We start from the raw sequence: 220633 nt of genomic DNA on the forward strand, positions 1-220633 counted from the left end.
GTACTGCTTCATGGTGCATGGCCTTCGTCAGGCCCATGACGCCGTGAAACGTCAGGAAGCTTCACCGTCCTGAGCCATGGCTGAATACCGCATTCACTGCCGGCATTGCGGCTTTGAGGGGCGCGACAATTCCCGTTGGATTCCCTTCGCCCAGGTTCAAGCCAGGGGCAGGGATTGCCCGAGTTGTGGCCAGCCAACGGAGCTTGAAGCATGGTGCATGCTCCGTGCGGAAGCATCGATCCCGGATCGCTAAAAAGTTCCGGTCTTGTTTCAGGCCCAGTGATGGAGGTCCGCCATCCAGATCTGGGGTGTTCCGTCACCCCAGACCTGTTGATTGCCTCGCCTGCTTCACTTTTGTTGTTGAACCACCACGAATTGACGGGGCGATCGTTTCAACCAAGACGTCGTCTCTTTTGAGTTAGATCGGGTGTCCTGTTGTTGGGCCTCAATCCGACCTAGAAAGTCTGCCAGGTGCTTGTGAGCCACTGTGGCGCCAGACTCCACCAGATCGCTGTTGCCACAAGGATTGCAGCGAGGCCGATCAGGCTGGTGATCAGCTCCTCCTGCCGGCCTGCGGAGTTGATCTTTTTCTCCCGTGCCATTGCAAATCTCTACCAGTGTTTTCGTCATAGACCACGACAGGTTGGGTGTCGATCAGTGGAAACACCTGCCTGATGTTGGAGCCGTTCGTTTCCGTTGGCGTCGTGATCGCCGTTGTTGGTGATCAGTCTTGGGATCGGTTCCTTTCGATGTTGTTCATTCGATGGTGTTCAGATGTGGTTTCACCATCAACGCCTCTCCTTCAATGCCTGTCTCCGCTGATGATGCAGACACCATCGGAGGCCGATGAAAACAACAAGTTTTGCTGGCTTCGCTGAGCAGGCCGACTACTCATTGCTTGGGACCCTGCGTGCTGATCCGCAGTCCAGCGCTGACGGCAACGACCACCGCCCTCGTCAGGTGTATTCAGGGCATTACGTGCCGGTGACGCCTACGCCGATCCCCGAGCCGGAGTACGTCGCCCACAGCAGCCGCTTCTTCGAGGAGCTTGGTTTAAGCGATGAGCTCGTGGAGGACGAGCGCTTCCGGCGCATGTTTTCTGGTGATCTGGATGTGGCGACCGGGCCGATGCGGCCGTGGGGCTGGGCCACCGGCTACGCGCTTTCGATCTACGGCACTGAATACATCCAGCAGTGCCCGTTCGGCACTGGGAACGGTTACGGCGATGGCCGTGCGATGTCGGTTTTTGAAGGGGTGTTCAACGGTCGCCGCTGGGAGATGCAGCTGAAGGGGGGTGGACCGACGCCCTATTGCCGCGGTGCTGATGGCCGGGCTGTGCTGCGTTCCAGCGTGCGTGAGTTTCTGGCCCAGGAGTTCATGCATGCCCTGGGTGTTCCCACCTCACGCTCGCTGACGCTTTATATGTCGCGGGCTGAGACCGTGCGTCGCCCCTGGTATTCACCGAATTCCAGGAGCTTCGAACCGGATCTGATGGTGGACAATCCGGCGGCGATCACCACGCGGGTGGCACCGTCCTTTCTGCGCGTTGGCCAGATCGAGTTGTTCGCCCGAAGGGTGCGCAGTGATTCCCATCCGGAGGCCCTTCAGGAACTGGAACAGATCGTGCGGCATCTGATCGAACGCAACTATCGGGAGGAGATCGATCCGGAGCTGCCCTTCGCTGATCAGGTGGTGGAGCTGGCGCGTCTGTTTCGGGGTCGGCTGACGGCTCTGGTCGCCAACTGGATGCGTGTGGGGTATTGCCAGGGCAACTTCAACAGCGACAACTGTGCAGCTGGAGGGTTCACCCTTGATTACGGGCCATTCGGTTTCTGTGAACTGTTTGATCCCCGTTTCCAGCCTTGGACCGGTGGTGGCGAGCACTTCTGCTTCTTCAATCAGCCCCAGGCGGCAGAGGCCAATTACCGAATGTTCTGGTCGGCGTTGCGTGAATTGCTCACCGGCAACAGCCCGGCTCTGGCTCAGCTGGATCAACTCCAGGAGAGTTTTGCCGACGCGATGCAGCAGCAGCTCGAGCGGATGTGGGCCAGCAAGATTGGCCTGAGAAGCGATCAGCAGGGACTGGTGCGGGAACTGCTGCAGCTGATGGCGATGTCCCGGGTGGATTTCACCAAGCTGTTTCGCCAGCTTTCCGCCGTGCCAGACCACGTCAGTGCCCTCAAGAGCAGTTTTTATCTGCCGAGTTCAGACGACCTCGATGGGCAGTGGGCCAGCTGGTTGCAGCGCTGGAGAGACACCCTCACCAGCTCTGGCGGACTGCGTGAGGCCGCTTCTGCAATGCAGCGCTTGAACCCCGCCATCACCTGGCGGGAATGGTTGGTCGCCCCTGCCTATGAGCAGGCGGCGTTGGGGGACAGCGGTCTGATCGATGAATTGCAGACCGTGTTCAGCGCTCCCTACGTCACCCCCTCTGAGCAGCTGGCCGGCAAGTACGACCAGCTCAAGCCACGGGATTGGTTCAATGCTGGCGGCGTGTCGCACTACAGCTGTTCATCGTGACCAGGTGCAGCGTCCAGGGTCGTGATGGTCCGGCGAGCCTGTTGTTTTTGCAACGGTGCTGCAATGCGGAGGGCACTGCATTGTGGTGACGCACCACCCAATGGGTGGGCTTGCGCGATCATCAGATCCTTGCTCTGCATGGCATGGCGACTTTCGACCACAGCACTCCGTTCATGCTCCTGGCCCGCATCCATGTGAAGCCGGATTGTGTGGAGGCGTATCTGGAACTGGCACGGGCAACCGATGCGGCTGTTCAGGCCAGTGAGCCCGGAATGCTTCATCACACCTTCGATCAGGACCCGGAGGATCCCCAGGCGTTTGTCTGGTCTGAGCTTTATGCGAACGATCAGGCATTTGCCGCCCACGTCTCCAATCCACCGGTGCAGGACTACCTGCAGAAACATGCTGCGTTGGGGGATGGCTTCAGTGTGGAGGTGTATGGAACCGTCGGCTCCGAATGCCGCGAACTAATGGAGTCCTTCGGTTTGCCGTTGAAGATCTACGAGAGCAAACTGGGCTACAGCCGGATGTGACTCTGGGGGTTCATCTCCCCGGGAGATTGTTGAGCAAAAGCGATGAGCTCGTGCTTACTTGTCCCGAGGGGATCACCCAGTCCTGACATCCCATTCCGTTCAGTCATTGAAGGCAACCAACGACAGCCCGATTCATGGCGCCTGGAAATTGTTGACCTACGTGGTTGAGGTCCAGGCAACGGCCGAATCCTTTGCGCCTATGGGTAACAACCCGAGCGGCTATGTTATCTTCACTCCTGAGGGTCGGTTGTCGTTCACCCTGTCTGCGGCAGGGCGTCGATCACCACGCTCCGTTGACGACAGTGCCGCGCTGCTCAGCAGCATGATTGCCTACACCGGGAGCTATCGCCTTGAGGGGGATCGCTGGATCACCCAGGTGGATGTTGCCTGGAATCCGGCGTGGGTTGGTACGGAACAGACCCGTTTCTTCGTGATCGAGGGAGACCAGCTTTTGGTTCGGACCCCCTGGCGAGTGATGCCCAACTGGCCGGAGAAGGGCCTCACGCGCAGCATCGTGACGTTCCAGCGCTGCACGTGATCAGAACTGCACGTGATCAAGGATGGATGCCAGGCAGCGCGCACTGCTGGACCAGCACACCCAGACTGCGCTTCCATTCCCGTGGGAAGCCCGCTTGTGATGACGGAGCCGCTGTTGCTGATTCATCCAGTGGGCGTTGGTTTGTCGTCGAGGTTTTGGGAGCGCTTCCGCCGGAGCTGGCAGGGCCGAGACGAATCCCGGCCGCTGCTGGCCCCCGACCTGCTCGGTTGTGGCGAGGCACCGATGCAGAAACGGGCGCTTACCGCGGAGGACTGGGCTGCTCCGCTGGAGCAGCAGCTGCGGGCGCGGGACGACGGTCCGGTGGTGCTGGTGAGCCAGGGCGCCTCACTGCCGATCGCCCTGGCGCTGATCGAGCGGGCGCCCGATCTTGTGAGCCGCTTGGTGGCGATCAGTCCCCCCGGCTGGAGGGTGCTCAGCGAGCCGTTTCCTCTGCAGCGGGCCCGGCAGTTCTGGGGTTTGCTGTTCAGCGGGCCGATCGGTGGCCTCTTCTATCGCTACGCCAGGCGACGTGCGTTCCTGCGTTCCTTCTCCGAGAAGAATCTGTTCGCTGTACCTGATTCCGTCGACGAGGAATGGCTGTCCACCCTTGAGCAGGGATCGGCACCCATGGCCAGCCGCTGGGCAGTGTTCTCCTTCCTGGCGGGGTTCTGGCGACGCAACTGGGAGCCCCAGCTGTGCAGCCTCTCGATTCCTGTGCTGGTGGTGTTCGGGCGAGATGCCACCGGCATCGGACGTTCCAGGCGCTGGGATGACGCGGATGAGCGGATCGCCACGTTCAAAAGCAAACTGCCCCGGGCTGAGATCCGAACAATCTCCGGCCGCAATGTGCTCCCGTTCGAATCCGCTGAAGCCTGCGTGGAGGCTGTGCAGAGCTGGCTTTGTTAAGGATCCAGTGCGAACCGTTGTCGAGGCCGCTGTTTCTTTGACAGTTTGAGGCCATGAAACACCGCTCTCTGCTGCAGCGCTTCGGTGCCTACCTGTTCGGTCTGGTGGATACCTACTGGGCCATGCGCAGACCGTGGCAGTACGGCATCAAGCAGCCCCAGTGCGGTCTGCGCTGTGATGGCGACCACTGCGAGCCGGTCGACTGACCCGATCAGCTCACCTGCACGCCCTTACCGCGGTAGAAGGCGAAACGTTCGCGGATTGATTCGGCCTTGGGTTGCGGGGTGTCGTAGGCCCACACGGCATTGGCGATCACCTGATCGCCTACCACCACGTCCCAGTAACGGGCGGTTCCTTTCCATCCGCAAACAGTGCTGTGGGTTGATTCCAGGAAGAATTCGATCCGCATCGCCTCGCGGGGGAAGTAGGGATTGCCATCCACCATCACGATGTCGTCGCTTTCTGCGAGCACCGTGCCGTCGAAAATCGCCTGCATGGTTGGTGGTTCGAAGCTCAGAACGCTGACGCTACGCATATTCGTTCTCAGCGGAAAACCACCTCAGCAGAAAACCACCTCAGCAGAAAACCATGGTGGCTGATGCATCGATGCAAGAGTTTTTTAATCAGTAGCCCTCAATCAGTTGACCTCCATGAGTGGCTTTTCATCCATGGCCTGAATCATGCTCCGCATTCCAGCTGTGATCCTGAAATAAAGGCCGTCCTGGAAACATTGATGGATTGAGTCTGCCGAATAGATACAAGCCAGAGGGGGGAATCGCTGGGACCTGGCTCGGCATTGTCTTCACTTCGTCAACACAGTTGTGGGCATGCCTTTCGCGCCGGCATAGACAACGAGAACATCCACATCGTCTGAACCGATCGCTTGTCCTGCGTGTACGGTCCCAACCACTTCAATCAGGGCTTCGCCAGGACCATAGGTTTTCGTTGTTCCGTTTTTGAGATAAAGCTTCAGGCTCCCTTCCAGAACAACCGCTGCATTGATCACGGGGTGGTAATGCCAAGGAAGCGTTACACCGGCTGGAATTTTAATTCGGAGCACTTTGATCTCGGGTTGCCCTTCTGGATAGTTCGGCAACAGATTGCCGTCCCATTCTTTCGATGAATTGGCGAGCTCCTTGACTTTCACCCCCAGTTTTGCAGCCCCATGGCCATCGTGCGAGTAAGCCTGTTCTGCTGAGAATTGAACAGTGAAAAGAAGCAGAAGGGCGAGGCTGAGACGCTTCATGAAATATAAATTTGTTGTAGAAAGTATGAATCATTTTTTTGAGTTTGCACACGTTCCAGATGTTGGGTAAATATTTCCGATTGGATGCAGTTCGATGAGCGCAGTTTTGATCATAAAGTTGTAGAAGGTGGATGAATAATATTAGGGAAAAATTATTTTTAAAGAGATTATTTATCTGTCGTGGAGATTGATTTTTCTTTTCAAGATCATTCTCCGCTTGTCGCAATGGGATTAATGCTTCCTTCCAGGAGCCCCCGGTATGAATTCCTATTGGATTCCCATCATCGGAGCCAACCACTCTGCATGAATTGCGGCCAGGATCTTCATATCGAATGCATGGACAGAGGGGTTGTTTTTGTCCGCCACCCAAAGAAGGCCAAAGGGAACATTCATGGCGAGCTGTAGCCTCCAGCGCCAGGTGATCAGTTTCCAGGCTTTCTGAACAATCGGCTTGTTCAGAATTGTGAGGTCTCCTGACGGTGTGGTGTTTTTCAGCATTGGCAGCTTCAGATTCGCGACAATATGACAAAAATCCGCGTTGTTCCGTGAGCTGCGACGCTCCAAGCTTCCTTTTGATACTGCCTCTCCGCACGATGGTGCGGATCAATGGCATGGGTAGGGACGCTTCGAAGCGTGTGTTTGCGGCGTTCAGTTTGTGTGGCCTCAGTGATGACGGAACAAAGCAGGCACTGTTTTGCCGCGCATTTCGTGGTGCTGGACGATCTGCGTTGCTCTGTTCTGTTGATTGACGGCCTGATGAAGGATCGGAATGGCCTCTTGCAGAGGTTGGACAATGAGGTTGGATGGCTTTTAGCTTGTCTGTTTTTAAAGCTGATGATTAATTCTCTCTGAAGCGGATAGTCCAAGCTGACAGGAAAGCTTTGGTATTTACTCTGTTGTAACTACTGTTGGTGTTTCTGGTTACAGCCCTCAGGCCAGCCACTGATCGGCATCCATGATTTTTTTGATCAACAGGCCCAAGCGCTTGAACTCGCTGAAGTTCACCTCCTTCACTGCTTGATCAAGGCCGCAGTTGACCCATTCACCGTCGCGCTTTTCGTAGATGGTGAAATCTTCTTTGAGGGTTTTGCGGCGGATGCAGTAGGTGATGCCGTCCTCATGGAGGAACTCAGCGGATTGCAGCTGCAGACCCATCGATGCACCCTGATCACTCCAGCAATGCTGGCGCATGGGCGATGATCTCCATCCACCACGAGCTGAGCGACCTGTGGCCCTCGATCAACTGAAAGCTTTTTTGGTGGAGATGCAGAAGGATGAGGGCCTAAAGCAGCGAGTGCTGGCGGCATCAACGGCAGATGATGTGGCCCGGATTGCCTTCGCGCTTGGTTTCGAATTTTCCGGTGATGAGCTGCTGCGCTTCTCAGGAAAAAAGGTGGGCCGGGTGACAGTGTCGAAGCAGGAGCACCCCGGCGAATACCACTGAGATTCTACGCATTTGACTTCGGTAAATAACAATGAAAATTGCTGCGATTCAAGGTCTGTTGACCCTTAAAAAGCTGCAGATGTAATTGATTGGATGCTTTTGGAGGGCCTCGAAACAGAGATTATCAATGGCAGATATGCTTTCCTTTTGTGGACGAATTATTAGGGAACATCAGCAGGCGGCTGCACAACGACACTGATGAGACTTTTGCAGGTTTGCAACGATGCCCCTGAGCTGCTTGTGGCGCTCGCTAAGCAGCAACTGTTGTTGTATCGGAGTACTGCCTTGGCGGAGATGATATGAACCTATCTCGCTCGGATGAGGGAGCCGTTGGATGATCGCTATCCCTCGGCTGAGGGATGTGGATTTGATTGGCTTCGATGAAGATTGATTTGTAAGCAAGGGAAGTGATGACTACTACAGAGCTAACGAAATTTGAAATCACGATTGAACGCGATGGAAAATTAATCCGGCTGGTATGGGATGAACATATGCAGGTGTGGGCACCATGCATATGCAAGGAAAATGACTGACATCATGGAGGCTTGGTGAAAATCATTTGGATTCATGGTTTATAAGGTGATTTGTCTTCTATGTAATTGTGCGGCGGTATTGGATTCGAGGATTTAAGGATGCTTATTTGCCTGGGTGTGGATTGAAAGCTGGCTGAATAATATTTTTTGACACGAAAATTCTTCGCAAAAGAAGTTGCTTGGGCGATAAAACAATTGAGCAACCTTCATGATTAAATCGCTCCCGCTTCAACGCGTGAACCTCAGGCAAACTGAGCCCAAGACCGAGGCTTGAAGCTCAAACCGAAAGGTGAAAGAGAATGCGCTGGACGGAGCAGCGGCGGTGGCTGTGCTGTTGAACCCTCATGAACCAGGTGCTCTCCCATCACCATTAACGTTCCTTCCTCGGCTGAATGCCCGTTCGAGGATGAAATCGGTCAATCATCAGGTGGGAACATCAGTGCCGAACACCAGAACGGGGGCCATCAAGGGATCGAGCCGTTCTTCTGAGATTTCGCCGATGGGTTGGATTGCACTTGGCATGCTTCAGCTTTGGAACGAGCAAGTGCGAATCTCCGATAACAAACAACAGGCCAGCGGCATCTCACTGGTGTTTGGGAAGGCGAGGGATGACCAACACCACACCTCAGTGTGAGCGCGATCAAAGGAGCAACCCGACAAAAAAGCGATCGTGAAATCACGGTGAAGGACAACCAAAAAAACGGCATCACTGCCCCTGCAGCGACCGCTATATCTCCGAAAGCCCCGCCCCTGTGGTGGGGCTTTCTCATGCAGATCTCTAGCGTTATCAGTCAGTGCTGCACTGATGCTGCGATGGACCACCCATATCCACTCGAAGCAAGAAGAGGTGAGCAGGATCCTCGGTCAGCTGGTTGGCGTCGACAATTTTTCGGCAGATGCCTAAGGGCTGGGCTCGCGCATTCACCACCATGTCTCGCGCCTGGGTGGCCTCGAGTCAAAGCTCCCATCACGGAGCGACACCCCGTCAGCTCCGCTGCTTGAGCCGTGAACGTTCTCGACACCAATGTGCTCTCGCACCTGATGAAGCTGCAGCCGGCGGACCCCGTTCTGGTTTGGGCCTTAGCCAGCAATTCATGAAACGCCGATGAACGCTTTGTCGGTGGCTGAGCCGCCTTCTCCAACCAAGGGCTCATGCGTCCTCGGCATCGATGCGGCCTGGACGGTGCACCACCCCAGCGGTATCGCTCTGCTGCAGCAAACAGAGGTTGGCTGGCACTGCCTTGCACTAGCCCCCAGTTACGACGCCTTCATCGGCTTGGCTCAAAATCAGCACTGGGATCCAAAGGCCAAAGCCAGCGGCAGCAGGCCCGACCCCGCTGCCCTGCTTCAGGCCTCACAGCAACTCGCCGGTGCAGCCGTCAGCTGCGTAGCAGTCGACATGCCCCTGGCTACGACTCCGATCACCGGCCGACGGGCAGCCGACACCGCCATCTCAAGCCGCTTCGGGACCCGGGGCTGCGCCGTGCACAGCCCCTCCGCTGAACGGCCGGGGGCGATCGCCGATCAGCTGCGAGGCGACGTTGCCGCTCTTGGCTACCGGCTGCACACCACCACCACGGCCAGGGCCTTCCCCGCCCTGATCGAGGTCTATCCCCATGTCGTCCTGTTAGCGCTGCTGGAGCGCAACTACCGCGTTCCCTACAAAGTGAGTCGTTCGCTCCAGTACTGGAAAACTGAGTCGCTCCCACCCGCCGAACGCATCGAGCGGCTGCTGATCGAATTCCGGGCGATCAAAGCCGGCCTTGGGGCTCTCATTAGCGGCATCCCGGAGCTCATCCCAGAGCCATCTGACGTGAAAACCCTGGCCTCACTCAAACCGGTGGAAGACATGCTCGACGCACTGATCTGCGCCTGGATGGGGATCGAACACCGCGAAGGCCGCACCGTTGGTCTGGGGGATGAGAGCGCCGCGATCTGGATTCCAGCGAGCCTGGTTGCGGATAACGCTTTGGATCGTCGGTGGTCAACGCAATGCTGATTAAGGGAACGCTGATCAACCCTCTTGTCTGGTCACGGCACCAGAGCCAACTCGTAAGCGTTGCCCTGACGGTTTGACGGCTACCAATGGAGCGAGACGTCTGACCCCTGAGGACCAATGATCACGTCCTGGTCGCTCGCCATGTTGTTCCTCAGCCCTGCAACGGTTGTCGCTGGCAGCCAGGACGGGCAGGCGATCCATCGCAATGTTGATGGCTCTCAGTTGCGCATCAGCCAACACCCCTGTGATGCGGCTGGCCATCGAATCATTCGCGTTGAACTGCGCTCCATCCCATCGTCTGCTTTTAAAACGGTGTTGCAGCGCAGCCAATCGTGTTCCGCGTACCCCAGGGGATCAGGACACCTGCAAGACGTCGATGCCGATGGCTTGATGGAGTACGTCGAGCTGGCTTATTGCGGTGCCGGACCCAACTGCTGGCGCCAGATTTTCAAGATCGATTCTCAGCAGGGCAGGGCTGATCTGTTCTTCGAGGGTGGATTCTCTAGGTTCCGAACGATTGCAGGGTTCTACGTCAGTAGTGGACGCGCCAGTTGCTGTTCCTGGGAGCATGCGATTTACAGGCTTCCGCTGAGGTCTCGCACGATCACCGCTCAGGATCTTGCCTACAGGATCTCAGTCGAGGCTCCCGCCATGGAAGGAGAGGCGGCGACGTGTCTGATAACGAGGCCCGAAGGCGAGGCATGGGTGCCGATCGATCTGAACATCGAGCCCCTGCGCAAGCTTTGTCACCACTACGGGGAGAAGGTTGTTACAAACCCTGCGAACCACTGACGCGTTCTGAAGTTCACTGCGCTGCCGCCAACCGTCACAACGGCCACAGGCCCGTTGCTCTCGTTAACATTTCGTAAATGTTGTTGATCCCTTGGAACGAAGTCCTCTAATTGCTTTCGCCGGTGGCACGGTTGTCATCGCAGTGATGGTTCTCGCCGCTTTCGCCAACCTGGCTAACGCCGCTGAACAACCCTGCCAGCGCAGCAAAACAACAGCAACTGAGCAGGTGGTTCCTTCAGCCAACGAGTCCAAGAACAGCGAGGACGTTTGATGAACTCTGAAGCAACCGTTCGCTGGCCGGTTTTTCTCCCTCTTGTTCTATCTTTCGGGGGGGTTGGTGCAACCGCCGCCATGACACAACTCCTCGCTGCCTTTTAATTAAAAAGTTTGGAATGAGCACTTCTCGATGAGAGATCTACATGGCATTCATGCCATGTAGATCTGTGTAATTTTTGTTGGATGATGGAGTTCAACAATCAGGGGCTCACTCTTATCAAAAAAATTGAATCACTGCTGTTCGGTCCTCTGGCGGTTTTCAGACTCACACCACCGCTCAAGATTTCCGAGATTAGTCAAGACTTTTAACCACCCTTTGAAGACCACTGAAATCCGTAACTGGGCTGTTGTTGCTGCAGCACTGGAGGCTAAAGGAGCTACCAACAGCCAGATGTATCGTCGCGCCAAAGCCCTTGCCGACGGCCTCTCCGATCCAATGCCCACCAGTTTTCCTGCAGCACCATTCAGTATCTCGGCGGCCTGACAAAGCTCCTTAAATGTTTCTCTCCGCCCCGCCTGCGGGGATTAGTGTATTAACACCATGACCAACCATCACCTGTCGGTGGAGCAGAAATTCCACCTCGAAGCAGCCTTCCGAGAAATCGATGCCTGCCAGGACATCGAAATGTTGCGCCAGCTCACCAAACAAATCATCACTGCCCAGGAGAACGAAAAAGCCTTTGCTCGCGAGGCGCTTGTTCAGGTGCGCAGGGAAATGGAAGCTGCCGCTGCGAAGCGATTCGGTTTTGACTGGGGAACCAAGTAGCTCATTTGGCCTTCCATTGAAATGGAGGGCTAATGGTCATTCCATTGAAAACTCACTTCTCAATGCTCTTGCATCCTGAATCCTCTGGGATCCGGCAAGCTGCCTCAATCGCGTATTCAGCCACGCTCTTATCCGTGTTGACGACACAGATTTCTTCAGCAGTGCATCAGAGGGTTCAGACTCACCGAATGGAATCGTCATCGTGGCGAATCGGTATTTGATGTTAGTCAGTTTTTGTGGCTTTCCACCGCAGCCGACTACCTGAACGTGTCCCCCTCCTTCGTCAGGTCTTTGCCCTTCAACAGAAGTTGATCGGGCCATCAAGCATCGCCAATTGTCAATGACTGGTTTGGGAAGAAATTAGCGGTCAGTTAAAGCTGCTTGATCCGATCCGATCCGATCCGATCCGATCCGATCCGTTCTAATTCGATCGATGCGTTGGAAGCTAGACCTGGATGCAGAAATGATTGCTGATCGAGATGTTTACGGCGGCAGGTCGACCCTTGTAAGTAATCATCAGCTTGATTCAACGGCCATTGCAACGCCGGTGATTACGCCCATTCAAGACGTCACGGATCAAACGTCTTGGTTTCACAGAAACAAGCAGGCCCTGTTCAGGGACCAGCTTGTTTCTGTGAAAATCTGGAATCAGAGATCAGCCAGTTTCTTCCATTGTGATGGAAGCACTTTTGCAACAAGCGCGAATTTTCCTTCTCCCATCGGTTTAATCACATAAGCAACTCCCATCGGAGCCGGGTAGATGCCGTTGGGAGGCTCAACTGTCATGGTCACGCCCTGGAAGGGATCGTCGTGGCCGACAAGAAATGTGTTGCTGCCTTCTTTTGGCGTTGCAGAGAGTAGTGGTGAAACCCTTGCCGCATATGTCTTGTAATCCTCAGCGGTGCATTCAACGCAAGGGAGGAAGTTCAGATCTGAATTCTTGGTGTGTTTGCCGAATGCCAGCTCTGCTGTATTGAATGCGCGACAGTTCGCTTGAAATAACATCACCAACCTGGATTCCTGCGGTTTTGATTCCCTCTCCGATCAGTTTGGCGTCCGCCTTTCCATCATCACTCAATTGGCGCTGGGTGCTGCAGTCCGCAAGATTCAGATCCGGGCTGACTTGATCACCCCAGTCCTTGTCAGTCTTGGCATGCCGTACGTAAATCACATACCCGCCATCCCGCAGGTTGCCGGCGAGTTCCGCGTCTTCGATTTTGTTGACGAAATCAGCATTGCGTTGTTCGCCGGAGATGGTGGTCTCGTTGATCTCGTAGTCTTCAACGCCTGTTGATTGCGCTATGGGCTGTTCCTGCGTTGCTGGTTCAGTGGTTTCACTCTTGTTCGATTCATCTTTCACCGATTCAGAAGAACATGCTGCCATCAACAGGAGCGCAGCAACACACGCAGCCTTCTTCAACATTGATTCACAAATTGGAATGCAATTTATTAAAGACATGTTCATGAATTAACGGCATTCAGCTGGACACTCAAAACAGTTGTTCTTGATACAAAGATGCCGTTGATGCGTGCTTCTGTGCTGTTCAGGCCCAGCGCTCATGGCTCTCCAGGTCTTTGGCCACCTGCTCCCTCAGCAGGTGCAGCAGATGGATGGCTTCCGGTCAGCTGTTTCGTTTCGCTGCGAAGCCCTGGGGTGGGCTGGCATCGATCGGTTTGCCGAGCGGCTGCCCTTTGTTGCCAATGACCGCCCTACCCGTAAGAGCCTTACAGCGGCTGTCCTGATTGAATGCGAAACAATCTATTTTTGTACGGTTCAGTTATGGCTGTGAAGGGCAAATCGTCGTTTCTTGTCTCTGATTTCTCAGCCCCTTGCTTCTAACTTCGGCCGCTCGAATCGCTCAATATTGGTTCTTGTGATCATTTCCCATTGTTCCCTCGTGTTGATGTCAATTGCGTTCACCGCTGCAGGCATCAACGCTTTGCTGAACCGGGCTATGGATTCATTCCTGATTCATGCCCAACCGAGGCGTGCAACTCAAGGTTCAGTCCAGCGATGCTGAACGGGCTTAGACGCATGTTCAGGACACAAGATCGCCTCCACATTCCTGTGCGCCATCGTTCGAATGCCCGATTGCACAGGTTGGATGTTGGGCTTTGGGGTGATTGGTGTAACCGAGCGCGACGAGTTGCAGTTCTGTGCCTCTGCGTTGCTAACCATGCAGAAACACAAGCGGGGAGCGCCAGTGGCCGGATCTGGAACGGTGGGAGACGCGGCCTTCTGGTCGTTTGTGGCCATGGTCCCCGTGCTCGTGTCCGCCTGGGTTGGCATGAAGTTCACCCCCAGCCGCCGGGTCAGCGCGTTTTTCCTGGCTCTCAGCGCCGGGATGCTGATCGCTCTTCTCTCCTACGACCTGGTGGCGGAGTCATTCCGCATCGCCGGTATCTGGCCCACGATGGTTGGCTTCGTCAGCGGTTTGCTGGCCTACATTGGTGCCAACCATCTGGTGGCACAGGGCGGCGGGATCAAGCGACGCCACAACGCCAACTGCGGGGGGATCGGCGATCTCACTCCTGAGCAGCAGCAGGAGCGCAACACTGCGATGGCCCTGGTGATCGGTGCCGCTCTCGATGGCATTCCTGAGTCGATGAGCATCGGCATCTCCTTCCTTGAGAATCCTCTGGTCAGCGCCTCGGTGATCCTGGCCGTGGCGGTCGCCAATATTCCGGAAGGATTGGCCAGTGGTGCCGGACTCAAGCGCAGTGGGGTCACGGGGCAACGCATCCTGGTCGTCTGGGCAAGTGTCGTGATCGTCTGCGTTCTGTCGTCAGTACTGGCATACAGCGCCATGGCTGAAGCTCCAGCTGCGGTCAAGGGTCTGGTCACTGCTTTTGCCGGTGGCGGTGTGATGGCCATGACGTTTCAAGCGGTGATCCCTGAGGCCTATGAAGAAGTGAAGGATTGGATCAGCATCCTGGGTGGCAGCGGCTTCGCTGTGGCTTTTCTCGTTTCCCACATCGTCCATCACTGAGCTCCCTGAAAGAATCTGATCAATATCCAGAGCTGTGCTTTTGAACTGATCGAGTACTGGACTTCGCCAGTCTTTGCAGGGCGGCTTCGGCCATGGCCAGCTGCATTAGTCGTTGATCCGCACTCATTTGGCGACATAAGCAGGACTGTTGCATGGAGCGCCAGCACGCTGATTGGATGCTTCCCTGCGCACAAGAGAGACAAGTCCAGTTTGTTGAATCACTGAAATAGCTGCAGCACTGAGATGTAAATCGATGAGCAGAGCCGTGCTGTCCATTTAGCGCAGTGATTCTCTGTTCGAGTCAACTGCTCATGTGGATCTGTGTCTCGACCCATCGCGATCTCAATTCATGGGATCAAACATAAAATGAAGTCTGGCTATGAGTCTGTTTTGCTGCCCACAGTTCTGATGATAAATGCATCATTTTTAAGCATGAATTTAATGGGTTTAGATTGCCGCCAGTGTTAGTTCAAGCGTTGACTATTGGTTAAGACTGTTTCCGCAATTTGATTTGGGCATGGATTGTCTGATGGTCAGATCGCGAGGATGGGTGGGGATTTCTATCAGAGATCGAACAGGATTCATCGTCAGTGCTGGCGTCAACGCAGGGTGGTTTGAAGCATCGCGTAGCCTGGTTTGGGAATGCGTGCCATGGCGGGTCTTCCACTGAAAGCCATTGCTGGACTTTTATCAGATATGAAAGAATTTTAAAATCTAAGCGATTGCTTGTGTTTTGTGAATCTTAAAAATATCATCGATAAACTTTTTACTTTTGGGCTTATTTCTTTTGTTTTGCTTGTCGTCATCCAGGCTGTATTGATGCAGAACAGGCGATCTTTGTTTAAGTGTGATTACAGCCCGGTGCAGTCTGACGGCGCTTCTGATCAGGAGACGATCTCTGATTATTTTCTGGTGGACCTGAATGCCCAGGAGGTTCAGATTTTTGATCTAAGCAAGGGGTCTGGAGTGAAAATCGATTACACTCAGTTTTATAACGACAACATGGCTCAATGGTCTATCTATGATGACCCTAAAAAAAGTCGAGATGAAATAAAATTCATGCTCAATCATGGGTCCGGTAAATTCAAAACATCTAAATCCGTAACCCAGCAAAATGCCAAGCAAATTGAGATGGAAACCATTGTTCAATGTGAGAAGGTCGCTCTTGACTCTTGAAGGCTTCCCCTAAAACGCACGAGCCATAACAACGATCCCTGAAAAGCCCCTGTCGAAACAGAGGCCAAGGTCAAGAGAGCGGGAGCCCACCCCCACTCATTTGATTGATTTGCATGCAACTGAAGTCTTCCACCTCTTCAGTTGCAGCTCCTCTCAGCAGCCCGTCCCCGAGTGCTTTGCGAATTGTAACGCCTTTGGCCTGTGGTCGTGGACAAACGACGGTCAGTGCGGTAAGCGGCGTGGTACGTCTCGACCATGCAGTGGCTTCGATGGCTCCAGCCTCTTTCGTCGGCGCACCAGTCACTGCTGCAAGAGTTGTTAGAAATATCGTTGCCTCAAGCTTTTTCCTACAGAAAAAAAGACAACCGTTCAATCGGTCCTTCGTAAGAGTTGTCGTCCCGCGCTTGGGCTGATTCCTTCTCCTCATGCAATCCAATAGCAAGCGATTGCATCTTTTATTCCTGGGCTTCGAAGCCTTTTTGCATGGAGATCCTGTCCTCAAGCAGATCGTCACAGATGCTGGGCTCTGTTTCGCTTCAGCGTCTTGGCTTTGGGGCAACGGTTGAGACATTAATCAAGGCCACTCCTGAATCACAACAAGAGATCGAGGGCCTGGCTGAAGGTTTTGGCGAGAACGATCCCTCCGCAGAAGAGATAAGCGAGCAGGAAGCAAAGTTGGAATTGTTTGTTGAGCAACATGGCTCACCTCACACCCAGGCTTTCGCCCAGTCCGGCAAGGCATTGCGATAAAGGCTTGCGATGCTGAGGCTGCCAGAGCCGGTCACTGCCAGCACCACGAAGATCGCCAAATACAAGGCAGATGTCTCGTACTGGTAGTTGTGAGCCTCCACAACGGCAAACGGTGCTCCTTCCAGGCCGCTATCCAGTCCGTGAAACACCATCGCAAACACCATCGTGGAGGCCAGGCCAATCAATGCAGGCCGAGACGCCACCCCAAGCAGCAATGCGATTGAACCGATCACCTGGGTGTAGCCGGCGAGATAGGTCCAGAGGATGTGATCAAAAGGTAGGAACGAAAAATATTGATCAACGATGAACTGTGTGAAGCCACTGGGGTCGGCCAGCTTCTCAAGGCCGTGATGAATCATTAATACGCTGGCGACACATCGGAGCCCAAGCAAACAGGAATCGAGGATCAGTTGATTGCCCATTCTCTTGCCAATCTCTGAGGTGTTGCTCGTCCATGCTCTCAGTGCTGGCATCGATTTGTTTTGGTTTTGAACCATGCGACCGCCAAGCCCGTGCCTTGATTTCACCTGAATCGATACATCGATTCGTATCAAAAAGATTTGATCGAATCGCTCTTGCGGTGATCGATTGCCAAGCATTCCTGCAGCGCTCTGAAGCACTGATCCCAGGCTGTGGCCACACTTCAGGTCAGCGCTGATTCCTGCCGATGCGACCTTCTGCCTGGCTCAGCGTTCTACTGGCCATGTCAGCATCGGTGGTGGCGTCAGCGGTGTTCGCGCAGGCGAATCGCTCCAATCCGCTGATCGGCATGGTTCTGGTGCGCGGCGCGTGTGGACCTGAGTTGATGAGGTACGGCCAAGCCATTGCTGACCCAAGCTGCAAAGCGCTGATCAACACCGTCTACAGGAACGGTCGAACCGGTTTTTACTTCACAGCCGAAGGAAGCATGCTCACCTTCAGTGGTATCGAACCGCAGATCAATCAGGGTACGGACGACATCCTTCAACCGGTTGACCTCATTCTGGTCACCCAGATGACGGCCGATGAGCCAGGCCAGCCGGAGCTGTTGCCGGCATCGGGCCGTTGTTCTTTTTCCAATCCCTTTCGAGGCATCCCCACCAGCGTTCAGTGTGAAGCTGAGACCGCCAGAGGCCGCTTCGCGGCGACCTTCCATCACGACGGTTCCGAGCCATCGTTGCTTCTGGAGGATGGCTCGGAGAGCACTCCCTCTCCGGATTCAGCTGATCCTTAGCCCGCAAGCCCCTCTCTCACCAGGGCAGGACCTCACCATTGGCATGCCAGAAGGTGCCGCTGTTGACAGGGCTCAAAGCATCAATGCGGGCCAGCAGACCACGCACCGACTGTTCCGGGCTGATCCCGCTGGGATTGAACTGAATCATCCGTGTTCTTACCAGACCTGGATGCAGGATCGCCACGGCAATGCCTCGCGGAGCCAGGTCGATCGCCAACGATTTCCCCGCGATGTTCAGGGCCACCTTCGACATCCGGTAGCCGTAGGAGCCGCCGGAGCTGTTGTCTTCGATGGATCCCATGCGGCTCGTCATCAGGGCCAGCTTCGATCCGGGCGGCATTAACGGCACCAGTGATCTGGCGAGCAGCAGCGGTGCCAGGGCATTCACCTCGAACTGGCGTCGGATTCCCTCCGGGTCGAGGTCAACCAAACCCATCGATTGCAGAATGCCAGCGTTCAGGATCACCCCGTTCAACTGCTCCCCGTCCAGTCGCTTGGTCAGCTCGGCGGTCGATGCCGCATCGCTCAGTTCAATCCCCGCTTCCCGCTGCACGTCCAGGGCGTCCAGTTCCGGACTGGTCTGCCGGCACACTGCAATCACCCGTTCACCACGCTGCCTGAGCTGTCGGCAGTACTCAAGACCGATGCCTCGGTTCGCGCCGGTGACCAGGTAGTTGGCCATTGGACTTGGGGTCGGGTCGTGCTAATTCATCCTGAGCCCTCACGCGCTTGATCACCTCCCCCAGTGCGTGAGCATGGAACGGTTGTCATCGAGAGTGGTGATCGAGAATCAGTGGCACCATCAGATCTCCCATACAGGCTTCTCAATGATCTGAACCTTTTTGCTGTTCCGCGTCATGCGCACTGGGATCCGCTGGGACTCATGGCCGTGCGCCGCGCGCTCCAGGACGCCCTTTCGCTGTACGGCGATCTGGAGGAGCAGCGCTTCGGCGCCGGCAGCACTGAAGGAGTGAATTTCATCCTGAAGCTTGCGGGACGCGATCCTTCCCTGAAGCCACTGCTGATTGGCGCCCACTACGACGGACCGCCGCAATCGATCGGGGCGGATGACAATGCCAGTGGCATCGTCGCGTTGCTGGAGCTCACCCGCCGTTGGTCGGTGTGTCCGCCTCGCCGTTCCGTCTGGATCGTCGCCTTTGACCAGGAGGAATGGGGCCTGCTCGGCAGCACCGCCCTAGCGCGTCAGCTGCAGCGGGATCAGCAACCGCTTCACCTGATGGTGAGTCTTGAGATGCTCGCCTACACCAGCGCCACACAGGCCTACCCCCACCCAGCCATGGCAAGGCTCTATGGCGATCGCGGTGATTTCATCGCCCTGGTCGGCAACCTCACTGCCATCTTCAAGTTCGCTCCCCTGGCCCATGCCATGGGACGACTGGTCAAAACCAAACTGCTGCCTGTGCCCAGCGCTGGAAGGTCGCTGCCCGATGTTCGTCGGAGCGATCACAGCCCGTTCTGGGATCAGGGCTTTGATGCCTTGATGGTGACGGACACCTCCTTCCTGCGCAATCCGAATTACCACACCATGCAGGACACGGTCAGCAGCCTGGATCTCAGCTTTCTCTCCTCAGTGATTGAGGCCCTGTTCAGTGGTCTGAGCGCGCTGTGAGCGCAAGGACGACCTGGTGATCAGCGTGCTTCCGCCTGCACAAGGAGCCCTCCCTTCGGGGTGGGACTGGGAATCACCTGCAGCGTCAGGTCCTGGTCCGGCATCAGCCGCAGTTTCAGACGTCGCTGCAGACCGGCCGCCATCAGTCGGATCTCCAGCTCTGCCAGTGCTTTGCCGAGGCAGACCCGTTCGCCCCCGCCGAAAGGGAACAGGGTCTGATCGAAGGATCCGTCCAGGTGTCGCTGCGGACGGAAAGTCGCGTGATCCGCCCCCTTTTCGCTTGCCGTGCTGGTGAGGGCCACCTGGATCACTCGATCTGCTGGAACGCTCACCCCTGCGAGTTCAACGTCTCTCTTGCAGCGACGGAAGAATCCTCCAACCGGTGGGTTCAGACGCATCACCTCACGGACCACCGCGTTGAGCCGAGGTAGCTCAACGCTTGGCTCCATCGGCCAGGGCTGCTGCTCCAGTTCCTCCTGGAGCCAGCCCTCCACCTCTGGTTCGAGCAGCAAGGCGCGGAACAGGCAGCTGAGGGATGAGGCTGTGGTCTCATACCCGGCGAAGAGGAGCAACAGCAGCTGTTCCACAAGATCGTCGTCGTCAAGCGGCAGTCCGGCTTCATCAAGGCAACCGCTCAGCAAGTCGAGGCCGCCCTGGTCAGCACTGCTGTTGTGAAGAACAGCCTGCAAACGCGTCAGCAGCCTGGTTCTCGCCTGGATGGCTCGGGCGAACGGGCTGCCCGGCAGTGCCACAGGGATCGAAAACAGGGCCCGCGTCCAGATTTCGAAATCGCTGAACAGGGCATCACGGTCGTTCGAATCCAGTCCGAGCACTGGACCGGCGATCACCGCGAAAGCGAAGCGCCGCATGCGATCAGCCAGAGCCACAGGCGTCTCTGCTGCCAGAAGTTCCTCGCTTAGTTGATCCACCATCGATGTGATCTGCGGGGAGTAGCGGCGCAGGGCAGCAGCGGAGAACAACTGCCCCACGGCACGGCGGCGAGCTTTGTGGGCCACACCGTTGCGGTTGGCCAAGGAGCGCTGACCCAGCAGCTTGCGCACACTCACCGGCCACCAGCCTTCGAGGGCACTGGGTTGGTCCAGCAGATCGCGGATCGCCTGCTCGCCACGGATGAACACGATGCGCTGGCCCAGCAATGAGGTCTCGAAGACATCCCCGTAAAGCCCGAAGCGACGGCTGGCGAAGGCTGGATCGCTGAAGAAGTCAAGGGTCTCCCTCAGACCCGTCACCGCACCGGTGCTCGGAAGGGGAGAAGCAGTCATCAGCGGATGGATCAGGGGGGTGTGCCGCGACTGGGGTGACCGCTGGCCGAGCAACGCTAATGAGCCTCAGGCCAGAGGGCGTCCTTTCCAGGTCCAACCTCGGCCGGTGGTCGTACGCCACACCGAAATCGGCCCGATCGCTCCCACCAAAAGCCCGCCGGCCCCCATCAGCCACCAGTACTGCAGCGGCACGCCGAAGCGATCCCTGCTCCAGAGGCGCAGTCCGAACTGCTGGGCGAGCGCAATCAGGTTGATCGCCAACAGCAGCAGCCACCAGGGGGCCATGCCCGGCAGAACCTTGAGCAGCACCACCGCTGAGGGCACCAGCAACCAGGGAAAGCTGAACATCAGCACTACAGCGCCGGCCGCGCCGAGCGCTCTCGCCACATCCCGCTCCAGGCCGAGAAACCAGTTCTTGGTCCAGCCCTCCCAGAGTGAGGGTAAATCTGCGTACATGCGCAGATCCACTGCATCGAGGGCCAGGAGATAGCGGAGCCGGAATCCAGCGGCCTTGATCAGACGCGCCAGGGCGAGGTCCTCCACCACATCTGCGGCAAGCCCGCGATGGCCACCCACCGCCTCATAGGCACTCCGCCGGAACAACATGAACGGCCCGGCCGCAAAGGCCACAGGTGAGTTCGGGTCGTTGGCCTCCACGATCGGGAACCCCAGCCCGAGCAGATTGGCCATGATCGGCTGCACCATCCATTCCGCCAGGCAGCCGCACACCAGCCGCGGTGCGAGACTGAACAGATCGGCCCCCTCTCTGTTGGCCTGATCGAGGGCACGGCTCAGGGCATTCGGCTTGAGGCGCACATCGGCGTCAATGAACAGAACCCAGGTGCTGTCGATCTGCTCCATGGCACGGGCGCAGGCCCAGTTTTTGCCCACCCAGCGTTCCCCCGCAGGACGGGGACCGGCCTGCAGCAATCTGAACGTTGCTTCTGAGTTCGCGCGAGCGGCGGCGGCGAGGGCGCGTTCGCTGGTGGCATCCTGCGAATCGTCATCCACCACGAGCACGTGCCAGGTGTCGCATGGGCGCTCGCTGGCCAGAATGCTGTCGAGACAGGGCCCGATGTTTGCTGCCTCGTTGTAAGCCGGAATCACCACGGTCAGAGACGTCGTCGTGATGGGGTTCACCGCTGTCGTCTCAAGCTGGGGGGCAACAGCGAAGGTGCGCCGCAGGCCGAGCTGCAGGATCAACAGTCCGCCGCTGGCTGCAATGCCTGCGCAGAGAAGCAGCAAAGGGGGGAGAAGCGGCACATCAGCGAAGAGCGGCTCAACAGCCAATAGCGGCTCAACAGCCAAGAGAGGCACAACAGCCAATGGCTCACCAGGGTGAATCACGTCTGCCCATCTTCAACGCAGCAGCGAACGGTGTGTTGCTGGTGTGGCGTGCATGAAGGGGCTTGCAGGAGGTCAGTCCGGAAGCCCACAATCAAGTCGTTCGACACTCCTCCTTGATCGGCGACAGCCCATGCCCGGTGTGATCACAGGACTGACGGCCCTTGTGCTGCATTGCTGGTGGAACGTGCGCACCACGAATTCCCCGGCCTTGAAGCGCAGTTGGCCCTACCCCCGCAGTTTCAAGGTGAATGCTGATCTGTACAAGCGTTCCCGCAGGTCTGCCGGTCGGTGTCACGCGCGGCGAAAGGCACAAAATCACACGCGCCAATGGGTCGCACAATCTGCACGACCATCTTGTTGAGCTGAGCCTGGTTCAGTTCAGTTCAGTTCAGTTAGTAGGTCAGACGAATTCGTTGACTCGGCGTAAGAGATCCCTGGTGGAGTTGCCGCAAAACCTTCACTCTTCACGATCTGGATGCCTTCGGAGACCCTTTAAGGCCAACACCACGGTTGGTTTCATCGTTGATCAAGTTGCTCTGCAGAGACCGAGCACTGGACTGCACATCCACCAACTCAGCAGCACGCCCAATGACATCACAGCTGCAATCACGGTTAAACGCAGTGACAGCAGGTTCATGCTCCAGGAGGCCTTTCCTCCACATTGCTTGAAGTTTTCACCCTCTTCCACCCTGAATCCTGCGATGGTACGGATGTCTTTGTTTGATCCCTCTTTAAGCGGAACGGAAGCATCTGGCTTCCGTCATGCAGAGACGCTTTGATTCCGCGTACAACAACTCAGTGCATAACGGTTCAGAGCCAGCCAGCGTGGAGGAAGCAACAGGAACGACGATGCCCACACGTCGATTCACCATGGAGCAGAACCATCAGCTGCGTCGGGCGGCAAGGTGCATGCTGAGCCGATCACTGCCGGATCCGCCGACGGTCGTTGCTATCGACCGTCTTACCGAGACGATCGTTCAGGCGGATGACGAAACACTCGAGATGTTTCTGGCAACCGATTGATCCGGTTTCGTGCTTCCTGCCTCAGCCCCGACCCCGACAGTGCGAGAACAGGAATGAACCGCATCCAATTTGCGTCTAGGTAATATTTCCTACAACATTCTGTTTCTTCCTCCGGAACAATAAGTCAACCCTCGATAGAGGGCGATTGCGTCGAGCATGAGGAGGGCCGGGAACCCTCCTTTTTTATGTCTGCTCATCATCGGTTTTGTTGCAAATCTGCGTTGTGGTTCGGTTGGAAATAGGGGCCTTGCTGGTCTTCAGCCGAATGTTGATCCGTTCCACCCCCAGTGGCTGGCACTCACATCGTCAAAAGCCACATAAATTCTGTTGATCGGAATTCCTGTTTTGGTATTTACCAAAGAGCAAAAGGCAGAGGTCATCGCCGGAGGCTTCAGGGCTCCAATCGATCGAATCTCGATGAATGCGCAAGGGTCACTACGTCCGGCAAATGTCATCGGTACATCCGATTCCAGCAATGTCATCACATACGCCTCCGGCTTTCCCGTCTGATTGGCGAGGGTTGCAGACAACTCCTGAAGTAAGCCGTCGGCATCGTCTGGTTTTGGGATCGACATCCGAACGTTGATCAAAGGCATGCGTGTGGATCATCCGCTTCGGAAATGCTGCCACGCATTCCTTCTGGACGAACCATGGCGCGATATCAAGCGTTCTGGTGGATGGCTGGTCTCCACCTGGGAGATTGTTGTTTGGCTCTGAAATCGTGAGAAATCATGTGAATCATTCGTTGCTTTCCCTTCCGGGTCACGATGATCTGAGCGGTTCAGCCTGCCGATGATCGTCTTTCAGCTTGGAACGACTGTTTCAGGGCAGACGACCAAGGCAGGTCTGTTTCGATGACGTTTCTTCGGATCAAGGAGCTCGAACCCCAGCAGATCCCCCTGATCACCCAGTGGGCCCGCGATGAAGGGTTCGCACCCGGTGTTGGTGACGTGGAGATTTACCGCCACACCGATCGTCAGGGGGTGTGGATCGGCTGGCTCGGATCCGAGCCTGTTGGTTGCATCGCGGGTGTGAAATACAACCTTGATTACGGTTTTGTAGGTCTCTACATCGTGATTCCTGCGCATCGCGGCCATGGTCATGGCCAGGCTCTTTGGAAGCATGCCCTCAACCATCTTTCCGATGTCAGTTGTGTTGGCCTGGAGGCCATTGACACGCGCATTGAGGATTACAGCGCCTGGGGCTTCGAGGCATCAACACCCACGACGCGCTGGCAGTCCATCAACCCACAACCCTGCGAACAGGATGCGATCAGCCTTCCCGAAGGTATGAGCATTCAATCGGGGGAGCACATGGCCTCCACTGCCGTACAGATCTATGACGCGCAGAGGGAGTTGTCTCCAAGGCCACACTTTCTCGCCGATTGGTTGTCCCACCCAGCTGGTGAGGTGCTCACCCTGCGTGATCAGTCAGGTGGATGCCACGGGTTTGCGCGTATTCGGCCCTGTTTTCTTCGTGCGGGGCAGGGTTGGCGGATCGGCCCTCTTCTGGCGGATACGGCAGACCTTGCAGGTGCTCTGCTGCAAAGCTTCATCCAGCATTACAGCGGTGTGATCCTGATCGATACGCCAGGCCTCAATCCACGCGCAGCTGATCTAATGACAAAACTGGGATTTGAACGTCAGGCACAGACCATGCGGATGTATCGGGGCGTCCTACCTACAGTGGCGATGGATGAGGTTTTCGCCTTGGCATGTCTCGAACTGGGCTGAGATGCATCAATCAGAACCCATACCACGGCTGTCGGGCCGAGAAGACGAACTGTCCAAATTGATGCAGGCAAATCGATGCATCGAACCAAAGGATTCTGATTTTGATTTGAACCATGTGCGGTCCTGTTTTGCCTGTGCCTTGCATATGCATCAGCCCACGATTCCCGCTGGTCGAGAGGGCGATCTGATCTCTCATCTTCAGTACATGTTTGAGCATTCAGGTGAAGGTGACAATCACAATGCTGAACCATTTGCTCAATGTTATCGGCGTTTTGCTGATCTTTTGCCAGATTTGATTGGTTCTGGTTGTAATCCAAGAATCATGTTGGATTACTCGGGGAATCTCCTCTGGGGTGTGCATCAAATGGGGCGTGATGACATCATCGAGGCTCTGCGCTATTTGGCTTGTGACCCGGGGATGCAAGGTCATGTTGAGTGGCTGGGAACGTTTTGGAGTCATGCCGTTGCACCATCGACGCCAATACCTGACCTGAAGTTGCAGATCACAGCTTGGCAGCATCAGTTTGCTGATTATTTTGGAGTTTCAGCTTTGCAGCGTGTCAAAGGTTTTTCCTTGCCTGAGATGCATCTGCCAAACCACCCTGAGACACTTTATGCATTGATCAAGGCACTCAAGGAGTGTGGTTATCAATGGATCATGGTGCAGGAGGATAGTGTTGAGAGGATGGATGGCTCCGCTTTAAGCCACGATCAAAAATATGTTCCGAATCGATTGATTGCGCGAAATTCCGATGGTGAATCAGTAAGTCTTGTGGCCTTAATCAAGACCCAGGGTTCAGACACAAAACTTGTAGGTCAAATGCAGCCTTGTTATGAAGCGATGTCGATGGACCGGCTGGATGTTATGAAAAAGACTATTCCCTCCATCGTGACTCAGATTGCTGATGGTGAGAATGGTGGTGTGATGATGAATGAGTTTCCTTCTGCTTATCTGCAGGCGAACCACAAGTTGAAAGATGAATCAGATAAGGTTCGTGCTGTGAATGGAAGCGAGTATCTCGAAAAACTTCTACAAGCCGGATTCAGTGAGTTGGATTACCCACCAATTCAAGCGATTGGTCAACATCGAATTTGGCAGGCTTTAGAACATGCAGATTCTGCGAATTTTGTGCTTACAGATGTGATCGGTCGTTTGAAGGAAGATGATCCAAATTTTACGATGCAAGGTGCTTCCTGGACCAATAACCTCAGCTGGGTTGAAGGGTATGAGAATGTTCTAGAGCCCATGGGTGAATTAAGCGCTCGTTTTCATGCTGTATATGACCCCAAGGTCAAGGCTGATCCGATGGTCACACAAAGTTCTGCCTATCAGGATGCTTTGCTTTATGTTCTCCTGTCGCAAACAAGTTGTTTTCGCTATTGGGGGCATGGAGTGTGGACAGATTATGCAAAAGAAATTTATCGACGTGGGATGGAATCACTGTCCTGATTGATATGGCTTGAAATGGAATCAGAAAGAGATGAGGAAGGTGAACAAATACTTTTTCTAATTTATTAAAATGGAAACTGCTGTTTTCGATTGGTAGCAATTCTAGTGTTGATATTGACTGATTAGAGTTTTATGTCTTTGTTTGTTGCCATAATTTTTCGAGCTGGGCTCTTTGTTGATCAGCAGAACTGCGACCATCAAGAGGTTTTTTTTGTCGGAAAGACGCGGTCATGCTCCAGAATTTGAGGATGGCCGCAAGAGCAACCACAATCCAAGCCAGAAGAAACCAAGTTGCATCCACCATTCCACCCCGAGTGATCAACCGCACGGTAAAGCACACTTCATGACGATGCGAAAAAGTGTTCAAGACCTATTTCCAGGCTTGGTTTCAAAGGCGGTTGTCGATTCGATGGTCGACCGGGCACTCGGATGGCAGCTTCGTTTTCGCAAGCCACAAGCCTTTTCTGTGTTCTATCGATTGAAACAAAACCTTTCTCCCTTAACCTTGGATGGCCTCCATCTGAGCCGTCCACCAGACTAGAAGAAGAGCATTAGATCATTGTGCAGGTATGAGGCCATCAACGATCTGGAATGTGGGGGTTATCCTTATCGTGACTGTTGGATTGGTGAAATATGTTCTTCAACGCTGACCAGCATGGATCCTGATGTGCGAGTTTTTGTGGTCAGCCAGCTGCTGGTGATCATCGTGCCCGTTGGATTGCTGTTCTGGCTCTGGCTTTCGATGTTGAGTTGGGGAAAATCTGACTAGCGACGACCATCAACCTCTGCTACCACATGATTCCAGGTGGGGTTCACGATTCGGTATTTGCTCAAGGTTGCCATTGATTTTGTGCGGGCATTGACAAAGGCCTTGAATTCGGTTTTGAAACAGATTTCTTGGGTCCATTGCCCATCGGCATCCAAACGTTCAATGCAATACATAATCGGGTGATCTTCTCTATTGATTTAAAGGCCAACAGCCGATATGTGCTTTTAAATGAAAGTCTATCTTTGGGATCATCCCCTTTTCAGGTGGCTGATCGACCGAATTCGATGGGATATCTTCAAGCTCTGACACCTTGCCCTCTGTGATCGCTTCGTTTCTCGTCCCCTTGTTCTTGCTCTTTCATGTTGTGGGTCCCGCTCCAGCTGATCTGGGAAATCATGAGGGCCAGCTCAGTCCTTGCCCAGGTACGGCCCATTGTGCTCAAATGCAGTTCATTAGTTCAGACCCAACATCCACCTTTCAGGCACTGGCGGATCTCATCACCCAGGATCGATCCGCCAGTGTGGTGGAGCAGACAGCTGACTATCTTCACGCAGAGGTAAGCAGTGCTTTTTTTGGGTTTGTTGACGACCTTGAATTGTTGTTGGACCCTACGGGAGTTCAGTCTCGTTCGATTTCAAGGCTGGGAGAGTCTGATCTTGGAGTGAATGCCCGCCGTCTTGATGATCTTGCGGAGCATTTGAAGTCCTGATGTGTGCTGGTTTCAGATCTTTGCCTTTTTAAAGTTTCTCAGATCTGTCACCAGGTCTTTTATTCCTGTAATGAAGCCCACCATGGCAAGGCCGATGATTCCTACGATGATGATGCTTTCCAGGAGTGCATGGGGATTGGTTGAGAGCGGTTGCAGCGTGGTTGTTAGGAAAGACATGAGATATGGGTGAAGTGTCCCTGTGCTAGCAACAGCTCGATAATGTGCCTTTACACGTCGACATCAAGCCAAACCATTACTCATGCCTGAGATCATCTGTCCGCATTGCAGAACAGCATTCACGATCGATGAAGCCGGTTATGCGGATATTCTCAAACAGGTTCGTGATCAGGAATTTGATGATCAGTTGCAACAACATTTGCAACTGGCTCAAAAAGACAAGCAAAATGCAATTGAACTTGTTAGCCAGAAGATAAAGAATGAAATGAGTGTAATGTCGGCCTCTAAGGATGCAGAAATTCGTGATCTTGAGGCGTCACTTAATGCACGAGATGTTGCTCAGCAACTCGCCATTGCAGAGGCTGTCAGCACATCGGAAAAACAGCGCGATCTATTGGCAAATGAATTGCAACAGGTGCGCGACAATAATGCAACGGCAGCACGTTTGGCTGAAACCAAGTATGCTAAGGATATTCAGTCGGTCACACTTCAGAAAGAAGCCGAATTGCGTGATTTGAAAGCAAGATTAGATGCTGTTGATATCAAACAGAAACTTGCCATCAGCGAGGCATTGAGTGTGGTTGAGAAAGATCGCGATCAACTGCGAAACAGTCTTGGCCAAACTGAACTCAAGCATCAATTGGCTGAACAATCATTGAAGGAGCGTTATGAAATTCAGATCAAAGACAGAGATTTGGCGATCGAACGTCTTCGCGATATGAAGGCACGTTTGTCTACCAAAATGGTGGGGGAAACTCTCGAACAGCATTGTGAAATTGAATTCAACCGTATACGAGCTGCCGCATTCCCCCGTGCTTATTTTGAGAAGGATAATGACGCTAGAACGGGAAGCAAGGGAGACTATATTTTTCGTGATCAGGATGATCAGATGAATGAAATCGTCTCAATCATGTTTGAGATGAAAAATGAGTCTGATTTGACATCAACAAAAAAGAAGAATGAAGACTTTTTGAAGGAACTGGATAAGGATCGTCGCCAAAAGGATTGCGAATACGCAGTTCTTGTTTCGTTGCTTGAGCCCGAGAGTGAACTTTACAATTCTGGAATTGTTGATGTTTCACATCGTTATCAAAAAACATATGTAATTCGCCCTCAGTTCTTTATCCCATTCATTACACTGCTCAGAAATGCAGCTTTAAAGTCTTTGGAGTATAAAGCAGAGCTGGCATTGGTGAAATCACAGAATATTGATGTTACATCATTTGAAAATGATTTGGAGACATTCAAAAATGCTTTTTCCAGAAACTACGACCTTGCCTCAAGACGATTCCAAACCGCAATCGATGAAATTGATAAGTCAATTGATCATCTGCAGAAAACAAAAGATGCTTTGTTGGGGGCTGACCGTAACCTTCGATTGGCCAACAACAAAGCTCAGGATGTCACGGTGAAAAAACTAACACGACAAAATCCGACGATGGCTGCAAAGTTTGCTGAGTTACGCGATCAAGGCCGTTTGCTTGATGATCAGGAAAATTGACGGGGGTATGGTGTGCCACCAGCCAGTTCAAGATTGATTTCACGGCAGATATTCAACATGGCCCCAAGTCCGAAGTCGGGTCCGTTAGGACCATCGATGAAATCCTGAAATTGTTCTGCGGTGATACCTTCCTTCACTTCCCAGATGCAAAATGCTGGTCCTTCCAGGCCGATCGGGTTGAAGGAATGGTTGTAAAAACCTGCCTCAAGGTTCATTTTGACCGCATCATCCCAGCCGCCACCTGGTGCAAGAGCTTTTTGGGCAGTTTCCCACCATTGCTGTGCTTTTCCAGCACGGAATTCGTGCTGGACGTGATAGAAAGTGGAAGCCATAAGCAGATGAAGTCTGATGTTGTTTACATCAGACTTTGATGGAACAAGGCTCAGGTCAGCCAATGACAACATAAGGCTGTCTGGCACGCTGAATTGACTGTGTATTTTGCTTCAACATTGTCAACTCTGCGCACCAGATTAGATCGAAGATGCCGCGTTTATGCAGCAATTTTGACACCTTCTTGGCTGACAATCTCCACCACTTTTGCCATATCACCAAGATCATCCTGATGCGCCTTTAGGGATTTGAACACTGCTTCGACTCCTCCAGGCTCTCCCACCATCACATAGCGACAGAAGTCGCCCTTCGGTGTGGGGGCATGCACGGTCCCCGCTTTCACTTGGTAGGAATCCCCAGTTCCAATCACGGTGCTTTGTCCGTCAATCTGCAGTTCCAACTCCCCCTCAAGAACAAGGTAGGTTTCATTCCAGTCATGGGTATGGGGGGGTTGGCCAACACCTCCAGGCGTTGCAAATTCGACCACGCTGTACGTGCCGTTGGTTTGCTCCGCGGTCAGCTGCAGTGTGATGTTGTCGCCAAGAACGTTACAGGTCTCGGGTGTGTGATTCGTCATGAGGGGTGGTGTCAGCCTGGTAAGACAAGACACTATCAACACGAATTGACCGTTCAGGCGGTGTTCATTCCAACCATGCCTTCAAAACCTAGGAATCGAATCGGCGAAACCTATGGACAGCTCACTGTTGTTCGTTCTTCTGAGCGACGTACGAAAGGTGGCAATGCCTTCTGGTGGTGCCGATGCAGTTGTGGCCGCGAGCGAGAAGTCCCTGGCGACAAACTTTCTCACAATCTAAACAGGCGTAAAGCCGTCGTTACCGCCTGCGAACTCTGTGCACGTGAGTTGCAGATTGAAGGGGTTTGTTCAAAAAATGACCGTGAAGAAGCCCAAAGACGGCGGGATGCTGAACAGCGTCGCAAATTGCTTGAAGGCCATGTGCCTGCCAGATGGTTAATCCTTCCTTTAACGGATGCCCATGCACGGGAACAGAATAGAAAAATATATTTTCAGGGGAAAAAATGCAAATATGGCCATGTGGCTCCGTACAGAATCAACGGGGGATGTTTGGCTTGCTCAGGACAGACCCCGTCAGCGGATATTTCTCAAATTCCCAACATTTAACCCTGGCGGTTGTTGAAATTCGCAAGCATCCAAGCCCAAAGGGTACTTATTGCAGCACCGAAAGCGAGAATGGCTAAAAGTTTGGTTTCCATTCAAAGGAAGTCGAAATCGTCGTCAGAATCTCCAGCAAAAGCATTCATAATCAAAGCTGAAAAAGGTACAAAGATCGCTGCAATCACCAGAATTTCCATCCACCCCAGAAAACTACAAGAACAGTAGTTTACATGAATTTACAAAAAGTTGCGTCTGCTACACCTGGTTTTGGTTGAGTACAAATACTTTGTTGCTTCGCCGTTGCTCGTCCTCGTCGACGACCTTGTTGCTGACGACCATTGGCGCCTGCAGGCAGGCGGAGATACCGGCTTCCCGTGGGTCTCGCCCAGGGCGAGCGGATGAATTTCGGCTCGATACCACGGTTGCGGTCGATACTGCGTATGTTTGATTCACATCTTAAAAAGTTGTAGCTTCTTCGATCCTATGCAGTCTCCTGAATATGCCGCTCAGATGGATCTCGACCTCAACGCCCTAAGGGTGCTCTATCGGGTCGTGGAGGATGCTCATCAAAACTGGCAAGGTGGAGATCCCGGGGAGCAGAACCTGTTGGCGTCGATGAAGCAACAGCTTTACGCGGCCTTAATGGATCATCTTTTTCGAAGTGGCAAGATTTGATTCATTGTTAACTTCTTTCTGAAGTGATCTAAACGTTTTTGGTTGTACGAGAGGTTTGGTCGTTGACTTGAGCATTAACGCTAGTTGTCATTTCTTATGGACAATTCAGACTTTGTCTATACGTCTGGTATGTAGATGCTTCAGAACCAATCGCTTTTTCAATCACTGTTGACGGGTTCGCCCTCGATGCAAAAGTGTTTACCTGCTTCTCAGGCGGGAAGGAGCGTTGAAGAATGCAGGCTTCGCAATGACCGTGAAAGCTATTTCGCACTTGTGATGCAACTGGCTCACGCGCAGTTCACCCTCGCTGATCCGTTGTTGGCTTCACGTCTGTGGGATGAGATCGATCAACGCGGAATGGATTTGGGTCGAATCATTCACCTCCTTTACGGCTGCAGTGTCCATGACGATGTTGAACTGCTTCGTCGAGCTGATGAGTCATATCTCCGACTGGTGGAGCCGGATGACAACAGCGGTTGCCATTGATAGGCCATGACGAGGTGGGCCATGAACCGAACGGCTGAGAGAGCAGCCAGTCCGATGCAGATCGGGCAGTGAGTCAGTCCCATGCAAGGAGCTTCTTCGTTCACACAGGTCAATGTTGGAGAACGATTGAATTCTTGACAAACTCCTGTTGATTCAAGCTGCAACCTTCAGGCTTCAACCCTATTACGGCCACCGGAGCGGAGTGTGGTGAGCCAACTGCTAAGCTGTTTTTTTGCTGTGCTACAGAAAGCGGATGAGTCAGGTCACGGTCGGCGAAAACGAGGGAATTGAGTCAGCTCTTCGTCGCTTTAAGCGTTCAGTTGCCAAAGCTGGAATTTTTTCCGATCTGCGTCGGATCCGTCATCATGAAACCCCTGTTGAAAAGTACAAGCGCAAGCTCAAGCAACGTTCAAGAAATCGTCGTCGCTGATCTTTAGGGCGATCAATATCAGAGCAAACAAGATAAACCGCATTTTCTGCTTGCATATCAATATCAACCGCGAGAGAAAAATTTCTCGAATTAAAGATATGTCTTGTAAGCGGTGAGCTTTGTGATTGTTTTTTAAATAGCTTCTTTTGCTTTTTTGCTGCAAATCCACGATTCTCCGTTTCATTCGCCAAAATAGCCCAAAATTTTGACTGCATATGTTGCTCCCAAATCCCCTTTGCGTGATCAGCGCTGCAAAAATTGCGAGTCTTAAGACGACTATTTTTCTGCTTTTGATCCTTCTGCTGAAATCAAAGCTTCTTCGGATCAAAATGTCTTTCATCGGCAGCTTGCTTGGTCTTGCAATGTTGACTGGTTTTTTGATGACTACTGGGTTCCTTACACTCATCGCTGGTGGATCAGTTGTTTATGCCGCTACACGTAAAAATTCAGTCGCTTCATGACTGTGGGGTCTTATAAAATTTTTATAAATGTCTGCTTATTGTTTTTTTATACGCGTTTATGGTAAGTCATTCAAATTTCCTGCATTTTGTTGATGCAATTGCGTCAGCAGCAAGTAATGCTTCATTGATTTTTTCAGGCCGATAGGTTTTGTAGGTGATGCGAGAACTATTTGCATTAATGTTGGTAGTCAATCAGCCAAATAATTGTTTTTGATTTAGGCTTCCAGGGTTGGGGCGATGTTTAATAAAAAATGAGAATTCCCTGGTTTAGGAAAGTCTATGTGTTGAAAATTGAGTCCAATTATCGACGTTGCGAAGAACGCTTGCTTAGTGTGCCAAACCACGTATTCAGCAATCGCCTGTGCCAGGGTGTGATGTCTACAGCTTGTCTCTGCTGAGATTGCCAGGTATCCTCTTTTTGAATCTGGCGATGCAAACTATAAATAATTGGAACAGTCGCAACCAAAAGGATGATGGCAACCAGCGCAAAAATGGGTATCAGCGCAATGATCAAAATCGCTGCAACAATACCTGCCGCAAACGTCGTTAAAGATTTCAGCCAGGTTGATTGGCTTTTCCCAGGCAGTTGCTTCATGCGTTGACTGACCGAATCATTCCTGTCATCCAATCTGAGAGGAGATTGACCACCATCGTGCATCAGCTATATCGAGCTGTTTTTCAAAAGCGGGAGTGCATATGAGCAGCTTCTGAACGATGCATCTGTTTGGTCCTCATCAGGACTGAGATGCTTTGAGCGCCTGAAGCCCCAACATCAGATGGGTCCTGAAACTACCGAGCGCCATGACCTGTTGCTTCGATCGATTCAAGCCAAAGCTTTCGGGGTTGGACGCCATGTTGTCCAGTAGTTTCATGGTGTCCCTGCTCCAATTACGGAGCTTTTGGTTTGTGGATTCATCAAGATCATGATCTGGGGAGTCAGTCATCTGCTCCTTTTCCGCTGATTGAAGAAGCGCGATCAAAGTTCGATGACTCATTGCATCAGGAATCGTTCGATCGTTTTCAGGTTGCATGGAGTCGTCAAGATTTGATCTGACCCTATGGCTGCTCCCATGGTTTGATCCAGTTCGGTTGACGTGAGGATGACCGCCCTCCCGCTTTCTGGAGTTTGGATGGCCGTCAATAGGACGATTGCGGGAGTGTGAAACCAGATTGCATGTGGCCGATGTCCAGCATCACGTACGTCAGCCAGAGCAGCAGGGCAGCCACGCCCGCCCCAGCAGCCACTTTGGCGGCAGAACGGCCAATCAGTTCCAGCAGGCTGACTTCTTTCATGTTGTTGGTCATGAACCGCTGCTTGATTCTGACGTCTAACCGCTTTCGTGCGAGCCTTCTTGCACCGAATGGTTATCCATGCCGCTGATTCCCCGTTGGCGTTACATGACACCGCAAGCCAAATCCAAAGTGCAACGGATCGCAGCCTCAGCTGTCGTCCTGCTGCTGGGTTTTCTGTTGATTCGTTCCCTGCTACCTGTTTTGGTGGTTGGATTGGTGGTCTGGTGGATTTGGAGCGCCACCCAGAAGGCCTGAAATTGACCATAAAAAAACCCCGCCGAAGGCAGGATTTTTTTTCCAATCTGTGACCTTGTTTCCAGGCTGGAGAATCTCCTCACACTTCCAACATGCCAACGGTGAAGCATGAGTGGAACGCCGTTCGTACAGCCTGGTTAAGTGGCACATCTTCGAAGAGTTGTCTCAGATTTTCGATTGGCACCATGACAAACCACGGTTTTGCCCCTGAGGGCAGGCTCCATCGTTCAGAGGAGTGAGTTTAGAAAGGAATTCACCGCATCTGTCGCTACCGAAAGATTGTCCGCTTCTGTCAGGCCTGATGATTTTCGTGGTTTAAAACTGCGGTCGCAGTCCTTGATCCAAGTGAGCTGAATCGCCTCAAACAGCGGATAATGCTGAACTTCGTTGAGTTGCCCATTGGATCCCTATCCCCTTGAACAATTAGATTCGGGGTCAGGAGAGATTGCAGATGCTCGATGCGTCGTTTGAGTGGAAGACGATGGGGTGTAAGGGATAGCTCAAGCAGATGAGACAGCAAAAGTCAGAATCTTTTGATATTTATTCAATCAGCGAAATTGCGATATGGCCACCTATCGCTCTCCCTCCGATGACGATGGATTTTGATCAGTCAAGCTCTAGAAATTTCAGTTTTGAAGAGTTCTTGATTTGAGGAGATCAAGTGATGGTTTGAAAACTGTAAGACACCTTTTAGATATGTAAGGAGAATCGAAGTGTACGATTGACTAATCCAGGTTGACAAGATTTTTGGTCAAGAAAACTATAAATTGAATAAGATATTTGCTCCTGCACCATGGGAGAGAAGAAGAAGCGTTTTGAACGCTCCTTCGGGGTAATGGACCAAACGAAGCGGAGCTGGTGACAAATGAGTCAACTCCTATGGGTTGAATTCAGCGCGAGGCCGGTGCTTCTTGTAGTGACGCAATCGACGTTGCGTCAAGAAGCTGTTCCAGTTTGCCGGAGGACGATTGAAGATCGGGCTCAAAACGGCGTGCAATCAGCTCGTCGATGGAAAAGAGGCCTGGTCCGCAACTCAGCACGGCGATGGCAGCACCGAGGTAAAGGCCTAGAAGTTCAAGAAGATAAATGTTGAAACCGGCTGTGAGAACGGCGTGATAGATCGCCACACTGATCGTTCCAGCGACGGCAGCGGCGCCGATCCGAGTCAGAAGACCTGTAATCAGGAGCCAGCTGCCGATGATTTCCGAAAAAGCAGCGATGTAGGAGAGAGTGATGGGGAAGGGGAGATGGAGCGGTCTGACGAACGCATCAGCGAAATTTTCAATGCCAGCGAGTTTTTCGTAACCGTGGTGAATCAGAAGCGTGCCGGTGATCACTCGCAGGGCCAACATGCCGAAGTTCCCTAGAAACGGCTTCGTTGCGATGGCGCGGATCATGTCAGCGGATTCATTTACGTAAATTTAAGAAGTTTTGTTATGCAATGGTCGCCTTGCGACCGGTTTTTGGGTGAGTATTTGTACTTAGATTTTTGAAGCAGGTGGCTTCTTGTGGCCTGCTCGGTGTCTTTCCAGCGGTTTCGATGTTCAAAATTCAATCGCGCTGAGTGGGCGTGCAGGTTCTTCCCTGCTGCTTGTCACCTCCAGGATTCGGCCGATCGAGCTTGGTGTGTTCAGGGCTTCGATGCAACACCGTGCCACCAGTCGCCTAGGGATTGAATTGCTTGTCTGGAGGTCAGGGCCTGTCCACACAATGCCCTCCTTCTCCAGATCATCCTCCCGTTCTGACAGTCCACCGGGGCGAATCACCGTCCAGTCGAGGCCACTGTTCTTCAGTGCAGTTTCACCGATGCGTTTCCAGACAAGAATCAGCCCAAACAGATTGAGAGGGTGATTCCATCGTCCTGCGCAAAGCGAGCTCACCAGAACGATCCGCCGAACTCCAACCCTGATGCAGCTCTCCACTTGGCGCTGGACCCCAAAGGCGTCGATACGCATGGGTGCGGAAAGGTCAATGGAGGGCCGTGCACCTGTGGCGATGACCAGGGCATCGACACCTTCAAGGGCCCTGTCGAGTGCATCTCGTTGAAACAAGCTGAGCCGATAACGGGTGCACTCGCTGAGTTGTTCTGGAAGTTGTGATTCGGGCCGAATCAGCAAACGGGGTTTGAGATCCTGTTTGATCAGTTCTTCAGCCACGCGATAACCGGTTTTTCCGGAGGCTCCGCTGACAGCAACCTCACGAAGCATGGGAACAGGTCGTATTCGATTGACGACGCTAACGGCGACGAGACCCTGGGATTGGCTTTCTGATGAGAAATCAACAGCTCAGCTTGGAATTATTTGAACAGCCGGCTCGCATCCAAAATCTGTTCTGTTCGGTAATAAGGCCCCCGCTAGCTGGGAGCCATTGGTCAGAATCAATTTTGTTGGATCCAGGAAGTGAGATTGTTTCCGCTCAGCTGAAAACCCGCCTGGGATCAGTCGTCGTAGACAAGGCACTCCGGCTCATAGGGATTCTGCTCGCAGAACAGCTCGAGAGGTGAAGGATCCCTGGTGTCGTTAGGGAACTGTTTCTTGTGATCCAGGAGCCACTGCAATTCTTCAGTGAGGTGGCGAACCTTTCCGTCATTGTGGTCGGCTAGGGCCTTGAGGAATTCCTCCTGATCTTTTTTGATGTGCTCATCGATGCTGTTCATGTCGCAAATCACGTGCTGTTCTCATTTAAGTCGTAGCGAGATTTTTCATGTCCGATCAGAGAGTATTTCTACCTTTATGACTGAAAGCACACAAGTCGAGAAAAACCTGCACAGTAAGGACTGATCACACCATGAATGAGGTGACTGCACATGGAGCCTGATCAAGGTCTGTTGTCTGGAACGATCCTGCTTGTCGTCGGATTGGTGATCGGAATTGGGATTGGATCGAGCATGACAATTTCGGCCCTAACCCAGGGGGCTCCTGACGTTTTGCAATCCTGGTCCGGCGTGGTTGCCCTCCCGTAAGCACACACAAAGGTTGACGACCTGTTGTGAAGGGACTATCAGTCAGCCAAGATCTGATTTCGTCATGGCCGATAGCGCATCACGCACGATCTTCAGGCAGCAAAAAAGACGAATTCCCACTTTTTTCAAAGCACTCAGACAATTCATCTTTGGTTAAGCATCCGCTGGATGGATGCTGGGCGTTGTTGATTGGAGTTACAGCTGAGCAGCTTTGGAGAACATCACCCCATGTTGATTTGTGATCGACAAGTGTGGCACTTGATACGTCACTTGCTTTGAAATCTCCTCGGAATCTGCTCCAAGTTGCTCTTGGATTCCTTGCTTTGAATTGAATGATCGCGCTCAAGTCAGGAATCAATGAAATCTCTTGCAAAGAGGTCACCGTGATGAGCCATGGTGGAGATGCCAATTGCGGCAGGTTCATGACCATGCGCAGGCCATACACAGTTCGCTACAGAACTCCGGACAACACCACCCTTGAAGATTGCATCTACGCCTCAGATGCTTTTCAGGCCAGGTTGCTTGCGATCGAGTTCAACAAGTACATCAAAGAGCATCCGAATCGGATCGACAGCATTCTCAGCGCGATCCAACACTGATGTTGCCTGAACTGATCAGTCGCTCCAGGCGAGCCGACAACTTTCGCTCAGTGCGATCGAAGCTGTCCTGGTGCCCGGCGACATAGGCCAACTCTTCATTGGTGATCACCTGATGGGTGACGGCATCGAGGTAGATCTGCACCAAAGACATCCCGGCGTCAACGAACCTCCATCAATTTTGGCAATCTTGATGGAGATTCGTTGATTGGTTTCTTTCGTGTTTGTCGAATCTCTTTGACCCATGGATCAGCAGGACATCCAGACGCTGATCCGTCAGTGCGCCATGGGCCTTTTTGACCTTGCCTGCGCTGTTAGTGGGCATCCCAACTGGGATCTCAGCCTTCCCGTCGGAGTGATCGATGCTCGACGCTCCCATCCCCGACTGATGGTGACCGCAGTAGGAACGATCAACTCCATGGTGAGGGCCTCGTCCACGATCGGTCATCCCCTGATGCAGCGTCTGTTTCATCGCTTTGACCAGGTGGGCCTTGAGCAGGCCCTGCAGGAGGCCAGGGCCGGTACGGATGCAGATGCTTTTGCGGACATTTGGCAGGCCTATCGCGACGAACGACGTCAGGGCGATCAGGCGATGTGGAGCATTGAAGACGCCACCGCCTTTGTGCTCAAGTCCCGGGACGCCCACTCGGACCGTGAGGTGTCCTGTGTTGCCATTCTTCCTGGTGATCCGCATCGAATTTTGACCTTCTCCGTCCCCATCGCCTTCCTGACCAGGCCAGATGATTGAGGCAAGCGAATTGCTGGGATGCATCCGATTGATCTGGTCCTGCAACTTGGCCTTGCAGGGATTTCGCTGATCGCGAACACCCTGTCCGCTTTCGCAGGGGGTGGCGCTGGTCTGGTACAGCTCCCCGCGTTGATTCTGCTTGGACTGCCGTTTGCAATGGCACTGGCCACCCACAAGCTCGCCAGTGTTGCGCTCGGTTTAGGAGCTGCCGGACGTCATTGGAGAGAAGGCAACTTCGATATCCGCCTCTCGGGGCTGATGCTTGCAGCTGGTCTTCCAGGCGTCTGGCTTGGATCAAGCCTTGTGCTCCAAATCCCTGATCGTCTGGCAACGACTGCCCTGGGCCTGTTGACCATCGGTCTTGGCGTGTATTCAGCTCGCCGATCGGGACTGGGGCGACTCGATGCTGAGTCACAGATCAGCTGGGAGCGGTGTCGGTTTGGTGGGCTTGTGCTGTTTGCAATCGGTGTTCTCAACGGGTCATTGACCTCCGGCACAGGGCTCTTCGTCACACTGTGGCTCGTGCATTGGTTTGGCTTGAGTTACACCCGTGCCGTCGCGCACACCCTGATCTTGGTGGGACTTTTCTGGAATGGCACCGGTGCGCTTGTGCTGGGATTTAGCGGCGAAATCCGCTGGGCTTGGCTTCCGATGCTTCTTGTTGGATCTCTGCTCGGAGGATATCTGGGGGCACATCTTTCGATCTCCCAGGGGAATCAACGGGTCAAGCGCGCTTTTGAGGTGCTTGCACTGGTGATGGGAGCCTCACTCCTCATCCGCAGCATCGGCACCAGCTGACTGCAGAAAACGGGGTGCAAAGCGTGTTGCGAGAACAGCGGTGGCTGCTCCATAGGCCACGAATGTGACCACCTGACCTGAAGAACCGCTCGTATACACCTCACCGGTGAGAAGCATCCAATCCATCAAGGACGACACCGTTCCCCAGATCACGACCCAGACCGAGACGTAGGTGACACCACGAAGCGTTGGATTCACTCAGCTGCCCTCAATCCCAATAGGCTAGAGGTGAAAGGCTGCCGACCCACCTGTCTGTTCGGTGACCACTTGCAGCAAGTGAAGGGTTCAGCGCCGAAGCTCCCGTAATCTCAGCCCCTGTTGGTGGAGGGTTGATGCCGAGGAAGAGGCGCAAGCTCAGCAAGGAGATGGAAGCAGACATGGCTGCCGCAAAGCGCAAGGTGGAATTGATCACGGCGCTGATCAACGACATTCGCGATGAAGACATCCAGGGGGAGTACCTGGAGGCCTTCGCGCAGGTCAGGGCTGCAGTGATCCATCTCACTGCCACCTACATCACTGATGGATTCTGTGAGGAGACAGAGGCCACGCTGGAGTTGTACCGATCACTCATTGAACAATTCGAAGAGGAATACGAACTTTGAACCGTTCAACGTGTGAGGGCAGAAGCGGTCAGTGGCTGTAAGCCACACCGCGATAGCAGAATCTGATGTTTGAGGTCATTGCGGCTTGGCGTCCTTCGGTTGAGTAGCTGCAACCGCGGTAGGTGAACAGTTGAGCGTTCCGCAAGTCGGTTTGATTCGATTTGAAATGGCTTCGGTCATAACGAAGCTGCGTCATTCCAGGCTCAACCCGTGAGCGTTGCTCGTAGGCATGGCCTCTGTAGAGGAGTTTGGTCATGGTTCAAGTCCGAGAAAGATCGACGTCCCCGTTCCATGGCGTCGATCAAACTGCGCTCCGTTAGTAACGGAGTGAACGTTTTGTAGCTGTTGCTACAAACCTTTTATAGGGCACCCGCCCTCATTTGTCTGTTCAGTAAGTCACACCGCAAGAGCGCTGCCGAATCCTGATCAGCTGACAGACCGATAGCTCTTGTCGCATCAGAGACGACCAGCGGTGGACCTGTCCGCCATAACGAGCCCACTTCCTTGAGGTCTTCGATGTCGGATGGCATTCAGCTGACAACGTCCCAGGAATTTGAACAGGAGCGACTCAGCAGGGCGATTGAGGCGACTTTGGACGCCGACGAGCTTCGTTTCATGGCGAAGCAACTTCTTCAGGCCTGGCAAAGCCAGAGAGCCGCGACGGCCTGGGCGATACGCCAGCAGACAAAAGGGTTTTAATCTCAAGCGCTAATTCAGCAATGCATGGCTCTCAAACAGACCGAACGGCAGGTGTCCCCCTTGCGGTTGAAAGTCACCTTGCTTGTCGCAGGCTTGGGCCCGTTGTTGGCCATTGGGCTCTGGCTGCAATCCAAGGGATTTTTTAATTAACGATCATGTCCAAATTTTTGATTTCCACGATTGTTGCTCTAGGGATCTTCGCTCCTTTCCCGGTTCTTGCTGAACAAGTCACCTACAAGCTGGTAAATGGAGACACGATTACAGGTGAACTTGTGCCAGAGGAGAGCTCTGATGACATTCGCGTTCTGATCCACCCTTTCCTTGGACGTCTTGAAATTGATGTAGCAACAATCAAGCCAGATCCAGTTCCACCACTCTGGAAAACATCCATCTCAGCTGGATTAAATGGAAACAACAGCGATGGGGATTCAAACTTTACTGGTTCATTGAGTGCCTCAAGTCTTTATAAAGATCAGGCTCAATCCCTCGCTCTTGCCGGCAGTTTTAATTACAATCGTGTAAATAAAGTTGATTCAGATCCTGAAATTAAAACCAAAAATGGTGCTGTTTCCGTTAATTATACCCGCGCTTTGAGCTCTAATTTTGATCTCTATGCGGGTACAAATTATAATTACGATTATCTGAAAACTAGTGGTGTAGACAATGTTCTTGTTTCAGTGGGGGCAGGTTTCCCTATTCTTGAATCTGATCAAACAACTTTGAAACTTTCTGTTGGTCCTTCCTTGCTATGGCTTGGAGGGGGTAAGGACTGTTCGACTAACGAATATTGCGGAAACACTTATGGAGGCGGGACTTTTACGGTCGATTTTGCATGGAAGCCTAGTAAAATGTTTGTCTTTGGCGCCCAGAATAAATTATCTGCAGCATTTGCCTCTGAAGTGAAGCCAAGTAATACTTTTACGGCATCACTAAAGTTTTTCCCATCTGAGAATAGTGGTCTTTTTACATCTCTTAAGTATCAATCGATTTATCAAAGCATGGCGACTCCTGCAATCAACAACACTATTACTGGTCAGGTTGGAGTTGAATTTTAGTTCTATACAACTTCAGTCTTTGACTCGTCACTGCTTGCGATATTGTTAAGTTAATTCTTTATTGTGAGCCTGAAATTCTGATCTTATATAATTTGTAATTTCTTCTGTTGGGATAAAATTCGCCTTAAGCCGACACCACAGCCTGATTGTTTCGGATGGGTAATTGTCAGTGATGGCTCCGATGCCGTATTCAGATCATGGCAACAACTGCTTCAAGCGACTGTGGTCGCCAAACTCTGTGTATGCGGCTTTCTTCACAGGATTCTGAGCGGCACCCATCGAGTCCGGATGCTGAAGGTTGGTTGCTCAATAGGGGCCATAGGCCTGGCTGTTCGATTTCGCTCTGCTCCTGCTTCAGCCCATGGGCAGTGGGTTTTCCTGGAGACAGCATCGATTAGCGAGGCTCGCCGTCGTCCTGTCGTACTGCAGCATCGAAGACGAATGCTCAGACACAACGCACTCGACGCCTGGACCACGATGCTGAACATGGGATGGGTACATTGTGGCCCTCAATGGTGAGTACTTGTAATCAACCGACAAGGCCTTTTAAATGTGATTTTTTTGAGGAGTCATTGTCAATGTAGTTTGTGAGTGTTTATCATTTCGAATCAACTAAGATGGGTTCTAATTCTGTTTGTTTCTGCGGCTATTGTCTTGGATTTATTCGCCATTAATTTATTTGGTACAGATTCGTTTGACATGGATTGTTTAGAGGATTCATTCTTCTTCCAAGACTTTACCTGAGCAACCATTTTGTTGTAACAAATTCAAAAAGGTTTCCAGAGGAGTTTATTTTTGCGAAAAAGATGATCCATACCAGGATATTCAACAGAATGGCTAACACTGCTGCAGTTATGTTGACTGACCGGCGTAAGGATTTCAGAGCCATCAGCCCCCCGCTGCTGCTGAGCCAAGTCCCTCGCGCCCAGCACGGGAGGTACACCATGACCCTGAGAAGCAGTGGTTGCAATGCTGTTTTCTCTGGATGAAGAGGAAGTGCCATCTCCATAATCAACCATGGGTACAAAAACCAAACGCCGGAGTTGAGTAGCTGCATCAGAGCAATGCAGCCAGGATGCTGTCGCTGGGAGTTGGAAAGAACCATCGCTTCCATCCCAGCCACAGTTTGGACCAGTGGACTGAATGGTCACTGAGGACATGGTGAGTGTTCGGTCAAGAATGGCGGCATGATCGCTCCACATTTCAACACCCGTGCAAGAGATCTGATGCCATTGGATTGAGAGTTTGTTGGACACCCTGGCTATCGGTTTGATGTAGCGAAGAACGCGTTGTTGATTTATCGGTTGTCGATTGGAGGAGCAATGCAAACGTGTTTCAAATGATGCTGTAGAGGATTGACGCCTTCGCTACTAATCCTGATTAAAAGCTGGTGGTAAAGAAACATGTGCATGTACTGCATGTATTTGGTGGGCTGGGCAATGTGAACTTAATTATTTAATCTCCCTCATGACTCTTGGTGAAGTGTTTCTTGAAGCCATTGCCACAGGTGTGATTACAAATGGTGAAATGGAATGGGTGACATCCCAACAGGCAGATTTTGATCGCACTGAGGAAGCTGTTGCTTTACGTCTGGGTCGTTTAATTGATGAAGGTACGATTCAATTGGGTTGCCGTTTGCGTTCAGCCTGAAACCTCCGGTTCGCATCTGTAACGATACCTAATAGTCCTTTTCTCTACCTAATTAATGGTTTGGGTGAGCCTGATTCTCTTCAAGCTTTGAATCCTTTCAGGACAATCTCTGGATCAGGCACGATGGGAGCGGTGTCTGCGACCACGTCCGCGACGTAGGGATTTAATCATTCTCCCTTTGTTCAGTTGGTGTGTTCTGTAATCCAGTTCGACTAGACGCCAACCAAGAATAGATAGCGCAATGGCGATTAGGAGCGGAATAACTGGCCACGGCATTGATTTTGGATCAGAAATTCCCGAAACGTTTTATGGGCAAACGCTGCTCGTCCACAGCTCCTCTTTGTGGCCAAGGTGCATGTTGATGCAGCGATCAACGCAATCTTCAGATGTCCCATCGATAGGACATCGTGTAACGCAGTCGAACCAAGCGTCGACGGCATCCCACGTTTTTGACTGTTCCTGGGTTGATCGTTTGTCTTCTTGGGGCTGCATGCACCAACCTCACTCCCTGATTCAGTTGTACGGCGCTGCAGCTCCCTTGTCTGCATTTCGATGAAAAGTGATGTGATTGTCCTCTGCAGCCACGATCAACGTTCTACGTCCTGATCAAAGGAGCATTCGAGCAAGGCTGCGTAAAGCAGGGTCTGCAAGCGATGGAGATCCTCCTGTTCGCGTGGATCAGGACCCCCTGGCCACTTGTCCAGGTGAAACCGTACAGATCGGTAGAGCAGGCGGATGGCATCGGCATCCAGTTCGAACTGAAGCGTTTGGCGGGGTTCAGTCATCCGACTCCCGTCCCCCATGCATCGGTTGACAATCAGCCTAGCCCGAGCTAGTACGCATGTACTATTTCATCGGACAAATGAAGCTTTCAGGGTCTGCCCGGCCATGGCCTCCTATACAAATCGGCTGTTTGCGGCGCAGTCGTTCAGCAATGGTCTGCATGACTTGCCAGTGTTTTCGCCATCAGGCCCAGCCTGATGGTGTCACCAGTCCGGCCTGTGATCTGCACGAAGCCTGTCTTCCTCAGGGGCATCATCTCGATCATCGCTGTCCTCAATGGTTGCCCCGCCTGGAGTTGAAAATTGGATGGTGTCCTGAGCTGAGCTGATTTGAGTGGTCATGCTCCGAAAGCAAAAGTGCAGGCAGCATGAATTTCATCCGCCATCACGGTGCTTCGTCCTCGCCGGCTATCGATCATTCCAAGTTTGTAACCGGCCTCGTGCTTGGATTGATTCAGCCTAAGGATTGTTTGAGAGCCTTGGGCTTGAATCGAGGCAAGGTAAAGCTTATGCGTGGTTAAGGGAACAAGCATGAATGGTGTTTCAGTGTTTGCGGCTTTATTAAACAACCGGGCCAGAGTTGTTCGTGGCGTTAGCTCCCAGATCTTGGAGGCGGTCGAAGGGCAAATTTTTTGATGGTATACATCCGTGTACCAGTAGTTGTAATCCCGCTGCTGACTGAATTCTTTATCCCGTTACGACCAATCTTGGACCGATGAAGATCTGATTTCACGACTTTAATACTAGGTAATGACTTCAGGGCTGTTGTGTTTTCCTTGATTCATTTGTTTTGTACACCCTGATTGGTCACGAGGCTGTCGATTATTGGTCGCGAGGTTGCTCTCCATTGGTTGGTTTCGGGGATGTTTAAATTTTGGATAGTCATTGGATCCAGGATCTGTTGTCCGAATCGCCGAATTCTGCATTTCAGGCGTGTCTATTTCGCTTGAATCGATGGGCTCTTCGTTGAAATTTGGCTGATGCACGCGGAGGCGATATGGGGGGCATGTGGCGTTGCTTTGAGGCGGTTTTGCATGGATTTTAGTTGTGGGAATATTGATCACTAGCTGCCAGACAGTAGAGCAGGATTCTGGTTGAAAGTGATGTATTGAAAAGCATTTGAATGAATTGAGTGCGTTTATAGAATTGCAATCTGGAAAGGTATTTTTTAGAGTTTTTCTGGTTAATTTCTGGTTAGTATGGATCAATTCACTTGAGCGGTTCCTCCCCGTTCAGGGGCATTCCTGTCGCTGGCAGAGTTTTCTCAGTCTCGATTGATCAGAACCTGCAATGCTTCTCGGTCTAGCATCATGAAGCGGTTGTAAAGGTCATCAATGTCGGCTTGCGATGGCTTTTTTCTACCCGTGCTCTCCAGAAAATCAAGTGCAATCTGATGCAGTTTCTTCTGCTCTCTTTCAGACAAATCATCTTGCATTGAAACCCACAGACCCACGCCGTCAGCATCGCCAGCGAAGTTTGGAAAAAGCCTCGTGGTTCTGGTGAATTTCTGGTGAAGCCCACTCAATACTCTGGTGAGTCCTGAACCGCCTTGTTCCTTTGAGCTGTTTCAGTGCGGCTCAGCCGTCTGCTGAATTCGTTGTCAAGACGGTCATGATCACGAAAAAGCCCCCACCTTTCGGTGAGGGCTTTCCGATTCAGTTGATCTGAATCGTTGTTCTATTCCAGAAGGAACAGAGTTGATTCCAGATCAACCGATGGCAGGAGCTTGGAGAGCCACAGGAGTGGACTCAGCAGCAGCCAGGTCGAGGGGGAAGTTGTGAGCGTTGCGCTCGTGCATCACTTCCATGCCGAGGTTGGCGCGGTTCAGCACATCAGCCCAGGTGTTCAGGACGCGGCCCTGACCATCAAGGATGGACTGGTTGAAGTTGAAACCGTTGAGGTTGAAGGCCATGGTGCTGATGCCCATGGACGTGAACCAGATGCCGACAACGGGCCATGCACCCAGGAAGAAGTGCAGGCTGCGGCTGTTGTTGAAGGATGCGTATTGGAAGATCAGGCGACCGAAGTAACCGTGGGCAGCCACGATGTTGTAGGTCTCTTCCTCTTGGCCGAACTTGTAGCCGTAGTTCTGGGACTCGCTCTCGGTGGTTTCACGCACCAGGGAGGAGGTCACCAGGGAGCCGTGCATGGCGGAGAACAGTGATCCACCGAAGACACCTGCGACACCCAGCATGTGGAAGGGGTGCATCAGGATGTTGTGTTCGGCCTGGAACACCAACATGAAGTTGAAGGTGCCAGAGATGCCCAGGGGCATGCCGTCAGAGAAGGAACCCTGACCGAAGGGGTAGACCAGGAACACGGCGAAAGCCGCAGACAGCGGTGCGCTGTAAGCAACGCAGATCCAGGGGCGCATGCCGAGGCGGTAGGAGAGTTCCCACTGACGCCCCATATAGGCAGAGATGCCGATCAGGAAGTGGAAGACAACCAGCTGGTAAGGACCGCCGTTGTACAGCCACTCATCGAGAGAGGCAGCTTCCCAGATGGGATAGAAGTGCAGGCCGATGGCGTTTGAGGAAGGAACAACAGCACCGGAGATGATGTTGTTTCCGTAGATGAAGGAGCCTGCAACAGGCTCACGGATGCCATCGATATCGACCGGAGGTGCGGCGATAAAGGCAATGATGAAACAGATGGTGGCTGCCAGCAGGCAGGGAATCATCAGCACACCGAACCAACCGACATAAATGCGGTTGTCGGTGCTGGTTACCCAGTTGCAGAAGGATTCCCAGTTGCTCTGGCGTCCGCTGCGAATCGCGGTGGACATAGAGAGGAAAGAAGACAGGAAAATTCCTCCCCATCAATGGGAAGGATGGTGTCAGCTTATGGAGTGAATTTTGTCTGGCTTCTTGTTTCAATATTCCGATGCACCTCTAAATATTTATTAATGAAGCGCTTCATGAAGTCTTCATGAATTTCTGTAACGCTGAATTGCCTTGAAGACGTCCGGTTTTGCAGCGCTTGACTTGTTTCGATCCAGGTTCTCAAATTGCGCTTCGGATCAGCCACTGACGCGATTGGTCGAGAAAGCCGTTCCAGTTCAGCCGTTCCTCCTCTGCAGCGCGTGCGACGAGGACAGGCGCCTCGCGTTTAAGAACAGCCAGGTCGGGTGCGTCGACTCCCGCATGCAAAGCCAGCCAGTCCGCCATCGAGCGGCCCACGACACGAGTCAGGTAGGCAGCACTCAAGGCCTGCAGGGCTCCTGCGGCCAACCAGCTGCCACCATCCAGTTTTGCCAGACCCAGCAGAACCTGTGAGCTCCACTCCACCACACCCTGGGCCAGTGCTGTTCGTGCCAGTTGGGCAGCAGCCTCACGCAGCAGATCAAGTTTGACCTCACATCCCCAAATCTCCCCCATTTCTTTGATCATCAGCCCGTTGGCCACAGCCAGAGCCAGCAGGTCGATGCTGGGCACTGGTGAGGCAAGGACGGAGGACGCAACGATCCACTGGGTGCGCTGTTGAAGCGCCCTGAATTTTTCCCGGCGCAGGCGTTCCAGATCAGCCTGCCAGCCGCGGTGAAGGTCAGAAAGAAGCCGCCTTCTGGTCTGGTTCTGAGTACGAGCGACGGATGTCAGGGACTGTCGCAGCGGATGAAGCGTGGTGCGCAGGCTGGTGTTGTCACGGCTGATCAACAGGTGACCCTTCCACCGTTCGGGGAGTTGCGCGAGGAGTCCGTCTCGCGCGTCATCGCAATTGGTCAGCCCCCTCACCAGCAGCCAAGCCGGTTGGTCGTCCGGCAGTTGCTGAAGCCAGAGGAGGTCTTCCGCCATCAACGGAGTATGCAACCCATAAAGGATCACGTCTTCCTTCTGCAACCCTTCGGGCCAGCGCCGGATGCCTTGTTGGGGCATCAGAGGTCGGGCCATCGACAGCGTGAGGATTCCGGTTCCGGTCAATGCTGTTTTTAGCTCGGACACCTCAGGAATGCCGTTGGCCTCGCTGAAGGCCACGGCAAGGCGTTGAGGACCTGATCGATTCACCACCTCCGCCAGGGCCTCGCGCCGTTGCTCTGCAGCTGAGGAGGCATCTCCTTCGAAGGTCTCGAACTGATCCAGGACCTGATGGCATCGTTCAATCCAGGCGTCCAGCGACTCCGGAGCCTGAAAGGACGGTGACGCTGATCCCCGGCTGATCCAGAGGACCCCTGCTCCCGCAGCCAGGATCCCAACCCCTCCCCCCGGGATATGCATCACATCGCTAAGCACCCATTGACCGATCAGAAGGGTCCCTCCGGCCAGCACGAGCCTTCCGACAGGGAGCGTTTTGGCTGAAACGATCTGATCGAGTGACTGCGGAAGCTTCAAAACGCCGTTGTCAGCCTTGCAGAGGTCGTCCTAGCTCAATGTTGCGAGTCACACCAGAGGTAGGGGGCATACCCACCCTCATCGATGCCGTCCATCGGGACCGATTGATGGCCCCCTGCTGTGTCGCTGGCGACCGAAGTGCGTACCGCATCGGTTGAAGCGATGACCGGTGCCGTTAACAAGCAATGGCAGGGGGGGAACCTGCGGCTCCGACGGATGGATGGTGATGATCAATCAACAGCGGATTGAATGCTGGCGCATGTTTCGCTGTGATAAGGAGCCTGCGAAGCCCTCTGCGACGCCCTCGACAGCGGCATCACTTACAACTGTTAAATGAGCGACGGTTTCTCCGGGCTTGACCCCCTCAACGTTCTGACATCGCGTCAGCGATCCGGCATCGGTCCGATCCTCGACGAGGTGCGACTGGCCCAGGGATGGACATGGCAGCTGCCCGTTCTTCTCCATGAGAGCAGCTGGTTGAGGTTGATGCGGGTCAGCCTGAGTCAGTTGTGTCGCCATGTGCCCCCTGACGGTCGGGAGGATGCCCCTGAGCTTGTGTATTTCCGCAGCCTGATCGCTGAAGGCATGGACGCGCTCGACGCAGAGCAGGTCTGCTGGGCGGAGTTCGGAATGGAGGATTGTCAGCGCGCCTTGCGGCGGTTCTGGGAGGGAGAGAACCAGATCGCCTACGGGTGGACGATGCGTCGTTATCTGGGCTTGGTCTCCCGTTATCGACAGTGCGTGGAGTCCGGTGTGCCGACGCTGCCGATGCTTGTGTTGGCGCAACAGGGCAGCAGGGAGCACCATCAATTGTTTTGGGTCACGGACAGCACACCGACGATGCGGCACACTTGCGCCTGATTCCAGGCCGCAGGCCATGAGTGATTCCTACAACGATCCCCAACAGCAAGGGGCTCAGGCTGAGGGTGGCCGGGATGGCTACCGCGGAGAAGGTGGTGGCCGTGGCGGAAACCGTGGCGGGCGCTCATCCGGTGGTCGTGAGGCAGGTGGTTTCCGCATCCGCCTGAGCGACAACGAGATGCGTTCTGCCAGGGCGCTTCAAGAGGCCTTCAACCTCCGTTCAACCGTGGCGGTTCTCGGCTTTGCCGTGCGGACCCTCGGCCAAATGCTCGAGGACGGTCAACTGGATGAACTGGTTGCTCAGCATCGCTCCCAGGCCCCCCGGGGAGGCGGTCGACGAGGCGAGGGCGGTCGCGGTCGCCGCGGCGATGATGATCGCCAGGGCGGCGGCGGCAGGGGTTCGAGGCCCGATCCCTTCGCGCGGCCGGCCAAACCACAACCACAGGAAACGGAAGCTGCTGCGGAGGCTGTGCCGGTCGCCGATGACCCTCAGCCGGAATCAGCAGAAGTCGAATCAGCAGACGTCATCGACGCTCCGTCAGCGGACGAGGCCAGCTCCGAGGATGCCAAGCCGACCGAGGCCTGATTCATGCCACGCCCCCGGGTTCTTTCCGGCGTTCAGCCGACCGGTGCTCTCCATCTGGGTAACTGGCTGGGGGCGATCCGCAACTGGGTTGATCTTCAGGACAGTCACGACACGTTTGTCTGTGTCGTTGATCTTCATGCGATCACGGTCCCCCATGACCCCAGCAGCCTTGCGGATGACACCCGCACCACCGCAGCCAGCTATCTGGCCTGTGGGATGGATCCAAACCGTTGTTCGGTGTTCATACAAAGTCAGATCGCTGCGCACAGCGAACTCTGCTGGCTTCTGAACTGCGTCACGCCTCTCAATTGGCTCGAGAGGATGATTCAGTTCAAGGAAAAGTCGGTCAAGCAGGGCGACAACGTGTCCGTTGGATTGCTGGACTACCCGGTCTTGATGGCGGCCGACATTCTTCTGTACGACGCCGACCTCGTTCCCGTCGGTGAAGACCAGAAGCAACACCTCGAACTCGCCCGGGACATTGCTCAACAACGGATCAATGCTCGCTTCGGTACGGAGGACAACCCTGTTCTCAAAGTTCCAGAGCCTTTGATTTTGAAGGAAGGGGCTCGCGTGATGAGCCTCACCGATGGGCGCAGCAAGATGAGCAAGAGCGATCCAAATGAAGGGAGCAGGATCACACTGCTCGATCCTCCGGAGCTCATCACCAAAAAAATCAAGCGCGCGAAGACGGATCCATTGATGGGTTTGGAATTCGGGAATCCGGAACGTCCTGAAACAGACAATCTGTTGGGCTTGTACGCCATTCTCAGCGGCAAGGGGAGAACTGCTGTGGCCCAGGAGTGTGCAGAGATGGGGTGGGGTCGTTTCAAGCCCCTGCTTGCTGAGGCGGCCGTTGCTGCCCTCGAGCCGATTCAGGCCCGTCACCGTGAGCTCATGGCCGATCCGGCTGAGTTAGACAACGTTTTGGCGGTCGGCCGAGATCGCGCAGAAGCGGTTGCGGTCAGCACGCTGGATCGGGTGCGTTCCGCGATGGGATTTCCCCTCAGCCGCTGAACTGATCATCATGTCGCCCAATGATCAGCTGAACTGATCATTGGGGGTCTGATTTGTGTCAGTCAAGGATGCCCTCCTTGGTCTGGCCCAATGCACTGCAGTCAGCGCGTCTCGCGAGTCTCGACCCGTGAGTTCTTTTGCCTACACATCTTTCTTAGGCCGTCAACCCTGGATGGGCCGATCTCGCGTCCGTCAAGTGCTGTCCATCATTTTGGCCATCCCTTCCCCGATGACTGCGTGTTTTCGTTCGGAATTCGATCTGGGTTGTCTCTGTCGCTCAAGTCGGTCCTTCCGATTGGAATTGGTCTGGGCCTGATGTCAGCTCTGGCAGGGCCGCTTGCGGAGGCAACAGCAGAGAACGATCGCCCCATCGTTCGCGACGTGGTCAGCCGGGCCATGCTTTCCAACGTCATCGAAAGCGGTCCCTACCACCTCACTCCAGAGCGCCGAGCTCTCCTCAATACCATCCGCTATGCCGAGGGCACCTGGAAGGATGGGGAGGACATGGGATATCAAGTCCTTTACGGCGGAGGCCTATTTGAAGATCTGTCCAGCCACCCTGAAGAGGTCATTGTGAAGCGTTACGCGAGCGCAGCGGCAGGGGCCTATCAGTTTCTTCCCGCTACCTGGAACAGCGTCGCCAAAGAGCTGGAGCTGGAGAGTTTCGAGCCCCCCCATCAGGATCAGGCTGCACTTCATCTGGTGAAGCGACGGGGAGCGCTTCAGGAGGTCGACCGCAACGGACTGACGAAAGCCGCGATGGATCGACTGGCTCCAGAGTGGGCCTCGTTCCCCACCAAAGCTGGACGCAGTGTCTACGGCCAACCGGTCAAGACCCATTCTGAGCTGGCCGAGTTCTACAGCGAGAATCTTGAACAACTTCGAATGAATCCGGACGCCTGAGATCTAAGGCGTCTCTTTTCGAAGCAGTGCTGACAACTGCCAAACCTCGGTGACGAGAAGATGCCAGGGACGCATCGCTTCCATCGAAACCGCGATGGGTTGGCTTGATGCATCCACCAGCGCTCTTGTGGCTGCAACAGCCCGTTTGCCTTCCCTGAGCCGTTGGGCCAGCTGCCCACGTTCCTGTTTTGAAAGCACCTTGTCAGGACAGGTGCTCAGCAGCTCCTCTCCGCGCCTGAACCCTCTGTCGAAGTCATCCAAAAGGGACCAGAGCAAAGTGGACATCAGCGCTCCGGCGTCGGCATCTGAGTTGGGACTGGAGCCGAGTTGGGTTTGGTCCATCGCCAGAACGTGCCACCCATAGGATGGCGCGTTCCCGATGCCATCGTCGGGCCCACCCGCTCAAATCCCAGAGGTTGTCAGATTCATGCCCGCCGTCACTCTTCCCAACGGAACGATCAAGAGTTTTGACGGCCCAATAACCATTGCGGATGTTGCAGCTTCGATTGGCCCCGGGCTTGCCAAAGCGGCTGTGGCAGGGGTCGTGAACGGTGAGTTTCTTGATCTGGCCATGCCGATCGAAGCGGATTCCGACGTGCGCCTACTCACCGGCAAAGATGCGGAAGGTGTCGACATCATCCGCCATTCCTTCGCCCATCTCGTGGGTCACGCTGTGAAACAGCTCTACCCCGATGCGCAGATGGCGATCGGGCCTGTGATTAAGAATGGTTTTTATTACGACATCGCTTACGACAAGCCCTTCACACCGGAGGACCTGGACGCGATCGAAAAACGGATGAGAGAACTGATCCAAAAGGACTATGACGTCAATATTGAAGTTGTGAGCCGCGACCAGGCACAGCAGGCATTCGAATCCCGGGAAGAGCCATACAAACTACAGATTATTAAAGAGATACCGGATGGAGAAACAATCAAGCTCTATCACCATGAGGAATACACCGATATGTGTCGTGGCCCTCACGTGCCAAACACACGCCATCTGCGTCACTTCAAGCTGACGAAGGTATCGGGAGCTTATTGGAGAGGAGATTCAAATAATCAGATGCTTCAGCGTATTTATGGGACAGCATGGAGTTCATCCACAGACCTCAAATCTCATCTTAAGCAAATTGAAGAGGCAGAAAAAAGAGATCATCGACGCTTGGGACGACAACTCTCTCTGTTTCATATCCAGGACAATGCTCCAGGAATGGTGTTTTGGCACCCTCAAGGCTGGACTATTTACATGAAACTGCAGCAATATATTCGAGATTGCTTAAACGAATGTGGTTACCAAGAGATACGAACGCCACAGATCGTCGATCGGTCACTATGGGAGCAATCTGGACATTGGGATAAATTTAAAGATGACATGTTTACTACGTCTTCGGAAAACAGGGATTACGCAGTCAAGCCCATGAATTGTCCGTGTCATGTTCAGGTATTCAATCAAGGGCTCAGAAGTTATAGGGACTTGCCAATCAGACTTGCTGAATTTGGTTCCTGCCATCGAAATGAACCTTCGGGAACCTTGCATGGCCTTATGCGTGTCAGGAATTTTGTCCAGGATGATGCTCATATTTTTTGCGCTGAAGAGCAAATACAATCCGAAGTGTCAGACTTTATTGATTTAGTTTTCGATGTATACAAGACTTTTGGGTTCGAAACGATTTTGATTAAGCTGTCAACTCGACCCGAGAAAAGGGTTGGCAGTGATGAAATATGGGACAAATCCGAACAATCCCTCCAGGAGGCTTTGAATGCAAAAAAACTTGATTGGGAACTTCTTCCTGGTGAGGGAGCATTTTATGGTCCCAAAATTGAATTTTCGCTTCAAGATTGTCTCGGCAGAGTTTGGCAATGCGGAACAATTCAAGTCGATTTTTCAATGCCTGATCGACTTGGAGCAAGCTTTATTGGTGAGGATGGCTATCGTCACACACCCGTAATGCTTCACAGAGCAGTTTTAGGAAGCTTTGAGAGATTTATTGGGATTTTGATCGAAAATTACGCTGGTGATTTTCCGTTCTGGTTGGCGCCTGAACAGCTCAGAATTCTTCCTGTCAGTGATGAAGCAAGAACCTTTTCGGACCAGGTTCTTCAGCAATTAAAAAGAGTTGATATCCGTGCGACGGTAGATTCAAGTGGTGAACGACTGGGCAAGTTGATTAGGAATGGTGAAAAAGGCAAGATTCCTGTCCTGGCTGTTATAGGTGTGAAGGAAACACTTAATTCAAGCGTTAGTTTGCGCAGTCGTCGAAGCGGCGATCTGGGGGAGATTCCTCTGGATGAACTGATCCGACTCGCGGTCACGGCTGATCGGCAGCGTTGTGATGACATCAGGCCTTCCGCTGAATGACAACAACTCTCAATCAGCTATCCCGGCTGCGAACCGCTCCTGAGCTCTCAATCGATGAGCGACGAATTATCAGTGAGGAACTTTCAGTTCAGATGCATCTAATGAACTGGTTCACTGTGGGAGTGATGGCAACATCCGCGGACAGGGCTCTGAAAGCGTTGCGATCGCTGGAAGACAGTCTTGGTTGGGAACCCATGGTCGTCGTCGACTCGACGGAGGCAAGCGGTCCTGTTTATCTCAAGGCAAATCAGAAAACCGGTTCGATCCGAATCCGGATTGAGCACGATCTTGGATGCGGCATTCTCATCAGCGGCCACGGGGATGACGCTGGTCAGCAGAGCACCATCTGGGGACCTCTGCCCTTGAATTTTTTCCAGGAACTTTGAGCTGGTTGTTCATCACAGTTGTTGCCACCAACTGCTGAGGAGCGCAGCCTGAGGACAGAAGACCTCACGGGACTGCACATGGATGGCATCACCCTGCTGGCCGGCGACATGGGCGGGACCAAAACACTCCTCGCTCTTTACAGCCTCCGCGAGGGCCAGCTGGAGCTCGTGCATCAGGAACGGTTCAGATCCAGTGAGTGGAGCTCACTCGAGCCGATGCTCCAGAGTTTTTTGAAAAATCGCCCATCCAGCATTTCTTCACCCAGCGACGGCTGCATCGCCGTTGCCGGGCCTGTGCGAGACCGTGCCGCGACGATCACCAATCTGCCCTGGACGATCAGGGAGTCGGATCTGGCCAAGGCCGCTGAGATGCGGCAACTCGAACTGGCGAATGATTTCGGGGTGCTGATTTATGGCCTGCCCCATTTCAGTGGCGAGCAAGAGGTGGTTCTGCAGCGGGGCGTGGCGGATGCAGGTCCCGTCGCCATCCTCGGCGCGGGAACTGGACTTGGGATGGCACGAGGGGTTCGCACCGAGCGTGGCCTGATGGCACTGAGCTGTGAAGGAGGCCACCGAGAATTCGCCGCACGCACTGCTGAAGAGTGGGAGTTGGCCTGCTGGCTCAAGCGGGATCTCGGCCTGGCCAGACTGTCGATCGAGCGGATTGTCAGCGGTACAGGCCTTGGCCATGTGGCCCGCTGGCTTCTTCAAAACCCTGATGCGGAGACGCATCCACTTCAAGCTGTTGCCGAGGCCTGGCGACGGGATTCCTCCAACGATCTCCCTGCCCAGGCGAGCCTTGCTGCCCAGCAGGGAGACCCATTGATGCAACAGGCACGCAGGATTTGGCTTGGTGCCTACGGCGCAGCTGCTGGCGATCTGGCACTCCATGAACTTTGCACGGGTGGTCTCTGGATCGGTGGCGGAACAGCAGCCAAGCAGCTGGATGGCCTCCAATCGGATGTTTTTCTCGATCCCCTGCGCGAGAAGGGGCGTTTCCGAGGATTTGTTGAGGATCTTCCGATCACCGCGGTGATCGATCCCCAAGCCGGTCTCTTCAGTGCCGCTTGCCGCGCCCGCATGCTTGCGGAGTCAGGTGAGACACTGTCCTGAACAGTTGGGCAGGGATGGTGCAGCCCCGTATTGGGCAAAAAGTTGTGGTCGACGTACCGGCGACCACTGCAAACCTTGGCCCCGGCTTCGACTGTCTGGGTGCCGCGGTCGATCTGAACAACCGATTCGCGATGCGGCGCATCGAGGGTGGCGGTGAGCGATTTGAACTGATCATCGAAGGCACAGAGGGAAGTCACCTCAGGGGAGGGCCCGACAACCTCGTCTATCGGGCTGCCCAGCGGGTCTGGAAGGCGGCAGCGCTGGAGCCGATTGCACTGGAAGCGCGCGTGCGTCTTGCCGTTCCACCGGCGCGTGGCCTGGGCAGCAGTGCCACCGCGATCGTGGCGGGTTTGATGGGGGCCAATGCGCTAGTGGGGGAACCCCTCAGCAAGGAGAAGCTGCTCGAGCTCGCCATCGATATAGAGGGCCACCCCGACAATGTGGTTCCTTCCCTGCTCGGCGGGCTTTGCATGACGGCAAAGGCGGCATCCCAGCGCTGGCGGGTCGTGCGCTGCGAATGGGCTCCCGCTGTTAAAGCGGTCGTTGCGATCCCTTCGATCCGTTTGAGCACGAGCGAAGCGCGCCGGGCCATGCCGAAGGGCATTCCGGTCAGCGATGCCGTTGTGAATCTTGGCGCCCTCACCCTCTTGCTGCAGGGATTGCGAACCGGCAACGGGGACCTGATCTCGGATGGGATGCACGATCGTCTTCACGAGCCTTACCGCTGGCGTCTGATCAAAGCGGGAGAACAGGTGAAATCAGCGGCACTGGAGGCAGGCGCCTGGGGCTGCGCGATCAGTGGAGCAGGGCCAAGCATCATTGCCCTCTGTTCCGAAGACAAGGGAACGATGGTCAGTCGAGCGATGGTGCGTACTTGGGAAGCGGCTGGTGTGGCCAGCCGTGCGCCGGTCCTCAATCTCCAGACATCAGGGAGCCACTGGCAACCGGCTGAAGATGGGTAGTTCTACCCAAGCTTGGGATGGAAAGCTGTTAGGTTTGTTCACGATTTAGGTCATGGAATGGACGCAGAGCTGCCGTTGTTCGCCGCGTCTCCACAGTCCCTCCCCTGGCTTTCCTTGATCGTGCTGCTTCCGGCGGCAGGGGCGATGCTGATGCCCCTCCTGCCTGTAACGGACGATGGCCAAAAGGCATCTCAGCTGCCGCGCAATCTGGCGCTGACGGTGCTTCTTGCGGATCTTCTGCTGATGATGGGCGTCTTCGCGACGCAATTTGACCCCGGCCAGGCCGGGCTGCAATTGGTGGAGCGTGTCAGCTGGCTGCCTGTGATCGGCCTGGAATGGTCCCTCGCTGCCGATGGGCTCTCCGCCCCTCTGGTCGTTCTCAGCGGTCTGGTCACTCTGCTTTCCGTGGCGGCCAGCTGGTCGGTGAAAAGTAAATCGAGGCTCTATTTCGCGCTGCTTCTGGTCCAAGCCTCGGCTCAAGGGCTGGTCTTTCTCTCCCAGGACTTCCTTTTGTTCTTCCTGGCATGGGAGCTTGAGCTCGTTCCTGTGTATTTGCTGATCGCGATTTGGGGCGGGCAGAACCGTCAATACGCCGCCACAAAATTCATCCTCTACACCGCGCTCGCTTCGCTTCTCATTCTCATCAGCGGATTGGCACTCGCTCTTTCCACTGATCAGTTCACCCTCAATCTCACCGAGCTGGCTGCCCGATCGCCCGGTGGAACCTTCGGATTGCTGTGTTACCTGGGATTCCTGGTGGGATTCGGCGTCAAATTGCCGATGTTCCCGCTTCATACCTGGCTTCCGGATGCCCACGGTGAAGCCAATGCACCGGTATCGATGCTTCTGGCGGGTGTGCTTCTCAAGATGGGCGGCTACGCGCTGCTTCGCTTCAACGTGCAGATGTTGCCCGAAGCTCACCTTCAGCTGGCACCGGCCCTGGTGATTCTTGGGATTGTCAACATTGTGTACGGAGCGCTCAACGCATTCGCTCAAGACAACGTCAAGCGACGGATCGCCTGTAGTTCCGTCAGTCACATGGGCTTCGTGTTGCTGGGCATTGGTGCGGTCGATGCCCTCGGTGTCAGTGGAGCCATGCTTCAGATGGTGAGTCATGGCCTGATCGCAGCTGCGATGTTTTTCTTCACCGGTGTCTTTTACGAGCGCACCAAAACCCTTTCCATTCCAAACATGGGAGGCGTGGCCAAAGCATTACCGATCACGTTCGCTTTCTTCCTGGCAAGTTCACTAGCGTCTTTGGCCTTGCCAGGGATGAGCGGCTTCATCAGTGAGATCACGGTGTTTCTAGGAATCACCAGCCAGGAAGGGTTCACCTCCCTGTTCCGATCCATCACGGTGCTGCTTGCGGCCATTGGTCTGGTGCTGACCCCCATCTACCTCCTTTCCATGTGTCGAAGGGTCTTTTTCGGTCCAAGGATTCCAGCTCTTGCCGTGATCGACGACATGCGCCCACGGGAACTGGTGATTGGGTTAAGCCTGCTGGTGCCCACCCTGGTGATCGGAATCTGGCCCAGGGTTGCCATGGATCTCTATGAAGCGTCCACGAATGCTCTGGCTGCCCGGCTTGGCGACCAGACCCTGATGGCACTGATTGAACGTTTACCTCTCGGCTGACATGACGACCTGCTCCTCTCCATCACCGCTCCTCAAGTGCAGCGGGTTGCCAGAGTTCCGTGCGATCGATTCAGACCAGGTCCGCGAACACATTCCGATCCTTCTTCAGGACCTCGAGGCCTCCCTGTCAGAGCTGGAAAGCGACCTTGAACAAGCCATGGCGACGGATCAGCCGCTGAGCTGGGATGTCGTTATGCACCCTCTGCAGCGCATCAGCGAGCGGCTTCGCTGGAGTTGGGGTGTGGTGTCTCACCTCAATGGTGTGTGCAATTCAGCGGATCTCCGCGAAGCCCATGCGAGCCAACAACCGGAGGTTGTCCGTTTGGGCAACCGTCTCGGTCAAAGCAGGGTGCTGCATCGTGCTCTCACACGGCTCCAGAGCTGTCCGGCGGAGCCTCTGAACGAGGCGCGCCGACGCATCCTCTCCAGTGAACTTCTCTCGATGAATCAGCGGGGTGTCGGCCTGGAGGGCGAGGAGCAGCTGGCTTTCAATCGCACCAGCGAACGCCTGGCTGAGCTCTCAACCGGTTTCGGCAATCATGTTCTGGATGCCACGCAGGCATGGACCCTGATGTTGACCGACTCTTCTCAGGTTGAGGGACTTCCCCTGAGAGCTCTGGAAGCCCTGGCCGCGGCTGCCCGGGAGGCCGGTGAGATAAGTGCATCAGCGGTGGATGGCCCGTGGCTGCTCGGCCTTGACATGCCTCGTTATCTCCCGTTCCTCACCCATGCTGACAACAGGAACCTCAGGGAAACTGCTTATCGGGCCCATGTCAGTCGTGCCAGCAGTGGCGATCTCGATAACCGCGAACTGATCGAGGAGATCCTCCAGCTACGGCTTGAACAGGCCAGGCGTCTGGGATATGCGCATTGGGCTGATCGCAGCCTTGCCAGCAAGATGGCTCGGGACGTGGACGCCGTTGAAGGGCTTTTGGAGGAGCTGCGCAGTGCGGCCTATCCCGCTGCTGAACGTGAGCTCGCCGACCTGAAGGATTGTGCAAGACGTCATGCTGCACAGGAAGCTGCGGACCTGGCGGCATGGGATATCGCTTATTGGTCAGAGCGTTTACGGAAAGAGCGCTTTGACCTTGATCAGGAAGCGCTGCGCCCTTGGTTCCCACTGCCTCAGGTTCTTGACGGGCTGTTCGGCCTCTGCAGGCGTCTCTTCGATGTTGAGATCCGTGCCGCTGACGGTGAGGCTCCGATCTGGCACGACGATGTTCGTTTCTTTCGGGTTTTTGCCCGTGATCAAACACCGCTGGCGGCGTTCTACCTCGACCCTTTTAGCCGTCCTGCCAGCAAACGCGGAGGCGCATGGATGGATGAATGCCTCGGGCGCAGCACGACGCCTGATGGTCTGCCCGTGTTGCCCGTTGCCTACTTGATCTGCAACCAGACCCCTCCCGTGGATGGCACCCCCAGCCTGATGAGCTTCGACGAGGTGGAAACCCTCTTCCATGAGTTCGGCCATGGACTGCAGCACATGCTCACCACCATCGATGAGCCCGAGGCTGCGGGAATCAACAATGTTGAGTGGGATGCCGTGGAACTCCCCAGCCAATTCATGGAGAATTGGTGCCTTGATCGCCCCACCCTGATGGGGATGGCCCGGCATTGGCAGACTGGCGAACCACTGCCCGAAGAAGAATTCAACAAGTTGCGCCGAAGCCGCACCTTTAATTCAGGCTTCGCCACCCTGCGTCAGGTTCACTTTGCAATCACGGATCTTCGCCTTCACAGCCGCTGGAGCTCCGCCGGAGGGTTGACTCCCGATCAGCTGCGGAGGGAAGTCGCCGCCAATACCACCGTGATTCCACCGATCGAGGACGATCAGTTTCTCTGCGCCTTCGGTCATATCTTCGCTGGCGGCTACTCCGCCGGCTACTACTCCTACAAATGGGCAGAAGTGCTGAGTGCCGATGCATTCGCAGCGTTTGAGGAAGTGGGCCTTGAGGATGAAGATCAGATCCGGGCCACCGGAGCTAGGTTCCGAGACACGGTTCTCAGCCTCGGTGGCAGCCAATCTCCCGAAGAGGTGTTCCAGGCCTTCCGTGGAAGAGAGGCGAGCAGCGATGCCCTGATCCGTCATTCAGGCCTTACGGCAACCGCGGCGTGATCTCGCACCGTCGGCATTCCGTCCCTTGGAATTTCGGAATGGATTGCCGATGCTGAGGGATTCCTTGGGGTGGGCTCGATCTCGGTCGACCTAGTCCCTTGATCACCTCCCGCCAGATGACCGCTCAGCTGTTGTGTGAACTCATCGGCGAAGGGCAGCACTGAGGCGTTCCAGCGATCTGGGATGACCGATCAGCTGCTGATGGGTCCAGACAGGGATTTCCTCCTGGCTGCCGATCGGTAGAACGGCTCTCCAGCCTGGGCAGACCATCACATCCCAGCGGCAGAAGAAGCTTTGGCAATGCACGCCGTCTAGCGCCGAGGGGTCGCTGTTCAGTTCTCGCAACAGCCGGCTGCCAATCTTCATGTCCGCTGCCCCTGCCAGGAGAAATCTCGGGATCGGTTGTGCTGCAAAAGTTCCGCATTGCGGACTGCCAACACTGAAAAAACGGCGCGTCCGACTGGCCCCACCCAGTTCCTGCAACCAGATCCTGCCGATCACTCCACCCATTGAGAAACCGAAAAGATCCACTGGGGTGTTGGAACCGAATTGATCGCGGATCTGACCATCCAGGCGTCTCGCCAGTTCCCGCAGGGGGACCACCCCAAGACCATGGGGCAGGTGGGGAGCGAGCAGAGGTTGTTGCGGCTGATCGAGCGCCTGAATCAGCCGACGAAACAGACGTGGGGTGTCCCACAGACCATGAACGAGGACAAGTGGCGTCATGGGGTTGGCGTCACCCCACCATGGCGTCGCCGTTCCACGGAAACCCGCCCGGTGAATCCCGGTACAGGCGCGGCGCATTTGGTGAGCCGAAGCCAGATCGGCACGGGTCCGTGCAGCGTTTCCAGGCGATTCAACATCTGCTCACTGAAGTGTTCAATCGTTAGGCACCGAATCTCTGCAGCTAGCTGCTGAAGAGCCTTGATCGAGGTGCTGTAGTCGAGGCTGGCGCTGAGGTCATCATCCACAGCCGCTCTGCTCAGATCCAAATTCAGCGTCAGGTCGACCCTGAACCACTGCCCATCGCGACGCTCATGCTCCAGCACGCCCACATGGGCCCAGAGACGTAGATCGCGAACATGGATGGAGTCCAGCTGTTTCACAAAGGAAGATCCACATGGCTGAACTGCCGGATCCCTGAGGCGAAATCCGCGGCTAGATGCCCTTGACCCCGGAGGCGGTAGCGGTAAGTGACCAGCCCTTCAAGGCCGACGGGGCCGCGAGGTGGCAGCGTCTGTGTGCTGATCCCCACCTCCGCGCCCAAGCCATAGCGGAATCCATCTGCGAAACGGGTGGAGCAGTTTTGGTAGACCCCTGCACTGTCCACCGCAGCCAGAAACCGGTCTGCGCTTGCCTGGTCGTTGGTGATGATCGCCTCGGTGTGTCGAGAGCCATAGCGACGGATGTGAGCCATCGCTGCATCCATATCGGGGACGATGCGAATCGCCAAGATCAAATCGAGATATTCGGTTTGCCAGTCGTTGTCATCGGCGGCCTGCTTCACCCCTAGAGCCTGACTAGCTGGATCACCCCGAAGGGTGACCCCAGCGCTTTCGAAGCCAGGAATTGCTTTGCTGAGGAAGGCGGGGGCGATCGAGTCGTGAATCAGCAGTGTTTCGATCGCATTGCATGCCGCCGGGTACTGGGTTTTGCTGTCGATCGCCACCTGTATGGCTTGGTCGAGGTCTGCTGAAGCATCCACGAACAGGTGACAGATGCCATCGGCATGGCCCAGAACCGGAATGCGGGTGTTGTCCTGGATGAACCGAACCAGTTCGTTGCTGCCGCGGGGAATAATCAGATCCACCAGACCATCGAGGCGGAGCAGAGCGAGGCTCTCCTGACGCGTGGTGAGCAAGGCCAAAGCCGACGGTGACACGCCACTGCCCTTCAATCCATCCTGCAGTGCCTTCATCACAGCTTCATTGGTGCAGCGCGCCTCACTGCCTCCCTTGAGGATCGCTCCGTTTCCGGAGCGGATCGCTAAGGCGGAGATCTGAATCAATGCATCGGGACGGGCTTCGAAGATCACCCCCACGACGCCCAGCGGGACCGTCAGACGTTCCAGAACGAGTCCCTCCGCCAGCTCACGATGCAACTGGCGGTTGCCGAGCGGATCGGGCAGCTTCGCCACCTTGCGCAAACCTGCGATGGCAGCTTTGAGCTTGGTGTCATCCAGCTTGAGCCGCGCCATCAATGCAGGTGCCAAACCCTCGGCCGCCGATCGTTCGAGATCTTCTTGGTTGGCAGCAACGATTGAGGCCGCGCTCTCGCTCAAACCATTCGCCATGGCTTCCAGGGCCTGTGCTCGCTCTCCATCTCGCGTTTGTCCGAGCTCAACCGCTGCGAGTCGAACCGCTCCTGCCCTCTGCAGCAACTCCGCTGAAGGCTGTGGAACAGAAGACATGGCAGGCGCTCTTGATCAGTTGTCAGCCATCATCCCGCCCAGCCTCTGCAAGGCGAGTCGGGCCGCTCCAAGCCGGCCTGCCCCGTTGCCGAGGGAACAGGCCTCGATGCGGAGACCTTCCCGCGAGACGGCCTGAACCCGCTGCTGAACCTCCTCTCGAACAGCTGGAAGGAAATGCCGTGAGGCCCCTGCCAGTCCGCCTCCCAGCAGAACGAGTTCGGGGGTCAGGACATAGATGAGCGAACTGATTCCCACGCCGAGGCGCGTTCCGTACTGCGTCCAGATCTCCTGCGCTTTCGGTTCACCGGCATCCGCTGCACTGGCCAGTTCGCGTGGATCGCGTCCATCGCTGAGCCGGAGGAGTGCTGCAATGCTTGCGAACTGTTCAAGGGAGCCCCGATTGCCGCTGTTGCAGGGGGGACCACCCGGTTCGATACCGATCAAGCCGGGTTCTGCTGCTGCACCGTTGTGCCCTGTGAAGAGGGCTCCATTAAGCAGCACTCCTCCCCCAACCCCCGTGCCAAGGGTAAGAAGAACCGCGTTCTGACAGCCAGCCGCCGCACCCATCCAGGCCTCACCCATCACGGCGCAGTTGCCGTCATTGGCCAGAGTCACCTTGCGATTCAGCCGTGGCTCCAACCAGTCCGCCAGTGGAACCTCCAACCAGCCCGGCAGATTGATGCACACGCGAGCCACTCTGGCATCAGCATCCATTGGGCCCGGCAAGCCAATACCCACCAGGGCCGCCTCACGATTTGGGTCGAGCGTCTCGACTGCCTCACACAGTGCCATGGTTACCGCACCAGGCACGGCGGGCTGGGGCGTGGGCCGTTCCAGCTCGGCCAGCATGTCGCCCTGGATTGAGAAGCGAGCCAGCTTGATCGCTGTCCCGCCGAGATCGATGCCGATCACCTGCTGGTCAGTGACCATCGTCAGAACCGGAAAAAAACGCGCAACTGGGTTTGCCAGGTGCCTTCTGTGTCCACCGATCCGGAGATGGTGGTGTTCGGGTTGACCCGGTAGCTCACGCTGGCCTGCGGTGGCACGTCGGAATTGTTCGGAGCAGCTAGGACTGAGAAATCAAAGTTGTCGCTGATGTCGGCGCTGACCTCGCTGACGACGGTAAAGGTGGGAGGCACTCGTCCTGAGGTGCGTTCCTGATTCGATTTCACCGAAGGTGTGACGTACGTGGGGTACAGGGCTACCTGGAGCCGATCACCCATCACGTCGGTCAGCGTTCCCAAAACAGGCGAGAGAAGCGATTGTCCCACGACCGTCGCCAGTGCGGTTCCCGCTCCACCACCAGCCAGTCCCGCCAGCGAGTTGCCCCCGATTAGGGACAGGAGCTGGGACTGCGACATCGGCGGCGAGCTCTGCAGGGAAAGATTTCCAGGCAGCCGATCGGCAGGTCCTGTGGCCTGCACGGTCACCTTGACCAATCGAAGCTGACCACCTCCGACGCCCATAGTGCCGAGGCCATTGGTTTCAAAGACATTGCCGGTGGTGACTCCACCGTTTGAACCCTGGCGCACGGAATCGGACACCTGGGTTTTCATCGCGATGTCGACATAGGGGATCAACCCCAGGGAGGGAGTGAACACCGCCACGTTGGCGGAACGGTGATCCAGCCGGAAGGTGGTGGAGAACAGGGTGATCCGTCCCCGATTCAGTCGGATCAAACCACGGGCCTCGAGGCTCGGATCCAGAGGGCCGTTCAGCAGAAGCTGACCGCCGCCCCTGAAATGGATGATCGGCGGCATGCGAACGGCCAGATCAGGGCCGAGCTTCAGGCGGAAATTGCGGAACTGAAGGGCGGGGATATTGGGGAGAAATGCCTGCGCCGTTGGGGAGGGTTTCGCCGTTCCGCCTGGTCCGAACAGCACCAGTGGTGTCTTGAAATCCCAGTCCTCCTCAATCAGGGAGTCCAGCGTGACCCGTTCCGGTTGTTGAGCTCCTGAAAGCAGGGAACTGCTGCGGATGCCGGGGGAGAGTCCCGGCTCGAAGCTGCCACGCACACGGGACAGCATGCTTTGGCGGGGACGAATCTCACCCTGGTTCAAGGTGAGCTCTCCCTCGAGGATCGGTCTCAGCAGCGAGCCCTGAAGAACGACCTTGCCTTCGGCCATCACATCAACAATCGACTGGCGGATGCGGTTCTTGCTGAGATCGAGCGTGAGTGGTTTGTCTTCGGATCGAGCTTCAAACAAACCGATCGCCCCGATCCCGCGCAACGTGCCGCCCTGGCCCATCTCGGCGGTTAGGGCCTGGACCTCCAGCCGGTTGAAGTCAAACACCATGGCTGCATTGATCCGATGCAGTCGTTGCCCGCTCAGCAGGATGTCGCCATTACGGACTACCAAGAATCCGTTGGCCTGGGGGGCAGAGATACTTCCTCGAAGAATCAGCCGTAGATCAGTCGTGCCCTTTTTGACCTCCACCACGTCCCCGGCAAGCTGACTGAGGAAGTTCAGTGCATCCCCGTGGCTCTCAAGCGTGAGGTTGAGGTCATCTTCCGTCCGATAAGGGATGGTGCCGATCAGACTGATCGGTTCGGCACTGTCGACATTGCGCAAGGCCAGGTCAAGGGTGATGCCCTCCGGCCCCAGCTTCATTTCTTGGCGGTCCAGCACCAAGCTGTCGTCGCCCAGTGCGGCGTTCTCCAGCACTACCTCTGAACTCACGACCGGTCCCTCCCCATCGAAGCGGTAACGACCGATCAATCCGACGGATCCCTTCAGTGCAGGCGGGACATTGGCGAACAGCCCGAAAAGGGAAAACGGCAGATGAAGAATGCTGAATTGCCCCTCTCCACCGAACAGCGATCCGCTGCTCACCACCTGGATCGGCTCCATCTGGAGCATTTGATCCGCATCCTCTCCCTCTAGCCAGAGATGCGCCCTGGCCTGTAGATCGAGATTCAGATCGCTTGGCCGCGGCCCCTTCAAGTTGAGGGCCGCATCGATCCGGCCCTGCAGCTTGGCTGGATCGAACCGGTGGCGCGGGTTGGCCTCCTCATAGACCTCCAAAGCGGTCTGGGATCGGGATAATGCTTCCAGGTGTTCATCAAGGCTTCCACCAAAGGTTTCGATCACGAGGCTGCCGAGATCGTCGGCAGTACCAAGTGTCTGATTGGCATCTGGAGTGCTTGAGCGAAGTTGTCGCGACTGTGCGACCAGCCAGGGAATGCTGATCGCCTCGGCCTTGGCTTCGCTAAGCAGCGGGCCGCCGATCCTTCCTGAGGTTTTGAAGACGACCTTGCCGTCCGGAGGCTTCAGCTGTCCATCCGCCTTGAAGCGACCGTTGCTGATGCGACCCGACAACTCAATCCGGTTCAGATCGACTCCCAGTGCCATGGGTTGATCGATCACCACCTCTCCGCTGAACAGCATCGGGTCGAGAGCGATCTCCCCCTCACCGCTGAGTTGGCCAGAGATGCTTTCGAAGCGTTCCTGATGCGGCAGCGCCATCTGTAGGCCATTCAGACTGAACTGATGGGCCTGCCAGCGATAGCGACGGCTGATTCCAGTCAGGCTGAGAGTCCCCCGCTGACGGGTTAGCTCCACGCGCGACGGCCAGCCCCCCGCTGTGAGATCGGCACGCAGAGACCCTGGGACGTCCAGTTGACTGGTTGATGCCATCTCCAGTGCGGCGGCATCGCCCAGCACACCTCGAAGTCGACCACTCCATTGTTCAGGGATCGCGAGTGGTCCGAACCGTGGTTGATTGAGTTGCACCGAGAGGTCTGCACGCAGGGCCTCGAGGGGGCCAGACAACTTTCCGCTGGTTGAGAGTTTCCCTGCAGTGGGGGTTCCGATCAGGGGGGTGAGACGTTGGAGACTGAAGTTGTGCAGCGCTAGGTCTGCACTCAGGTCACCGATCTGGGTCGCACCCCCTTCCCATTCCACGGGGAGTTGCGCAGATGCTTTGAAGGTCTGGCTCTCGAACCGTTTCAGGTGGGCCATCCCCTGCGGCAGCGACCATTCCGCCAGGAGGTTCCAGCGGTCGAGCAGCGGATTGTGCGACTGATTCAGGCGCAGCTGAAGGGAGGGTTGTTGAACGCTGCCGGTCGCCAGCAGTGATCCCTGAATCGCTGCTTTTTGCCCCAGCGCGGAGTTCAGCGCCGGTACTGCACTCCAGAGCTTGGGAGTGGCGGTCAGTTCCGTACTGCGCAGATTCAGAGCGGGAAAGACATCGCCTTCGAGCCCCAATCGGAATTCTTCCGATTCCAGTCGAGCTGACTTGAGAGCAATACCCCGCTGCTCTGGATCCAGCCACGGTGTGCTCAACCTGGCATCGACCTCGATGGGCCCTGCCATTGAAGTGCCCTCAGGGGGCTCAACCGTGCCGTTCAGATGCCATTGCGGTGCGGCCCATGGGCCATTGGCGCGAATCGTCAGCTTGTCGTTCCGGCTGGAATTGCGCAGTTTGATGGCGAGGTTGAAGGACTTCCCCAGGTGGACGCTTCCGGATGCCTCGGCCAACCAGTCTTCAAGGTTGAAGCTTCCCTTCCGGATGGACAGAGTTGTCCCATCACAAGCAAGCTTGAGCTGCTTGGACCGCAGTGGTGCAACCAGACTGTCGGACTTGACCTCGAGACCCTTGAGGTCAAGGTCGCCTTTGCATCCAAATTGTCCACGTCGCCATTGGAGACGCAGGTCCCCCTTGAGCTGGCCGTCGACTGTTGTTTGGGACGGCAGGGGGGTGAACAGAGCGATCCGTTCCAGCTGAATCTGCTGCAGTTGTGCTCTTAAGGCCAATTCCGGTTGATCCCAGCGCCCTCTGGCTTCCAACCGGACCGATCCACCACGGTCGCGCCAGAGCAGATTGGCCTGGGTGCTGAACCATTGATCGCCCAGCTCCACGGCGCCGCGGCTCTGCAGCTCGAAGGTTTGATCCAGCGGGGCGACACGGATGCGAGCCGGTTGAACCAGCCGATATCGAAGTCCGATATTTGGCAGTGACTGATTGGAATCGGTTGTTCCCGGCACCCAGAAGGTGCCATCGTTACTGCGTCGCAGCAGTACTCTTGTGCCGTGCAGTTGTAGCTGGACGACAGGTCGCCATTGGCGGAGGCTGGCCAGGGGATCAACGCTGACGGTCAGCTTCTCAAGGCTGATTTCCGACCGATCGGCCGCGGCCGGAAGGATTCGTGAAGGACCGATCTGGAATCCCCAGGGTCTTAATCCCTCATAGACCCCGATCCTGACGGGGTGTCCCAGGGGCTTGGAGAGCATGGTTTCCAAGCCCGGTCTGACCTGATCGACGAGATCCGAAGCCGCTTGGTCAGCGAGTTGGAAGCCGATGGCCACGCCCCCGATGAGCAGAACACCTCCCGCTGCGAGGATTGCCGGGAGAGGAAGACGCCGCGTTTCTCCCATTGACCGCGACGGTTTCCTCTGAAGTGCGCGCAATATAAGGAGATCACTCCGTCAGGACCAGCGCCCATGCCCTTCGATCAGTTGCTTCTCGCCACTGTCCCCTGGCTGTTGTGGGCAGGGGTGGGTTTCAGCGTTCTGACCGTTCTCTCCTTCGTTGCCAGCTGGGGCTTTCGCTTCCGATTGGTGGGCGTCAGCAGTTTCACCTTTCTGCTTGCCATCAGTTGCTGGGCGTTTTCAGTGAGCTACAGCCCTCCAGTTGAGGTTGAGGGTGCGGTGAGGGCTCCCATTGTTTTCGACAACGGAGACGATCTGGTGGTGGCTCAGGCCCCTTCGGATCTCGACGCCGCCGCCGTTGGACCGACCCTGTCCCAGTTGTCCGGCAATCTGCGTGGTTCCGGTCGCAGCAGCAGCACCGTCACGCTTCGTCTGAGGGCTGTGCGATCGGATGGGAGTGGAACCAGCACTCCAGTGATTCTTGGTGAAACAGAGCGCAACTTCCTTGATGCTCCGATTCGATGACCAAGGCCAGTGCCCCTCAGGACCATCCGATCCAGACCCTTCCCCAGTCGTTTCGCGATGAATCCATCGCCTTGCGCGAAGCCGGAATCCATTCCTGGGAGACCCTGCGTGATCTGAGTGATCAGGAGCTGAGTCGTCTGGTGCGGCTCGGACGATGCTCCCCCCGCAATCTGCATCGCTTGCGCGGTATGGCCTGCTTGGTGTGTGATCTGGATCTGCCGGCACAGGATGCGGCCTTGCTGATGCATGCCGGCATCGCCACTCGACAAGCGCTGGCGGGATGCACTCCGGAGCGGTTGGTTCGACAAACCGGACGACTCGAGCGCAACCTCGGCACAGGCCGGCAAGCCGTGGTGGATCTCAGGGTGGCGCAGCGTTGGATCCGCCTTGCCAGGCAAACGACGAACTGACCCTTGTCTGTTCCGATCTGTGGGTGGGGCTGTGTATGACGGCTATGTGGTATGTGAAATTTCGATGCGCAACGTGCTCGCGCTGCTGACAATTGGTGTCGTCGCTGCCGTGCCTGTTGCTGCTTCGGAGTCCAATCTCTTGGATGCTGTCAAGCGAAATCCTCAGGAAGCAAAATCCCTCTGCAAAAAATTCCGTAAGCTCAATAAAAAGGGTGGTTCGGCCTACGACTTCAAGACCACACAGCGTTTGGCATCGAGCAAATCCCTATCAATTCCCGATGCCGAGGTCCTCGTGACCTACGTGGTCGGAATGCATTGCCCGAATGTCCGTTGAGCGGAGCGATGCGACGCTCCGTCTGAACGACGGCACCGAACTCCTTTCAGATCTCTGGACACCGGCAGGACAGGGCCCCTGGCCTGCTCTTTTGATGCGCCAGCCCTACGGTCGCCGTATTGCCTCAACGGTCACCCTGGCGCACCCGTCCTGGTGGGCAGAGCAGGGTTACCTGGTTGTGGTCCAAGACGTACGAGGTCAAGGGGATTCCGCAGGCCGCTTCACTGGTTTTGATCAGGAGGCCGTTGACACCGCTGAGACCCACGCCTGGGTGCGGAATCTGCCTCACTGCAATGGTCGTCTGGGCTGTTACGGCTTTTCCTACCAAGGCCTAACCCAACTCGTCGCATCAGACGGTGCAACCCCGCCTGATTGCATGGCACCGGCCATGACAGGTCTGAATGAACGCGACCACTGGAGCTGTGAAGGTGGTGCGCACTGGTGGCATCTGGGACTGGGCTGGGGTTTGCAGCTCGCTGCTCTGAAGGCCAGCCGTGATGGTGATCAAGACGCCTGGCTGGCGATTCGGCAAAGCCTGGAAAGTGGAAGTTATCTGCGCGATGGTCCCTCACTCCTCGCGAGCCATGATCCCGATGGAATGGCTTGGCGGTGGTTACGCCAAGACCCTCAAAAAGAGGCTGTTTGGACCCAACACACCTGTTCAAAGGATTGGTTGCAACGTCCGATGCTCTTGATCGGAGGTTGGTGGGACCCTCACCTCCTCGGAATTCTCGATCTTTGGACGCGAAGTCTGGAGGCGGGTGGAGAGCCTCAGCTCCACATCGGGCCCGCCACCCATTTGCAGTGGTGGAGCCAGGCACAGCATCTACTGCTGGGTTTTTTTGATCAACACCTCAAAGGCGGTTCCACCAAGCCACAGGGCAACGGGATTCGACTTTGGAATCTCACCAGGATGGAGTGGAAAACATCGTCAGTGGACTCGGTGGTGGACTCGGTGCCTCCTCGCACCCCGCGGACCTGGAATCTGATTGCTGACGGTCTCGCCTGTCTGGATCAAGACCATGGGCTGCTGGATCACGCCCGCCCAAGTGAAGGTGTCGTTTGCGTTGTGCATGATCCCTGGCGACCTGTCCCCGCCGTTGGCGGCCATCTCAGCCCCAGTGCCGGGGCGGCTGATCGCAGTGGCATCGACTGCCGCGGCGATGTGGCCTGCTTTACCTCAGATGCGTTGGAAGAATGCCTCACTCTTGAGGGACAGCCGATGCTGATGCTGCAGGCGAGTGCCGATCAGCCCGGATTCGACCTTTGTGTGGCGTTGTCGAGGCTGCCAAGTGACAGCGTCGCTGCGGAACAGCTCAGCACCGGGGTGTTGCGGGTTTGCGGTGAAGCCGCCCGAACCCGCGCTTCCTACAGGATCCGTCTTCAACCTTTGCTGGCCAGCTTGTTTCCGGGAGATCGATTGCGCGTCTCCATCGCAGCTGCCGCTTGGCCAGCGATCGGGATCAATCCCGGTGATCCCCTGATCGCCTGTGGCGCCCCGAGCGCTCAGCATCGGGTTGTCTCCATGACACTGCATCTTGCCGGCTCACAGCTCGGGCTGATCCCTTTCACCTCCGGCAAACTGGACTGCAACTGATTCGATCCGCTGTGAAGCTGTCTGCCGCGCTGCTGGCCTTGTCCCTTGCGGCTCCCGTCAGCCTGGGTGTCCTGCCTGTCACACCAGTGGCTGCGGAAGAGGTGGAAGCCACAAGCCTGACCCTGACCCAGGCCACGGCAGCCTCGGAACTGTTGCTCGAGGCGCTGCAGAGCAAGGACGGAGCCGCCATTCACGGCAAGCTCGCGGAGAGCATCAGGGGTGTGGTGAGCGTTGATGCGGTCCAGAAGCGGCTCGATCAGAACACGGCAATCACCGGGGCCCGCGTCGTCAATGTGGCTCCCGGTTACAGCGACACGACCGTCGACGCTGTGGTCAGCACGGCCAACGGTGAAGAGCCTTTGATCCTGATCCTGGATGAGGAAGGCAAGCTGATGGCTTGGAAATGGGCCGGTCGGGCCATTCCCATCGAAACATCAGCCCTTGAGTTCACGCAGGATCTTGCTGAGGGTCGCTGGGTCAAAGCGAGAAGCCGTCTGCAGATCGATTTTCAGAAAGAACTCGCTCCCGGTGACCTTCAGCGGAAATGGACCAAACTTGCCAAGGTTTCCGGCGGTTTCGTCAAGGTGAAGGATGCCCTGGTCGCCAGCCAGGGAGGGGAACAGCAACTGGTGCTTGTCAGCGTTGAATTTGGCAATGCCACCACCAACCTGTTTGTGATCTTCGATGAGAACGGTTGGATCATCAACGCAGACATCTCAAGAGATTTCGTCTGATCGATCGCCTTTTGGCGTCGAAAATCCGGCCTAAGCTCTCGCCCACTTCACAGGTCTTCAATGGGTGGCGCGGCAGTCCTCGACTGGATGGTTCAGGACGGCGAACGACTAGCTGAATGTCGGCATGATCACCCCTTCGCCGTTCTGGGACCACAGCAACTGGCGTCAGGGTGGCTCATCCGTGTCTGGATGCCAGAGGCGGAATCGGTAACGCTCCTGATTGGTAATAGGGAGGTCGCGATGACCTCTCCCCATCACCCCTGGATTTTCGAAGCCAGCGTGGGTGATGCTCCCGGGAGCAACTATCGCGTCCGCGTTCAGCGCGGAGGCATCACCCACGAACAGCATGACCCGTGGGCCTTCCGCGGTGACTGGATGGGAGAGATGGATCGCCATCTCTTCGCCGAAGGCAACCACCATCACATCTGGCAGCGCATGGGAGCCCATGTCGTTGAGCGTGATGGGGTGGCCGGGGTGATGTTCTGCGTCTGGGCTCCCCATGCCCTGAGCGTTTCAGTCCTTGCTGATCTCAATGCATGGGATGGTCGTCACCATCCCATGCAGCAGCGAACCGGAGGAATCTGGGAACTGTTCATCCCTGGAGTGCAGGAAGGAACCCTCTACAAATACGAAATCCGTTCCCCTGAAGGCCATTGCTATCAGAAAGCCGATCCCTACGGCTTTCAGCATGAGGTTCGGCCGGCCAACAGTTCGGTTGTGTCCCATCTCGATGGGTTCGACTGGTCAGATGCTGAATGGATGCAAAAGCGTGACAGCAGCAATGCGCTTGAGCAGCCCATCTCCGTCTACGAGATGCATCTCGGAAGCTGGATTCATGCAGCCGCCGATGAGCCATGGCTTCAACCCGATGGCACCCCGCGAGCACCCGTACCAGCGGCGGACATGAAACCAGGCGCTCGTCTGCTCACGTATGTCGAGTTGGCCGACCGTCTGATTCCATACGTGAAGGCACGTGGTTTCACCCACATCGAATTGATGCCGATTACGGAGCATCCATTCGATGGATCCTGGGGATACCAGGTGACCGGTTGGTACGCACCGACGAGTCGGTATGGCACGCCAGATGAATTCCGTGCGTTCGTGGATCGGTGCCACAGCGAAGGCATCGGCGTGATCATCGACTGGGTACCGGGTCACTTTCCGAAAGACAGCCACGGACTTGCGTTTTTTGACGGAACCCATCTCTATGAGCATGGGGATCCACGCATTGGTGAACATAAAGAATGGGGCACCTTAATCTTTAATTACAGCCGAAATGAGGTACGCAATTTCCTGGTTGCAAATCTCGTTTTCTGGTTTGAGCAATTCCACATTGATGGCATTCGCGTTGATGCTGTCGCGTCAATGTTGTACCGAGATTATTTGCGTCCCGATGGAGAGTGGCTAACGAACGAGAATGGTGGGAGGGAAAATACGGAGGCTGTTCGTTTTCTCCAGCAGGCCAATCATGTTCTGTTTCAACACTTCCCTGGTGCGTTATCCATAGCAGAGGAGTCGACAACCTGGCCAATGGTGACTCAACCCACAGATATGGGGGGTCTTGGTTTCAATCTGAAGTGGAATATGGGTTGGATGCATGACATGCTTGATTACTTCGAATTAGATCCTTGGTTCCGTCAATTTCATCAAAATAATATTACCTTCTCCATCTGGTATACCTACACCGAAAACTTCATGTTGGCTTTGAGTCACGATGAAGTGGTGCATGGAAAGAGTCACCTTCTCCACAAAATGCCGGGAGATGATTGGCAAAAATATGCCAATACCCGCGCCCTTCTTTCCTATATGTGGACACACCCCGGTAAGAAGACCATCTTTATGGGGATGGAGTTCGGTCAGCGTTCTGAATGGAATGTCTGGGGTGATCTGCAATGGGATCTCCTCAACTATGAACCCCACAAAGGGGTTCAGAGATTGGTTGATGATTTGAACGTTCTGTACAAATCAGAACCTGCCCTATGGCGCGATGACTTCGATCAATTCGGTTTTCAATGGATCGATTGTAATGACAATCGCCACTCGGTCATCAGTTTCATGAGACGGGAGAGTAGCAGTGGTACCTGGTTGATCGTGGTGGCTAATTTCACCCCACAGAGCCATGCTCAATACCGGGTTGGTGTGCCTCTTGCCGGTTTCTACGAAGAGATTTTCAATTCCGATGCATCCCGTTATGGCGGCAGTAATCTCGGAAACATGGGTGGAAAATGTTCTGAGGAATGGAACATCCATGAGTATGAAAATTCCCTGGAACTTTGTCTGCCTCCCCTCAGCTTGATGGTGTTCAAGCATGATCCGAAGCGCAGTTTGCTGGACTCTGCTGACAGCACCAACGATCAACCGGTTGCCGACTGAAAACCATCTACAACGGTGGTGTTGTGAAACGGATCAGTCCAGGGTTAATCGCCTGGACTTATTTCTAATTCGTTGTCGAAATGTCACGTGATTGGAGACCAATCCTCTGGTGCTTAGGGGGTGCTCGGTTAAGTTGCCAAATCGCTTCAGACGCTTCTCCATGACAGAAACTGCCCCTCTGCTGCTCCGTGCCGCGCGTGGGGAATCAGTGGAGAGACCACCCGTCTGGATGATGCGTCAGGCCGGGCGCTACATGAAGGTCTACCGAGATCTCCGTGATCGTCATCCCAGCTTCAGGGAACGGTCGGAGAACCCTGATCTCTCCTACGAGATCTCCATGCAACCTTTTGAAGCCTTTCAGCCCGATGGGGTGATCCTCTTCTCCGACATCCTGACCCCCCTACCCGGAATGGGCATCGACTTCGACATCGTTGAAAGCAAAGGCCCACAGATCAACGATCCGATTCGATCATTGGATCAGGTGAATGCGCTGAGAGCCCTTGATCCAGCCCAATCCATGCCGTTTGTCGGTGAAGTGCTCGGGCGACTGCGCGAGAGCGTCGGCAACAGGGCGGCTGTCCTCGGCTTTGTCGGCGCACCGTGGACCCTCGCCGCCTACGTGGTGGAAGGGAAGAGCAGTAAGAACTACGCCATCATCAAGGCGATGGCGTTCCAGGAACCTGAGCTGCTGCACAAGCTGCTCGACCATTTCGCTGAATCCATTGCGCAATATCTCCGGTATCAGATCGATTCTGGGGCGCAGGTCGTTCAGATGTTTGACTCCTGGGCTGGTCAACTGAGCCCCGCCGATTACGACGCCTTCGCTGCTCCGTACCAGAAGAAAGTGGTGGATCTGGTCAAGCAGACCCATCCCGACATCCCATTCATCCTTTACATCTCCGGCAGTGCCGGTGTGATCGAGCGGATGGCCACCACTGGCGTGGACATCATTTCCTTGGACTGGACTGTTGATATGGGAGAGGCATTGGCGCGACTTCCGGAGCACATCGGTGTGCAAGGCAATGTCGATCCCGGTCTGCTGTTCGGAACACCGGAGGCGATCGAAGCCCGGATCGATGATTGCGTCCGTAAGGCTCGTGGTCGCAAGCACATCCTCAATCTTGGTCATGGCATCCTCCCTGGCACGCCTGAGGAGAACGGCGCAGCCTTCTTCCGGTCAGGCAAAAGCGTGATGGATCGTCTCGGGGCTGTCGCTTGAGTCGGATCCTGGTCACCGGCGCCAGCGGGTGCGTCGGTCAGTACGTCTCCCATTGGCTGCTGGAGAACTCCAATGCGGAGCTTCTCCTCTGGCTGCGGGATCCCTTCAAAATGAAGGCTGTTCCAAGGGATCACCCAAGAGTCCGTCTGCTCATTGGTGACCTGCGCGAGACGGATCGCTTCATGGCAGATCTCGCGACAGTGACGCGTGTGATTCACACGGCCACGGCCTGGGGCGACCCTGAACGAGCTGAACAGGTGAATGTGCTGGCGGTGAAGCGGCTGCTTCAGCTGCTCAATCCCGCCGTGGTTGAGCAGATCATTTATTTCTCAACAGCCAGCATCCTCGATCGCCATCTGAGGCCACTGCCTGAGGCCCTCGCCTATGGAACGGAGTACATCCAAACCAAGGCCAGGTGTCTGCAGGATCTCGAGCAGCATCCTCTCGCTGCCAAGATCATTGCCGTTTTTCCAACTCTGGTTTTCGGTGGTCGGGTCGATGGCACAAGCCCCTTTCCAACCAGCTATCTCACCGAGGGGTTGGCCGAAGCCAGCAACTGGCTTTGGTTGGCTCGCTGGCTTCGCGCCGATGCCAGTTTTCATTTCATTCATGCTGAGGATATTGCGCGCATCTGCGGCCAGTTTGCGGTGCACCCCCATGCCCCAAACACTGAGCCAGGGCAGGGCGCCCTCCGGAGGGTGGTGATGGGTCAGCCGGCGATTTCTGTGGATGATGCCGTGGCGACACTGTGCCGTTGGCGGGGAGTCAGACGCACTCCAGGCGTACCGCTGTGGCCATGGCTGATCGAGACGTTGGTGCGTGTTCTTCCCATCGAGATCAACGCATGGGATCGATTCAGCATCCGCCAGCGTCACTTCATTCATGACCCCGTTAGCAGCCCTGAGCGCTTCGGTGATTCCAGTTACGCGCACGATCTTGAGACAGTTCTTCTCAATTCAGGCCTGCCCAATCGCGGAAAAGTCAGAACGCGGCGTAATGTTGGTCAAAAGATCTGATCCACCATGCGATCCGTGATTCGTCTCTGCGCAGCTGCAGTCTGTGCTCTTGTCTTGCTGATCGGCTGCAATGTCGCTTCAGTTCAGGCTGCCACCGTCGAAGTTAAGCTTGGTGCCGACTCCGGCATGCTCGCCTTCGAACCCTCCACCGTCACCATCAAAGCCGGCGACACCGTCAAGTTTGTGAACAACAAGCTTGCCCCCCACAACGCTGTGTTTGAGGGTCATGAGGAATACAGCCATTCCGAGCTGGCCTTCGCTCCTGGTGAATCCTGGGAAGAAACGTTTGCAACTTCAGGCACTTACGACTACTACTGTGAGCCCCATAGGGGCGCTGGAATGGTTGGCAAAGTGATCGTTGAATGATCGCGCCGTTCTGATCGGCTGAGCAATCTTTCAGTTTTCTTTAAGCGACTCTTGTCCTTCCCTAACAGTGTTGGACAGAGTCGCTTTCGTTTGCCCCCTTCCCTCGATAGCTTAAAAGCGTCGCTGAAGTTCGAATGTCAAGCATCGCCGGTCTGATCGCGTTTCTCTTCGCTTTCAGCCTTCCTTTGGTGAGTGCTTGTCCCGCTTACGCCTTCGATACCGCCTTGGATCGGGGCGAACAGATCTTCTCCACCAACTGCGCAGCCTGCCACATGGGTGGAGGGAACGTTATTCGAGCCAGTCGCAGCCTCAAACTGCGTGATCTCAATGCGCACCTTGAGCAATACCCACAAGATCCTCTTGAGGCCTTAGAGCATCAAATCGAAGATGGAAAGAATGCGATGCCTGCTTACGCAGACCAGTTAAGTGAGGCAGACATCGTTGCTGTCGCCACGTATGTTGAACAACAAGCGGAACTGGGTTGGTAATTGATGAGTCGTGACGCGCTCCGAAATTTTCTGCATGCGATTGAGCATGATCGATCTATACGCGCTACTGCATCTCGCTGTACAACAGATCAAGACTTAATTGATCTTGCCCGACGCAATGGATTTTTCCTTGAACGGAAGGATTTGATCGAGGACCAAGACGCATCACGCATTGGATCGTGGTTTGCATCAAGTCGAATCAATTCACGCCGCCTCTGATGCCTGTTGTCACACTCCTGAGTGATTTTGTTGATGGAAGCAGCTTGGCCCTCAGTGAAGAAACCGAGGCCAGCTGCCTCAACACATATGTGACCACACATGCAGTTCAGCTCTGGGCTGGTGTCAAGCAGCGTCGTCTTTCGCGGGGATTGACTCAGCAGCGACGCGGACCAGGCACCCTTTATTTCGCACCCAATCCCGAAGCCCAAGCGGCTCTCGAATCTTTTCTTCAGTCTGAAACTGGCTCTGAGATTGAACAGCAGCAGTTGATGGCCATGAAACATCTTGGCATTGAAACGGGCCCTCACATCGGAGAGGCCGATGAACGTTCCATCCTGCTCACAGGGAAACAGCGACCGCTGACACTCCAGGCCCGTGCCAAAGGCTTTGGCTGATCAATGTCGTCATCATTTAAATCTCTGCCACTCTCGGAATTATGTGTTTGAGATGGTTCATTAAGCTGGTTCAATCTGTAGATGAATCAACTCAGAAATCAAAAGAGTTGTCAGTATGGATATTGGCTGACAACTCGACGTGTTATTGGCCGCACTGATCTAATACAACGATCTTGATTTTAACTTCAAACCACTCATGCTTACAGAAGTTTTTTCAAAATGTGGCAAGTTTTCCCACGGCATTAATCACATTACTTGCAGCGTCTGCATTGGTTACCCTGGAGTGAGTGAGGATATGTGCTTTCTCAAGCTCAGTCGATCAAAAAATTCGACCTTACTAAGCATAACAATATTGATTTCGTGCTGTTCTGAGATACAGTCCATCACTGTGTGATTCTGAGGCCATTCAATCGTTGTATTTTTGATTTCTATCTTATCGATATTGGTGTGGTTAACATCAGATCTGAATGGTGAAACTTAATCATCTTGGGTTTGACCTCTGGATCTATTTTTAACTGGTTTCGATAAAAGATAGCGTTGGCAACTTACGTGTTTCTAGGCATGCCTATGATTTTCCTAAATGCCCCCGAACGGATGAGTGATGTGACATCGAATAAACTTTTATACAGATATCTGCTCAATATATAGTTATTGGCTAATTCAATGGATCGAATATTGCCTTAAAAAATGTTAACGTATCGATCTTGTTGACAAGCTGAGACAATCTAAGCTTTCAAATGTGTCAGCTCCAGTGATGGAATTCACGCCTGAAGCGCGGGCGCATAATGATTCACGTTGTGGATCATCTATTATGGCACCAGTAAAATCTGCTCCTTCGATTTCTGTCGCCATAAAAAATGATTTGGATAAGACAGCATTTCTAAAATTAGTATTTTTTAAATTGGATTCTTCAAAATGAGTGGCATAAGCAATGCTATCTTCAAGATTAGCGTTTTCCAGATTTGCACGTTTGAGAGTTGAAACGCTGAATAAAACCCCTCGAAGATCGACATCTGATAAATCATAGCCAGACAAGTCATATTTTACGAATTCCGATGTGATTGGCTTTCCATTCTCGTCTCTTTCATAGAAAGGAAATTCTTGCTTGAAGGAGTTGGTGATCTGTTCACTGTCTTTGAGATTCCTCTCAAGACCAGGATCTGGTAAGCCACCTCCGCTTGGGTAAATTGCTAGTGCAGTTGAAGGCAATGCAAAGGTTAGTACACATGCCAGCACAAACTGAATAACCCTGGCTCTTTGTTTGATATGTGTCTTGAACATAAGCCTTTAATTTTTAATAATTATATGTTTGATTCATTTTTTTGGCAGTGACATTTAAATCTTTCTTGGAAGTCTTTTAATCATTTTTCTCTCCACTATTGATCCGCGTAGAAGTGAATATGAATTGCCTGTTGATAGCAAATGATGGTATGGAGCAGTTGGCTTGATGGCATCATTCTTTTAGTTGTTCTAGTCGTTTTGGAAGACCAAACACAAGCTCTTCTTGCTGAACTAATCAGACAGGCTCTCATTAGAATTCACAGCCAAGATTCAGGGGCAGACGTTGCTCTTTACAAAGCTATTCATATGCTTCAAGAGCAAAATATTATTAATCATGTCGCGTCAAGTCTTCAATAAACTTTGATTTCAATATTTGTTTGAAACGATAAAGCTCAATTCTTTTGCGCCTGCTTTAGTTGAAAATCAATAATTTCTCCTCATTTATGCGACGATAGTTATCAGTAAAGATGTCATCACTGCTGATATCCACACAATGGAGCTAAAAAAGCTAATTAAGAACACAGCTTCATCTGTGGTTAAGAATAGATGCTTCATGAATAAAGCTCGGGGCGACGGATGAACTGCATTGCCGCCAAGGCTCCAAGGAAAAATACGGTTGGGATTCCGAGTGCGTTCACCGCAAGTGTTCTGATCGTAATGACTGGATACCCTTTTTCCGGACGTTCATAAGCTGATAGTGGACTGTCAATCCAGTCTTTTCTGTTTTCTAGAATCGGTAAGCCCAAGGGCCCTTTTCCCCAAACAATAATCTTCCATCTGGCCATCCAAAACGTGGTGCTGATGACGGAAAAAGCGATTGGAAGCCCTACCAGGCCCACCTTGTAAATTGTGTTCATGGAAAATCACGATCATGGTTTCAAGTTAATGATTTATTCATGGCACTATGTGATGATTGACGCATAGTGCTTTGCCGCTGGCATCAAAATCATGAAATTATTGTTGCATGTATTGAGTTCATATTTTTCGGTTTGAGGTTTTTAAAACTCTTTTTAATTGCATGCTTCTTTGTTAATCATGTACGGATTGAGCTTTTTCTTAATGTTTGTTTGGATGTCGCCTTTTTGCTTTCATTTTTGACATGTAAATTGCTCTTTGTAGGGGGATGGTGGTATCGGATGGGGTTTATGGATGTTCGAGCATTTGTGCCAATCGTGTTGCCATAGCGTGTTGTCCTGTGGCGACCTGGAAATCACAGGATCGATGCCTTGGTCCTGATGCATTTCCTTTGAGGATTGGAGATTTCCATGATGCTCCTGGTCGTCATCGCTGGTGTCACCCTGTTCAGCAGTGACAAGGATCAGCAGAGCCGCCCGAATCCTGATCTTCTGCCACTGGCAAACAGGTTGACTTCAGAGCGTTTGCAGTTCGTCTCAGTATCTTTTTTGGATCCGAGACGTATCGCTGGAGGCGATGAGCCCCATCCAGACACGTTGGCGCCATCGTGAATGTTCAAATGTCATGTTTTAAATGGCATCTCGTCCACATCAGAAATCGCAACAGTCTCTTGTCGACTGGATCGACAGGGTTGATCCGTTTCATTGCCAACAGCGAGCCCGTCATTCTTATGCCCTGTTCGTCCTTAGCATCCCAGCCACATCAAGGATTGCTAGCTCTTCAGGATTTGGCAAAACAAGCCCATTGACACCGCAGCAGAACCTTGAGTAGAACGCTTGAACTACTCGGCGATAGGATGACGCGTCAAGCGACTTTTCTTGGCTTCAAGCCAGGTGATGTGGTGCTGGTGGAGCCTGGGCAAGGAGATGCCTCTCTGGTCAACAGGCAGGACTGGTGGATGGGACAGATCATCTGGGCGGAGGGAGGTGCCAGAGATCCTCAAAGCCCAACCATGTTTCAAATTGCCAATGTGGACACAGGAGTCGTGGAGTGGATCAACGCTGACGAAGCTACACGCCTTGTATTGAGCAATTACGAGCCAGATGCAACAGATGAATATACTGTCTGTCTTCATGGATATTTAACATCAAGGCATCGATTTCGGAAACGGCTCTGCTCGTGAGCTCGAACACTATGGCTGAGTCAAAATCGGGGCTGGTCATTTTTTAGTTCATGACTACATTGAGTTTGCTTCATGGTACGTCTTTCAATTTACTGGCAAAACGAGGTGCACTGGCTTCGTCGTGTGGTGTTTTTTGATTAGGCTGTTGCTGAGGCTATCCCTTGCGATCAGGAAAAAGTTGCATCCACTTTCTTCGTGGCGATTCCGTGAGGATTGATCTCGTTCAACACCAGCCACCTGTTTGTAAGTAGTCGCTAACGAGAGTGTTGAGAGGAGAGTGATCAAATATTCATTTGTTTGAAGTTAAACAACTTTGCTCCAGTGCGATTCAGGGCAAGGTTTCGAATTAAGCCAGCCATGATCTCTTGCAAAAAATTAGTACTATGTCCTATGAGATGTAAGTTAAATCTAAAATGGCGTTGTCTGGTATGTTCGGATTTATTTGTGCAGCCTCTTCTCTGCTATCGATTTCGGTCTCTGCGTCCTTTGCGGAAACTGGTATAAGGGCTAGCGACTGGAAGAGCGGCACTTTCTAATTTAATGCAACAAAGGCAACCATGGCTTACAGGCTTGTACGTGATTCTGGTTGGTTTAGCGTTTCAACAATTCAACCAATAAACGGTGACTTTCATGGCTTGAAGAAAGGATCAATAATGACTGCGAGTTATAAAATTCTAAACATTGATTATCACATTGATTTTGGAATTTTAGATGGCGATCAAATTGATTGGCCAAAGGTGACTGCGCATGTGGCTCGGCTTGGTGCTGATTTCTGTGGTGCACATAAAATTAAATTTAAGGGTTTAATGTATTGATTTTACCTTAGATCTGTAAACCAGAGCGCTGGCAGAATCCGGGCTTGTTTCTCGCAGAAGCTCACCAATTATGTGCTACAACTGCCAGTATTTATTTGGCTTGTATGAATGGAGCTGCCACGACAATGTGTGGTTGGTTCAACCCCCTCGCAAGGACTGCTTTGCGGCCTCCAGTACGGATAAATAAAGATCTTCATCGATTTCACGGATGTCGTACTCGGAGGGCTTCACACCGTGAATGTGCTCATGTAGAACCATCCAGCAACTTCGTTCCAACTCTCCGCCTGCAGAGGCGGAGAGTGCAAGGCTGCGCTCCTTGAGCTCAGTGACCAGTGTCTGATCAGCCATTACGGAATCAATGGTGGTAGTAACTCTAAAAAGAGAATCCGGTTAGCCGACCTTGGCCGTGGACACCCAACCAACGCTTTCGGTTAGCCGACCTTCTGTCAGTTGAGGCCCCCATACGGTTTAAAGACTTCGATGACACGTTCAGATGCAACCCACGGCGGAACAGTTCACTGAGAAAGCCTGGGCCGCCATCGTCGCTGCCCAGCAACTGGCACAGACCTCACGTCATCAGCAGCTCGAAACAGAGCATCTCCTGCTCACTCTTTTGCAGCAACAGGCTCTGGCAGGCCGCATCCTCAGTAAGGCAGGAATGGACCCGGTGCGTTTTGAAGCCGATGTGGAGACATATCTCAGGCGTCAGCCCACCATGTCTGCATCGCCTCAGTCGGTTTTTCTTGGTCGTTCACTGAATTCAACCTTTGACCGGGCCGAGGAGGAGCGTCTGGATTTTGGCGATAGCTACATCTCGATTGAGCACCTGATGCTTGCCGTGGCCCGTGATGATCGCTGCGGTCGGCAGTTGTTGCGTCAGGCTGGCCTTGATAGCAGCACGTTGAAGGAGGCGATTAAGGCGGTGCGCGGCAGTCAGACGGTGAAGGATCAAAATCCAGAGAGCACCTACGAATCTCTGCAGAAGTACGGCCGGGACCTCACTTCAGCTGCGCGGGAGGGCCAGCTTGATCCCGTGATCGGCCGAGATGATGAGATCCGACGCACGATTCAAATTCTCAGCCGGCGTACCAAAAACAATCCTGTGTTGATTGGTGAGCCCGGTGTTGGGAAAACCGCGATTGTTGAAGGTCTCGCGCAACGCATCGTGAATGGAGATGTGCCATCTGCGTTGCAGAACAGACAACTGATCGCTCTTGATATGGGAGCACTGATTGCTGGCGCTAAATACAGAGGCGAGTTCGAAGAACGCCTCAAAGCAGTGCTGAAGGAGGTGACGGATTCCGAGGGACAGATTGTGTTGTTCATCGACGAGATTCATACCGTTGTTGGTGCTGGAGCAACCGGTGGTGCTATGGATGCCAGCAATCTTCTAAAGCCGATGTTGGCCCGCGGAGAGCTCCGCTGCATCGGTGCGACGACGCTTGATGAGCATCGACAGCACATCGAGAAAGATCCTGCCCTGGAGCGGCGTTTCCAGCAGGTGATGGTGGATCAACCGACGGTGGAGGACACCATTTCGATCCTGCGTGGATTAAAAGAGCGTTATGAAGTTCATCATGGCGTGCGTATTGCCGACAGTGCGCTGGTGGCCGCAGCGGTGCTCAGCAGTCGTTATATCGCCGATCGTTTCTTGCCCGACAAAGCGATTGATCTGGTGGATGAATCAGCCGCTCGTTTGAAAATGGAAATCACATCAAAGCCTGAGGAGATTGATGAGATCGACCGTAAAATTCTCCAACTTGAGATGGAAAAGCTCTCCTTGGCAAGGGAGTCCGACACGGCCAGTCTTGAGCGATTGAAACGGCTTGAGCGTGAATTGGCCGAGTTGGCAGAACAGCAGAGCTCTTTAAATGCCCAATGGCAACAGGAAAAAGGTGCGATTGATGATCTCTCCGCGTTGAAGGAGGAGATTGAACGGGTTCAATTGCAAGTGGAACAGGCCAAACGCAATTACGACCTCAACAAGGCAGCTGAACTTGAGTACGGCACGCTTGCAGAACTTCAGCAGCAGCTTTTGCAGCAGGAGACTTTGCTCGCCACTGAGGATGGATCGGACAAAACACTGTTGAGGGAAGAAGTTAGTGAGGATGACATCGCTGAGGTCATTGCCAAGTGGACCGGCATCCCTGTGGCACGATTGGTTCAGAGCGAGATGGAGAAACTTCTTCATCTCGAAGACGATTTGCATCGGCGTGTCATCGGCCAGGACCAAGCTGTCACTGCTGTTGCAGATGCGATTCAGAGGTCGAGAGCAGGCCTGAGTGATCCAAATCGACCGATCGCCAGTTTTCTATTTCTTGGCCCTACGGGTGTCGGTAAGACTGAACTCTCGAAAGCCTTGGCCCATCAATTATTTGACAGTGATGATGCGATGGTTCGGATCGATATGTCGGAATACATGGAAAAGCACACGGTGAGTCGCCTCATCGGTGCTCCTCCGGGCTACGTGGGTTACGAAGCCGGAGGTCAACTGACCGAGGCAGTACGGCGGCGGCCGTACAGCGTGATCCTTTTCGATGAAGTTGAGAAAGCTCATCCAGATGTATTCAATGTGATGTTGCAAATCCTCGATGATGGGCGGGTGACCGATGGACAAGGCCGCACTGTTGATTTCACTAATACAGTATTAATTTTGACAAGTAATATCGGTAGTCAGTCGATTCTTGAGCTAGCAGCTGATCCTGAACGCCATGAGGAGATGGGGCAACGGGTGAATGAGGCTTTGAGGGCCCATTTTCGACCTGAATTTTTGAACCGACTGGATGATCAAATTATCTTTCGTAGTCTCAGGCGGGAGGAACTTCGTCAGATTGTCAATCTTCAGGTGGATCGATTGCGCCGGAGGCTTATGGACCGCAAGCTTGATCTTCAATTGACTGAACAAGCTGCGGACTGGCTGGCGAATGTTGGGTATGACCCTGTGTATGGTGCACGACCTCTGAAACGGGCGATCCAACGCGAGTTGGAGACTCCAATCGCCAAGACGATTCTTTCCGGTCGCTACAGCGAAGGTCAGGTGATTTCTGTGGATGTTGATGCGGAACGCATAGCGCTGCGTTGATGATGAGGTTTGGAATTTGAATCTCAGTGTGTGTATTTAATGATGTTCAGTAAGCGGACGTGTGTCAGATGTTGGGGATATTTGGTTCAGCCTTGCTCTCCTGGCTTGGTTGCAATTGCATAGGCAATCGTTCAGGTGATGGACGTTGAACCACCCCCAGTAGCAGTAGGGATTGGCCTTGATCGGGGGCCCAGCCGATTCGCTTATGGTCAGAGAGTTCGGGTTCGTGATGATCTTCAACCGATCGGTCACTACAGAACGCCTCAATATGTCAGAGGGAAGACCGGTGTGATTGAACGTGTTGTTCCCTACTTTCTGAATCCCGAGAAGGAAGACTATGGAAAAAATGTAGGGATGACCGAACGGGTTGTGCTGAGTGCGTTGTACTCAGAATGAGCTTTGGAGTGCCTACGCACGTTCGGTGAAGGATGTGCTCGAAATTGAAATCTTTGAATTCTGGTTAATGGAGGCCTGAACCCAATGTCCAGCTCTAATCATCCCCATGATCATAGTGCGATTGAGTCATTTCCTGATCCGTGTGAAACCAATGCGGAATTTTGTGGAAACGTGCCGCATTTCGATCGTTTTCCCGGGATTCCACTGACCAACAACAGCTTCTGCCCCCATCCCGTTTGAGAAGGTGCTCATTGGCCCAGATCCAGATCAGTTCGGATGTGGACTCCATCCCCACATTGTTCATGATCCGAAGGTCGAGGGCTCCCCGTGCATGCAGTTGCTGCCATTCCTCGAGCAGGGGATCATCGGCATTGACCAGAAAGGTGTGGTCAAACTGTTCGCGGAGTTTCTGCTCCAAGGGACGCAGGCTGGAGAAATCCACCACAAAACCGCAGGGGTCAAGCTGATGAGCTGCGAACTCCAGCCGGAAACTTCTGCTGTATCCGTGCACAAAGCGGCAGTGCCCAGGGTGGTTCCACTGGCGATGACAGCAGGGATATCCCTCGAACACTTTGCTGCAGGTGTGGGCGCTGGGCGTTGGGAGCACTTGGCTGGATCGATGATCGGATGAGCGCTGCGGGAGGATCGTTGGGACGACTCAGTGCAGGAGTCCTGATGAACCCTCTCAGTCCCGCATTTATTGATCAACTCCGTTTTAACGAAGCAGGGTTGATTCCAGCTGTCGCCCAGGACTGGTTGGATGGAGCTGTGTTGATGGTGGCCTGGATGAATCGGGAATCGATTCAGCACACTCTGAACAGCGGTGAGGTGCACTACTGGAGCCGTTCAAGGGCCGAGCTTTGGCACAAGGGAGCCACCAGTGGTCACATTCAGAAAGTTCGCGACATCCGCTATGACTGTGATGCTGATGTGTTGCTTCTGAGTATTGAACAGGCTGGTGACGTGGCTTGTCACACCGGTGCCCGCAGCTGTTTCTTTGAAGACCAGGACATTCGCTCAGCTGGTGGAGCGGGAGCACTTCCCCCACCTGCTGATGCCTGCACAGAGCTTTATCGCGTCATTGACGGGCGACGTCTTGCACCGGAACAGGGCAGCTACACCAACAAATTGCTTGAGGGAGGTGACAACCGCATCCTCAAGAAGATCGGGGAGGAGAGTGCTGAATTCGTGATGGCCTGCAAAGACAACATTGCCGAGGAGATTGCTGGTGAGGCTGCGGATCTTGTCTTCCATCTTCAAGTCGCTCTCGCTCACCATGGAGTGAGCTGGAGACAGGTGCAGGAAGTATTGGCGGCACGACGCGGCGCACCCCGGCGGGGCTGATTCAATCCGTTTGGATTGAGCCGAATGTTCCGTTCTGTCGCTGCACCCACTTCAGCGTTTGTCTGTCACGGAGAGTTGGCGTCAGCACTGGCGTTGCCCCTTGATGCACCGCAAGGGCATCAAGGGGGTTGTCACTGTGGCCCCAGAGACCGAAGGCATGGCCGAGTTCGTGCAGGGCCGTGGCCTGCAGCACCTCGGCCCGGAGCTCTGGTGAAACCAACACCTCAATCTGAGGTTCCCGACGACGCACGTTGTTCCGCGTGAGCTCGACCAGTTTGAGGATGCTCCGGCCGTTGCTGGCTCGCCATCCCGTGGGAGTGTGCCGGCGTGGTGGTCTTCTCCGGAAGACGAGAATCTGGGCCTGACGAGGGTCTGGCACCAGGGTGAAGCTGACGTGGGGCCGCCATTGCTCCACTGCAGAATTCACAGCGTTCTGCCACCGCAGGCTCCAACGGTTGGAGGGGGCATCGTCCGGTTCGATCCAGACGCACCAGTGCGCAAGGCTGGGGTAGCCGAAAACCGTTGTGGCCAGTCGGCTGCTGTACCCATCAGGCTGTTCAGCAGGGCTTGGCGCGATGAGAACAGCCTGAAGAGGACGAACCTCCGCTGCAGGAGGGCAGGAATCAATCGTCATCAAGCGGTTGGTAATCCAACACCACGTGCCATCAGTGTGGCCATCAAGGGAATTGATGCGAAACCCACCAATTCGACGTTGATGATCCAGCCCAGGCGGGTTGCCAGAGCTTCACTGACCTGGGGCAGCTCACCTTTACGCAGTGGGATGGCCCAGAGGATGTAGGTGATCGTTGGATAGAGGGAAAGACCACCCACGGAAAGGTAAAGACCGACCTTCCACCAGAACAGTGGGTTCTGGGTGTAGAAGTCGGCTCCCTGCCCGAAATGGATCACTCGGAGGATTCCGCTTAGGAGCAGAGCCAACGCCGCCAACCCGTAAACGATGTCGGTGATCACCATGGCGGTGGCTTCGCCGCGATTTGGGTTGGGTTTGATGAGGCGTCTCTCGAGGACCAGTGCTCCGAAACAGAGCATGAAGCTCAGGTAATGGACGTAGGCAACGCCAGCTGTTTTGGCGATGTCCGGCGTTAATGCAACCGCCAGGGACATGGATGACCTCACAAGGACGCCGGGACCCTAGCGGCAGAAAACCGAGCCTCCTGAAGATTGTCTTCAGGACAAGGAAGAAACTGTTTAATCATGCACTAAAGATGAATACGAAAGAAACCGTTCAATATGCATCAAAAATAAATTCCGCACTCTTTATTACACCAGCCAAATGAAAACACTTTGGTTCTAGGTTCAATTCAGCGAGGTGTTCCTGATGGTGAGTTCCCTGAGTGCATTTCTCGGCGAAATCGGTCGCCACCAATTGCTGACCCCTGAGCAGGAACTCATGATGGGCAGGAAGGTCCAGGCGATGGTTGCAATCACAGAGCGCTGTCATCTGGCTGGGGGAAACGGCCCTGCGTGTGAATACAATGATGAAGAAAAAATAGTGATTCGTCGGGGAGAGAGAGCGAAGAATCAAATGATCACTTCGAACCTCCGACTTGTTGTCAATCTGGCCAAGCGATATCAGGGCAAAGGGTTGGATCTTCTCGATCTGATTCAAGAGGGAACTCTTGGTCTAACCCGGGCTGTTGAGAAATATGATCCGACCCGCGGCCACCGATTTTCCACCTATGCCTATTGGTGGATCCGGCAGGGGCTCAACCGTGCGCTCTCCACTCAGAGCCGCACGATTCGGATTCCAGTCAATGTCAACGAAAAGCTCACCAAGTTGCGGGCGGCGAAAGCACGCCTGATGCAGAGCAATGGCCTCAGTCCGACAACTGAGCAGCTTGCTGAATACATGGAGATTCCGATTGCTGACGTGGAGGACCTGCTCGCCTGTGAATTGCGGAGCGTCACCGTCAGTCTTCAGGGGGTTGTGAAATCGAAGTCGGATCCATCCGAGCTTGTTGATGTGCTGCCCAGTGATGAGCTCCCCCCCATGGAGCGAGCTGAGATCGCTGAACGTTCGGCTTCCGTCTGGACTCTTCTCAACAAGGCCAATCTCACTCCGAAGGAACGCACGGTTGTAACGCTCCGGTTCGGTCTGGATGGAACCCATGAGTGGCGCACGCTCGCTGAAGTGGCTCGACACATGAACTGTTCGCGCGAATATTGCAGGCAGGTGGTGCAACGGGCTCTGCGCAAGCTTCGGAAGACAGGTATTCAGAGTGGGTTGGTTGAAACCACACCCTGACGATTCGGACCTCCTCCTTCACAGACCAACGCTTTCACGCGAAAATTGTGCACTTGGAGCTTGTTTGTGATGTCTGGTCCCTCAAAGACAGCATCAACAGCGGCTGAAGCCACTGTTGATGCAACGATTCTCGACAGTGAAGTGATTGATGAGCATGTCCTTCAGTCACTGCTGAGGAGAGCCGGTCGCACCATTGCAGCGCCGGCCCTCGAAGCACTGGAGCTGATCCTTGATGCCTCAACACCCGCCCCGGTACGGATGACGATGGTGGCGGCTCTCAGTTATCTGCTGATGCCAGCGGATCTGATTCCCGACCTCATTCCCATCGCTGGATTCAGTGATGATCTTGTTGCGCTCACAGCTCTGATCGGGATCTGGAATAACCACATCACACCCGAGATTCGCAGTCGCGCCCGTCGCAGACTCGATCACTGGTTCCCCGTCGGGCCCTAACCCCATGACGACCACCTCCTGGACTCCAGAATTTCAAGAGGATCTGATCCCCCTTTTAAAGGATTGGCTCAAGCAGCAGGGGCGCACTCAGGCCGATTTGCGCCGCAGCCTGAGGGCTGTTTCAACGCGGATGCCCGCCTTGCTGGAGGTGCTCGAGCACGATTACAACCGCAAGGGTTTGCCCGGTTTGGCTTCCCGGCTCTGTCGTGTTGAGGCGGAATGGCAGGGAGCAGGCCCTGCGGATGCTTCGGATAAGACAGAGTCCAGTGATCCCTTCAGTCAACTGGACATGCTTCTGCAGGAAATTCGCGATGACTGCCCCAACTGATGCCGATCAGGGGCAAAGTGGAGACCTCACGCACGCGTCGATGAATTTCGTCAAGCTGCTTCCATCCGTTGGCTTGCTTCTCGGGCTTCCCGTGATCTGCGGCCAGCCCGTTTTCGCTCAGTCAGAGGGTTGGCTTCTCGGGCCTGGCAGTAATTTAAGCAATCAGAGCGACATCGTCCCAACCAACTGCGTCACTGATCTATCAGGGGCCATCACCTGCGATACGAAGGTGGTCAATCCGCCCAGTAACACTCCTGCGCGGCCTTACTACAACCCTTTCAACAACTGATCAGAGGTGAATCGACCCCATTCGTCAGGGATTTCATTTCTTTCAGTAGTGGATGCCGGAGAGCGTGTTGTCGCGCGCATCCTGACGATGATCACCGGCGTTGTGATCGTCGCGGCACTGATCCAGTTGGTGGTGTCCATGGGATTCAACCTTCTTCAGGGATCGAAAGCCACTTGGCTTGGCGATGACCTCATCAAGGTTTTGGGAGATCTGCTCACTGTTCTCATCGCCCTTGAGGTACTCCAGAACATCACGAGTTACCTGCGGCGCCATGTCGTCCAGATCGAACTGGTTCTCGTCACCGCTCTGACAGCAGTGGCCCGCAAGGTGATCGTTCTCCCCAGTGGTGCTGAAGACAAACCTCAGCTGTTAATCGGCCTTGGCATTGCAGCTCTGTCGCTAGCAGCGGCGTACTGGCTGGTTAAATGTTCAACGACGGGTCGACGGGATCTCTCCAGAGCAACGCAACCCACAGGGTTCCTGGATCGGGATCCGTACGCTCAACCCGATGCCGGCAGTGTGCGGGCAGGAAAAGATGATCCCCAGCGCTGAGGTCGACGACCCGATCAGGGTCAGCCAGTTTGAGACGGGCGCTACCCCTCAGCACCATCACCCACTCCTGCTCTGACTGGTCCATCCAGGCATCCTCTGGGCAACGAGCCTGGTTGGAGGCGATCAGAACCAGCCTCCAGTCGCGGCCTTGATGCAGAGTTTGTTCGACCTCCTCACCGGCCGGGGGAATCGCAGCGTTGAGAAGATTGTTGCCGTGGTGTTTGGGCTGTTCCGGCTCGCCCCAGCGTTTGCCAATGTCGTATCCCCAGCGGTGCGCCAGGTTGACCACCTGATTGTGATTGGAACAGGAGGCCAGCTCTTCTCGTCGTTCAGGGTTGATCTCGAGGCTTTGAACCAGTTGCTGCAGCTGCGCAACTTTGTCGAGAAAACGGAGAAGATCCTTTTGCGCCATCAAGACTCCGTTTTTGATACTCCATCAGTGATCCTGACAACAGACGACTGAGGCCTCTTGCATCGAAAGTCAGGACTTCCTAATCGAATCGACCATGCCGACCAAAGCCAAACTGTTGACCATCGGTGATTTGGAAGCGGGCTTTTCCTCGTATTGCGAAGCCCTGCGTCGCCTGGTGACCAGTGGTCGCGACATTGACGCAATCCGTCGCACGCTTTGTTGGGACTACCTGCAACGTCTGCACACTTCATTGCCCCAGAGTTACCGGTCCCCGGAGGATCTGGTCGCTCGTTACAGGCGTGCAACCTCCTGCGCTCGAGCAAACTGAGTGCAGATGACACAGAGCGCGTGATCGCAGTCAATCAACGGGTCTGCAGTGGTCGTGGGCTCGTCAGGCTGTTCGTTCCCATGCTTCTTTCGATCGGTTTGATGGTGCTTTTTTTCGCTCCAGTTGCGGCGATGGCAAATCCATCAGGGTCCAGTCAGGGAGAAGTTCTGTTTTATTTGCACTGCGCCGGTTGTCATCTCAACGGAGGTAATATCATTCGTCGGCGCAAAACGCTCAAACTGGCCGCATTGGAACGGAATGGAATCGTTTCATCTGAGGCGATCGCCCAGATCGCGCGCCAAGGAATCGGCCGGATGAGCGGATACGGGGACGTTCTGGGTCCTGATGGTGATCGCATCGTGGCCGAGTGGATCTGGCAGCAGGCTCAGAAGGCCTGGATCCAGGGATAAACCTCACACTGAGTCCATATTCCTTCTGTCCAGTAAATATCTGCTTCAACCAAACGTCGCACGGTCGAGAGGTCTGCGGCATCGAAGATTCCGAACACATGGGTACTTCCTTCCGTCGGTCCGAGCGTGATTAAGAATCCCTCGTCCTTAAGAGACTGAAGACGGGAGAGATGTTCATCCCTGAAAGGTGTTCGCTTTTCAAGAGCATCACTGCAATACGTTCCCCAGAGAACAAAACGAGCCATCGTTTTATCAGGTTTCGTAGGAATTATCTCTCATCAACGATGGATTGGCATGTTGATCAAACGCTATGTTGAGAATGTTGATTTGTTTTAAACCAATGCTTACTGGGAGCGATCTTCTGGCAAAAGTCAAGGATTTAGGTGATGTCAGCAAATCTGATCTCGTTCGCGCTTGTGGGTATGTCTCCACAAAGAAAGATGGTGGTGAACGCTTGAATTTCACAGCTTTTTACGAAGCACTTCTCGAGGCAAAAGGGGTCAATCTTGGGATTGGTGGTGTTGGTGGGATTGGCAAAGGAGGCCGCAAGTTGAGTTATGTCGCCACGGTGCAGGGCAATGGAAATCTGCTTGTTGGCAAGGCCTACACCGCCATGCTCGAGCTTCAGCCTGGTGATGAATTTGACATCAAGCTTGGAAGCAAACAGATCCGACTTGTCCCTGTAGGTGGTTCGGATGAAGACGAGGAGTGATCGAACGACCCGGATCAATCGACGAAGCGAAGAACGTTGAATGATCCTTCCAACAAAGCCCCAACTTTCTTGGGGCATTGTTACGCCTGAGCTCCAGCGGCCTGCATGGAGATGTTCAGTTAGCTGCCGCGCGGAGTTCCATACAAAACTTGCCGGCCTCAGCTGCGATCTGCCCCGCTTCAGCGGCGGCCATACGTTTGACAAGTGCACTGCCAACGATGGCGCCATCCGCTCCCCAACTACGAACCTGACGAACCTGTTCAGTTCCTGAAATCCCAAAACCAACGGCGACAGGCACCGGAGAACTCTGTTTTAGTTGTTGGACAAGACCTTCGACACGCGTTTCCATTTGTGCCCGCTCACCGGTGACGCCAGTGACGCTCACGAGATAAGTGAAACCACGGCTGCGTGTGGCAATTCGCTCCATCCGATCCTTCGGTGTGGTGGGTGCGACGAGCAAGACCAGATCCATTCCATGCTTCGCAGCTATAGGGGACAAGCGTTCAGCTTCCTCGAGAGGCAGATCAGGTACCACCAAGCCTGCAGCTCCAGCGGAGGCTGCCCGTTCACAGAACGCTTCCATGCCGATATTCAGGAGCGGATTGCTGTAGGTGAACAGAATCACCGGGAGCTTGAAGTCATCTCCAAGGGTTTCCAACATCTCCAACACCTTTCCAGGCGTTGTTCCCGAATCAAGGGCGCGGGATGCAGCAGCCTGGATGACTGGCCCATCCGCAAGGGGATCGCTGTATGGCATACCCAGTTCGACCATGTCTGCACCTGCGGACTGAAGAGCCAAAAGCACATCTCTGGTTGTGTCGAGATCAGGATCTCCAGCCATCAGGAAAGGCATCAGAGCGAGCCTGCCCTCCTCCTTTAGCTGTTGAAATCGCTGGGCAATGGAAGTCACGTCTGGGCCAACGGTGCAACAACCCGTTGAGCCTATGAGTCGACTGGGGTGTCTTCGGGTTGGATTCCGATGCTTCTCAGCAGCTGTTGTTGTTGCTCCTCCGGCATCGCTTCAAAACGGGCCTGGAGATCATCTTTGGCCTGTTCGTCGTACACCTCCCGATAGCGACGCCGCTGCTCCATGAAGGTCATCCGTCCGGTGATCACCCGCGTGGCATAGGACCCAATCCAGATCAGCACGATGAGAACAAGAATGGACTGTGCGGCGATTCCTGCGGAGAAGCCTTCAAACCCCGCTGCTTTGAAGCCCACATATCCAATCCCACCCAGCGCAAGAACGGCCAGGCCGATAAGGAGCACTTTGGCGCGTGTCAATTCAGACGTCTCCCTGGCCGCTTAGACGAAAATTCAGGAATGGTGCGTAGACCACCATGCCCGGGAAAAACAGAAACACCATGCCGTAAACGAGCAGACGCTCCACGTTCCCCATCTGATGCCATCGACGGTTCATCCACAGAAACAGCCCCAGCGGGACCACAAGCAGGTAAACCACGGCGAGGCTGCCGTAAGCAACAAGGACAAGCAGTGTTTCCTGGCTGAGCAGACTCAAGGCAGACTGGAGGTTCACAACCATCCAACGGGTAACCGAAATCTAGGATGGTCTGCGTGGGGGCATGGCGGAATCGGTAGACGCACGCGACTTAAAATCGCTTGGGCTGAAAAGCCTGTGGGGGTTCAAGTCCCCCTGCCCCCATTCCCGATCTGAGGCTTCGTTCAGTTAGCGGTCAGGAGTTCGGAGAGTTTTGTGCGGAATTCGCCCTTCGGCATGCCTCCCTTGAGTTCTCCACGAATGGAGAATTCTCCTTCGGGATCGGTCACAAGTAAGTAGGTGGGCCAACCCATTCCTTCTTTATTGGGGTATTGGGCAAGAAGAATCTTGCGGTACTTCCTGTAGGCCTCCGTGTCTTGCAACATCACAGACACGAAGGTGCAGCCAAGTTCTTCTGCAACCTTGCCGTCGTAGTGACTCATGCGATGGCAAGTGCCGCAATCCTCCGAGCTGAACTTGATCACATGCATTGAGTGCGGCTGATTTCTGCTGTGAAGCTAGCTCCGGTCAGGATGAAGAAATCATTGTCCAGGGCAGGATTTCCCCGGCATGGAACGGCACCAGCCCATCGATTAGTTCTGGAACCAGTTGATCGACTTTTGCCAAACAGACGCGGGTCTGGTTCACCGGAAGTCCATAGAAGGCAGGGCCATGCAGGCTGGCGAAACCCTCGAGGCGATCGATCGCGCCTTCTTGTTCGAATGCCAGGGCATAGCTCTCGAGAGCATGAGGTGCGTTGAAAATGCCGGCGCAACCGCAGGCGGTTTCCTTCGCCTCTCGGCTGTGGGGAGCTGAATCGGTGCCCAGAAAAAAACGACAGTCGCCACTGGTGGCAGCGCGTCGGAGCGCCAATCGATGCTGCTCCCGTTTCGCCACCGGTAGGCAGTAGAAGTCGCTGCGCAGTCCACCGGCGAACATGGCGTTGCGGTTGATGTGCAGATGATGGGGCGTGATCGTTGCCGCCAGATTGCGGTCGGCTGATCCGACGTAATCCACCGCCTGGGAGGTGGTGATGTGTTCCAGAACAATCTTTAGATCGGGATAACGCTCACGCAGTGGAATCAAGTGGCAATCGATGAACGTTGCCTCCCGATCGAAAATATCCACATCGGAGTCGGTGACCTCGCCGTGAATTAGAAGGGGCATTCCGATCCTTTGCATCGCGCTAAGAACGGAATCGATCCGGCTCAGATCCGTAACTCCTGCGGCTGAGTTGGTTGTTGCATTGGCCGGATACAGCTTCGCCGCTGTGAAAACCCCGGTCGTGAATCCCCGTTCAAGCTCGTCAGGATCTGACCCGTCAGTCAGATAGGCGGTCATCAAAGGCGTGAATGACAGCCCAGATGGCACAGCATCGAGGATCCGGTTCCGGTAACCCTCGGCGGCCTTCACCGTGGTGACCGGTGGCCGGAGGTTGGGCATCACAATCGCCCGCTGGAACAGCCTTGCCGTTCGGCCTACAACCCTTGTGAGCATGGCGTTGTCCCTCAGATGGACATGCCAGTCATCTGGTGCGATCAGGTTGAGGCGTTCAGGCATCCGCAGAGGCGGGGGACAGTGATCCGACGGCAAGATTCAGGGCTCTCAACCGATCATCGGTGATGTGGCTGGCGGGTAGCCGATCAAGCAGCTTGAGCCTTTTCAGACGATTCTCCGTGCTTCCGGTAGCACCGACCATGAACACATTGCGGCCGGCTTCGATCGCTTCCTTCACGGCATTCTCGAGAGCGATGGCTGCCGTCACCCCGAGATGGGAGACCTCGGAAAGGTCAAAGACAACGGCCTGACAATTGGCGATCGCGTTGTGTTCGCGTGCGATCGCTTTGGCGACACCAAAGATCATTGGACCGGCAAGTTGGAACAGCAGGACCTTGCCAGCTGTTTGATCCAGCAGAGCTTGTTCTTCCTGGCTGAGTTCCACATCATCATCGGCTGTGCTGATTGTTTTGACCTTCTTGGACTGCAGGGCGCTCATCCGATCAATGGTCAGTACATTTGCCACGAACACGCCGATGCCCACGGCCGTGATCAGATCGACAAGGACGGTTAGGAGAATCACCCCATAGGTGATCACTGCTGCCTTCATCGAGAGGTGGTGAGCCCGTTTGAGAAACTCCCAATCGATGATGTCGATCCCCACTTTTAGGGCGATACCCGCGAGGACGGAAAGAGGAATCTTGGAGGCAAAGGGAGAAGCCAGAAGAACCACCAGCATCAAGATCACAGCTCGAATCACACCGGACAGTGCTGTGCGGCCGCCGGCTTGGATGTTGACCACCGTGCCCATGGTTGCCCCAGCACCAGGCAATGCTCCAAACAGGCCTGAGGCGACATTTGCAAGCCCTTGCCCGATCAGTTCCTTGTTGGAATCGTGTTCGGCTCGGGTCAGGCTGTCGGCAACCACCGAGGTCAGCAGGGCATCAATGCAGCCGAGCATTCCGAGTACGGCTGCATTGACCACCATCATCCGGATCTGGCCACCTGAGAAATCAGGAACACTCAGGGTTGGAAATCCAGCTGAAAATTCGGGAATCGTGCGGAGACCGAGTCCACTGAACACGGTCAGCGAAAGAATGGTTCCTGCGACGAGAGCCAGAAGCTGAGGAGGGCAGACCTTCTTCAGGCCAGAAGGCGTGAACCAGAGAATGATCAGCGTGATCACTGCGAGAAGCAGCTCCATCGGCTGAGTCCCCTGGATTAAAACCTGGAGCTGACTGAGGGTCCCCATCACCCCACCCTTCGGTGGGGCCTGGCCCAGGAAGGGAGCGAGTTGAAGCAGAACCAGAATGATGCCGATGCCGGACATAAAGCCCGAGATCACCGTGTAGGGCATCATCGTGATGTAACGACCAAGCCGAAACAGGCCGAACAGAATCTGGAAGACGCCGGCCAGCACACCAACGGTGAAAGCCATTGCCAGGGCTTGGCCTGGACTGTCTGCTGTGGTGGCGAAGCTGATCACCACGGATGTGAACACCACGGTCATCGGACCGGTGGGTTCGGAAATCAAGGTTGGTGTTCCACCAAACAGTGAAGCCACCAGGCCGATGATCACAGCGCCCCAGAGGCCCGCCGCTGCTCCCGCTTCCGGCACGCCAGATGCATTGCCCACAGCGATCCCGAAGGCGAGCGCCATCGGCAGCGCGATGACTGCTGCCGTCAGGCCTCCGAATGCATCTCCTTTGAGATTGTTGGTGTTGATGCGGTTCAGCAAAGCCGATCTGGACCCGTTCCGAGGGTGAACCTTAGGTCTCGTGAAGCCGGCAGCGCAGAATTGGTTTCAACTCAACTTTCGTTGGTCGGATGCCCGAGGCTCCCCAGATGTTGGTTTACGCCCTGGAGGTAGTCGGTGGAATTCTGTTGCTTTTTCTGGGTGGGGACCTGTTTGTCAAGGGTTCGGTGACCATCGCCACGATCTGCGGCATCCCTCAGTTGGTGATCGGTCTCACCGTCGTTGCCTTTGGCACCAGCGCGCCGGAGCTATTCGTAAGCCTCAGCTCGATCATGCAGAACGCTGACGACTTGGCCGTCAGCAATGTCGTCGGCAGCAACATCTTCAACATCTTGGTTGTGCTGGGCTGCTCTGCCCTGGTGCTGCCCCTTCAGGTCGAGCACCGACTGGTGCGCAGGGATGTTCCTGTGCTGCTGGCGATTTCGTCCGCAGCTTGGGGAATGGCTTCCGCCGGACGCATGACCTGGCAGGCCGGGGTGGCGTTGTTGATCGGCCTGGCGATCAACACCACCTGGGAGGTTCGATCTGCCCGTGAGGACCATCACGCCAACATCGCGCCTGGTGATGGCGAAGTGAGCACCACTCCTTTGATGGGGAGAGCCATGCCCATAGCCGTGGTTCAACTGGTGATTGGCATCACGCTTCTGGTGATTGGCTCAAGGGTTTTGGTGAGTGGTGCCAGCGGGGCCGCTGCGTTTCTGAATGTGCCGCAAGCCGTGATCGGTCTCACGATCGTCGCCACCGGTACCTCAACCCCCGAGTTGATTACATCTGTCGTGGCCACAATGAAAGGACGGACGGATCTCGCCGTTGGCAATGTTGTGGGTAGTTGTCTGCTCAACCTTTTGATGGTGCTTGGTGCCTCAGCAGTGGTGAGTGGTCAGTCTGGGTTGCAGGTAAGTGCTGAATTGATTTCAGAAGATCTTCCTGTGATGATGTTTGCAACATTGGTCTGTTTGCCGATTTTCTGGTCGAGGCGCAGTATTTCCAGGATCGAAGGCGGAATTCTATTAATTGTTTATGTGCTTTATCTGACAGATAATGTTTTGCCTAGAACAGAACTTGCATCCTGGCAGGACGAATTTCGTTTTGGTGCGCTCTGCGTTGTATTGCCAGTGATGTTGACCGTGATTGTCACGCAAGTGCTGATGTACTGGCGAACGCGAACTTCAGATTAAATCAGAAACGCATCAGTTGTAATTCCTCATTGAGGGATGACCGTCTGAGAAACGCTGTTCATCCTTGGGAAGCATGATGCTCGGCTTGCCGATGCTTGAGCTGCTTCCTGCACTCAACGACAAAAACCTCCCCTGGCTCGACGTGATCCATCCGATCGTCGTGCATTTTGTGATCGCCATGGCGCTGATCACTGTTGCCTTCGATCTCATCGGGGTTGTGACCCAAAAGAAGAACCTTTTTGAGGTGAGCTTCTGGAATCTGATCGTTGCCACCGTGGCGATTTTTGTGGCAATCATTTTCGGTCAGGTCGAGGCCGGACTCGCGAATCCCTATGGAGCATCGAGGGACATTCTCAATCTTCACAGCACGATTGGTTGGTCCCTGGCGGGAATCCTGGCCCTGCTCACCGGCTGGCGTTATGTCGCCCGTCAGAAGGATCCAATGGTTTTGCCTTCGGGATTTCTTGCCGTCGACCTTCTCCTAGCAGGACTGGTGGTCGTTCAGGTTTACCTCGGCGACAAGCTTGTTTGGGTCTATGGGCTGCATACGGTCCCCGTGGTCGAGGCGATTCGTGAAGGAGTGCTGTCATGAACGTCTTCACAACGATCGCCTCGCCGATCAATGACATCGCCGATTCCCTTGGCGCCAACGATCTTCCCTACACGATCCCTGTTCACCCGAATCTGGTGCATCTCACGATCGGGTTGTTTGCCATTGCGATCGCTTTTGATTTCGCTGGGGCCTTTTACCCGCTCGAGAAGCGGCTGTTTCGGTTTCTGGCTCTCCCAGTGACCCGTAGTGGGTTTCATGACGTTGGTTGGTACAACCTGGTGGCCTGCAGCGGCATCAGTTTCTTCACCGTCGCAGCAGGGTTCTACGAGATGCTCCTGGCGGTCCCAATCCCAGGTGTGCGCAGCATTCTGGGACAGACCGCCATCGACACCATGCTCTGGCATGCCATCGGTGGTGTGGCCATTCTTCTGGTGATTGTTGCCATGACGGTTTGGCGCGGTTACCAGCGGTTTGTCTGGAGGAAGGATCTTGGCCGTCAGGTGACGTGGCTTTATCTGTTGTGCGGAGCCTCGATGCTGCTCCTGATGGGCTTGCACGGAAGTCTTGGCGCCTGGCTTGCCAGTGATTTCGGGGTGCACATCACCGCAGACCAGCTGCTGACCGCTGGTGCTGATCTCAATGAGGTTTTGCCATGACCACCGCTGCGCCGAAAAAAGGCCCGAACATTGCGGCCATCGTGATCATCGCGGTGGCTGTGGCAATCAATCTTTTGGTAGCGAGGTTGATGGCGAATTGGTCCTACAGCTGGTTCCCTCCCCAGGCCTCCAGTGCTGCGCCTTACGTCGACGATCTCTTTGCTCTCGAGACCGGAATTGGCTCATTTATCTTCTTCGGCTGCACCGGATTCATGGGCTGGGTGTTGCTTTTCAACCGTGCCGGTAAGTACGACGAAAGCGATGGTGCACCGATCGAAGGCAACACCAAGCTCGAGGTCACTTGGACCATCATTCCCTTGGTGACGGTCTTTGTAATCGCCACCTATTCAATGAATGTCAACATGAAGCTTCAGACCCTTGGTCCGAAGCACAAATACGCCATCGGCAGTGATCCGACTGCATTGATGGAAATCGACCCGATCGCTGATGTCGGTCCGATTGACGTCATTGCCCGTCAATGGAGCTGGGAGTTCATCTATCCCGATGGTGTCCGCAGCTCTGAGCTCCACCTGCCTGTGGATCAGCGGGTGAACTTCCGTCTGATGTCCGAAGACGTTCTGCACAGTTTCTACGTCCCAGCCTTTCGACTGAAGCAGGACATCATCCCTGGCAGCATCATCTCCTACAGCCTCACTCCGACGCAGGAAGGCCGGTTCCGGCTGCGGGACGCCATGTTCAGCGGCGCCTATTTCTCGCAAAACCAGACCAACGTCATCGTTGAATCCGAACAGGCTTATGCGGATTGGTTGAAGGCCGCTGCCGGGCAACCACTGCAACCAGGACTCGATCCAGGCCGCGCCCTTTATGACCGCCGCATCGCCCGCGGCGACAAGGGTTGGGCAACCGTCCCGCCGGCCCCAGCCCCGATGGTTAACGACCCAGGAGATCCCTCCATCCCCCACGACGCCTGAGACGTGCCATGACCTCCACCAACTACGACCCCCGCATCCTCAAGGCGCCCCACCCGGTTCCGGGCGCACCCGATAACTGGAAACGCTTTTTCAGCTTCAACACCGATGCCAAGGTGATCGGCATTCAGTACATCGCCACCTCGCTGTTTTTCCTCCTTGTGGGAGGGCTTCTGGCGATGATTGTTCGCGGAGAACTAATCACACCACCGGCCGATTTGGTGGATCCCACCGTCTACAACGGCCTTTACACGATGCATGGAACGGTGATGCTGTTCCTGTTTTTGTTTCCGATCCTGAATGGGTTCAACAATTTGTTGATCCCCACCATGATCGGGGCTCCTGACATGGCGTTTCCGAAGCTCAACGCCGCAGCCTTCTGGCTGGTTCCAGTGTTCGCGCTTGTGCTCATGGGGAGTTTCTTCGCCCCTGGAGGGCCTGCTTCTTCCGGGTGGTGGTCCTACCCACCGATGAGCCTGCAGAACCCACTCGGGAATTTCATCAACGGCCAGTTTCTCTGGATCCTCGCCGTCGCCTTATCGGGGATCTCTTCGATCATGGGCGCCGTCAATTTCGTGACGACGATTATTCGGATGCGTGCCCCAGGCATGGGCTTTTTCAAGATGCCGATCTTTGTTTGGACTGCCTGGGCAGCACAGACCATCCAACTCCTGGGATTGCCTCCGCTCACTGGTGGTGCCGTGATGCTGCTGTTCGATCTCAGCTTCGGCACAAGCTTCTTCCGCCCTGAAGGAGGCGGAGATCCTGTGCTTTTCCAACACTTTTTCTGGTTCTATTCGCATCCAGCGGTTTATGTGTTGGTGCTTCCCGTCTTTGGCATCTTTTCAGAGCTTTTTCCGGTGTATGCCCGTAAGCCTCTGTTCGGCTATCGCTTTGTGGCGATTGCCTCGTTCGGGATCACATTCCTGAGCATGATCGTCTGGGCCCATCACATGTTTTACACGGGTACACCGAATTGGATGCGCCATATTTTCATGTTCACCACCATGCTGATTGCGGTTCCTACGGGGGTGAAGGTGTTTGCCTGGCTGGGAACGCTCTGGAAGGGAAATATCCGATTGAGCACGCCGATGTTGTTCTGTCTTGGTGGCTTATTTAACTTTATTTTTGCTGGCATCACTGGTGTGATGCTTGCGACTGTTCCGATTGATATTCATGTTGGCAATACCGCTTTCGTGGTGGCTCATTTTCACTACGTCATTTTCAATACCATCGGCTTCGGCGTCTTTGCCGGGATTTATCACTGGTTCCCGAAGTTCACCGGTCGCATGTATTACGAGGGCCTAGGCAAGCTGCATTTTGTACTCACCTTTATCGGTGCAACCCTGAACTGGCTGCCTCTGCACTGGGCTGGGCTTCTGGGCATGCCTCGCCGGGTTGCCTCCTACGACCCTGAATTTGCAATTTGGAACGTGCTGGGCAGCATTGGAGCGTTCATGTTGGGCGTTGCCTCTATCCCTTTTATTCTCAACATGGTGAGTTCTTGGGCTCGGGGTCCCAAGGCACCGGCCAATCCATGGCGAGCGATTGGGCTTGAGTGGCTTCTGCCCTCGCCTCCCCCAGCCGAAAACTTTGAAGACGACATTCCAACGGTGATCAGTGAGCCCTATGGCTATGGCCTTGGTCATCCCCTCGTTGAGGACGAGGAGTTTTACATCCGCCGTTCCCAGGAGGCCTGAACCGATGACCAGCGTCCAACCTGAACGTGCGCTAGATCACACTCCTGGACACGTAAAGCATGACGGTCACAACATGACCGGCTTTGTCATTTTTCTCCTTTCAGAAAGTGTGATCTTCCTGGCGTTCTTCGCCGGGTATGCCGTGCTGAAACTCACGACTCCCCAATGGCTGCCGGATGGATTTGAAGGTTTGCAAGTGCGGATGCCGCTGATTAACACCGTTGTGTTGGTGAGTTCCAGTTTTGTTGCCTATTTTGCTGAGCGTTATTTACACAAACGCAATCTCTGGGGATTCCGTGCTGTCTGGCTGCTTACGATGGCAATGGGGGCCTACTTCGTCTACGGGCAAGCACTAGAATGGTCTGAACTTAGCTTCAGTCTGAGTAGCGGTGTATTTGGCGGGATGTTCTATTTGCTAACTGGTTTTCATGGCTTGCATGTGATTACCGGTGTCCTCTTGATGGGTTTAATGTTGGCGCGATCTTTTCGCCCTGGTAATTACGACAAAGGGGAAATGGGTGTTGCGTCAGTGAGTCTTTTTTGGCACTTCGTTGATGTAATTTGGATCCTTCTTTTTGTCTTGATCTATGTTTGGCAATAATCTTTTTGCTTCAATTCTGTGTCCTAAGTCTGCCACAAATAAAACCCTCCTGCGCATTTGTCAGGTCTATGACCATTTTAAACTCTTTTGGCCCTTTTGATGGATTTTTTTGGGGAAGGGGGGAGTAACTTCCTTTTAATAGTCTTTGTTTAGAGCTTTTAACAAGCATATGGCAGCATTGAATTAATCAGTTATAAGATTAAAATACTGCCTATTCGATGGTTCTCAGGCTCTTTTGTGAATTCTTCAATGTCAGAATGTTGACCGTTGAATGCAGGCTGTCTTCATTATCCCTGCATCAGCTGTACTGATGATTAGATAAAACATGGTTGCATTCATTTTCATTGATCAATGCGAAAAAAGACCGATTCCTCAAGCGAAATGATCCAATCAGTCAGTCTATTGAACTTGCATAAAGCCAGGGATTTTTGATCTCATATAAGGTACAAAATATAATCATCTTGGTAAAGATGTTTGTATCCGGCTTGACTCATTATTTCTTGAATTATCGGCGAGGTTGCCAGTCTCAATCTGACCTCTTTGAACGAGATTCGGATCAATATGTTCTCCATTGCTTCCTATAATTTCAAAGTGCAGATGTGGACCAGTGCTTTGTCCAGATGACCCCATAAGGCCAATACGTTGCGCTGTTTCAATGCGTTGATCTTGCTTCACTGCGATTTTACTAAGATGTGCGTAGCGTGCTCTGGATGAGTCTTTATGTTGAATCTCAACATAATATCCAAAACTGTGAGCCCAGCCTGCAAATACAACACGACCCGATCTTGCGGCAATAATTGGAGTTCCTGTTGCATTAGCAATATCAATTCCTCTATGCATTCTCCCCCATCTCATGCCGAAACCGGAAGAATGATGACCTCTGGCTGAAATAACAAACAAGGGACTAATTTTACTGGATTTTGAATTAATTTTTGCACTAAATACTTTTGGCAGTTTGCTTTCAGCTTTGAAATATTTTTCTCCGCATTCAAAAAAATTGTCAGAGGTGAAGCTTGAGAATAACTTTGTAGTGAGAGTGTAAGAGGATGTTGCGTTTGGGGCCAAATAGTCTGATTCTATTGCTGCTGCAATGAATTCATGCTTTGGATTTAATCCGAAAATTTTTTTTTAAAGGTTAGAAATAGAATGTAACTGTTGCTGATTCGTTTTCCGTCCAAGCGAGCGTACTTCGATGAGGATTTTTGAGGTAATTTATCTTTAAAACTCGAATTATTTGCCTCGGTGTTATTAAATTTCTTTGTCGAATTAGAGCCTATGGCAAGTACCGCATCGGCATTCATTGAAAGAGATGCAATTAATGAACCAAATAATTTTGGTTTTATATGACTAGATGTCAAAATTAATAATAACAATTTTATTTCGTCGGACTTTGCAATTATTCATTGATTTTTGTCAAGGCCCTTGCTGATGGCTGGGTTCGTTTCCCCATTCCCTTGTTCTTTTTTTTAACGTAGGCGTCTGAACCCTTCTCCCAGAGGTGAGCGTCACTATCTGCAGACCGATCGATCGACATCTCCAATTCATGGCACCAGTTAGATAAGCTCCTCCTCGTGGCAACGCGTTCAGTGCGCCGTATTTTAATAATTAAGGCGCGACAAGTCATGTAGCCATCAATATAAATCACTAATATGTATATCTACTAACTCAATGTCTCTTGCGAGATGGCTTTGTGTACGAATCATCAGTTCCCTTATATTTTGTCTTGTCTTATGTTGTTTTGTTTTGATCTGAAAGTGACTCTATGTCCGCACTTCTTAAAGGGTACACAACGCTGGGACCTGGATCTTATCGATGCTTCTGCATAAATCTATCGACCCGCGATCATAAGTTGTTGAAAGGTGAGGCTTGCTATTAAATGATTGTTATGCACTATAGAAGAAAGAACAACGAAAGCTTTGCCTCATGTTTATTGTGCATGTCCAGCCTAGGATCTTGTCGCTTTTTATTTTATTAGGTAAATATTTGCCGGCTAGTCTTGCGTCTCAATTTACACAAGGATGGGGATGTCGGAATCTAGCTTAAGTTCTGTTGGCCAATTAATGCGAGTATCTGTTGATATCTAGGGCTTGCTTCTTTCTCTTCGGTCGTTTGATTATGTTGATTTATTTATGCTTTAAACCTTTTGCCTTGCCTAATGTTGTTGCTTGCCATGTTGTTGTTGCGCTGTCATTTAAAGCATGTAAATTATTGATTATCTGGCTTCAGCTTCGCTTCAGTTTTCTTGGTTTTTGGGTTTGTTTAAGTGGCATTGAGCCGCAAAGAGATTATCTTGTGTTGCACGGTTAATCGAAAAGCTTTTGTATATTTCATTCGTATTGAGCTTGCTTGGCAAATTAGGTTTTTAACGAATCTGTTTTCCTGTGGAATCCATTGCCAAGAAGTGGCTTGTTCTAGTCTATTCGCCGTAAGTATTTTTAATTTATTATTGTTAAACATGGCAATTGTGGCTCATGTTTGATCCCGGCTTTTTGTCGTCAAGCAAGATCTCATCGCATGTGAGTGTCTTTGCTATAAGTATTGTCTAGAGTGGGCCTTTGCTCCGGTTATCGCAGGCAATCGGTGGCTGCTGATGATCATGTCGGACGCTGAAACCTTAAATTATTTCATAAGATTTTGCTTGAAGATTGTGTGGTATTCGAGTCTTACGCGTATGCAATTGCATCCTGTGGGGCCTGCTGACCCCCGTCCTAAAGCTTAGATTTGATTTTAAAGGAATAAAATATTTTTGTCATCCACTGCGAGCCTGTGGTGGGCAGCCCTTCTGCGAGAGCTGGTTGAGTCAATCCGCCTTATTGTTGAAAATGATTGATCTAAAATGTTATTTTGTACTGCGAATTGGCCAGTGTTATTGACAATTTTATATGGCTCTGCCAAAACCTCTTCGACTTTCTACACTTCACAAGTGAGTTCACTCTTGCCGTGATTCTTTCTCTTCGCGTGCTTTGGAGTCGTCTCCTCCAGCTAAAGGTCCTTTCATGATCATCGACGACAGTTCTTTTGATGTCATCGTCATTGGTAGTGGCGCTGGTGGTGGCACCCTCGCTGGTGCTTTGAGCAGTAAGGGCAAATCAGTGCTCGTTCTCGAGCGGGGCGGCCCGATGTCCCTTGACGATCAAAACGTCGCTGATGTCGACCTTTTTCGTAAGGATCGATATCACCCGAAGGATGAACGTTGGTTTGGCCCTGATGGTGACCCCTTTGCACCGCAAATCACATACGCGCTCGGGGGGAACACAAAAATCTGGGGTGCCGTTCTTGAGCGGATGCGGGAGCAGGATTTTGAGTCTGTTGATCTTCAGGGAGGTGTCTCACCGGCATGGCCGATTGATTACGCCGAGCTAGCCCCCTTTTACGCGGAAGCTGAGCGTCTTTATCGCGTGCATGGCCGATCGGGAATCGATCCAACAGAACCCTCCCGCACCAGCGACTATGCGAATCCACCCAGAGCAATAGAACCCTTCCTGGAGCCACTTCGTTCCGCCTTGAAACGGCAAGGTTGTCATCCCTATGACATCCCGATCAGCTGGTCGGAGGACGTGGATGATCCCAGTGGAGATTCTCAGTTGTTTGGTTTGGAGGTCGGCGATTCTGAGCGGATCACGATTCGAACCGACGCGAAAGTCTTGCGCTTGCATGTCAGTCCTGGAGGAGAATCTGTCAGAGCTGTCGAAGCGCAGCTAGGGCGCGACGTGTGGCTGTTCAAAAGTGATGTGGTGGTGCTCGCCGCCGGAGCAATCAATACGCCTGCGATCTTGATGCGTTCCGATACGGTCCACCACCCCAAGGGTCTCAGTAACGGTTCGGATCAGGTGGGCCGAAATCTGATGAATCTCCAGTTGACCTCCATCCTTCAACTGGCGACAGAAAGGAACAGTGGACGTTACGGACGTTCTCTCGGCATTAATGACTTCTATTGGGGTGATAAGAACGTCAGCTTTCCCCTTGGCCACATTCAAACCGCTGGTGGTGTGCTTCAGGATGCTTTGTTTGCTGAGTCCCCTCCGGTGCTCTCGTTGGTGACCAAGATGATTCCAGATTTTGGTCTGGAACGGTTGGCTTCGCGATCTGTGGTTTGGTGGGCGATGTCTGAGGTTTTGCCTGATCCTCACAACAAGGTTTGGCTCCTCAATGATCAAATTCGGGTCAACTACATTCACAACAACCGCGAAGCACATGACCGTTTGGTGTATCGCTGGATTGACACACTCAAGGCAGTTGAAGCGGACCCAGTCACCAAAGTGGTGTTGAACGCTCCCACCCATGCCAGAGGTGAAGCTCCACTCAGTGTTGTGGGTTTCGGTTGTGGGACGTGCAGGATGGGTGATGATTCAGCCAGTTCTGTGGTGAATGCCGATGGCCGTTGTCACGAACTTGACAACCTTTACATTGCAGATGCAAGTATTTTTCCAAGTTGCCCAAGTGTTGGTCCTGGTTTGACAATCATCGCTCTTGCTTTAAGGCTTGCGTCCAAACTTGCAGGATGATTGATCTTTTAGATTTTACTCATCCAGTTGTTGAGATGTTGTCTGATCTGATTGTGCAAACGCAAACGCGCTTTTAGGCTTAGTGTTGTACCTATCCACGTACTTTGGCCGGGGCTATTGTCCCTATCTTCGCTGATCGTTGATCCCATTTCACTCGGAATAACGATCTATCAGAATCAGAACGCTTTCGTTGATTGCTTTCTTTGATTCTGTATCGATCTGATCTTGTGAGAATCTCTTTTCCGTTTAGATCAGCAGTAGGTCCGGACCAAGTGTTTGGATCAGTTTCGATAAATCGATCACGGTGCTCAACAGACCAAGCAACGGTCCGAGGACCATTGCTAAATCAAGCGAAGCCTCCCAGAGTGCGAATTGTCGTTCGAGGTGACGGAAGGTTGTCCTTAAAACGATTCGTGTTTCTTCTGGTCTCAGTCCTTCGAGACTGTTCATCAACAACGGATGCGTGACCCTGGCGTCGCGACGCCAGTGAACCCAGTCCATAAGCCGATCGATTTCGATCGCGAAGACACCAATTGACAAAAGCAGGTGCGGTGCCACGAGCACCCCTCCCTGTGTCAATGCTTCAGGCCCGAACACCGCAAATCCTCGGTTGCAGGGAAGTCAATTAAAACGGATTTCTCCACAAGACTCACCAGCTGCATGCCGAACTGGTTTCGGATTCAGCCCATGGTGACGAACTCCTCGGCAATGGATGGATGCAGCGCCATGGTGCGGTCAAAATCAGCTTTTGTGGCTCCCATCCCCAGAGAAATGGCTGCCATCTGAATGATTTCCGAGGCATGGTCGCCCACCATGTGGCACCCCAGCACTCTGTCGGTGGCCTTCTCCACTACCAACTTCAGCAGGCAGCGATGGCCATTGCCAGGCAGCGCTCGATCCATGGAACGAAAACGGGAGTGATGCACCTGGATGCCGGCTCGTCCAAAGCGCTCGACGGCCCTGTCCTCCGATAGCCCGACAGTGGCCAGCTCTGGATCGCTGAACACGGCGGCCGCCACAAGATCGTGATTCACTTGCCGTAGACGATCTCCGAAAACGCTGTCGGCATAGGCCCTGCCTTCATCAATGGCAACCGGAGTGAGATTGACCCGGTCTGTGACATCTCCCACGGCATGGATATGGGGTTGCGATGTGGTCTGGTGGGCGTCGACGGTGATGCGTCCGTTGGAGATCGCAACTCCGGCTTGTTCCAGTCCGAGACCCTCAAGCCATGGTCTGCGGCCTGTGGCCATCAGGACCCCACCACAGGGAATCTGCAGACCGTCCTCAAGCGTGGCGGTGAGCTGGTTCTGATCGCGATGAACTGACTCCAGCGTTGCATTGCAGATCACATGGATCCCGGCCTCTTTCATGCCGTCGAGCACCGCTTCGGCCAGTTCGCTGTCGAATCCCCGCAACAGGCGAGGGCCTCGCACCACCTGAGTGACCGAGACCCCCAGGCCTCGCAGGATGCAAGCGAATTCACAGGCGATGAAACCAGCTCCCACAATCACGACTCGGTCGGGAAATGACTCCAACCGGAACATGTCATCACTGACCCAGGTGTGCTCGATTCCAGGAATGGGGGGTCGGAATGGGCGGCCCCCCACAGCAATCAGAATCCGCTCAGCGGTGATTTCGCGTTCGATGGCCTCTCCTCGTCTGGCTGATAGTCCGATGCTGTTGGATCCCGTGAAGCTCCCCCAACCGGTAATCAGCTCAACATCAGCCTTGTGTAGAAAGCCGATGTGCAGTTTGTTGAGGCGATCCACCTCCGCACGCACACTCTTCAGCAGATCGGCGACATCAAAATCGACGGGCCCAAGCTGGATGCCATAAGACTCCGCGTCTCGCAATTGGTGACGGGCTCGTGCCCCATAAACCAGCAGCTTTTTGGGAACGCATCCGCGGATTACGCAGGTGCCACCGACGCGGTCCCCCTCAATGATTCCCACTCTCGCTCCATGGCGAGCGGCGCGTTTGGCTGCGGCCAACCCTCCAGAGCCGGCACCGAGAACCAGAAGATCGAAGTCCGCGCTCATGGATGCAAGTAAGGTCTCTCCATTGTGTTGACAGCATCTCCTTCCTTGCTGCCTGAGGGCTCAGAAAGACGGTTCGATGATGGGGTCTTTGGACTCAATCTCATCGAAAGGGCCGTTTCAGACCACTTGGCTTTTGAAGTGGGCAGGGGCCAGCCGAAACGTTGGTCGCGGACTCCATCAAAAACTGGGAGACTGGCTCCTCTCAAGCCGTGACCCCATGGCTCTGGTGCTGAATGTTCCCTCCTTCGGATCCCATTGAGCCGCTGAGCTGGCAAGCACTCTCCGCATTGGCCCGTTCCGAGCCCGATCGCGTTAACGGCGACACGAATGCTCAAGCGACCCTGAGACTGTTCGGCAGCGACCGAGAAGCTGTTCGGGTCACGCTTTACCGGGACCATCACGCCTGGTGCCCGTACTGCCAGAAAATTTGGCTGTGGCTTGAGTTCCAGCGAATTCCTTACAGGATTCGCAAGGTGACCATGCGTTGCTACGGACGCAAGGAGCCTTGGTATCTGAGCAAGGTGCCATCAGGGATCCTCCCCGCCCTCGAGCTGGATGGCGATCTGATCACTGAGAGTGATCGGATTCTCCTTGCTCTGGAGGATGCATTCGGCCCGTTTGGCTTGCCGCTTCAATCGTCAGCCGCACTGGAGTTACGACAGCTCGAAAGACTGTTGTTTAGAGCCTGGTGCCTCTGGCTTTGCTCACCGGGCCTCAGTCCGCGCCAGCAGCGCCAGGCCCGTTCGCAGTTTCAGTCCACCGCGAGCCGCTTCGAACGGGCTCTGGATCAACAGGAGGGGCCATGGCTTGATCGAGCTGAGCCCACCGGCGTGGATCTTGTATTCATTCCCTACGTGGAGCGGATGAATGCTTCGCTCGCTTACTACAAGGGCTTTCAGCTTCGCCGCGAGCACCCGGCGATCGATCGTTGGTTGAAAGCTCTCGAGCAGCTCGAGGTGTACCGGGGAACCCAAAGCGACTTCCACACCCATGTCCATGATCTGCCCCCTCAGATGGGTGGATGCTGGTTTGATGACCCGCTCGAGGATGCCGCCCTTTGCCAACGGATTGATCGGGGCGATGGCCTGGGAGACGACGAAGCCTGCTGGCCGTCATCGGCCTGGGCTGGCATGGAGTCCGTAGCTCTGGCGCGGGTTCTGCGTCATCGCGACAAGTTGCTACGCAGCAATCCCCTCGGTGCCACTGCTTTCGATCAACCGTTGCGCTCTGCCTTGACCCGCCTGGTGCACGGCACAAATTGCAGCCCCAATTCCGGCAGTGCTGCAGGTCTGCGCCACCTTCGCGATCGCATCTCCGTTCCCCGGGACATGCCACTTGCTGCAGGCCGGCTCCTGCGACAGGCCCTTGAAGGGACGGCGGCTCTCGATGGCGAGGCGCAACCCGCACCCCTGCCGACTCGGGATCGTTTCGATCAAACCCCCGAGCCATTTCTGACGACACCTTGAAGGGAAAACCTCGGGCATAGTGTCCCGATGAGATGGATGAGGCGTGTCTCTTCAGCTCCCTCCCTACAAGCCGATTCCAGAGCCTGGTCAATCCACGGAGCTTTTTGAGGTTGCGATTGCCAAATTGCACCCCACGCAGTGGTGCATTGGTCTTGCTGAGGTTTGGTCCAGACAGATTGATTTTTCTAGCGAATCGCCGCAGGAACGCCTTGCGTACCTGAAAAGAAAACCTGTTCCCCTCGTGCGCAGTGGATTCGGCGATCTCTGGATGGTTGACCGGCATCATCGTCTGCGCGGTTTGCTCGGTCTCGATCCGCAGGCCAAGGCATGGGGCTACCTCATTGCAGATCTCACCTCATCTGAATCGTCTGAGGTGCTCGCTTTTCTTGAACAGCAAGGCTGGATGTATCTCTATGACGGGCGAGGTCAAGGCCCTCGGTTGGCCATGGATTTGCCGCAATCGTTGATGGATCTCGACGATGATCCCTACCGGAGCCTGGTTTGGAAATTGAAGCAGGAGGGTGCGATCAAACCTCAGCCCCAGATCCCGTATCACGAATTTCGTTGGGGAGCCTGGTTGCGGCGGCGTCCGTTGCCACCGTTCAGCTCACGACGACTTGAGCCGGCGTTGGCGCCAGCCAGGAGATTGGTCTGCTCCCATGCTGCAGCGACCATGCCCGGGTGGCGAGGAGATCGCAAAGCCTGCAAGTAGTCAACGCTGGCTCTCAGCCACGACGGCGTGAATCGATCTGAAGCAGGTCCCGCACTTTCTGAACCTGACCCGCAAGTTGAGGATCACTGGCCAACTTCTTTTCGACCTGTTCGATGGCATACATCACGGTGGTGTGGTCCTTGCCTCCAAAGGCATCACCGATGCGGGGGAGGCTCAGTTCGGTCCCCTGACGCATCAGGTACATTCCCACCTGACGGGCCTGGCTCACGGCTCTTCGTCGGGTGCTGCTGCACATTTCTTCAGCGGTCACGTCGAAGACCTCCGAAACTTTGTCGATCACTTGCTGCGGGGTGACGTTCACCCCCTGCCCGGTTGGATCCAGCATCGGCGCCACGGATTCCACAGTCATCGGAAGACCGGTGATCGAAGCGAAGGCCACCGCCCGTGTTAACGCACCCTCCAATTCACGGATGTTGGACGTGAAACGACCGGCAATGTAATGAATTAAGTCTCTCGGAAGAGACATCCTTTCTTGCTCGGCTTTTTTCTGAAGGATGGCCATTCGTGTTTCCAGGTCCGGTGGCTGAATATCAGCAATCAGTCCCATCTGAAATCTGGAAATCAGCCGCTGTTGCAATCGAGGGATTTGGCTCGGCGGCCGATCACTTGCGATCACAACCTGGCGTCCTGCTTCATGCAGAGCATTGAATGTATGAAAAAACTCTTCCTGGGTGTATTCCTTCCCTTCAATGAATTGAATGTCATCGACAAGGATCAGATCAGCGGCGCGATAGCGGTCGCGGAATGCCTGCATTCCGTCCTTGCGGATCGCTTGGATTAGATCATTCGTGAAGGTTTCCGTAGACACATAGGCCACGCGAGCGTCTGCATCAATCTCGAGGCGGTAATGGCCGATCGCCTGCATGAGATGGGTCTTTCCGAGTCCCACACCACCACAGATGAAGAGTGGGTTGAATTCACGGCCAGGAGCCTCAGCAACTGCCAGGGCGGCCGCATGGGCCATGCGGCTGTTGGGACCCACCACGAAGCGGTTGAACACGTAACGCGGGTTCAGTCCGGGCAGTTGGCGGCGGGTTGTCGGCTTCGCCGTGCCCCTTAGTGCTGAGGCGGATGCTGGGGGAAGACCGGATTCCATCGTCCGACCGGAGTCATGGCTGGGGTCCGAATCGGATGGGGCCGCTGATTCGGCCAAAACCGTCACCTGAACCGGTTGACCACAGAGGCGGCTGGCGAGCTCCTCAATCGTGGGGAGAAGTTGTTCTCTCAGCCTTACTCCAGCAAAAGGATTCGGGGCGAGCAGCTGCAATTCACCGTTTTCGAAGCCACTGCAGCCGGTAGGTCGGATGAAGGTCTCGAACGTGGGTTTGCTGAGCTTGCTCTGGAGTGCCTCCTGCACCTTGTTCCAGAGGTCATCGCCCATCAGCACCACAACAGACAAAACCCTGAGCGCTGAATCTACGCATGCCGGCCTGTTCAGTCCGTCTTTAATGAGCCGGATCGACACCGTGCCGCGATGCTGCGCTTCCTGGGCTGGATGGGGATAGCTCTGATGGGATCAACACTGACCTCTTGCGGTCAGATTCGCAGTCGGCTTGGTCTCGAGCCAGAACCACCACGCACGGCTCCGCCTGTGGTGAGTGATGCGCCTCGCTCTGCCCCGCTTCAACCCGGCGAGAATGTGATCGTCAAAGCCGTGGATCGGGTGGGCCCCGCCGTTGTGCGGATCGATGTCGTCAAGGAGATCAACAATCCCCTCGGCCGCATGTTCGGACTCGGACCGTCGATCCAGCGGCAGCAGGGGCAGGGGTCCGGTTTCATCACCCGGTCCAACGGCTTGATCTTCACCAATGAACACGTCGTTCGCGGTGCGGACAAGGTGGCCGTGACCCTGCCCGATGGCCGCAGTTTCAATGGCAAAGTTCTTGGCGGTGATCCGTTAACCGACGTTGCTGTCGTGAAGGTGGTGGCGGAAAAATTGCCAGTGGCAACCCTCGGAGATTCCAATTCGCTCAGGCCTGGCGAATGGGCGATCGCCATCGGCAATCCCTTTGGCTTGAACAACACAGTGACGGCAGGGATCATCAGCGCTGTGGGGCGGACGAATGCGATCGGTGAGGGTCAGCGGGTGCCTTACATCCAGACCGATGCGGCGGTGAATCCTGGCAACAGCGGCGGTCCATTAATCAATGCCGCTGGTCAGGTGATCGGCATGAACACGGCGATTCGGCAGGCCCCTGGCGCGGGACTGAGCTTTGCGGTTCCGATCAACCTCGCCAAGCGCATCGCCCAACAGATCGTCAGTACCGGGCAGGCGTCCCACCCTTATCTCGGTGTTCAGCTGCGCACCCTCACGCCTCAACTGGCTCGGGAGATCAATGCCACCTCCACGGAGTGCAGCGTTCCAGAGGTGAACGGTGTTCTTGTGGTGGATGTGGTCGCCGACACTCCAGCGGCAGCAGCAGGCATTCGTCAATGCGACTTGATCCGCCAGGTCGACGGCACAACGGTGAAGACTCCCTCGGATGTGCAGATTGCTGTGGATCGAGGTGAGGTTGGCCAGCCGATGGAGTTGTCGCTGGAACGGGACGGCGAGGCGTTGACAGTTGAGGTGACGCCTGAGGAGCTGCCGCGCCGCGGCTGAGATGAGGGGCTTGCCTGTGCTGACCGTGCTTGCCCGCTGGCCTGCACCAGGACGCTGTAAGCGACGCCTGACGAGGGATCTTGCGCAACGTCTGCACCTTCGCCATTCCAGTCGGCGCTCGGCGCGCCTGCAGGGTCGTCTGACGATTCACACCATGTCAGTGGTGCGGGCGCTCGCCGTGGAAGGTTATGCGCAGCCTGTTTTTGCCGTCAGCGGTCTCGCCCACCGCGCGGCACGGCGGTGGGGAGAGGAGCTCGGCGCAGATCGGGTTTGGCTTCAGCGGCCTGGTTCGCTGGGCAGTCGCATGGGTCATCTGTTGCGGAGGATTCGCGCTGACTTTCCCTCCAGCCCAGCGCTGCTGATCGGCACCGATCTGCCTTCGCTCAATCGCCCTGATCTGCTTTCGGCCATTGAACTTCTTCACAACAAGGATCTGATATTGGGACCCTCCTCGGACGGCGGGTATTGGCTTCTCGGTCTGAGCGCAGGCCTGTTGCGTCAGCCCATGCGTTGGCCACTCGGAGGGATTAATTGGGGATCTGATGCCGTGCTGGACCAAACCCTTGCGCAGGCTTGCGCATCCAGCCTCACGATCGGCTTGCTTCCTCAACATCAGGACATTGATCGCTTGTCGGATCTCCAGCCTTGGACGGGATGACCCAACGACCGCCGCTTTCGGTTGTCATTCCCGTGCTGAATGAGGCGTCCAGATTGCCGCTGCTGTTGGCGGATCTTGACCGCTGGCCTGATCCGCTGGAGATCCATGTGATCGATGGGGGCAGCCACGACGCCACGCCGTTCATCGGTGTTTTGGGTGGTGCGATCGTTCGCACCACCAGCTGCCCTGGGCGAGGCCAGCAGCTGCAGCTCGGATGCAGGCTCTCTCAGGGACGTTGGCTGCTTGTGCTGCACGCCGACAGTCGGCTCCCGCCAACCTGGGGGGAGAAGGTGGCTGCCATCATCCATCGCCCGGTTTCAAAGCATCAGGCCTGGTATTTCGATTTCCGGGTGGACCGTCCCGGACCCATGTTGCGGTTCCTGGAGTTCGCCGTTTTCCTCCGCAGTGCCGTGCTGCAACGTCCCTATGGCGATCAGGGCCTTCTGATTCATCGGGAGAGGCTTGCCGAGGTCGGTGGCTACCGCCTGCTGGCGTTGATGGAGGACCTCGACCTGGTTCAGCGCTTGTCCCGGTCGGGTCGGATCAGGAGGATCGGTCAGCCGTTGACCACCAGTGCCCGTCGCTGGCAAAAGCGGGGAGTGCTGAGCAATGCATGGTGCAACCTTCAGCTTCGTCGACGCTGGGCTCGCGGTGACGACACCGCTGAGCTGGCGCGGCACTATGCCGAGCAGGCCGCTAGCTCGAATACCAAAAGCCACAGCGATGTTGCTGCGGTTCAAGCTCCCAGCCTTGACGCTGATAGAAACTCACGACTCCAGGATCAGCAAACAAACTGACGCGCTCTGTCCCCATCTCTCTGAGGGCATCAAGCACATAATCCATCATCTGGCGACCGAGACCACCTCCCTGGTAGATGGGGTGTACTGCCACATCCCACACTGTGGCTTCAAAGACACCATCACCTGTGCAGCGGGCGAACCCGATCAATCGAGGCACCCGTGGGTCGTGTCTCCAAAGCCCAACCTTCAGCAGACTGTTCGTGAGTGCTTTGCGGACCCGCCGAACCGGTCGGCGACTCCAGCCAACGGCTTCAAGAAGCTGCTCAAGTTCCACAAGATCGAAGGCCCGCGTTTGGCTGAATACCAAAGTGAGCTTTTCATTAGCGCACGGACACAGTCTTGCCTCAGGACCATATAGCCCCTGGAGGGACTCGGCGACCATAGGAAGCGGCTGGGTCATCACAGGCGCGCTAGGCCCCTTTCCTGAAGGTCAGCCAGTTGAGCGTAGAGCCCACCGCGGGCCCGAAGCTCCAGATGGGAGCCCTGCTCAATCAACGATCCCTGTCGAAGGACAAGAATTCGATCCGACGCTTCCACCGTGGCAAGGCGGTGGGCGATCACAACAGCTGTACGGCGCTGCAGAAGCCGTTCCAGATCGCTCTGAAGAGTCGCTTCGGTGGCTGGATCCATGAAAGCGGTGGCTTCATCCATCACCAGGACCGTTGGGTTCCGGATGGCAACCCTCGCTACAGCGAGAAGCTGCCGTTCCCCGGAAGACAGGTTTCCTCCCCGTTCGCGCAGTTCGGTTTGCAGGCCTTCTGGCAGACGCTTCAGCAAACCCCTGAGGCCAAGATCCGTGCAGACCTGTTTCAAACGACGATCACTGATCTCAGCATTGAGACGGAGGTTGTCGGCGACATTTCCGCTGAACAGAAAAGTGTCCTGAAGGACAACCCCCAGTTGTTGCCGGAGATCGGAGATCGGAATCGTCCTGATGTCTTGCCCATCGAGGAGAATGCGGCCCCGTTGGGGTTCATAGAGGCGGCAGAGCAGGCGTATCACTGTTGTTTTCCCTGAACCCGTCGGTCCAACCAGGGCAACATGTTCACCGGCCTCAATCTTGAAGGACAGATTGTTCAGGATCGGTTCGTCCTGTCTGTAGCTGAAGCAGACGTTTTCGAAGACCACTTCACCGGCTCCATGACGGGGGATGGGCCGGGCATCGGGAGCTTCGATGATCTCGAGAGGTTGTTCCATCAATTCACCGATTCGTTCGATCGCGGTTAAACCCCCTTGGATCTGGGTGAATCGTTCCGCCAGCTGTCGTAGGGGATCAAACAGTCTCTGGGCGTAGAGGATGAAGGTGGTCAGGATGCCAAGCCCCATGGCTCCCCCTGTCACCATCCAGCCACCGAGCGCCAACACCACCGCCACCGCGCACAGCGCGACCCATTCAAGAAAGGCGGAGATGCTGCTGTCGAAGAAAATGGTGCCGTTGACGGCGTTTCTGTAGGCAGAGCCGGTGCGGGCGAACCGTGCACCATTGACCCGCTCTCGGCGGAACATCTGAACCACCTCCAGCCCCTGAAGGTTTTCCTGGAAGTCGGCATTCAGCTGGGAAAGCTCCTCCCGAACGCAGTAATTAGCCTTTCGATAGCGCCTTTGCAGCCAAAGGACTGCCGTGGTCACAGGGATCTGAGTGAGCAGCAGCAGCAGGCCGAGTCGCCATTCGAATAGCAGCATTGAGGCTGCGATCACAGTCAAGCTGACGAGATCACCGAGCACCCCCACAGCACCACTTCCGAAGACCTCCGCCAGTGCGTCAACGTCACTGGTGAGTCGGGTTAGCAGCTTGCCCACCGGCATCCTGTCGTGAAAACGCAGGGACAATGAGAGGGCGTGTTGAAAAAGATCATCCCGGATACGGGCGGTGAGTCGTTGACCGACGATCTGGATGTTGAAGGTCTGAACGCCCTGGAAACCCAGACGCAGCAGTACGGCCAGAAGCAGAAGCCCCACCAGAACCCTGATGGAGTCCTGCACCGACAGATCCGTCAGCCATGGCAGGCGTGATTCATCCCGGAGAACACTGATCGCCTGGCCCACCAGCAGAGGTTGGATGGCCCCTGCAAGGGCTACCGGCACCAGCAGTCCAAGGGTCAGCAGCAGGCGTCGCCTGTCGTGCACAAGGTATTTCCCCAGCCTTAAAACCCGTTGCCAGTCACTGACCGCTGCCATCAGATTGATGCTCCGATCGGCAGGGATGCAGTGCGCATGGCCTCGATGATCGACCGCAGTTCGCCACCGTCCAGCCTCAGTGCCAGTGGATGCCCCACCAACCGAGCGGTGGACTGGAAGAGGTCTTCAATGGCGAGAAGTCCGTTGTCCCGCAGGGTGCGTCCCGTGGCGACCAGGTCGACAATCGCTTCGGACATGCCTGTGATCGGTCCAAGCTCCACCGACCCGTTGAGGTGAACAAGCTCGACAGGGAGGTCGAGGGCGTCGAAGAATTCCCTGGCGCAGTGGGTGAACTTGCTCGCAACGCGGCAATGGGGAGGCAGATCGGCCGCTCGGGCGTAACCACTGTTCTCTTTGACCGCCACAGCCATCCTGCAGCCGCCGAAACCGAGATCGACGAGTTGGGCCACGGGTAGCTGATGCTCCCGCAGGACGTCATACCCAACCACGCCCAACTGGGCCTGGCCGTAGGCCACATAGGTTGGCACATCTCCATTCCTGACCAGAAGAGCCCGTGCCCGTCCGCAGGGGGTGGGGAGCATCAACTGGCGGTTATCCGGATCGAGGACGGCGGAGAAATCCAGTCCTGCTTTGGCGAAGCGGGCGACGGAACTTTTCAGTAGGGCACCCTTGGCCAGTGCGACGGTGATCATGGGGTCAGCGTCGACCAGAAAACCAGGCAGGACTTTAACGATGCAAACCTCCGTCCACGCATTGCCTGTCCTGCAAGACAACGTTATCTGGGTCTGGGTTTGTAATCAGGAGGCTGTCGTTGTCGATCCGGCCATTGCGCCACCTGTCGAGCGCTGGCTCCAGGATCGGCAGCTCAACTTGATTGCGATCCTCCAGACCCACCACCATGCCGATCACATTGGTGGGACCCCTGATCTGCTCAAGGTCTGGCCAGCGGCGGAGGTCGTTGCAGCCCGTGCCGATCGCACCCGAATCCCCTTCCAGACCATGTCCGTCAAGGACGGAGATCGCTTCGGCTTGTTCGGGAAAACCGTTCAGGTGTTCGATGTGGCGGCGCACACCGCAGCGCACATTGCTTTTTTCATTCCCGAAGCTTCGGCATCACTGTGTCGACCGCTCCTGTTCTGCGGTGACACCCTTTTTTCTGCCGGTTGTGGTCGGCTTTTTGAAGGAACACCGGCTCAGATGCATCGAGCGATGCAGATTTTTAGTTCGCTCCCAGACGAAACACATGTCTTTTGTGCCCATGAGTACACCGAGGGGAACCTGCGCTGGGCGCTGGAGCAGCGACCAACAGATTCAGCCATTGAACAGCGCTATCGCGAGGTTCAATTACGTCGCTCCCAGGGAGAGCTGAGTCTCCCTAGCAGCATTGCTGTGGAGAGGCTCACGAACCTCTTCATGCGGGCGGAATCTGTTGAGGAGCTCGCTGCGCTGCGTCATCACAAGGACCACTGGCGTGCATCTTGATCCCCGAGGGATACAAGATGGCGGTTGAGCCATGACGCAATCGGATCTCGCCGCGGGTTCCCTTTGGATAATCCTCATTCAGGGGGAGGTTGACGCGCAGGATCAGGGAATCGATCTGGATCCGGTACTGCCATCCGTTTCCTGCGAACTCCCGACCCAACACACAGGCCTGACCTTCAGGATTCAGTTGCAGGGTGACCGCGGCCGGGTCGACAAGCAGGCAGCTGTCTGACGTCAATTGCGGTGCAAGAGGAACGTTCGGAGCCTCCAGATCTCCGAGAACACAACGCAGACGTCGATCGTTTCTCGAAAGAATTGGAAGCAGATTTCCCTGCAGAACAAAGCGCCCAACGAAGGGTGTGGCCGGATCACAGACCAAGTCCCGAGGTGAATCACATTGATGCAACGTGCCGTCTTGCATCACGGCAACTCGGTCGCAGATCGCCAGCGCTTCACCAGGGTCGTGGGTCACGATCATGCCGCTGGCGCCGCAAAGCCGAAGCACGGAGGGAAGTTCGCTGCGGAGTTTCAGCCTCACCTCCACATCCAAGTTTGAGAAGGGTTCATCAAGAAGCACCACCTTGGGAGATGGCGCCAGCGCTCTGGCCAGAGCGAGCCGTTGGCGTTGGCCACCGGAAAGTTGATGCGGATACCGCTGATTGAGATGATTGAGCTCCAGCAGCTCCAGCAACCAGTGGGCGCGACTGCGGTCCTCGCCTGGTCGTAGGCCGAAACAGGCGTTCTCCCAGGTCGTGAGGTGGGGGAAGAGGGCGTAATCCTGAAAAACCATGCCAACGCCGCGGCGCTCCGGTGAAACCCAGCGACCATCTCCTGCAACGTGCTGCTGCTGGAGATGCACACTGCCGCGGATCGGACGCTCAAATCCAGCGATCAAACGGAGCAGGGTTGTTTTGCCGCATCCTGAGGGGCCAAGCAGTCCGACCAGTTCTCCCTCCGAGAGTTCCAGATCGATCCCACGCAGGGTCCAGTCCTGCCCGGAATCTGTGAACCGGTGCCACACGTTGCGCAGTTCAACTGGTGGCGACAACGGCAAAAGGCGATGATCTCAGCGCATTCTGCTGCGTGCCATGACTGCCAGAGCGATCACGACTGCATCTGCTCCTTCACCCGTCGGCCCGTACAACCAGGCGGTCTTGGCCGGGGGTTGGCTCTACTGCTCAGGGCAGATCCCGATTGATCCAGAGACCGGAGCGATGGTTGGTGATGGTGATGTGGAGGCTGAAACCCGCCAAGTCCTCAAAAATCTTTCTGCTGTGTTGACTGCCGCGGATGCCGATTCAAGCCAGGTGGTTCGCAGCACGGTGTATTTGGTTGATCTGGCGGATTTTCAGGCTGTGAATGCCATTTATGCGGAGATGTTCGGAGCGGGCATCAGCCCGGCTCGCGCCTGTGTCCAGGTCGCTGCGCTGCCGAAGGGATCGAAGGTTGAGATTGATTGCATCGCCTGGCTTGGTGAAACCTGAGCGGGGCGTGACATCTGTGGCGCGGACAATGGGGATCGCGTCAGCTTGTGCGTCCCCTTGGTGGGCCTGTCTTGAACAAGCATGTGGCAGCGTGGATCCGCGTCCCAGAGCTTGGCGTTCCTTGCGCCGTCCGGCGGTTTCATAGGTTGAGAAGGCAGTAGGAGATGTTCGATGCCCCAGGCGAAGCTCACCATCGGGGAACTGGAAGCGGGTTATCCCCTCTATTGCAAGGCTTTGAGACGACTTCTCCAGCAAGGCAAGTCCGTGCAGGACATCGAACGAACGGTGTGCTGGGGCCATCTGGAAACCCTGAATCGCTGTTTGCCCACCCGCTACAAGTCACCTTCCTATCTACTGGCTTTGATCCGTCGTGATCTCGAGAAAGAAAGTTGAAATTGTTCCTTTCAACTTTTTGAGGAACCCTCTTGCTTCCATACTTCTGCAACTTCAGGAAAATGTTCTTCCATGCAGGAATCGCAGATTCCATGACTGAAGCTCAAAGATGTACGTTGAGAAAGATATTGATCGAGATGCATCCATAAGCCACGATCATCTTTGGCTTTACGACAATAGGAACATGTGGAAATCATTCCATTGCGACTTTCGATTTGACTGACGGAGTCAAGCAATCGAATCGACCGTTTTCTTAATTCCAAGAAGGCCACGGCCTGCCTGGCCAAGGCTTCCATGATTTTGCATTGAGAAGCTGAGAGATCTCTTGGTTCTCGATCAATTACACATAACGTTCCAATGCGGTGATCCTCATGGTTCTGAAGAGGAAACCCAGCGTACAAACGGATTTTTGGATCACCTTTAACCAACGGGTTGTCCCTGAAGCGGTCGTCAGAGAGAGCATCTTGAACAATTAAAGGCTCAGGGCTAAGAATGGCGTGGGCGCAGAATGACCAATCTCTTGGTGTTTCATCTGCTTCCAAGCCGACGCGTGATTTGAACCATTGACGATCGGCATCAACAAGGCTGAGTAAAGCAATCGGCGTATGACATGTTTCTGATGCAATGGTTGTAATATCGTCATACGATTGCTCGGGAGTAGTCCCTAAAATCCGATACTCATGCAGAGCTTTTAGCCGTTCGGATTCGTTGTCAGCTATTGGGGCGGCTTTGATGAAAAGCAAAAGCATCTGATCAAATCTTACTTGAAATTGCGCAGAAATTTGAAAAGTTCAAATTTCATCAAGTAAAGTTTTGGCGTTAAGTTTTATTCTGTTTTGAAGCGAATCTCTATATGTTTGTGTATTTGAAAAGGGATTTTTCAGGCGGGCCAGCATTGTTGGCGCGTTTTGCTCTGTTTGATGACTATTTTTTTTGGTAGGAATGACAAAGGTGAGTTCAAAAGTACATCTTGTGCTTTCGAAAAAACAGTTTGACGTTGTTGTGTTCAAATAATCAAGATAAGTGCTATTAAAGTCTTTTAGGCAATCTGCGTTGGTACTTGCTTCAAAAGTTATAATTTTAACGACTCGCCGCAGATGCTTTATGGGTGTGTTTTCTAGTAAGCGGATTCAAAGAGGATTGCAATCGGCAGGATTTTCTGATGATTTAATCCCAGTTATGACTGCAATCACATTCGCAGAATCTGGAGGGAACCCCCGTGCTCATAACCATAATGTTTCTACTGGAGATAATAGCTATGGGTTATTGCAGATTAATATGATCAATGATATTGGGCGTGAGCGCCGGGAACATTTCTCACTCACTAGTAATCGTGATCTGTTTGATCCGTCTGTAAACTTTAAGGTTGCTAAGCAGATCTATGATCAGCAAGGATTGGATGCTTGGGGATCTTATCGAAACGGGTCCTACAAGCCGTTCTTCGATGAATCAACAACATGTTTGTTGCCTACCAATGAGTCAAGAAACTCGTTGAATAATTCTGAACGTTATAGTTTTGGCGTTCGGGATCTGCTTTTGAAGAAAACCGCTGATCGTAATTTGATATTTAGATTTGATCAGGAAAATGTCTCTTCTATTTTTTTTAATGACGAACATGAGGGTGATCTATTAATCAAACCAATTTCACTGAAAAAATTGTCCAAACAACTTCGACTTGCTTTGACCAACCAGCAGCCAGTCAATGCCTCCATCCAGTTTTGGAAATTAGAATTTAGCATGCACCTTTTTGATGTAGTTGATTTTTCTCGTAGGAAAGGTCGTCTATCACTCCAAGCTGAACTTCTAGATTCAGATCAACTTGATAGCCTTCTTATTTCTCAAGAACTTCATGACATTGGATTTATGATCGATATTGGTTGACGATAATTAAACCATTCTGTTGAAATTTAAATCCTATTTAAATTCTCATCCTACCTCAAAGATTGTTGGCTAGGCGGCATTGAATTGCGCTAAATTTATGAATTAAACTAAGCCAATAAGCACTAAGCTGTGGCTGGATTCAAGCTTTTCTAGTGCATTTAAATGGATTTTTATTGGATTTTCATTGTTTTGGACTGTATCTGGATTAATCATGATCATTGTTTTTGGATCGATTCTTACAGCATCATTCTCCCTTGGATCATGACCATTGCGCCATGGCGTAAAAAGAAGAAAATTTATTAACACCAATCCTGCCGTAACGATAACGGCAACAACCTGCTCGGTGATTTCTATCTTATGCATAGGATTTGATGGATCAAAGCGGTGGATTCACTGCGGAGGTTATTAATGCTTCGATTAAGTAGGATTGGTGAGGTTTTCGACGATAAAATGGAAAACCTATAAGGCAGTATAATGATATTAAAATAAAGTCTAGTCTGGCTCTTAAAATCGATACGCAAATCAAGGTTTGATGCCAAATGACGATGGATAACGTCTTGTTTTTATTTGTTTCATGTCATCATTTCCTGGTGAAACAAACAGACCTATGCATGGTAAGACGGTATGTTGAAGTCAATATTTTTGCCAAGAGTTGAATCATTCAAAAAATATGATGCTTTGCCTCCTTAGATTTTCGAGTTCGACTTCTTTTTCCTGATGACTTTTTTGGGTGTTATTGCCAAATCGCTGGCCTATTATGAATTTCGATGATCTAGAGCTTGTCTGTATTTGTCTTTAAAACCAACAAGCCTCTTGATTCGCTCAGGATCGTAATTGAATCTACCAGTGCATACCTCCAGGATGCACGGAATAGGGTTAAGCTTTTAGTAGAGGCACTTGTTATCTGACGCTCAAATTGTTTTGGAAATCATTAAAATGATAAACTCACTATTGATTGAGGCGCTTTCGTGGATATCCTTTTGTGTATTAGCCAAAAGGTTGGTGACAGACAAACCTGAAGTAGAACATCAAACTACGGCTCCGATGTGTTATTCCATTCTGACCGTAATGCTATTTTTTGTGGCTGTTGTTCTTCTAACTGCGGGACTGTTAGGTCAGCAAAGTTGGGCTGCTGAAAGCAAGTTGACCAAGGAATTTGAGTTGTGCATTGAAACAGCACCCTTTAAAGCGACAAACCGGATTAGCCAAAGTAAGCAACTTAATCCTGATGATCTACAGAAACATTTCGATGAATTTGACCAAATATTCCGAGAAACTGGCCTTCCTCCAATCTGGGATGGTGCAAAACTTGTTCCATGGAGAATTTATCACCAGGAATCAATCATGATCGCCCAAGCCTGTCACGAGAGCTTGGGTATCACACAACCGCAACAGCAACTTCGTGGCACTTACGCGAAACCTGTCTGGGATCCCCGTTCCGAGATCTGGATGGATCGATCAAGGGGACTTAGCACTCCATAAGGTGAAGCTTCCCTGAGTCACTTTCAGGTTAGGTTAGATAAAATTGTAATATGAAGGTATAACCAATCGGAATGGCGCCGATCGAAAAGTTTTGAGCTGCTGCGTCTTACGGCCGGGAGAGAAAGGATGGAGAGTCTTTTCGACACTTGCGCGTGGAGTTTATTCAGGCATTAGTTCGGAAATGTTTGGCATTGGATCAGGTTTGCCGTCAGCAATAGCCCTTGCTCGAAGGTAGAACCAACTCTCTGTGGCGCCAGCTGACTCCATATCAGTGGCAATTTTTGCCCAGTTCTCGATTTCGATGTTGTCCATGGTCCCTCAATGACTATCTAATTGTGCTTCCCGCCTCAATTCATCGTGGGTGCAGGAAGTGGGGATGACCGTCATATCTGCCAGGGCACGATGGATCAGTTACGCACCAGTTGGAGGGTCGTTCCACTATAAATTGGCATTCATCTCCGCAGTGAGATCCCTTCACCGTCTGCCATTCTGTTAAACGTCTTCGCTCCACTGGTTTGAACGTCCTACGGATCTTTGAAGCTTGCAGACATAAAAGAGACCATCTTCTCTATAAAGAAAGGATGACCTCACCGACCAGTTGAACATTCAGTACCCATCACATCTGGGCGCAGGGATGGCGACGTTTAGATCAGATGGTTGAATACTATTCATCCCTCATTGTCTCAACCCCCCGTCAAACCGAGAATTGAGTCTGATCAAATGAATCCTTTTTGAAGCATTCGTCGTTCGCGCATGGGGCCATGGCTCTAGATGTGGGGTGATGGTTTCCTGAGAGCACCTGGGACGGTGCAAATCGCAGTGTCCGATATTCTCATCTTACCGAGAACTTGATTGGACCAACCCACTTTTGGTGGAGACTGTTGGAGCAGGGGCAAGTTTGTCAGTTTGTGTCTCGTTCTTGCTGGGGTGGAGTGTCGGTCGTCATCGATGCCTCCGATTTCTGTAAGAACACTCTTGATGTTTTTGCCTGTAACGGCAATCAGCATTAAGGCTCATGGCCCATAGCGAATGAGAAATCCCAAAGGAATGAGTGCTTGGCTTCATATTGACCTGTACCTCAGGCTTAACCATGGATGCCAGTTCATGACACATCAGCATTGGTTGGCTACGTCGCTATTTGTCATTCAGCCAATAAAATCTTTTGTTTTTTGATTTGCATCTGTATAGTTAATTGACCTTATTTACGGCACACAAAATCACTAAGTAATGATTTTTTGCGCCGCAAATAAGCTTGGAAAAGGAGCAAAGAAATTTTTTTTAATATAAAATATAGTTCTTGTTTTGAAAGAGATCTTTTTATGCTCTGGTTTTTATTCAGTCAATTTGAGTTATCAATTGGATTGGATATGATAGGTAGCTTTTCATTGTGAACAAAATATTTAGTTCCTATTGTTTTCCAGTTGGTGGTTGCGCTCTGTAATCGTCAGCAACTACATCTAAAAGCCCTAATATGTACCTGTCACTGGCTTTAATGTTTCGCTGCAGTTTGGAAATCGATGATCTTATCTCCTCAATTGTTTCGTTGATATCCCCCTCAAGTTGCTCCTGAGTAGGCTTCCACTCTGGATATTGTCGAATTGAATTACTGCTTATCTTGTCAAGATAACCATTTGTATTGTTAAAATCATTTTGTGGTTGCACTGAACGCTTGATTGGCTTCATTTTCTTATTTAAAATAGAATTTTAAATGACATATTTGCCATTGCAGTTTTAAAAAGTATGTTTGATGGTACAAATGATGACAGGCAAATGTTCCTAGGGTTTGGGTTCAAAGCGTGTTGATTTGGTATACAAAGCTGAAAATTGCCATCAGGAATGCTCGCTTTTGTGATGATGCTTCTGTTTGATTGATTAGTCAAAGCACTTTTATGCTCCTAGAATTGTCAAAATAAATACAGATATGTCCTCTTTATTGCTATTTTTCTGATATAGGTCCTTTGTTTATGATCTGGGATATTGCAGAATTAGACCTGAAATTTTAATCGGCATGATGTCTAAGTTAAAGATGTAACTACATCCTAAAGATAAATGATAGCATCTTATGATTTTCTAGTTCCGTAGAGGTTGGCCTTGTAAATCTCAATTTTTTAGTTACCTTATCTAAGGTATCATTATCCATTCTTGAGCAATCTTGCGCGTGTCGTTTTTTGTTTCTCAGATAAAATCAATCTGCATTTTCTTGAGCAACAAAGCATTCTGGGGCTCTTTGCTTCGTAGTTGTCGCCACAAATGACGCATATTTTTATCGTCATGCAATTGATTGCAGAAAGTATAAATATAAAATTTACTATGGTTGACATTTATAGTCAAGTCATTCGTTTATCCATGATCAATGGTGTCAAAATCCTATGAATTGTGTTGTTGCTTGACGATCTAGAATGAAAGGAGATTCCTCACGAACTGCTGATGTTCTTGAGAATTGCATCGTGAATATTGAATTGCTTGTTTTTCTAGTTAATATGATAAGAATTTCGCCAATTGATTTCAATAAATCTGGAATAAATGATGGTTTTACCTTTTCTTTCTTAAGTCAAATCAACTCTTATTTGGTAAATAAGAAGCAATTCCCACATGGGTTGACACAAATTCTTTGCCCCGTAAAGCAAAAACCACCTCCAGAAAGATTTTCGCGATAACCAATTCTAATTCCAATAAATTGTGATATTTGGTTTGGTTGTGCGTAAAGTGTCACTCCCGATTCACGTGCAATAGCTGTTCCTAAATTTCTTCCAGGTTTAAATATAATTGTATAATCTGAGCATCCCCCGCTAACTATTTCTGCATACATTTCACCTGGTATTCCAGCTACAGCTGATTGCCTCATCAGTTCATGCGCTGCAGCACGACTCAAGTGGACGTTCAAAGTAATACCTAAAAAAGTAATTTATCGATATAACGGAGGCATTGCTCTATATTTATCACCCTAAGCTGTAATTAATGTTTTATGAAATAGCATTAAAAGCCCAGCTCTCTTGGTTGATTTAATTTATCTATTTTCTTGCTCTGAAATGTAGGTAACTTTTCTTGTGTTAAGCATGGATGTTGAGTAACAATTCTCATGTGGTTCATCTCATCTCTCCACACCATGCAACCTGCATCGAACCGTGGTGCTGTTTTTGGAAGTGGCTGCACAATGAGGTAGTCCATGACCATGCTTTTTGTGGAGAATGTTTAGCACCATATCTGGCTCTTGGCTGTCAGATATATACAAATGTATGTTTGATTTACCAAAGCATAGAATAGGAAAAAATTGTTTCGATGAAGATTGCAACTGCATTGGCGATTGGAGGCAGCGATTCAAGTGGTGGTGCTGGTATACAAGCGGATTTAAAAGCTTTCAATAATTCAAATGTCAATGGATGTTCGGTGATCACCTGTGCTACTGCTCAAAATACGACGGGTGTTACACATGTTGAGGCGTTAAGTATTTGCTCTATTGAGAGTCAATTAAATGCCATTCTTGATGATATTGAGATTGCATCTTTAAAGACTGGCATGCTTTTTAGCACGGAGATCATAGAGTTAATTTCATTTTATTTGGATCGCGTTAACGTTCCAAAGATTATTGACCCAGTTATGATTTCAAGGGCTGGTTCGCAACTGATTGACAGTAAGGCAGTCGATTCATATAAAAAATTTATACTACCAAAAGCATTTTTACTGACACCGAATATTTATGAAGCGTCTCTATTAAGCGAGATCAATATCACGTCAAAAAAAGATATCGAGCACTCTGCTAGAAAAATTCTGGAATTTGGCATGAATGCCATTGTCGTGAAATGTGGTGCGCTTGAGACTCTCTCAGGACAGGATTATTTTCTTGATAAAAGTGGTGATGAGTTTTGGCTTTCTGGTCAAAGAATTTATACCAAGCATACCCACGGAAGCGGCTGTACTTTTGCGGCTGCTATAACTGCTTGTCTTTCCAAGCAAATCGATCTTCAATGTTCAATCAAATTAGCAAAAGAATATGTTACTGAATGCATTCGACATTCACTCAATATTGGCCAAGGAGCTGGTCCGATCTGTCAATGGAAGGATGTTGTTTGCGATTATAAAATTTGATGGCTTTTTGAACTGTTATTGGATCTCTTGACCTTGAGTTTTTATGAGCTGTCACAAATTTTGCTCACTGGGGCTGACCATTGATTTGATCGATGACATTTATTTTTGCATTGAGTAAGCGACCAACCATCCTTGTTGTTTCTCCTTCGCCAATATTCATTTCGGCAATTTCATCGAACTTTGATTTAAATAGTATTTCAATTTCCTCGCTAAATCCTTTTAGAAATCTGTTGATTTTTTCCTTTTTTTCTGATCCATAAAGCCTGTTCATCGAATTAAATTCTCTGTTTATTGATCAGTTAACTCCACCCCAAGCTCGCGCTTGGTATTCATTGATGATGAGCTTTGTATCTATTGTTTAACTATGGAGCTTCGCATTGTTCATTTGCAACAGCGGTGGCATGTAAAGCCTGATCAAATAATAAAGGCGCTGAAGATCTTTGAATTCTGATGCTCGTAAACTCAGCTTGATTCTTGATTTTCGTATGAACTCCAACACACTGTTGTGACGGTATTTTTTGACTCTTCAAGATTATGGACGCTGTCTCTCGCTAATCCCCAAATGTGTAGCGGCTCACTATTGTATTGTCTTTGATAAAAACAGATCTACTATTCAATAATGTCAAAATTTTTGAATGACTATTGTGAAGTGTTGGTTATTGCATGAATTAATTGATTGATTAGCATTTCTCACAGTCTGTCTTTTCGATGTCGACACAGTGGTGCAAAATCTGCAGCTTTTATCGATTATGTTGCAATATTATGCATTCAAGGCAGTGAAAAGTACATGTTTTTAAATATACTTTTAGATCATTTTGAAATCGATATGGCTCAGAAAAAACCAGTCTTAGATACGTTGCCGGCATTAAAAATATCAGTTGAAAAGTCAATATAATCATCCAACCCTTTTTCCGATTCAGCCCATGAAGCAATCTTTGCCACTGAATCCAACTCTCTATTCAATACATCAAAACGTTTATGATCTCTACGCATTCCCTGGCCAAACGATCCGTCGAGTGCCGCGCTAGTACCCCACTGAAGTTGATTCCATTGACTTGCCGATGATAATAATCCGACGCGATATTGATCCTTTTTTGATGTGGATTGAAGGATAGACAGAGGTAAGTATTGTGGATCCAATCCATTGCTTACCTCATCCTCCCATTCTTGAATTTCCTTGCTTCGTGGTGCACGTCTATACAATTCTGACATTGTTCTAGTAACAATATCGCTGGTAGATAGAGCCTCAAGATCACCGCCATATTGATTGATCACCTGCTCTGAAATCAGTTTGTCAGACAAGAATTCATCCACTAGATCTTTGGGATTGCCACCTTTTCCTAGAATCAAAGCTGAATTCTTTGCTGCATAGGAAGGAGCCATTGTTTCACCCGTATAACTATAATAAGCTAAATTCGTCATATTTAAGCGCTCATGAGATTCCTTTTTTGAATAAGTGGAGTCTAGACTTGTATTAATAATTCCATCAATATCTTTTTCATTAACTTCATTGACTTGAGAGATGTCAATGATGAGCTGCTGGGCCGTGTTATATATTTTATCGCTTGTAGAGCTGTTCCCATTCGCTGAGTTGCCCTGAGCTATTGCAAGATGGTCATCAAGGAGTAACGCCCCATTCGCAAGTGAGCCAGCAATTACGGGACTTGCGACTGAAGTGCCGTTGGAGAGTTTATGTTTTTCAGCAACTGTAAGTGGGAATAACTTTTCATTTAAATTGTGAATGCTTACCCCTTGTTCAGAGGAATTCATGTTTTGGTCCTCTGGGTTAGAAGACGCAATAAAGTGACCCGCCTGAAGCTGTAAAGTATATTGATAATTCTCATCGTCTTTTGATGTTGATAGGACAATATTTTCTAGTGCTGATTGTGCATAGCTACTAAATCCAGAGGAGAGTATGATCTGTTCAGAGTCTTTAAGATTTTCATCCTGGATGATTGCATCAGCAAGAATATTTTCATTGGGTAGGTATCCTCCCTCAACTCTTCCTGTCTGGTGAGTTAGTGCCAGTGCGGCTCCATCAAGAACTACAACACGAACCCCATTGGTAACAACGTAAGAGATGGCTATATCTTGGAAGTTATCAAGATTTACATCGGCTATTGCGACGCTTAACTGTTTGATATCTAGTTGCGAAATAGGCGCAACAGATTTCTTTTCATCTTGACTATCTTGAATATTCACGTTTTCAAATGGCTTGAATTCAAAAGCTTTTATCCATGCGTTACTGTCATTTTCAGAATCCCAGGCCTTAAGCTGTAATTCTTCTAAGTTGATCCCATTTTTTTGATTTTGATTAAATCCTGCTGTCAAAAGATCTCGTAGACCGTCTCCATCAAAATCTTCTAAAAATGCCCATGGGGCATCACTTGATTTGTGCGGCGAGAAGTTTGTTAATTGAGAAGTCCTCCCCTCTCGCAGAGCTGCACCGTCAAGTATTTGAACCGAGCCACTGTCATTATTGGAGGTTGAAGACAGGATAATATCCTGTACGTAATCAGAGGTAACATCGCCCACCTGCGCACGCCTGACGAGTGATGCATCACTATCAAGATTAATCGATAACGGTTTCATTGTTCTTGCCTGATATGCTTGAATATTTCCTTTTTTGATGTTTAAGTTTTCTACGGGAATTAACCAGCTTGAATCAGTATTTTCTACAACAGTGATCACCTGCATCATACCAGCATCTTCATGAGGGATCATGTGACAATGCATCACATATGTCCCCAAATAATCCTGGAAAATCATACGAACTTTCTGATCATTGGCTCCATATGTTACCAATTTATCAAATACATCACTGTTTTCAGAATACGCTTCTTTTATCTTGTGGAGCCTTCCATTTAAAGGTTCATTAGTCACAAGCTCCCACTCATTTGTGTCTGGATTAATTTTTTTGTAATAATAGCCACTCGAATTTAAAGAAGTAACATCTTCTAAATTCCTTTTATTACTTAGTTCTGAGTCACTGTTCTTTACTTGATAATCATTAATATGAATATGAAAAGGGTGTCCCACATATTTGATCGAACCTTCAAGGGTTGAGCTCCAATTTCGCAGCTTCCATTCCTCCATCGTTCCGAGTTGGGCAATGATTAAATTGCCGTTAGGAAAAACATGGTCGTTAATTAAGAAAGGCAGGCCAGGATATGCTCCCAACCAGGCTTCATTGGCTTTAACTGATGGAAGTAATTGATATTTTTGGTAGGGTGAATCTGGATTGGCTGAATCATATTTTGCAATCGCTTCTTGTGTTGCAGCATCTCTTTCATTAACTGGTCCGACCAATGTAGCTATGCTCCAGTCGAATTTACGTTTGCGAAGAGCTTGCCAATCTTTATTAAATAAGTTGACCGATGGTATTTTCTCTAAATCATATTCATCTGCTGTCGTCAATGGAGTGATCTCTTGGACATCAATGAGCTCGTTCGAAACTGCGACGTCTTGATCTAATTTGCTCTCCTTGGGCAATTTCCCAGAACCCTTAACATTAAATACTGCAAGGGGGCCTGGCCCTCCAGCCCCATTCGTTATATCTTGATTTTTAGAAGTGAGGTCAGGGTATTCTCCTACAATATCATAATTTGAAATCTTGTATGATAGTCCATCTTCCTTTGTGAATGAATATACTGATGCTATTTCAGTTTTGCCATGAGGTAAATATGTTAGAAGATCGATTCTTTTTCCAGGTGGTAATGCGACCAAATTTTCAGCTTTGCTATAAGGATTAGCACTATTGTTATCCGCCATACCAAGAGCCCCAACCGCTTTCCGTATTTGAGGATATTGATGTCCGTCTTCTCCATATATATACATTGGTAAGTTCGAAGTCTTACCAGAATCATCGGTATGAATCAGTCTAATATTGTAATAAGCATCATTGTCTTGGTTGCTTAAGCTGACAGCTTGCCAACCTGTGTTGTCTACATCAACATTAGGCTGAAAAGTCCCGTTTACCGTGGGCATTGCTACTGACTGAGTAACAGAGCCTAAAATATCGTAGCCTGTAAGCACTAAATCTCCTGATCTTTCCTCAGGGATTACATTGATTGATTTGATAACAGCTAGGTTTCTTGGAACTTTATTAAAACCAGGTATTTTGCTTAGTGGGTCCCCTATCTGAAGAAATCCAGAGGCACCACCATAAAGTTGCTGATTTACTGCTGGATGGTAATGAGGATGGTACCAATATGAGCCCATCCCGTGATCGCCGGGAATCTTAATCTTGGTTGTCCATTCTTGGCCCGTTGTATATCTAGAAACCACATTGTCTGCGAATCCACCTGGATGTACATGTGCTCCGTGCAGATGGTAATTTGTTGATGTTGCTCCTCCATGGCCAACTCCCCCTGTTAGGCTTGGTAGTGAATTTGTAATCAATGTCGCTTCCTGTGTCTGTTCCTCCGTAAGACCAGGTATTTCAATATTGTTCGAGAATTCAATGGCTAATTCTTCTCCTGGCTCTAGCATCATCACTGGGCCCGGATAACTTGTTCCTTCGCCAGGGATTTTGTACGTGTAGAGAATTGACGGATGCCAATAATCTGCGTTATCTTCGCTTGTCGAATCTGAGCTTGCTGTTAAAGCGTGATTGTGATGTTGATGGGCGGCATCCTCGGAATTTATATTCTCGAGCAACGAGTCTTTATCAAAATTTGATTTTACATTTGTTGTGTTTTCATAATTTTTCCATCGTTTCTCGGGTTGATAATTCTCGGCTTTTTGGATGTCTGAATAGATTTCGTCTTCACTTGTCCCTGGCGCATTCCAAAAGCTGGTATTTGTTGAACTATTTTCATAGCCTGGTCCTATGTATCCTATTTGATTTAATGTATACATGCTTTCATTTCGTGATTTCTTGGTCCAATTCCCCACAGCAGCTTCTTTGATTTGATTGAATAATGATGTATTATTCTCGGTATCTTTTAATTGTGGGATTAACCATTTGTTGAGGAAGAGGTCAGTCCCCGGAATGTTAATAGGTTCTGATGTGATCGACAGCTTGACATTCAAATCATCGGATGTTGTATTCTTGCGGCTTTTAATGATTTTATCCCCATTGTGATCAATTACTTCAAGGCTTTTGGAGAGTACTAGATTTAGGTCGCCATTCTTCTTGCGTGGGAACAATGGACCAACATGGTATTGAGTGGTTGACATTTAATAAATTTATTTTCTAACATTTTAAGTGCCTTGTGAGTTGTGTCCACTCTGTATGAAGGCGCTGACAGATTGTTGAAGTTGTCTTGAGATTTTGCCGTCCCGATTAAGATTTTTATTTTTTTATGAGATTTTTGCTAATTGATTGCTGTCTGCACGGCGTCGTCAATGCTGGTGAAGCGACTTGCATTGGATTTTAATGAGTATAAGACTTTAATTGTTCTTGGCGTGAACCAATGTCCTTGCCTTAATGTTTTTAGTCGTTGCATTCTTGTTTATGCCTTTAGATTTTATTGTAGGTTTTATCTTAGCTCGATTTTTAACGATATTAGTTTATTTATTTAGGTTCTGGGTGAAATTATAGTTATCCTTTTGGCCCAAATTTGTTGGATTTGGCTTGATTGCTATTGGGGATTTAAGTGCTTAATAGCTTGTCAGCTTCCGAATTTGTTGAGGTGCAATTCGAGAGCAATGGCTTTCACCTTAATGTATTTCTTGTAGTACTTCAAGATTGAACATTGTGCGGCTGTAATTGCTTCGTCCGACAGTACGAACGGATGGCCAATTAGTACAGTGTTCTTGATTTGATGAAGGTCTGGTTTTTGCTCAGATGGACCTAGTCCACCGTATGCAGGTGGTTTAGATCTCGATGGAGCCAAGGAGACTCGAACTCCTGACCCCCTGCATGCCATGCAGGTGCTCTACCAGCTGAGCTATGGCCCCAAAAACATCGGTGATGCCCTCAGGCTCGTGCCGCTGTTCGTAGTGGAGTATACACCTTCAGAGCGTCAAACCTGCCGCCACACGGCGACAAGTTGGCCTTGCACCTGCACCTGTTCGCCTGGGATCACTAATGGTTCATAGGCTTCATTCGCTGCGACCAGACGCACCATGGCGCCGTCCCGGAAAAAATGTTTCAAGGTGGTGCCGCTTCCGGCAACCAATGCGCTGACGACTGTTCCTTCCTTCAATCGTGATGGTTCAACAACGGGCTGCATCAGCACGACATCGCCATCGGCAATGTGTGCATCCACCATGGAATCTCCGTTGACGGTCAGCGCGAACAATCCCCGTGTTTCGAGCACTTGGCTTAAGTCAAGCCTTTCCTCGATGTCGCTGTAGGTTTCAACCAAGCCACCTGCTGCCACTGCCCCCAGGACAGGAACCCCTTTGCTGGTTCCCAGCTCACCCAGCAATTGAAGGGTTCTTGCCTGACCTTCCTTCCAGGTGATCCAGCCTTTTTGCTGCAGATGTCGCAGTCTGCTTTGCACGGGCGCTGGAGAACGCAACCCCATCGCTTGCATCATCTGTCGAATGGATGGGCTGTGATGGTGTAGACCGATGTAATCCGCCAGCCAGTCGTACAGCTCTTGCTGTGCAGGTGTTAGTGCACTCGGTTTGTTGCCTGGCATTGAAATCTAAGCCAACAATACATTTGTACCCCTTTATTGGCTTTGTTGCAAGCAATTCGTTGGTCGGTTGGTTCGTCAGGCCTAGACGGTGTCTGTGGTCTTGCCCTTTCCCTCTTCTCTTTTGTATCCCTGTTTGAAATGGGCAGCTGTTTCGGTTGTTGTGTGTGTGTTCTGCTTTGGATGCTGAATGGGCTGGGGATAGGTTGATGCGCTGATGCCAGATCTCTTCCTCCCATTTTCATTGTGGCTGATCAGTTGTAGCGGGTGACTTTGTTTAATGCATGTGGAGTTGGTTCGAGCGCGTCTTTCTTGGTAAGTTTTTTGAACTATTGTGTGTATTTTGATCTTCGTATGTTTCTGTCTTCTTCTTTTTGTGTTTGCAATTTTATCTAGGGTTAATGTTATTCCATAGTTGCTGACGACCTTATTCAGGCAAGAGCTTCACTGCGCTTTGGTCGCTTGAGAACTCCAGTATCTTTCATTCATGGGATTTTTGATCAGCGTCTGTTGATCAAGGCGTAAATTTGCCTCGTGGCTTCAAGTTAAGAATTTAACTGCTTTTTTTGTATTGTTCCTGTCTAGCAAAGAGTATTTTGCTTCGAATTCACTCCTTTAATGCTTTGGCTCAGTTTTTCAAAGTCCTCCCATAACAGCAGCGAGTAAGGCTTGCTGAACGTGCAAACGATTTTCAGCTTGATCAAAAATCCGGCTCTGTGGGCCTTCCATCACTTCTGCGCTGATTTCCTCTCCTCGATGGGCGGGGAGACAATGCAAAACAATTGCATCCGATGCAGCTTGATTGAGCAGTGTCTGATTCACACAGAACTCTGCGAATGCAGCTGCTCGTTGTTGCTGTTCCTCCTCTTGTCCCATGGACGCCCAGACATCGGTGTAAACCGCCTGCGCACCCTTCACTGCTTCAAAGGGATCGTTGGTGACATCAACGCTTGTTCCCTCCGGTGCGATTTTTCTCGCCTGTTCGAGGATTCCATTGAGCGGTTCAAACCCCTGTGGACATGCAATCTTGATGTTCACCCCGAGTAGAGCGCCACACAACATCAATGAATGCGCCACATTGTTTCCGTCCCCGACATACGCCAGGGTATGGCCGCTCAGCTCTCCATGTTCCTCCTTCATGGTCATGAAGTCGGCAAGAGCCTGACAGGGATGTTCGAGGTCTGTTAGAGCATTAATCACGGGCACATCTGACCAGAACGCGTAATCAACAATTTCCTGCTGGGCAAACGTACGAACCGCCAACACATCGCAATATCGACTCAGAACCCTTGCTGTGTCTTCGAGCGGTTCTCCGCGTCCCAGCTGGGTCACGCTTGGATGTAGATCAACCGTTTGTCCCCCCAGGTGAGCCATGGCCACCTGGAAACTGACACGAGTTCTCGTGGATGCCTTACTGAAGATCAGACCCAGGACACGGTTTCCCAGATCAATCCGCCGCTCACCTGATTTGAGTTGCTGAGCCAGCCCGATCAAAGCAGTGGTCTCATCCGTCGAGCAATCAGCGGAAGAGAGATAATCACGTCCTCTCAGCGCGGTGAGAGCTGCAGCTACGCCCAGTGTCATACCTATGTGTCAAAAGGGTCTTGTTATGCAACAAAGGCTGGCATGTCATGCAATCAGCGCAGATGTCCTGGAGATCGCCCTCCGAAGTGGCTGGCTTTCCGAGTGTTGGATTCTGTGTTCGATTCACCCGTGTTGAAGGTTGAGAGCCGCCTTTCGGCGGCTCCAGCCATGTTCAGGCAGCGACTCCTTGGGGAAGCACACTTGCATCGAGCATTTGCTTCAGGTCATCACCCTCAATCACCTCTTTTTCAAGAATTTTCTGAGCAATGGTTTCAAGCAACGCCATGTTCTGCCTCAAAATCGCCAGTGCGTCGTCATGGGCCTTATCGACGAGGCCACGCACCTCATGATCGATGGCCTGGGCCGTTGCATCACTCACCGAACGTCTGGGATTGTTGCCCTGACCCAGAAAGCGATTGCCACCTTGTTTGTCATAGGCCAGTGGTCCCAAGGTGTCGCTCATCCCGTAGGTGCCCACCATCTGTTCCGCCAGATCGGTGGCGCGTTGAAGGTCGTTGGCTGCACCGGTTGTAATTTTCCCGAACACGATTTCTTCGGCTGATCGACCGCCCAGAAGTGTCGCGATCTGTCCCTGTAGCTCTTCCTTCGAATTCAAGAAGCGTTCTTCAGTCGGCAACTGCAGGGTGTAGCCAAGCGCACTCATCCCCCGGGGAACGATCGAGATTTTGGCAACCTTGCTCCCACCTGGCATCAGGTGACCAACGATTGCATGTCCAACCTCGTGATAAGCGACCACCTTCTTTTCATCGTCTTGTAGGACGCGACTCTTCTTCTCAAGCCCCGCAACAACACGCTCGATCGCCTCGCTTAGATCCTGCTGTTCAACTTTGGTCCTTTGGTTCCGTGCCGCCAGCAGTGCCGCTTCGTTCACAAGATTGGCAAGGTCAGCCCCAGCGAATCCGCTGGTGGCCTGAGCCACGCTGTCGAGATCGACGGCCTCGGCAAGTTTGACCTTCTTGGCATAGATCTGAAGGATCGTTTTGCGACCTGAAAGATCAGGACGGTCGACCAGCACCTGACGGTCAAATCGGCCCGGTCTCAGCAGCGCTGCATCGAGAACTTCCGGTTGGTTGGTTGCTGCGAGGACAATGACGGGTTTGTCTTGTGCTGTGAAACCATCCATTTCCGTCAGCAACTGATTCAAGGTTTGCTCCCGTTCATCGTTTCCTCCAACCACCCCCATGGAGCCGGAACGACTTTTTCCAATGGCATCAAGTTCATCGATAAAGATGATGCAAGGTGCTTTCTTTTTCGCTTCCTCGAATAAATCACGCACCCGTGCAGCACCTGCACCGACAAAAAGCTCAACGAACTCAGAGCCGGAGATAATGAAAAATGGAACTTCTGCTTCTCCTGCCACGGCTTTGGACAACAAGGTTTTGCCTGTGCCTGGTGGACCAACCAGCAAGACTCCCTTTGGTATTCGGGCCCCTATCTCTGCATAACGTTCTGGTTTTTTTAGAAAGTCGACGATTTCGGTTAATTCTTGCTTCGCTTCATCCACTCCAGCTACATCAGAGAAGGTGACTCTCGATTCTTCATCTGGAACGTAAACCTTGGCTTTGCTTTTGGTGAAACTGAGAGCTCCTTGAGCTCCACCTCCCATCGATCGGCGAGCAAAAAATTGGAGGACAAGTATAAAGATCAGTGGTGGTACAACCCAGCTGAGAATGGTGGTGAAAATATTGGGTTTCTTCGGGGGAGCAGCTGCGAATTCAACACCCTTGTTCTCCAGACGCTGAGGCAGATCCATGTCAAAGATTGGCGTCGTTGCCAATACAGGTGGTGAGCCCTCTTCCGGTTCAGCCAGTTCGTAGCGAATTTGTTCCTGGGTGATGTAAGCGCGTTTGACGACCCCATCGTTCACCTGGTCGATGAATAGGGAATAGGGAACCCTTGGCACTTGGTTGGCGGGGTTGGGAATGAAACTGCTGACAAGCAACAACACCCCGAAGGCGATCAACACGATGTTGATGATTCCGAATCGTCGATTCGGGCGATTGTCATCCTGTCGGATCGGCATGGATCGGAGCCTGAATCCACTCACGCTACGAGGGATCATCCGGTAGTTGGCTTCACAACAGGTGGGAGAACCGAACGCCCTTATCGTTTGGGGATGTGTGGTCGTTACACGCTCGAGTCCCCCACAGATGTTCTGAGGGAGCGTCTGTCCCCCTGGCTGTCAGATGACGATGAGAGCTGGTTGGCTTTTTACGCACCCCGTTCTCTCGTCTGTCCTTTTGAACCCGTTCTGGTGCTACGGAGGGATCACGGCCGAGATCAATTGGTCCACATGCTGTGGGGATTGCTGCCGAGCTGGGTGAAAGATCCCAGTCGCGGCCCCCGACCGATCAATGCCCGCTCGGAAACTCTCGCTGAGAAACCTAGTTTTCGTGGGCCCTGGCGTCACCACCGCTGCTTGTTGCCCTGTTCTGGCTATCTGGAGAAAAACAACCTGATTCGACGCGAGGATGGCGAACTCTTCTGGCTTGCGGGGCTATGGGATCGATGGATCGGAGCGGACGGCAGTGAAGTTGAGACGTGCTGTGTGATCACCACAGCCGCCAATGCTTTGGTTGCTCCACTTCACGATCGAATGCCAGTCGTGATTCCGCCAGGGCTCGAAGCGGTTTGGTTGGAGCCTGGAGACCATGCTCATCGGCGCAACCTCGAGCCGATGATGGATCCCGGTTCCCCGGCAGGGTGGTCCTGCCTCAGATCTGGAGACCGTCCGATCTCCAAGGGAGGTCAGCAGCTGTCTTTTCTCTGATCGGTTGGCTTGACAGGGCGACTCTCTGGTGGACTCTGGGCTCAGCTGAGTGGCCACGCAACGCTTGCCTCAGATACGACGCCCAATCCTCAAGAGCAGCACCCAGTTGAAATTGCTCCTGGTGCTGACGCTGCTCCTGCTGGCCTGCCTCGCCTTTCCAACCCTGATCCGCGTCAAGTTCTTCCTCTATTCCCTCATCGCACTGCTCTTGACCCAGGTCATGGTCAGGGACAGTGACAATCATGTTTGGTCGAACCGGCTCTACCGCCTGCTTGGAGGTGTTGCGGTCACTGCGATGTGGCTTTGGTTGCTGACTCCATTGGAACTGATTTACAGCGGGGTACCTCTGGCCCTGAGCTGGGGGCTGCTGGTGGCTTGGAGCATCCGGAGACTGATCAGCCGGATCGCCCGGGAGCCCGTGATCAATGAGTCGATGTTGATGGGGGCCATCGCCGGCTATCTCCACCTCGGCTTGACGGCCGGGCTGATCATGGGGGCCATTGAAACCATCCAGCCGGGGAGCTTTGCCCCATTGGATCTGGCAACCGACATGGCCCAATCAGGCACCGTCAATGTGCTGAGCGTTGGTGCGGTGTTTTCCCAGATCACCTATTTCGGTTTCGTTTGCTTAACGACCGTAGGATTCGGTGATATCAGCCCGATGCTGCCGGTCTCCAGGATCGTCAGTGTCTCCACCAGCATCATCGGACCGCTTTACCTGGCGGTCGTTATGGGAATTCTGATCGGTCGTTTCGTCTCCACGATGCAAGCGACTCAACCCTCGAAATGGCTCTGAATCAGAAGGTCCCGATCGAGCCGGGTCATGCGCATGGACGACAGCAATCGGATCTGGTCCATGCTGGAGAACCCGAGCTCTGCCAATGGTGTTTGCGCAGCATTGCCGCCTAGAAGTTTGGGGGCAATCACCGCGGCAATCTCCTGCACACAGCCTTGGCGGATCGCTGCAGTTGAAAGTTCAGGCCCGCATTCCCACAGCACCCGGTTGCATCCCTTCGCAGCCAGGCTTTCCATGAGGTGCTGCGGATCGCAATGGGGTAAGGCCAATCGTTCAGGGCCAACTGGTAGGGATCGGCTTACGCCATCGGGGCCATGGGCCACGAGCGTGGCTGCTGTTGCCGTGTCCCACAGCTGTGCTGAAGAAGGCAGGTCCAGGCTTCTCGACAAAACCACCCGCAACGGCTCCGGTTCCCTTCTCCCACGCGTTGTGAGAAGGGGGTCATCGCTTCGCACCGTCCCTCCTCCCACAATGACGGCATCACACCCGGCCCGTAAGGCATGGACCCAGCGACGGGCTATGGCGCCTGAAATCCACTGGCTCTGACCGTTCGACAGCGCTGTCCTGCCGTCAAGACTCATGGCCCACTTCAACACCCCCCAGGGGCGCCCAGTACGGACCCGATGCAGGAAGGCTCGGTTCTGTTCAGCCGCCTCGGCCCGGAGAACTCCTTGAAGCACCTCCACGCCATGGTCTTTCAAAACAGAGATTCCGTTGCCAGCGACCCGTGGATCCGGATCCTCCAGTGCAATCACAACCCGTTGAATGCCGGCCTTGAGAACGGCCTCTGTGCAGGGGGGAGTTTTGCCGTGGTGGCAGCAGGGCTCGAGGGTCACGATCAGCGTGCCACCGCGAGCGTCTTGTCCGGCCTGAGCGAGAGCTCCCACTTCGGCGTGGGGTCGGCCAGCTTGTGCATGGAATCCCTCCCCGATGAGGGCTCCATTTCGATCGAGAACGACGGCTCCGACAAGTGGATTGGGACTGGTGTGACCATCGGCCAAGGCTGCGAGTTGCAGTGCTCGCCGCATCCATCGCTCCCACATCAGTCCAAGGGCATGGTTTGCAGTGAGCGCCACTCGCCAACCACATAAGGCGGTACGGGAAGCTCGCTGAAAACTCCAGGCAGTTCAAGCCGCAGTGGTCTGTTGTTGCTGAGGTCTTCGAGCAGTGGATCGAGCTCGAATTCGGCGGCTGCCTCCCTGCCATCGTTAACCAGAACCGGGTTCTTGAGGGTGATATCCGCCAATTGCCAGGCGCGCCGACCGGACGCAACGTTCATGTTGGCAGGGTGATCGAGCCTCACCTTTCCTGGATAACCCACGATTCTCAGGACCACTGGTTCTCCAGGAGGTCCTTCGCGGTAAGCCACAGCCTGCCAGCTGTCGTAATCAAGGTCGCGGAGACTCTCAAGGCTGCGGACCATCGCTTTGCCGCTCTCATTTTCGTGTTGATGCACCTGTGCCCAGGCCGAGGTTGGGGTTGAAAGCAGCAGTGCAAAGGCCGTCAGGATGCAACAGATCAGATTTGCCATTGATCTTCCGGTGGCCGAGGAGAACAAGGGTATGCAACAAATCCACTACGCACGGATTAAATCCAAGGGCCAGATGGAGAAGCGTCTTGGGATGTGCCGATTGCCTGGGTGTCTGGATGGCTGCAGGGCCTTGTTGTTAAACAGATTTGTGGGGGTATTTTGACCCTTGATTTGATGATTTGAACAAGGGGTGCGTGGACTTCAGGGCTTCATGTGTGCATCTCGAGAGCATTGAAGTTTAGTGAAAAAATTTTTATGTTTTTCAGCGATTAGGGGGATCTTTTGACCAGATCAAAGGTATCAAATTATTCTTCTATTCGGCATTCGCTTTGCCCTTTAAGCCCGACATTCCAGCGCGTCTTTCATCCCGGAGTGCAGTTGTTCTCCAAAATGTTTTTAGTGTAATCAATGTCAGTGCAACCAATATCAGTGCAATAAGCGGCTGATCGGCAGGCTCTGGTTGCGGAATCCGTTGAGCTGTGATTGGAATTCGCACGGATATGGCAAGGGCATCACAATATGAATGCAAGCCGTTTATTGGTAAAGTCGCCTGATCTTGATATCGCTTTTTCCATCGCATCCCAGGCCGCTGAGTTGATTCGGGGAGCTGGATTGGCGTGGGAAATCGTCCAGTTGACGCCTGGTTTTCTGCAGGGTAGGTTCTCTTTCAAAAAGAGAGAAAGAATTGCGACCATGTCGCTGGAATGTGATCGTTCACTGTTTTTTTGCGGGGAGAGGAATTCAAACTATGTTGGAGTCTGTTTTGACTCTTCAAAGCAGTATGGACAATATATGTGGTGCGAGGACAGCCGGTCGCACCCTTCACGATTTATGGATTCAATGAGAATGTTAAAGATTTTTTTTCTAGGTTAGATGCTGGCGGCAAGATCAATTTTGTTCTATTTGATAAGCCAAGAGTCCTTGCTTTGTCCGCTCTGGAGGGTGGTTGTCACCTCAGTGACGCTCTCAATGCAAGCGATTCCGCCCGGCTTGATCCGGCTTTGTTCAAAACTTTGCAGCACCAGGCCAGTTTTATTGCATCGACTGGTTTGACGCAGTCATCTGATTTCAATTGTGAGTTTCTCGAGGCAGGTTTGCTTGAGTTTTTTGCACCAACGTGTAAGACAAGTCTTAATCCTCTGTCGTCTCATGGTTTCAGAACAGGTTTGATGAATGATTGTATTGGGTGGGGTCTGCAAAATCCACATGATGCCATCACATTGGATCGCCTTTCTTCTCTTCTGTTTGCTTCGCGTACCACGATAAGTCACAGCTGCAGAGAGATTTTTGGACTTGGTCCAATGGCGCTTTTGAAGCAGATTCGTTTACAGCAGGTCCAATGTGCCCTGTCGAATCCTGAACTGCAGGACCGCATTGGTTTGAATAAAGTTCTGGGTATCGCCAGACACTACGGATTTCAAAGTCTCAATCACTTTGCTCGCGATTACAGAACGAGTTTTGGGGAGTCTCCCAGGGAAACAATGGCACGGCTTCATGCCTTGATATTTCCTAATTGTGATCCTTCGTCTGGTTGCTTTGCCGCCATAGACGAATGAATGAGAGGTTCGATGTGATGCTCAATTCTTGGGTTTTCCACGACGTCTGTCGTGCTTTGTCAGACCGAATGATGCGTTTTGATGGGCATCTTGATTTTGCTCTTTAACAGCGATCTCCGGATTGCAGCTCCGGTCTTGATGCGCCAACTGCGTAAGCTCACTGGTTGCACTGCTCATCGCGCACGACCTGGATGGCCCAGCTCTTCTACGATTCAGACGCTGATCTCGGTCTTCTTACTGGAAAGACCGTCGCAATCATCGGCTACGGCTCTCAGGGCCATGCTCATGCCCTGAACCTGAAGGACAGTGGCGTCGATGTGGTCGTCGGGCTGTATGAGGGGAGCCGTTCCGCAGACAAGGCAAAGGCGGACGGCCTTGAGGTGCTCAGTGTCGCTGATGCCTCAGCCAAGGCGGACTGGATCATGGTGTTGCTTCCCGATGAATTTCAGAAAGATGTCTATGCCAAGGAGATCGCTCCACACCTGAGTGCTGGGAAGGTGTTGAGCTTCGCCCACGGATTCAACATTCGCTTTCAGCTCATCAAGCCTCCCGCCGATGTGGATGTCGTGATGATCGCCCCGAAAGGTCCTGGCCACACGGTGCGTTGGGAATACCAGAATGGACAAGGGGTTCCCGCCCTCTTCGCCATTGAACAGGACGCTTCAGGTCGTGCACGCGGCTTGGCGATGGCCTACGCCAAAGGGATCGGGGGGACCCGTGCGGGCATCCTTGAGACCAATTTCAAAGAGGAGACGGAGACAGATTTGTTCGGGGAGCAGGCGGTTCTCTGCGGTGGTTTGTCTGAATTGGTGAAAGCAGGCTTCGAAACCTTGGTCGAAGCTGGATATCAGCCTGAGCTGGCTTACTTCGAGTGCCTCCACGAAGTGAAATTGATCGTGGATCTGATGGTGAAAGGCGGTCTCACGGCCATGCGAGATTCCATTTCAAACACTGCTGAATATGGGGACTACGTCAGTGGTCCACGTTTGATCACGGCCGACACCAAGGCAGAGATGAAGCGTGTCCTTGCTGATATCCAGGATGGAACCTTTGCCAAGAATTTCGTTGCTGAATGCGAAGCCGGTAAGCCTGAAATGAAAAAGATCCGCGATCGCGACGCCGAACATCCGATCGAGAACGTCGGCAAAGGGTTGCGTTCAATGTTCAGTTGGTTGAAGTCCTCCTGAGTTCAACACCGATATGCCGCCCTGGTGGAATCAACGTCGCTGGGGCGGTGCTCAAGCAGGGGCCAGCCTCACGCTGGCCTCCAATTCCAGGCTGCTTAGTGGGATGACGACATCACCACTGATCAACGGCCTGCTTCCGGCAACTACCACGCTTCCAGCCCACCTCCCGCTTCGGCGCCGCTCCACGGGCTTTGGTCTCCAACTGGCCAGTGCCCTTGTGATGATTTGTCTTTGCGTGGCGGCCATCGCCGGATTCAGCACGCGGCGGCCCTGGGGAATGGCCACATTGCTGCTGGCCGCCTTGATGATGACCCTTGGCCAGGATTTGAGTCGGCTGCCATTGCAGCGAGATGTCCTGAGGTCTGGAGGTCTTGAGTTCCGTCAGTTGAGACGTGGAAGTGAACTTTGCGGGGTGGTCGGGTCTCTGTTGACGGGATTGATCGTCTGTCATGCCAGGCCGGGTTGGTTGGCAACGTTTCTGTTCATCCCTGTGGCCTGGTTGGCTGCTTGCTGCGATCTTCAACAGGTCGAGCGAATCACTGACGACGACCCGGCAGCTGGCTGGCAGATCCTGCAACGGTCCGGGGCGATCGGCGGCCTGGTAGGCATCCCGTTGATGGGAGGCTTCGCTCGGCTGCTGGGGCTCCCCTTTGCACTGCCCCTCAATCTCGGCCTGTTTTGCCTGGCTCCGCTGCTGCTCCGATCCCGCCTGCAACGCAGTTGATGGTCTGCGAAACCACATTCTTCGCGGTAATTCTTGCCGCTGTTGTTGATCAATGCATCGGTGATCCTCGCTGGTGCCTTCACCCTGTTGTGGTGATGGGGTGGTGTATCTCACGGTTGCGCTCCATTGCTGAAGCCCTCGCGCAAAACAAGCCGTGGCGCCTTCGTTTCGCAGGTGCTGTGATCACCCTGCTCCTGGTCGGATCCAGTTGCGGATTGGGGTGGTGCATCGAACGCCTTGTGATGTTCAGGGAGCCACCGTTGTTTTGGACTGGTTTCACATTGTTGGTTTTCGGCCTGGCGAGTTGCCTTGCTGCCCGCAGCCTGCGGGAAAGTGTCTTGTCTGTGCTTGTGGCGCTGCCTTCAGCCCAGGACGATGCAAATCTCTCAAGGGCTCGAAACCAGCTCAGCTGGATCGTTGGCAGGGATGTAACGCGATTGGACAGGCAGCAGATTCTGAGGGCTGCAGCGGAAAGTGCCTCGGAAAATGCGGTTGATGGTTTGTTTGCCCCTTTGTTCTGGATGGTTGTTGGAAGTTTGCTTTGGCAATGGTCCGACCTTTTGCCTGGCCCCTTGGCGTTGGCCTGGGGTTTCAAAGCCGCGAGCACCCTTGATTCCATGCTGGGGTATCGGCGAGACCAATTGCTTTGGCTGGGAACAGCCGGGGCGCGACTGGATGACCTGCTTACCTGGTTGCCCTGCCGGCTGGTGATGGTGTCCTTGCCACTGGTCAGTTGTCCGATTTGGACGATGCCAGCTCTTGTTGCCGCTGCAGAGCGTGATGGAGCCATGGACCCCTCTCCCAATGCAGGTCGATCAGAGGCGATTTATGCCCACTGTGCGGGTGTTTCTCTGGGAGGGTTGAACCGGTATTCCGACCATTGGGTTGCAAAACCTCAATTGGCTTCACACCATCCGCCCGCCACAGCTGAATCGGTGCGCCTGATCCTGAATTTGACGGGCCGCCTTGAACTGTTCTGGTTGATGATGGCTGCGTTGATGATGAAATGGTTGCCATGTTGAGAACAAGCCTGGTTCTGATTGCATGTCTTCTGTCTACTGCCCTTGGTGCAGAAGCCAAAACAACACGAACATTCAGCGGTTCGAATCCTGGTGAAGTGGAAAAAAATGCACGTAAAGCTGGTTTCAGCTATCCAGACGGTGAAATGCAGTGCTCCTCTCGATGCACGCAACGTTGGGCTAAGGAATAAAAAGGTCTAATTTCAATATCAAGATGGGTCAAGTTGCCATTAGTACGCCCCGCGATCCATCGGAAGAAGAAGCACTCCGAATGTCCGGAGAATGATCGCGAGATCGAGAGGGAATGATCGTCCGCGGGCATACGCCAAATCAAGCTTGACGCGTTTGCGGTAGCTCAGATTGTTGCGTCCGCTGACCTGCCAGAGGCCCGTCAGACCAGGACGTACGGATGCCACTTCGTCCATATAACTGCCGTACCGATCCAATTCTTTATCCACAATGGGCCTGGGTCCCACAACACTCATCTCGCCTCTCAGCACGTTGAGAAACTGAGGCAGTTCATCAAGGCTGGAGCGTCTCAGAAAACGGCCGATCCAGGTGATGCGAGGGTCGCGCCTTAATTTGAAGTCCCGTTCAAACTCCTGGCGAAGTGCCGCATTTTCGGCAAGAACTTTGTTGAGAACATCATCTGCATCGGCTCTCATCGTCCGGAATTTGATGCAGCCAAAGCGTCGGTAGTTACGTCCGACGCGACGCTGAATGTAGAAAACAGGACCGGGTGAACTTAACTTCACCAGGAGCGCGAGGCTCAGGAGAATCGGCGCTCCTGCACCAAGGACAGCGAGGGACAGCACAATGTCTCCCGATCGCTTCAGCCCTCTGCCCATACGGCTTTGTTGCCCAATCAGAGTGCGGGCGTTGAGGAGAGAGGGTGGCGCCGTTGTCACCGCCAGATGGGGGCGGTAGGAGCCCCGCCCGATGGCGAGACCGGCTGTCTGACGGAGTGATGGCCGGGAGGCCGTCGTCAAGGCTCAATCTGTGTCTCGCCACACTCAACGTCACACAGAGAGTTCTGGCATCTCTCCGGGGTCACTCGCCGCAACGTCACAGCTTTGTTGGTGAGCCGACCAGGCTCGCTGCACCACGGCTTGAAACCGGCGTTTGAACGCTTCCGGACGAAAGCGTTCTGCCCAGATCCTGTTCTGCTCTGCATTAACGTGTGTCCAGAGCATTCGTTCGTGGAACCAGCGCACGGCTTCTGCAATCGATTGCGCCGATTGCTCCCGGAAGAGCAGGCCGGTTGGTGCGTCCACATCGCTCTGAAGACAGCGGACGGTATCAAGCAGTCCCCCCTGGGCGAGCCCGATCACCGGTGCACCGGAAGCCATGGCTTCAACCGGGGCAATGCCGAAGTCCTCAATGCCGGCATAAACGAACGCCCTGCAGGTCGCTAGCAGCGATTCCACCTGTTGCTGGGATTGCCGCCCTAGCAGCGTGACTGTGGGGCCTGCCAACCGCTTCAGCTCTTGGAAGTCCGAGCCATCCCCCACAACGATCAAGGGCAGTCCGAGGTGATTGAACGCTCTGATCACTAGGTCAACACGTTTATAAGGAACAAGTCGGCAAAGGCAGAGATAAAAGTCGTCTCTTGGTTCGTTCCATCGGAACCGTTGCACGTCCACCGGGGGGTGGACCACCACGGATGAACGATTCCAAAACTTTTGAATCCGACGTGCAGTGAATCGGGAATTTGCAATCAGTTGATCGATTCTCTGAGCACTGACGACGTCCCACTGCCGAAGCTTGTGAAGTTGCCAGCGGATGACGGGACCAAGGCCATACCGCGTCAGCGATGAACGTTCTAGGTAGGCATGCATCTGATCCCACGCGTAACGCACCGGCGTGTGGATGTAGCTGATGTGCAGTTGGTCCGGCGCGGTCAGCACTCCCTTGGCAACCAGGTGGCTGCTGCTGATGACAAGTTCTGCCGCCTCGAGGTTGATCTGCTCAATCGCATAAGGGAGCAATGGCAGATATTGCTGCACGTGGCTGACACCCCAGGGCAGGTTTTGAATCCCACTCGTCAGGATGGATCGTCCACACAACCAACTGCTTGATCTGCTGCTTTCGCCCTCCACAAGGGCGACCAGTTGAGGCTGTCTGTTGAGAGCCTGGAAGAGTTGATCAATCGCCTGGACAACCAGTTCCGCTCCACCGGTTGATCGGGGAGTGAACCATTCATGAACAACTGCTACCCGAGTTGGCAGATCGTTTGTTGGAACGATCAAAAAGAATCACCTCGAACGATACAAAGTCTCTCAGCTGATTGCGGCTCACCCATCTCGTCACGATGCTGTTCATCATGGCCAGCACAAGCCTCTCGATCAACGCCCTCCTACAGGACGCTCTCAATGAACCGGATATCGGGATCACCGGACGTTTTCGATGGCATGCAACAGCCATTGGTATTGCAGCTCTCTGGATCGCATCAGCACCGCCTTCGACCCCTCCGTTCGAGGAAGCAATTCAGGAGGGATTGGAAGTAGGGCTAGATCTCAGTCGAGAAGAACGGGAATTTCATCAGGTCCAACAGGGCTTGGTTTTGTTGTTCCACTCCTGACCGGTTTGCCTGTCCTCGATTTGTGGCGTCTGCAGCAGTCCGCCAGTGTTTGTATTTTTTCTCCCGAGGGAGATTGAGGAGTGTGTCTAAACCGGAAGACTGTTGCGTATGACACCTGGCGAACCGGTTCTCTGTTGGACGATCACTTCAGCTCGAACTGAACACATGGGTGATGGTCCGTCCTGTTCGCTGCACCTCTCAACGCTCGATTCCCTCGATTACTGGACCGATGAAGCGATGATGCCGGTGATGCATCCAACCTCGTCAATGGAGTGGGAGCGCTGGAATCGATTGCGGCTGGAAAAGCACGTCTATCAAATGCTCAAAAAAACCAAGATGCGTCGATCCATTGATTGATAATCTTTTGCCTAATCTTTTTGAATTGTTCTGACTGGTCGGTGCTGTTCAAGTATTGCAAAGCTTATTTTGGTTATTTGCGTTGAGATTCTGTGGCCATTTTATGAGGTCAAAATGTGTCCCAATCTTCTATTTGCTTCCCCTTAATCAAAAACTGCCTGTTTTGTGGCCTCGGGCATCGTCCATTTCGCGTGGGTGGGCAACGCACCAAGATCGTTGGCCGACCTTGATCTGAAGGTTCAGGGAGGCCCTTAGCCTGCCTCCATGCTCTCGTTGATTACACGCACCAAGAGTTTCCGAGATCCCTGGGTCGGCCATCCCGTCCTGAACCATCGCTTTCAGTTACACCGCCGCCGGGTTGTGCTGGCGGAAGCGCTTTGTCGGTGGCGGCGTTGGTTGGGCTTCCGCCATCTTCAATCGCTTCAGCGTGATGGCTACTTGGTGGTCCGGGATTTTCTACCGGATGCACTGTTCGAGTCGCTTCGTGGAGAGGTTGAGAACCAGCTCTCTCAGGCATTGATCCGGCATCCAGTTCCTGAAAACAACCGCACTGGCTTTCAACCCAAACAACCGTTCCAGGGAGGTTTCGATCGATTTGACGGCGGTACTCTCAACCGCTTTCTGCATCTCGATCCAACTCACTTCCCTCTTGCATCAGTGGTGTGTCGTGATCAGCGATTCAATCTGTTCAGTCGACAAGTGATCGGGATTCCAATGGACCCGCACAAACTCGATGTTTATCTCACTGTTCATGGGCGTGAATCTCGGACCCCTGATCTTCAAAAGGAGTTGCACCGTGACACCTTTTTTCGAGCACTGAAATTCTGGTATTTCCTCCGACCTGTCAAAGCAGACGACGGACCTTTTGAATATGTACCTGGAAGTCAAACATTGAATCCTGGCCGTCTCCGTTGGGAACAAAGCACGGCAGATTCAGCGATTGCCCATCGCTGCGATCCGGATGTCTCCGGTTCATTCAGGATTCGCGAGGAGGCCCTGGCGGAACTTGGCCTTCCAGCGCCCGTAGCGATCACCTGTCCAGCCAACACTCTTGTCCTGGCGGACGTGTTCGGATTCCATCGGCGTGGTCAGGCTCTACCGGGTCGCGAGCGTCTTGCTCTCTACGGATGGAACCGCCCTTATCCGTTCCTGCCGGTGACGTGGTGAAGTCGGCTGACAGGATGGAGGAATGAGCGATCACCCCTTTCCTCCTGAAGATCCCGCGGCGTTTCTGAGTCTCTGCGCTGGTGAATGGATGAGCCTGAGAAGTCGTTTCGCGCTTTCTGACGGTGACGACGAATGGCATCAGAGTGAACGTGGTGAGGTGACCGTTCGCTTTGAATCATCAGAGTTGGCCTCCCAGCTCGGCGATCTGGTGGTTCAACCCGCTGACGCCCCCCTCAGCCGACTTGAGTTCTGCGCTGATGGCGCTCTGACCTTCAAGCAACAGGGCGATGAACAGCTTGGTCAGTGGCGGTTCTGGACTGATGGCAGTCTGGAACTCACCATTACGAGCCCAGATGGTGTTTTGGTTCAGGAACGGATCTGGTTCACGAGAGTGAACCTTCGATTGAGAAGCACCACAGCCGTTGATGCCGACGGCGCTCCTCGGGAAGGCAGTTTCTGCACAGATATCCGACGCGTTTCCAAGCCTGCAGCCTGAAGCCGTGATGGCTCCTTACCGTCTTGATGTGGTGAGTTTGGCGCCTCAGGCCTTTGAACCACTGACGCAACTTGGAGTGATCGGCCGTGCATTCGCAGCCGGAATTGCTGAACTGCATGTTCACAATCCTCGCGATTTCGCACGCGATCGCTACCGCAAGGTGGACGACGTTCCCTATGGGGGAGGCGCAGGGATGGTGCTCAAACCCGAACCCGTTTTCGCGGCTGTGGAATCAGTGCCTCGGCGAGCTCAGTCGCGAATCGTGCTGATGTCTCCTCAGGGACAGCCGATGCGACAGCAGGATCTCCAGCGCTGGGCAGGCCACCACGATCAGTTGATTCTGCTCTGTGGTCACTACGAGGGGTTTGATGAACGCATACGCTCCCTGGCGGATGAAGAGGTGTCTGTCGGTGATTTCGTCCTCACCGGCGGAGAACTCCCGGCCATGGCATTGATCAATGGAGTGGTACGGCTTCTCCCTGGGACGGTGGGTACGCCCGAATCGCTTGTGGAGGAGAGTCACAGCACTGTCCTTCTTGAGCATCCTCACTACACCAGGCCTGCGGAATTCCGATCAATGTCGGTGCCCAATGTTTTGCGGAGTGGTGATCACGGCGCGATTGCCACCTGGCGTCAGCAACAGCGCGAACTGCGCACAAAGGACCGACGTCCGGATCTCTTTGCCCAGTGGCAGGCCTTAACAATGGAACCGGATTCACATCGCACCATGCAGCTGCGCATTGGAAACGGGTATGACATTCATCGGCTCGTTGCAGGCCGCCCGTTGATTCTTGGCGGGGTAACCCTGATCCATCCCGATGGGTTAGGGCTGGACGGGCACAGTGACGCTGATGTACTGGTGCATGCCGTGATGGATGCTCTGCTCGGTGCACTTTCTTTGGGTGATATTGGGAAGTATTTCCCCCCGACCGACCCGAAATGGAAGGGGGCAGACAGCCTGATGCTGCTTGAGCAGGTGGTTGGTTTGGTGCGCCAGCGGGCGTGGGAGGTGACGAACGTGGATGCTGTTGTGATCGCAGAGCGGCCGAAACTCAAACCTCACATCAAAGCGATGCGTAGCAATATCGCCTCTTGCATCGGTTTGGATCCCGATGCTGTGGGAGTGAAGGCCACCACCAATGAAAAACTCGGGCCGGAGGGGCGTGAGGAGGGCATCAGTTGCCAGGCGGTCGCCTTGCTGAGCCGTTCATGAAACTCGTTTGTGCTGCGTTGTTCGCCATCCTGCTTGTGGTTGCAGGGCCGGTTTTGGCAGACGAGATGGTGATTGAGCAGTTGCGTCTTGCTGTGCAAGCCGATCAGCGCGAGATCTGGTTGGAAGGTGAGCGCCAGACATGGCAACCCTGGCTGGAGAGTCAGCCGGGCTTCCTGGGCAGGGATCTGCTTTGGGATCCGGATCGAGAAGAAGGGCTGTTGTTGATCCGTTGGGCGAGTCGGGAGCAGTGGAAGTCAATTTCGACAGTCACCGTTCAGCAGGTGCAGGACCAGTTCGACGCGATCACAAACAGGGCTCTGGGTCGGCCTGATGGTGCCGGATCAGCCTTCCCTCTGCTGGCGGAAGGTGAGCTGCGGCCCCAGAGACTGAAGGGCTGATGCAGGATCAGGATGCGCGCCTGGACCTCAGCCGTCGTCAGCGTCTTGGCATGGTGGAGGCTGTATGGGGGGAACATAAAACCGTCCAACAGATAGTTGGCGTGCTTCAGAGATTCCGTTCCGTTGATGAACTCGGTTTGGTCACGCGGGTTCAACCAGAGAAGGCAGAAGCGGTGCGCCTCCAACTGCCTGAAGTGGTGGTTCATCCCTACGCCCGTTGTCTCACGCTTGGGCCACTGCCTGCTTCTCCCGCCGGGCCTGCCTCCGTCGCGGTTCTCAGTGGTGGAAGCAGCGATCGAACCGTTGTTGAGGAGACGGCTCTGGCACTTCGATGCCATGGCGTGGGCGTGCAACTGGTGATGGATGTGGGAGTCGCTGGGCTTCATCGATTGCTCGAACAGCTCCCCAAATTGGAAAGCGCGCGCGTCCTGATCGCCTGTGCTGGTATGGAAGGTGCCCTGCCCACAGTCCTGGCTGGCTTGGCGGCGCAACCTGTGATTGGTGTGCCGATTTCAGTTGGGTACGGCGTCAGCCTGGGCGGGCGCGCTGCCTTGGAGGGAATGTTAAGCAGTTGTGCTCCAGGTTTGTTGACCGTCAATATTGACAATGGGTACGGTGCCGCAATGGCAGCGCTTCGGATTTTGCGTTGTTGATGTTAATTCCTATGAAAAAGAAACGATTTTGATGCAACTCCCCAATGTTGTTTGTTGTTGTTGATCTCATCGCAGAATGAAAATAGTTCAAACAGGGTTAAAGTTGATGATGTGATTTTTGCAAATGTCGGGATTGTATAATTTTTAGGTTGAATTTTTGGGTTTATTTGTGTTGAACATCAAAGGAGGTGTGGAATCGATCTAGCAGTGGATAAAAGTTGAGATGGTGTTTGAGCCCAATTCAACTTTTATCGGGGACAATCCTCTGAATTCATGAATTTAAGGCTATCCCCGACAGATCGAAAGAATCCATTTCGTTAAAGAATATACTATAGAATTTTTTTAAGATTATTTGGGTGAATGTTTTTTTTATAAGCTGAAGAGAGGAAGCTGCAATTACTCTTGCAACATTCAGAAATTGTCGTCTTCCCCTCGGCTTAGCCGTCCAAGCTCGGCCCTGGTTTCATCGGCTTCAACGGATTGAAGTCGATGCACCAAGGCCTGCAAATCATTGACTGCTAGCTCGCCATTCTTCTGCCAGTGCATGGAACGGGGATCGGGACCAGACAACGGTTGAAGAAATGCTTGAGTCAAATTTAAGCAATAAACCTGAGAAAAAAGACTTATTCCACGCACAAAATATAAGAAGATATTCTGAAATCTTTAGAGATGTTGAAGGTTTGGGTATGCGGTGATCAGCTCCTCTGAGCTGAGCACGTCTCCGCGTCCTTCTGGTTGCCAAATCACTTCCATGGCCAGCAGGTCAGAGGAGGACGTTGAGCCGAGGATTCTCAGGCTCTGTCGTAAGTCTTCACTTGTGTCAGTGCCGTTCAGAGTGCTGGTCGCGGTCGATGCAACCAAAACGGTGACGACGATGAATTCGTTGGTCGCGTCTGCTTCGCCAACGGAAGAGGCTTTTGATTGATCGTTCAGCCGCTGACCGCCGACATTGGATGTCACCTCGGCAGCCAGTTTGCTGCGTTCGTTCATCGAAAGGCGGTTGAAGGTTGATTCAGCTGAGTGGAACGGAACATCCCCACTTTCAGAGTTTGCATAAACCCAGAGATCAGGCTGTCGAAGCAAGGCAAGGGTGGTTTCTTGCAGCAGTCGTTGCAGTCCGGAATTGGATGAGGTGTCGGATGAAGCAGCAAGGGCGCGAAGATCGTCCTGCAGTTGTTTTGCACTGGCCAACAGGCCAACCTGCAGCTGAATCATCTTGACTTTGCTCGGTGTTGCTGGAACCGCTGGGGTGTACCCGTCGAGGGCTTGCCCGCCGCCAGCACCACGAAATGCATTGACCAGAACTCCGGCGACCGCCATCAAGAGCAGTAAGGGGAGCAGTCCCCCACCACCAAATCCAAAGATGGGGATGATGAATGGGAATCCAAAACCACCTCCGCCACCACGGCGATAACCACCACCGAGAGACCCCCCGCTGGAGCGTGGCATCGACGGGGCTCTGAAACTCCCCCCACCCATTCGGCCACCACGGGCAGCATCAGCGGGATCTGCGTGGAAAAGAGTCAGCCCCATGATCATCAGGGGAAGAAGGATGATTGCGAACAGTCGGCGAGGCCAGGGTGAGAGCTTCAAAGCCGCAGGAGTGTTGTTCATGCTGCAACTTTAGGAACCCCCACCAACGATGGTGACGATCTCAAGTTGGTCGCCGTTTTTCACTTCTTGAGCAGTCCATTTGCCCCGCGGCACGATCAGGCCGTTGTGTTCAACAACCACAAGTGCAGGGTTATGGCTCAGGGCGCGAATAACAGTGTCGATGCAGGCTGGACTCGGTGCAGGATCCAGGTTGCGCTCCTCACCGTTCACGCTCAGGGTCAGGGTCATGAATTCAGGGTCTGTCGGGTCAGAGATCGCATCAGTTCCAAGCCCGCGGTCTTTGGATCCTGCGCTGACATCACAGCTCCGATCACCGCTACCCGCCTGCAGCCCGTCGCGATGACCTCGTGGATGTTCGATGAGGAGATGCCGCCGATGGCGAACATTGGAATTCTGCTAAGAAGTTCGGCCTGCTTCACCAGCTCAGGTCCGACAGCTGCTCTGTCCGCCTTCACGGCGGTGGGAAACACAGGACCGATACCGAGGTAATCACATCCCTCGCCTTGCGCTTGCTCCACTTCTTCCAGGGAATGGGTGCTGCGTCCGATCAATTTCTCCGGTCCGAGCAGCTGACGCGCCACAGCAGTGGAAAGGTCGTCCTGCCCCAGATGAACACCATCGGCATCGAGGGCGAGAGCAAAATCAACTCTGTCGTTGATGATGAAAAGAGCCCCACGCTTTCGGCATTGAGCTTGAACATCAGTGGCTTCTTTGAAGTTCTGCTGATCGCTTCCGTCCTTGCTCCTGTACTGAACCATGGCAATGCCACTGCACAGAGCAGCCTCAAGCTTGCTGGTGAGGTTTGCTCCTGGAGCGGTGATTAGACAAAGGTTGCAGTCCTCCAGACGATTACGGCGTCGATGACCCGTTGTGGCCTGAAGACAAGTCACTTCAAGGTCATAAAGCCCGTAACGGATCGCTGATGCCTCCTTCGCTAGGGAGGCATCGATTGGGCGTGCGAATTCCTCGATCACGCGAAGCGCTTCTTGAACCCGTCCGCAGTTAGCTGCCACGACCTGATCGGGGCTGGAGCGATCCAGCTGCGCAGGATGTTCCAATCCCGTTCCCCTGTCTGTCGATGTGGAGCGGGCCTCCTTGTAGGGGCGGTGATGCAGTCGCCCGAGGCGTTGACGCCAATCCTTGAGGGAGATCACAAGATCTTCCCGTTCAAGTCCGAACCGACACCAGTCCTCAACGACTCTCAGGCCTTCGCGTGCCCGATCCAAATTTGCATCGATCAGACGAAGCACACAGGGATTTGGAGAAGAGTCGCGTTGCATCAATTCCATGGCATCTTGTGGAAGAACGCAATTCCAGGGGACATGGAGAACAGCGGAGCTGAGAGCACCATGCATGTCCTGGTTTGGGGCATTGCCCTGCTTGGCGGCATCGGTGTGTTCATCGTTTGGGGGCTGACCAATGCCTACCCGGCTGTCGCCTGAGCGTCGATGGCTAGATGTTGACGCGCAGCCTCGGCGTCGTGTCCGATCTGCTCGCTGAGAGCATCGAGACTCTCGAACTTCTTCTGTCCGCGGAGACGAACCACCGGCTCCACGCGAAGCTGGCGATTGTCTAACTGAAAGCTCCTGTCCAAAAGGTGAACTTCGACCGCAGATGGTGACGTGGGGTCGATCGTTGGTTGTGGACCCAGGTTCATGACAGCGGCCATGCGTTCGTCTTGACCATCCAGCTCCGCCCAGGCGGCATAGACCCCCAGGGCTGGCAGAAACTTTCGGCCATCAACCTGAAGGTTCGCCGTCGGCCAGCCCAGTTCCCTGCCAAGGCCACGGCCTCGTACCACCCGGCCTTGAAAGCGATAAGGACGGTCAAGAAGCTTGCGTGCCGTTTCAAGGTCCCCTGACTCAAGGGCAGCACGAATGCGGCTGCTGCTCATCCGGCCTTCGATGTCCTCAACGATGTCCACAACGATCACGTCAATGCCTTTTGCGGTGCCGAGGGTATGGAGCATCGCTGCATCACCTTCTCGATTGCGTCCGAAGCGGAAATTGCGGCCAACAGCAACCCGTTTGGCTTCCAGGGCCTCCACCAGAACTTGCTCAACAAAGTCTTCTGCACTGACACACGCCAGTTCTCGGTTGAATGGAACCAGCACAAGTTGCTCAATCCCAAGCGGTTCAAGCAGCGTGAGTTTTTCGCTTGGAAGATCAAGGCGAAGCCGAGGTTCGCCATAGAGCACCTCCCGTGGATGGGGCCAAAAGCTGACCACTGTTGGAATGCCTGAATCGGCTTCGATCGCGTGACGAATGACATCGCGATGGCCGGCGTGCAGGCCATCAAAACTGCCCAGTGCCAGGGCTGTCGGCCGTCGCGCGTCCTTGGGGGAGCAAAGAGGAATCAACGCGGTCTGTTCACCGAGTGGTTGTGATGCCAAGTTTGAACGACAAGCTGGGCCCTTGCATGGCTGACCGCCTCGATTTTCAGAAGCTTTCCTTTGGGTTGCGGCGGATGGGCTGGATTCGTTTTTGGATCCAGGTCGTGCTTGGCATTGTTGTTTTGGGAGTACTGCTCTTCAACAACATCGGTGGAAGCCTGGCTGGAAATTCTGAGCGGGCTGTCGGGCTTGGTCCAGGCCTTTCTCTCACCAGCCTTGCCTTTCTGGTGCTCCTCTTCAGCCTCTGGCATAGGAGTAAAGATCGTTTGAGCGGGTTCGCTCTCAACAGTAAAGCTCAACATGATGAAGACTTGCGGAATCTTTTGTCTGAACTGGCGTGGATGATTGTTAGTTTTTCATCTTCAACCATCCCCTGCTTTTGCTCACCAATGATAGGATTTAGGCTTGAACCTTCGGGAATCGACGCAAACCTCTGGTCAAGAACTCGGGACTGAAATGACTTGCAGCCCGGAAATAAAGCAGTTGGAATTTGTAAAAGAAAAACTTAAATGCGCAGAAACTTTGCTGAGGAACTAGGGGTTATTGCCTAGTTTTTGGAAGGTATTTGAAAGTGTAATGCTCAATATCTTTGCTTCTTAACTTTTTCTACAACTATTGGTTGACTGTTTGTAACTTTTAGGTGGCGGATGTTTCGCTCATGTATTAATGATAGAAGAGAGCTTAGATTACGAATCACAATGGCCGACGAGACATTGAACTCACTAGACAAAATCGATTCAATTGGCAATGTTCATTTATTAAAGAATCCTAAAAATATTTTATTTGCTCAGTCCAATGAGGATCCCTATGGAGAAGCTCTAAATGAATTAAAAAACTTGCGGGATCGTCCTTACCGCACTCCAAAGGAAACTTCATCATGGATGGTTGTAGGTGCAGAGTCTTATCAGGGAAGCAATAATCTTGCTCTCTGGAATATAAACAATAGGAAATTGCGGGTAATCGGATTTGACGAAGACTGGAAAATGACACGATCAAAAAAGAATTATAAAGCATCTCACCCGAGTTACTTTGACATTGAAAAGTTATTTAGTCAGGATTTTGATGATAGTGGTACCATTGGAAAAAATCCTCCTATTTATACAGTAGTTGAAGGAATTGGTAGTGTTGAACTTATCAAGGATCAATACCGCCACTTGTATATCGACACGGTAAATGGATCGCCAGTTGAAATCACCCGAAGAAACGGAAAATCGCTAAGAGCTCCTAAAAAATCAAATCCTAAATGGAGTTTGATTGGAGCTGAAACTGCAAATTCAGAGAACTTGTTGCTTTGGAAACAGTCAGCGACTGGGGCGATCCGTACTTGGACATGTAATTCTGAATGGAAGCAGCTCAAAGGTGGAAAGCTTTTTAAACCTGGTACAGAAGGTTTTGTTCAACTTGAAGAGATTTTCAAGCAAGATGTAGACGAAAATGGACATATTGGACCTATTAAGCCCACTTACACCACAATCGAATCGATTGGCAATACAGCTTTGATTCAAGATGATGATAAGAAGGCCTATGTTGAAAATGTTTATAAAGAAGGAAAAATTCCGATCGTGTCAGCTGATGGATTGCAGCTGAATATTGGCTCCGATGCATCAAACATGGAAATGATTGGTGCCGAACGTGTTGATGGCCTCAATAAAGTTGTTTGGCTTGATTTAGAATTAAATGGTATCAAAAGTGGTACCTTAAATGAGCGTTGGGAGCTGCAATCAGAAAGCGGACTTCTTTTTGATGACGAGTCAGAGTTTCATCAATTGGAAGTTGAGTTTCAGCAAGACTTTAATCTGGACACTTACATTGGTGAGAAACCCAAGCAATATACTTTAATTGAAGATAATGGTAGCTTTTCGCTCTACAAAGACCAATCTAATTTTGCCCATGTAAGCGATCAAGTTGATACACAAAAATACGAAGTAAAGGACATCTCAGGTGATCCAATTAATGTTGGTTCTGCTGATTCTGAGCTGCAGATTATAGCGGCAGAATTTTATGAAGGAAGCAATCACTTGGCTGTCAAAGATAATTTGACTGATGCAATTAATACCTTGACACTTGATAATGATTGGGACTGGGATGATCTCAGCGAGACTGATCCAGTTTACCCCGGTTCCAACGACTTTAATCACTTAGAAATCTTGTTCGAGCAAGATTTTGATGTGGATGGCTATGTCGGTGGCCCACCCAAAGTTTACACGAATATAGAAACAGATGGTTCGATTACTTTAATGCATGATCAAGCTAATTATGGATATATAAAAGTATCTTCCGACGGATCAATTCAGACGATTACTGATAGCAGTGGTGCAGAAGTCAACGTCGGATCCTCTGCGGCAGAGAAGGCAATGATTGCAGCGGAGACTTTTGATTCCAAAAATCATGTGGTTTGGAAAACCAACACTGATTCCAGTATTGATCTTTGGACATTGGATGCGAATTGGAGAGAGTTATCAAGTGACCCAGCAATTGCATCGGGTACTCCTCGTTACCACGCGCTTGAACAGCAGTTTGATACAGATTTTGATGCTGACGGATTTGTTGGTGAACAACCAAAAGTTTATACGTCGATTGAATCAATTGGGAATACCACGCTTCTTCATGATCAGTCAAACTTTGCTTATGTAAGAGCATCTGAAGCTGATACGATTCCGATCTCTATTAATTTAGCCAATGGCGAACAGGTTGATGCAGGTTCATCTGCATCGGTTTTACAAATGTTGGCTGCTGAGACAATTAACTCAACCAATAAAATCGTTTGGAGGGATAATCAAAACAAACAACTCAAAACATGGACTCTGGATGCTTCCTGGAATGTTCAAAATGAGACGGCTCTTGTGGCACCTGGTTCAGACGCCTTCAATGCGATAGAAGAAGAATTCCAAGAAGATTTTGATCAGAATGGAATCATCGGAGCATCGAAGGACTTTTGGACGACAGAACAATATTTCGACCGTTTGTGGGGATTTGAAAATCGTGGACAATTTGGTGGTCAGGCTGGCGATGATATTCGAGCTGTGCCTACATTTGGACAATTTGGCGGCGCATCAAACGGAATAAACAATTTGGAGGCGGGACAAAATATTGTTGCTGTATTAGATACTGGTGTTAGGGTCACACATGAAGATTTAAAGTCAAATATTCTTGTTAATAATAGTGAGATACCAAACGATGGATTGGATAATGACTCGAATGGCTTTGTTGATGATTATTATGGTTATGATTTTGCCTACAATGATTCTTCCCCGGATGATGTCAATGGTCATGGCACACATGTTGCCGGCACGGTGGCTGCGGCGTCCAATGGTTTGGGTGTGATTGGCGGTAATCCAGTTGCGAAAATATTGCCTGTGAAAGTTTTGAATGATCAGGGCAGTGGCTTTATGTCTGGAATTGTGAGCGGTGTTAATTATGCGGTTCAACGTGGGGCCAAGATACTGAATATGAGTCTTGGTGGAGCTGGCTATTCTCACTCTCTAAATTCAGCAATCACCCATGCAGGTGAACAAGGAAGTTTGACGATCGTTGCTGCTGGCAACGAAAATAATGACAATGATGTTAATCCAGTCTCTCCAGCATCATTTGATATTGATGCGATGGTCTCTGTTGGTGCGACCACTCCGACAGATGAACGTGCCAGTTTTTCAAATTATGGGCGAACGACTGTTGATCTCTATGCACCTGGTCAAAGTATTTTCAGCACAGGTAGTCGATCTGATACGGATTATCACTTTTTTAGTGGTACATCCATGGCCACTCCTCTTGTCGCCGGCGTGGTTAGCAGCTATTGGGCTCGTCATCCCGAAGCGAGTGCACTCACGGTGAAATCTCGCTTGATGGATTCCGTCAGGCCATTGGACTTTCCGATTAATACGGTGACAGGTGGCCTAATGGATATGGATTCCTTTTTGAAAGGGAGCCATACGAGCAGTTCCTTGTCATCGCGGCGTGCAGCCGCTTCCATGTCTGCAGGACAATTAGATCATCTGCCAAAATTCAAGAAAACCCATATTCTTCATGAGTTAAACTATCACCAAACAAGCAAGAAATATCTCAAGCAAAAAAAGTTAATTGGTCATGTTAAGGGTGAAACGCATCTTGATCGACAAGACACTTTGAAACAGATGCAAAATAGTATTGATAATAATACGCTCAAGTATATTGAATCAGTTGAGCCCATGCATGGCTTGGGGACAACATTGGCGGTCATCGATTTTTCGTCGAAGAAAAAGTCAAATCCGCATCAATCTCTTCAGAAAATGTTTGAAGATGATCATTTTAACTTTTTTGAACTTGACCGAAAAATTAATGTGCCTACTCCGAAGATAGATGATAACAATAATTCTCGTTATGGATTTCATCACAACTTGAGTGATGATGATACTCATTTAACGGCTGCAGATGGTGATGATCATCTGACGGGTCATAAAGGCGACAATCACCTCAATGGTGGGGGTGGACACGATCATCTTGAGGGACGTCACGGTCATGATATGTTGAACGGTGGTTCTGGGGACGATAGTCTTTATGGTGGGGTTGGAGATGATCATTTGGATGGATCCGTTGGTGATGACCACTTGACTGGAAATAAGGGGTTGGATTCATTTGTTTTAAGTTCTGGGCATGATGTTATTCACGATTTTAATGCTAAGCATGGTGACCGTTTGTTAGTCGATCTGCAATCTTTCCCCTACATCAAGCTTATTGAACAAGGAGATGATTTAGTGATTTCGATGCTGGAAGGGGATTCCACAACAACAATCCACAACACAGAGATAACGAAAAGTCTTTATGACTCGATTGATTTTGTCGACTCCCTCTAGTTCTAAAATTTGATTATTGTTGAATTAGACTGTGAGGCGGCTAATGGTTTTTGTAATGGGCTAAAGTATAATAGTATTCAATAATTGTTCTATTGAAACTTATATTTTTTACTGCTGTATTGCTTTGCAAGATCATTTCTTGCTGTATTCTTCTCGCTTCCTGGAGCGATTTAATTCTTTTTTAAGGTAGCAGTCATACTCTATTGTTATATTTAAGGTAGATATCATCGTTTTCTGTGGCAGGAAAAAAATTCACCGTTGGTGCTTCTTCGCCGGACATCAAAGGGTTTGACCCCGCGCAGGACAAGTTGGATTTTGGTGATAACTCTGTACATGGCATGATTGCCGCAAAACTAAAGGATGGTTCAGTTGCTGTTGTTAATCCTTGGGGAGTAGATGATTATCAGGCTGTTGATGTTCGTTGGGATCAACTAGACATTGAGAATTTTGCACCAGTTGGCAATGAGCATTTTCGGCAGGATATAGGAGGCATTCTTTCTTGGGAACTTGGAATCGGACCTAGGAAATCTGGAACAACGTATATACGTTCTCATGAATATGGTAAATCAGAGGTTATTGATGATTTTGATCCAAAAAAAGATAAATTGAATTTTTTGTATGCGGGAACGAGAGAGCGTATGAAAGTGACAGATACAAACAAGGGACTTAAAATATCATTTATGCCGACTAATCAAAGATATCTTTTTAGGGGTGTGAAAAAAAAGGATTTGATTGCCAAAAATATCGAATTCCACTTTGATCAAGTGATGGAAGATAATTTGGAAATACCATTCTCACTTTCGGAGTTAGATGTCACCCTTGTAAGCAGAAGTGGTTTACTGACGCCTCCGGCTCCTGCTGGTTTGACTACAGATGGTGATCAAACGAGAGAAGGGACCAATGCTCACCCGGCTGTTGGAGAAAATGACACCATCGATACCTGGGAAGAGATTGGTGATGAGCATGATCATGGACATGGTGAACAACCGCAAGATGATCCGAAAGACTCTCCAAGTAATGATGATAAAGGAACAGACTCAGGCACTCCTTTGATTTCAGGTCAATTAGAAATTCAAGTTGAGGGTGATTTATACTGGGGCGGCATGAGTGGCAATTTTGTTATTACGAATGTCGGTAATACGGATGCAAAAGATTGGAAATTTGAATTTTTAACTCCTCATTTTGATTTGGAAAGTGGTTCTGTAAATATTCAAGAGAATGTTAAGTCGAATGATTTACGTGAGGTGACAGTTCAACCCCAAGATTGGAATAAAACGATCCCACAGGGTGAGTCTTTGACAATTGGTTTTAACGCAAAAAGTGTTGATTTACCTAAATCAGGAAAGTTGACAGAATCAATGTTTTTTGCACCAGGCCAAATTGAGTCTCCTGATCCCAATGAAGAAACAAACAGTCCAAACCCAACGAATCCAGACCCAAGTAATCCCGATCAAATTAATCAGCCAGACGAGCCAAGTCAAGATGATGGCGTTACAACAATAACGGGTACAGCTGGAAAAGATCTTCTGTTAGGTAGTGATCAAGCCAATGTTATTTTTGGACTACAAAATAATGACACATTGCGAGGAGAAGCTGGCCATGATCGTTTAGATGGGGGAGAAGGTGCTGATAAAATGTTCGGTGGCACAGGAAATGACATCTTTTTTGTTGAAAATAAAAAAGATAGGCCTATTGAGAAGAAGGATGAGGGCGTTGATACGATTGTCTCTTCTGTAAATATTGGTTTAAAACGTTATCCTGATATCGAGAATATCTCTCTGGCTGGCAATGCTCAAACGGCCATTGGCAATGATCTCGATAATATTCTGACTGCGAATGCTCAAAAGAATAAATTCAAAGGTGCTGGTGGTGCCGATACATTTGTGTACAACGACACATTTGATTCTGTCAATGTCAAGAAAAAGGCAAATATAATTTTTGATTTTTCGAGCAACCAAGATGACAAAATTGATTTATCGGGAATTGATGCGTCCTCTCTCGATGTAGGCCAGCAACAATTGAAGTTTATTGGATCAGATAAGTTTTCAGGTGATGACGGTGAGATTAGATTCTTTAAAGGCAAGCTGCAAATTAATACGCTTCAAAAGTTGAATGATAAATCTATTGATTTGGAAATTAATTTGAGGTTTGATCGTAAAAAACTTACAAGTTTTGATCAAGCTTCTTTGATTCTTGAACCTAGTGAAGATCTCCCCACTGATGTTGGACCTGTGCCAACTCCTGGTGATGGTGATCAAAGCAAGCCAGAAGATGGTGACCAAACGAAGCCAGGCGATGGGGACTCCGGTAAGCCGGACGACAGTGATCAAGGGAAGCCAGGCGATGGGGACTCCGGCAAGCCGGATGACAGTGATCAAGGCAAGCCAGGCGACGGTGACTCTGGCAAGCCAGATGACAATGATCAAGAGACGCCAGGTGATGAAACGAGTCCTTTCCCGGAAAAACCAGATTCGGGCTCGAAATCAAATTATGGAGTTATAGGTTATTGGCATAATTGGACGAATTCCACCGCTAAATATATCCCTCTTGTTGATGTTGATCCTCGTTACGATCAGATAAATATTTCTTTTGCTGAACCTAAGACACAATTGGGTGCAGATATGCAGTTTAAACCTGCAGTTGAGAGTGTAAGTGACTTTAAAGCTGCTGTTAGGCGACATCAGCAAAACGGTACTAAGGTTTTGATCTCAATTGGTGGAGCTAATGCACCGATTGAATTGGATGATGAAGAGATGAAAGAGACCTTTGTGACTTCTATGAATAACATTATCAAGGAATATGGATTTGATGGCCTTGATATTGATCTAGAAGGTTCATCGGTTATTTTGGACCCTGGTGATTCGAACTTCAAGAAACCCACGACGCCAAAAATTACATATCTAATAGAGGCAGTTAAGGAAATTGTCAAAGAAAATGAGGTAAATGATAAGGATTTTCTGTTGACCGCTGCTCCTGAAACCCAATATGTTCTGGGAGGATATGGTAATTATGGCAGCGCATTTGGTGGTTATCTTCCAGTATTAGATGGTCTCAGAGAGGAACTCGATTTACTGCATGTTCAGTATTACAACACTGGATCTCAATTTGCTTACACGGATGATCCTAAAACGCCATTTGGTCTCTTAGTTGAGCAATCGACACCTGATTTCTTGGTGTCAATGTCTGAAATGTTAATCGCTGGTTTCCCGGTTGCCCGAAGTACCAACAAGTCTCAATATTTTGAGGGATTCGGGGCATCTAAAATAGCACCTGGACTTCCAGCAACGCCTGCGGCTGCTCCTGCTGGAGGATATATGAAACCCGAATTAACAATCGAAGCCCTTGATTATTTAACAACAGGCGATCGTGATGGATATGAAGGTGAATATATTTTGCGTAATCCTCAGGGTTACGCTGATCTTGGCGGCATTATGACATGGTCAATTAACTGGGATAAATCAGAGGATGGTGGGACAAATCCCTATGAATTTGCTAATGCTTATTCTACATACTTTAATGATTTAGCTGCCCAACCTGATCCTAATAATCCTCAACCCGATCCAGGAAGTGGACGCCCTTCACCTGTTCAGCCTCCCTCAGAACCACTTGTGCCCGACGAGGAGAATAAGCCAAAGCCGATTGATGATGATGACACTAATAAACCTATCAATGAAGACGACAAGCCACAACCTGGAGATGATCAATCACCTCTAGATCCACCTGTGCCCGACGAGGAGAACAAGCCCACGCCCGTTGATGAAGGTGATAAGCCACAACCCGGCGATGAGATAAATCCTCCAGATCAAGTTAATCCTCCATCAGAACAGGAGCCTGGATCAGGCAACAAACAAATTGTGGCCTATTTTGAGAACTGGGGAATTTATGGCCGTAAATATGATGTTGCTGATATTGATGTCAACGATATTACTCATTTAAACTATAGTTTTATGGATGTTAAGTCGGACGGAAGTGTTGTCCTGACAGATCCATATGCTGATATAGAAAAGAGATTTTCAGAATCCTCAAGTGGCAAAAGGATCCAACGTCAATTTAGTGCTGACGAATGGGATCAATTGAGCAATTCTCGAAAACAAAGCTACAAGCGTGTGAATGCAGCTAGTGATTTTGAGACCTTGATGAATCCGGATGGATCTGCTCAGGTGATTGCGCAACCTGATGCCTGGTATTACGGTGAAGGAATACCAGGTAAATCATATTATGGTAACTTTAATCAATTAAGGCTCGTAAAAGAGCTTTACCCCAATGTTGAAATTGGTTTTGCTCTTGGCGGTTGGACTCTTTCTGGAGATTTTAGTGTTGCATTAGGCAAGAAATCTGGTCGTGAAAAATTTACTGATGATTTAATTGGTATTCTTAAGCAGTATGAATTCTTTAGTGTCGTCGATTTTGACTGGGAGTATCCAGGCGGGGGCGGTTTGGAGTCTAATTCGGTTAGTCCTGATGATGGAAAAAATCTCGCGTTGACTTTAGAGTTGCTCCGCACCAAATTAGACACTCTTGAAAATAGTAGCGGAAGAGATTTTGATATTTCTATTGCAACTGCTGGAGGCGTTAGCAAGTTGCAAAACCTGAATATCCCTGGAATCGATCCATATATTGATCTTTATAATGTGATGACCTATGACTTCCATGGTGGCTGGGAAAATATAACGGGACATCAGGCTGCCATGACAGGTGATCCTGACAATCTAGATGTTGTTACTTCGATGAAATTTTATAAGGATTTAGGCGTTGATATGAACAAGGTTATTTTAGGAGCTCCTACTTATACACGTGCATGGGGATTGGTTGAGCCAGGATCAGAATTTGGTTATAATCAGCCAGGTGATAAAGATGCTGCAAAGGGTTCTTGGGAGGCCGGAACTTATGACTACAAGTCAATTCTCAAAGATGTAGAAAGTAATGATTATGAGTTGATCTGGGACGATGAGCAGAAGGCTGCTTACATTTATGATGAAAATGATAAAATATGGAGTTCATTTGAGACACCAGCAACGATTGCTGGAAAGTCTGAATTCATCGAAGATACAGGGCTCGGAGGCATGATGTTCTGGGCACTTTCTAGTGATGCTCAGGGTGAAAACAGTTTGATTAAAGCTGCTAACGACGTCTTAAACAATGGTGATTCACCTTTGGACGTTGCAAATCGGGGTCCACAATTTGATGACATTATTAAAGGTGACGGTCGTTTCACAATGAGCGATTTTACTGGGTACCTAACGCATTCATCAGTATCGGCAAGCAACGTTGCTAACAATTTTGGTTTCGACGATACATCCAGAACAAAGATACAAGGTAAGAGTAGGCATCACAATCTTCATGGGACTGATCGTGACGAGCACATAATTTCTCATCATAAAAAGAAAGGCCACGATATTTTGAGTGGTAGAGCAGGTGACGACATCTTGGAAAGTGGCCCTGGTCGGGATGTGATGCATGGTGGTTCTGGGGATGATCACTTCCACGTACATACAAAAGGTCGTGCTACTAATTATAATTTTGATACAATCTTAGACTTTAGTAGTCGTGACGATAAACTGTTGTTGACCGATGTAAATGACGTTCGTTTTGCAAGTGTTGACTCTGTGAAGCAATTAAAGAGGTATCTAAAACGTGACGAAAATCTGATTTATGATGAACAGAGTGGTTATCTGTATTTTGACTTTAATGGCCTTGCGCCTGGTAACGGAAAAAATAAGACTGTCATTCCTACTGTTTTATTGAACGGCTCTCCAGATATTACGGAAGATCACTTTATCTCAGCTCAAGCGACTTGACTTTTTATCTTGCATCAAGGTAAGGCTTTAAGTCACCTTTACAGTTTGGGGGACCTTACAAAGGGTCCCTTTTTTTGTTGTTTTGACTATAAATGCGTCCGTCGAATATTCTTGTTTTGATTTTTGCTGACGTCGGCTCGTATTTCATATTCCATTGCTTTCGATGGAGCTTTTGTAAGGCTAGTGCCAGTTTATTGTCTAATTTCGCCAGTTCGTCTGTGATCGTGCTTGCAATATTATTGCAAAGTGTTTTTAATTTATTTCAGCTAATTATGTTTATTGTGGTCGTTGTTGGTTGTTCGCATGAGGTCTGCTGATTGTTTTATTCTTGGTATCGATCAATCATCTTTATCTCTTTGCGTGAATCTTAACAAGCTATTTTTTCTCTTGAATATTGCGTCTTGTTGAACCCTCTCTTTCATTTTGGTCTTAAGTGCCTTTTTTGAGAGGTTTCCATCTTTCCAAGGCAGGCATCCAGCGCTTGCAGCTGATGATCACGACTGGGCATGCCCTGAGTCGGTTTTGGTGGCATGACCATGGCAATGAGCAGCTGTGTCAGCTCTATCTCCACTCAGGCACCCCTGGAGGTGCAAAGAGGGGGCTGATGCAGGCTGGCCAATAGTCGGTAGTGATGCCAAGTTTGAACGACTAGCTGGGCCCGTGCATGGCTGACCGCCTCGATTTTCAGAAGTTGTCCTTCGGGTTGCGGCGGATGGGCTGGATTCGTTTTTGGATCCAGGTCGTGCTTGGCATTGTTGTGGTGGGCGTGCTGCTCTTCAACAACATCGGTGGAAGCCTGGCAAGAAATTCTGAGCGGGCTGTCGGGCTTGGTCCAGGCCTCTCTCTCACCAGCCTTGCCTTTCTGGTGCTCCTCTTCAGCCTCTGGCAGGGGTGGCTGATCGTCCGAACCGGCCGTGCGATCGACAGTGCGGCACGTCCATCCCGCGGTGAAACCTCGCGGCTCATCAAGCGAGGATTACTGGCGGACCTGCTTGGGCTGACATTTGCCGCAGTTGGGTATCAGGCTCTGGCGGGAAGTCTGTTTGTGCAGGCATCGATGCAAACCCCCGGCATCGCAATCGGTGGTCGTGGCATGGCAGACAACCTTGCCATCACGTCTCTGGAGATGCTTTCGGTTTTAAGTAACACGCAAGTTCTCTTTGCCCATCTTATTGGAATGATCTTTTCGCTTTGGCTTTTGCAGCGTATTTACCGCTCTTAATTGTCTACCGTTAATCGTGTGTTGCGCAATGAATGGCCTTTCATTTTATATTTGATAACTGAATAAAGCTGGATTTTTCGGGCTGGTTCTTGCGAAAAATAGATTAAAGATTGCTTTCTTTTCTGTGTTTTTAGGCATACTTTGAGTGCATGGGGTCAAGCGATTGCAGTGTTACTTTAGGGAGTGATATTGAGCTGAAAATGGATGGCTGAACCCGCTGAGTTCTGCTTGTTTCTGGGGTTTATGTTTGGCTTAGAGTTAACTAAATTGCTATTTTTATTGCAGCAATCTGTCAGCGGATCTTTTTCCCATTCATCGAGAGCTCGGGTAGGTTTGCCAGTGGGCCACGCCAGAAAAGATCTGGTTGGATCGGCGTTAATGATGGACAATTTCCGTCCACCTGTGCCACATCACTGGGCCAATCTCTTGGGCCTTCACCAGCAGATTCAAGATCCTTCACCACTTCGCCGGCCAGCCAGTAATAGGCCCGCCCTCTTGGATCTTTCCGCGGGCTGAATTGTTCGTCGTATCTGCGAATGGAGAGCCGCGTCCAGCGCAACGGTCCCATGGTTTTTAGCTCACAGGGAGGGATGTTCAGGTTGAGAAGGAGGGTTTCTGGCCATCGATCAGCCAGAGCCTGTTCCGCTACATCCAGGGCCAGTTCCGCCCCAGCTTGAAACTGGCGCCATTGAAAACAGGCGCTGCTCACCGCCATGGAGGGGATCCCTTCAAGAGTCCCTTCCATGGCAGCGGCGACGGTGCCGGAGCAGAACACATCCGTGCCCAAATTGGGTCCGTGATTGATACCGGAGAGCACCAGATCGGGTTTGTCCTTGAGCAGTTCAAAGAGAGCCAGCTTCGTGCAATCGGCGGGTGTCCCACTACAGGCCCAAGCTGTGACTCCATGTTCAAAGAGCTCATCGGCTCTTTCGGCACGGATGGGACTTTGAAGGGTGAGACCATGGCCGGTGGCGGATCGCTCCTGATCAGGGCAGACCACGGTGACCTGATGGCCTCTCCGGGCTGCTGCCGCAGCGAGCGTTCGGATGCCTTCTGCGAAGACTCCGTCGTCGTTGCTGATCAGGATCCGCATGGAACGGCTTGCAGTGCGGGGAACTTAGGCGCCTGGCTGCTTACAGTCAGCTGCCTTTGGTTACAAGCCCGTGAGCGCTCCGGTCACCGTTCAGCAGCTCACCGAACAGCTTGATGCCCTTGAGCAGCAGGCATCGGTTGATATTTCTGAGGCTTGTGACGCTGATGCCCTTGAGCAACTCCGTGTTGGCCTCCTTGGCAAAAAGGGACAGATTTCCGGGGTGCTTGGCGCCATGGGCAAGCTGGCTGGACAGGATCGACCTTTGGTTGGGCAACGGGCCAATGTGTTGAAAACCCAGGTTCAGGCGCTGCTGGCCGATCGGTTGGAGGTGGTGAAGAAAGCGGCGCTGGAGGAGCGGATTGCTCGGGAAACGATTGACGTCACAGCGCCGGCCAGTGGTGTGCCGATGGGGCATCGTCATCCCCTGATCACCACGACGGAGGAGATCGTCGACCTCTTTCTTGGACTTGGATACAGCGTGGCAGAGGGCCCTGAGGTGGAACAGGACCACTACAACTTCACCGCTCTGAACATCCCTGAAGACCACCCTGCGCGGGACATGCAGGACACGTTTTATCTGCAGGGTGATCTGCTGCTGCGAACCCACACATCACCGGTGCAGATCAGGCACCTTGAAGAGAATCCCCCTCCGGTGCGGGTTGTAGCTCCCGGCCGCGTTTACCGCCGTGACGCCGTGGATGCCACGCATTCCCCTGTGTTTCATCAGGTTGAAGTGCTCGCCATTGATGAGGGCTTGGATTTCAGTCATCTGCGTGGCACGGTGATGGCTTTTCTGAAAGCGTTTTTCGGAGATCTCCCCGTGCGTTTCAGAGCGAGTTATTTCCCATTCACTGAGCCCTCTGCCGAGGTGGATGTGCAGTGGCGCGGCCGTTGGTTGGAGGTGATGGGCTGCGGCATGGTTGACCCGGCCGTGCTCACAGGTCTGGGGCTCGATCCTGAGCGATGGAGTGGTTTTGCCGCGGGTCTCGGTGTGGAACGTTTTTGCATGGTGCGCCATGGCATTGACGACATCAGGCGGCTCTACACCAGTGATTTGCGCTTCCTTGAGCAGTTCTGATCATCCCCACAGCAGCACCCTGATCCGCGTTGTTCGCTCTTCTGTTTCAACCCGATCACTCTTGAAAGTCTGTAGCTAGAGCAAGGGGAGCTTTTTCAACGCCCATGGCTGATGTGAATCAGGACAGGATTCAGAACCTCGCTGATTCCATCAAAACCGGTCTGGATGTTGGTGTTGATGCCATCGCTGGAAAATTGAAGGACGCCCAGTTGTTCGCTGACGCAAAAAGCGAGGAAGTGGAACGTAAAAATCAGGCTCTCAAGGAAAAAATGGCCGACTTCCTGCGTTCGGCCCAGGCCAAGGGGGATGACCTGCATGAGGGCATGAACGACAGAATTTCGAATTGGGTCAGGCAGATCGAATCCAACTCCTGATGGGCTTAGGTCTGCATTCGGTGTCCTGTCCTGGGGGCCTGATTGTTTGGTTGCACCGTCCTTCCAAATCAGCCGTTGGTGCAGACACCGGATCAATCGTTGTTCCTGGTTGAAATGTGTCAATGTTCGCTTCCATTCTTGCTAACTCGGCGCGAGCTGCAGAAATCATTCCGTGGTTTCAAGCCATGAGTAGGCAGTTTGTCAAGCAATTCGTCAACCAGGCCAATCCGGATTCGCCTCGTTTGTCGTTGTCGGATGTGCTCTGCAGCCTCCTCACGGAATTGGGGCCTGTTTATGTGAAGTTGGGCCAATTGTTGAGCACCCGTGCTGATCTCATCAGTGAGATCGCTCGGCAATCGCTCGCTTCAAACCATGAGCAGGGGGTCAAAAGCGCCAATCGCCCACTGCTCGGCGCTTTTTATGGAGCAATACTTCGTGGAGGGGTTCTTTCATGCAGATCCCCCTCCCGGCAATCTGAAAGTGGATGGCAGTGGAGTGATCACCCTTCTTGATGAAGGGATGATCGGTAGTTTCGATCCGGCTTGCAGGAACACGTTGCTGGATCTGGTGCTGGCATTGATCAATCAGGACGCCGCACCTGCGACGGATCTGCTCGTCATGCTGGCGCCCCCGGCTCCCGGGATCCGCGTTGATCGGGTTCAGCTGCAGAGGCAGTTGCAGCAATTGATCGCTGCAAATCTGTCCAAGCCCCTGAAGGAAATCAACTTTGCATTGTTTCCTGAAGAGCTCCTGCAGCTGGCCAATCAGGTTGGCCTGCGGGTCCCTGGAACCCTTGGTTTGTTTGTGAAGTCCGTCACCAATCTCGAGGGTGTGGGTTCTTCTCTGGATCCAGAATTCAGCTTCACTGGAGAGATGGAACCGCTGGTGGCCAAGTTGCTGGCCCGTTCGCTCCTGCTGCCGGGAGGGAGCGCCATGCCGTTTGGTCTCGATCTGCGCAATTTCGCGTTGGACGCACCACGCCAGCTCAGTCAGCTACTTCGACGTTTCAGCGGGGATGAACTCGTGTTTGCCCTGCAGCTGGAGGGTTTGGATCAGTTGCGCACCACGGTGGATCGTCTCTCGCGACGTCTTTCGCTTTCAATTCTTGTCGCTGCGCTTCTGCTCAGCGCCACAGTGATGACAACATCACCAGAGGAGGCTTTGCTCCAAAACATCAGCGAAGGACTGTTTATTGCTGCGTCTTTGTTTGGTCTCTGGCTGATTCAATCACTTCTCCGATCGTCCCGGTCTAGTTGAACGGCAGAGGGTGTTGAACAGAAAGCTGTTGATCGGAAAGTTGTTGATGGAAGGCGGCTGGTCAACGAAGAATCAATCAAACAACCATCTGAATCCCAGGTTTACACCATTCTGACTTGATTCATAGCCGTTCCGTCCATCATGGGCTGAGTACTCAATCCCGAAGTAGCGATACGCGAGGGAGATCTGGGCCGAATTTCCCAATGCGTAAGCCAAGCCTGCTTCGACGGTGCCCGAGAGATCCTGCTTGCCATTGAGCCCAAAACCACCGACATCCATGCCGAGGAAGGCTTGCCAGTCTTCACCCAGTGCAAGGGTGGTGTTCATGCCCAAAAGGGGCTGCACCCAAGTGTTGTGCCATGTCTCACTGGCTTCATCGGCAATGTCGCGTTGAAGTTGCCTTGAGGGAAGGATTCCCTCGACGGTCACGTTGTCTTGGAATGAAACGTCCATGTCCAATGAGGCGTCGATCAATCGCATTCCTGCAAAGCCAATGAAGCTCACCGACCCAGGCGTCATCCGTGGCTTTTGAATCTCACCGGCGCGGTAGCGCAGGGCGAGATCAAACAGTGTTTGCTCGGTGTCGGTGACCGATTTGATGGTTCCTTCGGAGGTGATGCGTCGCTGCGGCAGGCGCGGGTGGCGATCGTTGGGGATGGGGTTGGAGCTGTTCCAAGACGACACCGTCTCGGACGTGCTGAAGCTGAGATGGTCCAGGCCGGCTTGCAGGCCAAAGCGCCCTTTCTCGACAGCCACCTTGCCGCTGAACACGCCGGTGAGCATGTCCAAAACATCGCTGAGATCCAGCGTTTCGCTGGTGTTGTTGTTGTCCAGCGTGGTTTTGGAGTGGGTTTCCAGGGGGAAGAATCCGTAGGCCTCCACATACACCCGGGTGTCGTTGTCTCTTTCCTCGGCTTCTTCTGCGTAGGCCGACAGAGAGAAAGGGGTGAGCAAACAGGCAGTGGCGAGGCCAAGCAAGCGGTTGAGACGCATCGGGCTTTGGAACGGAAGAATTCAGATGATTGATTCAGTCGAAGACATCAGCGTGGCTTGCGCACTGGACCCATCAGGGGGTTTTGAACCGGGCCGGCTACGCCATAGGTCACAACGAATCCTTGGCCCCCTCCAAATGTGGAGGTGCGTCCTGTGTAGGTGGGGTTAATGACGACATCACCGTCGAACCAGTTGTTGGCGCTCCACAGGTTTCCAGCGTCATCAACGATTACATCGGTGGTGATTTGAATAACTCCACTTTGGTAGTTGTGAATCACATCCCCAGTGGTTTTTCCTGCCGGGCAATTGACGGGATTGACGCCGCAGATGTGAATCAAGCTTTGACCATAGAGATTGCCGACCCAAACGTTGTCGTTTCCGTCGATGGTCACTCCCCAGGGGACATAAGCGGTGCCTTTGGCGATTCCCTGCTTGACGACTTTCATGTCGGGTGCAATCAAACCAACCATCCCAGCCTGTGTGAGGTTGGGGTTGTATAGGTAGAACTCAGCACCCGCCTCGAACTCCTCCATGATGGTTTTGGGTTGTGGTGCGTTGGCGGGGATGTTGGGTGGCATTTTTCCGCCTGGAGGAAGTGCTCCTTGAGGAGAATTGGATTGCTGGGCAATCCAAACGTGCCCTGTTGAGTCAACGGCAACACCACGTGCTCCAAGGTTCACTTCGATCGTTTTGGCCTGATCAGGAGCGTCCCCTGGAAAAACGGTGAGTTTGTTGTTGTAACTGCTGCTCACCCACACTCTGTTCTGCGCGTCAACGGCAACACCGAAGGGTGCTTCGAGGCCATCAATTGTGATTCGTTCCCCCTGGGTGTAATCGCCACCAGGGAAATAAATCATGTGGTTCGAGGTGTTGTCGGCGATCCATACATCTCCTTTGGCGGCTGTGGCGACCCCCTGAAGCTGACCCACTTCCCCGTCAATGGTGGCTGGCCCGAGTGCTTTGCCGTCTTTGAGGTCGAACACCCCAACCATGTTGTTGAACGCACCAACCCAGGCGTATTTTTCTGATACTCCGGTCCCCCAGCCCACACCGTTGATGCCTTGGCCGTTGTAACCGCTAATTGCTGGTGAGAGGGGTGTGCCGCCGGGGCCGAAGTGGGTCATGCCTCCGCCGATGTTGTTCACCACGCCGGATTGAGAGCCCGGCATCCAGTTGGTTCCACTCCACATGTTTCCTTTTCCGTCAAACATCAACTTCCCGAGAGCTAAAGCACCGCCACCGTCAAAAACCAGGGAGAGGGAAAAGCTTTTGGGTTGAAACAGCAAATAGGGAGCGGATGCTGTTGTGCGCAGCTGTGTCGCTTTGTTGATCGGGTAGGAGCTTTGGAACAACTGATAGAGCGCGCCGGCGTTCTTCCAGGGTTGTCGGGCAATGGACGTCATTGCTGAGAGTGTGTTCTCTGAACTTGTTAGGGCGAGCAGCTGATTGCATGCTCGAGATTGCTGCGGTTGCCCGCACAAAGCAATCAGATCTGAGAGCACATTCATCCGAGCCGCAGTCTCGGAATTCAGCAGGTTGGTGCTTTTCAGCAACGTTGCACCAAAGCGACCCGTGCTCTGGTCCACCAGGTTTTCCACTTGGCTCGACCCAATCGCTAAGGCGCTTTGACTCCCTGCCAACGCTGTGCCCTCAAGCAGCTGGGCATTGGGCCAAACCGAACCAACGGTGGTGAGCTCGTTGATGGCGACATGGTGATGCTCATCCCCGCCGAGCACCGTGAGCATGGTGAGTTGGTCGGCGCTGGATCCGCTGATATCGCCACCTTCGGCCACGAGGTAATGCACGACCCCTTGCGTTGCTCGAACCTTGACGCTGAACGCACCGTTTTTATTCGAGCGATGGGTGCTCAGTTCTTTGGGGGATTGCCCGGGTTGGGTTTGCCAGAGGGTGATGGATGAGCCGCTCACCGGCTGACCCTTCAACGAGATCTGTCCTTTCAATGTTGATTGCCCTCGGGCTTCGACAGATCCTGTTGCGGTCCCAAGAGCCAGTGCACTCAGGGCAAGGACCTGTCCAAGCGTTTTGAAGGCTTTCATGGACGTCAGTGGGATTTTTTTGTTTCTAGAGAGAAATAGAAATTTGCGCAGCATTTCGATCCCGATCACGTACACATGGGCGCACGACACTTCCCATAAGCTGAGCGGGTTCTCCGCCTTCTGCGATCGGTGCCCCGCATCGGACTGATCGTTAATGATGGCAAGCCGCTGGCAGTCCAGACGGCCGACACGATCCAGCAGCGGCTCGCTGCGGTTGGCCATGAGGTAGTGCGGGCCAGCAGTTCCGGCGGCATGGTCGGTTTCGCTAACCCAGATCAACATCTCCGCCTGCTGGGATACAGCGCTTGTGTCCCCGATGGGTTTAACAGCGCCATGGCTCTGGCGATCGTGCTGGGGGGTGATGGAACGGTGTTGTCCGCTGCGCGTCAGACCGCCCCGGTGGGGGTTCCAATCCTGACAATCAACACAGGGCACCTCGGTTTTCTGGCTGAGGCATATCTCGGCGACCTCGACAGGGCTCTCGATGTGATTCTCACGGAGCAATGGACGATCGAGGAACGCAGCAACCTTGTGGTGAGTTTGCTTCGTGGAGATCAGCGCCGTTGGGAGGCCCTCTCACTCAACGAGATGGCTTTGCACCGCGAACCCCTCACGAGCATGTGCCATTTCGAGATTGCCATTGGTCGCCATGCCCCGGTGGATATCGCCGCAGATGGCGTGATTCTTTCCACTCCCACAGGATCGACCGCCTACGCCCTGAGCGCCGGAGGCCCCGTGATCACCCCTGACTGTCCAGTCCTACAGCTGACGCCGATCGCCCCCCATTCCCTTGCATCCCGGGCGCTGGTGTTCAACGATCGGGAGCCGGTCACCATCTTTCCCGCCACTCCAGAACGGTTGATGATGGTGGTGGACGGAAGTGCTGGTTGTTATGTCTGGCCGGAGGACCGTGTCCTCATCCGGCGAAGTGACCATCCTGTCCGCTTTGTGCGACTTGTCGATCACGAATTTTTCCAGGTTCTTCGGAACAAGTTGGGCTGGGGATTGCCCCACATTGCCAAGCCTGAACGGTCATGACGCACCGTCCGTTGCTTTTGCTTGCGGGGCGTGATGCCGTTGCGCTGGCTTCTCGACTCACCGCTTCGGGTTACGTCACCATCGATTGGCTCAGCGCTGGTGTCGCTGCAAGTGAGATCAGCGGGCCAGAGGCACCCGCTGCCGCCATCCTCGCCGCGGATCAGAAACCATTGATCGCTGAACTGCGCCAGCGTTTTGGTGCCATCCCAATTCTCCTCGACCTTCAACAGGACAGTGTCACGGCCAGGGCGGACTGCCTGTGTTGGGGCGCCGATGATTTTTGGTTGTCCACGGTCGGTCCGAGTGATCTGCTGTTACGACTTCGTCTGCATCGCACAATCCAGGCGCGTTGCGCGGGGGATGCCCCCGTTCTGCAGGTGGAGGATTTGCACTGTGATCTTGGCCAGAGATCGGTGCATCGCGGCGCACGACCCATCACCTTGACGGCTCGTGAGTACGAGCTGCTGTTGGTCCTGATGCAGCAACCGGGGCGGGTGTTCAGTCGCGATGAGCTTCTTCATGCCGTCTGGAAGGAGGAGCGCTCCGGCAGCAGCAATGTGGTGGAGGTGTATGTGCGATACCTGCGGCAGAAACTCGAGGAAGCAGGGGAACCTCGCTTGCTCATGACGGTGCGAGGCATCGGCTACCGCCTGGGTGCTTCTGAAGTTGATTCCCTCTGAGGATGGAACCCTCTACACCGCCCCCACAGCATCTGCCCCTCACGGCGGAATGGTGTGTCACGACCGACCGCTGCATTTCCTTGGAAGTGGCCAGAACCCCAGAGCAGCAGCGTTTGGGGATGATGCAACGCCCTGCACTGCCACCCTTGCGTGGAATGTGGTTTCCCTTCGAACGACCGATTCGACTTCGTTTCTGGATGCACAACACGCTGGCGCCCCTTGATATGGTCTTTTTGCGAAAGAACCGCGTGATCCACATCGAGGCGCGGGTCCCGGTCTGCCCTGCACTCCCCTGCCCCAGTTATGGCCCGGTGCAGCTGGGAGATGGTGTGATCGAACTCGGCGCTGGCGAGGCGGAACGATTGGGAATCTCCAAGGAGCAAATCGTTCGGATTGGCCCGATTCAGTGAAAAAATCGTATCAATAGCGTGTAGTTTTCGTGCCTTTCAGGATCATGGTTGGATTCATCGGCGCCAGTCGCGTGCCATCCGCCAGCACCTGACCGCGCCAGGCTTGAAGCTGGCTCAGGCTCACCCGCAGTCCCGCCTCTTCCAGCAGGGGCCGCAGGTCGGCGATCGCCTCGATCGTGGCGAGAGGGATCACCACCACCCCCTCGGGACGTAACCGTTCCAGCGTGAATCGAAGCAATGCACAGCGATCGGCTCCACCCCCTCCAAGCAGCACCCGGTCCGGTTGATCGAGGGGGACCGTGAGAATCGTCCTGGGTAGATCGCGAGCGTCAATTTCCAGAATCGCTGCGGGTTCAACCTTCAGGCGTGTTGCATTGGCTCGGATCAGTTCGGCACCGCCACCGCGTCGCTCCACCGCCAGCAGCTGCAGATCAGGTCTCAGTCGCAGTGCTTCCAGCCCGATGCTGCCGGTTCCTGCCCCCAGATCCCAGAGCACACCTTGTGGTGGTAGATCCAGATCCGCGAGCAGCTGCAGCCGCACCTCGCGTTTGGTCATCAGCCCTGGATGGTCGGGATGTTGCCGATACAACCCATCATCGAGACCGAACAGAGGGAGTGGACGCTCCGGAAGTGGAGGCTCTGATATGGCGATCAGCACAACCATCAGCAGGCGAGGCAATGCTTCAGGCAGCGCTTTTTCCGTTGAGAAGAGCTGCACCTTTTCTTCGGGGTGGCCGAGATTGGCGCAGACCCAGAATTGATAAACCGCAGCGAGACCACTGTTCAGCAATGTGCTGCGGACGGCTTCAGCACCACCCCGATCGGGATCGGTGAGGACGGCAAGGGCAGATGGGCGTTTCTGCAGCTCGCGACTTAGTTGCTGTGGGTCCCGTCCATGCAGGCTGACGCAGCTGGTGTTCTGCCACGGATGGCCGATACGTGCGAAGGCCAGTTGCATCGCTGAAGGGGCCGGATGAAACCGCAGGCGCTCGGGGCCCAACCGGTCCAGCAGGAGTCTGCCGATGCCGAACCAGAGCGGATCTCCACTGGCAAGGACAACACTGGGCTGACGACCCCTACGTGCCAGTTGAGCACAAAGCTGGCGGGGATTGTCGCTTGCAATCAGCTCATGCCTGTCGTCGTCCATGAGCCATGCACGGAGGGCTGGATGCAGCCGACGTGGAGCCGCCAGCCATCCTGTCTCCCGGATCAGCTTTTGATGCTGCGCCGGCAAGGTCTCGGGTGCGCCTGCATCCGTGCCGATGACATCAATCATGACGATATTCTGTCGTGAAGATCAGCTTGCGTTGCAAAAAAATCCTTAAAGGACGCATCGCAGGGAGGTCAAGTGGTTAGAGGTAATTAGTCGCATGTCTTTAGCCATGGTTATCAATGAATTTGGTGATGGGGATTTCTGATCGAATAATTTCTATCAGTCAATTATTAAAGTCAAGAAAGCTAAAAATAAAGGTCGTATCAATATTAAGCTGAATGCCCGCGTGTTCAATGATCTTGGTGACGATCCGAATCTGGATGCCAGAGATTTCTTTACATTCAAGGTTCCGAAGAACAGGGAACTTGTCTCTATTATGTTGAACAAATATGATAACTCGTCTTACGGAGATAACACTGGCGCTGGCGCGTCGATTGCGGATTTGGCTGATCCATCGGCATTGATCGGGGGGAATCTGATCGGCGTGGCGGACGGCCTCATGCAAGGGGATGAATTGATGGCCGATCTGCAGAAGGGGTTCAGTTTTGGAGAGATGAATGTTCCTGCCCTGGAGCCAGGTGCCATGAGCGGCGGAGACCTCACCTTTTGTTTCCAGGAAGGCAATCAGGGTGCTGAAAATCTGCAATTTGTGGACTACTCAATGACCTTTACGTTTGACTTGATCGCATCATCATCCTTTAAGATTGCATTGCTGTGGCTTTGATTGTGACAACCTCATGGTCATCGTGATGTCCTCTTTGTCATGGTGACAGCCTTCCTGTAAAGGTTATCTGATCTTCTGTTAATGAGAGAATTAGGGTATTGATTCTCTCATTGGTTTTTTTGTGGGACTGCGATCAAGGGGATATGATCTTCTGCTGGCCGCGGGCTTCATTCGCCCTGCTGTGCTGCTCAGGGATCAGGTGGTTGTGATCGGCCATTGGAGGAGTGGAACAACGTTCCTTCATCAACTTCTTGCCTGCGATCCAACGGCCGCAACGGCCAGGAACCGGCTCACGATGGCTCCTCAAGTGGCGCTGATTTTGAAACCTTTGATTCGTTGCATTGTTCCCTATGTCATCACGTCGATTCACCCAATTGATCATGTTCCATGGAGTGCTGATGACCCTCAGGAAGATGAGATCAGATTGGCGAGACTCATAAGAAACCAACATGGCAGGGATCGCCTTCCTAAGACTCTATCGACGATGTTTTCGTCAATTTGTTCTGAATCAGTCTGCAGAGTATGAACAGCAACTGCTTGATTTTTCCCGTTTGACCTGGCTTGAGTATGGCCGTGGAAAGCGACATTTGTTGATCAAGAATTTAGCGCATATTGCACGAATTCCTTTGTTGCTTCGATTGTTCCTAGGGGTTCGTTTTATTGTTTTGAAAAGGGAACCCAGGGATTCGATTCGCTCTCTCGTTCAAGTCAAACAGGAATTGGCAGCATGTGGTGGGATTGCAAGATTTGCCTGATGAAGTAACTCAGGTGAGGAAAACATTTTCCTCCTATTCTGAATTGATGCATGCATTTGAGGCATCCCACCATCTGATTTTGGATGGTCAGTTTGCAGAACTCACCCATGAGGATCTCTATGAGTCCCCCCTCGATTCTCTTGAGCGAATCTATGGAGAACTTGGCCTCGTGAGCTGGGAGGAGGTATGTCATTCTTTGGCTCGACGAATTCGGCAGGCAGGCTCTTATCGGCCTCGGCCTGTAAGTCTGCAAGAGTTCTCCGAAAATGTTCTCAACGCTCTGCTTGAAAAGAGTCGGTCTCTTTAGTCGTTTTTAACAGCCTTGAGGTGTTTTTCAGTGCAGGGTTTTGTATTGAGTTGGCGGTTGAGATTGTTGTCTTCAAAATCTTTGTGTTAGCAAAGGCATATGTTTGATTTGATGTGTAAGAAGAACTTGGGATGGTTTGAAAATATTGGATTGGCGTCTCTGTTGCCGCTTTTGTTCATCAACAGATTCCTTGTTGGGATTGGTATCACACTTTGTAGGGCGGAGTTGTCCGGGTGTTGTTGTTCTGTTGTTCAATATTTGTATGACAATGACACAACAACCCGCTTCATGAATTCCGATCGACGGCAACGTCTCCACGAGCTTCTCGTCGCTTTGCTGTCCCGGGATGAGGAGCTGCCACTCATGGACGAGGAGCTCCCTGCTGCCGGCCATGCAGGAGAACCGGCGGTATGGCTGGACAAAAACCGTCGCACGCTCCAGCGCTATCAAGCTCTCGTTCGAACAGCAGTCACCCTCGATGCCCTGGTCGATGCGGAACAAACGGACCATGAACCGTGATGGAGAGCTCCTTTCACTCCCGACGCGCTCGAAGTGATTCATGGGGATCTGAGCTGTCTAAACCACTGTTTCAACGGTTCACCTCTGGCAATCTGGGTCCAATGTGAGATGTTCCATGGCTTCCTTGGGTTTGCCCGCCCTGCGCGGACTGCTGCGCCGTGGTTCCCGTTCCAGTGCTTGGCAGGTTCCAGCGGCAAGTTGGAGCCGACCGTTCGGTTTGGGGTGGAACGAGCCCTACAGCGTTCGTTACGCCAGCAACCTTGATGATGGTGCCTGGCATGGGATGCCGCTTGGCGGTTTTGGTGCAGGCTGCATCGGACGCAGCTCTCGTGGAGATTTCAACCTCTGGCACCTCGATGGAGGTGAACATTGGTTCGGAACCGTTCCAGACTGCCAATTCGCGATCTGGGAATGTCAGGGGGAGACCAAACGTGCCCATGCTCTCGCCACCACTCCGGATCGTGATGCTTCCCGCGATGGTGCTGCAGAGCCGCTGAAGTCATGGTCCTGGTATCCCGGCAGCACGGAGGACGTCAAGACGGGAACCTATGCCGCTCGATACCCCCTCAGCTGGACCCATTACGAGGGTGTTTTTGCTGCGGCAATCACCTGCGAAGCCTTCAGCCCAGTCATCCCTGGTGACTATCAGCGCACGAGCTATCCAGTGGCTGTCTTCCGCTGGCAACTCAGCAACCCCACCCCACAGCCCCTCGAGCTCTCCATTCTTGTCAGCTGGAGAAACATGCTGGGTTGGTTCACCAACACGGATGCCTCAGCGGAAGTTCATTTCCGTGATGACGGAAGCCCGGAACATAATTACGCCCCAGCCATCGGATCATCGGCAGGGCATCGCAACCGCTGGGTTGATGCATCGGGTTTTAAAGGACTGATTCTCGATGGCCAACGATCGGACTCCGTTGAAGAAGGTCAGGGTCAATGGTGTCTTGCCGTCCCTGATGACCTTGAAGGTGTCGAGATCACACGCTGCAGTCGCTGGGATCCCACGGGTGATGGCGCAGAGATCTGGGGCCCTTTCGCATCGGATGGCCGCATTCCCGACAGCAACAATGATCGAGCCAGCCGCCCTGGTGAGCAGGTCAGTGCGGCGATGGCCGTCAAACTGACGTTGGCACCGGGTGAATCCCGCGAGATTCCGGTGGTGATCAGCTGGGATCTTCCGGTGACGGCGTTCGCCTCTGGCGTGGGTGAATGGCGCCGCTACACCGACTTTTTTGGCGTTGATGGCAATAACGCTGCTGCCATCGCTGCAGAAGCCCTGCGGGACTGGATGTCGTGGCGTGAGCGCATCGATCGCTGGCAGGAGCCAGTTCTGAACAAGGCGGAGATTCCCGAAAATCTGAGAATGGCCCTGTTCAACGAGCTCTATGACCTGGCCAGTGGTGGGACGCTCTGGAGTGCTGCGCGACCTGGGGATCCGATCGGTCGCTTTGGGGTCCTCGAATGCCTTGATTACGCCTGGTACGAAAGCCTTGATGTGAGGCTTTATGGCTCCTTAGCGCTGTTGCAGTTGTGGCCTGAGTTGGACAAGGCGGTTCTGCGAAGTTTCGCTCGCGCAATCCCGGCCAGTGATGACACCCAGCGTCCGATCGGTTGGTATTTCACGCAAGGGAAAGGACGTGTGGAAGCGGATCGCAAAGTTAGAGGAGCCACTCCCCACGATTTAGGTGCACCGAATGAAATGCCGTTTGATGCCACCAACTACACCGCCTATCAGGACTGCAATCTCTGGAAAGACCTGGCAAGTGATTTCGTGCTGCAGGTTTGGCGCACATTCACGCTGTCACCTACCGGGGAGGATCTGAGTTTTCTCGCCGAGTGTTGGCCGGCAGCTGTGGAGGCTCTTCGTTATCTGAAGCGATTCGATGTCAATGATGATGGCTTACCGGATAACGGCGGCGCTCCAGATCAGACGTTCGATGACTGGCCTTTAAAAGGTGTCAGTGCCTATTGCGGTGCACTTTGGATTGCCGCGCTTGAGGCAGCACTGTCGATGGCCCAACGCCTGCATCTTGAACTGGGCCTCGACACAGGCGACGACCAGCATGCGTTTGGCCAGTGGTTGGAGCAGGCCCGAAGCAATTTCGATGATCTTCTCTGGAATGGTGAGTACTACCGGATTGATGCTGAGAGTGGTACGCCTGTCGTGATGGCTGATCAGCTCTGTGGCGACTTCTATGCCCGTTTGTTGAAATTGCCTCCAGTGGTGAGTGAGGCCAAGAGCCGAAGCACGTTGAATGCTGTGAGGGAGGCCTGTTTTGAAGGGTTCAAAAACGGTGAACTGGGCGTTGCAAACGGCCTTCGTCGTGATGGCACACCGCTGGACCCAAACGGTACGCACCCACTTGAGGTTTGGACTGGGATCAATTTCGGTCTTGCTTCCTATTACCGGTTGATGGGAGAGAAGAAAACGGCTGAAGCGATTTGTTCAGCCGTTGTCGATCAGGTTTATTCCGGTGGGTTGCAATTCCGCACACCAGAAGCCATCACCGCTGTCAATACATACCGAGCATGTCATTACCTGAGAGCAATGGCGATCTGGGGGCTTTGGGCAACAGAAACAAACTGGTCCTTGATCCCTGGAGCTGCTGATCAACCAATGAGTTCCGAATCAACTCCAGCTTGAAATTAGAGATAAAGTAAAAAAAACTGCGATCGGCTTTACCCATTTAGTTGAAAATACATTTTTTGTGTGATCTTGGTTTGCGTTGTCCTCTAAAATATTCACAACATAATGACTGTCGGAGACGGGTGATATGAATGGTGTACTGATTGAACTGATCCACATCCTTAGCCTAAAAGAAACTTTCCTGAGGGGGTTTAAAAAGAATCAGTCAAGCTAAATAGGGCAGCAGTTTGCCTTGATGCACTGGCTGGAAGTCTGGATTTCAATGGTCAAATATTCTCAAAAACTTTGATGCTAAGAGGGAAGACGGAATTTAATTTTACACCGTTCTTTGTGCTGGCTTTAATTTACTTCTTGGCGTGAGTGCTGCAAGAATATTGCAGCTTAAATTTTCTTTAATCAGCGGTTTGCTGCAAGGAGATAGTATTGTTATTGGCAGTATTTGGTGCTTGTTGTGTGCTGGTTGTTCGGAAAGATTTTTATCTTATCATTCGTGCAATAAAGCAAGATGACAAGGCCGGCCATTTAGAAGGATTGAAACAACTTGGGATTAATCCCAAACAATCATCGAGTTGGTGAGTGGTTTTGTGATTCCAATCAGTTCGGCAACATATTCCCCATCCAAGCGAATCTGCAAGTTTCCACCCTTAAGATTCATGCTCATATCTTCAAACTTCTTGTAGTCGTCATCAATCTGGAGTTTATCTTCTTTGGAGTTGAAATCAGTGATTTTGACAAAGCCGTCCTCATCATCATCAATGATGAAAAGTTCATCACTTCTTCCGACGGTGAACACATTCTTTCCTCCCTCAATTTAATCATTTCCACTGCCACCATCTAGTTTGTCTTTCCCATCGTTCCCTTCAAGTTTGTCATTTTTACTTCCACCAGTGAGTTTGTCGTTACCGCCTCGCCCATTCATGAACGTCGAGACGTTTTTGGCTTTTTTCTTATCAGCCTTGTTGGTTCCCTCCAAACATTGGTCGTACTACTTGCTGCAACCCCACCAGCTGAATGTGCTGACGTCAGAATCATCTGTGACGATCGTTGTCGAAACTTTGTCCATGGGTACTAAAAACGTTCAATTGCAACATATCCAGAGCAAGTCGTAGTGGCTTCGGAAAGGAGATTTGGGAAGATTTGGATCAAATCGTCGCCAGAGACGGTGGTCAACAAAGGTTCTTAGAAATCTGTCGCCTGACTCCATAAGCCTGCAGGTCCCTGCCTTCACAAGTTGAGCAGGGCCGTGTGACGCCCCACGTTGGTGGGTAGGGATCTCTGTTGCTGTTGCCTCCTGTCTGTGGACACAATCTGAGCCCCTTGATCATGTCGGATGAGGTTCATGCTGGCGGTGGCGTAAGACGGTTATTTCAGGGTTAGGAAATCAACTGGCATCGCGCATGAACAAACCACACAATGTGACCAACCAGCGTCGTTGTGATGGTCAGCAAGTTGCGCGGCAAACTCCTTGTGCTGTTTGGTCAGGACTGCATCGGTGGACGTTCTACACCACTGGCGAAGGGTATTCTTGTTCTTATTATTTTTTCAATTTTACTCGCTATAGTAGCAACTGAGCCTACAATTCGTAGGGATAATGTGGATCTTTTAAGAAATCTAGATTATGCCATTGCTCTATTGTTTCTATTAGAATATCTCGCCCGTTTGTGGATTGCACCGCTCAGGCCTGGGGCAAGTAGAGGTATAAAAGGCTCCCTTCATTTTGCCGCTACACCAACGGCTTTACTAGATTTGTTGGCGATTCTTCCTACAATTTTGGGCACTGTTAGCCCGGAATTGTACCTTCTGAGAGTAATTCGTCTTGTACGAATTGGTCGTATCGCTCGTTCCAAGCGCTTTCGAGACAGTATGATGTATTTCCACCATGCGATTGCATCTAAGAAAGAAGAACTTGGGATTTCTGCTGTCTACAGTGCTGTTGTTATTAGTGTAAGTAGCATCTTGATGTATTTAGTCGAGGGAAATGTGCAACCTGAAGAATTTGGTTCGATTCCACGCTGTCTCTGGTGGTCGATCATTACAGTCACAACCGTTGGTTACGGTGATGCCACACCGATAACAACGATGGGAAAGATTGTTGCATCGCTAGCTGCAATTAGTGGTATCGCCGTCATTGCGATACCAATTGGAATTGTTTCGGCTGGATTTACTGATTCCATCAATGAAGAAAAGCGTAGAAGGGCTCTTCATGATCAATCCGATTCTCACTGAATGTCAGCCTCTGCTTGAATTCTTCTCCATATTACACTTCTCTACCGAAGAGTAATTGGTTGTTTGCATAAGCAGAACAGTTATTTTATTAATATAGCGATAGCATCGAGAATTGGCATTGGCAATGAATAGCCTTGTTCAATATTTTTTATGTTTGCTTTAACTTGGATGTGTACTGCTGCGTGATCCAAGAGTTTTCATTGGTCTTAATATGGTACGATTGTTGTAAGGAGTGATTACATGTTTTTATCTTTTGAGAGACTAGTTGGTTTTAATTGGGTTTAGCTGTGGCAGTTATCTGTCTTTTATTAGTAGCAAAGTGTCAAGGGATGTTGAATTGTACTCAGATGACGTTGCCGCTCTGTTCGGCTTTAATCGATCGGATAAAATATATGTTAATTTTCTACGGCTGACTCCATGGCCCATGGATTTTATAAAGTTTAATGCCGCATTAATGCTTCGTTGGCAGGTCGTATATTTGTATTGATTTTTAAAACTAAGTTGCTCTTTTAAAATTGGCTTTTTGATCGTCGTCAATTGATGGTGTAACATTAAGTGGTTATTGAAAAACGCTTGGGCAGCCCAAAGCGTAAGCAAATTTGTTGGGATAGAAGTCGTATACCTCAAAAGTTATCAAGAAATTATGATCATATTTTTGCTCTCTTAAATGTAAAAATAGACCCTAAGTGATTTCTAAATTTAAAATTGCGATTCTTAATCAGATGTGGTCTTGCAAAAGAAGCGTGGTGACGATAATTTGCGCGTTGATTAAGGTTTTTTTGTTAAAACTGGTCGACGACGATTTGGGTAAAGTTCACGACAAAGCGGGCAGATTTTTCCATTACATCCTCTTGCAGTGCAAAATTCACGTCCATAGAAGATAATCTGAAGATGCAGCTTATTCCAGTTCTCCTTTGGAAAAAGTGCTTTCAGATCGCGTTCGGTTTGCTTCACATTGTCGCCATTACTGAGTCCCCAACGCTGAGCCAACCGATGAATATGAGTGTCGACCGGAAACGCTGGCACACCAAAGGCTTGAGACATGACCACGCTTGCTGTCTTGTGACCTACCCCTGGGAGTGCTTCCAAAGCTTCAAAACTTTGTGGGACATCCCCTTCGTGTCTCTCGATTAAAAGTTGTGCGAGCTTTTTGATGTTTTTTGCTTTTGTCTTTGCTAATCCCAATTGGCGAATAAAAGACAAGATCTCTGCTTCCTCCAATGATGCCATTGTTTGCGGGTCGGGGCCTGCCGCAAAAAGTTTTGGCGTCACTTCATTGACTTTTTTGTCTGTGCATTGCGCGCTCAATAGAACAGCGATCAGCAAGGTGAATGGATCTTGATGGTCGAGGGGAACAGGCGTCTCCGGGTAATGCTGATCAAGTCTCTGCATGATCACGATGGCCCTTTCTTTTTTTCGCACGTTGTGGCACTATCTGCGAACATCCTAGAAGATGTTTCGATTCAATTCGACGAAGCTGTCATTGAGGAGGATGACATCATTAAAAGATTGTTCCAATTCTTTTAATCTTATCTCTGGATTCCAATCACGCAGATCCACCGATAGGATTGGACGTAGACTTTCTGGGATTGATAGGAAATCGGCTAATTGCTTTAACATCTTGCCTGTTTCTTCTTGGTTTTTTCGTATTTTCTTCTCTTCAGATTTGAATGTCAGGAGAGCTTTCTGTAATGAGGGGATTGCATGTTCAAGAAGTGGATTGTCTTTTGCCTTGTCAAGGGTTGATATCGCTGCCTGTTGCATTGTTTCCAGCTTCATCCATGCGTCGTAACACCATCGTAATTCGTTAAGACAATCTAATGCTGTCTTCAATGCGGTCGCTTCGACTGAAATGGGACTGATGATCTGTATGGATTGGCGTGTCAGCAACAGACTCACTGATTGCTGCGGAATCCCAGAGTGACCCTTCCAGAGTGCGATGTGCTCTTCTTCAGAGCGAATGTGGTTTCCCTCACCTTTTAGGCATCTGGTGATCATTTCGAGTTTCAGCTGATTCGCCTCTTGTATGACCTGAATCTTCTGCACCTGATGAAAGATTCCTTCCACAGACACCACTGAAAGGCTATGCCGAGTCTGGGCTTGTTCCACATAGCGCTTCAGAAGACGATGGTTCGCCCGCCGCACCTGCATTTTCAGGATCCACAACAGGAGGCCCAAACCACCGGCGATGATTGCAAACTGCCAGAAACGGATCGCAACGATCAATAGCGCTAGGCATCCCAGCGCAATCAGGGATTGTCGATCGTCTTCGTTGATCAACCAAGGCATTGTTCTGGGGAAAGCATGTTGTGCAGATCGCTTTGAATTGTGGTGTATGTGGTGATGATGCGGGGCATTTCACATCGTCACTTGTTTTTGTACAACGTATCAAGGCCTGCTGACCGTTTATTCTCCCGCATTACTTCTAATGAGTATTGTTGTGGCAATCCTTACGATATGACAGCCCAGCTTTCTTAGACTAACGTTTTAAAGGAGGAAGGAGGTAAAAGAGTTTCATCTTGATTCGGCAAAAACAACTTAACACGATCTCCCGACAGATGGACCTATCACGACAAGTTTGCGTACATTTGATCTATTTGTTTGGCTAAGTTGTCAGTATTATTGGTTGGTACGAATGAAAATCAACTGAATTCCCCGATCTGGAGATGTGGCTTTTTTTTAGTAAGGTGTTAGTTCTGGCCAGTCAGCCGCTGAAAGATTGGAAAGGTTTGTCATATTGTTAGCGATATGGATAATAAGTTTGTCATATTGTATTATTCAACTTGGACATTCAATGATCCAACCCAACCTGAAAATTTAGTTGAAGTTCATTCCTTGACTGCTTCGTCGCTGGATTCGCAAAAATTCAAATTATTTGGTTGTTGATTGGCTTTGATTGAAGCTGCTCACTAAAAAACTCAAAATAATTTTGTAAAAGCTCCCTAATCTTGTATTTTTTAAGTATTTCCTTTCTTGTTCTGATCTGGCTTTGCGATTCGTTGATCAAGGAAGTATGGTAAATTTACTCCAATCAAGACAATCAGGATAATCGGCCCTGCCCTGAAGTATTCCTCCTTTTGTTGCGAACTTAATTGCATTCGCGTCCAAATATTCCGGCCATGTTGGCAATTCATTGAAGTCGTATAGTATTTCCGCACCTAGAGTTACCCCCTCAGGTGTCAACAATTTTTTCTTTTTCAGGTAGCAATAGCTGGCAATACTATATTCGACTTCATGCAAGATCATGTCTGATTCTATAAAAGCATTGCACATTCGGTTTTCTGATGTGCAGAATTGATCGATTTCATCCATCGTCACAGGATTCTTTCCCTGTTGAGGTGCAGCTGATACTTGTATCGGTCCAAATGAGAGAAGAAGCGCACCAAGAGCAGCTATAAATTTGAACATTTCTCTTGATCTAACACGTCTATCTTAATTTCTCTACCTCCTTTCATATCCCTACGTCAGCTCCTTATAACGGTTTACAAGGTCTCCATCAACACAGCTATACGGGGTTTCAAGGGTCAACATCATCTGTTCTCTTTTCATGAGTCCAGCAACACCATCGGACCATGCCCCAAGCCTTTTGCGTCTTGGTAGAATAACGTTATAAATTGTTTCGAGGTTACCAGAACCTACAGATCAACAATAAGAGTGAATCATGAGACTTTTCTGAGGTCGCACCGATGCTTAGGCAATGACTTCTTAAGGTTATGTCTCGGCTAACTTCGAAGAGGGATATGTCGCCCACTATGATTCTCAACTGTTCTTGTTGAAATCGTCCCAGCCAAGCTTCAATGCATGAAGTGAAGTCATCCACTCCACATGTTTGTTGGATAGTATGCCTGAATGTTCAGATAGATCCGAGGTAAAGTAAAGATCTGACTGACCTTTTACGATTTCGATTCTTAGCGAACTAGTAGATCGGAATCGTAATCTATATCAGTATCAATATTTAACCTCTCACATTGAAACGTACCGGTCTAAATAAAGTGAAATTGACTCATCTTTGCAACCAATTAGTTGCAGACATGTTTTTGGAGACGAGGGTAAAGCGGTGAAATCTCTTACCGTTCTTGACTTTACTCTTGAGCGACCTCGTTAATTACTTAAAGATTCCTATTTTCATCGATCTATGCCTTGCTTTTTAAGTCAATTCTTGGCAGTAACAATCAATTGCCGAACATCTGTGTGAGTCTTTTTATTTCGATTTAAACGTGAATCTCCTCATGGTTTGACCATTCATTTGTTATGGTATTACCCGGGTTTGTACAGATGATTAGACCGTAGGGGGCAGGTCTCGTTTTGAAGAATGTGCGTCTGGGTAATGTCTATCGTTAAGATTTTTATGGTTGAATAAAGTAGTGACTGTCGTTTTCTTTTGCTCGCCAACATCAACGACGTTCAGTATATTTGAAGCAGTCATCACCGCCCAACTCGCCAGTGGCGCAACCCTCTTTTATTGCTAGCGCTCTTTGTTCTGGTGTGTTGGCATCACGTTTCTCCAGGAATTCGTAGACGGTTAATGATATCAAGCGTTCTTCGAAAAGTTGTTGATTCGTCTGCGCCTTGGCTTGTGGTGCCAATAAAAATAATGCGAAGACTGCAACAATAATTCTCATGACTATCATGCTTATTAGCACTATACTGCAATAACACTACCTCCGCGAATGAATATGTCAATATTTCTGTCTGAGAGAACTGCTTCAACTTCTCTTTGCAGCTTGTCTGGGCTGTATCAATCATGTATCTCCCTTGAACATATAAGTATGATCATAGATCCACTGTCGAAATTGTCTTATTTTCGTAAGAATAGCCTGTGAGATTCTTCTCGTTGGATCAAAGTGTGTTTTGCGTTACGCAGTTTTTGGGGTCTGTTTTTTGGGGTTCCAATGGCTGCCATAGGTACCAACCATGAATGAATTTCTTCTGCAACTCAGAATCGAAATCGATGCCAAATTTTTGCACTATTTGCTGGTAGTCGATCGGGGTGCCTTGATTTGTCCTTGCAATGCATTATTTGCTTAATAATTTACCTCCTCTTGACTATTCTATTTTTGTAGTCAGTGCAATCTTGAGCGAAGCAGTTCAGAGCATGAGGCAGCAATCACAGGGACATCGTCAACAAACACCAGCCTGACCAAGTGGAGTCTCCAGCTTGTCTTCGTTTGTCACAGGGCCGCTTGTCGCTCCATCGAATCGCTCGCCGGTAGGCTGAATTGTAGTGAAGGTGAAGGCGCCCAACTCAGCCTCCCATCTCTACACCAACCCAACATCCCTCAAACCCTTGCCTCGTCTCAATCCCTTTCAGATCAAGGGGTTATGCCAATCCTCGAAACTTTTCAAGTTCAGTTCAATCACTCCGCATCTCGCCAGTGCATTGCTACTGGGGTCGTTGCTTCTTACAGGGTGTCAACAGTCGGATTCTGCTAAGGAGCAGAAGGACGAACGACCTGAGGTTCTGACAACGTTCACAGTCCTCGCTGATTTAGCTCGCAATGTTGCGGGTGATCGTCTTCGGGTGCGTTCCATCGTTAAGCCCGGTGCAGAGATCCATGGCTATCAACCCACCCCTAGTGATCTAGAGCAGGCAGTTGATGCTGATTTGATTGTTGAAAACGGTCTTGGTCTCGAGTTGTGGTTCAAGCGTTTCACATCCTCTGTCAACCATGTCCCCACCGTGACCTTGTCGGATGGCATGCAACCTCTTCTGATCGAAGAGGACGTTTATGCCGGAAAGCCAAATCCCCACGCATGGATGTCTCCGAAGCGGACAATGGCCTATGTGGATCGTCTTGTCGACGCATTTTCACGATTGGATCCCGAAGGTGCTGATGCTTATTTGCGCAACGGCAATGCTTACAAGGAGAAGTTACGACAGCTTGATCAGGCGCTCACAAAATCGTTGTCTGAGATTCCTAAGCAACGCAGAATGCTTGTCAGTTGTGAAGGAGCATTCAGTTACCTTGCACAGGATTATGGTTTGGAAGAGGCTTATTTGTGGCCTGTCAATGCTGAAAGTCAGGCCACACCCCGACGGATGACCAAACTGATTGATACAATACGTCAGCGAAACGTTCCGACTATCTTTTGCGAAAGTACGGTTAGTGATAAAGCTCAACGCGAGGTAGCAGCTGCTTCAGGTGCAAATTTCGGAGGTATATTTTATGTCGATTCACTATCCGGTGAGAATGGTCCAGCTCCTACCTTACTTGATTTACAGCAACACAATGTTGAGATGCTAGTCAAAGGATTGAGTTCACCCGTACCTTAGCAGGAGAGTAAGTTTTCTTCTGCTTAAGCTCGATTGGGTCGCCTTTTTTAGCAGTATATCGATATTTTGATTCAACTCTGTTGGCTTTAGCCGTGAATAGGACAAGTCGGTTCAGTTTTTGTATTGCCATTATGTCTTTTTTATTCTAGCTAATTGGCTTCGTTTGGATCGTTGTTCTATGCTGAGTGTTGTTGGCCTTAGTCGAGTTCTCTCCCTCTACTGTGCTTGACTGATTTGACTTTTTGTCAACTTTTATAGGTCCCGGTCTTGATCAAGGCGTTTTGGTACTTGTTTACTTGCGAGAACTCACTTGTTTCTATTTACAGTGCCTTTTCCTTCGTTGTTGTCCGCCAACTTGTATTCCATGGCTTTTGATTTGATTTCTCTATTGTTCATGGTCTCCCGTTCCCGGGGGGCATAGGACTGGTCCAGTTGATGCTTGAACAAAGTCATTGTTGTTTGCCAAGTCTTGTAGGATCTGCTGTGATTGATTCCCTGTTGTTTGGGCTCTTGGTTTCTTGAGGTGTTAAAATTGATCTATACAAAGGTTGTTTATGCGCGTTGAGGCCGACAGAGTTTGCGTTGAGTACAACGGAACTGTTGCACTTTACGATGCGACTCTTAATCTGCCGGCTGGTCGCATTTGTGGTTTAGTGGGGATGAATGGTGCCGGTAAATCAACACTTTTTAGGGCATTGACTGGATTTGTGAGGCCAGTTCGAGGCCGAATTCGTGTCAATGGTTTGACTGTGCATGAGGCTCAACGTCATCAATCCGTTGCTTATGTTCCACAAAATGAGGGAATCGATCCTCAGTTCCCCGTCTCGGTCTGGGATGTTGTCATGATGGGTCGGTATGGTTTGATGAATCTTTTAAGAATTGCAAGGGAATCTGATCGCGTTGCAGTGAAGGATGCTCTTGAGCGTGTTGATTTGTTGGATTTTGCCAGCAAGCCCATTGCTGTTCTTTCTGCTGGTCAACGCAAGCGAGCTTTTTTAGCACGCGCCATCGCTCAGCGCGCCGATGTTCTTCTCATGGATGAACCATTTAATGGTGTTGACATAAGGACCGAGAAACTGATGGCGCAGCTATTTCTTCAATTTCGTGACCAAGGCAGAACCATTTTGATTTCGACGCACGATTTGAGCCATGTGCGGGACTTTTGCGATGTTGTTGTTTTGATTAATAAAACCATCCTTGCTTATGGAGAAACATCAGAAGTCTTTACTCCTGAAAACCTGGCGATGACTTTTGGAGGATTGCCACCTGATTTGCTTAAGGGCAACAGCTCCTCCGACCATTAACCTGACCCTTTTGACATCATGTGGTTAAGGATGACTTGCTTGATTCTTGCTCGATCGCGTTCAACATAAATTTCGGCCCAATGTTCCGGCTTTGATTTTCTTATAAGTTCGGTAAAGTCACCGTCCAGTTCAGACATGATCTGTTCAATGAAGTCGTCTGGATTGTCACCAAAACTTGCATGTGATTTCAATACCTTGTCGAGGCGTTTGATAAGCTTTGACGCTTTGCTCATTTTTTTTATTTTACAGTTGATGTTGGCAACCAGTGGCTTATTCGGGGCTGGTTTCATCGGATTGCCCCTGAAGCAGCCGGATGCCTGTGCTGTCCTGCAACTGTCTCAACAATGTGGCTAACGACAGGTTGACCTGTCCTTCCCGCTCACCGATCAATGTGACTTCTTCAACTTCGATCGGTTTCACCGTTTCGCTCAACATTTTGAGCAATGGCTCCAGTTTTTGCAGCAGGAATAGCCTTTTCGCATCATCTCCTGAACGTTTCAGGGACTCCACAAGTTCTTGCAATCCCTCTGCCTGTGACCGACCTTCTTCAACGATCGTGGCCGCTTCACCTTTGGCATCTGCAATCATCGTTTCGCATTCAGATTCTGCAGGTGCGATTACATCTGCTTCCAACTGTTGCATCACCTGCTTGATTCTTTCCTCTTGAACTGGCAATTCAGCTTTTGCCCTGGCCAAATCAGCTCCTACTTTTGCTTGAACTTCTGCAACCAAAGCTGTTCTTCGAGTGAGGGCGTCCTTTTTTCTTTTCTCTGCATTGGCTGTTGCAATTGCAAGCTCTTTGTCGAGTCTTCTCAAGGCAGTGATGCGTCCGTTCTCTGCTTGCTTGACCGCTGATTGTGACGTTGCTTCGGCTTCAGCTATTCTAGAATCTCGCTTCAATTCCACCAGCTGCTTGCGGCCAATCGAATCCAGATAGCGCACATCATCCGAAATATTCTGTATCTGGAGTGTGTCCAGGACAAGTCCTAACTTCTGAAGATCGTCCTCTGCTTCATCGAGCAATGTTCGGGCAAATGTCACCTTGTCTTCGTTGAGTTGTTCAGGTGTGAGGCTGGCCATGACCCCACGCAAATTGCCTTCCAACGTTTCCTTCGCTATGTGACATACCTCCTCCTGGGTTTTTCCGATCAATCGTTCAACGGCATTGTCAATTCCTGGTTCTTCTCCACTGATCTTGATGTTTGCAACACCAGATACATTTAAGGGGACTCCACCTTTTGAGTATGCATTGGTGACTTGCAGATCAATAATTTTATTGCTTAAGTCGAGTCGCATAACCTCTTCCAAAACTGGAATTCTTAACGCACTCCCACCACGAACTGTTCTGTACCCTACGCGTTTTCCACTGCCCGTTGTTCGTCTGAGTCCGGCAAAGATCAACACTTCACTGGGCTGACATATGTAATAAAGTTGTCTCAATAATGAGACAAAAACCCAGATTCCTGCGGCTCCAGTGAGGCCAAGTGCTACAAACATCAATGATCTCCAGTTGAGGTTAAAGTGCCAAGCAAGTCGATCCCAAGGATCTCGTTGACCTGCTCGAAGAATTGTCGAACCACCACGTGATTCAAGGCCACAAGATTGGCCAGTGTCTCAGCATTGTTACCATCCAGTGCTGTGATTTTTTTCAATGTCAACCGTCCTGGTAGACGGGTGGCCTGGCTGAGGACCATTTCAATTTGCTGCAGTAAAAATACCAATTCTGCGGTGCTACCAGCATCCTCCCAAACTTGCGTCAGAAGATCATTGACCTGTGCACTGGCTTTGACATCCTCCGCCGTGGCCGCCGCCCGTCCGCGCGCTCTCAATTCTTTAGCCTTTTGACTGGCTTGGGCGGGCAAGATCTGTTCAGCCTTAAGGCGCAGACGTTCCAGTTCTGCACGTACTTTTTGCAATTGTTGTTCGGCACGAGCCCTGGCTTCGAGTTCTGCCGCTTCCGTCCGCTCTTCTTCCGATCGAGCCTCTTTTTCCATTTCTGCCACTTTTGTTCTGACGTCGTTGTCCTTCTGAATCACAACTGTTTCTGCTTCCGTTCGAACAACTTCGGCCACCTCTTCCATTTCTGCTTCAACGCGCTCAGCTTGTCCGATCGCTTCTGCTTCCGCGATTTCAGCATCTCGTACAATTTGTGCAACGCGTCGTCGACTGATTGAATTCAGGTAGTCAACATCGTCAAATACACTTTGAATCTTTAATGTATCCAGTTGAAGGCCAAGTCGTCGCATGTCAGCACCAACATCGTCAGCAATTTGTTCCGCAAACTTGAGCCGATCTTCATTCACTTGCTCGGGTGTCAATTGAGCTAGAACACTGCGCAGGTTTCCTTCAAGATTTTCCTTGGCAACCTGCACGATTTCCATGGGGTCATGACCAAGAAATCTCTCAATCGCATTGTTGCGTATTTCAGGATCTGTACTGACTTTTACATTGGCGATCGCTTGAATGTTTAGTGGTGTTCCTCCATGGGAATATGCATTGTTGACTTCAACGACAACTGGCAGGAGAGTGACGTCCATCCGCCGTGCTGTTTCCAGGATTGGCTTCACGAAGGTCCAGCCTCCGTTGGCGACGACGCGATAGCCACTAACACCTTGATCTTGCTGGCGCGATTTTGAACCTGTCACCACCAACATTTCATTGGGTCGGCAAATTCTGATCATCCAACGGCAAATTATCGTTAGCACCACAATGCTGACGACAACAGTGGCCGCACCCGCTATGACCACCTCACTGTTTTGATTCTCCCGATTGGATAGGAAGGCTGGAGTCGATGACTGGGTTTGTATCAATGGAACCGTCTTCACAATGTGATTAATTATTCCTTTCATTGATACACATAAAACATAGATCGAGTTCGTTATGCTCCAGATACTTTTCGATTTAAAGTTGTTCCACGGTCAGGGTGTGACCTTCGCATGTAAGAACAACAACTTGGGTGCCTTGCGGAATGGCTCCTTGACAACTGCGAGCTGGGCGCCGGATCAGGCTGCCTTTGACATTCAGTTCAACAAAACCTCTTGCATCCGCTCCGATTGCGAGGGTTACGCGTGCTTCGTGCCCAATGAGATCCTCAGCTCTGACAAGGCTATCCACATTGCGTTTCCCAATGAGCCGCAGCAGTTGCGCTGCTCCCCACCCCATGACCAGTCCTGCAAAACCAGCCACTACAGCAATGTGTGATTGGGATGGTGCAAGAAGCGTTGCCAACAACCCAAAGAGACCGAAGCTGCAAAGACTGAAAGACCAGAAGGGTGTGCTGAACAACAGCGTCAGTTGCCCGCCTGCTCCGTCACTGTCGAATCCTGAATCACTCGTCAGGCTCAGTGTGATCAGAATGCCACCGGAAACCAAGCAAAACAAATACGCAAGAAGCATTAATCCGAAACGTGTGTTTTAGGAATGTCTGTGGACATCAATCTCTCTAAGTCACGTTGCAAATCTACGGTGAGTTGTTGCACAGCCTCACGCCGATTATTTTTGTATTCATCAAGACGTTGCCGTACGGCAATCGGTTTTGCAACGGTGATCACTACTCGTTGAGGTCCAAACGATGGTTTCCCTTTCCAGGGTTTATCTTCAATCCATCCAATCGCTTCTTCCAGTAATTCCACCATTTCTGCAAATCGATCGAAACTGGGTTGATCCTTGATGTAATGCCCGCTGATGCTTGTGAAGTGCTCCACAAGACGCATGTGAGTCAGCTGCTGATCAGCTTCCCTGGCTTCCCAATCGGCCAGGCTGCGATCCAGCGCTGAGAGTTGGTCGAGATTCTCCCTGTAAATCCGATCCCAACCTGCTTGCTCAATCCGACGGCAGCGTTCTTGGAGTGTTCCACTCGCTCTGAGCCCGAAATGGCTTTCGCCCTTACGCAATCCATGCAGCCGATAGTCCTCGATTCGATCGGCCATCGACTGATCGGCAACCGGTTTGATTCGTTCCAGTTGTTCCAGGGCTGCGAGCAGGGTCATTCCAATCTCCAACAATCGATCGCGACGACCCTTTGAGGGGTCTCGATTGAGTCCGAGGTGGACTTCGAGACCTTCAAGCCTCGCATCAATGTGGGACCAATTTGGTCGGCGCCAGCAGTAGCGAACGCCGACAGGAACGACATGGACATCCCGCCGGTCCTGACAAGCTTCCATATCAGTGGCTGCCCAGAAGGCTAGTTGCGCCACCCCTGGCTCCAGAGGCGCCATCTCCTCCGAAAGATTATTGGTGGCGCCCTCTGGAGCCACCACCAGCGGATACCGCCCTTGGCTGAGTGTTTCACGCGCCTGTTTCAGGGCAGGACGATCCAGTCGTCCACGATGGATGGCGATGCCTCCGCTGCGCTGCAGCAACCATCCAATGATCGGTCCAGCCCAAATTGGGATCCCACGGTCATACAGAAATCGCAATTGAACAGGCTTCTGATCGATCCGCCCCTGCCGACGTGCTTCGCTCGGTAGGGCATTCCAGAACAGGTCCGCCAGAACTAGTGGATCACGGGGACTGGGATGGCGGAACGCAATTAGGAGATTGCATTCCCCCCTTCGACTCGCAGCAATTTGCTCGAGCAGATCTGATGCGGCTGCTCTGGTGTCACGTCTTAACCGTTGCCCGGCGAACACGACCGGCAGAAGACGTCGCAGCCCAGCCTGAACGATTCGGCTGGCTCGTGTCGGTAGCCGTCTCAGCGATGGTCGAGCAGTGAGGAGCGTTGCACGCGGCACGCGAAACAGGATGTTGAAAACTGGCTCTTCTGTAGCAGTTCTTTTGTCTGAATGATCACAATCCTTCCCATTCCATCGCGATGCACTGGATTGAAGGTCTTCAACAGATGTTTTCTCTGCTTCTCCCCATCGCCTGTTTCAGATCACCAGTTCTGAATCACGGCTGATCTCTTGTGGATTTCAAGTGATGGGTCCCATGGTTGTCTTGAACTGAGTGTCGTGCAGCAGGTGCTGTTCCTGCACTAAGGCTCCATGGCTTAAGAGTCCCTTCTAAGGAAGGGGTAGCTGCTGTCATCGAATGATTGGCGAAGACGTTTTGATGTCCTTCCACTTGATGTCCTTCCACAGCGCTGCGACATTTTTCATGCATCGCCGCTGTTCCGTTAGCAAGGACGGTCACGCCATCCGATCAGATGGCTCAAATGTCCTGTTTGGATGCGTGCAATCACGACGACCTGAGCGATTTCAAAGCGTCTTGAACTGACCGTCTTGGCTGACTGGATGGTTTGGCGTGGCTTCCGTGCTGCCGTGGGATGATCTTTGTCGAGCGAGGCTTTGGTCAAAGACCATTGTTATGGATTGGTTGTTAGAGCCTCTCAGTCATGGATTCATGGTTCGGGCACTGCTTGTCAGTTCCCTTGTTGGCGGCGTCTGCGGCTTGCTTTCCTGTTATCTGACGCTCAAGGGTTGGGCTCTCATGGGTGATGCGGTTTCCCATGCAGTTCTTCCCGGAGTTGTTCTTGCCTATGGACTTGGCTTGCCTTTTTCGTTGGGCGCCTTTGTTTTTGGCGTTGGTTCAGTGGCGGCTATCGGTTTTGTTAAACAGAAATCACGGGTGAAGGAAGATACCGTAATTGGTCTTGTGTTTACTGGTTTTTTTGCTCTCGGTCTAGTCATGGTTTCCAAGACACGAAGCAATATTGATCTCACGCATATTTTATTCGGAAATGTCCTAGGAATTTCCGCATCAGATATTCATCAAACCTTGATTATATCTGCTTTGGTGGTTGTATCTCTCCTCGTGTTCCGAAGGGACCTGATGTTGTTTTGTTTTGATCCAACTCATGCCCGTTCGATTGGTATCAACACAGGGTTCTTGCATTACCTCTTGCTAGGCCTGATGTCCTTGGCAGCAGTTGTCGGGCTTCAGACAGTGGGGATCATCTTGGTTGTTGCGATGTTGGTTACCCCAGGCGCTACGGCATATCTCCTGACGGACCGTTTTGATCGGATGACAGTTCTAGCAATTTTGAGTAGTGTTCTTTCAAGTGTCTTGGGCGTATTTATCAGCTATTGGACCGATAGCTCAACCGCTGGCTGCATCGTGCTCGTGCAAACAGCGCAATTCATTTTTGCATTTCTATTTGCTCCACGTCATGGAATACTTCGCAGTTCTCATGGTTTAATGTCTTGAGGAGCCTGGGCATCACACAGAGCTGAAACGGTTGGGCAAAACCTGATGAAATCCCTGATGATGCACTACGGATAAAGGTGTTTCGTATAAGTCGCTGAGAGGATTGTCACGTAATAATTCCCCGGCAGGTCCATCATTAATAATCTTTCCTTTCTTGATGAAAACCACCCGTTCGATTTCGGGCAAGATGGCATCAATTCGATGGGTAATTAGCAGAAGAGTTGTCCCTTCTCGACACAGCTCCTGTAAATTTATCAGGAGTTGGTGGCATGCCTGAAGATCCAGGGCTCGTGTTGGTTCGTCCAAAACCAGAACCTCTGGTTGATGCACTACTGCTCTAGCCAACATCAATCGACGACGTTGACCGTCTGAAAGTTCACCAAAAGGTTCTTCTTTAATTGAATCTAGATTCAGCCTATTTAGTAACGTTACAACAGATCCTAGCTGTTGGTGATTTGGAACTTGGTCTCGTCCCAAACGCGTAGCACCAAAAAAGGCACTCAAGATAATGTCAATACCTGTTGTTTTTGGATGGAATCGACTTTCCATATCAGTGGTCAAGGTGCCGATTCTTTGTCGCAACTGCCAGAGATTGATAACTTCTTCACCAAACAACTTCAGGTGGCTGTCTGGTTTAACAAGGGGGTACAGATTCCGGTTAATCAGTTTTGCGAGAGTGCTTTTTCCTGCACCGTTGGGGCCTAGTACAGCTGTGGATTCACCCAGTCGTAAACTGAGGGTTAGATTCTCGAAAAAAAAGCGTCGTTCAAATTTAATCTCAACATTTAATGCCTCAAACCAGATCTGATTATTCATTTAATCCTTCCATCCAGCGTTCAAGAACGATCTTTAGACCAATGACAATAGGTCTTGTTTCTTGACACACATGGCTCCAGATCTGCCCTTGACGAATCTGTTCAAGAGTGACGAGTTGGATCTCTTGGCCTTCTTGCAGGCATAGCTCTGAGATTGAAACACTCAGTTTTCCCAGAAAGATGTGTGCTATTCGATCACCACCGTCGTGGCTAAACCAGTGCCGCAGGGGGCCAGGTGGATTCCAGCCGATCTCTTCGTTCAATTCCCGAGTCATTGCATCAGCTGGCCGTTCACCTGGCTCCAGGTGACCACCAAACAACCCCCATTGCCCCGGGTACACGATTTTTTCATCATCATCACGGAGCTGCAGCAACCAGCAATCATCGCGTTCGAGCACGGCCAAGGCCACTTCAGCTTTCACTGTTCTGTCGTCTCCAATCGTTTCCATAGAGCCACTCCACCTCCCCGTCCCCTTGCGGCAAGCCAATCACTCCCATCTTGGCGATTCAGGTCGATCAGAGCAAAAAAGGGGGTTCTGTTTGCTGATGGTTCAGGTAACACCTTTCTTAGCAGGGTTATGGAACCAAAATTCAACACCAGCGTCGAAAACCGAAACAACAAAAGCGGTCTGTCACCTTTAAGTTCGGCTTTTCCCTCAAAGCGCAACTTCAGACTCCCCAAGCAAACCTGATTGCAGATTTTCAGGATGTTGTCCTGGGTTTGCAGTTGAAGTTGTGCGCCAACCAAACGCAACAGAGGACTTGTTCCAGGAGGTGGCAATGCCCCTTCCCGGGTCCAGTTTTGCATGAGCAACCAGACGCCGTTCAGGTCAGATGATCTGATACCACTGCCTTGTCGACGGGAGCTGCTCTCCCGTGAGAGGATCTGATCAATTGTGATCATGGGCTTACTGCAGGTTTGATGTTCTGATGAGTCCAATGGAATCCAAGCAACGGCGCACACCGCCCATCACTGATCTCCTGTTGCGTGGTCTTCGGATCGGGGCAAGCACAATTGCCATTGTTGAATTACTGCGTAATGACTGGCTGGGCGGTGGTTTATCCAGTTTGGCTTGGTTGATTTTTGTACAAGTTGAACGCCGGCGAGCTTCTGTTGATCAAAGTGATACCTAGAACATTACATATCATTTGGCCTTGCTCCGAAGCAGTATTCCATGGCCGCTTGTATTTCGAGAATCAACCAAATGTCAAAAATGAAAGCAATTAAAGACAATATTCCTGAAGAGGCAATAAATAGAGCAAAACTTGCGATGCTCCCGTATAAGATAATCTCTTTGAGATGTTTTCTTGGTGGACGTAGTGTCATTGATCGTGACAATCCTTTCGGGAGTTCCTCCATTGCTATCGCTTGAGCCTGACGAGCCACTTCGTATTGAAAATAAATTCCTGCGATTCCAAATGTGATTATTGTTAGTATAACTGCCCATCCTGGTGTCATCATCTTTTTGTCAGTAAGATTGAAATTATTGAGAGCAATGATCCAACGGTAAAGTAGATAGAGTGAATACAGGCCGAACGTGATAATAGTTAGGACGACGATTAGGGCGGGATTAACATGCTCTATAGGTTGATGTCGACTCATGCAATTTAAATCTACTTTCACGATCATACCTCTAACATATGCACTGTCGATCATCCTGTGCAGTTGTGAGGCCAAAATATTCTCATCAAACGCGTGGTTATCGACGTCGTTGGATCTCGTTGACTACCCCTTTGATCATTTTTTACCTGGTTGCACGAGATCGTTATTCATGGTTGCCTGGTTGGTCTTGTCCAATCCGTCATGCAACTGGCCTCCCATGTCCTGGTTGCTACTTGACACGTTCCATTTCTTACAGCCTCACCGGCCAACTTGGTGAGGCATTGTATTGGCACGTTATGGGCCCGCCCATTGCTATCACCCTTCTAGGCTTTTGTGGTCTAACCATATTCGGTCAACCAGTGATCTGGACAAAAAAGCTTCGATATGTCCTACTCCTGTTTATTTTCTCTCTTTTCGTCGTCTGGATTGTAAGGCTCATTCTTCAAATTGTCTTCCATGTGAAAGCCTTTCCGGTTGATCCTCTTCTGTCAATATAATCGAAAAAAGCTGATTTAATATTAGCGCTGTTTGATTATTATGCTTTTAGTATTTGACGTACGAAATTTATGTACTTCTTGTCCCTTGCCAGTTTTTGACTGTATGTATTTTTCTTTGGCGTCAATGTGCCATGTTTGTCTTCGTGGATTATAAATACTAAATCTAGTATTCTCTCTTGTCCAAAGATGCATTGAGTTTGAAATTGGTGCGCCATTCATACTGAATCGGTTAAAATTAAAATCAGCTTCTTTGCATCACTTGCTAGCCCCTACTTCACTGCTTGAATTCCTGTCAAAGCATTCCTCCTCGAATGATTATCAAAAAAATCTTATTATTATCTGTGGGCAACTTGGAGATTTTGATTCTGTCGAATACGCTCAAGCTCTTGTTCCAGCTTTAGATCGCCTAAGACAGGCTGATATTAATGTTCTTTTGATTGGTATTGGTGATTGTTTGGGGGCTGACCGCTTCTGTGTTTATACAGGATTCCCTCGCGACCAAGTCGTTGTTGAACCCAATAATAAACTACATCGTGATTGCAGTCTGTACGAGGGATTAAAAACAGGACTGAATCCATGGTTTAATTTGTTATTGATGTGCGCTGGTATTGGCTCTCCAGGAACATTGAAAGAAGTTTTAAGGGGGTATATTGGTGATCGCAGTGCCCAATCAAGAATTCACAATTCACTGTTTAATCTTATCGGTGGAGATGAGTTTTTAAGACCATTTGAGTTGGCGACCGTCCGTTTACAGAACATGATAGAAGTTATATCCCACTGGAACATTTATGTTCCAAATTATCAATGGCTTTGTCAACGTGGTGCCACATTCATTCTCAATAGTGAGAATGATGTCATCTACAGTTATTTTGACACTGGAATACTCGGTTTCTCTGAAACGATGGCAGAACCACTATCTTTTCTGAATCGCTATATATGATCAATTGTAGCGATTAAAGTCAATTTTGCCTAAATTTTTTTGATAGTCTAATGCTGCTCTGCCCGCTAAATTTTTGATTTTGGATCTAAAATTTCCATCAGTCTTTGATGTTCAGATTGATCGATAAGGTTTTGACTCAATAAAAGATCAAGAACCTTTGGATTAACGGGAAGCTTTGTCATGTCCATGATATTCCTGCATAACTTGAGAGTCTCTGCGAGGATTATTTGCGATGCCATTTCTGGCTTCATCTCTGCAAATTTACTCTGAATATCTTCCATTAATTTGTCTTTTTGCTCTTGATTCATGACGTCAGGAATTTAAACTCATCATAACTGCTTTCTATGATTTTGCTACTATATGTTGCTTCGCCAATGGTGTAGCCCCAAACATTTCATTAGTGTTTTTGCTTGGTTTTCACTTTGCCCAGATTCAAATTTTGATCAGAAGCTGCTTACTTTCGTGACATAGCATGTTAAGCCACCAAAAATCGTGTAATTTATTCTGGATAATCTGCGTATGATTCATGGCAGCGATGTCAAATAGAGCCCTAGACACACTCGCTGTTGTATTGGCCACCACCGTTGTTGTTTCAGAACGTCTCTTGTGGCCGATCCTTCTCTTCGCTCTCAAGAGTTTAGAACGCTTGATTATCGTTCAACCTGCAAAGGATCCATTGCCTGAATTACGTGTTGAAGAGAAAGAGCTTGAACCGATACTTCGTCAAGACTCTAATCAGGTTTAAAACAAGAATCACCAAGAATTCCTGTGTTTTGCCTTTCTGATCTAAAGTTTTTAACTTAGAAAAGGATTCTTTATTTTGATGGTACGTACCCTGTTATATTGATGATATTGGCTTTTTTAAGTTGCTTCTTTTTAATCGTTCCAGATTCAATATCCTCTTCTGGATTCTTTTCATGATCACTCCAACGGTTGGTCATTCTTCAAGCCAGTGGGTCCCGGAAGAGGAACCACCGAATTGGTATGAGGTTCGTCAAGAATTAATGAGTACAAATCGCTTCACAGATTCTGCCTGGATCTATGTTGAATCTCTTCAAAGCGAGAAGGTCCTTGCAGCTGAATATTTGGCAGATGTCAATAGAATATCCGATACCGTTAATTTTAACGGTGCATTGATTATGCGTCGCTTGCCTTCACCAGAATGGGTTGTTCGTATTTTTCCCATGCGCGCATTGTGTGGGAAAGGATTGTTGCAGCGTCAAGATCCTAGAGGCGTATGGAAGGATTATCCTGGCCGTACTGACACGTTCAAAAAAGTCAATTGGATTTGTTCTCTCGCTCCGTTTGAGTCCTAGATCATTTCTTGTACTAGCGAGTATGAATCTCTGTTTTTCAGCTACTTTGCTCAAATTTAAGGCGCGGGCTATTGAAATATTTTTTTGCTGAGGAGATTTATATCCGTTCGCGTTTCGCGCTGCTCATTGGCTATTTTAGAGTTGCTTAGTTCTTTTTTCTTATGAGCTACCTAAAGGTTTTAGATGATTCACAACGTTATAAACTAGATTCTAGTGATGATCAATTGTTTTATCAAGAGCCTCGCTTTGTCCATCATTTAGATCAGCCTTTTCGAAATCGCCTCACTCAGCTTTACAGAGATCGAATTCCCCCTTGCGCAGTTGTGCTCGATTTAATGAGCAGTTGGGTGAGTCATCTCCCTGATGATATTTCATACGAAAAGGTTATTGGTCATGGTTTAAATGAGGATGAGCTTGCCTCGAATCCACGTTTTGAATCCTACTGGTTACAAAATCTAAATAAAGACCAAAAATTGCCCCTTACAGATGAATCAGTGGACGTCGTACTGATCGTTGCTGGATGGCAGTATTTGCAACAACCAGAAGCTGTCGCTTCTGAGCTATATCGTGTCACACGTCGAAAAGGATCGATGATTGTAGCTTTTTCGAACAGAATGTTTTTTTCGAAGGCACCTCAAATCTGGACTGACTATGGTGATCTTGATCACTTAAACTATGTCTCCTCGGTTGCCACTGCGCAGGGATGGAAAACTTCAGAACTGATTATGGAAGACACATACAAAACCGGATTAATGGGTCTAATGGGCAGCAAAGGCGATCCATTTTTGGCGGCAATATGTTGCAAGGAATAATTTATATTGCCCTAGCATACGATTAAATCCTCATAATTGTACGCACTTCCAAAGTCGATTTCGAACGAGCTATCTTCTCGATCTGATTTTTGTGATTCAAAAGTTAGCCTTGGTGCTCTAAAGAGATACTCTTCAATTTGAAATTGAAATGCTCCTCTTCCTTCTATTTTTCTAAGATTAAGAGCATCATTGTAGTCATCTGATGTGTAATCTGTTAATGCGTCTTTTACTCTAAAACCATCTTTTGCAACTGAAATCATGACCTCATCATCTTCATAGACATCATTCCTATTCATATCGAGCCAGAAATCAACCTGCGTTCGTATGCTTTTGCCTGATTTCCTGGAGTGAACTGTAAATTCACCTTTTAAGTTTTCATTTTTTGTTTCTCCATCTTTTGTGAGGTCAAAACGATAAGTACGTATTTTGCAGCCTTTGTATTTCCCTTTCTCTTTTCGATCAAATTTCCATTGCCCTATATATTCACCTTCATCAAGCTCGATTTGTTGACCCTGCCAATCTGCTGATGGCGAAACGATATCGATCTCTGGCATGGGCGCAAGTTCTTCCATGTCTTCCGGCATAACGTGGCTTGAATGGGCATGTGCTAACGAATTCTCTGCCATTCTTAATTGTATAAAAAATAAGTCTAGTTTAAATAGATGAATCCTGCAAGTTTTTTGTTTTCTATTCAAGTTTATTGTAAATTTCTCGCTGTCTATTAGATCACTTGCTTTTTCCGAATTTAAGAATTCAGTGTTCTCTTGCCTAGATCAACTCGGGATGTTCTGGATCACCTTTGAATGGCCCTTGAATTCTAGAAGTGATCCATCCACCATAAAATCCACCTTTTTGCGCTTCAACCTTTTCAGTGTTGACCCAGCAGCTGTCCATTAATTGTGGATAAACTGCATACCATCCAGCTATTTCTTTAAAACATTCAGATGGATTTGGATAGGCCCAAATCGAGTTATTGATTGTTTTTTCTCCAACTTTAATATTGTAATACGATGCAATGCCTTTCCACTCGCAAAAGGAGGGGCGAACGTTGTTTTTTCTTAGAAATTGTTCCTTAACACAATTTGGTGGGAAATAGTAAGTTGGTGGGTGATATGTTTCTAGGATTCGTGCGCTGTGGTTTGTTTGAATTATGATTTCCCCTAAGGCGATCACCTTGATATTTTCTGTACTGAACATGATTTGAGGCGGCCGAGGGTAGTTTTTGACAAACTCCTCATCTGTTGTGGAAGGCATAAGCACTCACTGTTTAGTCGGTTAATTCTAAGTATTTTTACATGCTAACACTTCTACACAATGTTTTCACGTCCTTATTCGATTCTGGGGGTGGACGATTCGATTTTTTGGGCCATTGTGTTATTTACTTGCCTGAATGCTTTGGTTTTTAAAATTCCTGAAATTCATTCCTGGCATTTTCGCATCGTGTTGCTTGGCCAACGAATTTTGCTTGAGGCGTCGTCTGATGATGAACTTCTGAGTACGATCCTAGAGCCCGGATTCAGTAGAATTCACAGCTGTTATGAGCTTGTTCGGTTTCCCCAATGTGCCCTGATCCATGGACGTCAATCCATGTGATTGACTTAGGGGTCAAAGGGATGATCCTTTGCAACGTCGATTCTCGCTAGAGCAACCCGTTCTGATCCTTGGTGGATTTCTGATTACGGATGAAGCCTATGAACCTTTAGCGAACTGGCTTCGTTCCCAGATCAATCAACCTGTGGTTGTTGTTCATGTTTCACGTCTCGATTGGCTCTTAACCAGTCAATCCTCTGGCTGGATACGTTTGTTGGACCGTGTAGATGCTGCTGTGCGCACTCTGCATTCTGATTCCTCTACAGGACGTGTGACATTGATCGGTCACAGTTCTGGTGGAGTGATGCTTCGGCCTTATCTCAGCCATCAAGCCTTCGGCGGAAGGGCGTATGGCGGAGAGGAGTTCTGCAACCACCTGATCACTCTTGGGAGTCCTCATCAGGCATTGCGTGCCACGTCTTTGAGGTCCTTGGTTTCCCAGACATTTCCTGGTTGCCCTGAGTTGAGGACCGTTGAGTATGTCTCGATCGCTGGTGAGCTGAATTTGCAGGGTCCGCAGTCTTCCTCTTTCAGTCGGCTGTCAGCCACCTCGTCCTATCGCCAGATCTGCGGAGACTCAAGCTCAGTTGGTGATGGATTGGTACCCGTTTGTTCCGCTTTGTTGGAGGATTCAATTCCAATCGTTCTTCCAAACACTGCTCACGGTGGATTGTTTGGCAAGCCTTGGTATGGCTCTCCAGAACGTATTGAGGAATGGTGGAGCGCCATTGCTGATTGACTTTTTGCTAACAATGGGAGTTATATTCTACTTTAAAGTCAACCCTTTTGCAGGTAATTGCATGATTATATTCTGATGCCAATCTACTTCCACGTATTAATCTATCTTTGTTCGATCATTATTAATCTTTAAACGTCCTCTATTTACTTCTATCAAGAACAAACCAACATATTACAATCAAGCCAGACAAGCTTGTGATTGTGTAGATCCAGTCTGCATAAGGAGTCCAGAACATTGATGCATTCTAAACGCATATGGAAATTATTCGGTTGGTAGTAGCTTGTCAAGCTTATCTCTTCCCTTTTCGGACCACTCAACGTACTAACTAGTTACTTTAACCTATTTCATGGAGGACTCATATTATGTTTATGTACTGCTTTGACATATCAGTCACCAAAGCCCTTCTGATCAATTGCATTTTGCGCTTCGTTTTCAGTTTTCTTGCCTTGCGTTGCCAGGCGACTGTCAATCCATCTGGAAATCACATACACACCAATAAACATGGGTGTGTAAATAATCCACATGTTTTCATATTCAATGGTACTGTTGTTGACAATCACCAATGCAACGTAACTTAAGACCATATAAATTAAAACCCTACGAGCAGCTGGGAATTTTTTGAACATGAATTTTATAAATCTCATACATTATACCACAATAAGGTCTTTCTGTTTTTTAATATGATAATCAATATCAGTGCCATTGATCTAACTCGACAGCGTTTATATCAATATAATCTTCCAAATTTTTTTTTAAATTATCTTTTACGCTTTAACCATCGCCATACAAGGTTGCCTAAGACATTGTTTTTGGATTGATACATAGATTAGATATCTCCTCTATATCAGATTGGCCAGTACCCATACCAATCAGGTGCATGGTTTTCTTTTATATTATCATTGCTCTTTTTGGACAACTCTATTGTCCATTCATCATTTCCTTCAATAAGTTGAAGCTGGTCAATTCCATCCGACTTGACTTCGTGGAGGTCATCCTTGTGTTGCTTCTCCAGTCCATGAAGCCACTTTTTCCTGGCTTTCGCTTTTGCAGAGAAGGATGTATTCGCCACAACTAGTCCATACTCGTGTTGTTCAGCCATTTTATTTTTCTCATAAGCACCTATGTTGACAAACCAGAGTTTCACCGATCCGTGAATAGATCTCTCGGTTGGCACTCTTGTACAAATATTAATTTCGTATCCATCCACTGCTTTGATTTCTTTGTAGCTGTCGATGTGCAACCCTTTTTTTATTCCCCACCATTTTTTTTTGAGTTCCGAAATTGTGTCTTTTATTGTTTCACCGACAACCCACCTAACATCATGCACTTCTATGTGGCAGCCTTTCACTCGACCCCCTAACACGACTAGAAAAAGTTTCTGCTTCAGATCAGGAGAATCCTTCATCAAGAACTCTTATTTACAGTGGACCCAATAATACCCTTTTCGATTCCTTGACTTGATTTTGCTGTCAGCTTTTCTCCATTGATCACTTTTTTCTGTGAACTTGTTTTGATGCCCGACGGTATGGATGAGCTTTTTTATTGTATCCATTGATCCATATTGATGGAATCATCATTTCCTATACTCCATTCATGACAAATTGATTCTTTTATCGTTTTATTCATATTTTCTGCCATTCTGTAGTAAGCACCTGTATATCAATGTCTGTTTCTGAAGGCAGTTCAGTCAATTCGTCAGCCTCCCTTGACCACAAATTTTTTGAGAGTCCGGTTGATTTTCGATCTGAGGTTATTTATTTTTTAATTGTTGACCGTTTTAATGATGGCCACTCTGATTCTGATCCCCGCGAGGAAGGATCAGAGGTTGAGGGCGAGATAGCTTTGTACGATAAATCAAGACAAGATTGGGGTAAATATTGGGGTGGAAATCTTCAGGGGATTATCAACAAGATCGATTATCTTAAAAAACTTGGTGTTACTGCTCTTTGGCTGTCACCACTGTTTGAGCAAGTCAGTGATTTGCAGTTTAGTCGTGCTCCTATGCATGGCTATTGGACCCGCGATTTTAAACGAATCAATCCGAGGTTCCTTAAGGTGGGCGAATCATCTAGTATTCATGAATCAGATACTCTTAGGAAATTAGTTGATACCTGCCATAATGCTGGTATCAAGGTTGTTCTTGATATTGTATGCAACCATAGCTCTCCAGAAATTAATGGTAGCAAAGGTGTTGTGAGGGATGATGGAGAACCCTTAGCCGATTTTAATAACGATTCGCAGTCCTTCTATTATCACGAAGGAGAAATTACAGATTGGGAGGACGAGTATCAACTTATTCATTTGGAAATGATGGGTTTGGCTACATTTAACGAAAAGAATATCGATTATCGTAATTATATTAAATCTGCGATCAAAACATGGCTTGATGTAGGTATTGATGCCTTACGAGTGGATACTCTTAAGCACATGCCGATATGGTTTTGGCAGGAGTTTACAACTGATATGAAAAGCCATAAGCCTGGTTTATTTATGTTCGGTGAATATGGCTTTAGCAAACCATGGGAGCAACGTTCTGTTGATTATGCAAATAATATTGGAATGTCTATTCTCGACTTTGGTCTTTGTGATGGAATTCGCTTTTGTTTCTCCGGTCAAGAGCCTGGGGGTTTCTACCAAGTGGAGAGAATATTAAATTACGATCACGTTTACCATCGTGCGAATGAACTGGTTACTTTTATCGATAATCATGATATGCCAAGATTTCTTTCGGTTGTTCCCGACGTACGCAAATTAGATCTGGCATTGGTTTTATTGCTTACTTTGCGAGGTGTCCCTTGTTTATTCTATGGGACTGAGCAATATTTAAACGACAACACAAATGGTGGTCAGGATCCGTACAATAGACCAATGATGGAGCATTGGGATACAAGTTCTCATTCATTTAGCCTTGTCCAAAATCTTCTCGAATTACGCGAATGTAACCAGGCATTAGCATTTGGTTCTCATCATTCGGCTTGGATTAATGACAATTTTTATGTTTATACACGAAATTTCCGGGATTCCTCTGTTCTAGTCATGATGAATAAATCCGACCAATCACATGTTGCTAATGTAGATAATCTCAACATGGAAGATGGTTCTTATATTTGTCGATTAACGGGATATCCTGTTTTGATTAAAAATAGATCGATTAGGGATTACGTTATTAATCCTTGTACGGCCATTGTCATCAGTAAAGAGGGTGCTTTTGTTGATGGAAAATTAGTTGTTGTCTTCCAAGTTAATGGTTTTTCGACTCAACCTGGTCAGTCGATGGCCTTGATTGGATCATGCGATGAACTCGGTAATTGGAATCATTCCTCTGCCTACCGTATGGAATACGTTAACTCAAACACTTGGATAGCCACTGTTGCTTTCAATCCTAAAGAGTCGACGATTATTAATTATAAATTTATTGTTTTACAAGACTCTGCTGAGCCCATTGTCGAAAATCTTATAAACAGAAGAATGATCTTGCCTTCAGAAGGTCGCATTGCTGTCGATTGTTTTTGGAATAGCAACTCCTAGATGATTTGAGGCATGTAGCTTTTACTTGTAGAGCTATACGACACTTAATTTTATTGATGTAACTTTATTTCTCACTAACCTATTATTCCTCGTTGTTGATTCGCCACATCACAGTACATCTATATCTTGTGTCATCTGCTACATCGATTGTCTTGCATGTTGTGTTCTCAATGATGGCATTTTTCGGTTTTCTCCTCATGGCTTCTCCTGTTGCGAACTCTTCTGTTGGCCCTTCAGCCTGAGCTGATCCATTTGTCTTTGCTTCCACCTTCTGAGTTAATGGTGTAATGATCATTATAAATATGGCCAAATACAATCTGAATGATTTTGTGTTTCTAGTGGATGCTTGAATCATCTTTGTTTGGTTTTCATGATAGACAGGCTAAGTTGAACTTTCTAGGAAGTCTGCTCTTTTGTTGATTTGAGGATATATTTTGAAATTATCTATCAATAATTCTCTAAGACTGTAGCACTTTCTTTTGCCCTCTCCTGTAGTTGTCTAAGACACGATTGGTAATTGTTTTTTCATGATCGTGATTTTCCTGCAGGTACATCAGAACAGCCTCAGCTGTTTTTGGATTCGTTGCGAATGGAACTTGATAAACGTCGCATAGACGTCCCAATGCTTCAATGTCTGCATGGTGCGGATGGGCCGAGAGTGGGTCTCGAAAGAAAATAACTCCACATATGTTGCTAGTGGAGATTAGTTTCCCAACAGCTTGGTCTCCGCCTAGTGGCCCAGATTGAACTTTCTGTGCCAACATTAAACCTGTTTCTTGATATAGTTTTTGGCCTGTTGTTCCCGTTGCAATTAGTGGAAAGTTTTCGATTTCATTAATATGATTTTTCGCGAACTCCATAAGGCTTTCCTTCATCTCGTTGTGGGCAATCAATGCCAAATATTTTGTATGGTCGACGTAGTACAACCCCTTGTTTCTTTCTTGCCTAGCGTGATGTACAGCTCTAAAATATTCTGCAAATTGTGTGGCTGTTGCGTTATCTTCGTGTACAAAATCTGTATAATCTTCCAGGGTAAATACAGCAGCAATACACGGTTCTATGGCTTGAACTGTTGCTATACGTATTGCCTCTGGTGAAAACATTGATTCACCAAAGACCCCTCCTGTTCCTATGATTTTTATTTGAGTTTCATTTTGAATTGCTCTGGCTTTTCCTTTCAGAATAAACATCAAGCTGTATGCAGGCTCTGACTCTTTGATGATTATTTGGTTGTCACTAATCTCTCTGATAGATAAATGTTTGGCGAATTTTTCTAGTTGTTCATTGTTAAAATGTTCTCGAAAATTTTCTTCCTTGCAGATGATCTCTAAAATGTCGATGGAATTCATAGTTGTAAGGCTTTTCTTTAGGGTAGTTGTTTCTGGTTTTATAGCATTTCTATGTCAGCTTCGCCTGATCTTTGTTCGCATCTGTGATTTTGTCGCTGATTATTATTCAAACCATTATATTTTGGACGGGTTTTCTCATGATGTCTATGTTTTTTTGTATCAACTTTATGCCTCTCTCTTTTCCGCCTCTGCTTTCATTCGCATGACGCGTTCCAATACACTTTCATTACTCATTCGGTTGTTGAGTCTCTCTACGAGCAAGGGGAATGCCAACGGCCCTGGTCTTGCTGTATGCGCATGAATCCATTCTTGCTTTTGTCCTCGTTCGAGAGCAGATTTTAATCTTGATATCTCAAGTTGATCGTTGAGGACCTCATGTCTTGCTTGCTCAAGAAGTTTGTTCTTTGGTTCATGTTTTGAAAATACATCATAGAGTAATGTTGCACTGATTTGAAGTTGACCTGTCGTTTTATTGGAACCGGGGAAGCCTTGATTCATAAGACCGGATATTTGACATATGCTTCGAAACCTCCGCTTGACGAGCTCTGACATATTGAGTGCTTTGCATAAATCTTTTTCTAGATCATTACTCTCAAAAAGAATATCTGCATAATCTTCCAAAAGTGTATTCATAGGATATCCCTTCTGAGCCAGCAGTTCAAATCCATAATCATTGACAGAAACAGTGATGGTTCCTTTTTCAAGCCTTGTTAAACGTGCAGCCCAGAGAAAACCAATGCCCTCATGAACGAATCTTCCCTCAAATGGATAGGCGAAAAGATGACTTCCCTCGCGTGTGTTACATGTCTCTATTAGAAACTGATCATTTTTGGGAAGAATTGATAAGTCCCTTTGTCTTTCAAATAGTGGTTCTAATGCTTTTAGTTCTGGAGTGTCATGGATAGTCCTACTGGCGCGATCAACCTCCTGTCTTAGATGGTATGTCAATAAATCCGATAAAGCCATCTGGCCACCCGCCCATGCAGGAACCAGTTTGCTTTTCCTTTTGCTGTTCTTGACATAAGCCGTCATTTGCTTTAGCCGAACGAATTCCAATTGACGCCCCGAAAAGAAGAACACGTCCTTTGGCTTTAATTGCCCGATAAATGTTTCTTCTACATGTCCTATCACTGCTCCACGTACAAATCTTACTGTTACGGATGGAGCGGCTGTAATTGTTCCAATATTGAACCGGTGCAGTCTTGCAATTGCGTTTTCTTCTACTCGATACTGATTCTCTTCTTTAATGAAGACTAACTTTCTGTATCTTGGATAGGCTCCTAAGCATTCTCCTCCTTTTTCTAAAAATGTCACACACCATTGCCAATCATTTCTTGACAGATTTTTGTACGTTTCTGTTTTTATAATACTTTTGTATGTTTTCTCTGGCTCGAAGCCTGGTCCGCATGCAAGCGTCGTGAGGTGTTGCACAAGAACATCCATTGGCTGTTTAGGCGGTTTTCTTTTCTCGACAAGGCCCTCTGTCAATCCGCGACGTACAGCACTCAGTTCCAGAAGTTCCAGAGCATTGGTGGGCATAAAAATGACCTGAGATGTCCCCCCGGGAACATGGGCCGAACGTCCTGCCCGTTGTAGGAGTCTTGCGAGATTTTTAGGACTTCCGATTTGTACAACTTGTTCTACAGGTTGAAAATCAACACCGAGGTCGAGGGAGCTTGTGCATACGACCCAGCGGATCTCCCCAGCTTTGACTGCTGCCTCGATGGACTCCCTCTCTGCTCGGTCAATCGCACTGTGATGTAGCGCAAGTGAACCCTCCATCTCTGGGCATGCAAAACGTAGGCATTGATGCCAACGCTCCGATTGATTTCTCGTATTTGTAAATAATAATGTGCTGATTCCAGGGTTCATTGCCGCGATTAGTTCCTCGTACATCCTTAGTCCCAGATGTCCTGCCCAAGGAAAACCATCAATCGTATCTGGCAACAAGCTTTTTATTTCTGTTAAGCGTGTAGCAGCTCCTGTGATGAGTGTTGCTTGATTATCTGTTCCAAGTGCGTGTCGTGCTGCCTGTTGCAAATTCCCGATCGTTGCACTAATTGCCCATATCTGTAATTTGTGATTCATTTCTCTTAGCCAACTCAAACATAATTCTGCTTGTGTTCCTCTTTTGCTTCCAAGTAGCTCATGCCATTCGTCCAATATCACTGTGTCTACACCTTTAAATATTTCACTTGCTTTTTTGTTGCTGATTAATACACTCAGCGATTCTGGTGTTGTGATTAAAATATCAGGAGGGTTTGATAATTGACGTGTTCGCTCACTGCTTTTTGTATCGCCATTGCGTATTCCTACTTTGATCTTCCATTCCATTTCATTTATTGGCTCTTGTATCGCTATCCCTAAGTCTCTGCTCAATGCCCGTAAAGGGGTTATATAGAGTAATTTGACCCCCTTTTGATGTTTGCTATCTGAAAGGTAACGAGCGATTGGCCCCATGACTGCTGCAAGTGTTTTACCAGATCCCGTTGGAACCTGTATTAATCCACTTTCACCATTCAGATAGGCTCTCCATGTTTTTAATTGAAATGGCATTGGCTGCCATTTTTTCGAATTAAACCAATCTTTGATTGGAGCTAGTTGTACTTTTAATGTTTTGTCCTCTTCTTGTGTTTCAGTCGTACTTTTGTACAACTGATCGCCTTTGTCTTCCTCCTGCTCCTTGTTCGTCATTTCCTTCTCGTAATCTATCGATTTATATTAGCTAATTGCATCATCCCTTGATATCCATGCTTTTTTCAGTTTCATCGGCTGATGCCCATGCAATTTTGTAGAGACCTGTTGTCCATGCTCCTCCCGGATTGTTGAATTTCTGAGATGTTAGTTCGTGTCTATTTTTTTGTGAGCTATCCCATGTGTTTGGTCAATTTTCTTGGTCGAAATCGAGTACGTTAATCACTTGATTCATTTGAGAATAATGTTTTACGATCTTGATGACGTGGAATGAAGCCAACTTTCTCTACTGACTCTTAGGTATTATTTGATGTAATTTCTATTGTTAGTGAGTTCAATTAATTTTGTGTTACTCTACCGCTAGGATTTTGACGGCCAATGAGCTGTGTCTTTGGACTTTATAGGTTTTTTTATGTGAGGACTACGCTGACAACAATGGCCGTGATTGATATCACGACGGATGCCAATACAATCCCTGCTGCAATATTTCCCTTTCGAATTTCACCCCGATAGTCAGTGGGGGTCAATTTGTCGAATAGCCATGTGCCTCCGAGCACCAACACAATGCCCACAACCGTCCAGGCGAGGCTCAGCAACAGCTGTGTCATGAATAGTTCCACGCCACTCCAGCATCGATATCGCGTATTTTAAGACCCTACCAGCGTCGTGAGTGCGATGGATTCACCGTCTGGCCTTCGCCAATGGATTCCGTGGTTTCAGCGCCCGTCCGTGAATCCAGCCTTTCTGTTCATCCTTCTCTTCCCTTGCTGGGTTTTGGTCAGCCTTGGTTCCTCTCGGGGGCCTGAACACCGTGACTTCGATCTCACGGTTCCAAGCCCGAACAATCCGGTGACCTCCGCTCCGTTTCCTCTTGTCGCCAACGGCAAAAACGTATCCACGATCCGCATCGACGCGGTTCCACCGGCTAATACGTCTTACAACATGTCCCTTGAGCTCCTCGACGCGAAAGGCACGCTTCTGTTGCACGCAGACAAGGAGGGTTGGAGAGAAACTGGTAGTTGGTATGAGGATGGATATTCCGGTACCTATGACGAATCTGACCGTTCCTTCTGGCTCAAATTCAAACCCAGGGAGTCAGGAAATTTTTCAGTCAGACTTTCCGTTGATTCTTTACTGTCGTCGCAAAATCAGCCTGTCTCTGCATCCATACCAGTTAGTGTACGTATCAGCTCATCTTCCAGCAATCAGGGGCTTCTTTTTCTCACACTAATCGTTTCATTTTCCCTTGCTTGCATGGTTCTTCATCTCAGCTACTTTCAGGGTCGCCGTCGTTTAAAAGAGCGATCTGATGATGTGATGGCTTTATCAAGGAAAACAAGAGCAGTTTATCCCGCAGGATTGATGAGTCTTCATGTCTCTTGTCGTTTTGAGAATACTACATCCAGTTTTGGTCCGCAAAATCGTTATCATCTTGTTCCCGTCCACATGAAGCTTTCGGTGATTGATGCCGTCGGTGCTGTGCGAAATAACTGCGATTTAACAGGTTATTTATCTAAAAAGCAATCCGAAGAGGATGATTCTTTTGACCTTAAATTCCCATCTGTTTATTATCAACTTGATCAAGTTGAAAATCTCCGTTTTCGTATTGATATTCCTGAAACTGTTAGTGATATTGCTGAATTGGAATGGTTTGATCTTGATCTTCGAGATAAAGTCGTTGTTCCCTGGCCTGTATCAACACAAAAATTGAGCTGATGTCCCGTCTCTTTCTAATCCTGATGACAGCGTTTGTGTCCTGGCTGGGCATTTGGTCCGCCAGGACCAATCCCTCTGTCGGAACTCTCGGTGATCGTTCAACCACGTCTGGATCGAATCGCTCCAGTGGCGTTTACTACCGCGGTGGTTACACCAATGGTGTTTGGGTTTCTACAAGCCCACGCGGTACAGCATCAGGATTTTCCGGCCGTGGGCCCCGTTCAGGAGTGAAGTGACCTCGGTCATTTTCTCAACCCGACAAGTCCGAGCGTTGCTTGTGACCGCGATGGTTTCATCTGCGGTAGGGCTTGTTCTCGAATTGTTGTTGGTCACAGAAGCCTCGTACCTCGCTGGTGATGCCACCCTTGCGACCGGTGTTGTTGTTGGCTCCTTTCTCGCCTCCATGGGTCTTGGCGCCTGGCTGACCCAGTTCATCGCAGACGTCCAGCGGCCCCATCAAATTCTCCTTAACAGTCTTCTTCAGGTTGAGCTTCTTCTCTGTCCCCTCTGTCTTGTTGGGCCTCTTGGACTGTTTCTCCTGTTCTCTGTGGATGGGCCACTTTGGCCCGCCATCGTTGTTGTAACGGTCTTTGTTGGTGTGTTGAGTGGCATGGAACTCCCGCTCATCACGCGTCTTCTTGAAACGCAGCAGAGCCTTCGGCAAGCCCTCGCTCAGGTGCTTGCTCTCGATTATTTGGGGTCGTTGATCGGCGCCTTGATGTTTCCTTTGATCCTGCTGCCTTGGCTTGGTTTGCTTCCTACCGCCGGTTTGCTTTCAGTTGTTCCGATCTGTTGCGCTGGTTGCCTTTGCCTTCATTTTCCGATGTTGCAACGTTGGCGTTGGCCAACGGTTTGCCTTCTGCCTTTGGTTGCCCTGATCGGCTCGTTGCTTGGCCCTTTGGGAAATCGAATTGAAGACAGCTTCTACGCCGATCCTGTGATCAGCCGGTTTCAATCACGTTTTCAACGCATTGTCTTAACCAGACGTCGGGGTGATCTTCGCCTTTATCTGGATGGCGACCTTCAGTTTTCAAGTATTGATGAGTACAGGTATCACGAAGCGCTTGTTCATCCAGCCATGTCATCCCACGCACGGCCTCAGCGCATTCTCCTGCTCGGTGCGGGTGATGGACTGGCTCTCCGTGAAATTCTTCGTTGGCCGGAGGTTGATCGGGTCGATCTGATTGAGCTTGATCCGGCCATGCTCAGATTGGCCAGACGGCATCCTCAGTTGAAGGCACTCAACAATGGTGTTCTCAATGACCCTCGTGTTCGAGTTCATGTCGGTGATGCATTTGCGTTGATTCGCCAGTTTGTTGAGCCATACGACGTTGTAATTGCTGATTTTCCAGATCCCGACACCATTCCAATTGCCCGTCTTTACAGCGTCGCTTTTTACGCCAATCTTCTTCGCTTGCTTGCACCTGGCGGAACCATCGTGACGCAAGCCAGTACACCTTTTTTCACGCCGCGGGTGTTGGCCTCTATCGAAGCGAGTTTGCGTGAACTCTCCCTTGTGACCAGGCCCTACAGCCATACCATCCCCAGCTTTGGCCCATGGGGATTTGTGCTTGCGCATCGATCGGGTGAGTTTCATCCTTTTCGTCCTCTTCCTTTTGAAGCGCGATGGCTCGACGCTGCACAACTCGACCAAATCTTTGTTTTCCCAAGGGATTTCAGGCCTTCCGAATCTGATCCGGTTCTTCCGAATCGACTCTCGAGGCCCGTTCTGGTTGAATATCAAAGACAGATCAACCAACTCTGATGACTGCTTTAATTATTGTTCTTCTTATTATCGCCCTTGTGATTTGGGTGGTCGGTTTAGAAAATCAAAAGCGCCGTCAAAAACCAAAGCCTGATCTGACTCCAAAAACACGTAACTTATTTAATTTGGAGATTGGTGACATTGTTCAATATGGATTCAAGGACTGGGTAGTTGAATCAATCTTTTTATATGAGCAAGGAGATTATGAGTGGCGCGAGTATTTGTTGAGAGACTCGGCTGATGTGGCTTGGCTTTGCGTCGAGGAGGATGATTGGCTTGAAATTAGTTGGATGGTTCCTGTGCCTAAAGAGGACGTTGCTTTGAGTTTTCCTTTGCGTGACTCCTTAAAATTTAATGATTTGCGTTATCGGTTGGATGAAAAAGGATCTGCACGATATCAAACGATTGGTCGCTCGAATAATCAAAAAGGTTCTTCTCAATTTTATGATTACAAAGCTGATAATGGCTCACTTCTCAGCATCGAAAGTTATGGTATTAGTCTCGATCAAGGAGATATTGAGCTTTGTTTGGGTGAGGTGATTCGAGCAGCTGACCTCACGCTTCTCCCTGGAGACGGAAAATCTGTTTATTCTTCCTAACCACTTATGTTGATCTCTTGCCTTGTTGCTCCTTAGCCTGCTCTGCTGATAATTGTTCTCGTTTTTCAATTGCTTTGATTGCTTCAAAAGCCTGACTAGTCAGGCTGGCCATGCGTGAACGGTTGTATTGCTGATAGCGGAGTGTCTCGTGGCGGTGGGAAGGAATTTGTTGTTTTTGAGTGCGCATAAAATCTGTGTTTCTGTTGTGAATGTATGTTCATTGTTTGGCTTTCAGAGGAAAAGCTCAATCTTTTTTTACCTAGGTAT

General features: G+C 51.4%; 260 protein-coding genes, 2 tRNA genes and 3 pseudogenes (1 of these 265 only partly in view). 152 read left to right on the forward strand and 113 right to left on the reverse strand.

All coding sequences use genetic code 11. The annotated features are described in order from the left end of the window. The 3 genes in view from SIB64_RS07910 to SIB64_RS07920 are tightly spaced (at most 3 nt apart) and all read left to right on the forward strand, a layout consistent with a single transcriptional unit that may run on beyond the window. Positions 1-73, forward strand: partial view of a hypothetical protein gene (locus tag SIB64_RS07910; protein ID WP_413442693.1) — the end only. It extends 89 nt beyond the left edge of the window; 73 of the gene's 162 nt are visible here — the last part of the coding sequence; its start codon lies off the left edge, out of view; the stop codon is at positions 71-73. Positions 74-76: 3 nt separating this feature from the next. Next, entirely contained in the window at positions 77-253 is a 177-nt protein-coding gene (locus tag SIB64_RS07915) for a hypothetical protein (RefSeq protein WP_413442694.1), read from the forward strand. Then, the gene (locus SIB64_RS07920; protein ID WP_413442695.1) at positions 211-417 is read left to right on the forward strand and encodes a hypothetical protein; all 207 of its coding nucleotides are present in this window, start codon (positions 211-213) and stop codon (positions 415-417) included. The genes SIB64_RS07915 and SIB64_RS07920 overlap by 43 nt, the downstream gene beginning before the upstream one ends. Positions 418-455: 38 nt before the next feature. On the opposite strand, the gene SIB64_RS07925 is transcribed toward SIB64_RS07920, so the two are convergent. Then, complete coding sequence (locus SIB64_RS07925) at positions 456-602, reverse strand: hypothetical protein (RefSeq protein WP_413442696.1); 147 nt, start codon at positions 600-602, stop codon at positions 456-458. Between the two features lie 45 nt (positions 603-647). On the opposite strand from SIB64_RS07925, the gene SIB64_RS07930 reads away from it, so the two are divergent. Then, positions 648-878 (forward strand): hypothetical protein, encoded by a 231-nt coding sequence (locus SIB64_RS07930; RefSeq protein ID WP_413442697.1) that lies wholly within the window; start codon positions 648-650, stop codon positions 876-878. Further along, on the forward strand, positions 847-2520 hold the full coding sequence (locus SIB64_RS07935; RefSeq protein WP_413442698.1) for a protein adenylyltransferase SelO family protein: 1674 nt from the start codon (positions 847-849) through the stop codon (positions 2518-2520). The genes SIB64_RS07930 and SIB64_RS07935 overlap by 32 nt, the downstream gene beginning before the upstream one ends. Here SIB64_RS07935 and SIB64_RS07940 read toward each other — a convergent pair. Beyond that, on the reverse strand, positions 2502-2714 hold the full coding sequence (locus SIB64_RS07940; protein WP_413443096.1) for a hypothetical protein: 213 nt from the start codon (positions 2712-2714) through the stop codon (positions 2502-2504). The two genes, SIB64_RS07935 and SIB64_RS07940, sit on opposite strands and share 19 nt — an antisense overlap. On the opposite strand from SIB64_RS07940, the gene SIB64_RS07945 reads away from it, so the two are divergent. The 4 genes from SIB64_RS07945 to SIB64_RS07960 all read left to right on the forward strand — a co-directional run bounded on the left by SIB64_RS07945 (position 2664) and on the right by SIB64_RS07960 (position 4703). After that, a complete protein-coding gene (locus SIB64_RS07945) occupies positions 2664-3053 on the forward strand; it encodes a putative quinol monooxygenase (protein ID WP_413442699.1) in 390 nt (129 codons plus the stop codon). The two genes, SIB64_RS07940 and SIB64_RS07945, sit on opposite strands and share 51 nt — an antisense overlap. A gap of 106 nt (positions 3054-3159) precedes the next feature. Beyond that, complete coding sequence (locus SIB64_RS07950; RefSeq protein WP_413442700.1) at positions 3160-3591, forward strand: lipocalin-like domain-containing protein; 432 nt, start codon at positions 3160-3162, stop codon at positions 3589-3591. Positions 3592-3603: 12 nt separating this feature from the next. Beyond that, on the forward strand, positions 3604-4497 hold the full coding sequence (locus tag SIB64_RS07955; protein ID WP_413442701.1) for an alpha/beta fold hydrolase: 894 nt from the start codon (positions 3604-3606) through the stop codon (positions 4495-4497). A gap of 53 nt (positions 4498-4550) precedes the next feature. Beyond that, entirely contained in the window at positions 4551-4703 is a 153-nt protein-coding gene (locus SIB64_RS07960) for a hypothetical protein (RefSeq protein ID WP_413442702.1), read from the forward strand. Positions 4704-4708: 5 nt separating this feature from the next. On the opposite strand, the gene SIB64_RS07965 is transcribed toward SIB64_RS07960, so the two are convergent. From SIB64_RS07965 to SIB64_RS07975, 3 genes are all read right to left on the reverse strand, one after another. Then, positions 4709-4993 (reverse strand): DUF427 domain-containing protein, encoded by a 285-nt coding sequence (locus SIB64_RS07965; RefSeq protein WP_413442939.1) that lies wholly within the window; start codon positions 4991-4993, stop codon positions 4709-4711. Between the two features lie 306 nt (positions 4994-5299). Beyond that, the gene (locus tag SIB64_RS07970) at positions 5300-5743 is read right to left on the reverse strand and encodes a cupin domain-containing protein (protein WP_413442703.1); all 444 of its coding nucleotides are present in this window, start codon (positions 5741-5743) and stop codon (positions 5300-5302) included. A 267-nt stretch (positions 5744-6010) separates the two neighbouring features. Then, complete coding sequence (locus SIB64_RS07975) at positions 6011-6241, reverse strand: hypothetical protein (RefSeq protein ID WP_413442704.1); 231 nt, start codon at positions 6239-6241, stop codon at positions 6011-6013. Positions 6242-6288: 47 nt separating this feature from the next. Here SIB64_RS07975 and SIB64_RS07980 point away from each other — a divergent pair, with 47 nt between their 5' ends. Further along, positions 6289-6492 carry a hypothetical protein gene (locus tag SIB64_RS07980; RefSeq protein WP_413442705.1) on the forward strand — a complete coding sequence of 68 codons (204 nt, stop codon included), beginning with the start codon at positions 6289-6291 and terminating at the stop codon, positions 6490-6492. 181 nt (positions 6493-6673) lie between these two features. Here SIB64_RS07980 and SIB64_RS07985 read toward each other — a convergent pair whose 3' ends face one another. Then, positions 6674-6898 carry a hypothetical protein gene (locus tag SIB64_RS07985; protein WP_413442940.1) on the reverse strand — a complete coding sequence of 75 codons (225 nt, stop codon included), beginning with the start codon at positions 6896-6898 and terminating at the stop codon, positions 6674-6676. Positions 6899-6971: 73 nt separating this feature from the next. Between SIB64_RS07985 and SIB64_RS07990 the strand changes: the two genes are divergently transcribed. The 8 genes from SIB64_RS07990 (at position 6972) to SIB64_RS08025 (ending at position 11553) form a co-directional block, all read left to right on the forward strand. Beyond that, a complete protein-coding gene (locus tag SIB64_RS07990) occupies positions 6972-7187 on the forward strand; it encodes a Nif11-like leader peptide family natural product precursor (RefSeq protein WP_413442941.1) in 216 nt (71 codons plus the stop codon). An 822-nt stretch (positions 7188-8009) separates the two neighbouring features. Further along, positions 8010-8354 carry a hypothetical protein gene (locus SIB64_RS07995; RefSeq protein ID WP_413442706.1) on the forward strand — a complete coding sequence of 115 codons (345 nt, stop codon included), beginning with the start codon at positions 8010-8012 and terminating at the stop codon, positions 8352-8354. Between the two features lie 262 nt (positions 8355-8616). Then, complete coding sequence (locus tag SIB64_RS08000) at positions 8617-8829, forward strand: hypothetical protein (RefSeq protein WP_413442707.1); 213 nt, start codon at positions 8617-8619, stop codon at positions 8827-8829. A gap of 11 nt (positions 8830-8840) precedes the next feature. Further along, complete coding sequence (locus SIB64_RS08005; RefSeq protein ID WP_413442708.1) at positions 8841-9719, forward strand: DUF429 domain-containing protein; 879 nt, start codon at positions 8841-8843, stop codon at positions 9717-9719. 117 nt (positions 9720-9836) lie between these two features. After that, entirely contained in the window at positions 9837-10511 is a 675-nt protein-coding gene (locus SIB64_RS08010; RefSeq protein ID WP_413442709.1) for a hypothetical protein, read from the forward strand. Between the two features lie 91 nt (positions 10512-10602). Then, positions 10603-10782 carry a hypothetical protein gene (locus tag SIB64_RS08015; protein ID WP_413442710.1) on the forward strand — a complete coding sequence of 60 codons (180 nt, stop codon included), beginning with the start codon at positions 10603-10605 and terminating at the stop codon, positions 10780-10782. A 321-nt stretch (positions 10783-11103) separates the two neighbouring features. Next, on the forward strand, positions 11104-11271 hold the full coding sequence (locus tag SIB64_RS08020; RefSeq protein WP_413442711.1) for a hypothetical protein: 168 nt from the start codon (positions 11104-11106) through the stop codon (positions 11269-11271). 57 nt (positions 11272-11328) lie between these two features. Further along, positions 11329-11553 (forward strand): hypothetical protein, encoded by a 225-nt coding sequence (locus SIB64_RS08025; RefSeq protein ID WP_413442712.1) that lies wholly within the window; start codon positions 11329-11331, stop codon positions 11551-11553. 648 nt (positions 11554-12201) lie between these two features. On the opposite strand, the gene SIB64_RS08030 is transcribed toward SIB64_RS08025, so the two are convergent. Together SIB64_RS08030 and SIB64_RS08035 are read right to left on the reverse strand one after the other, a co-directional pair. Further along, positions 12202-12339, reverse strand: coding sequence for a hypothetical protein (locus tag SIB64_RS08030; protein WP_413442713.1), 138 nt, complete (start codon positions 12337-12339; stop codon positions 12202-12204). Positions 12340-12460: 121 nt separating this feature from the next. Then, positions 12461-12913: a hypothetical protein gene (locus tag SIB64_RS08035; RefSeq protein WP_413442714.1), complete on the reverse strand. Its 453-nt coding sequence runs from the start codon at positions 12911-12913 to the stop codon at positions 12461-12463. Between the two features lie 199 nt (positions 12914-13112). Here SIB64_RS08035 and SIB64_RS08040 point away from each other — a divergent pair, with 199 nt between their 5' ends. From SIB64_RS08040 to SIB64_RS08055, 4 genes are all read left to right on the forward strand, one after another. Then, entirely contained in the window at positions 13113-13343 is a 231-nt protein-coding gene (locus tag SIB64_RS08040) for a hypothetical protein (protein WP_413442715.1), read from the forward strand. A 294-nt stretch (positions 13344-13637) separates the two neighbouring features. Beyond that, positions 13638-14543, forward strand: a complete 906-nt coding sequence (locus SIB64_RS08045; protein ID WP_413442716.1) for a ZIP family metal transporter — start codon at positions 13638-13640, stop codon at positions 14541-14543. A gap of 735 nt (positions 14544-15278) precedes the next feature. Continuing rightward, the gene (locus SIB64_RS08050) at positions 15279-15719 is read left to right on the forward strand and encodes a hypothetical protein (protein WP_413442717.1); all 441 of its coding nucleotides are present in this window, start codon (positions 15279-15281) and stop codon (positions 15717-15719) included. A 516-nt stretch (positions 15720-16235) separates the two neighbouring features. Further along, positions 16236-16469, forward strand: coding sequence for a hypothetical protein (locus SIB64_RS08055; protein ID WP_413442718.1), 234 nt, complete (start codon positions 16236-16238; stop codon positions 16467-16469). Here SIB64_RS08055 and SIB64_RS08060 read toward each other — a convergent pair. Continuing rightward, positions 16427-16996 (reverse strand): DoxX family protein, encoded by a 570-nt coding sequence (locus SIB64_RS08060; RefSeq protein WP_413442720.1) that lies wholly within the window; start codon positions 16994-16996, stop codon positions 16427-16429. The genes SIB64_RS08055 and SIB64_RS08060 overlap by 43 nt on opposite strands. A 140-nt stretch (positions 16997-17136) precedes the next feature. Between SIB64_RS08060 and SIB64_RS08065 the strand changes: the two genes are divergently transcribed. Further along, the gene (locus tag SIB64_RS08065; protein WP_413442721.1) at positions 17137-17682 is read left to right on the forward strand and encodes a hypothetical protein; all 546 of its coding nucleotides are present in this window, start codon (positions 17137-17139) and stop codon (positions 17680-17682) included. A 16-nt stretch (positions 17683-17698) separates the two neighbouring features. Here the strand turns inward: SIB64_RS08065 and SIB64_RS08070 are convergent, their stop codons facing one another. Then, on the reverse strand, positions 17699-18364 hold the full coding sequence (locus SIB64_RS08070; RefSeq protein ID WP_413442722.1) for an SDR family oxidoreductase: 666 nt from the start codon (positions 18362-18364) through the stop codon (positions 17699-17701). A gap of 63 nt (positions 18365-18427) precedes the next feature. On the opposite strand from SIB64_RS08070, the gene SIB64_RS08075 reads away from it, so the two are divergent. Further along, positions 18428-19312 carry a M28 family peptidase gene (locus SIB64_RS08075; protein ID WP_413442723.1) on the forward strand — a complete coding sequence of 295 codons (885 nt, stop codon included), beginning with the start codon at positions 18428-18430 and terminating at the stop codon, positions 19310-19312. A 20-nt stretch (positions 19313-19332) separates the two neighbouring features. Here SIB64_RS08075 and SIB64_RS08080 read toward each other — a convergent pair whose 3' ends face one another. Beyond that, positions 19333-20595 (reverse strand): cytochrome P450, encoded by a 1263-nt coding sequence (locus tag SIB64_RS08080; protein ID WP_413442724.1) that lies wholly within the window; start codon positions 20593-20595, stop codon positions 19333-19335. A gap of 66 nt (positions 20596-20661) precedes the next feature. Next, positions 20662-21819 carry a glycosyltransferase gene (locus SIB64_RS08085; protein ID WP_413442942.1) on the reverse strand — a complete coding sequence of 386 codons (1158 nt, stop codon included), beginning with the start codon at positions 21817-21819 and terminating at the stop codon, positions 20662-20664. Between the two features lie 175 nt (positions 21820-21994). Between SIB64_RS08085 and SIB64_RS08090 the strand changes: the two genes are divergently transcribed. The 3 genes from SIB64_RS08090 to SIB64_RS08100 are packed head-to-tail and all read left to right on the forward strand — an operon-like array spanning position 21995 to position 22965. Continuing rightward, positions 21995-22303, forward strand: coding sequence for a hypothetical protein (locus SIB64_RS08090; protein ID WP_413442725.1), 309 nt, complete (start codon positions 21995-21997; stop codon positions 22301-22303). A 52-nt stretch (positions 22304-22355) separates the two neighbouring features. After that, positions 22356-22721 (forward strand): hypothetical protein, encoded by a 366-nt coding sequence (locus SIB64_RS08095; protein ID WP_413442726.1) that lies wholly within the window; start codon positions 22356-22358, stop codon positions 22719-22721. Further along, complete coding sequence (locus SIB64_RS08100) at positions 22705-22965, forward strand: hypothetical protein (protein WP_413442727.1); 261 nt, start codon at positions 22705-22707, stop codon at positions 22963-22965. The genes SIB64_RS08095 and SIB64_RS08100 overlap by 17 nt, the downstream gene beginning before the upstream one ends. Before the next feature lie 257 nt (positions 22966-23222). Here SIB64_RS08100 and SIB64_RS08105 read toward each other — a convergent pair whose 3' ends face one another. Continuing rightward, entirely contained in the window at positions 23223-23561 is a 339-nt protein-coding gene (locus SIB64_RS08105; RefSeq protein ID WP_413442728.1) for a phenylpyruvate tautomerase MIF-related protein, read from the reverse strand. 258 nt (positions 23562-23819) lie between these two features. Between SIB64_RS08105 and SIB64_RS08110 the strand changes: the two genes are divergently transcribed. Then, positions 23820-24698 carry a GNAT family N-acetyltransferase gene (locus tag SIB64_RS08110; protein WP_413442729.1) on the forward strand — a complete coding sequence of 293 codons (879 nt, stop codon included), beginning with the start codon at positions 23820-23822 and terminating at the stop codon, positions 24696-24698. A gap of 1 nt (position 24699) precedes the next feature. Beyond that, complete coding sequence (locus SIB64_RS08115; protein WP_413442730.1) at positions 24700-26148, forward strand: glycosyl hydrolase family 57; 1449 nt, start codon at positions 24700-24702, stop codon at positions 26146-26148. A 130-nt stretch (positions 26149-26278) separates the two neighbouring features. Here the strand turns inward: SIB64_RS08115 and SIB64_RS08120 are convergent, their stop codons facing one another. Further along, positions 26279-26515, reverse strand: a complete 237-nt coding sequence (locus tag SIB64_RS08120; protein WP_413442731.1) for a hypothetical protein — start codon at positions 26513-26515, stop codon at positions 26279-26281. 766 nt (positions 26516-27281) lie between these two features. On the opposite strand from SIB64_RS08120, the gene SIB64_RS08125 reads away from it, so the two are divergent. Then, complete coding sequence (locus SIB64_RS08125; protein ID WP_413442732.1) at positions 27282-27626, forward strand: DUF1499 domain-containing protein; 345 nt, start codon at positions 27282-27284, stop codon at positions 27624-27626. Positions 27627-27638: 12 nt separating this feature from the next. Here SIB64_RS08125 and SIB64_RS08130 read toward each other — a convergent pair whose 3' ends face one another. After that, positions 27639-27803 (reverse strand): hypothetical protein, encoded by a 165-nt coding sequence (locus tag SIB64_RS08130; RefSeq protein ID WP_413442733.1) that lies wholly within the window; start codon positions 27801-27803, stop codon positions 27639-27641. 82 nt (positions 27804-27885) lie between these two features. On the opposite strand from SIB64_RS08130, the gene SIB64_RS08135 reads away from it, so the two are divergent. Further along, positions 27886-29304, forward strand: coding sequence for a DUF2130 domain-containing protein (locus SIB64_RS08135; protein ID WP_413442734.1), 1419 nt, complete (start codon positions 27886-27888; stop codon positions 29302-29304). Here SIB64_RS08135 and SIB64_RS08140 read toward each other — a convergent pair. Further along, the gene (locus SIB64_RS08140; protein WP_413442943.1) at positions 29292-29636 is read right to left on the reverse strand and encodes a hypothetical protein; all 345 of its coding nucleotides are present in this window, start codon (positions 29634-29636) and stop codon (positions 29292-29294) included. The genes SIB64_RS08135 and SIB64_RS08140 overlap by 13 nt on opposite strands. Positions 29637-29794: 158 nt before the next feature. Continuing rightward, entirely contained in the window at positions 29795-30211 is a 417-nt protein-coding gene (locus SIB64_RS08145; protein ID WP_413442735.1) for a cupin domain-containing protein, read from the reverse strand. A 75-nt stretch (positions 30212-30286) separates the two neighbouring features. On the opposite strand from SIB64_RS08145, the gene SIB64_RS08150 reads away from it, so the two are divergent. Then, positions 30287-30775 carry an early protein (E6) gene (locus tag SIB64_RS08150; RefSeq protein WP_413442736.1) on the forward strand — a complete coding sequence of 163 codons (489 nt, stop codon included), beginning with the start codon at positions 30287-30289 and terminating at the stop codon, positions 30773-30775. Between the two features lie 249 nt (positions 30776-31024). Here SIB64_RS08150 and SIB64_RS08155 read toward each other — a convergent pair whose 3' ends face one another. Beyond that, positions 31025-31189 carry a hypothetical protein gene (locus SIB64_RS08155; RefSeq protein ID WP_413442737.1) on the reverse strand — a complete coding sequence of 55 codons (165 nt, stop codon included), beginning with the start codon at positions 31187-31189 and terminating at the stop codon, positions 31025-31027. Positions 31190-31252: 63 nt separating this feature from the next. Here SIB64_RS08155 and SIB64_RS08160 point away from each other — a divergent pair, with 63 nt between their 5' ends. The 3 genes from SIB64_RS08160 (at position 31253) to rpsU (ending at position 32360) form a co-directional block, all read left to right on the forward strand. Next, positions 31253-31444: a hypothetical protein gene (locus SIB64_RS08160; RefSeq protein WP_413442738.1), complete on the forward strand. Its 192-nt coding sequence runs from the start codon at positions 31253-31255 to the stop codon at positions 31442-31444. A gap of 168 nt (positions 31445-31612) precedes the next feature. Then, positions 31613-31930 (forward strand): hypothetical protein, encoded by a 318-nt coding sequence (locus tag SIB64_RS08165; protein ID WP_413442739.1) that lies wholly within the window; start codon positions 31613-31615, stop codon positions 31928-31930. Between the two features lie 253 nt (positions 31931-32183). Further along, the gene (gene rpsU, locus SIB64_RS08170) at positions 32184-32360 is read left to right on the forward strand and encodes a 30S ribosomal protein S21 (protein ID WP_009790002.1); all 177 of its coding nucleotides are present in this window, start codon (positions 32184-32186) and stop codon (positions 32358-32360) included. Here rpsU and SIB64_RS08175 read toward each other — a convergent pair. Continuing rightward, a complete protein-coding gene (locus SIB64_RS08175) occupies positions 32294-32575 on the reverse strand; it encodes a hypothetical protein (RefSeq protein WP_413443097.1) in 282 nt (93 codons plus the stop codon). The genes rpsU and SIB64_RS08175 overlap by 67 nt on opposite strands. On the opposite strand from SIB64_RS08175, the gene SIB64_RS08180 reads away from it, so the two are divergent. After that, entirely contained in the window at positions 32576-32821 is a 246-nt protein-coding gene (locus tag SIB64_RS08180) for a hypothetical protein (RefSeq protein WP_413442740.1), read from the forward strand. A gap of 301 nt (positions 32822-33122) precedes the next feature. Here SIB64_RS08180 and SIB64_RS08185 read toward each other — a convergent pair whose 3' ends face one another. The 3 genes from SIB64_RS08185 to SIB64_RS08195 form a co-directional block, all read right to left on the reverse strand. Next, positions 33123-33416: a hypothetical protein gene (locus SIB64_RS08185; RefSeq protein WP_413442741.1), complete on the reverse strand. Its 294-nt coding sequence runs from the start codon at positions 33414-33416 to the stop codon at positions 33123-33125. A 139-nt stretch (positions 33417-33555) separates the two neighbouring features. Further along, the gene (locus SIB64_RS08190; RefSeq protein ID WP_413442742.1) at positions 33556-33765 is read right to left on the reverse strand and encodes a hypothetical protein; all 210 of its coding nucleotides are present in this window, start codon (positions 33763-33765) and stop codon (positions 33556-33558) included. 193 nt (positions 33766-33958) lie between these two features. Continuing rightward, positions 33959-34114 (reverse strand): hypothetical protein, encoded by a 156-nt coding sequence (locus SIB64_RS08195; RefSeq protein WP_413442743.1) that lies wholly within the window; start codon positions 34112-34114, stop codon positions 33959-33961. Between the two features lie 78 nt (positions 34115-34192). Here SIB64_RS08195 and SIB64_RS08200 point away from each other — a divergent pair, with 78 nt between their 5' ends. Next, positions 34193-34369, forward strand: a complete 177-nt coding sequence (locus SIB64_RS08200; RefSeq protein WP_413442744.1) for a hypothetical protein — start codon at positions 34193-34195, stop codon at positions 34367-34369. 227 nt (positions 34370-34596) lie between these two features. On the opposite strand, the pseudogene SIB64_RS08205 reads toward SIB64_RS08200, so the two are convergent. The 4 genes and pseudogenes from SIB64_RS08205 to SIB64_RS08220 form a co-directional block, all read right to left on the reverse strand. Beyond that, a pseudogene (locus SIB64_RS08205) lies at positions 34597-34889 on the reverse strand (alpha/beta family hydrolase). A gap of 370 nt (positions 34890-35259) precedes the next feature. Next, positions 35260-35766 (reverse strand): DoxX family protein, encoded by a 507-nt coding sequence (locus tag SIB64_RS08210; protein WP_413442745.1) that lies wholly within the window; start codon positions 35764-35766, stop codon positions 35260-35262. A gap of 147 nt (positions 35767-35913) precedes the next feature. Further along, a complete protein-coding gene (locus tag SIB64_RS08215; RefSeq protein ID WP_413442746.1) occupies positions 35914-36576 on the reverse strand; it encodes an SDR family oxidoreductase in 663 nt (220 codons plus the stop codon). 230 nt (positions 36577-36806) lie between these two features. Then, a complete protein-coding gene (locus SIB64_RS08220) occupies positions 36807-37025 on the reverse strand; it encodes a CP12 domain-containing protein (protein ID WP_413442747.1) in 219 nt (72 codons plus the stop codon). 150 nt (positions 37026-37175) lie between these two features. Here SIB64_RS08220 and SIB64_RS08225 point away from each other — a divergent pair, with 150 nt between their 5' ends. Continuing rightward, the gene (locus SIB64_RS08225) at positions 37176-37331 is read left to right on the forward strand and encodes a hypothetical protein (protein WP_413442748.1); all 156 of its coding nucleotides are present in this window, start codon (positions 37176-37178) and stop codon (positions 37329-37331) included. A 79-nt stretch (positions 37332-37410) separates the two neighbouring features. On the opposite strand, the gene SIB64_RS08230 is transcribed toward SIB64_RS08225, so the two are convergent. After that, positions 37411-37755 (reverse strand): hypothetical protein, encoded by a 345-nt coding sequence (locus SIB64_RS08230; protein ID WP_413442749.1) that lies wholly within the window; start codon positions 37753-37755, stop codon positions 37411-37413. Between SIB64_RS08230 and SIB64_RS08235 the strand changes: the two genes are divergently transcribed. Further along, positions 37754-37930: a hypothetical protein gene (locus SIB64_RS08235; RefSeq protein WP_413442750.1), complete on the forward strand. Its 177-nt coding sequence runs from the start codon at positions 37754-37756 to the stop codon at positions 37928-37930. The two genes, SIB64_RS08230 and SIB64_RS08235, sit on opposite strands and share 2 nt — an antisense overlap. Here the strand turns inward: SIB64_RS08235 and SIB64_RS08240 are convergent. Then, on the reverse strand, positions 37911-38081 hold the full coding sequence (locus tag SIB64_RS08240) for a hypothetical protein (protein WP_413442751.1): 171 nt from the start codon (positions 38079-38081) through the stop codon (positions 37911-37913). The two genes, SIB64_RS08235 and SIB64_RS08240, sit on opposite strands and share 20 nt — an antisense overlap. A gap of 90 nt (positions 38082-38171) precedes the next feature. Here SIB64_RS08240 and SIB64_RS08245 point away from each other — a divergent pair, with 90 nt between their 5' ends. Beyond that, on the forward strand, positions 38172-38675 hold the full coding sequence (locus tag SIB64_RS08245) for a hypothetical protein (RefSeq protein WP_413442752.1): 504 nt from the start codon (positions 38172-38174) through the stop codon (positions 38673-38675). An 18-nt stretch (positions 38676-38693) separates the two neighbouring features. Further along, a complete protein-coding gene (locus SIB64_RS08250; RefSeq protein WP_413442753.1) occupies positions 38694-39473 on the forward strand; it encodes a sulfite exporter TauE/SafE family protein in 780 nt (259 codons plus the stop codon). On the opposite strand, the gene SIB64_RS08255 is transcribed toward SIB64_RS08250, so the two are convergent. Then, entirely contained in the window at positions 39441-39671 is a 231-nt protein-coding gene (locus SIB64_RS08255) for a hypothetical protein (RefSeq protein ID WP_413442755.1), read from the reverse strand. The genes SIB64_RS08250 and SIB64_RS08255 overlap by 33 nt on opposite strands. A gap of 134 nt (positions 39672-39805) precedes the next feature. Between SIB64_RS08255 and SIB64_RS08260 the strand changes: the two genes are divergently transcribed. Then, positions 39806-40075: a hypothetical protein gene (locus SIB64_RS08260; RefSeq protein ID WP_413442756.1), complete on the forward strand. Its 270-nt coding sequence runs from the start codon at positions 39806-39808 to the stop codon at positions 40073-40075. 28 nt (positions 40076-40103) lie between these two features. On the opposite strand, the gene SIB64_RS08265 is transcribed toward SIB64_RS08260, so the two are convergent. Beyond that, positions 40104-40331 (reverse strand): DUF4278 domain-containing protein, encoded by a 228-nt coding sequence (locus SIB64_RS08265; protein ID WP_413442757.1) that lies wholly within the window; start codon positions 40329-40331, stop codon positions 40104-40106. 260 nt (positions 40332-40591) lie between these two features. Here SIB64_RS08265 and SIB64_RS08270 point away from each other — a divergent pair, with 260 nt between their 5' ends. From SIB64_RS08270 to SIB64_RS08285, 4 genes are all read left to right on the forward strand, one after another. Next, positions 40592-40774, forward strand: coding sequence for a hypothetical protein (locus SIB64_RS08270; protein ID WP_413442758.1), 183 nt, complete (start codon positions 40592-40594; stop codon positions 40772-40774). A gap of 24 nt (positions 40775-40798) precedes the next feature. Then, entirely contained in the window at positions 40799-40924 is a 126-nt protein-coding gene (locus SIB64_RS08275) for a hypothetical protein (RefSeq protein ID WP_413442759.1), read from the forward strand. A 5-nt stretch (positions 40925-40929) separates the two neighbouring features. Then, complete coding sequence (locus SIB64_RS08280) at positions 40930-41829, forward strand: DUF481 domain-containing protein (protein ID WP_413442760.1); 900 nt, start codon at positions 40930-40932, stop codon at positions 41827-41829. A gap of 288 nt (positions 41830-42117) precedes the next feature. Further along, positions 42118-42348 carry a DUF1651 domain-containing protein gene (locus SIB64_RS08285; RefSeq protein WP_413442761.1) on the forward strand — a complete coding sequence of 77 codons (231 nt, stop codon included), beginning with the start codon at positions 42118-42120 and terminating at the stop codon, positions 42346-42348. 248 nt (positions 42349-42596) lie between these two features. Here SIB64_RS08285 and SIB64_RS08290 read toward each other — a convergent pair whose 3' ends face one another. Beyond that, a complete protein-coding gene (locus SIB64_RS08290; RefSeq protein ID WP_413442762.1) occupies positions 42597-42863 on the reverse strand; it encodes a hypothetical protein in 267 nt (88 codons plus the stop codon). A 433-nt stretch (positions 42864-43296) separates the two neighbouring features. Between SIB64_RS08290 and SIB64_RS08295 the strand changes: the two genes are divergently transcribed. Continuing rightward, positions 43297-43479, forward strand: a complete 183-nt coding sequence (locus SIB64_RS08295; RefSeq protein WP_413442763.1) for a hypothetical protein — start codon at positions 43297-43299, stop codon at positions 43477-43479. Positions 43480-44066: 587 nt separating this feature from the next. Here SIB64_RS08295 and SIB64_RS08300 read toward each other — a convergent pair. The 5 genes from SIB64_RS08300 to SIB64_RS08320 form a co-directional block, all read right to left on the reverse strand. Beyond that, positions 44067-44282, reverse strand: coding sequence for a hypothetical protein (locus SIB64_RS08300; protein WP_413442764.1), 216 nt, complete (start codon positions 44280-44282; stop codon positions 44067-44069). A 183-nt stretch (positions 44283-44465) separates the two neighbouring features. Further along, entirely contained in the window at positions 44466-44603 is a 138-nt protein-coding gene (locus SIB64_RS08305) for a hypothetical protein (RefSeq protein WP_413442765.1), read from the reverse strand. 922 nt (positions 44604-45525) lie between these two features. Next, positions 45526-45786 (reverse strand): hypothetical protein, encoded by a 261-nt coding sequence (locus tag SIB64_RS08310; protein WP_413442766.1) that lies wholly within the window; start codon positions 45784-45786, stop codon positions 45526-45528. Positions 45787-45969: 183 nt separating this feature from the next. Then, complete coding sequence (gene psbA / locus SIB64_RS08315; RefSeq protein ID WP_413442767.1) at positions 45970-47046, reverse strand: photosystem II q(b) protein; 1077 nt, start codon at positions 47044-47046, stop codon at positions 45970-45972. A 217-nt stretch (positions 47047-47263) separates the two neighbouring features. Then, positions 47264-48586, reverse strand: a complete 1323-nt coding sequence (locus SIB64_RS08320) for a YcjF family protein (protein WP_413442768.1) — start codon at positions 48584-48586, stop codon at positions 47264-47266. Positions 48587-48706: 120 nt separating this feature from the next. Here SIB64_RS08320 and SIB64_RS08325 point away from each other — a divergent pair, with 120 nt between their 5' ends. The 5 genes from SIB64_RS08325 (at position 48707) to SIB64_RS08345 (ending at position 51953) form a co-directional block, all read left to right on the forward strand. Next, positions 48707-48835 carry a hypothetical protein gene (locus SIB64_RS08325; protein ID WP_413442769.1) on the forward strand — a complete coding sequence of 43 codons (129 nt, stop codon included), beginning with the start codon at positions 48707-48709 and terminating at the stop codon, positions 48833-48835. Between the two features lie 84 nt (positions 48836-48919). Further along, positions 48920-49447 carry a hypothetical protein gene (locus SIB64_RS08330; RefSeq protein WP_413442770.1) on the forward strand — a complete coding sequence of 176 codons (528 nt, stop codon included), beginning with the start codon at positions 48920-48922 and terminating at the stop codon, positions 49445-49447. Between the two features lie 16 nt (positions 49448-49463). Beyond that, positions 49464-50033, forward strand: a complete 570-nt coding sequence (locus tag SIB64_RS08335; RefSeq protein ID WP_413442771.1) for a hypothetical protein — start codon at positions 49464-49466, stop codon at positions 50031-50033. A 3-nt stretch (positions 50034-50036) separates the two neighbouring features. After that, positions 50037-51050 carry a tryptophan--tRNA ligase gene (trpS, locus tag SIB64_RS08340; RefSeq protein ID WP_413442772.1) on the forward strand — a complete coding sequence of 338 codons (1014 nt, stop codon included), beginning with the start codon at positions 50037-50039 and terminating at the stop codon, positions 51048-51050. Between the two features lie 237 nt (positions 51051-51287). Further along, positions 51288-51953 carry a muramidase gene (locus tag SIB64_RS08345; RefSeq protein WP_413442773.1) on the forward strand — a complete coding sequence of 222 codons (666 nt, stop codon included), beginning with the start codon at positions 51288-51290 and terminating at the stop codon, positions 51951-51953. 3 nt (positions 51954-51956) lie between these two features. Here the strand turns inward: SIB64_RS08345 and SIB64_RS08350 are convergent, their stop codons facing one another. Beyond that, positions 51957-52295, reverse strand: a complete 339-nt coding sequence (locus tag SIB64_RS08350; protein ID WP_413442774.1) for a DUF2605 family protein — start codon at positions 52293-52295, stop codon at positions 51957-51959. Positions 52296-52380: 85 nt separating this feature from the next. On the opposite strand from SIB64_RS08350, the gene thrS reads away from it, so the two are divergent. The 6 genes from thrS to SIB64_RS08380 all read left to right on the forward strand — a co-directional run bounded on the left by thrS (position 52381) and on the right by SIB64_RS08380 (position 60524). Further along, positions 52381-54312: a threonine--tRNA ligase gene (thrS, locus tag SIB64_RS08355; RefSeq protein WP_413442775.1), complete on the forward strand. Its 1932-nt coding sequence runs from the start codon at positions 52381-52383 to the stop codon at positions 54310-54312. Next, positions 54309-54698, forward strand: coding sequence for a DUF1824 family protein (locus tag SIB64_RS08360; RefSeq protein WP_413442776.1), 390 nt, complete (start codon positions 54309-54311; stop codon positions 54696-54698). The genes thrS and SIB64_RS08360 overlap by 4 nt, the downstream gene beginning before the upstream one ends. 78 nt (positions 54699-54776) lie before the next feature. Beyond that, positions 54777-55811, forward strand: coding sequence for an ROK family protein (locus SIB64_RS08365; protein WP_413442944.1), 1035 nt, complete (start codon positions 54777-54779; stop codon positions 55809-55811). 14 nt (positions 55812-55825) lie between these two features. Next, entirely contained in the window at positions 55826-56773 is a 948-nt protein-coding gene (thrB, locus tag SIB64_RS08370) for a homoserine kinase (RefSeq protein ID WP_413442777.1), read from the forward strand. A 57-nt stretch (positions 56774-56830) separates the two neighbouring features. Further along, positions 56831-58408 (forward strand): NAD(P)H-quinone oxidoreductase subunit 4, encoded by a 1578-nt coding sequence (locus SIB64_RS08375; RefSeq protein WP_413442778.1) that lies wholly within the window; start codon positions 56831-56833, stop codon positions 58406-58408. A 1-nt stretch (position 58409) separates the two neighbouring features. Next, positions 58410-60524, forward strand: coding sequence for a M3 family metallopeptidase (locus SIB64_RS08380; protein ID WP_413442779.1), 2115 nt, complete (start codon positions 58410-58412; stop codon positions 60522-60524). A gap of 141 nt (positions 60525-60665) precedes the next feature. Here the strand turns inward: SIB64_RS08380 and SIB64_RS08385 are convergent, their stop codons facing one another. From SIB64_RS08385 to SIB64_RS08405, 5 genes are read right to left on the reverse strand one after another with little or no spacing between them, the layout of a single operon-like run. Then, positions 60666-61250, reverse strand: a complete 585-nt coding sequence (locus SIB64_RS08385) for an esterase/lipase family protein (protein WP_413442945.1) — start codon at positions 61248-61250, stop codon at positions 60666-60668. Continuing rightward, positions 61247-61621, reverse strand: coding sequence for a dihydroneopterin aldolase (gene folB / locus SIB64_RS08390; RefSeq protein ID WP_413442946.1), 375 nt, complete (start codon positions 61619-61621; stop codon positions 61247-61249). The genes SIB64_RS08385 and folB overlap by 4 nt, the downstream gene beginning before the upstream one ends. Positions 61622-61626: 5 nt before the next feature. After that, positions 61627-62934 carry a glutamate-5-semialdehyde dehydrogenase gene (locus tag SIB64_RS08395; protein ID WP_413442781.1) on the reverse strand — a complete coding sequence of 436 codons (1308 nt, stop codon included), beginning with the start codon at positions 62932-62934 and terminating at the stop codon, positions 61627-61629. Positions 62935-62949: 15 nt separating this feature from the next. Further along, positions 62950-63864: an ROK family protein gene (locus tag SIB64_RS08400; protein ID WP_413442782.1), complete on the reverse strand. Its 915-nt coding sequence runs from the start codon at positions 63862-63864 to the stop codon at positions 62950-62952. Positions 63865-63866: 2 nt separating this feature from the next. Then, positions 63867-68312 (reverse strand): translocation/assembly module TamB domain-containing protein, encoded by a 4446-nt coding sequence (locus tag SIB64_RS08405; RefSeq protein ID WP_413442783.1) that lies wholly within the window; start codon positions 68310-68312, stop codon positions 63867-63869. Between the two features lie 66 nt (positions 68313-68378). On the opposite strand from SIB64_RS08405, the gene SIB64_RS08410 reads away from it, so the two are divergent. From SIB64_RS08410 to SIB64_RS08465, 12 genes are all read left to right on the forward strand, one after another. After that, positions 68379-68831: a Ycf51 family protein gene (locus tag SIB64_RS08410; protein WP_413442784.1), complete on the forward strand. Its 453-nt coding sequence runs from the start codon at positions 68379-68381 to the stop codon at positions 68829-68831. Continuing rightward, positions 68828-69241 carry a DUF4332 domain-containing protein gene (locus SIB64_RS08415; protein ID WP_413442785.1) on the forward strand — a complete coding sequence of 138 codons (414 nt, stop codon included), beginning with the start codon at positions 68828-68830 and terminating at the stop codon, positions 69239-69241. The genes SIB64_RS08410 and SIB64_RS08415 overlap by 4 nt, the downstream gene beginning before the upstream one ends. Positions 69242-69260: 19 nt before the next feature. Beyond that, entirely contained in the window at positions 69261-69575 is a 315-nt protein-coding gene (locus tag SIB64_RS08420) for a hypothetical protein (RefSeq protein WP_413442786.1), read from the forward strand. Then, complete coding sequence (locus SIB64_RS08425) at positions 69565-71172, forward strand: CocE/NonD family hydrolase (RefSeq protein ID WP_413442787.1); 1608 nt, start codon at positions 69565-69567, stop codon at positions 71170-71172. The genes SIB64_RS08420 and SIB64_RS08425 overlap by 11 nt, the downstream gene beginning before the upstream one ends. An 11-nt stretch (positions 71173-71183) precedes the next feature. Next, complete coding sequence (locus SIB64_RS08430) at positions 71184-71906, forward strand: DUF3887 domain-containing protein (RefSeq protein WP_413442788.1); 723 nt, start codon at positions 71184-71186, stop codon at positions 71904-71906. 60 nt (positions 71907-71966) lie between these two features. Further along, positions 71967-74279, forward strand: a complete 2313-nt coding sequence (glgB, locus tag SIB64_RS08435; protein WP_413439804.1) for a 1,4-alpha-glucan branching protein GlgB — start codon at positions 71967-71969, stop codon at positions 74277-74279. A 160-nt stretch (positions 74280-74439) separates the two neighbouring features. Continuing rightward, complete coding sequence (gene hemE / locus SIB64_RS08440; RefSeq protein WP_413439805.1) at positions 74440-75498, forward strand: uroporphyrinogen decarboxylase; 1059 nt, start codon at positions 74440-74442, stop codon at positions 75496-75498. After that, the gene (locus SIB64_RS08445; protein ID WP_413439806.1) at positions 75495-76514 is read left to right on the forward strand and encodes an NAD-dependent epimerase/dehydratase family protein; all 1020 of its coding nucleotides are present in this window, start codon (positions 75495-75497) and stop codon (positions 76512-76514) included. Before hemE ends, SIB64_RS08445 begins: the two co-directional genes overlap by 4 nt. Positions 76515-76520: 6 nt before the next feature. Then, complete coding sequence (gene petE, locus SIB64_RS08450; RefSeq protein ID WP_413439807.1) at positions 76521-76880, forward strand: plastocyanin; 360 nt, start codon at positions 76521-76523, stop codon at positions 76878-76880. Between the two features lie 134 nt (positions 76881-77014). Then, complete coding sequence (locus tag SIB64_RS08455) at positions 77015-77368, forward strand: c-type cytochrome (protein WP_413439808.1); 354 nt, start codon at positions 77015-77017, stop codon at positions 77366-77368. A 3-nt stretch (positions 77369-77371) separates the two neighbouring features. Next, positions 77372-77587, forward strand: coding sequence for a Nif11-like leader peptide family natural product precursor (locus SIB64_RS08460; protein WP_413439809.1), 216 nt, complete (start codon positions 77372-77374; stop codon positions 77585-77587). Further along, the gene (locus SIB64_RS08465) at positions 77587-77982 is read left to right on the forward strand and encodes a hypothetical protein (RefSeq protein ID WP_413439810.1); all 396 of its coding nucleotides are present in this window, start codon (positions 77587-77589) and stop codon (positions 77980-77982) included. Before SIB64_RS08460 ends, SIB64_RS08465 begins: the two co-directional genes overlap by 1 nt. Before the next feature lie 690 nt (positions 77983-78672). On the opposite strand, the gene SIB64_RS08470 is transcribed toward SIB64_RS08465, so the two are convergent. After that, positions 78673-79263: a pentapeptide repeat-containing protein gene (locus SIB64_RS08470; protein WP_413439811.1), complete on the reverse strand. Its 591-nt coding sequence runs from the start codon at positions 79261-79263 to the stop codon at positions 78673-78675. Positions 79264-79814: 551 nt separating this feature from the next. After that, the gene (locus SIB64_RS08475; RefSeq protein WP_413442947.1) at positions 79815-79973 is read right to left on the reverse strand and encodes a cytochrome b559 subunit beta; all 159 of its coding nucleotides are present in this window, start codon (positions 79971-79973) and stop codon (positions 79815-79817) included. 555 nt (positions 79974-80528) lie between these two features. Between SIB64_RS08475 and SIB64_RS08480 the strand changes: the two genes are divergently transcribed. From SIB64_RS08480 to SIB64_RS08490, 3 genes are all read left to right on the forward strand, one after another. Continuing rightward, a complete protein-coding gene (locus SIB64_RS08480; protein ID WP_413439812.1) occupies positions 80529-80729 on the forward strand; it encodes a hypothetical protein in 201 nt (66 codons plus the stop codon). A 245-nt stretch (positions 80730-80974) separates the two neighbouring features. Next, the gene (locus tag SIB64_RS08485; RefSeq protein WP_413439813.1) at positions 80975-81301 is read left to right on the forward strand and encodes a DUF3104 domain-containing protein; all 327 of its coding nucleotides are present in this window, start codon (positions 80975-80977) and stop codon (positions 81299-81301) included. A 557-nt stretch (positions 81302-81858) separates the two neighbouring features. Further along, on the forward strand, positions 81859-82116 hold the full coding sequence (locus SIB64_RS08490; protein WP_413439814.1) for a hypothetical protein: 258 nt from the start codon (positions 81859-81861) through the stop codon (positions 82114-82116). Between the two features lie 138 nt (positions 82117-82254). Here SIB64_RS08490 and SIB64_RS08495 read toward each other — a convergent pair whose 3' ends face one another. Continuing rightward, positions 82255-82464: a hypothetical protein gene (locus tag SIB64_RS08495; RefSeq protein ID WP_413439815.1), complete on the reverse strand. Its 210-nt coding sequence runs from the start codon at positions 82462-82464 to the stop codon at positions 82255-82257. Positions 82465-82609: 145 nt separating this feature from the next. Between SIB64_RS08495 and clpB the strand changes: the two genes are divergently transcribed. Continuing rightward, complete coding sequence (gene clpB / locus SIB64_RS08500) at positions 82610-85198, forward strand: ATP-dependent chaperone ClpB (protein ID WP_413439816.1); 2589 nt, start codon at positions 82610-82612, stop codon at positions 85196-85198. A gap of 138 nt (positions 85199-85336) precedes the next feature. Beyond that, positions 85337-85594 carry an SH3-like domain-containing protein gene (locus SIB64_RS08505; RefSeq protein WP_413439817.1) on the forward strand — a complete coding sequence of 86 codons (258 nt, stop codon included), beginning with the start codon at positions 85337-85339 and terminating at the stop codon, positions 85592-85594. A gap of 94 nt (positions 85595-85688) precedes the next feature. Here the strand turns inward: SIB64_RS08505 and SIB64_RS08510 are convergent, their stop codons facing one another. Further along, a complete protein-coding gene (locus SIB64_RS08510) occupies positions 85689-86201 on the reverse strand; it encodes a 6-carboxytetrahydropterin synthase (protein ID WP_413439818.1) in 513 nt (170 codons plus the stop codon). 68 nt (positions 86202-86269) lie between these two features. Between SIB64_RS08510 and hisIE the strand changes: the two genes are divergently transcribed. After that, complete coding sequence (gene hisIE / locus SIB64_RS08515) at positions 86270-86938, forward strand: bifunctional phosphoribosyl-AMP cyclohydrolase/phosphoribosyl-ATP diphosphatase HisIE (RefSeq protein ID WP_413442948.1); 669 nt, start codon at positions 86270-86272, stop codon at positions 86936-86938. 1 nt (position 86939) lies between these two features. On the opposite strand, the gene SIB64_RS08520 is transcribed toward hisIE, so the two are convergent. Beyond that, the gene (locus SIB64_RS08520) at positions 86940-87572 is read right to left on the reverse strand and encodes a peptidase (RefSeq protein ID WP_413439819.1); all 633 of its coding nucleotides are present in this window, start codon (positions 87570-87572) and stop codon (positions 86940-86942) included. Continuing rightward, positions 87572-88063: a DUF2214 family protein gene (locus tag SIB64_RS08525; RefSeq protein ID WP_413439820.1), complete on the reverse strand. Its 492-nt coding sequence runs from the start codon at positions 88061-88063 to the stop codon at positions 87572-87574. The genes SIB64_RS08520 and SIB64_RS08525 overlap by 1 nt, the downstream gene beginning before the upstream one ends. Before the next feature lie 214 nt (positions 88064-88277). Here SIB64_RS08525 and SIB64_RS08530 point away from each other — a divergent pair, with 214 nt between their 5' ends. The 5 genes from SIB64_RS08530 to SIB64_RS08550 all read left to right on the forward strand — a co-directional run bounded on the left by SIB64_RS08530 (position 88278) and on the right by SIB64_RS08550 (position 90826). Further along, a complete protein-coding gene (locus SIB64_RS08530) occupies positions 88278-89204 on the forward strand; it encodes an RNA polymerase sigma factor RpoD/SigA (protein ID WP_413439821.1) in 927 nt (308 codons plus the stop codon). Positions 89205-89273: 69 nt separating this feature from the next. Beyond that, positions 89274-89657, forward strand: a complete 384-nt coding sequence (locus SIB64_RS08535) for a YkvA family protein (protein ID WP_413439822.1) — start codon at positions 89274-89276, stop codon at positions 89655-89657. 4 nt (positions 89658-89661) lie between these two features. Further along, positions 89662-89985, forward strand: coding sequence for a hypothetical protein (locus SIB64_RS08540; protein WP_413439823.1), 324 nt, complete (start codon positions 89662-89664; stop codon positions 89983-89985). Continuing rightward, complete coding sequence (locus SIB64_RS08545; protein ID WP_413439824.1) at positions 89969-90274, forward strand: hypothetical protein; 306 nt, start codon at positions 89969-89971, stop codon at positions 90272-90274. The genes SIB64_RS08540 and SIB64_RS08545 overlap by 17 nt, the downstream gene beginning before the upstream one ends. Positions 90275-90280: 6 nt before the next feature. Then, the gene (locus tag SIB64_RS08550) at positions 90281-90826 is read left to right on the forward strand and encodes a phosphate-starvation-inducible PsiE family protein (RefSeq protein ID WP_413439825.1); all 546 of its coding nucleotides are present in this window, start codon (positions 90281-90283) and stop codon (positions 90824-90826) included. Here the strand turns inward: SIB64_RS08550 and SIB64_RS08555 are convergent. Continuing rightward, positions 90789-91238: pseudogene (locus SIB64_RS08555) on the reverse strand (Nif11 domain/cupin domain-containing protein); the annotation flags it as partial. The gene SIB64_RS08550 and the pseudogene SIB64_RS08555 overlap by 38 nt on opposite strands. 94 nt (positions 91239-91332) lie before the next feature. On the opposite strand from SIB64_RS08555, the gene SIB64_RS08560 reads away from it, so the two are divergent. Then, the gene (locus SIB64_RS08560) at positions 91333-91566 is read left to right on the forward strand and encodes a DUF3136 domain-containing protein (RefSeq protein ID WP_413439826.1); all 234 of its coding nucleotides are present in this window, start codon (positions 91333-91335) and stop codon (positions 91564-91566) included. Between the two features lie 131 nt (positions 91567-91697). After that, positions 91698-91976, forward strand: a complete 279-nt coding sequence (locus tag SIB64_RS08565; RefSeq protein ID WP_413442949.1) for a c-type cytochrome — start codon at positions 91698-91700, stop codon at positions 91974-91976. Here the strand turns inward: SIB64_RS08565 and SIB64_RS08570 are convergent. Beyond that, positions 91952-92221: a YciI family protein gene (locus SIB64_RS08570; RefSeq protein WP_413439827.1), complete on the reverse strand. Its 270-nt coding sequence runs from the start codon at positions 92219-92221 to the stop codon at positions 91952-91954. The two genes, SIB64_RS08565 and SIB64_RS08570, sit on opposite strands and share 25 nt — an antisense overlap. Positions 92222-92316: 95 nt before the next feature. Here SIB64_RS08570 and SIB64_RS08575 point away from each other — a divergent pair, with 95 nt between their 5' ends. Continuing rightward, positions 92317-92688: an AbrB family transcriptional regulator gene (locus SIB64_RS08575; protein ID WP_413439828.1), complete on the forward strand. Its 372-nt coding sequence runs from the start codon at positions 92317-92319 to the stop codon at positions 92686-92688. A 115-nt stretch (positions 92689-92803) separates the two neighbouring features. Here SIB64_RS08575 and trpA read toward each other — a convergent pair whose 3' ends face one another. From trpA to SIB64_RS08590, 3 genes are read right to left on the reverse strand one after another with little or no spacing between them, the layout of a single operon-like run. Further along, entirely contained in the window at positions 92804-93598 is a 795-nt protein-coding gene (gene trpA / locus SIB64_RS08580) for a tryptophan synthase subunit alpha (protein WP_413439829.1), read from the reverse strand. 32 nt (positions 93599-93630) lie between these two features. Next, positions 93631-93972, reverse strand: coding sequence for a DUF3007 family protein (locus SIB64_RS08585; protein ID WP_413439830.1), 342 nt, complete (start codon positions 93970-93972; stop codon positions 93631-93633). A gap of 1 nt (position 93973) precedes the next feature. Further along, positions 93974-94231 carry an NAD(P)H-quinone oxidoreductase subunit L gene (locus SIB64_RS08590; protein ID WP_413439831.1) on the reverse strand — a complete coding sequence of 86 codons (258 nt, stop codon included), beginning with the start codon at positions 94229-94231 and terminating at the stop codon, positions 93974-93976. Positions 94232-94265: 34 nt separating this feature from the next. Between SIB64_RS08590 and SIB64_RS08595 the strand changes: the two genes are divergently transcribed. Further along, positions 94266-94351 (forward strand) — tRNA-Leu (locus tag SIB64_RS08595). 20 nt (positions 94352-94371) lie between these two features. Here SIB64_RS08595 and SIB64_RS08600 read toward each other — a convergent pair. Genes SIB64_RS08600 through SIB64_RS08610 form a run of 3 tightly spaced genes read right to left on the reverse strand, consistent with a single transcriptional unit; the run spans position 94372 to position 97421 of the window. After that, the gene (locus SIB64_RS08600; RefSeq protein ID WP_413439832.1) at positions 94372-94677 is read right to left on the reverse strand and encodes a TlpA family protein disulfide reductase; all 306 of its coding nucleotides are present in this window, start codon (positions 94675-94677) and stop codon (positions 94372-94374) included. A 37-nt stretch (positions 94678-94714) separates the two neighbouring features. Beyond that, a complete protein-coding gene (pyrC, locus tag SIB64_RS08605; RefSeq protein ID WP_413439833.1) occupies positions 94715-95746 on the reverse strand; it encodes a dihydroorotase in 1032 nt (343 codons plus the stop codon). Next, on the reverse strand, positions 95739-97421 hold the full coding sequence (locus SIB64_RS08610) for a SulP family inorganic anion transporter (protein WP_413439834.1): 1683 nt from the start codon (positions 97419-97421) through the stop codon (positions 95739-95741). Before SIB64_RS08610 ends, pyrC begins: the two co-directional genes overlap by 8 nt. An 89-nt stretch (positions 97422-97510) precedes the next feature. Between SIB64_RS08610 and SIB64_RS08615 the strand changes: the two genes are divergently transcribed. From SIB64_RS08615 to SIB64_RS08640, 6 genes are all read left to right on the forward strand, one after another. Then, positions 97511-98617 carry a calcium/sodium antiporter gene (locus SIB64_RS08615; RefSeq protein ID WP_413439835.1) on the forward strand — a complete coding sequence of 369 codons (1107 nt, stop codon included), beginning with the start codon at positions 97511-97513 and terminating at the stop codon, positions 98615-98617. Positions 98618-98708: 91 nt separating this feature from the next. After that, complete coding sequence (locus SIB64_RS08620) at positions 98709-99209, forward strand: DUF2231 domain-containing protein (protein WP_413442950.1); 501 nt, start codon at positions 98709-98711, stop codon at positions 99207-99209. Next, complete coding sequence (locus SIB64_RS08625) at positions 99206-99826, forward strand: DUF2231 domain-containing protein (protein WP_413439836.1); 621 nt, start codon at positions 99206-99208, stop codon at positions 99824-99826. Before SIB64_RS08620 ends, SIB64_RS08625 begins: the two co-directional genes overlap by 4 nt. Beyond that, a complete protein-coding gene (locus SIB64_RS08630; RefSeq protein WP_413439837.1) occupies positions 99823-100758 on the forward strand; it encodes a cytochrome c oxidase subunit II in 936 nt (311 codons plus the stop codon). The genes SIB64_RS08625 and SIB64_RS08630 overlap by 4 nt, the downstream gene beginning before the upstream one ends. 8 nt (positions 100759-100766) lie before the next feature. After that, positions 100767-102455 carry a cytochrome c oxidase subunit I gene (locus SIB64_RS08635; protein WP_413439838.1) on the forward strand — a complete coding sequence of 563 codons (1689 nt, stop codon included), beginning with the start codon at positions 100767-100769 and terminating at the stop codon, positions 102453-102455. Between the two features lie 4 nt (positions 102456-102459). After that, on the forward strand, positions 102460-103056 hold the full coding sequence (locus SIB64_RS08640; RefSeq protein ID WP_413439839.1) for a heme-copper oxidase subunit III: 597 nt from the start codon (positions 102460-102462) through the stop codon (positions 103054-103056). A 456-nt stretch (positions 103057-103512) separates the two neighbouring features. On the opposite strand, the gene SIB64_RS08645 is transcribed toward SIB64_RS08640, so the two are convergent. After that, complete coding sequence (locus SIB64_RS08645; protein ID WP_413439840.1) at positions 103513-104121, reverse strand: M23 family metallopeptidase; 609 nt, start codon at positions 104119-104121, stop codon at positions 103513-103515. Positions 104122-106052: 1931 nt separating this feature from the next. Between SIB64_RS08645 and SIB64_RS08650 the strand changes: the two genes are divergently transcribed. After that, positions 106053-107561 (forward strand): GMC oxidoreductase, encoded by a 1509-nt coding sequence (locus SIB64_RS08650; RefSeq protein ID WP_413439841.1) that lies wholly within the window; start codon positions 106053-106055, stop codon positions 107559-107561. 246 nt (positions 107562-107807) lie between these two features. Here the strand turns inward: SIB64_RS08650 and SIB64_RS08655 are convergent, their stop codons facing one another. Next, positions 107808-108158 carry a hypothetical protein gene (locus SIB64_RS08655; RefSeq protein WP_413439842.1) on the reverse strand — a complete coding sequence of 117 codons (351 nt, stop codon included), beginning with the start codon at positions 108156-108158 and terminating at the stop codon, positions 107808-107810. Positions 108159-108241: 83 nt separating this feature from the next. After that, positions 108242-109603 carry a glutathione-disulfide reductase gene (gene gorA, locus SIB64_RS08660; protein WP_413439843.1) on the reverse strand — a complete coding sequence of 454 codons (1362 nt, stop codon included), beginning with the start codon at positions 109601-109603 and terminating at the stop codon, positions 108242-108244. 76 nt (positions 109604-109679) lie between these two features. Between gorA and SIB64_RS08665 the strand changes: the two genes are divergently transcribed. From SIB64_RS08665 to SIB64_RS08675, 3 genes are read left to right on the forward strand one after another with little or no spacing between them, the layout of a single operon-like run. Then, positions 109680-109862 carry a hypothetical protein gene (locus SIB64_RS08665; protein WP_413439844.1) on the forward strand — a complete coding sequence of 61 codons (183 nt, stop codon included), beginning with the start codon at positions 109680-109682 and terminating at the stop codon, positions 109860-109862. Then, positions 109837-111069 carry a glutathione S-transferase family protein gene (locus SIB64_RS08670; RefSeq protein ID WP_413439845.1) on the forward strand — a complete coding sequence of 411 codons (1233 nt, stop codon included), beginning with the start codon at positions 109837-109839 and terminating at the stop codon, positions 111067-111069. Before SIB64_RS08665 ends, SIB64_RS08670 begins: the two co-directional genes overlap by 26 nt. A gap of 43 nt (positions 111070-111112) precedes the next feature. Then, on the forward strand, positions 111113-111781 hold the full coding sequence (locus tag SIB64_RS08675) for a ParB-like protein (protein ID WP_413439846.1): 669 nt from the start codon (positions 111113-111115) through the stop codon (positions 111779-111781). 13 nt (positions 111782-111794) lie between these two features. On the opposite strand, the gene dnaA is transcribed toward SIB64_RS08675, so the two are convergent. Continuing rightward, complete coding sequence (gene dnaA, locus SIB64_RS08680) at positions 111795-113192, reverse strand: chromosomal replication initiator protein DnaA (protein WP_413442951.1); 1398 nt, start codon at positions 113190-113192, stop codon at positions 111795-111797. 84 nt (positions 113193-113276) lie between these two features. On the opposite strand from dnaA, the gene SIB64_RS08685 reads away from it, so the two are divergent. Genes SIB64_RS08685 through SIB64_RS08695 form a run of 3 tightly spaced genes read left to right on the forward strand, consistent with a single transcriptional unit; the run spans position 113277 to position 115859 of the window. Further along, the gene (locus SIB64_RS08685; protein ID WP_413439847.1) at positions 113277-114404 is read left to right on the forward strand and encodes a trypsin-like peptidase domain-containing protein; all 1128 of its coding nucleotides are present in this window, start codon (positions 113277-113279) and stop codon (positions 114402-114404) included. A gap of 1 nt (position 114405) precedes the next feature. Continuing rightward, positions 114406-115062, forward strand: coding sequence for a TIGR04282 family arsenosugar biosynthesis glycosyltransferase (locus SIB64_RS08690; protein ID WP_413439848.1), 657 nt, complete (start codon positions 114406-114408; stop codon positions 115060-115062). Beyond that, on the forward strand, positions 115059-115859 hold the full coding sequence (locus tag SIB64_RS08695; RefSeq protein WP_413439849.1) for a TIGR04283 family arsenosugar biosynthesis glycosyltransferase: 801 nt from the start codon (positions 115059-115061) through the stop codon (positions 115857-115859). The genes SIB64_RS08690 and SIB64_RS08695 overlap by 4 nt, the downstream gene beginning before the upstream one ends. Here the strand turns inward: SIB64_RS08695 and SIB64_RS08700 are convergent. Genes SIB64_RS08700 through hisG form a run of 3 tightly spaced genes read right to left on the reverse strand, consistent with a single transcriptional unit; the run spans position 115759 to position 118693 of the window. Beyond that, a complete protein-coding gene (locus SIB64_RS08700; protein WP_413439850.1) occupies positions 115759-116262 on the reverse strand; it encodes a GNAT family N-acetyltransferase in 504 nt (167 codons plus the stop codon). The two genes, SIB64_RS08695 and SIB64_RS08700, sit on opposite strands and share 101 nt — an antisense overlap. After that, positions 116262-118040 (reverse strand): ABC transporter ATP-binding protein, encoded by a 1779-nt coding sequence (locus tag SIB64_RS08705; protein ID WP_413439851.1) that lies wholly within the window; start codon positions 118038-118040, stop codon positions 116262-116264. The genes SIB64_RS08700 and SIB64_RS08705 overlap by 1 nt, the downstream gene beginning before the upstream one ends. Beyond that, positions 118040-118693, reverse strand: a complete 654-nt coding sequence (hisG, locus tag SIB64_RS08710; protein ID WP_413439852.1) for an ATP phosphoribosyltransferase — start codon at positions 118691-118693, stop codon at positions 118040-118042. Before hisG ends, SIB64_RS08705 begins: the two co-directional genes overlap by 1 nt. A 40-nt stretch (positions 118694-118733) precedes the next feature. On the opposite strand from hisG, the gene gloB reads away from it, so the two are divergent. Then, positions 118734-119483, forward strand: coding sequence for a hydroxyacylglutathione hydrolase (gene gloB, locus SIB64_RS08715; RefSeq protein WP_413439853.1), 750 nt, complete (start codon positions 118734-118736; stop codon positions 119481-119483). Here gloB and SIB64_RS08720 read toward each other — a convergent pair. After that, complete coding sequence (locus tag SIB64_RS08720; RefSeq protein ID WP_413439854.1) at positions 119413-120531, reverse strand: ABC transporter ATP-binding protein; 1119 nt, start codon at positions 120529-120531, stop codon at positions 119413-119415. The two genes, gloB and SIB64_RS08720, sit on opposite strands and share 71 nt — an antisense overlap. Positions 120532-120571: 40 nt before the next feature. On the opposite strand from SIB64_RS08720, the gene SIB64_RS08725 reads away from it, so the two are divergent. Next, on the forward strand, positions 120572-120967 hold the full coding sequence (locus tag SIB64_RS08725; RefSeq protein ID WP_413439855.1) for a Rid family detoxifying hydrolase: 396 nt from the start codon (positions 120572-120574) through the stop codon (positions 120965-120967). A 171-nt stretch (positions 120968-121138) separates the two neighbouring features. Beyond that, complete coding sequence (locus tag SIB64_RS08730) at positions 121139-121360, forward strand: DUF3136 domain-containing protein (protein ID WP_413439856.1); 222 nt, start codon at positions 121139-121141, stop codon at positions 121358-121360. Between the two features lie 11 nt (positions 121361-121371). On the opposite strand, the gene SIB64_RS08735 is transcribed toward SIB64_RS08730, so the two are convergent. After that, entirely contained in the window at positions 121372-122109 is a 738-nt protein-coding gene (locus SIB64_RS08735; protein WP_413439857.1) for a GAF domain-containing protein, read from the reverse strand. 42 nt (positions 122110-122151) lie between these two features. Beyond that, positions 122152-122370, reverse strand: a complete 219-nt coding sequence (locus SIB64_RS08740; protein WP_413439858.1) for a hypothetical protein — start codon at positions 122368-122370, stop codon at positions 122152-122154. A 94-nt stretch (positions 122371-122464) separates the two neighbouring features. Here SIB64_RS08740 and SIB64_RS08745 point away from each other — a divergent pair, with 94 nt between their 5' ends. After that, the gene (locus SIB64_RS08745; protein ID WP_413439859.1) at positions 122465-123241 is read left to right on the forward strand and encodes a transglycosylase SLT domain-containing protein; all 777 of its coding nucleotides are present in this window, start codon (positions 122465-122467) and stop codon (positions 123239-123241) included. A gap of 102 nt (positions 123242-123343) precedes the next feature. Here the strand turns inward: SIB64_RS08745 and SIB64_RS08750 are convergent, their stop codons facing one another. Beyond that, the gene (locus SIB64_RS08750; protein WP_413439860.1) at positions 123344-123604 is read right to left on the reverse strand and encodes a hypothetical protein; all 261 of its coding nucleotides are present in this window, start codon (positions 123602-123604) and stop codon (positions 123344-123346) included. A gap of 534 nt (positions 123605-124138) precedes the next feature. Between SIB64_RS08750 and SIB64_RS08755 the strand changes: the two genes are divergently transcribed. Continuing rightward, positions 124139-124723: a hypothetical protein gene (locus SIB64_RS08755; protein ID WP_413439861.1), complete on the forward strand. Its 585-nt coding sequence runs from the start codon at positions 124139-124141 to the stop codon at positions 124721-124723. A gap of 159 nt (positions 124724-124882) precedes the next feature. Here SIB64_RS08755 and SIB64_RS08760 read toward each other — a convergent pair whose 3' ends face one another. From SIB64_RS08760 to SIB64_RS08770, 3 genes are all read right to left on the reverse strand, one after another. Beyond that, positions 124883-125035: a hypothetical protein gene (locus SIB64_RS08760; protein WP_413439862.1), complete on the reverse strand. Its 153-nt coding sequence runs from the start codon at positions 125033-125035 to the stop codon at positions 124883-124885. A 1095-nt stretch (positions 125036-126130) separates the two neighbouring features. Continuing rightward, entirely contained in the window at positions 126131-126406 is a 276-nt protein-coding gene (locus SIB64_RS08765) for a hypothetical protein (protein ID WP_413439863.1), read from the reverse strand. 880 nt (positions 126407-127286) lie between these two features. Then, positions 127287-127595 carry an AIR synthase gene (locus tag SIB64_RS08770; RefSeq protein WP_413439864.1) on the reverse strand — a complete coding sequence of 103 codons (309 nt, stop codon included), beginning with the start codon at positions 127593-127595 and terminating at the stop codon, positions 127287-127289. A gap of 407 nt (positions 127596-128002) precedes the next feature. Between SIB64_RS08770 and thiD the strand changes: the two genes are divergently transcribed. Next, complete coding sequence (thiD, locus tag SIB64_RS08775) at positions 128003-128809, forward strand: bifunctional hydroxymethylpyrimidine kinase/phosphomethylpyrimidine kinase (protein WP_413439865.1); 807 nt, start codon at positions 128003-128005, stop codon at positions 128807-128809. A 64-nt stretch (positions 128810-128873) separates the two neighbouring features. Here the strand turns inward: thiD and SIB64_RS08780 are convergent, their stop codons facing one another. The 6 genes from SIB64_RS08780 to ftsH form a co-directional block, all read right to left on the reverse strand. Then, positions 128874-129080 (reverse strand): hypothetical protein, encoded by a 207-nt coding sequence (locus SIB64_RS08780; RefSeq protein WP_413439866.1) that lies wholly within the window; start codon positions 129078-129080, stop codon positions 128874-128876. A 560-nt stretch (positions 129081-129640) separates the two neighbouring features. Further along, the gene (locus tag SIB64_RS08785; protein WP_413439867.1) at positions 129641-133960 is read right to left on the reverse strand and encodes a multicopper oxidase domain-containing protein; all 4320 of its coding nucleotides are present in this window, start codon (positions 133958-133960) and stop codon (positions 129641-129643) included. A gap of 680 nt (positions 133961-134640) precedes the next feature. Next, positions 134641-134713, reverse strand: a tRNA-Ala gene (locus SIB64_RS08790). A gap of 65 nt (positions 134714-134778) precedes the next feature. Next, on the reverse strand, positions 134779-135402 hold the full coding sequence (gene lexA / locus SIB64_RS08795) for a transcriptional repressor LexA (protein WP_413439868.1): 624 nt from the start codon (positions 135400-135402) through the stop codon (positions 134779-134781). Between the two features lie 633 nt (positions 135403-136035). After that, positions 136036-136983 carry an ornithine carbamoyltransferase gene (argF, locus tag SIB64_RS08800; RefSeq protein WP_413439869.1) on the reverse strand — a complete coding sequence of 316 codons (948 nt, stop codon included), beginning with the start codon at positions 136981-136983 and terminating at the stop codon, positions 136036-136038. Positions 136984-137155: 172 nt separating this feature from the next. Further along, positions 137156-139027 (reverse strand): ATP-dependent zinc metalloprotease FtsH, encoded by a 1872-nt coding sequence (ftsH, locus tag SIB64_RS08805; RefSeq protein WP_413439870.1) that lies wholly within the window; start codon positions 139025-139027, stop codon positions 137156-137158. Positions 139028-139120: 93 nt separating this feature from the next. Here ftsH and SIB64_RS08810 point away from each other — a divergent pair, with 93 nt between their 5' ends. Both SIB64_RS08810 and SIB64_RS08815 read left to right on the forward strand, forming a co-directional pair. Then, positions 139121-139774 carry an SOS response-associated peptidase gene (locus tag SIB64_RS08810; protein ID WP_413439871.1) on the forward strand — a complete coding sequence of 218 codons (654 nt, stop codon included), beginning with the start codon at positions 139121-139123 and terminating at the stop codon, positions 139772-139774. A 49-nt stretch (positions 139775-139823) separates the two neighbouring features. Then, positions 139824-140570: an ion channel gene (locus SIB64_RS08815; RefSeq protein ID WP_413439873.1), complete on the forward strand. Its 747-nt coding sequence runs from the start codon at positions 139824-139826 to the stop codon at positions 140568-140570. Here the strand turns inward: SIB64_RS08815 and ribD are convergent. Together ribD and SIB64_RS08825 are read right to left on the reverse strand one after the other, a co-directional pair. Then, entirely contained in the window at positions 140549-141613 is a 1065-nt protein-coding gene (gene ribD / locus SIB64_RS08820) for a bifunctional diaminohydroxyphosphoribosylaminopyrimidine deaminase/5-amino-6-(5-phosphoribosylamino)uracil reductase RibD (protein WP_413442952.1), read from the reverse strand. The genes SIB64_RS08815 and ribD overlap by 22 nt on opposite strands. Then, a complete protein-coding gene (locus SIB64_RS08825; RefSeq protein WP_413439874.1) occupies positions 141613-142101 on the reverse strand; it encodes a DUF3122 domain-containing protein in 489 nt (162 codons plus the stop codon). The genes ribD and SIB64_RS08825 overlap by 1 nt, the downstream gene beginning before the upstream one ends. A 797-nt stretch (positions 142102-142898) precedes the next feature. Between SIB64_RS08825 and SIB64_RS08830 the strand changes: the two genes are divergently transcribed. The 4 genes from SIB64_RS08830 to cbiB all read left to right on the forward strand — a co-directional run bounded on the left by SIB64_RS08830 (position 142899) and on the right by cbiB (position 146590). After that, the gene (locus SIB64_RS08830) at positions 142899-143657 is read left to right on the forward strand and encodes a helix-turn-helix transcriptional regulator (protein WP_413439875.1); all 759 of its coding nucleotides are present in this window, start codon (positions 142899-142901) and stop codon (positions 143655-143657) included. A 191-nt stretch (positions 143658-143848) separates the two neighbouring features. Further along, positions 143849-144844, forward strand: coding sequence for a ketol-acid reductoisomerase (gene ilvC, locus SIB64_RS08835; protein WP_413439876.1), 996 nt, complete (start codon positions 143849-143851; stop codon positions 144842-144844). A 13-nt stretch (positions 144845-144857) separates the two neighbouring features. Further along, complete coding sequence (locus SIB64_RS08840; RefSeq protein ID WP_413439877.1) at positions 144858-145568, forward strand: hypothetical protein; 711 nt, start codon at positions 144858-144860, stop codon at positions 145566-145568. After that, positions 145568-146590, forward strand: coding sequence for an adenosylcobinamide-phosphate synthase CbiB (cbiB, locus tag SIB64_RS08845; protein WP_413442953.1), 1023 nt, complete (start codon positions 145568-145570; stop codon positions 146588-146590). The genes SIB64_RS08840 and cbiB overlap by 1 nt, the downstream gene beginning before the upstream one ends. A 227-nt stretch (positions 146591-146817) precedes the next feature. Here cbiB and SIB64_RS08850 read toward each other — a convergent pair whose 3' ends face one another. Then, positions 146818-147576 carry a sugar transferase gene (locus SIB64_RS08850; protein ID WP_413439878.1) on the reverse strand — a complete coding sequence of 253 codons (759 nt, stop codon included), beginning with the start codon at positions 147574-147576 and terminating at the stop codon, positions 146818-146820. Between the two features lie 30 nt (positions 147577-147606). Next, positions 147607-148836 (reverse strand): glycosyltransferase, encoded by a 1230-nt coding sequence (locus tag SIB64_RS08855; RefSeq protein ID WP_413439879.1) that lies wholly within the window; start codon positions 148834-148836, stop codon positions 147607-147609. 62 nt (positions 148837-148898) lie between these two features. Here SIB64_RS08855 and SIB64_RS08860 point away from each other — a divergent pair, with 62 nt between their 5' ends. The 7 genes from SIB64_RS08860 to larB all read left to right on the forward strand — a co-directional run bounded on the left by SIB64_RS08860 (position 148899) and on the right by larB (position 153452). Next, the gene (locus tag SIB64_RS08860) at positions 148899-149168 is read left to right on the forward strand and encodes a hypothetical protein (RefSeq protein ID WP_413442954.1); all 270 of its coding nucleotides are present in this window, start codon (positions 148899-148901) and stop codon (positions 149166-149168) included. 102 nt (positions 149169-149270) lie between these two features. Beyond that, positions 149271-149525 carry a hypothetical protein gene (locus SIB64_RS08865; RefSeq protein WP_413439880.1) on the forward strand — a complete coding sequence of 85 codons (255 nt, stop codon included), beginning with the start codon at positions 149271-149273 and terminating at the stop codon, positions 149523-149525. A 264-nt stretch (positions 149526-149789) separates the two neighbouring features. Then, entirely contained in the window at positions 149790-150692 is a 903-nt protein-coding gene (locus SIB64_RS08870) for a phytanoyl-CoA dioxygenase family protein (RefSeq protein ID WP_413439881.1), read from the forward strand. A 22-nt stretch (positions 150693-150714) separates the two neighbouring features. Next, positions 150715-151188: a phycobiliprotein lyase gene (locus tag SIB64_RS08875; RefSeq protein ID WP_413439882.1), complete on the forward strand. Its 474-nt coding sequence runs from the start codon at positions 150715-150717 to the stop codon at positions 151186-151188. Between the two features lie 7 nt (positions 151189-151195). Then, entirely contained in the window at positions 151196-152401 is a 1206-nt protein-coding gene (gene trmD, locus SIB64_RS08880; protein ID WP_413439883.1) for a tRNA (guanosine(37)-N1)-methyltransferase TrmD, read from the forward strand. Beyond that, positions 152398-152799, forward strand: a complete 402-nt coding sequence (locus SIB64_RS08885; protein ID WP_413439884.1) for a TIGR03792 family protein — start codon at positions 152398-152400, stop codon at positions 152797-152799. The genes trmD and SIB64_RS08885 overlap by 4 nt, the downstream gene beginning before the upstream one ends. Then, on the forward strand, positions 152799-153452 hold the full coding sequence (gene larB, locus SIB64_RS08890; RefSeq protein WP_413439885.1) for a nickel pincer cofactor biosynthesis protein LarB: 654 nt from the start codon (positions 152799-152801) through the stop codon (positions 153450-153452). The genes SIB64_RS08885 and larB overlap by 1 nt, the downstream gene beginning before the upstream one ends. 411 nt (positions 153453-153863) lie before the next feature. Here larB and SIB64_RS08895 read toward each other — a convergent pair whose 3' ends face one another. The 4 genes from SIB64_RS08895 to SIB64_RS08910 all read right to left on the reverse strand — a co-directional run bounded on the left by SIB64_RS08895 (position 153864) and on the right by SIB64_RS08910 (position 156355). Further along, positions 153864-154022, reverse strand: a complete 159-nt coding sequence (locus SIB64_RS08895; RefSeq protein WP_413439886.1) for a hypothetical protein — start codon at positions 154020-154022, stop codon at positions 153864-153866. Positions 154023-154115: 93 nt separating this feature from the next. Further along, on the reverse strand, positions 154116-155066 hold the full coding sequence (locus SIB64_RS08900) for a DUF1517 domain-containing protein (protein WP_413439887.1): 951 nt from the start codon (positions 155064-155066) through the stop codon (positions 154116-154118). Between the two features lie 9 nt (positions 155067-155075). Further along, positions 155076-155294 (reverse strand): sulfur carrier protein ThiS, encoded by a 219-nt coding sequence (gene thiS / locus SIB64_RS08905; protein WP_413439888.1) that lies wholly within the window; start codon positions 155292-155294, stop codon positions 155076-155078. Beyond that, entirely contained in the window at positions 155291-156355 is a 1065-nt protein-coding gene (locus tag SIB64_RS08910) for a thiamine phosphate synthase (protein ID WP_413439889.1), read from the reverse strand. Before SIB64_RS08910 ends, thiS begins: the two co-directional genes overlap by 4 nt. A 6-nt stretch (positions 156356-156361) precedes the next feature. On the opposite strand from SIB64_RS08910, the gene SIB64_RS08915 reads away from it, so the two are divergent. Continuing rightward, complete coding sequence (locus SIB64_RS08915) at positions 156362-156508, forward strand: hypothetical protein (protein WP_413443086.1); 147 nt, start codon at positions 156362-156364, stop codon at positions 156506-156508. On the opposite strand, the gene SIB64_RS08920 is transcribed toward SIB64_RS08915, so the two are convergent. After that, positions 156490-157425 (reverse strand): bifunctional riboflavin kinase/FAD synthetase, encoded by a 936-nt coding sequence (locus tag SIB64_RS08920; protein ID WP_413442955.1) that lies wholly within the window; start codon positions 157423-157425, stop codon positions 156490-156492. The two genes, SIB64_RS08915 and SIB64_RS08920, sit on opposite strands and share 19 nt — an antisense overlap. A gap of 59 nt (positions 157426-157484) precedes the next feature. Between SIB64_RS08920 and SIB64_RS08925 the strand changes: the two are divergent. The 5 genes and pseudogenes from SIB64_RS08925 to SIB64_RS08945 form a co-directional block, all read left to right on the forward strand. Beyond that, a pseudogene (locus tag SIB64_RS08925) lies at positions 157485-157757 on the forward strand (DUF3611 family protein); the annotation flags it as partial. Positions 157758-158156: 399 nt separating this feature from the next. Then, positions 158157-162287: a S8 family serine peptidase gene (locus tag SIB64_RS08930; RefSeq protein WP_413439890.1), complete on the forward strand. Its 4131-nt coding sequence runs from the start codon at positions 158157-158159 to the stop codon at positions 162285-162287. A 236-nt stretch (positions 162288-162523) separates the two neighbouring features. Then, entirely contained in the window at positions 162524-168085 is a 5562-nt protein-coding gene (locus SIB64_RS08935) for a glycosyl hydrolase family 18 protein (RefSeq protein WP_413439891.1), read from the forward strand. Positions 168086-168575: 490 nt separating this feature from the next. Further along, positions 168576-168707 carry a hypothetical protein gene (locus SIB64_RS08940; RefSeq protein WP_413439892.1) on the forward strand — a complete coding sequence of 44 codons (132 nt, stop codon included), beginning with the start codon at positions 168576-168578 and terminating at the stop codon, positions 168705-168707. Between the two features lie 42 nt (positions 168708-168749). Continuing rightward, on the forward strand, positions 168750-169307 hold the full coding sequence (locus SIB64_RS08945) for a DUF3611 family protein (RefSeq protein ID WP_413439893.1): 558 nt from the start codon (positions 168750-168752) through the stop codon (positions 169305-169307). 292 nt (positions 169308-169599) lie between these two features. On the opposite strand, the gene surE is transcribed toward SIB64_RS08945, so the two are convergent. Beyond that, positions 169600-170400: a 5'/3'-nucleotidase SurE gene (gene surE / locus SIB64_RS08950; protein ID WP_413439894.1), complete on the reverse strand. Its 801-nt coding sequence runs from the start codon at positions 170398-170400 to the stop codon at positions 169600-169602. 70 nt (positions 170401-170470) lie between these two features. Between surE and pheS the strand changes: the two genes are divergently transcribed. The 4 genes from pheS (at position 170471) to SIB64_RS08970 (ending at position 173109) form a co-directional block, all read left to right on the forward strand. Beyond that, positions 170471-171478: a phenylalanine--tRNA ligase subunit alpha gene (gene pheS, locus SIB64_RS08955; RefSeq protein WP_413439895.1), complete on the forward strand. Its 1008-nt coding sequence runs from the start codon at positions 170471-170473 to the stop codon at positions 171476-171478. A gap of 104 nt (positions 171479-171582) precedes the next feature. Beyond that, a complete protein-coding gene (locus tag SIB64_RS08960; protein ID WP_413439896.1) occupies positions 171583-171852 on the forward strand; it encodes a hypothetical protein in 270 nt (89 codons plus the stop codon). Between the two features lie 185 nt (positions 171853-172037). Next, the gene (locus tag SIB64_RS08965; RefSeq protein WP_413439897.1) at positions 172038-172364 is read left to right on the forward strand and encodes a hypothetical protein; all 327 of its coding nucleotides are present in this window, start codon (positions 172038-172040) and stop codon (positions 172362-172364) included. Next, the gene (locus SIB64_RS08970; RefSeq protein WP_413439898.1) at positions 172288-173109 is read left to right on the forward strand and encodes an AarF/UbiB family protein; all 822 of its coding nucleotides are present in this window, start codon (positions 172288-172290) and stop codon (positions 173107-173109) included. The genes SIB64_RS08965 and SIB64_RS08970 overlap by 77 nt, the downstream gene beginning before the upstream one ends. Before the next feature lie 72 nt (positions 173110-173181). Here the strand turns inward: SIB64_RS08970 and SIB64_RS08975 are convergent, their stop codons facing one another. Together SIB64_RS08975 and SIB64_RS08980 are read right to left on the reverse strand one after the other, a co-directional pair. After that, the gene (locus SIB64_RS08975; RefSeq protein WP_413439899.1) at positions 173182-174102 is read right to left on the reverse strand and encodes a hypothetical protein; all 921 of its coding nucleotides are present in this window, start codon (positions 174100-174102) and stop codon (positions 173182-173184) included. 47 nt (positions 174103-174149) lie between these two features. Next, entirely contained in the window at positions 174150-176159 is a 2010-nt protein-coding gene (locus SIB64_RS08980) for a hypothetical protein (RefSeq protein ID WP_413439900.1), read from the reverse strand. A gap of 129 nt (positions 176160-176288) precedes the next feature. Here SIB64_RS08980 and SIB64_RS08985 point away from each other — a divergent pair, with 129 nt between their 5' ends. Genes SIB64_RS08985 through SIB64_RS08995 form a run of 3 tightly spaced genes read left to right on the forward strand, consistent with a single transcriptional unit; the run spans position 176289 to position 178287 of the window. After that, positions 176289-177197: an NAD(+) kinase gene (locus tag SIB64_RS08985; RefSeq protein ID WP_413439901.1), complete on the forward strand. Its 909-nt coding sequence runs from the start codon at positions 176289-176291 to the stop codon at positions 177195-177197. Further along, the gene (locus tag SIB64_RS08990; RefSeq protein WP_413439902.1) at positions 177194-177877 is read left to right on the forward strand and encodes a winged helix-turn-helix transcriptional regulator; all 684 of its coding nucleotides are present in this window, start codon (positions 177194-177196) and stop codon (positions 177875-177877) included. Before SIB64_RS08985 ends, SIB64_RS08990 begins: the two co-directional genes overlap by 4 nt. 2 nt (positions 177878-177879) lie before the next feature. Continuing rightward, positions 177880-178287 carry a DUF192 domain-containing protein gene (locus SIB64_RS08995; protein WP_413439903.1) on the forward strand — a complete coding sequence of 136 codons (408 nt, stop codon included), beginning with the start codon at positions 177880-177882 and terminating at the stop codon, positions 178285-178287. Between the two features lie 10 nt (positions 178288-178297). On the opposite strand, the gene cbiE is transcribed toward SIB64_RS08995, so the two are convergent. After that, positions 178298-179563: a precorrin-6y C5,15-methyltransferase (decarboxylating) subunit CbiE gene (cbiE, locus tag SIB64_RS09000; RefSeq protein ID WP_413439904.1), complete on the reverse strand. Its 1266-nt coding sequence runs from the start codon at positions 179561-179563 to the stop codon at positions 178298-178300. A gap of 223 nt (positions 179564-179786) precedes the next feature. On the opposite strand from cbiE, the gene SIB64_RS09005 reads away from it, so the two are divergent. The 6 genes from SIB64_RS09005 to SIB64_RS09030 all read left to right on the forward strand — a co-directional run bounded on the left by SIB64_RS09005 (position 179787) and on the right by SIB64_RS09030 (position 184449). Next, entirely contained in the window at positions 179787-180224 is a 438-nt protein-coding gene (locus tag SIB64_RS09005; RefSeq protein ID WP_413439905.1) for a hypothetical protein, read from the forward strand. Between the two features lie 205 nt (positions 180225-180429). Beyond that, positions 180430-180750, forward strand: coding sequence for a sulfotransferase (locus SIB64_RS09010; protein ID WP_413442956.1), 321 nt, complete (start codon positions 180430-180432; stop codon positions 180748-180750). Further along, positions 180674-180979, forward strand: a complete 306-nt coding sequence (locus SIB64_RS09015) for a hypothetical protein (RefSeq protein WP_413443087.1) — start codon at positions 180674-180676, stop codon at positions 180977-180979. Before SIB64_RS09010 ends, SIB64_RS09015 begins: the two co-directional genes overlap by 77 nt. A gap of 13 nt (positions 180980-180992) precedes the next feature. After that, positions 180993-181286, forward strand: coding sequence for a hypothetical protein (locus tag SIB64_RS09020; RefSeq protein WP_413439906.1), 294 nt, complete (start codon positions 180993-180995; stop codon positions 181284-181286). 288 nt (positions 181287-181574) lie between these two features. Continuing rightward, the gene (locus tag SIB64_RS09025; RefSeq protein WP_413439907.1) at positions 181575-181805 is read left to right on the forward strand and encodes a hypothetical protein; all 231 of its coding nucleotides are present in this window, start codon (positions 181575-181577) and stop codon (positions 181803-181805) included. Between the two features lie 115 nt (positions 181806-181920). Next, positions 181921-184449, forward strand: a complete 2529-nt coding sequence (locus SIB64_RS09030; RefSeq protein ID WP_413439908.1) for a GH116 family glycosyl hydrolase — start codon at positions 181921-181923, stop codon at positions 184447-184449. A gap of 550 nt (positions 184450-184999) precedes the next feature. Here the strand turns inward: SIB64_RS09030 and SIB64_RS09035 are convergent. Together SIB64_RS09035 and SIB64_RS09040 are read right to left on the reverse strand one after the other, a co-directional pair. Then, the gene (locus SIB64_RS09035) at positions 185000-185245 is read right to left on the reverse strand and encodes a hypothetical protein (protein ID WP_413439909.1); all 246 of its coding nucleotides are present in this window, start codon (positions 185243-185245) and stop codon (positions 185000-185002) included. 18 nt (positions 185246-185263) lie between these two features. Beyond that, positions 185264-185425 (reverse strand): hypothetical protein, encoded by a 162-nt coding sequence (locus SIB64_RS09040; RefSeq protein ID WP_413439910.1) that lies wholly within the window; start codon positions 185423-185425, stop codon positions 185264-185266. Between the two features lie 464 nt (positions 185426-185889). Between SIB64_RS09040 and SIB64_RS09045 the strand changes: the two genes are divergently transcribed. Beyond that, complete coding sequence (locus tag SIB64_RS09045) at positions 185890-186678, forward strand: ion transporter (RefSeq protein WP_413439911.1); 789 nt, start codon at positions 185890-185892, stop codon at positions 186676-186678. Positions 186679-187446: 768 nt separating this feature from the next. Here SIB64_RS09045 and nth read toward each other — a convergent pair. The 4 genes from nth to SIB64_RS09065 all read right to left on the reverse strand — a co-directional run bounded on the left by nth (position 187447) and on the right by SIB64_RS09065 (position 191300). Then, the gene (gene nth / locus SIB64_RS09050) at positions 187447-188100 is read right to left on the reverse strand and encodes an endonuclease III (RefSeq protein ID WP_413439912.1); all 654 of its coding nucleotides are present in this window, start codon (positions 188098-188100) and stop codon (positions 187447-187449) included. 24 nt (positions 188101-188124) lie between these two features. Then, positions 188125-188967: a hypothetical protein gene (locus tag SIB64_RS09055; protein WP_413439913.1), complete on the reverse strand. Its 843-nt coding sequence runs from the start codon at positions 188965-188967 to the stop codon at positions 188125-188127. 714 nt (positions 188968-189681) lie between these two features. Next, complete coding sequence (locus tag SIB64_RS09060; RefSeq protein ID WP_413439914.1) at positions 189682-189990, reverse strand: hypothetical protein; 309 nt, start codon at positions 189988-189990, stop codon at positions 189682-189684. A gap of 1082 nt (positions 189991-191072) precedes the next feature. After that, positions 191073-191300 (reverse strand): hypothetical protein, encoded by a 228-nt coding sequence (locus tag SIB64_RS09065; RefSeq protein ID WP_413439915.1) that lies wholly within the window; start codon positions 191298-191300, stop codon positions 191073-191075. Between the two features lie 764 nt (positions 191301-192064). Here SIB64_RS09065 and SIB64_RS09070 point away from each other — a divergent pair. Both SIB64_RS09070 and SIB64_RS09075 read left to right on the forward strand, forming a co-directional pair. Beyond that, on the forward strand, positions 192065-192952 hold the full coding sequence (locus SIB64_RS09070; RefSeq protein ID WP_413442957.1) for a metal ABC transporter substrate-binding protein: 888 nt from the start codon (positions 192065-192067) through the stop codon (positions 192950-192952). 554 nt (positions 192953-193506) lie between these two features. Beyond that, positions 193507-194256: a metal ABC transporter ATP-binding protein gene (locus SIB64_RS09075; protein WP_413439916.1), complete on the forward strand. Its 750-nt coding sequence runs from the start codon at positions 193507-193509 to the stop codon at positions 194254-194256. Here SIB64_RS09075 and SIB64_RS09080 read toward each other — a convergent pair. From SIB64_RS09080 to SIB64_RS09105, 6 genes are all read right to left on the reverse strand, one after another. Then, positions 194253-194546, reverse strand: a complete 294-nt coding sequence (locus SIB64_RS09080; protein ID WP_413439917.1) for a hypothetical protein — start codon at positions 194544-194546, stop codon at positions 194253-194255. The two genes, SIB64_RS09075 and SIB64_RS09080, sit on opposite strands and share 4 nt — an antisense overlap. Next, complete coding sequence (locus tag SIB64_RS09085) at positions 194527-195753, reverse strand: flotillin family protein (protein WP_413439918.1); 1227 nt, start codon at positions 195751-195753, stop codon at positions 194527-194529. Before SIB64_RS09085 ends, SIB64_RS09080 begins: the two co-directional genes overlap by 20 nt. Continuing rightward, positions 195753-197081, reverse strand: coding sequence for a flotillin family protein (locus SIB64_RS09090; protein WP_413439919.1), 1329 nt, complete (start codon positions 197079-197081; stop codon positions 195753-195755). The genes SIB64_RS09085 and SIB64_RS09090 overlap by 1 nt, the downstream gene beginning before the upstream one ends. Before the next feature lie 76 nt (positions 197082-197157). Beyond that, positions 197158-197628, reverse strand: a complete 471-nt coding sequence (locus SIB64_RS09095; RefSeq protein WP_413439920.1) for an NfeD family protein — start codon at positions 197626-197628, stop codon at positions 197158-197160. A gap of 23 nt (positions 197629-197651) precedes the next feature. Continuing rightward, complete coding sequence (locus tag SIB64_RS09100; RefSeq protein ID WP_413439921.1) at positions 197652-198989, reverse strand: 1-acyl-sn-glycerol-3-phosphate acyltransferase; 1338 nt, start codon at positions 198987-198989, stop codon at positions 197652-197654. A gap of 157 nt (positions 198990-199146) precedes the next feature. After that, positions 199147-199389, reverse strand: a complete 243-nt coding sequence (locus tag SIB64_RS09105) for a hypothetical protein (RefSeq protein ID WP_413439922.1) — start codon at positions 199387-199389, stop codon at positions 199147-199149. 174 nt (positions 199390-199563) lie between these two features. Here SIB64_RS09105 and SIB64_RS09110 point away from each other — a divergent pair, with 174 nt between their 5' ends. Then, complete coding sequence (locus SIB64_RS09110; protein WP_413442958.1) at positions 199564-200403, forward strand: metal ABC transporter permease; 840 nt, start codon at positions 199564-199566, stop codon at positions 200401-200403. A gap of 12 nt (positions 200404-200415) precedes the next feature. Here the strand turns inward: SIB64_RS09110 and SIB64_RS09115 are convergent, their stop codons facing one another. Genes SIB64_RS09115 through SIB64_RS09125 form a run of 3 tightly spaced genes read right to left on the reverse strand, consistent with a single transcriptional unit; the run spans position 200416 to position 202122 of the window. Then, on the reverse strand, positions 200416-201219 hold the full coding sequence (locus SIB64_RS09115) for an ABC transporter ATP-binding protein (protein ID WP_413439923.1): 804 nt from the start codon (positions 201217-201219) through the stop codon (positions 200416-200418). Further along, positions 201212-201667, reverse strand: a complete 456-nt coding sequence (locus tag SIB64_RS09120; protein ID WP_413439924.1) for an NUDIX hydrolase — start codon at positions 201665-201667, stop codon at positions 201212-201214. The genes SIB64_RS09115 and SIB64_RS09120 overlap by 8 nt, the downstream gene beginning before the upstream one ends. After that, complete coding sequence (locus SIB64_RS09125) at positions 201637-202122, reverse strand: hypothetical protein (protein ID WP_413439925.1); 486 nt, start codon at positions 202120-202122, stop codon at positions 201637-201639. The genes SIB64_RS09120 and SIB64_RS09125 overlap by 31 nt, the downstream gene beginning before the upstream one ends. A gap of 35 nt (positions 202123-202157) precedes the next feature. Here SIB64_RS09125 and SIB64_RS09130 point away from each other — a divergent pair, with 35 nt between their 5' ends. Continuing rightward, the gene (locus SIB64_RS09130; RefSeq protein WP_413442959.1) at positions 202158-202352 is read left to right on the forward strand and encodes a hypothetical protein; all 195 of its coding nucleotides are present in this window, start codon (positions 202158-202160) and stop codon (positions 202350-202352) included. Between the two features lie 4 nt (positions 202353-202356). Here the strand turns inward: SIB64_RS09130 and SIB64_RS09135 are convergent, their stop codons facing one another. Next, positions 202357-202875, reverse strand: a complete 519-nt coding sequence (locus SIB64_RS09135; RefSeq protein ID WP_413439926.1) for a DUF4234 domain-containing protein — start codon at positions 202873-202875, stop codon at positions 202357-202359. Here SIB64_RS09135 and SIB64_RS09140 point away from each other — a divergent pair. Together SIB64_RS09140 and SIB64_RS09145 are read left to right on the forward strand one after the other, a co-directional pair. Continuing rightward, positions 202860-203318 carry a DUF2752 domain-containing protein gene (locus SIB64_RS09140; protein ID WP_413439928.1) on the forward strand — a complete coding sequence of 153 codons (459 nt, stop codon included), beginning with the start codon at positions 202860-202862 and terminating at the stop codon, positions 203316-203318. The two genes, SIB64_RS09135 and SIB64_RS09140, sit on opposite strands and share 16 nt — an antisense overlap. A 259-nt stretch (positions 203319-203577) precedes the next feature. Beyond that, the gene (locus SIB64_RS09145; RefSeq protein WP_413439929.1) at positions 203578-204258 is read left to right on the forward strand and encodes an AhpC/TSA family protein; all 681 of its coding nucleotides are present in this window, start codon (positions 203578-203580) and stop codon (positions 204256-204258) included. Between the two features lie 65 nt (positions 204259-204323). Here the strand turns inward: SIB64_RS09145 and SIB64_RS09150 are convergent, their stop codons facing one another. Continuing rightward, a complete protein-coding gene (locus SIB64_RS09150; protein WP_413439930.1) occupies positions 204324-204566 on the reverse strand; it encodes a hypothetical protein in 243 nt (80 codons plus the stop codon). A 218-nt stretch (positions 204567-204784) separates the two neighbouring features. On the opposite strand from SIB64_RS09150, the gene SIB64_RS09155 reads away from it, so the two are divergent. The 3 genes from SIB64_RS09155 (at position 204785) to SIB64_RS09165 (ending at position 206386) form a co-directional block, all read left to right on the forward strand. Beyond that, on the forward strand, positions 204785-205003 hold the full coding sequence (locus SIB64_RS09155) for a hypothetical protein (protein WP_413439931.1): 219 nt from the start codon (positions 204785-204787) through the stop codon (positions 205001-205003). A 172-nt stretch (positions 205004-205175) separates the two neighbouring features. Continuing rightward, positions 205176-205574 carry a hypothetical protein gene (locus SIB64_RS09160; RefSeq protein ID WP_413439932.1) on the forward strand — a complete coding sequence of 133 codons (399 nt, stop codon included), beginning with the start codon at positions 205176-205178 and terminating at the stop codon, positions 205572-205574. A 161-nt stretch (positions 205575-205735) separates the two neighbouring features. Continuing rightward, positions 205736-206386: a class I SAM-dependent methyltransferase gene (locus SIB64_RS09165; RefSeq protein WP_413439933.1), complete on the forward strand. Its 651-nt coding sequence runs from the start codon at positions 205736-205738 to the stop codon at positions 206384-206386. 11 nt (positions 206387-206397) lie between these two features. Here SIB64_RS09165 and SIB64_RS09170 read toward each other — a convergent pair whose 3' ends face one another. Next, a complete protein-coding gene (locus SIB64_RS09170) occupies positions 206398-206958 on the reverse strand; it encodes a hypothetical protein (RefSeq protein WP_413439934.1) in 561 nt (186 codons plus the stop codon). Between the two features lie 196 nt (positions 206959-207154). Beyond that, a complete protein-coding gene (locus SIB64_RS09175; RefSeq protein ID WP_413439935.1) occupies positions 207155-207583 on the reverse strand; it encodes a DUF427 domain-containing protein in 429 nt (142 codons plus the stop codon). 424 nt (positions 207584-208007) lie between these two features. On the opposite strand from SIB64_RS09175, the gene SIB64_RS09180 reads away from it, so the two are divergent. Continuing rightward, the gene (locus SIB64_RS09180) at positions 208008-208715 is read left to right on the forward strand and encodes an esterase/lipase family protein (RefSeq protein WP_413439936.1); all 708 of its coding nucleotides are present in this window, start codon (positions 208008-208010) and stop codon (positions 208713-208715) included. A gap of 386 nt (positions 208716-209101) precedes the next feature. Here the strand turns inward: SIB64_RS09180 and SIB64_RS09185 are convergent, their stop codons facing one another. Together SIB64_RS09185 and SIB64_RS09190 are read right to left on the reverse strand one after the other, a co-directional pair. Continuing rightward, complete coding sequence (locus SIB64_RS09185) at positions 209102-209341, reverse strand: hypothetical protein (protein WP_413439937.1); 240 nt, start codon at positions 209339-209341, stop codon at positions 209102-209104. 218 nt (positions 209342-209559) lie between these two features. Beyond that, positions 209560-210120, reverse strand: coding sequence for a DUF1543 domain-containing protein (locus SIB64_RS09190; RefSeq protein ID WP_413439938.1), 561 nt, complete (start codon positions 210118-210120; stop codon positions 209560-209562). A gap of 257 nt (positions 210121-210377) precedes the next feature. Here SIB64_RS09190 and SIB64_RS09195 point away from each other — a divergent pair, with 257 nt between their 5' ends. Further along, positions 210378-212243 carry an alpha-amylase family glycosyl hydrolase gene (locus SIB64_RS09195; RefSeq protein ID WP_413439939.1) on the forward strand — a complete coding sequence of 622 codons (1866 nt, stop codon included), beginning with the start codon at positions 210378-210380 and terminating at the stop codon, positions 212241-212243. A gap of 458 nt (positions 212244-212701) precedes the next feature. Here the strand turns inward: SIB64_RS09195 and mgsA are convergent, their stop codons facing one another. The 3 genes from mgsA to SIB64_RS09210 all read right to left on the reverse strand — a co-directional run bounded on the left by mgsA (position 212702) and on the right by SIB64_RS09210 (position 216894). Further along, positions 212702-213592, reverse strand: a complete 891-nt coding sequence (gene mgsA, locus SIB64_RS09200) for a methylglyoxal synthase (RefSeq protein WP_413439940.1) — start codon at positions 213590-213592, stop codon at positions 212702-212704. Between the two features lie 165 nt (positions 213593-213757). Further along, positions 213758-216286 carry a ligase-associated DNA damage response DEXH box helicase gene (locus tag SIB64_RS09205; protein ID WP_413439941.1) on the reverse strand — a complete coding sequence of 843 codons (2529 nt, stop codon included), beginning with the start codon at positions 216284-216286 and terminating at the stop codon, positions 213758-213760. A 410-nt stretch (positions 216287-216696) separates the two neighbouring features. After that, entirely contained in the window at positions 216697-216894 is a 198-nt protein-coding gene (locus tag SIB64_RS09210; protein WP_413439942.1) for a DUF350 domain-containing protein, read from the reverse strand. 121 nt (positions 216895-217015) lie between these two features. Here SIB64_RS09210 and SIB64_RS09215 point away from each other — a divergent pair, with 121 nt between their 5' ends. From SIB64_RS09215 to SIB64_RS09230, 4 genes are read left to right on the forward strand one after another with little or no spacing between them, the layout of a single operon-like run. Next, on the forward strand, positions 217016-218002 hold the full coding sequence (locus SIB64_RS09215; protein WP_413439943.1) for a hypothetical protein: 987 nt from the start codon (positions 217016-217018) through the stop codon (positions 218000-218002). Next, complete coding sequence (locus tag SIB64_RS09220) at positions 218002-218238, forward strand: hypothetical protein (protein WP_413439944.1); 237 nt, start codon at positions 218002-218004, stop codon at positions 218236-218238. The genes SIB64_RS09215 and SIB64_RS09220 overlap by 1 nt, the downstream gene beginning before the upstream one ends. After that, a complete protein-coding gene (locus SIB64_RS09225) occupies positions 218235-219767 on the forward strand; it encodes a polyamine aminopropyltransferase (protein ID WP_413439945.1) in 1533 nt (510 codons plus the stop codon). The genes SIB64_RS09220 and SIB64_RS09225 overlap by 4 nt, the downstream gene beginning before the upstream one ends. Further along, positions 219767-220366, forward strand: coding sequence for a DUF4178 domain-containing protein (locus tag SIB64_RS09230; RefSeq protein ID WP_413439946.1), 600 nt, complete (start codon positions 219767-219769; stop codon positions 220364-220366). The genes SIB64_RS09225 and SIB64_RS09230 overlap by 1 nt, the downstream gene beginning before the upstream one ends. Positions 220367-220633 lie beyond the last annotated feature (267 nt).

Origin of the sequence: Synechococcus sp. MIT S1220, from assembly GCF_047303025.1 — a bacterium.
In the GTDB taxonomy this organism is placed as follows: Bacteria; Cyanobacteriota; Cyanobacteriia; order PCC-6307; family Cyanobiaceae; genus Parasynechococcus.

Excerpts from the sequence above, each read along its gene's own strand:
- SIB64_RS07915 (WP_413442694.1), top strand. The coding sequence starts at position 77 with ATGGCTGAATACCGCATTCACTGCCGGCATTGCGGCTTTGAGGGGCGC.
- SIB64_RS07920 (WP_413442695.1), top strand. The coding sequence starts at position 211 with ATGGTGCATGCTCCGTGCGGAAGCATCGATCCCGGATCGCTAAAAAGT.
- SIB64_RS07925 (WP_413442696.1), bottom strand. The coding sequence starts at position 602 with ATGGCACGGGAGAAAAAGATCAACTCCGCAGGCCGGCAGGAGGAGCTG.
- SIB64_RS07935 (WP_413442698.1), top strand. The coding sequence starts at position 847 with ATGAAAACAACAAGTTTTGCTGGCTTCGCTGAGCAGGCCGACTACTCA.
- SIB64_RS07945 (WP_413442699.1), top strand. The coding sequence starts at position 2,664 with ATGGCGACTTTCGACCACAGCACTCCGTTCATGCTCCTGGCCCGCATC.
- SIB64_RS07940 (WP_413443096.1), bottom strand. The coding sequence starts at position 2,714 with ATGGATGCGGGCCAGGAGCATGAACGGAGTGCTGTGGTCGAAAGTCGC.
- SIB64_RS07960 (WP_413442702.1), top strand. The coding sequence starts at position 4,551 with ATGAAACACCGCTCTCTGCTGCAGCGCTTCGGTGCCTACCTGTTCGGT.
- SIB64_RS07965 (WP_413442939.1), bottom strand. The coding sequence starts at position 4,993 with ATGCAGGCGATTTTCGACGGCACGGTGCTCGCAGAAAGCGACGACATC.
- SIB64_RS07970 (WP_413442703.1), bottom strand. The coding sequence starts at position 5,743 with ATGAAGCGTCTCAGCCTCGCCCTTCTGCTTCTTTTCACTGTTCAATTC.
- SIB64_RS07975 (WP_413442704.1), bottom strand. The coding sequence starts at position 6,241 with ATGCTGAAAAACACCACACCGTCAGGAGACCTCACAATTCTGAACAAG.
- SIB64_RS07985 (WP_413442940.1), bottom strand. The coding sequence starts at position 6,898 with ATGGGTCTGCAGCTGCAATCCGCTGAGTTCCTCCATGAGGACGGCATC.
- SIB64_RS08000 (WP_413442707.1), top strand. The coding sequence starts at position 8,617 with ATGCCTAAGGGCTGGGCTCGCGCATTCACCACCATGTCTCGCGCCTGG.
- SIB64_RS08010 (WP_413442709.1), top strand. The coding sequence starts at position 9,837 with ATGATCACGTCCTGGTCGCTCGCCATGTTGTTCCTCAGCCCTGCAACG.
- SIB64_RS08025 (WP_413442712.1), top strand. The coding sequence starts at position 11,329 with ATGACCAACCATCACCTGTCGGTGGAGCAGAAATTCCACCTCGAAGCA.
- SIB64_RS08030 (WP_413442713.1), bottom strand. The coding sequence starts at position 12,339 with ATGACAGTTGAGCCTCCCAACGGCATCTACCCGGCTCCGATGGGAGTT.
- SIB64_RS08040 (WP_413442715.1), top strand. The coding sequence starts at position 13,113 with ATGGCTCTCCAGGTCTTTGGCCACCTGCTCCCTCAGCAGGTGCAGCAG.
- SIB64_RS08045 (WP_413442716.1), top strand. The coding sequence starts at position 13,638 with ATGCCCGATTGCACAGGTTGGATGTTGGGCTTTGGGGTGATTGGTGTA.
- SIB64_RS08055 (WP_413442718.1), top strand. The coding sequence starts at position 16,236 with ATGCTGGGCTCTGTTTCGCTTCAGCGTCTTGGCTTTGGGGCAACGGTT.
- SIB64_RS08065 (WP_413442721.1), top strand. The coding sequence starts at position 17,137 with ATGCGACCTTCTGCCTGGCTCAGCGTTCTACTGGCCATGTCAGCATCG.
- SIB64_RS08070 (WP_413442722.1), bottom strand. The coding sequence starts at position 18,364 with ATGGCCAACTACCTGGTCACCGGCGCGAACCGAGGCATCGGTCTTGAG.
- SIB64_RS08080 (WP_413442724.1), bottom strand. The coding sequence starts at position 20,595 with ATGACTGCTTCTCCCCTTCCGAGCACCGGTGCGGTGACGGGTCTGAGG.
- SIB64_RS08090 (WP_413442725.1), top strand. The coding sequence starts at position 21,995 with ATGAAGGGGCTTGCAGGAGGTCAGTCCGGAAGCCCACAATCAAGTCGT.
- SIB64_RS08100 (WP_413442727.1), top strand. The coding sequence starts at position 22,705 with ATGCAGAGACGCTTTGATTCCGCGTACAACAACTCAGTGCATAACGGT.
- SIB64_RS08105 (WP_413442728.1), bottom strand. The coding sequence starts at position 23,561 with ATGCCTTTGATCAACGTTCGGATGTCGATCCCAAAACCAGACGATGCC.
- SIB64_RS08110 (WP_413442729.1), top strand. The coding sequence starts at position 23,820 with ATGACGTTTCTTCGGATCAAGGAGCTCGAACCCCAGCAGATCCCCCTG.
- SIB64_RS08115 (WP_413442730.1), top strand. The coding sequence starts at position 24,700 with ATGCATCAATCAGAACCCATACCACGGCTGTCGGGCCGAGAAGACGAA.
- SIB64_RS08130 (WP_413442733.1), bottom strand. The coding sequence starts at position 27,803 with ATGTCTTTCCTAACAACCACGCTGCAACCGCTCTCAACCAATCCCCAT.
- SIB64_RS08135 (WP_413442734.1), top strand. The coding sequence starts at position 27,886 with ATGCCTGAGATCATCTGTCCGCATTGCAGAACAGCATTCACGATCGAT.
- SIB64_RS08140 (WP_413442943.1), bottom strand. The coding sequence starts at position 29,636 with ATGGCTTCCACTTTCTATCACGTCCAGCACGAATTCCGTGCTGGAAAA.
- SIB64_RS08145 (WP_413442735.1), bottom strand. The coding sequence starts at position 30,211 with ATGACGAATCACACACCCGAGACCTGTAACGTTCTTGGCGACAACATC.
- SIB64_RS08150 (WP_413442736.1), top strand. The coding sequence starts at position 30,287 with ATGCCTTCAAAACCTAGGAATCGAATCGGCGAAACCTATGGACAGCTC.
- SIB64_RS08160 (WP_413442738.1), top strand. The coding sequence starts at position 31,253 with ATGCAGTCTCCTGAATATGCCGCTCAGATGGATCTCGACCTCAACGCC.
- rpsU (WP_009790002.1), top strand. The coding sequence starts at position 32,184 with ATGAGTCAGGTCACGGTCGGCGAAAACGAGGGAATTGAGTCAGCTCTT.
- SIB64_RS08175 (WP_413443097.1), bottom strand. The coding sequence starts at position 32,575 with ATGCAGTCAAAATTTTGGGCTATTTTGGCGAATGAAACGGAGAATCGT.
- SIB64_RS08180 (WP_413442740.1), top strand. The coding sequence starts at position 32,576 with ATGTTGCTCCCAAATCCCCTTTGCGTGATCAGCGCTGCAAAAATTGCG.
- SIB64_RS08185 (WP_413442741.1), bottom strand. The coding sequence starts at position 33,416 with ATGAAGCAACTGCCTGGGAAAAGCCAATCAACCTGGCTGAAATCTTTA.
- SIB64_RS08190 (WP_413442742.1), bottom strand. The coding sequence starts at position 33,765 with ATGACTGACTCCCCAGATCATGATCTTGATGAATCCACAAACCAAAAG.
- SIB64_RS08195 (WP_413442743.1), bottom strand. The coding sequence starts at position 34,114 with ATGAAAGAAGTCAGCCTGCTGGAACTGATTGGCCGTTCTGCCGCCAAA.
- SIB64_RS08200 (WP_413442744.1), top strand. The coding sequence starts at position 34,193 with ATGCCGCTGATTCCCCGTTGGCGTTACATGACACCGCAAGCCAAATCC.
- SIB64_RS08210 (WP_413442745.1), bottom strand. The coding sequence starts at position 35,766 with ATGATCCGCGCCATCGCAACGAAGCCGTTTCTAGGGAACTTCGGCATG.
- SIB64_RS08215 (WP_413442746.1), bottom strand. The coding sequence starts at position 36,576 with ATGCTTCGTGAGGTTGCTGTCAGCGGAGCCTCCGGAAAAACCGGTTAT.
- SIB64_RS08220 (WP_413442747.1), bottom strand. The coding sequence starts at position 37,025 with ATGAACAGCATCGATGAGCACATCAAAAAAGATCAGGAGGAATTCCTC.
- SIB64_RS08225 (WP_413442748.1), top strand. The coding sequence starts at position 37,176 with ATGGAGCCTGATCAAGGTCTGTTGTCTGGAACGATCCTGCTTGTCGTC.
- SIB64_RS08235 (WP_413442750.1), top strand. The coding sequence starts at position 37,754 with ATGACCATGCGCAGGCCATACACAGTTCGCTACAGAACTCCGGACAAC.
- SIB64_RS08230 (WP_413442749.1), bottom strand. The coding sequence starts at position 37,755 with ATGAACCTGCCGCAATTGGCATCTCCACCATGGCTCATCACGGTGACC.
- SIB64_RS08240 (WP_413442751.1), bottom strand. The coding sequence starts at position 38,081 with ATGTCTTTGGTGCAGATCTACCTCGATGCCGTCACCCATCAGGTGATC.
- SIB64_RS08245 (WP_413442752.1), top strand. The coding sequence starts at position 38,172 with ATGGATCAGCAGGACATCCAGACGCTGATCCGTCAGTGCGCCATGGGC.
- SIB64_RS08250 (WP_413442753.1), top strand. The coding sequence starts at position 38,694 with ATGCATCCGATTGATCTGGTCCTGCAACTTGGCCTTGCAGGGATTTCG.
- SIB64_RS08260 (WP_413442756.1), top strand. The coding sequence starts at position 39,806 with ATGCCGAGGAAGAGGCGCAAGCTCAGCAAGGAGATGGAAGCAGACATG.
- SIB64_RS08265 (WP_413442757.1), bottom strand. The coding sequence starts at position 40,331 with ATGACCAAACTCCTCTACAGAGGCCATGCCTACGAGCAACGCTCACGG.
- SIB64_RS08270 (WP_413442758.1), top strand. The coding sequence starts at position 40,592 with ATGTCGGATGGCATTCAGCTGACAACGTCCCAGGAATTTGAACAGGAG.
- SIB64_RS08275 (WP_413442759.1), top strand. The coding sequence starts at position 40,799 with ATGGCTCTCAAACAGACCGAACGGCAGGTGTCCCCCTTGCGGTTGAAA.
- SIB64_RS08280 (WP_413442760.1), top strand. The coding sequence starts at position 40,930 with ATGTCCAAATTTTTGATTTCCACGATTGTTGCTCTAGGGATCTTCGCT.
- SIB64_RS08285 (WP_413442761.1), top strand. The coding sequence starts at position 42,118 with ATGCTGAAGGTTGGTTGCTCAATAGGGGCCATAGGCCTGGCTGTTCGA.
- SIB64_RS08295 (WP_413442763.1), top strand. The coding sequence starts at position 43,297 with ATGACTCTTGGTGAAGTGTTTCTTGAAGCCATTGCCACAGGTGTGATT.
- SIB64_RS08300 (WP_413442764.1), bottom strand. The coding sequence starts at position 44,282 with ATGGGGGACGGGAGTCGGATGACTGAACCCCGCCAAACGCTTCAGTTC.
- SIB64_RS08305 (WP_413442765.1), bottom strand. The coding sequence starts at position 44,603 with ATGACCACTCAAATCAGCTCAGCTCAGGACACCATCCAATTTTCAACT.
- psbA (WP_413442767.1), bottom strand. The coding sequence starts at position 47,046 with ATGTCCACCGCGATTCGCAGCGGACGCCAGAGCAACTGGGAATCCTTC.
- SIB64_RS08330 (WP_413442770.1), top strand. The coding sequence starts at position 48,920 with ATGAGCGACGGTTTCTCCGGGCTTGACCCCCTCAACGTTCTGACATCG.
- SIB64_RS08335 (WP_413442771.1), top strand. The coding sequence starts at position 49,464 with ATGAGTGATTCCTACAACGATCCCCAACAGCAAGGGGCTCAGGCTGAG.
- trpS (WP_413442772.1), top strand. The coding sequence starts at position 50,037 with ATGCCACGCCCCCGGGTTCTTTCCGGCGTTCAGCCGACCGGTGCTCTC.
- SIB64_RS08350 (WP_413442774.1), bottom strand. The coding sequence starts at position 52,295 with ATGGACCAAACCCAACTCGGCTCCAGTCCCAACTCAGATGCCGACGCC.
- thrS (WP_413442775.1), top strand. The coding sequence starts at position 52,381 with ATGCCCGCCGTCACTCTTCCCAACGGAACGATCAAGAGTTTTGACGGC.
- SIB64_RS08360 (WP_413442776.1), top strand. The coding sequence starts at position 54,309 with ATGACAACAACTCTCAATCAGCTATCCCGGCTGCGAACCGCTCCTGAG.
- SIB64_RS08365 (WP_413442944.1), top strand. The coding sequence starts at position 54,777 with ATGGATGGCATCACCCTGCTGGCCGGCGACATGGGCGGGACCAAAACA.
- thrB (WP_413442777.1), top strand. The coding sequence starts at position 55,826 with ATGGTGCAGCCCCGTATTGGGCAAAAAGTTGTGGTCGACGTACCGGCG.
- SIB64_RS08375 (WP_413442778.1), top strand. The coding sequence starts at position 56,831 with ATGGACGCAGAGCTGCCGTTGTTCGCCGCGTCTCCACAGTCCCTCCCC.
- SIB64_RS08380 (WP_413442779.1), top strand. The coding sequence starts at position 58,410 with ATGACGACCTGCTCCTCTCCATCACCGCTCCTCAAGTGCAGCGGGTTG.
- SIB64_RS08385 (WP_413442945.1), bottom strand. The coding sequence starts at position 61,250 with ATGACGCCACTTGTCCTCGTTCATGGTCTGTGGGACACCCCACGTCTG.
- SIB64_RS08395 (WP_413442781.1), bottom strand. The coding sequence starts at position 62,934 with ATGTCTTCTGTTCCACAGCCTTCAGCGGAGTTGCTGCAGAGGGCAGGA.
- SIB64_RS08400 (WP_413442782.1), bottom strand. The coding sequence starts at position 63,864 with ATGGTCACTGACCAGCAGGTGATCGGCATCGATCTCGGCGGGACAGCG.
- SIB64_RS08405 (WP_413442783.1), bottom strand. The coding sequence starts at position 68,312 with ATGGGAGAAACGCGGCGTCTTCCTCTCCCGGCAATCCTCGCAGCGGGA.
- SIB64_RS08410 (WP_413442784.1), top strand. The coding sequence starts at position 68,379 with ATGCCCTTCGATCAGTTGCTTCTCGCCACTGTCCCCTGGCTGTTGTGG.
- SIB64_RS08415 (WP_413442785.1), top strand. The coding sequence starts at position 68,828 with ATGACCAAGGCCAGTGCCCCTCAGGACCATCCGATCCAGACCCTTCCC.
- SIB64_RS08425 (WP_413442787.1), top strand. The coding sequence starts at position 69,565 with ATGTCCGTTGAGCGGAGCGATGCGACGCTCCGTCTGAACGACGGCACC.
- glgB (WP_413439804.1), top strand. The coding sequence starts at position 71,967 with ATGGGTGGCGCGGCAGTCCTCGACTGGATGGTTCAGGACGGCGAACGA.
- hemE (WP_413439805.1), top strand. The coding sequence starts at position 74,440 with ATGACAGAAACTGCCCCTCTGCTGCTCCGTGCCGCGCGTGGGGAATCA.
- petE (WP_413439807.1), top strand. The coding sequence starts at position 76,521 with ATGCGATCCGTGATTCGTCTCTGCGCAGCTGCAGTCTGTGCTCTTGTC.
- SIB64_RS08455 (WP_413439808.1), top strand. The coding sequence starts at position 77,015 with ATGTCAAGCATCGCCGGTCTGATCGCGTTTCTCTTCGCTTTCAGCCTT.
- SIB64_RS08460 (WP_413439809.1), top strand. The coding sequence starts at position 77,372 with ATGAGTCGTGACGCGCTCCGAAATTTTCTGCATGCGATTGAGCATGAT.
- SIB64_RS08465 (WP_413439810.1), top strand. The coding sequence starts at position 77,587 with ATGCCTGTTGTCACACTCCTGAGTGATTTTGTTGATGGAAGCAGCTTG.
- SIB64_RS08470 (WP_413439811.1), bottom strand. The coding sequence starts at position 79,263 with ATGTTCAAGACACATATCAAACAAAGAGCCAGGGTTATTCAGTTTGTG.
- SIB64_RS08480 (WP_413439812.1), top strand. The coding sequence starts at position 80,529 with ATGATGCTCCTGGTCGTCATCGCTGGTGTCACCCTGTTCAGCAGTGAC.
- SIB64_RS08485 (WP_413439813.1), top strand. The coding sequence starts at position 80,975 with ATGACGCGTCAAGCGACTTTTCTTGGCTTCAAGCCAGGTGATGTGGTG.
- SIB64_RS08490 (WP_413439814.1), top strand. The coding sequence starts at position 81,859 with ATGGCTTACAGGCTTGTACGTGATTCTGGTTGGTTTAGCGTTTCAACA.
- SIB64_RS08495 (WP_413439815.1), bottom strand. The coding sequence starts at position 82,464 with ATGGCTGATCAGACACTGGTCACTGAGCTCAAGGAGCGCAGCCTTGCA.
- clpB (WP_413439816.1), top strand. The coding sequence starts at position 82,610 with ATGCAACCCACGGCGGAACAGTTCACTGAGAAAGCCTGGGCCGCCATC.
- SIB64_RS08505 (WP_413439817.1), top strand. The coding sequence starts at position 85,337 with ATGGACGTTGAACCACCCCCAGTAGCAGTAGGGATTGGCCTTGATCGG.
- hisIE (WP_413442948.1), top strand. The coding sequence starts at position 86,270 with ATGAACCCTCTCAGTCCCGCATTTATTGATCAACTCCGTTTTAACGAA.
- SIB64_RS08520 (WP_413439819.1), bottom strand. The coding sequence starts at position 87,572 with ATGACGATTGATTCCTGCCCTCCTGCAGCGGAGGTTCGTCCTCTTCAG.
- SIB64_RS08525 (WP_413439820.1), bottom strand. The coding sequence starts at position 88,063 with ATGTCCCTGGCGGTTGCATTAACGCCGGACATCGCCAAAACAGCTGGC.
- SIB64_RS08530 (WP_413439821.1), top strand. The coding sequence starts at position 88,278 with ATGGTGAGTTCCCTGAGTGCATTTCTCGGCGAAATCGGTCGCCACCAA.
- SIB64_RS08535 (WP_413439822.1), top strand. The coding sequence starts at position 89,274 with ATGTCTGGTCCCTCAAAGACAGCATCAACAGCGGCTGAAGCCACTGTT.
- SIB64_RS08540 (WP_413439823.1), top strand. The coding sequence starts at position 89,662 with ATGACGACCACCTCCTGGACTCCAGAATTTCAAGAGGATCTGATCCCC.
- SIB64_RS08545 (WP_413439824.1), top strand. The coding sequence starts at position 89,969 with ATGACTGCCCCAACTGATGCCGATCAGGGGCAAAGTGGAGACCTCACG.
- SIB64_RS08560 (WP_413439826.1), top strand. The coding sequence starts at position 91,333 with ATGCCGACCAAAGCCAAACTGTTGACCATCGGTGATTTGGAAGCGGGC.
- SIB64_RS08565 (WP_413442949.1), top strand. The coding sequence starts at position 91,698 with ATGGCAAATCCATCAGGGTCCAGTCAGGGAGAAGTTCTGTTTTATTTG.
- SIB64_RS08570 (WP_413439827.1), bottom strand. The coding sequence starts at position 92,221 with ATGGCTCGTTTTGTTCTCTGGGGAACGTATTGCAGTGATGCTCTTGAA.
- SIB64_RS08575 (WP_413439828.1), top strand. The coding sequence starts at position 92,317 with ATGCTTACTGGGAGCGATCTTCTGGCAAAAGTCAAGGATTTAGGTGAT.
- SIB64_RS08590 (WP_413439831.1), bottom strand. The coding sequence starts at position 94,231 with ATGGTTGTGAACCTCCAGTCTGCCTTGAGTCTGCTCAGCCAGGAAACA.
- SIB64_RS08600 (WP_413439832.1), bottom strand. The coding sequence starts at position 94,677 with ATGCATGTGATCAAGTTCAGCTCGGAGGATTGCGGCACTTGCCATCGC.
- pyrC (WP_413439833.1), bottom strand. The coding sequence starts at position 95,746 with ATGCCTGAACGCCTCAACCTGATCGCACCAGATGACTGGCATGTCCAT.
- SIB64_RS08615 (WP_413439835.1), top strand. The coding sequence starts at position 97,511 with ATGCCCGAGGCTCCCCAGATGTTGGTTTACGCCCTGGAGGTAGTCGGT.
- SIB64_RS08620 (WP_413442950.1), top strand. The coding sequence starts at position 98,709 with ATGCTTGAGCTGCTTCCTGCACTCAACGACAAAAACCTCCCCTGGCTC.
- SIB64_RS08625 (WP_413439836.1), top strand. The coding sequence starts at position 99,206 with ATGAACGTCTTCACAACGATCGCCTCGCCGATCAATGACATCGCCGAT.
- SIB64_RS08630 (WP_413439837.1), top strand. The coding sequence starts at position 99,823 with ATGACCACCGCTGCGCCGAAAAAAGGCCCGAACATTGCGGCCATCGTG.
- SIB64_RS08635 (WP_413439838.1), top strand. The coding sequence starts at position 100,767 with ATGACCTCCACCAACTACGACCCCCGCATCCTCAAGGCGCCCCACCCG.
- SIB64_RS08640 (WP_413439839.1), top strand. The coding sequence starts at position 102,460 with ATGACCAGCGTCCAACCTGAACGTGCGCTAGATCACACTCCTGGACAC.
- SIB64_RS08650 (WP_413439841.1), top strand. The coding sequence starts at position 106,053 with ATGATCATCGACGACAGTTCTTTTGATGTCATCGTCATTGGTAGTGGC.
- gorA (WP_413439843.1), bottom strand. The coding sequence starts at position 109,603 with ATGAGCGCGGACTTCGATCTTCTGGTTCTCGGTGCCGGCTCTGGAGGG.
- SIB64_RS08665 (WP_413439844.1), top strand. The coding sequence starts at position 109,680 with ATGATGGGGTCTTTGGACTCAATCTCATCGAAAGGGCCGTTTCAGACC.
- SIB64_RS08670 (WP_413439845.1), top strand. The coding sequence starts at position 109,837 with ATGTTCCCTCCTTCGGATCCCATTGAGCCGCTGAGCTGGCAAGCACTC.
- SIB64_RS08685 (WP_413439847.1), top strand. The coding sequence starts at position 113,277 with ATGCTGCGCTTCCTGGGCTGGATGGGGATAGCTCTGATGGGATCAACA.
- SIB64_RS08690 (WP_413439848.1), top strand. The coding sequence starts at position 114,406 with ATGAGGGGCTTGCCTGTGCTGACCGTGCTTGCCCGCTGGCCTGCACCA.
- SIB64_RS08695 (WP_413439849.1), top strand. The coding sequence starts at position 115,059 with ATGACCCAACGACCGCCGCTTTCGGTTGTCATTCCCGTGCTGAATGAG.
- SIB64_RS08700 (WP_413439850.1), bottom strand. The coding sequence starts at position 116,262 with ATGACCCAGCCGCTTCCTATGGTCGCCGAGTCCCTCCAGGGGCTATAT.
- SIB64_RS08705 (WP_413439851.1), bottom strand. The coding sequence starts at position 118,040 with ATGGCAGCGGTCAGTGACTGGCAACGGGTTTTAAGGCTGGGGAAATAC.
- hisG (WP_413439852.1), bottom strand. The coding sequence starts at position 118,693 with ATGATCACCGTCGCACTGGCCAAGGGTGCCCTACTGAAAAGTTCCGTC.
- gloB (WP_413439853.1), top strand. The coding sequence starts at position 118,734 with ATGCAAACCTCCGTCCACGCATTGCCTGTCCTGCAAGACAACGTTATC.
- SIB64_RS08725 (WP_413439855.1), top strand. The coding sequence starts at position 120,572 with ATGACTGCCAGAGCGATCACGACTGCATCTGCTCCTTCACCCGTCGGC.
- SIB64_RS08730 (WP_413439856.1), top strand. The coding sequence starts at position 121,139 with ATGCCCCAGGCGAAGCTCACCATCGGGGAACTGGAAGCGGGTTATCCC.
- SIB64_RS08735 (WP_413439857.1), bottom strand. The coding sequence starts at position 122,109 with ATGCTTTTGCTTTTCATCAAAGCCGCCCCAATAGCTGACAACGAATCC.
- SIB64_RS08745 (WP_413439859.1), top strand. The coding sequence starts at position 122,465 with ATGGGTGTGTTTTCTAGTAAGCGGATTCAAAGAGGATTGCAATCGGCA.
- SIB64_RS08750 (WP_413439860.1), bottom strand. The coding sequence starts at position 123,604 with ATGCATAAGATAGAAATCACCGAGCAGGTTGTTGCCGTTATCGTTACG.
- SIB64_RS08760 (WP_413439862.1), bottom strand. The coding sequence starts at position 125,035 with ATGGACAACATCGAAATCGAGAACTGGGCAAAAATTGCCACTGATATG.
- SIB64_RS08765 (WP_413439863.1), bottom strand. The coding sequence starts at position 126,406 with ATGAAGCCAATCAAGCGTTCAGTGCAACCACAAAATGATTTTAACAAT.
- thiD (WP_413439865.1), top strand. The coding sequence starts at position 128,003 with ATGAAGATTGCAACTGCATTGGCGATTGGAGGCAGCGATTCAAGTGGT.
- SIB64_RS08780 (WP_413439866.1), bottom strand. The coding sequence starts at position 129,080 with ATGAACAGGCTTTATGGATCAGAAAAAAAGGAAAAAATCAACAGATTT.
- lexA (WP_413439868.1), bottom strand. The coding sequence starts at position 135,402 with ATGCCAGGCAACAAACCGAGTGCACTAACACCTGCACAGCAAGAGCTG.
- argF (WP_413439869.1), bottom strand. The coding sequence starts at position 136,983 with ATGACACTGGGCGTAGCTGCAGCTCTCACCGCGCTGAGAGGACGTGAT.
- ftsH (WP_413439870.1), bottom strand. The coding sequence starts at position 139,027 with ATGCCGATCCGACAGGATGACAATCGCCCGAATCGACGATTCGGAATC.
- SIB64_RS08810 (WP_413439871.1), top strand. The coding sequence starts at position 139,121 with ATGTGTGGTCGTTACACGCTCGAGTCCCCCACAGATGTTCTGAGGGAG.
- ribD (WP_413442952.1), bottom strand. The coding sequence starts at position 141,613 with ATGTGGGAGCGATGGATGCGGCGAGCACTGCAACTCGCAGCCTTGGCC.
- SIB64_RS08825 (WP_413439874.1), bottom strand. The coding sequence starts at position 142,101 with ATGGCAAATCTGATCTGTTGCATCCTGACGGCCTTTGCACTGCTGCTT.
- ilvC (WP_413439876.1), top strand. The coding sequence starts at position 143,849 with ATGGCCCAGCTCTTCTACGATTCAGACGCTGATCTCGGTCTTCTTACT.
- SIB64_RS08840 (WP_413439877.1), top strand. The coding sequence starts at position 144,858 with ATGCCGCCCTGGTGGAATCAACGTCGCTGGGGCGGTGCTCAAGCAGGG.
- cbiB (WP_413442953.1), top strand. The coding sequence starts at position 145,568 with ATGGTCTGCGAAACCACATTCTTCGCGGTAATTCTTGCCGCTGTTGTT.
- SIB64_RS08860 (WP_413442954.1), top strand. The coding sequence starts at position 148,899 with ATGCTGTTCATCATGGCCAGCACAAGCCTCTCGATCAACGCCCTCCTA.
- SIB64_RS08870 (WP_413439881.1), top strand. The coding sequence starts at position 149,790 with ATGCTCTCGTTGATTACACGCACCAAGAGTTTCCGAGATCCCTGGGTC.
- SIB64_RS08875 (WP_413439882.1), top strand. The coding sequence starts at position 150,715 with ATGAGCGATCACCCCTTTCCTCCTGAAGATCCCGCGGCGTTTCTGAGT.
- trmD (WP_413439883.1), top strand. The coding sequence starts at position 151,196 with ATGGCTCCTTACCGTCTTGATGTGGTGAGTTTGGCGCCTCAGGCCTTT.
- SIB64_RS08885 (WP_413439884.1), top strand. The coding sequence starts at position 152,398 with ATGAAACTCGTTTGTGCTGCGTTGTTCGCCATCCTGCTTGTGGTTGCA.
- larB (WP_413439885.1), top strand. The coding sequence starts at position 152,799 with ATGCAGGATCAGGATGCGCGCCTGGACCTCAGCCGTCGTCAGCGTCTT.
- SIB64_RS08900 (WP_413439887.1), bottom strand. The coding sequence starts at position 155,066 with ATGAACAACACTCCTGCGGCTTTGAAGCTCTCACCCTGGCCTCGCCGA.
- thiS (WP_413439888.1), bottom strand. The coding sequence starts at position 155,294 with ATGACCCTGACCCTGAGCGTGAACGGTGAGGAGCGCAACCTGGATCCT.
- SIB64_RS08910 (WP_413439889.1), bottom strand. The coding sequence starts at position 156,355 with ATGGAATTGATGCAACGCGACTCTTCTCCAAATCCCTGTGTGCTTCGT.
- SIB64_RS08930 (WP_413439890.1), top strand. The coding sequence starts at position 158,157 with ATGGCCGACGAGACATTGAACTCACTAGACAAAATCGATTCAATTGGC.
- SIB64_RS08940 (WP_413439892.1), top strand. The coding sequence starts at position 168,576 with ATGATCACGACTGGGCATGCCCTGAGTCGGTTTTGGTGGCATGACCAT.
- SIB64_RS08945 (WP_413439893.1), top strand. The coding sequence starts at position 168,750 with ATGGCTGACCGCCTCGATTTTCAGAAGTTGTCCTTCGGGTTGCGGCGG.
- surE (WP_413439894.1), bottom strand. The coding sequence starts at position 170,400 with ATGCGGATCCTGATCAGCAACGACGACGGAGTCTTCGCAGAAGGCATC.
- SIB64_RS08960 (WP_413439896.1), top strand. The coding sequence starts at position 171,583 with ATGGCTGATGTGAATCAGGACAGGATTCAGAACCTCGCTGATTCCATC.
- SIB64_RS08965 (WP_413439897.1), top strand. The coding sequence starts at position 172,038 with ATGAGTAGGCAGTTTGTCAAGCAATTCGTCAACCAGGCCAATCCGGAT.
- SIB64_RS08975 (WP_413439899.1), bottom strand. The coding sequence starts at position 174,102 with ATGCGTCTCAACCGCTTGCTTGGCCTCGCCACTGCCTGTTTGCTCACC.
- SIB64_RS08980 (WP_413439900.1), bottom strand. The coding sequence starts at position 176,159 with ATGAAAGCCTTCAAAACGCTTGGACAGGTCCTTGCCCTGAGTGCACTG.
- SIB64_RS08990 (WP_413439902.1), top strand. The coding sequence starts at position 177,194 with ATGACGCACCGTCCGTTGCTTTTGCTTGCGGGGCGTGATGCCGTTGCG.
- SIB64_RS08995 (WP_413439903.1), top strand. The coding sequence starts at position 177,880 with ATGGAACCCTCTACACCGCCCCCACAGCATCTGCCCCTCACGGCGGAA.
- cbiE (WP_413439904.1), bottom strand. The coding sequence starts at position 179,563 with ATGATTGATGTCATCGGCACGGATGCAGGCGCACCCGAGACCTTGCCG.
- SIB64_RS09015 (WP_413443087.1), top strand. The coding sequence starts at position 180,674 with ATGGCAGGGATCGCCTTCCTAAGACTCTATCGACGATGTTTTCGTCAA.
- SIB64_RS09025 (WP_413439907.1), top strand. The coding sequence starts at position 181,575 with ATGAATTCCGATCGACGGCAACGTCTCCACGAGCTTCTCGTCGCTTTG.
- SIB64_RS09030 (WP_413439908.1), top strand. The coding sequence starts at position 181,921 with ATGGCTTCCTTGGGTTTGCCCGCCCTGCGCGGACTGCTGCGCCGTGGT.
- SIB64_RS09045 (WP_413439911.1), top strand. The coding sequence starts at position 185,890 with ATGGTCAGCAAGTTGCGCGGCAAACTCCTTGTGCTGTTTGGTCAGGAC.
- SIB64_RS09055 (WP_413439913.1), bottom strand. The coding sequence starts at position 188,967 with ATGCCTTGGTTGATCAACGAAGACGATCGACAATCCCTGATTGCGCTG.
- SIB64_RS09060 (WP_413439914.1), bottom strand. The coding sequence starts at position 189,990 with ATGGATGAAATCGATCAATTCTGCACATCAGAAAACCGAATGTGCAAT.
- SIB64_RS09065 (WP_413439915.1), bottom strand. The coding sequence starts at position 191,300 with ATGAGAATTATTGTTGCAGTCTTCGCATTATTTTTATTGGCACCACAA.
- SIB64_RS09075 (WP_413439916.1), top strand. The coding sequence starts at position 193,507 with ATGCGCGTTGAGGCCGACAGAGTTTGCGTTGAGTACAACGGAACTGTT.
- SIB64_RS09080 (WP_413439917.1), bottom strand. The coding sequence starts at position 194,546 with ATGAAACCAGCCCCGAATAAGCCACTGGTTGCCAACATCAACTGTAAA.
- SIB64_RS09085 (WP_413439918.1), bottom strand. The coding sequence starts at position 195,753 with ATGTTTGTAGCACTTGGCCTCACTGGAGCCGCAGGAATCTGGGTTTTT.
- SIB64_RS09110 (WP_413442958.1), top strand. The coding sequence starts at position 199,564 with ATGGATTGGTTGTTAGAGCCTCTCAGTCATGGATTCATGGTTCGGGCA.
- SIB64_RS09115 (WP_413439923.1), bottom strand. The coding sequence starts at position 201,219 with ATGAATAATCAGATCTGGTTTGAGGCATTAAATGTTGAGATTAAATTT.
- SIB64_RS09120 (WP_413439924.1), bottom strand. The coding sequence starts at position 201,667 with ATGGAAACGATTGGAGACGACAGAACAGTGAAAGCTGAAGTGGCCTTG.
- SIB64_RS09125 (WP_413439925.1), bottom strand. The coding sequence starts at position 202,122 with ATGATCACAATTGATCAGATCCTCTCACGGGAGAGCAGCTCCCGTCGA.
- SIB64_RS09130 (WP_413442959.1), top strand. The coding sequence starts at position 202,158 with ATGGAATCCAAGCAACGGCGCACACCGCCCATCACTGATCTCCTGTTG.
- SIB64_RS09140 (WP_413439928.1), top strand. The coding sequence starts at position 202,860 with ATGCACTGTCGATCATCCTGTGCAGTTGTGAGGCCAAAATATTCTCAT.
- SIB64_RS09135 (WP_413439926.1), bottom strand. The coding sequence starts at position 202,875 with ATGATCGACAGTGCATATGTTAGAGGTATGATCGTGAAAGTAGATTTA.
- SIB64_RS09150 (WP_413439930.1), bottom strand. The coding sequence starts at position 204,566 with ATGAATCAAGAGCAAAAAGACAAATTAATGGAAGATATTCAGAGTAAA.
- SIB64_RS09155 (WP_413439931.1), top strand. The coding sequence starts at position 204,785 with ATGGCAGCGATGTCAAATAGAGCCCTAGACACACTCGCTGTTGTATTG.
- SIB64_RS09160 (WP_413439932.1), top strand. The coding sequence starts at position 205,176 with ATGATCACTCCAACGGTTGGTCATTCTTCAAGCCAGTGGGTCCCGGAA.
- SIB64_RS09165 (WP_413439933.1), top strand. The coding sequence starts at position 205,736 with ATGAGCTACCTAAAGGTTTTAGATGATTCACAACGTTATAAACTAGAT.
- SIB64_RS09170 (WP_413439934.1), bottom strand. The coding sequence starts at position 206,958 with ATGGAAGAACTTGCGCCCATGCCAGAGATCGATATCGTTTCGCCATCA.
- SIB64_RS09175 (WP_413439935.1), bottom strand. The coding sequence starts at position 207,583 with ATGTTCAGTACAGAAAATATCAAGGTGATCGCCTTAGGGGAAATCATA.
- SIB64_RS09185 (WP_413439937.1), bottom strand. The coding sequence starts at position 209,341 with ATGTTCAAAAAATTCCCAGCTGCTCGTAGGGTTTTAATTTATATGGTC.
- SIB64_RS09190 (WP_413439938.1), bottom strand. The coding sequence starts at position 210,120 with ATGAAGGATTCTCCTGATCTGAAGCAGAAACTTTTTCTAGTCGTGTTA.
- SIB64_RS09195 (WP_413439939.1), top strand. The coding sequence starts at position 210,378 with ATGTCTGTTTCTGAAGGCAGTTCAGTCAATTCGTCAGCCTCCCTTGAC.
- mgsA (WP_413439940.1), bottom strand. The coding sequence starts at position 213,592 with ATGAATTCCATCGACATTTTAGAGATCATCTGCAAGGAAGAAAATTTT.
- SIB64_RS09205 (WP_413439941.1), bottom strand. The coding sequence starts at position 216,286 with ATGACGAACAAGGAGCAGGAGGAAGACAAAGGCGATCAGTTGTACAAA.
- SIB64_RS09210 (WP_413439942.1), bottom strand. The coding sequence starts at position 216,894 with ATGACACAGCTGTTGCTGAGCCTCGCCTGGACGGTTGTGGGCATTGTG.
- SIB64_RS09220 (WP_413439944.1), top strand. The coding sequence starts at position 218,002 with ATGTCCCGTCTCTTTCTAATCCTGATGACAGCGTTTGTGTCCTGGCTG.
- SIB64_RS09230 (WP_413439946.1), top strand. The coding sequence starts at position 219,767 with ATGACTGCTTTAATTATTGTTCTTCTTATTATCGCCCTTGTGATTTGG.